Raw genomic sequence first — 230,686 nt, 5'->3', positions numbered from 1 at the left:
AACAGAGGCTTCGGAGGATGTAAGCGAGGCGAGGGCCAACATGGCCGGGAATACCATCATACTCGCTTCATCAACGACCAAGTCTTTAGCGCAAAGGCTGTGCCTTGCGCCCAGCGTTTTCTCCAGCTTCAACAGGTGAGTCGGTGTGCCAAAGAGCAAAGTAACGGAGTTGGCTTTGTTCGCGAAATATGCAGTGGCGTCGCCCACCCTAGGGATATCGTCCAAATCCAGGTTTTGGACGTTTGCGGGTAGGTTCTGAGGATCACGAGACGCAACACGCACCAGTTCGACTGGTGGAAGCTCAAAACCATACTGCCCTAGAATTTGCACCAGGGATGCAATCCAATTCGCCGTCCGCTCAACCAGAGTATCTACTGCTCTGTGTGTAAACCCAGTAACGATCACACGGTCTCCAGCACTCAATCTAGCGGCAATTCTAGAAACAATTGCCACCGCGGTAGTTGCGGTTTTCCCAGTGCCGGGAGGGCCTTGAAGTGCGCTAATTCGACTATCGAGGCTAGCGGACACCGCGAGTATCTGCTCTTCAAGAAGCTGGAAGTCAGTGTTGGGAATGCGCCAGCTTGTTAAAGCTTCGCGAAGTCTATCGCGGACATCTTGTTCCAGCGGCGCAGCGGGAGTCACATTGGGATCGCTCAGATCAAACCATGGGTCGACGTGATTATTTTGATTGGTCTGCAAACGTTCGTCGGTTTTTGGATGAGTGTAGCTGGTGACAGACTTTTCCAAGAGCACGTACGGATACTCGCCAAAGGCATTCGCTGGCGCGCTGAATTGCCTATAAAGCCCTTGCCTTGCCGGTCGCGTACTGAGCTGAATTGTTCCCGCTTCCCAGTCCAAATGCTCAATCCAGCAGCACGCTGCAGGATTGGCTCGCGCTTGATCTTGCGGATTTCCCGTCCAGGACATCATCCGGACGAGGTCCCCCTCGCCATCCGAGTAGCGTCTCTGAAGAACATCGTTGGAGGTATTGACTAAGTCTGCACGAATTCTGGCGCGCACGATGCTGCTGCCTCGATCTCCATCGCCTACGTCTATAACCTCCAAAGGGAGACAACGTCCGCTTTGAATCCTGTCTCTCGCTGTTGAAGTTTGAGCGACTAACCACTCCATATATGCCATCGTCCAATCGATGCGCAGTACATCTATCGCAGCTTGACGAGGGGAGTTTGAGCGAAGACGGAAGTTGCCGAGCTGGCGAATATCAAGCGGGGTCTTCTCAATTCTGTTATTGAAGAATCCCGCTCGCTCATCAACCCAGCGAAGCGCATGGGTCCGCGCCGTGAGGTACGTTGGCAGGATTCCGGGCACCTGAGCAACTCGTTCGTAGCGTTGGATAGCGCTCCTTGCTTGCGCGTCCCAGTGTTCGTCTTCGGAGTTTATTGCGCCCCACAAAGCTCGATAATATGCCACGCTGGTTTGGTCGAAGAACCTACTCCTTAATTCGTAGCGCTGGCGCTCGCCTACGCCATCTTCACACCACTCTCCATCCTCGGTCCAAAGAGTGGTCGCAAAATCGAAAATGTCTTGTTGAAATACATTCGATAGGTCTATTTGATCCCGACCCACGCGTCTTGTCCAATGATAGCGACCACCAAACCAGCGCAATGATGTAGCAACTGAAAGTCCGCGTCCTGTCCAGCCAAACGCGAAGCGTCGGTGAATGTCGGTTTGAAGAGGGGTTACAATAAGTTGCTCGCGCCCCATGCGACATCCGAAGAGTTGCGACATGTTTGCCAACAAACCTGGGCCACCTCGGCTTGTCGCTTCCATTAAGCGCCGCATTTCATTTTCCGACCAAACGTAGAAGTGGATGTATTCTTCGTCGGCCTGGGAAGTTTGTGCAATCGCTTCAATTAAACGCCGGTAGAAGTTTTCCAGCATTGTTCGTTCGGAAGCAGCATCGTCCTGAACAGAATGCGTCCAGTTAGAGTTTTTGAACTCGACCACATCAATGCCGGATAACGGTCTTCGATTGTCGCCGACGGATTCCTCGACCTCAGTAGCTGGACGGTAGCGACCGTCCTCCTGTCGCCAACCAACCTCCAAGCGCCCATTACTATTTGTGACGTGAGCAGCTACAGCTAGTAGTCGATCTTCGATGTAGTCGTAATCGACGTGTAAATAGACGCGGATTACTCTCTGGCCATTAATTTCATGATTGGGTCTGAGCGAAGTCGCGCGCTGAGGCAGTTGTTGGACTTCCCAACCCTCGACAGGTTCTTCCAAGTCCAATGTCTGTACCCTTGCAACGGCTCGCGCTTTAAGTACTTCAATGTCCTCTTCAATTCGCTCATCAGCACTTAGCGCAGCAGCCAATTCGGAATCGACATCGAGTCGAGCCAGTTCGTCGAGTTGGTGTATCCCGTGATCGGAAAGTGCAGCTATGAGGTCGGCTCGAAGTCCCAATAGCTGAATCTTTCGACGGCGAGCAGATTCAGGAAAACAATGCACATTGAAGACACAGGCGTCGCACTTCGGCTCAAGCTTGTATGGCAACGTGTCCAAATCAGCTCTGACGGACCTTTCAAAGACGCCTCCAGCCGCTAGTAGCCGGTTTAAATCATCGCTAGGTACTGACAGACTTAAAGGTTGAAGCTCTAACGGGTTCTGGAGTGCTCTCGATTCCTCATCTATTCGTGCAACTACCGCTTCTACCGAGCGGTCATCCAGCTGATGCCCGTCTATGTTGATGTTAGTGTGAGCAGCAACTTGTTGGGTCATGAGCAGATAACAAGCGGCTTGAATTCGCTGGTATGTTTGATCTTTGCGCGAAGCTTTCGCCTCCACGACTCGAATCACTGGCCGCCCATCGCGCCATAACAACAACACGAAATCCATTCGACCGCTGACTTCGAACGCACCTACTCGTCCGCTCACCAAAACTTCGGTTGCAAAAGCGAGTGTGTCTTGAGCTTTGTCAGAAAACGAAGCCAGCACGTCGCCAAGCGACGGCGTTTCGGTGTCAGCAAGAACCTGTTGTGCACCAGACTCGATCAGTGATTGGTGCCAATCGTTCTCTGCGATTTCCCCTTTTTCTCGCAGAACGACGTCAAGCGTGTTTTCTAAGCGACCGTAGAAGGGCAACTCTTCCCTTATTCGTGCCCTACTAACACTGAGATTCGCCCTCCGCTCGCAGGCATGAAATCTAATAAACTCGCCAATTTGACTCGGCTTCAATTCGGGAAGTGGAGGCAACATGCGTAGCTTTCGTTTCGATTTCTGATGAGCGGGCATTTATCCCTAGCAGAATTGCGAAAAGGTTGCGAAGGGCAACGTACTTCAATCTTTGGTGGTGGATATAATTGGCAAATGCTGACCGCCTGTCGTCCGACACCTGCTTTCCCTTATCCCCTCCCGCATCCGGGAGAGGGGAAGGTTTCTTCTTCTTCGTTTTCGATATGATTCGGATGTCACGCTGTCCGTGACATTGAGCGCTTCTGAGCGCATAAAGAGCTCATGAAAACGACCTATGATCTGATCCTGAAGAACGGCACCGTTGTCTCTCCCGGCGGCGAGGAAAACGTCGATGTGGCTGTGCGCGGCGGCAAGATTGTTGCCATTGGCAAGTTCGATCCTTCGCAAGCCGGTGAGACCTATGACGCGACCGGGCTGCACGTCCTGCCGGGTGTGATCGACAGCCAGGTGCACTTTCGGGAGCCGGGGCTGGAGTATAAGGCCGACCTTGAGACCGAGGCGCGCTCTGCCGCGCTCGGCGGGGTGACGGCGGTGTTCGAGATGCCGAATACCAACCCCTCCACGACCAGCCCTGATATGCTGACCGACAAGCTGAACCGCGCCAGGGGGCGCATGGATGTCGACCATGCTTTCTATGCCGGCGCGACGCATGAGAATACCGGCATTCTGGGTGAGATGGAGCGCATGCAGGGCTGCTGCGGCGTCAAGGTTTTCATGGGCTCATCGACCGGCGATCTGCTGGTGCATGATGATGAAGGCGTCGAGGCAGTGCTGCGCGCGATCAAGCGCAGGGCGGCCTTCCATTCCGAAGACGAGTACCGGCTTGCAGACAGGCAGAAACTTGCCGTTCAGGGCGACTGGAACAGCCATGTCGTGGTGCGCGATGTCGAGGCGGCGGTCAGCTCCACGCGCCGCCTGCTGCGCCTTGCCCGCAAGACCGGCAAGCGCATCCATGTGTTGCATATCTCCACCGCTGAGGAGATGGAGCTGCTCCGCGATGCCAAGGATGTGGCGTCTGTCGAAGTGCTTCCGAACCATCTGACGCTGGCCGCGCCCGATTGCTATGACCGCCTGAAAGGCTTTGCCCAGCAAAACCCGCCGATCCGTGAACAGCGCCATCAGGATGCACTGTGGCGCGCACTCAATGCAGGCATCGTCGATGTGGTTGCGACCGACCATGCCCCGCATGCGCGTGAAGAGAAGCTGCGGCCTTATCCGGCTTCACCGTCTGGCACGCCCGGTGTGCAGACCTTCGTGCCGATCATGCTGACCCATGTGAACAATGGAAAGCTGACGCTGCGCCGTTTCGTGGAGCTGACCTCGGCTGGTCCGCAGCGTGTCTTCGGTATCGCGAACAAGGGCCGGATTGCTGAAGGCTATGACGCCGACTTCACCGTCGTGGACCTGAAGCGCAAGGAAACGATCACGGAAGAGTGGACCAAGGCCAAATGCGGCTGGACACCCTATGATGGCTTCGAGGCGACTGGCTGGCCTGTCGCGACCATCATCCGCGGCCAGTTCGTCATGCGCGATGGCGAGATAACGCAAAAGGGCGGCGGCAAGCCGGTCAAGTTCAACGAGACGCTGGAGCCGGAGGCGGTTTAGCGCTAGCTTTTGAGCGCTGCTTTACGTCAAAGTAGACGATAGGTCGAACAGGATTAATTAGTTTGGCGAAATCAACTCAGCAACGTGTAGGAATGAGCGTCAAGTATGCCTTCCAAACAGCTGTTGTCGGATGGGTAGACTTATTGGGATATGGGTCGCAGATCGCCCAAGCAGATTTCATTCCAACCCATCCTCAAGCAGAAAAAGCGCACCGGCGCCTACGCGCATTTCATCAAATAGTTGCGAAGCATAGTCGAAGAAACTTTCCATCTCTCGTTACGAATGACGGGGCGATTCTGTATCGTGATCTTTCGTACCGCTGCAATTCAGTTACTTACGACTTCATCCGACGCGCATGGAACTTATTTCAGGAAGTCAATTCAAGCGATCTGAGAGATAAGAACTGTGGTGCGCGCATGGTCGTGGCTGCGGGATTCAGGGTTAGAGGAAGAAGGGCCGGAATTGATCAAACTGCTGGCCATGTCGACTCAATATTTAGACGGTTCGAACGCGGTGATATTGATGCAAAGCAAGCAATTCACGAGGCGAGCCGCGCGCAGGCTAAATTTGATATCGTTCCCCAGCTTCAATCAAACTATGCTTTCACTAAAGCGTATTTAGCCGAAACGGGCGGATCAAAAGTGGGCTTTGCTGGCAAGAAATTTTATTTGGATATGTCTTTGCTAGAACAGCCTGTCGCCTCAGACATAAATGTTGCGCGCACTGTTGATTGGCACCATGCGGGTTTGAATATGCGCGGATGCTTCGGCGAAGTAGAAAGCATAGTTGACCGTGGCCATGGCTATATGCCGAAGGATACATATCTTAATGGCTTAGAGGTTGCGAAATCCCTTTCTAAAGACCCGAATATATTGGAAAAGCTGCGCAATTCCAAAATGTCGAGATCCCGCAAGTAGCAACGAATAATAAGACATATTAGGCTTTGCGATCTTGAGCTGGGCATGCACCAACTTTCGCGAACTCTGTCATTGCTCCGCGAGCCGCATCTGAGGGGCGACCACGCGAGAAGCAGTGGCGTGCTACCTGATGCTGCTAGATCGTGCCGGAAGAGGTCTTTCGAGTGGGGCGGGCGAAAGTCCTGAAAAATTTCGCGGAGCGCCCAGCCATCTACTTCACCGAAGAAGGCCGCGCCCGCTAGGACGTGCAGGCCCGGCACAATCTGTCCCGGTCCATCGCACAGCTGGGCGGTTGAGCGTGTTCCTTCCGTTTATTTCCCGCCGGGGTGACCTGCCTCAATTCTCGCGCTAGCATCCACTTGATGACTTCGAGTCCGCCTTGCTGGACGAGTAGTCGATATGGGTGGGACCAGACATGAAAATCATTGGCACTGGCCTCGGCCGGACTGGGACGATGTCGCTGAAGCTGGCGCTTGAGCAGCTTGGCTTTGGGCCATGCTACCACATGGAAGCGGTGTTCAACGACCTGGAGAAACGGGTGCCGCAGTGGAATGACGCGCTGGCAGGACAGCCTGACTGGGAGAAAACATTCGAAGGGTTCGATAGCGGCGTAGACTGGCCGATCGCCGGGTTTTACAGGGAGTTGTACGCCGCCTATCCCGACGCGAAATTTATCCTCTCGACCCGCAGCCCGGATAGCTGGGCGGCAAGTTTCAGGGCGACGATCGCAAAACTTCTTGAAGAGCGCGGCATGGCGGCGGAGCCGATGAAGCCATGGCTGGAAATGGCCTATGGTGTGATCGCCCGAAGCGGTTTCCCCGACGGCCTGTCAGACGCGGAACGCATGGCCCGGTTCACGGCGCATAATGAGGCCGTCAAACAGACGATCCCGGCCGGCCAGTTACTTGTCTTCGAGGTGAAGCAGGGGTGGGACCCGCTCTGCCGCTTTCTTGGCATCGATGTGCCGCAAGGCCCATTCCCGAGGACAAATGACCGGGCCGAGTTCTGGGATCTCGTCTCCGGCGGACAATAAGGATGGGGCCGGCCTATGACGCTTGAACAGCTCTATTTCCTTGCTGGAATCGTCTCTTCGCTTGCTGTGATCGCCTCGCTTGTTTTCGTCGGATTCCAGCTGAGGCATTCGGCGAACCAGCAACGTATCGCGACAGCCGTCAGTTATTACGATTTCTTCCGGGACCATATGAAAACCCTAGAGGAAGCCAGTCTCGTGGACCTGTTTCTGCTGGGTCTGGAGAGGGGGCCGGAAACCTTCGAGCCAGCTGAGCGGACAAAGCTCAACGTCTTCTACACCATGCTGACGCGCGGCTATCAGGTCATGCATTATCAGGCGCGGAAAAAGGTTTTCGAGGAGGACTTCTGGCACCATACGCAGAACCATTTCCGCGACCACCTGGCATCGAAGTATTATCAGGGATTCTGGCTCGCCCGCAGGCATCATTTTCCGCCAGGCTTCCGTAAACTGGTTGATGAATTGATCGAGGCCGGGCCGACCGCGCCGTTGCTGGAGATGGCGTCATGACGCTCGAACAGGCAGCGCTTATCGCACAGATTGCCGGTGTCGTCGTTGTCGCCGCAACACTAATCTATCTCGCTATTCAGGTGCACCAGGGCGCGCGGCAGATGCGGTCGGAGGCGCGTCAGGCGCAGCTCACCTATGACCAGACGGGGGTCTACAAATTCGTCGACTTCCCTGAGCTCGGACGCATCTTTTCTCAAGCTGAAACGCCAAGCTTCGAGCAGAAGACGCGGCTCTTCTTCTGGATGATCGGGCAGATGCGGGCGCGGGAATATGAGTGGCTGCAATATCAGAACGGCGCGATCACGAAGGAATCCTGGGAGACCTACCGGAGCGTGATCTACTTCGTTCTCGGCACCGCCCGCGGCCGTGCGCTGTGGGATGTCTGCCGGACCTATTTCAATCCGGGCTTCGTCGATGTCGTCGATGCCATGGTGAAGGACGCACCGGAAGTCGATCTATGGGACCGGCTCGAGGCAGTAGAGTGACGGTCCGATGATTCTCCGCCGCCTTACTACCGCGCTCCGCAAGCAGGACTGGTTCACGGTCCTCATCGAGACGTTGATTGTGGTGCTTGGCGTCTTTCTCGGTATTCAGGTCGCGAACTGGAACGACGCGCGGATCGAACGGTCCATGGAACGACAGTATCTGGTTCGGCTGCATGACGACATGCAGCGAAGCGCTGTGGCCATCCGGAATTCGAACACGTTTCTGGCAGGTCAGGTCGAAAATGAAGGTGTGCTGCTCTCCAGCCTTAAGTCATGTGAAATTGCCGAAGCAGACCGGTCAGCCGTGGTGGCTGCGCTTGGTTCGCTGGGGAAGTACAATTTTGCTGTCGTTGATCGAGAGCTCGTCGACCAGTTGCGGGCGTCCGGCCAATTCGACGTGATCTCAAACCGCAAGGTCCGTGAGGCCATTAATTTGATGTCCCAGGAATCCGATGGCCAGCTTCGCGTCGAGCCGCAATGGCTCGAGCACGCCACACCCTGGACCAATTACGCCCGCCGCTTCTATTATTTCGACAGCCCGGAAGAGGTCGATTCCGGGCGCTGGGAAAGCTGGGAGAATCTGCAGTTCGACGTCGGCACGGCCTGCCAGGATTTCGAGTTCAAGGCGGCGGTCGGTAATACCCGGGAAGCGACGCGCAATCTCTATCACTGGAATGGGGCAGTTCTCGCCCGCGTGGTGCAGGCCGAAAGGGCACTCGCCGAAGAGTTGGTTACGCGCGGATGGGACGACAGGCGATGATCCTCCGCCGCCTTACCACCGCGCTCCGCAAGCAGGACTGGTTCACCGTCCTCATCGAGACGCTGATCGTCGTGCTGGGTGTGTTTCTCGGTATCCAGCTTGGCAACTGGAATGGCGCGCGGGCAGACCGGGAGCTGGGTGACCAATACGAAGTTCGTCTGGTCGCCGACCTTGAACAGGATCTGGCCGACAATCTGATCCTGCGCGCCTATTACGATCAGGTGCTCGCCAGTGTCGTGGAGGCCGATCGGCTGTTGGCCAGCCCCGATGCAAACTCGAAGGACCTCGTTGCCGCCGCTTACCGGGCGAGCGAGTTCAGCAACAACCCGACCGACCGGGCAACGTGGGATCAGATCGTCTCTTCCGGGCACCTCGGCCTGCTGCCAAGCCAGGAGGTGGCGGATGGGTTGTCCGAGTATTACAAGTTCCAGGATCTGAACGACGAGACCAATAGCCTGCTGCAGGGTACGCCTTACAGGTTTGCAGTCCGGGCACTCATTCCGCTGCCCCTACAGCTGGCGATCAGGGAAGGGTGTAGTGACACGGTAGGCGAAGCCGGCGCCATTACCGGCTTTGTGGCGGTGTGTCGTATAGATGTGGATGAGGCCCTGCTCGAGGCAGCGGCGCTGGAGCTGAAATCTTCGCCGTCAATTCGGGAAGCATTGCGCCACCAATATTCGATGGTTGCCACCGTGCGTAATAATATTGACGGAAATATCGCCAACCTCGAGGTCGTCATTGACGGGCTTCGCAATGATGGGGCCGCGCCATGATCCTACGCCGCCTCGCCACCTCCATCCGCAAGCAGGACTGGTTCACCGTTGTCATCGAGACGCTGATTGTCGTCCTTGGTGTGTTTCTCGGTATCCAGCTTGGCAACTGGAATGAGGACCAGGCGAGTCATGAGCGCGCGGCAGTGTTCAGTGAGCGGCTGACCGTCGACCTTCGCTATGAGGCCTGGGCCTATGAGTATCTGCTGGCGTACAACAAGGATGTCCGGCGCAGTGCACGAGCCGCGCTCGATTCGCTGACTGGCGCGGCGCCGCTGCCGGACGATCAGTTGCTGGTAAATGTCTACCGGGCGACGCAGTACAAGTATAATGACCGTGGCCGGGCGACCTATGATGAGCTGATCTCGACGGGGGATATCGGCTTGATCGAGGATGAGACGCTGCGCACGACAGCTATCAGCCTGTTCACCACAGACCTGCTCGATGTCATTGCTCAAGAGGGGCGGACCGCACCGGTGAGGACGATTTTTCGCCGCCGGGTGCCAGCGGGCGTACAGGCGGAAGTGCTGCGACAGTGCGGCGACCGCTTCGTCACCAGCGGCGACTATGACGCGATTGTCGGCTCGCTCGCCTATCCGTGTTCGCTGGATCTGCCGCAGGACGAGATCGCGCGCGCCGCCGGCCTGCTGCGCGCTGACCCGGATCTCATCGAGGCGCTGCAGATCCGCTTCGCAGATGTAGAAACGGCGATCACCGATCTCGAAACGGTGAACGCGCCGATGGTGGCCAAGCTCCGCAGTATTGCCGGTCGGGGAACATAAATTGGGGACGCCCGCAAACTTCCTGCCTGACATTTTCGGCGAGCGGGTTAGGGTTCGCCACAAACGTAAATCATACGCCGGAACCGGGAGAAATTTCATGGCCTTCAGACCTTCATTGCTGCTGTCAGCAGCGCTGATCACTGCTGTACCTGCTGCGTTCGCGCAGGAGCGTTCAGAGTTCGAGCAGCAGGCGCGGGAAATCTATCGCAATGTCGTCGAAGTGCGCTCGGCGCGCGGGCATGAGAATGTGCCAGAGATTGTCGATTATGTGGTGGGTGAGCTGAAAGCGGCAGGCTTCACGGACGAGGACATTGAAGTCACCGACTACGACAATGATGGCGAGGCGACGCAGGGGCTGGTCGTCTGGTACCGCTCGCCTGATCCGCAGGATAAGCCGATTGCGCTTCTGGCGCACATGGATGTCGTTGATGCGCTGGCTGAAGACTGGGTCCGCGCGCCGTACAAGCTGATCGAGGAAGAAGGCTATTTCTTTGGCCGCGGCACAGCCGACAACAAGTATGGCGTGACCAGCCTCCTCGCGACATTCATCCGCCTCAAGGAAGAAGGCTTCGAGCCGACGCGTGACCTCGTCATGGTGCTGTCCGGCGATGAAGAAACCGGCATGGTGTCCACGCGGGCGCAGGCCAACTGGGTGGCAGAAGAAGTCGACCCGGCTTTCGTCCTCAACGCTGATGCAGGCGGGCTGGGGCTAGATGACAATGGTGAGCCGCTCGACTATGGCATTCAGGGCGCAGAGAAGACCTATGCGACCTTTGAGCTGACCGTGACCAATCCGGGCGGTCATTCGTCTGCGCCGCGCGCTGACAATGCGATCTATGAGCTGGCCGATGCGCTGAAGAAGATCGAGGCGTACAAATTTCCGGTCCGGTACAATGACCTGACGCTCGCCTCAATTGAGGCTGCGGGCCGCAAGCGGCTTGATCGTCTCGGCAATGCCCAGCGTGCTTTCGCTGCCGACCCAACTGACGAAGACGCGATCGAAATCCTGCGCGCCAATCCGGCGACGGTCGGCCAGATTGGCACGACCTGTATCGCCACCATGCTGCGCGCCGGCCATGCAGAGAACGCCCTGCCGCAATCGGCAACGGCAACGGTGAACTGCCGCATCTTCCCGGGCGTCGGCATCGAGGCGACCGAAGCCACGCTCAAGGACGTGGTTGGCAATGAAGACGTGCAGTTCGAACTGATCTCCGACCTCGTCGAAAGCCCGGAGTCCGGGATGCGCGAGGATGTGCTGGCAGCGGTTGAGACAGCGCTGGAAGCGCGCGGCGTCACCGATGTCGACATCATCCCGCACATGTCGGCAGGCGGCACGGACGGGATGCATTACCGCAATCTTGGCTATGACACGTATGGCGTGGGCGGGGCGGCAGCCAAGCAGAATGACACGTTCGCGCATGGCCTGAACGAGCGTCTTCTCGTCTCCAGCTTCTATGATGGCCTCGACCATTTTTACGTCATTCTGAAGGATCTCGCCGGGCCGGAAAGCTGATCCAGGCAGGGCGGGAGCCTCGCTCTCGCCCACCCCATCTATCTGGAGTGGATTTTCAACCAGGCACGGCTAAGATTGCACCAGTGGGGAGGGAAGATGCTTACACATTTTAGTGAGAGTGCTGGTTTCGGCGCCCTGAAGGAGCAGCGATGTTTCTGCGGCGGCTAACCGGATACGTAAGCGAGCAGAACTGGCTGGCGGTGCTTATCGAGTTCGTGCTGGTCGTGCTGGGGGTCTATCTTGGTCTGGTCCTTGGCAATTGGAACGAGGACCGTCAGGACGAGGAGCTGTACGATCAGGCGTTTGGCCGCGTCATCACCGAAATCGAGAGCAATCTGCGCGGGGTCGAATACGACCAGAACTCGCTTCGCGAGCGCACGCCCATTGTCCAGAAAGCGATTGAGGAGCTTCGCGCCTGCCGGACGGGCCCCGAAGCGGAGGCGAACCTGCAGGCGGCTTTCGCTCCCATGGACTGGCAAATCGAGTTCGTTCTGGACACGAATGCCCTTCAGCAGCTGATCGCGAATGAAAACTTTTTGCCTTTCCAGGATGAGATGACGCGAACGCTGTTGATGGATCTTCTGAGCCATATGCAATACGCCCAGCGCTATTCGATTGAGATCAACGATGAACTAAACCTGGACCCGTTGGCGGCGTGGAGCGCAACGGCGCCAGGCGAGCTGAGCTATGCATCTCCGACTGATCTGTTGAGCGCGTACAAAGCGGGAAATCTTGACGGCACCTCGGTCTGGCGTGACACGCAACTGTCAGTGCCAATGGAAGAAGCCTGCACGGACAAGACGTTGCTGACCGAATTCTATCTCTGGGAAATGTCAGCCTATGCGCACACCCTCGCGGCACATGACCTGGTCGAGCATATGCGGATGGGCCTGGAAATGCTGGGGCACCCACAGCCTGAGCCGGAAGACGCCAACATTCCGTCGGCCGAAGAGAAGGCCAAGGCGCTCTCTTCGGAAACTCCGGCCCCCTAGTCGGTGCGGCCGCGATACTCGCCGGGCATGGAGAGGTCGCGGTTCACATCCATGACGTCCTGCCGGTCCGGGAAAATTGCGAGGCCTGATGGCTGCGCGGTTTCAGAAGACCGGAAAGGCTGAACGCGCGAGGCGCTGCTGGAGCTTGTCGGGGCGGGGCAAGTTCCATCATTGCGGTATTGCAGCGCGGCACCAATGAGCGGGTCGCTTTCGGTCCCGAGCGGTGCGACCAGCTGGTCGGCAACCTGGCACCCCGGTGCGCGGGCCCCAAACGGGAAATTAGCGTTCTGCGGCACGAAGCCGTCGGCGTAATCGCCGAAATTCTTCTCGTTCACGCCCTGAAACTGGATCGTGTAATAGGTCCGTCCGCAATTGTCCGTCGGATAGAAGCCAAACGGCTTGCCGCAGGTGATGTCGCCGATCAGAACGACCTCGACGTCAATCCCGCGCAGGCCATTGATGACCGCTTCACTGGCGCTGCAGGTGCGCTCTGTGGAGAGGATATAGACGCGGTTGAGATTCAGCGCCGGCAGGCTTTGCCCGGATGGCAGAGAGAAACCCTGCGCCGTCGAATAGAACGGGATCGGGTTATTTGGTTCGCCGGTTACGGGATTGATATTGCCAGCCCGGTCATTGAAGCGCAGCTGTTCAAACGTCCGGTTCTGCGTCTGGGCCTGGCCTGCAACCATGAAGGACAGTTCGCTGGCCACAGCCAGAAGTCCGCCGCCATTGTAGCGAAGGTCAAGGATGAGATCGCTGACATTCGCGTTGCTCATTTGCTGGAAGGCACCAACAATCTGTTCCTCAGATGAGAAGGGGCTGAACGTCGTGAAGTGAATATAGCCGACCTGGCCGGTTGATGTGTTCAGGATGGACGTTTCGTTCACTGGCTGGCGCACCACATTGCCGGCCGACACGGTGACGGTGCGCTCTGTCCCGTCCGGATCCCGAAGCCGGAATGTATGACTTTCGCCGACAGCGCTGGGGAACAGCCCGGCATTCAGCGTGTCGACGGCAGACTGGGTATTGGCATTAACGAAATCGACCCCGTCGATTTCAAGGATGCGCGACCCCCTCTGAAAGTTGATCTGGCCATTCGTGACCGCAGCGGCTGGCGATCCGGGCTCTGTGTAGATAACGCGAAAATCGCGCGGCGGCGTGCTGGAAATCGCTCTGAAATTGGCACCGTATCCCGCCTGAGGCACAGACGTCCGGGACTCAAGATATTCTTCGGTCGGTTCACTGAAGTGGAAATCATCCTTGGGTGTGCCGGAGGGGAGAGTTTCACTGGTTTTCAGCAGGTCGAAATAGGCGACGCGATCATTGTAGTTGTAGGGATCGAGATCCGGCACTTCTGCGCGCCAGAGATAGGTTTCGTCCGTCCAGGAGCGCAGCCAGAAGAGCTCTTCGCGCAATGAGCCAGCCTCGTCTGGAAAAGGATTGCCTTCGATGTCCACGCCAGACCGTGGATTGGCGCACTGGTTCTTGAACTGGCTTGCAGCTGGGTAGACGCCCGCCTCGTATGCAGGCGCGGCCCCCGAAGGTGGCGGGGGCGGCGGAGGCGGCGGCGGGGGTGAAGGGGCAGGAATGGCTGTGTTTCCACCGCCGCCGCCGCCTCCACCGCCACATGCCGACACCAGTCCAAGCGCGGCAGAGGCGAGCAGAACACGAAGAAGGGGGGAGGGGGCAATCGAGCGCATGGGCCGGTTCCTGTCGCAAAACATCATATTAACAGGTACGTATGCATACACGCTTCGGACGTGAGTTACAGAGCGTCGCTCATATCATGCTTCGGTTGAGTGCCGCGGTATTCGTCAGACCCGGTCGGTAAGGGCGTGGAGGCGATCGGAATCTTCGAAACGGAGCGTGCCATAGCCAGCGGAGATGACGCCGCGCTCCGTCAACATGCGAAGCGTCTGGTTCACTGTCACCTTTGAAAGACCGAGCAGCCTGGAAATATCTGCCTGCGTGCATTCGATGGACTTCCCGTCCATCTGCATACGGTCGATGATGCCGAGAAAATTGATGATCCGCTGGCGCGCACTGAGACGCCGCGCATCGTCATAAAGCTCGATCAGCAGGGCGAGCCGCGCTGACGTCACGATATGGAAGGCTCTCAGATACTCGGTGTCTTCCTTGAAGAGGGAAGTGAGCTTTTCGGCGTCGATTTCGTTGACGACGGTCTGACCATCGGCCACCGCAGCGAGCCTGCGCGGGATCAACGTGTTGGATTTGTAAGGCAGGGCACCAAACTCGCCATAATGATGGCCTGGTCCCAACCGCACGAGCGAATGAAAGCCCTCATCCTCCAGATACTTACCGAAGAGGAGGGCGCCGCTTTCAATCCAGCCCATCGTATCGGCGGGATCGCCCGGTTCATGAAGGTGTTGGCCATCGCGATAGGTGCGCTCGTATGCAAGTGACCTGAGCGTTTCGCGCTGGGGCTCTGCAAGGATCTCGAAAAATGCCGGCAGGCCGAAGTCAAACATATGTGGTTTTCTCTACAACTGCGATTGGGCTGACGGCGGAGTAGAATCAACCCGTTCGATTAACATATAGGTTTAGGTGAATGTTTAAAGACTGAAACATCTGATTTGGTTGTGCAAATACAGAATTTTACACGTCAGAGATTTATGGACCCCTTCCAAGAGGCCGCTTGGCCGGCAATGTATTGATCTCCCGGCGGGTGCGTGTGACACCCGATTGCAATGAGTGATCGCACCGGCCTGAACCGGCAACTTTTCTGGCTTTATGAAGGGACCGGCAGGACCTCATTCTGGTTTCGTTGGGCGCTTCTAACCTTTGATATAGCCACCATCGCCTATTTCCTGTGGGCGCCATTCGGCACACGCGAGCATGGTCACTATACGATCGACTATGTGATCGGCGGTATCATCCTGGCGGACCTTCTGGCCCGGTTCTACATCACCCGGCACAAGCACCGGTTTTTCCTGAAATGGATCAACTGGGCAGACATGGTGGTGGTGCTGACCATGTTCGCGCCGCTACTGGTCTCCAATTTTGCATTCCTGCGCATTCTGAGGGCGGTGAGGGCGATACGGGCCTTTACCTTCATCCGGCGCGTCAAGATTCTGACGCCGTTCTTCCAGCGCCACGAACGCATCATCGACAAGGTAACAAATCTCGTTGTGTTCGTTTTCGTCATGTCCGCGATCACCTATGCGACGCAGGTTGGCCGCAACGAGGATATCAACACCTATACAGACGCGGTGTATTTCACGGTCACGGTGCTCACCACGACAGGGTTCGGCGACATCCTGATGACCGATGAGTTTGGCCGGTGGCTGGCTGTGGTGACCATGGTCCTCGGCCTGTCGCTGTTTTTCCAGCTGCTGCGCGCAATCGTGGAGCCTGACGGGAAGGTCGACTGCGAGTGCGACACATGCGGGCTGATGCGACATGACCGGGACGCCGTTCACTGTAAACATTGCGGCGCATCAATGAAGATCAAGACAGAAGGCAATCCATGACGTCAGACATACCCTTCCGGGAGATTCCGTACCTGCCTCAGAAGCTGGATGTGGAGCGCCGCAGCGATGGCTCGATCATCTTGCGCAATGGTCAGCCCAAACGCCCGCACCCGCCGCATATGCTGGCTCCGCTCGTATACTGGGCGAGCGCGCGGCCCGATCAGGTGTTTCTGGCGCAGCGCGACCCAGACGATCCGGCAAAGCCCGGCTGGAAGACGGTGACCTATGCCGACGCCCTGTCGCAGGTTCGTGCGCTGGCGCAGGGGTTCCTGGATGCAGGCGCCGGGCCGGACAGTCCGGTGATGATCCTGTCGCGCAACGCCATCGAACATGCGCTGGTCATGTACGCGGCCATGTGGGCTGGCAGCCCGGTCGTGCCGGTGACACCCGCCTATGCGACGCTGAGCGAGGATTTCGCCAGGCTCAAACATGTCGACAAGCTGACCGCGCCGGCGATTGTCTATGTCGAGGACGGCAGCGAATTCCAGCGTGGCCTTCAGGGTATGGGCGTGGGCGACCGGCTGGTCATCTATCGCAAGAGCGCGCCCGATGTCGCCAATACGATCTCGCTTCGCGATTTCGCGACGAAGCCAACCAGCGCTGTGGATCTTGCCTATGACCGGCTGAGCGAAGAGACGGTTGCCAAATACATGCTGACTTCGGGCTCAACCGGAGAGCCGAAAGCGGTCATCAACACCCATGGCAATATCGCCTCCATGGTCAAGATGATCCGGTCAATCTGGGACGTGGAGCGGCTGGAGAAGATGGCCGATGGCCCGCAGGTCATGGTGAGCTTCCTCCCGTGGAGCCACACTTATGGCGCCAACTCCATCCTTCATTCCATGCTCGACTGGGGCGGCACGCTTTACATCGACTGGGGCGCGCCGACACCGGCGCGGTTGCCAGAAATGTTGCGCAATTTGCGTGAGGTTTCCCCGACCCAACATACGACCGTTCCCGCCGCATGGGCCGCGATTGCCACCGAGCTGGAGCAGGACCGGGAGCTCGCGAAAACCTTCTTCTCGCGCATCATGGTCATGGCCTATGGCGGTGCAGCGCTCGGCCAGGACATATATGAGCGGATCCAGAAAGTTGCTGTCGATGTGACGGGCGAGCGGATCAGCCTTTCGGCTGGCTATGGCGCAACCGAAACATCGCCGACCATTTCAAACGTGCACTGGCCAAGCGACACGATGGGGCTTCTTGGCCTGCCGCTGCCTGGCTGCGAGATGAAGATGGTGCCGGCGGGCGAGAAAATGGAGCTGCGCGTGCGCGGCGAGGGCATCACGCAGGGCTATCTGAAAAACCCCGATAAGACGGCAGAGGCTTTCGACGAGGAAGGCTTCTACAAGCTCGGCGATGCGGTCCGGTTCAAGGACCCGGGCAAACCCGAAGAAGGCCTCGCCTTTGACGGGCGGCTGGCTGAGGAATTCAAGCTCGCGAATGGCACATGGGTGTCTGCGGGCACGGTGCGGGTAAAGGTTGTCGAGGCGGTCGACGGGGCACTGTCGGATGTCGTGGTTTGCGGCCTCAACAAGGATGAGATTGCGCTGCTCGGCTTCCTCAATGAGGCCTGGTGCAGGCGCAAGACAGGCCGCAATGTCGGGCTCGATGAGCTGGCAGGCGACGATGAGGTGCGAGCCTCGGTCATGGACGGGCTGAAGACCTATAACCGGTCCAATCCGAACGCCGCCAAACGCGTCGCACGTATCCTGTTGCAGAAAGACCAGCCAAAGGCCGACGCCGGAGAGATTACCGAGAAGGGCTATATCAATCAGGGCCGGGTCCAGACGCTGAGAGACGCAGACGTCCAGCGGCTTTTCACGGCGCCCTATGATGACGAGATCATCGAGATCAGCTAGCGCATGAGACAAGATAGGCGGCCTTATGACAGGCGGCCCGAAGAAAAGACCTGGAGGATGACATGGCGGACAAGAAAATGACGGGCGCGGATGCGCTGGTTTCCACACTGGCGGACAACGGGCTGGATGCCTGTTTCGCCAATCCGGGCACTTCGGAAATGCACCTGGTTACGGCACTCGACCGGGAGACGCGGATCAAGTCCGTGCTTTGCCTCTTTGAAGGGGTCGCAACGGGCGCAGCCGATGGTTATGCGCGGATCGCCGGAAAGCCAGCGATGACGCTGCTGCACCTGGGGGCGGGATACCTCAATGGCGGGGCGAACATCCACAATGCCAAGCGCGCGCATACGCCGATGGTCAACGTGATCGGCGACCATTCCGTGCCGCACCGCAAATATGATGCGCCGCTGAACTCCGACATTATGGGCCTCGCAGGCCCCAATTCGGTGTGGATCAAGTCGGCAGATAGCGTGAAGACGACCGGCAAGCTGGCAGCAGAAGCCTATGCGGCGAGCTTTGGGCCTGTCTCCGGGCCGGTATCGCTTATCCTGCCAGCAGACTCTGCCTGGGAAGAGGGCGGTGAGCCAGGCGGGAAGGCGCAGATGCCGCTGATGCGTCAGACCTCGGCTGAGCTGATTGAGACGGCAAAGGCCGCCATCGCAAAGGCGAAGGCGCCGATCATCCTGATCAATGGCACGGCGCTGACCGAGAAAGGACTGGCTGCGGCTGCTCGCCTCAAGGCGGCGGGTCTCCGGGTCATCACCGATACATTCTACTGGAAGATGCGCCGCGGGGCGGGCGTCTTTGCGCCGGACCGCATGCAGTATTTCGCTGAAGGTGCGATGTCAGATCTTGAAGGTGCGGACCTGATGCTGGTTGCAGGGACAAGCCTGCCAGCGGCTTTCTTCGCCTATCCGGGCAAGCCGAGCCTGCTCGTGCCGGAAGGCTGCGACACGCTGGATCTTGGCGGGGCAGATACAGACAGCGCGTCGACGCTGCTGGCGCTTGCCGATGCGATGGGCGCGGCGGACATCGCCGACCCCATGCCGCTTCGCAAACCGGACGCGCCGACGGGAGAGCTGAACGCCGGATCGATCGGCGCGAGCGTTGCGCGTCATATGCCGGAAAATGCGATCGTGTCAGATGACGGGGTGTCCAACTCGCTGCCGGTCTTCCTGTCGACGATGACGGCAGAGCCGCATGACTGGATGATGCTGACGGGCGGCGCCATCGGACAGGGCCTGCCGCTGGCGCTCGGCGCGGCGGTGGCTGCGCCGGACCGTAAGGTCATTGCGCTGACCGGCGATGGCGCGGGCATGTATACCAATCAGGCACTGTGGAGCATGGTGCGCGAGGGCGTCGACGTGACGACCATCGTCTTTGTGAACCACACCTATCGTATCCTGAATATCGAGCTGCACCGCACCGGCGCTGGCAATCCAGGGCCGACGGCGAAGGACATGCTCGCCATCGGTGAGCCGGATATCGACTGGGTGAGCCTTGCCCAGTCCATGGGCGTCGCGGCGACGGCTGTGACAACGGCGGAAGACTTCGACAGAGCGTTTGAGGCGGCCATGAAGAATAATGGTCCGAACCTGATCGCGGCGCTCGTGCCGGGCTGACCGGGGCTTCCAGTGTCCAAAGTCGTCATTCTCAACGGGACCAGCAGCGCCGGAAAGACGACGCTCGCAAGAGCGATCCAGCGCCTTGCCGCAGGTCCGGTGCTGCGCGTCAGCATGGACGACTTCCTTGAAATGATGCCGCCGCGCTTTGCGAATGATGCCGAAGCTTTCAGCTTCCGCCTGGTCCCGGATGCCGAGCCGTCCGAGGTCGAGATCGGGACGGGTTCTTACGGCGCCGCACTCATGCGCGGTATGCGGGCCTCTGTTGCGGCGCTTGCCGATCAGGGCCTCGATCTCGTGGTTGACGATGTCATGCTTGGGGCAGGGGATCAGCACCATTACCGCGAAGTGCTGGCCACCCATACCGTCACTTTCGTCGCGGTGCGCTGCGCACTTGAAACGGCTGAGCAGCGTGAGCGGGAGAGGGGCGACCGCGATATTGGCATGGCCCGCTGGCAGTTCTCCCGTGTCCATGCGGGCCGGGACTATGATCTTGAAGTATCTAGTGACGAGGTGTCGCCGGATGATGGGGCGCGGGTCATTCTGGATGCGGTTGGAATGTAGCGCACTACTGCTTCATCCTTCGACTTCGCTCAGGATGAGGTGCTTGGTTTCCGGGATGAGGTGAGTTCTTCGCGGCTGAATACAAAACGGCCTCACCCTGAGCTTGTCGAAGGGCGAGGCCGATTGGTTTTTACTGTCTTGGCAGTCTAATCGACGAATTCCCAGCGGTCGCCGCCGACATTACAGGCGGTCCGTTCGCGGTTGCCCTGGTAGACGATGCGGCATTCGCCACTGTCATAGCCCTGGGTCTGGTAGCCGGTATTGTAACCGGTCGTCGTGGCGCCCGAGGTCGAGCTATAGGTCGTGCCTGAGCCGTAGGTTGTGCTTGTCCGATAGCTGCGTTCGCCGCCATAGAGTTCGTCCTGGCTGTAGGTCCGGTTATAGGTGTCGTTGCCATAGCTGTTCTGGCTGTAGGCGTTCGGATCATAGCGATTGTCGTAAACGACGCGCGATGGTGCCGTGGTCTGGCTGCCATAGCGGACATTTGGCTGGACTTGCTGCGCGCGGCGGGCACAGTCGTCACCGCTGCTGCCGATCGCCGCGCCGGCAATGCCGCCGACAGCGGCACCGATCAGGGCGCCAGCAACCTGGTCACCATTATTGTCATTGCCGCGGTGGCCGCGATAGCCCCGCTTGTAGCCGCGGCGGTCATACCGGCTGTGGCGGTTGTAGCGGTCATAGCCGTGGCGGCGATTGCGGTAGCGGTCGTCATCATCATCGTCAGCGATGGTGGCGCCGAGCAGGCCGCCTGCGATGGCACCGACAATGCCGGCTGTCTGCTGGCGCTGGCGGCGGTCTGCCTCGCACTTTACATAAGCGGCATTGCTGTTGGCCGAGGTGTTATAACCATTGTAGCTATTGTTGCCGTAATTTGAGTAGCCATAGCTCTGGGCGCCAGCCGGCAGCGCGATTGCGAGCGCTGCGGCGCTGCCCAGAATTGCTGTACGCATCTTGAACATGGTGTGTCTCCTTTGCAGGGACGTTCGGTGTCCCGCTTGTCTTCAATTGCCACACTAACATAGGCGCCTGAACGCAAGCTGAAGGTTAAATTACAATTAATTCAATGTCTTGGTCTGATGGCTGGACGAATGGCCCCTGCCGCTCCATTTTTATCTCCATGGCGATCATGCAAGAAACAGGAAAAACACTGGCGCGCGCGCGATATGGCGCGGCCCAGGCGATGCGCGCGGCCTGGTACGGGACGCAGTATACGATTGCAAAGCGGCGCTCTGCTGGCTTCAACCGGCCGGGCGAACCAGAGTTCAGGCCGATCAATCCGGTCGATACAAAAGAACTTCGCCGGGCCTATCTCGGCCTCTTTGCGCGCGACAGGATGAATGTAGAGGCGGGGCTATATCCTGCCCCGGAAGACGTTCGCCTGGTCGACCTGCCAAAGGCAGTCAGCCGCGCCCGCCATTTCATGCGCGATGTCAGCGATGTCGACCGGCGGCGTGTGTCGCGCGAAGGCGATGAGGTTCGCGAGCAGCTGGAAGGCAGCAACCGGTATCCGGACTATTACCAGCAGAACTTCCATTATCAGACCGATGGCTGGCTGTCGGATGAGAGTGCCAAACTCTACGACCATCAGGTCGAGGCGCTGTTTACCGGCGCGGCCGATGCCATGCGGCGTGCTGCGCTGGCAGAGATTGCGCGGGAGATGAAGGGCCGCGACCAGAGAGAGGTGGAGCTGCTCGACCTTGCCTGCGGGACGGGCCGCTTCCTGCGCGAGGTCATGCGTGCTTTTCCGCGCCTGAAGGCAAACGGGCTCGATCTATCACCCAATTATGCCGAACGGGCGCGCCAGCTCGTGGCACCCTGGCCGCATGTCGACATCATCGAGGGACAGGCCGAGGTCCTGCCGATGGAGGACGAGACGCTCGATATGATCGTCTCGATCTACCTCTTCCATGAGCTGCCAGAGAAGGTCCGCGCCCGTGCCATCGTAGAGGCCGCGCGCGTGCTGAAGCCGGGGGCTACGTTTATCGTTGCCGACAGCCTGCAATTTGGCGACAGCGAAGGCCTCGACGGAATTCTTGAATATTTCCCTGAAGGTTTCCACGAACCCTATTACAAGGCGTATCTCGGCTGGGACTTCACACCGGCGATGGAGCAAGCGGGTTTCAAACTGGAACGCACGGAGCTTGCCTTCCTCACCAAGGTGAATGTCTGGCGCAAAATGGATGGAGACACCTATGGCGGGTAACAGACTGGCATTGATAACCGGCGCATCTGCCGGACTAGGCGCAGAATTTGCCCGCCAATATGCGGCCAAGGGCTGGGACGTAGCGCTGACGGCGCGGCGGCTGGACCGGCTGAATGGCCTCGCGCGGGAGATCGAGGAGAAATATAAAGTCTCTGCGATGACCATCTCGCAGGACCTCGCCAAGCCGGGCGCGGTAGACACGATCATTCATGAGCTGAAAGAAGCCGGGCGCCATGTCGACGCCCTGGTGAACAATGCGGGCTATGGCCTGCCGGGGACCTTCTTCAACACAAGCTGGAATGACCAGGCCGCTTTTATTCAGGTGCTTTATACCGCGCCGATTGAGCTTGTTCACAAGCTGCTGCCGGGCATGGCGGAGCGCAATTTCGGCCGGATCATCAATGTTGCGTCGCTTGCCGGTTACACGCCCGGTTCAAGCGGCCATACGCTTTATGGCAGCGTAAAAGCCGGCCTCATCAAGTTCTCCGAAAGCGTCCACGCAGAGGCAGAAGCAGCAGGCCACGACATCCACTGCACCGCGCTTTGTCCAGGGTTCACCTGGACCGAATTCCACGATGTGAACGGCACGCGCGAGATGACGAATGAGTCGCCCGAATGGATGTGGATGGAAGCGGCGCCTGTTGTGAAGGCCGGCCTTGAAGGCGTGGCGCGCGGCCAGCCGGTCGTCGTGCCGGGCGCGGTCAATAAGGGTGTTGCGACACTGACCCGCATCCTGCCGGAGCCGGTTGGGCGGGCGCTGATGAAGCAGCAGGGCAAGCGCTTCCGGAAGACGGACTAGCTGGCCAGAGGTTGAAGCGGCCTAAGGTGAGAGCTCAGCCGCGATCCGGTCGGCGAGAAGCCGGCCCTCCGGCGTCAGCGTCACCAGTTCTCCGTTTCGGCGGATCAGCCCAGCCGTCTCGAACTCGCTCAGCGCGGTTCTGTTCACGGGGTGATCGGTCAGCACGGCAATGCGTTCCAAATCGAAACCCTCATGCGATCTGAGACCGAGCGCGATGAGTTCGCGGGCGTTCTGGAGTTTCGAGAGCATTACGCCGGGGCTTTGAGGCGGGGCGCTGTCCATCGCTGCCTGATAGTCGCCGGGCCGGAGGGCGGCATGTGTCGCAATGCGCTCGCCATCCACCGTCAGCCTGCCGTGCGCCCCGGGGCCGATGCCGATCCAGTCACCGCCGCGCCAGTAGGTGAGGTTGTGATGTGACATATAGGCCTCTAATGATGCGTGGTTCGAGACCTCATAAGCCGGCAGACCTTTCGCGTTGCAGACTTCCTGGGTCAGCTCATAAAGGTCGGCCTGATCGTCATCCGGCATTGGAACAATGTCGCCCCGCTTTGCGCGCTGGCCGAAGGCAGTCCGCTCTTCAATCGTCAGCTCATAGAGCGAAAGATGGGGCGCGCCGAGGTTTAGCGCATCCGTCAGTTCCGTTTTCCAACTAAGTGCAGACTGTCCGGGCCGGGCATAGATGAGGTCGATGGACATGTTGTCGAAAACCTGCAGCGTTTCGGCGACTGACTGGCGGGCTTTTGCGCTGTCATGGTCGCGGCCGAGAAAGCGCAGCGCCTCATCATCAAGGGACTGTATGCCGAGCGAGAGGCGGTTGACGCCGGCGGCCTTCCAGGCCTCCAGCGCCTCCAGCGAGATATCGACCGGGTTCGCCTCCAGCGTGATCTCTGCGCCCGTCTCGACGCCAAAAGCGCGGTCTGCCGTCTCGATCAGTTTTCCGATCGCGGGTGCACTCATCAGAGATGGCGTACCGCCGCCAAAATAGATCGAGCCGAGCGGCGGATGTTCTGGCAACACGGCTCGGTGGCGCTCAAGATCGGCGAGCAGCGCCGCATTGAGGGGGGCATTGTCCCTGTCCTTGGCCGCGTAGACATTGAAGTCGCAATAAGGACAGATGCGCGTACAGTAGGGCCAGTGGATGTAGAGGCCAAAACCGTAATCAGGGCCGAAGGACAAGGCTTTCGCCATTACAGGAGGGCGGCTTTCAGCTTGGCAAAGGCATCGGCGCGGTGGCTCATGGCGTGTTTCTTCGCCGGCTCCATCTCACCGAAAGTGTCGGTTTCGCCCGTCGCGACAAAGACCGGGTCATAGCCAAAACCCTTATCGCCTCGGGGCGGCCAGACGACCTCGCCCTCAACGGTGCCCTCGAAAACTTCCTCATGCCCGTCAGGCCAGACGACAGCGAGGGTGGAGACAAATCGCGCACTCCGGTCTGTGGCCTCGATCTCTTTCAGCAGCATCTCGACCTTTTCCATGGCCACGTAGAAGTCGCGCGATTCACCCGCCCAGATCGCCGTATGCACGCCCGGCATGCCGCCCAGCGCTTTTACTTCTATGCCGCTATCATCGGAGAGGGCAGGGAGCCCGGTGGCCTTGCAAGCGGCGCGCGCCTTGATGAGCGCATTGCCCGAAAACGTCTGCTCGGTCTCTTCCGGCTCTGGCAGCTCCAGCTCTATGGCTGAGACAACCTCCAGCCCGACCGGTTCAAATAGATCCTTCAGTTCGCGGACTTTTCCCTTGTTATGGGTCGCCGCGACAAGTCGGCCTTTCTCAAGTTTGCGAGTCATGACTGGATGTGGCTCCGATCTTGCTTTCTGTGTGAACGGTATTATCGTTTTACGGTAAATTGACGTCTGAGCGTGTATGTATTCGGTTGCACGGTATCTGAGGGTTCTGAAGAGATATGACAATCCGCCAGCATAACTCCATGGCTGCGTTCCTGTCGGGACTGATGCAGGTCGTGATCTGGATCGCGATCGTGAGCGGCATCATTGCCTTCGTCCTGATCGGTGTTGGCCTGATCGGCAGCCTCAATGGCGGCGTCATGCGCGTGCCGGGCATGGAAGCCTATGTTGAAGGCGTTGCCCCCGGACAGTTTATCGCAGGCCTTGCCGGGCTCATCGTCTTTGCGCCCGGTATCATCTTTGTCTGCATGCAGCTTCGCCGTATCCTCTCGACACTTGCGGCGGGCGATCCCTTTGTGCCTGAAAACGGGCCACGGCTGACGAAAATCGCGATCACGATCGGTCTGATCGAACTCGGACGCTATCTGACCGTTATCCTTCTCAACGCTTTCATTGACCTCGGCACCGACCAGCCGCTGCGTCTCAGCATCAATCTTGCCGCTTGGGCGGCAGTCATAGCGCTTTTCGTCCTTGCGCAGGTCTTCCGTGAAGGAAGCCGCCTGCGCGAGGAAGAGAAGATGACGATTTAGGAGGCCTCAACACCTTATGGCCATTCGTGTAACTCTCGACCGTGTGCTCCTGGAGCGCCGCATGTCCCTGACCGAACTGTCAGACCGTGTCGGCGTCACCCTCGCCAATCTGTCGATCCTCAAGACGGGCAAGGCCAAGGCGGTGCGGTTTTCCACGCTCGAAGCGCTCTGCCGCGAGCTGGGATGCCAGCCGGGCGACATCCTGGTTTTCGACGATGAGGAGGATGGCGCCGCCGCAGCGGATGAAGCGGCGGCTTGAGGACGGCGCGATGGCGCGGTTCGACCTGATCGCGACCTATATTATGGCGAACCGGAAAAATGGGACGATCTATACAGGATCGACATCCGATCTCTGGACGCGGATTGGACAGCACAAATCGGGCAAGGGATCGCTGTTTACGGCCAAGTATGGCTGCGACCGGCTGGTCTGGTGGGAGTTTCACGACAGCATGGCGGCCGCGGCACACCGTGAGCGGCGATTGAAGACCTGGCCGAGGCAGTGGAAGATCAACCTCATCGAAGAGGTCAATCCTGACTGGAAAGATCTCTCCATGACGCTTCCGTTTACCTGACTATCCGCAGCGCCTTGCCACGGCTTGTCCGTGGCATCCATCTCCTGAGCTGTGATGATTGTTGATGCGTTGGAGATGGACCCCACGGACAAGCCGTGGGGGACGCAACCTAAGTAGCGTTGAATGGTTGGGTTGGGCGTATGATGTTTGGGCAAGGAGATGGCTGATGGCATATTTGAAATTTGGAGTATTCACCCTCCTCACCCTGACACTCGTCGCATGTGGCGGCGGCAACCGGGAAGCTGGTGAGTTCAAAAATGACTGGCTGGGCAATGAGATCAAGATTGATCGGCTGGCCGACCCTAAAGTGCAGGGCATTACCTGCCATGTCGCCTATTTCGATCGCGGCGTCTGGGACCGGATCGGCAAAGGCAACTGGTTCGAGGACCCGTCCAATTCATCGATTTCCTGCGTGAAGACCGGACCGGTCGTTATTGGCCGCATCGACCTCGATCGCTCCGGAGAGGAAGTCTGGGACCGGGGCCGCTCGCTTGTCTTCAAGCAGCTCGCCGTGCGCCGCATCTACGACGCTGAAAGTGATTCGATGATGTATGTTTCATTCTCGCGCAAACCGGTCGACGGCTCAGCAAAGATGAGCCTCTCGACCGTGCCACTCTGGGATGCGGACGTTACGTGGCAGGGGCGCGAGAAGCCAGTGGTGGAGTAGTTGCAGCTATCGGGACATTCCCGTATCGCGCCAGCCAGGTGCCTATGGCAAAGCCCCGCGCATGACCTATCAAGTCCGTTCCGCTGAAGAGCGCCGCCTCGCCATCCAAGAAAACGCTTCCCGTCTTGGGATCGATGACGCCCTTATTTCAGAGCTGGTCGAGACCTTCTATGGCCGTGTGCGCACACATCCGCGCCTTGGGTCTATCTTTAATGGTGAAATAGACGATTGGCCCGAACACCTCGCAAAGCTGAAGGACTTCTGGGCCTCGGTCGCGCTGAATGCCGGGCGTTACTCCGGCAAACCCGTGCCAGCGCATACGAAGCTTGAGGGCGTGCGCCGCGAAGATTTCGCGGACTGGCTCGGCCTGTTCAGGCTGACGCTGGAGGATATCGCGCCGGGCGCCGAGACCGTGGATTATTTCATGGTCCGCGCCGAGCGTATCGCGCAGAGTTTGAAGCTGGCGATGTTCGGGCTGGAGACTCTGGAGCGGGGCTAGGGCCCCCACCCTATCCCTCCCCGCAAGCGGGGAGGGGACCGCGTATCGCCAAAGTCAGGCATGGGCGGAGTTTTTGAGCCGGTGCAGCGTGTGCCCCCTCCCCGCGCAGTGGGTAGGGTTGGGGTGGGGTCTTGAAGCTACCCGATGGCCTTCTTCTGCGCCTCGAAGAGTTCCGTGCAGCCTTTTTCCGCCAGCCGCATCATTTCCTCGACCTCAGGCCGGGTCATCGGGCGCTCTTCGCCGGTGCCCTGGATCTCGATGAAGCCGCCGTCTGAGCTCATGACGACATTCATGTCGCCTTCGCCGCCGGAGTCCTCGGGGTAATCGAGGTCGAGAACCGGGTGGTCCTTGTAGAGCCCGACCGAAATGGCCGCCGCCTGTTTCTGGATCGGGTCGGTCTTGATGACGCCTTCTTCGCGCATGTATTTCAGCGCGAGCGCCATGGCGACAAAGCCGCCGGTGATGGACGCTGTGCGCGTGCCGCCATCGGCCTGGATAACGTCGCAGTCGATGGTGAGCTGGTTTTCGCCGAGCGCTGTCAGATCGACAACCGAGCGCAAGCTACGGCCGATGAGGCGTTGGATTTCCTGTGTGCGGCCGGACTGCTTGCCGCGGGCGGCTTCGCGGCTGCCACGGGTGTGTGTGGCGCGCGGCAGCATGCCGTATTCGCCGGTGACCCAGCCCTTTCCCTGACCACGCAGCCATGGCGGCACGCTGTCTGACCATGAGGCTGTGCAAAGCACGTGGGTGTGGCCGAATTTCGCGAGGCACGAGCCCTCAGCGTAGCGGGTCACATTGGTTTCCAGCACGATATCGCGCAGCTGGTCTGCGGTGCGGCCCGACGGGCGTACGAGGTCGGTCATTACAAATCTCCATCTTTCACCGGTGGGTGAAGCGACTCGAGATTGGCTTGTCCACCCCCGCTCATGGCTTCTGCTGCCTTTGCCTGTACGGCGCGCGTGATCGGGTACTTCCAGATCAGGATTGCGGCGAGGGCGTAGGACACCACTGGCACCCCGACAAAGACGGCCATGAGGCCGCGCACGGTCTCTGGTGAGTTCTCGCCCGCCGGATTGAAGCCGACGAGGACGCCGAGAAGGATGTAGGGAATTCCGATGGCGAAGCTCGCCCCGGTCTTGTAGGCGCCCGACATGAGCGAGAAGAAAAGCCCCGCCCGGTTGGCCCCGCCGCGCGCTTCTTCGGCCTCGACAAGGTCGGCCATCATGGAGCGGACAAGGATGAAAGGCGAGCCATATCCGAAACCGGAAATGATGGCGGCGATCAGAAGCGGGACAATGCCGCCGCCGAAAACCGAAAGCGGGAAATAGGCAATATAGGTGATGGCCGACCACACGCAGACATAGCGCATGGCCACATATTTCTCGGTGCGCTTGGACAGCCAGACCCAGACGGGCATCGCCGCGAAACCGGCAATGAAATGCGCCATCAGGATGAGGGAGGCGACGCCATGATCCACGCCAAAGCCCCAGAAGGAGGCGAAGAGGAAGGTCCCGGCTGTGCCGGCAATGGCGATCCCTATGAAGATTTCCGTTGCCAGCAGCCGCCACAGGGTTTGCTGGCGAAGCGCTTCGAGAATGGCCGACGGATGGAAGCTGGCCTTCGGGGCGTTCGGGTCCGGCTGCGGATCCGGGACGAGCCAGACTGCAGCGCCGACCGTGACCGGCAGGGCGATGATCAGGAACCAGCCCATGATCGAGATCTGCTGGGCAAAGGTCACCCCGCCAAACCGCTCGAGAAGTGAGGGCAGGGCGAGCATGACGAGCATGGTGGAGATGGTGAACAGTTCGCGCCACATGAAGAGGCGCGAACGTTCGTCATAGGAGCGTGCGACCGACGGGGCCCAGGCCTGGTGCGGCGTCGTGATCATCGTCGTGCCGATATAGAAAATGAACAGAATGATCCCGAGAAAGAGCGGCGAGACCGGAGGCCCGATCGGGTTGTAGAGAAGCCAGACTGCTGGCAGCAGGATTGGCACTGCGACGATCAGCCAGTGCTTGATCTTGCCCATGCGGGACGGCTTGGTATCGACCAGCCAGCCCATGACCGGGTCTGAGAACAGGTCCCAGAATCGCAGGATCATGAAGATGATCCCCACCACGGCCGTGCCGAGGCCCATCTGTTCGGCATAGAAAGGGGCGATGAAGACCGCCATTGGCAGGCCGACGGCCCCGAACGGGATACCGACCGAGCCGTAGGCAATCACTTGTGGAGTCGACAGTTTCGCTGGCACACTAGACATGGGACAGACTGAAACCCATTTGCACGCCCCGTCCAAGAGAAAAAAATCCGATTAAACTGGCGATTGCAGAATCTGGATATTCGCGCTCATGACCGAAACGCCCAAACCCTCCGGCCTTTTTCAGAGCCTCGATGAGCGCTCTCGGTCGATTTTCAGGGAAGTGGTCGAAACCTATCTCCAGACCGGCGAACCTGTCGGCTCGCGGACGCTGGCAAAAAGCGGGATTGGCCTGTCACCGGCTTCCATCCGCAATGTCATGTCGGACCTCACAGAGCTTGGCTTGCTCGACAGCCCTCATATTTCAGCTGGCCGTATGCCGACGCATATCGGTTTGCGGCTTTTCGTCGACGGTTTCCTGGAGATCGGCGAACCCGTAGAGAATGACCGCGGCGCGATCGAGGACCGCCTGCGGGCGAGCGGACGTGACCTTCAGGGCGTCCTGAAAGAAGCCTCGTCGCTGCTGTCAGGCCTTGCTGGCGGGGCGGGGCTGGTTTCCTCGCCGACCCGCGAGCGCCCTGTACGCCATGTAGAATTTGTACCGCTCGCGACTGGTGAAGCGCTCTGTATTCTGGTTGATGAGCTGGGTGAGGTCGAGAACCGGCTGGTGTCGATCCCCGTTGGCCTGCCGTCGACAACGCTCATGGAGGCTGGAAACTATCTCGCCTCTCGGCTGAAGGGGCGCACGCTGCGCGAGGCATCGGCGGCCATTCGCGAAGAGATAAAAGAGCGGCGCGCCGAGCTGGACACAGCTGCTAGTGCGCTGGTTGAGCAGGGGCTTGCCGATTGGGCAGGCGAAGTACCGGGAGAAGAGCGCGCCCTGATCGTGCATGGCCGCTCAAACCTCTTGTCGGATGGGCGCGCGGCAGAGGACATGGAACAGGTCCGCCAGCTCTTCGATATACTGGACCGTCAGCAGAGCCTGCTGGAGGTTCTGGACTCCACCCGGGAGGCTGAGGGCGTGCGTCTGTTTATCGGTGCAGAAAACAGGCTTTTTCCGTTGTCGGGTTCAAGCCTGATTGTTGCCCCCTATATGAACGCCTCAAGACAGGTTATTGGCGCGCTCGGCGTGATCGGTCCAACCCGGCTGAATTATGCACGGGTGATCCCGATGGTTGACTATACTGCACGTATCGTCAGTCAGATCCTCGGCGAGCGCCAGAAGTGAAAAGCAAACGGAAGCGAATATGACTGAAGATCAGAAGCGTCCACCCGAAGCGGTTGAAACAGAAACACTTGATGCTGGCTCTGAAGAGTCCGAGGCGCTGGAAGAAGCGGCCAAAGCAGACAATGGCGAGCCCGATGCTGAAACACGCATTGCCGAGCTCGAGGGTGAGGTCGCCGGGCTGAAGGACCAGGTTCTGCGCGTACACGCTGACATGGACAATCTGCGCAAGCGCTCTGCAAAGGAAATCGCCGATGCGCGGACCTATGCGGTTGAGAAATTCGCAGGCGACCTGCTCAGCGTTTCAGACAATCTTGCGCGCGCGCTCGAAGCGTTGCCGAATGAAGAACGCGAGATCCTGACCGAGGCCGGGCAGAACCTGCTTGGCGGCATCGAGATGACGCAGAAGGAACTGCACGCAAAGCTCGCCAAGCATGGCGTGACGGCGGTCGATGCAGAGCCGGGCGCAACTTTCGATCCCAACAAGCACGAAGCCGTCAGCCAGATACCGTCCGAGCACCCGTCAGGCACCATCGCGCAGACCTTTCAGTCCGGCTGGAAGATCGGCGAGCGGACCCTGCGCGCGGCCATCGTTGCGGTCAGCGCCGGGCAGACGAACTAGACCCCGCCAGGGTCAGTCGATCTCAACGTCTTTCTGCGGCCCGATCTGCCATGCGGTCACTGCGCCGGGCAGCGGGTGCAGCGCAATCACTGTGTCTCCGAACACATGAAGGTGGCTCTGCAAGATGCCGTTCGATCCGGTGTCTAGTAGTGTTTCAGTTTCGGCAGATTGTGAAACGAAAATGAGTTTGCCCGGGGCGGCTGTCGCCAGATAGCCGCCGGGCGCCTCGGCAACACTATTGATGCCTTTGGCTGCATTAGCAGCTTTTGAGATAGCTCTCGCTTCGTCGATGAGATAAATCTGGCCGTTGTCAGCGTTCGGCACCAGCAGGGCGTCGGCTGTGCTCGTCAGGGTTCGTGCGCCTACAAAATGCTTGTCCTGAAACCACGTGAAAACCTCAGCGCCAGCGATCTGATAGAGCGTGGCATTGGCGCTATCGATTGCGTAAAGCGTTGCGTTCAGGGCCGCGATATCGGTGAGGGCTTCTGCTTCCGGCACTGAGATCGTGCGCAGCAGGACGCCGTTGCCCGGATCTACCATGTGGATCTCGCTGCCATCGGCCACATAGAGGACGCCGCGATCGATCACCATGCCGCCCGGCGCCGTCATTCCAGTGGCAAAGCGCTCGGAAACCATGTCTCCGTCAGCGGAAACTTTCGACAGCCAGCCATCAGCGCCTGCCTCATCGCTCCCGCCGCTGGAATTGGCGATGAGATAGTCGCCAGCTGCCGTTTGAACGATGCCTTGTGGATGTGTGAAACCGTCCAGTTCCCATTGCTGTGTGAGGGTGAACCGGGACGCCTCTATCAGGGTCTGGGGCAGGGCTTCGCGTGTGCCGTTGGGCGGTTTGCCATATACTTCATTGGAGGCTGCGTTAGCGGCGGTCTGTGCGAGGGTTTTCTGGCCCGCCTTGTCTGGCAGTTCGCCGGTGCGTTCTTCGCCTGCCGATGGTTCGCAGGCCGCGACCAGTCCAAGCCCCGTCAGACCTATCAGGATCTGGCGCATTGAGACTTCCGTTCCCATGAATTCAACCCCCCGCATCATCTCTATCATGAGAAGAAAGCACGCAAAGGCTTTGGAGTTCCCTTGTCAGCTAACCCCGATTGGAGTTCAGCTCTGCTAAGCGGGCTCGCAGACGATGGAAGTTTCGCTTTCAGGGGCGGTGGACTGTGCGCTGCGGTCAGCGCGGCGCCACATATTCTCATGGATCGTGTAGGCAATGGTCTGCACCGCGGGCTCTATGAGACCGATGCCGAGCGCGATGGCCACATTGCCCGTCAGCGCATAGGCGACACCCACGGCAACGATGAGATGCATCAGACTGTACGTCATCGTCTTGATCAGGGAGCGGGGCAGTCGTGGGGGTCTTCTCAGCATGACACAAGAGGTAGGCGGGCCGGGCCAGAATTCCAATCAATCGTTCACGTAATTGCTATTGATTTAGCCTATGAATGTGAGAAATGGGCTCACGCAAATGTGCGGCTGCCTCTTGAGCCAGCGAAAGGCCTTCCCATATCGCTGCGGTAGGACGTGCTTGCCATTTCGGCAGGTGCAAATCTCAACCCGTAGAGCCGCTGTTTCGAGGTGCTGCCTCGACAGGCCAGAAAAAGAGACGGCGGCGGCTGAAAGAAGAGAGAGTAGAAATGGGAAAGATTATCGGTATCGACCTTGGCACCACGAACAGCTGTGTTGCTGTCATGGATGGCAAGGAAGCCAAAGTCATTGAAAACGCTGAAGGCGCCCGCACAACCCCGTCCGTGGTTGCTTTCACCGAAGGCGGCGAACGCCTCATTGGTATGCCGGCGCGCCGTCAGGCCGTCACCAACCCTGATTTCACCTTTTATGCGATCAAGCGCCTGATCGGCCGTCAGTTCGACGACCCGACCGCGCAGAAGGACAAGGCGATTTCGCCTTTCGAGATCGTCAAGGGCAAGGGCGGCGACGCCTGGGTGAAAGGCCGCGACAAGGAATACGCGCCGCAGGAAATCTCCGCCTTTATCCTGACCAAGATGAAGGAAACCGCTGAGAACTATCTTGGCGAGGAAGTCACCCAGGCGGTCATTACCGTTCCGGCGTACTTCAACGACGCCCAGCGCCAGGCGACCAAGGATGCTGGCAAAATTGCCGGCCTTGAAGTGCTGCGCATCATCAACGAGCCGACGGCAGCAGCCCTCGCCTATGGCCTCGACAAGACCGAAGGCAAGACGATTGCCGTCTATGACCTTGGCGGTGGTACGTTCGACGTCTCGCTGCTTGAAATCGGCGATGGTGTCTTCGAAGTGCTGTCGACCAATGGCGACACCTTCCTTGGTGGTGAGGACTTCGATCTTCGCATCGTTGATCACCTCGTCAGCGAGTTCAAAAAGGATCAGGGCATTGACCTTTCGAAGGACAAGCTCGCGCTGCAGCGTCTGAAGGAAGAAGCCGAGAAGGCAAAAAAGGAACTGTCGTCTGCAACGCAGTACGAAGTGAACCTGCCTTTCATCACGGCCGACCAGTCAGGCCCAAAGCACCTCAACATCAAGATGACCCGTGCGAAATATGAGAGCCTCGTCGAGGACCTCGTCAAGCGCACGATCGAACCTTGCAAGAAGGCGCTCGCCGATGCCGGCAAGTCGACCTCCGAGATCGACGAAGTCGTGCTCGTTGGCGGCATGACCCGGATGCCAGCCGTTCAGGCTGCGGTGAAGGAATTCTTTGGCAAGGAGCCACACAAGGGTGTGAACCCTGATGAGGTTGTTGCCATCGGTGCAGCGATCCAGGGCGGCGTTCTGCAGGGCGACGTGAAGGATGTTGTCCTTCTCGACGTGACCCCGCTTTCGCTCGGTATCGAAACGCTTGGCGGCGTGTTCACCCGTCTTATCGACCGCAACACGACCATCCCGACCAAGAAGTCGCAAACCTTCTCGACGGCTGAAGACAATCAGCCTGCCGTGACGATCCGCGTCTTCCAGGGTGAGCGTGAGATGGCGGCCGACAACAAGATCCTCGGCCAGTTCAATCTGGAAGGGATCCCGTCAGCCCCGCGCGGTGTGCCGCAGATCGAGGTGACGTTCGACATCGACGCCAACGGCATTGTGAACGTCTCGGCCAAGGACAAGGCGACCAATAAAGAGCAGAAGATCACCATTCAGGCGAATGGCGGTCTGTCCGACGACGAGATCAACACGATGATGAAGGACGCAGAGTCCAACGCCGACGCCGACAAGAAGCGCCGCGAACTCGTCGAAGCCAAGAATGGCGCCGAAGCTCTGGTGCACCAGACCGAGAAGCAGCTCTCAGAGCATGGCGACAAGGTCGGCACCGAAGTGAAGGCCGAAATCGAAAAAGCCTGCGAGGAGCTGAAGACAGCTGCCGAAGGCGAAAATCTCGAAGACATCCAGGCCAAGCATCAGGCACTGATGACTGCAGCCATGAAGCTCGGTGAGGCGATCTATGCCAGCCAGCAGGAAGAAGCTGCAGAGACCGATGCCCAGGCTGACTCGGCGTCGAGCGATGACGATGTCGTCGATGCCGACTTTGAAGAGGTGGACGACGACCGCAAGTCGGCCTAAACCATCCCTTATCTGACACTGAAGCGCCCCGCACGACCTGCGGGGCGTTTTGCTATGACAAGACAGGGCGCGGCCGGTCTGGCGCGTTCGAGAATGGGAAGCGCAGATGGAAAAGCTACAGGAACTCGGCGTCGTTCAGTCTCTTCAGGAATTCTGGGCGCAGGTTGAATCCGTTCTGAATACGGGGTTCCTCGGCCAGCCGATAGGCCGGGGCGTTCTCGCGATTGTTATCCTGCTGGTCGCGTTCTTTGCGCGCGGACTGATCGCCAAGCTGATCGTGGCGACGATTGGCAGGCTCGCTGGCGAAACCGAAAACACATTCGACGACAAGCTTGTCGAAGCGCTCAAGGCGCCGATCTCCCTGCTGCCGGTTGCGGCAGGTATTTTCTTTGCGGCCCAGGCGATGGGCGCGGAAGGAGACGTCGACACCTTCTTCATCTCGGTGACCCAGTCAGTCATCATCTTTGCGATTTTCTGGGCGCTTTACAGAGCTATTAAACCGCTGCTGCTCCTGGCTGGGCGTGTCCAGCAGGTTCTCGGCGAGACATTTATCGGCTGGGTGACCCGCATTCTTCAGGGCGTTATCGTCTTTATTGGCGGTGCGGCGATCCTGAATGTCTGGGGTATCCCCGTCATTCCTTTCCTTGCCTCGCTGTCCCTGCTGTCAGTTGCCGTGGCCCTCGGCGCACAGGATCTCTTCAAAAACCTCATCGCCGGCATGACGATCATCGCTGAGCAGCGCCTGGCCAGGGGTGACTGGGTGTTTGTGGACGGGGTCGTCGAAGGCACGGTTGAGGATGTCGGTTTCCGCTCCACGACGGTGCGCCGTTTCGACAAGGCACCGGTCTATGTGCCAAACGCGAAGCTCGCCGACAATCCGCTGGTCAACTTCTCGCGCATGACGCATCGCCGGATCTACTGGAAGATCGGCCTCGAATACCGCACCGATAGCGAGACGCTGAACGCCATTCGCGGCGCCATTTCCGACTATATCGAGAAGACCGACGATTTCGCAGCCGCCTCGGATGTGTCGACCTTTGTCCATATCGATGAGTTTGGCGACTCGGCGGTCAATCTCATGGTCTACTGCTTCACCAAGACGACGACCTGGGGCGAGTGGCTGGCCATCAAGGAACAGCTCGCCTTCTTCATCAAGAAGACGGTCGAAGAGCATGAGGCAGGTTTCGCCTTCCCAAGCCGCTCTCTCTATTTCGAGAAGCTGCCCGATGGCTTTGCGCCGGAAACCTTTAATCCGGCGAGCGAGGATGAAGATGAGGACGAGGGCGACGATAGCGCCTCGGATATGCCGACCAAGAACCGCAGCAAGAGCGTTCAAGGCTCCCGAAAGGGGCGGGGCAGATCGACCAAGGGCCCGCAACCGTCAGGCCGGGCCTCGGAAGCCGAGGGCGGAGATAAGGGGACCGAAGCTGGCGATGGCGGAGAAGGCGAGTGAGCCTTCCCGCGCTTGAGGCAGACTGCGGCCAATGCGCGGCGCTCTGCTGTTTCCTGCTCCCTTTCGACAAGTCCGACGCTTTCGCTTTCGACAAGGCGGGCGGTGAACCTTGTCGGCATCTGAACACTGATTTTCGATGCGACATCCATGACAAGCTCGATGCGCGAGGATGTAGCGGCTGTGTGCGCTTTGATTGCCACGGCGCTGGCCAGCGCGTCGTGCAGGACCTCTTTGCGGGCCAAAATCTACGAGACGCGCCACAGCTGATGGACCGCATGGGCGAGGCCTTTCGCAGGATGCGCCGGGTCCATGAACTGCTCGTATTGCTGCGCGAGGCAGGGAGACTCCCGCTCGGCGAGGCGAAAGAGGCAGAGCGTCAGGCTATCCTTAAGCTGTTGAACCCGCCTGAAGACTGGTCGGAGGCCTCACTGGCGTCGTTCGATATTGCGGGCGCTGAAAAGAACGTCACCCATTTTCTGACGAGCCTGCGTGACGTGGTCGAACCCGGCAATGTCACGCCTGAGGCGAACAGGGCCATATCCGGTTAGGGTGTCGCACCTGCGGAACGCCGGGCGCGCCCGGGAATTCTCCTTCTGTCCACTTACAGGAGCGAGCCATGCCAGACGCCTATCAAAATCTCGACCAACTCTACATTGCCGGCGAATGGCGCAGTGGCTCCGGCAAAACCCTCATCAACAAGAACCCCTATTCGGGCGAGACCATTTTCGAGATGAAAGCGGCGACGCCAGACGACGTCGATGAAGCCTGCAAGGCGGCAAAGAAAGCGCAGGCCGAATGGGCTGCCCTGCCGCCATCGGCGCGGTCGGCCAAGATGTCAGCGCTCGCCGATACGCTGGAGGCGCGCCGCAAGGAGGTCATGGGCTGGATCACGCGCGAGATTGGCGGCACGCAGGTCAAGGCAGCGCTGGAGGTCCAGCTGGTACTGGGTGTCCTGCGCGCCGCGGTGGCACTGCCCTTCATGGTCGAAGGGCGCATCCTGCCCGAGGATATTCCGGGCAAGGAGTCGCGCGCATATCGCAAGCCCATCGGTGTCGTTGCCCTGATCAGCCCCTGGAACTTCCCGCTGCAGCTAACGGCGCGGACGCTTGCCCCAGCGCTGGCGGTCGGCAATGGCGTCGTTCTCAAACCTGCCAGCGATTCAATTGTCACCGGCGGCACGATCTTCGCGAAGTTGCTTGAAGAGGCAGGTTTTCCGGAAGGCCTTGTCAGTGTGCTGCCAGGCGGTGGCTCTGACGTCGGCACGGCGCTGATCGAGCACGAAATCCCGGGCCTTGTGTCGTTCACCGGGTCGACACCAGTCGGCCGTGGTATCGCTGAAACGGTCGCCAAATCAAAAATAATCAAGCCTCTGGAGCTGGAACTCGGCGGTAATGGACCCATCGTGGTGCTCGATGATGCCGACATTGAAAGCGCCGTGAATGCTGCGGTCTGGGGCAAGTTCATGAATGCCGGTCAAATCTGCATGGCGATCAACCGGGTCATCGTTGATGACAGCATCTTCGATGAGTTCGTCGACCGGTTCGTGGAGCGGACAAAAGCCCTGAAAGTTGGCGACCCGTCGAAGCCCGACACGTTCATTGGCCCCCTCGTCAATGAGGACCAGGCAGATGGTGTCATGGAGATGATCGAGAAGGCCAAAAGCGAAAGTGGCGATTGCCGTCTTGGCGGCGAGCGCGACGGGCTTGTGATCCCGCCGCATGTCTTCGTTGATGTCGATGAGGGATCCTGTCTCTGCACCAATGAGATCTTCGGCCCTGTCGCGCCGATTGTCCGAGCGAAGGATGAGGAAGATGCCCTGCGGCTTGCAAACAAGACCGAGTACGGGCTCTCAAGCTCGGTCTTCTCGCGCAACATTGAGCGGGGTGTCGCCTTCGCCAAGCAGGTTGAAGCCGGCATGACCCATGTGAACGACCAGCCGGTGAACGACTCACCCTTCAGCCCGTTTGGCGGCGAGAAAAACTCCGGGATCGGCCGCTTCAATGGGCGCTGGGCAATCGATGCCTTCACGACAGATCAGTGGATAAGCGTGCAGCGCACGCCGCGCGACTATCCGTTTTCGCTCGATGATCTTGGCTAAACGGGCAAACAAAAACCCCGGCCGCTGGGCCGGGGTTTTCTGACTGTTCGGTTGAAGGCGCGCGATCAGGCAGCGATCGCATCTTCTTTCTTTTTCGGGTCGCGCAGGACATAGCCGCGTCCCCAGACCGTTTCGATATAGTGTTCGCCAGACGGATTGTCGGCGGTTGCCGTGGCCTTTGCGAGCTTCTTGCGGAGCTTGCAGATAAAGACGTCGATGATCTTGAGTTCAGGTTCGTCCATGCCGCCATAAAGGTGGTTCAGGAACATTTCCTTGGTGAGCGTCACGCCCTTGCGGAGCGAGAGCAGCTCGAACATCTGGTATTCCTTGCCGGTGAGGTGCACGCGGTCGTCATCGACCTCAACCGTCTTGGAGTCGAGATTGACGACGATTTCGCCGGTGCGGATGACGCTCTCGGCGTGGCCCTTGGAGCGGCGGACGATCGCCGTGATCCGGGCAATCAGCTCATCCTTGTTGAATGGCTTGGTGAGGTAGTCGTCGGCGCCGTAGCCAAGCGTTTTCACTTTCGCTTCGATGTCTGGATTACCCGAGAGGATCAGGACCGGCGTATTGATGCGGGCCATCCGAAGCTGCTTGAGCACGTCGTAACCAGAGATATCCGGCAGGTCGAGGTCGAGTACGATGATGTCGTATTCATACACCTTGCCGAGGTCCACGCCCTCTTCGCCGAGGTCAGTGGTGTAGATGTTGAAGCCAGCCGCCTTGAGCATCAGTTCGATGCTGCGTGCGACGGAGCTGTCATCCTCAATTAGAAGCACTCGCATGTGTCACTCTCCCGAATCAGTCTAGCGACACCGTAGCCGCCCCGTTAACCAATGTGAATCTATTGGGGGATAATTACCAAGTGTTTAACAGTGGTAATAAACTCGTCCCCCTTGTTCATACCTCTTAATAATGAAGTCCACGTCCGGCCGAGCGGCCGATGAATGTCTGGGCAATCGCGATGGCATCCTGGATCGGCTGCGCCGTCGGATCCGTTGAGATCAGTGTGCGCTGGCAGCGAACCGCTTCGCGGACTTTTTCATCCCGGTGGACAATGCCGGCAAGCGGTGGGCGATAGCCCTGGAACTTGCGGCAGGCCATGGCAATGGCTTCATAAGTCTGCTGGCCGGTGGCGCGGTTAGGCGCCTGGTTGATCGCGACATGCTGATCGACATCCGGAGCGTAGCCGCGAAGCACTTTCATGAAGGCATAGCCATCGGTCATTGAGGACGGATCGTCCGTGATCACGATGAGCGCCTTGTCGGCAGCCCGGGCAAGGCGCATGCAATTGGCCTCGATGCCGGCGCCCAGATCGAGTACGATCTTGTCATACTGAAGCGACAGCGTGGAAAGGCCTGCAGCAAGCCGCGAGACCTCTTCGGCAGAGAGTTCTGCGAGCGCGCCTGAGCCGGACCGGCCCGGCAGCACGTCGAAACCGCCGTCTCCGGCACCGCCATCGACGCCTGTTACGGCGTCTTCCAGCTCAACCCAGCCCGCGATGACCGCTGCAAGGTCGGTGACCGGTTCGATCCCGAGTTGGACGTCTACGTTGGCAAGGCCAAGGTCTCCGTCGACGAGAAGTGTCCTCTGCCCCTGCTGGGCAAAGGCACTTGCGAGCGTGATCGACATGAACGTCTTGCCGACACCGCCTTTTCCGGATGCGACCGCAATGATCGAACCCGGTTCAACGCGCCTGTGATGGGACTTGCCTTGCGGCGACTTCGGTCTGTCCATCGATTTTGGAAGCATGAAGCTCATGTCATGCGGCTCCTCTTAGTGCGAAATCTACTGAAGCTTCTTCCAGTAGTATCTTTGATAATCGGGCCGGCGATGCAGGCACGAGCCCGCCGCCGATAAAGGGGGTAACGCCCAGATGGGCGAGGGATATGCCGGCACCGGACAGGGCCGCGACGATGCCCCCTCGGCGGCGCGTGACGTCCAGCTTCGACACGATCGCGCGCTTCACACCGGCATCGGCGAAGGCACGCGCGGCTTCGGCAAGGTCGTCAGGATGACCTTCTGCCGAAATGACAAGAACCGGTTCTGCATCGATCACGGCGATGAGGTCCTTGAGGCTGGCCATGTCTTCGCGGTCGAAGGGAACAATGGCCGGAAGGTCGATCACGCAGCGGTCCCCGTCCGCGCGTGCCGTCCTCAGCATGTTGAAAAGATCGTCCGGTGTCCGGGCAATACGGATCTGATCCTGTTCAAGTTCCAGATAAGCGGCGAGCTGTGCGCCGCCAGCGGTCGCATCGAGGTCAGCGGCTACTGGAAGAATACGTGTGTCCGCCACCGCAGCGCGCCGGGTCATCTTTGCCGCGGTCGCGGTGCGGCCATGGCCGGGGGGGCCAACAAGCAGGATGTCGCGCTCAGGACGTGGGGAAATAGGGCTGCAGGTGATCAGGGCGTCCAGACCACAGGCAAGAATATCGGCAGGGTCGCTGCTGCGCGCGCTCGCGGGAAGACCGGCATCGGCAACGCGTTCGGCAAAACGGGCAGGCGCGCCATGCCAGAGAAGTGCGTCGCGCACACGGTTACGCAGGGGATTTTCCTGCGGACGTCCCATCGCACCATTTGTACGGTTCAACCGGGTCACAAAACGTGGCTCGCTCGGAACCATACCGCCGCCGAGCTTGTCGGTCGCGGCACGGACTTCAACGCCGCCAGGGACTTCGCGTTCAGAGAGGATGATGGCGTCATCGCCCATCTCAGCAAAGATCATCGCCTTTGCTTCTTCCAGACTCTCAGCTGCGAACATTTTCATGCGCATGAGCAAATCACTCCATTCTGGAGCCCAGTTGTCGGCGACAAAGGTTAACGAATTCTCTCAAATTGTTAGGGAAGGACCGGTTATCCCCAGCCTTTCATGTAAAAGGCTTTTGGCTCATCGGCGGATGGTCCGATCGGCGCCCTTTCAGGCGGCGCGTTTTTCGTCAATGATTTCAGATAGTTTGACGCCAAGCTGGCCGTTGGCGACGACGAGACGACCGCGCGCCATGAGCCTGTCGGACACGTAGATGTCCACAGGTTCGTTGGTGGATTTCTCCAGAGCGACGATGTCGCCGCCTGACATCTTCATCAATTCTTCGATGGGAATGCGCGCTTCGCCGAGAATGACGTCCACCCGGACGGGTACGTCAAGCAAATCGGATTGAGGTGTGCGTCCGCTCGCCATGTTGCTCCTCCCCGTCTTGCGATTAGAGGGTTGGCTGAAATGGTTTCGCGCCGGTTACCGCGCGGCCAAGACCCTAAATTTAAAGTACGAATCACCTCTGGAAGAGATTGCCTTGTCCGTCAATGAGTTCTGCGGCGATCTTGCGGATGCGGGCTTTGGCATCTTCTCGCACCGTCTCGGAAACAGGGGCTTTCTCGAGCGCATTGGCCAGTTCGACAATTTGCAGCAGCGCCACCCGCAGCGCGTCCGATGAGCGCTCCATCGCCATGTTTCGGGATTTCGCTTCGCGGTCGCGCACCATTTTCAGCGTGCTCTGGCGCGTATCATCGAGAAGCGCCGCCAGCTCAGTGACGCTGACATTTATCCGGTCAGGTTTTGCAGGCGACAAATCAGGCGCGGCGAAGTCGCTGCGAAATTCGAAGGGAGATACGGACTGGAGAGGGGCGGCGCTCATTCGATCAGCTCATCGTCTATGTCATCGCTGGAAAGGATGTCGCCGCTTTGGGCAAGCTCCCTGGCGACGGCAGTAATTTCTGAACGGGCGGCTTCGACACGCGATCTGCGGATAGGTCCGAGCGCCTCGACCTCCGAGACCAGCAATTCGCCAGCACGGCGCGTCATGTTGCGCAAGAAGGCGCCGCGAACCGGTTTGGATGCGCCCTTCAGCGCCGTGGCGAGCACGGCGCGATCGGTCTGCGAAAGAATGGTCTGCATGGCCGCCGGGTCCAGCGAAGCGAGATCATCAAAGGTGAACATCAGCGCGCGGATACGGTCGCGGACGCCGGGGTCTGTTTCATCGAGCGAGGAAAGGATCGGCTCTTCCAGCTCCGAGCCGAGACCATCGAAGATGCGCGCCACGGTGGCGGTACCTGTTGCTGCTGGGCCTGAAAGGTCAGAGCCGATCAGACCGGCAAGCTTTTCCTCGATGGTGGCGAGGGTTTCCGGGGACGCCTGGCCAGCATGAAGCAGGCGGCGAAGGGCGGCAATGGCGATTTCGCGGGGCAGCGCCCGTACAGCCAGGGCCGCGCGGGAGGCATTCATGCGCGACAGGATCAGGGCAATGGTCTGGGGGTGTTCGGCAGCCATGATGGCGGCGACAGCGTCTGGCGATGCCTCAGAGAGTGTCTGCCAGACGTCGCGCGGCGCATCGGAGATGGTGGGGCCGGACGTTGATATCTCGCGTTGCAGCCGGGCGGCATCGTCTGCCGTCGGCTGCATGATGCCCGATGTCATGGCATTGCGCAGGCGCGCCGTCTCACCAGCTGAAAGTTCATTCCAGACGCCCGCCGCGCTTGGGCCGAGCAGCCGCATCAGACGGGCCGCGCGGGCAAGGCCGGGTTGCTCCCGCGTGTTTTCGGTCGTTTGAAGGGCAGGAAGGGTCATGTCTTATCCCCTGCAATCCAGCGCCGAACGATATGCGCCACCGCCTTTGGATCATGAGCGGCCATCCGGCGGGCCTCATCGAAGTCATCTTCATTGGCTGGCGCGCCGTGGTCAGGTGCGGTGCGCATGACCTGGCTCGCGGCAGGAAGCTCCAGCGGCGGCTCATCGCGTTGAGTGGGCCGTTCAGGCGCGGCGCCGCGCCGAGCTGGCTGCACGAAGACAAGCAGCAGAACCAGAAACCCGATCCCACCAAGGGCCCCAAGCTCATAGAGTTCGACGGTTTCAAAGCCGCCAGAAATTCCAGGAGCAAATGCAAAAGGCTGGATATGCAGACTGTCGGCGGCGCGGTCATAGCCTGCGGTCGCCTCAAGGATTGTGACGACGCGGTCGAAGACGGGGCGATCTACGGGCACGCCGCGGGCGTCGCTATTGATCAGGACGAGGAACTGGCGGTTGCCGTCGGCGCCTATATGGGCGGCGACGCGGACATTATTGGCACCGAAGACCGGCTCCAGCAGGCTGGTGAGCTGCCGCTGTTCAAAGGTCTGCGCGTCCGCAGGCGCAGCGCCGTCTTTCAGCAAGGTGTTTGCGCGCCATGCGAAAAGGCACGCGACGATGGCAAGCGCGATAAGCGCTACCAGCCGCGTGCCTCCTGGCATGATTGACCTATTCGCTGACATGACCTGCCCCTCGGACTTTCTCCGTGAAGCTAGGCCTGTCAGCGTAAACGGCGCTTTAACGCATTCAACGCCGGTCAGTGATGATGGAGTGCCAGGTTCTAGTGGGCCCGGTACTGCTGCAGACGTGTCGTGCGCAGACCCTTGGTGCCATGTTCGTCGTAAAGGCGTGACCAGCAGGCGAGCTCTTCTTCGGAGAGCGCATAGCGTTCACAGGCCTCGGTTCTGGAGAGAAGGCCGCCGCGAACCGCAGCAACGACCTGTGCCTTGCGGCGGGTGACCCATCGGCGAATGCCTGGCGGCGGCAGATCCTCCCTGGTCATGACCTGGCCGTCCGGCCCCTTGATGCTCAGAGTTCTAGCTGCGGTTTGCTGCGCCATGAGATCCACCATTTCTTAGCGGTTAAATTTCAGGACGCGTTTTGCGTCCGTCAGTGGTGTCTAGCGCGTGCGGATTAAATCAGTTTTCAGCAAAGCCCGTGAGTTTTCATGAAAATTCGACGCATTCTCCGAGGTCGCATTAATCAAGGCTTCGCAAACCTGTCCCGGGCTGGGTCAGGTGTGCTGAAACCGGACATCTTCCTTTATTTTTAGGCGCTCAAACGTTCATCTGCGGCAATTGTCGTCGCAATGAAGCCGCCGCCGAGGACACGACTTTTTGATGACAAATCGTACAGGACGCAGGCCTGACCCTTCGCAACGCCTTCTTCGGCGATGTCGAAGTACACGGCAGGGCGATCGCCGTCCCAGCCAAGGTGGGCCGGAAGCGGTTCACGGGTGGAGCGCACGCGGGCGAGCACGGGCAGGCCTTTGTCGCAGGCCGCCTCCAGGCTTCCATCGCCGAGCCAGTTCAGCTCCTCCATCGTCAGGCCGGCTGTCAGGAGGGCTTCGCGCGGGCCGACGATCACTCGGCGGGTGGCCGCATCGATCTTGACGACGAAGAGCGGGTCACCGGTTGCGATACCGAGCCCGCGCCGCTGACCGATCGTGTAATGGATCACGCCATTGTGCTCACCGAGGACCCGGCCGTCGAGATGCACGATCTCACCGCCGCGCCCGGCACCAGGCCGCAGTTTCTTGACGACGTCCGCATAGGAGCCTTGCGGCACAAAGCAGATGTCCTGGCTATCGGGCTTGGCGGCGACGGGCAGATTGTACTTCTCTGCAAGCTCCCGCACTTCGGTCTTTGGCAGATTGCCGAGCGGAAAACGTATATAGTCCAGCTGCTCGCGCGTCGTTGCGAACAGGAAGTATGACTGGTCACGCGAGGCATCATTGGCGCGGTGAAGTTCTGCGCCATCCGGGCCATCGGCACGCTGGATATAATGCCCCGTCGCCAGACAGTCGGCGCCAAGCTCCTTCGCCGTGGCGAGGAGGTCCTTGAACTTGACGGTCTGATTGCAGCGGATGCAGGGAATGGGCGTCGAGCCGGCCATGTAGGTGTCGGCAAAATCTTCCATCACCTGTTCCTTGAACCGGCTTTCATAGTCGAGGACATAGTGTGGGATACCAACCTGATCGGCGACGTTGCGCGCGTCGTGAATGTCCTGTCCCGCGCAGCAGGCGCCCTTTTTCTCAATCGCCGCGCCGTGGTCATAGAGCTGCAGCGTGATGCCGATGACATCATAACCTTCATCGGCCAGCATCGCGGCGACCACGGAACTGTCGACCCCGCCGGACATGGCGGCCACGACACGTGTTTCAGGTGGCGGTTTCGGAAACCCAAGCGAATTGAGCTCGCCCGTGGGGGCGCTCTTGAGAGCAGTCATATTCTCCTCCAGCGGGTTCAAGGCCCGCAGCAGAAAGTTTGTGGTGGCCGCGGCATATAAGGCAAAAGCGCGTCTTTGTCAGGTGTGGCTGGGCATGTTGAGTTTTTTGGTTCCGCGCTTCGCGATGGAGCCTGTTCGAGGCTTCGCAGTTTTTGATCCCCGCTTCGCGATGGATCGCGCTCAAGGCTGCAAACCTCCCTTCTCCTTGGGGAGAAGGGCCGGGGATGAGGGGGCGCCGCCAGTCGGCGCGTGATGTCCGGGACTCGCATCACTGCGAGGGTGGCGGATGCATCTGGTGTGGTTCCCCCTCGCCCCTGACCCCTCTCCCCAAGGAGAGGGGAATGGTTTTTGATGCCTATCTCGGTCATTCCCGGCGATCGTCCTTCGACTTCGCTCAGGATGAGCGCCTCTTGATCGCCCCCTGCACCAAAAGCGCCATGCAGGGCTCTCCCGCTGGCGGTACGTGTCGTCTGCCAGTCAGTGACAGGGCCGGGCGCGTCCTGAGCGGACGCCGATAAGTAATGCCAGCCTTTCGGCGTGGCTGTAGAGCGTGCGTTCAGGACGCGCCCTGCGAAGATCTGGCCGTTCGGGTGTCCCACTCCCGGCCCGTCTCGGTATGGTCACGGCGACTGGCCTGCCAGCCGCGCTCCTGAGCCCACATGACGCCGCACCGCCATTGGCAGGGGCGTTACGCCCTGCCGGCAGCATCGGTCATCTTCGCACTCCACCTGCGGCTGGCATCTCTGCCGACCGCAGGCCCTCCCGCTTTGCTGTAAGCCTGCCGGGGTCTTTCCGGCAGGCTCCAGCGCCGCGAGAACCATCCCCACCCGGTCGGTCCGGACCGCCCTGTCTGGGGATGAGATGGCAGTAGTATGGCTGAGCCTGAGAGGGTGGGGATGAAATGGAGTTATCCCACAGATGATGCTTCGCGCTCAACCCAACTGGGTCCCGGATCGCTGTGCGTCCGGGATGACGACGATTTGAGCAGAAGGGCGAGGGATGACGGGGCGGTGTTTTGGCAGGTGCAATGTCTGCGATGATGGCGAGCGCCTTGGAACGTCGCCCGCGGAATTGGCGTTTTAAGGTCATGCAACAAGTGGATGCCCTGTTTGCGACCGAAATCGGTGCGGTGCAGCTTTTCCTGCGCATTGGTGCAGCCTGCCTGTTTGGCGCGCTGATCGGCATCGAGCGGGAGATTCGCGACCGGCCAGCGGGGTTGCGCACATTCATGCTGGTATCACTGGCCGCATGCCTTTTCACCGTCATTGCCCTGGAGATAAGTCTGATGCTTGACCAGCCTGACGATGCCTCCAGCATCCGCCCCGACCCGCTGCGCATCATCGAGGCCGTGACGGCCGGTGTCGCCTTCATCGCAGCCGGTGCGATTATCCGTCATAGCGGCAGGCTGGAAGGCCTGACCACCGGGGCTGGGCTCTGGCTGGCCGGGGCGATTGGCCTCGCATGCGGGGCGGGCTTTATCGCGATTGCAGCGCTCGTCACGTGTCTGGCGCTGCTGATCCTGACGCTGTTCCACATGATTGAAGGCAAGCTGCCGATTATCGACACAAAGGATCCGGGCAAGGATGACGGATCAGGCGAGCCCTAGCTTTGCCACCAGCGCATCGTGTTTTCCGGAGGTGAAATGGAAGGCGTCCCAGCCGTGCTGGCGGGCTGCGGCGACGTTCTCTTCCATGTCGTCGACGAGGATCACGTCCTTGCCGGTAAAGCCGAGCGCGTCTTCGATGTGTGCGAAGTAGGCGAGATCCGGTTTTGCGAGACGCATGCGTCCGGCGGCAAAGACGCGGTGCATATGCTCGCCGAAACCTTGCTGCTCGATCCAGTCGGCGCGGTGAACTTCATTGTTCGTCGCGATAACATTCATGATCCCGGCCGCGCGGGCTTTCTGGACAATGGTCAGCGTCTTCTCATCAGGAATGTGGTCCTTGTCGAACCAGTAGTCGATGACCTCACCTGCCCGGTGCGGCACGCCGTGTTCAGCGGCCCAGTCGCCGACGAGTTCATGAAGGTCTGCCTCTCCGACCATGGCGCGCTGGAAGCGGCCTGAAAAGAGGTAGGATGCCAGCGAATTGATCGGCAGGCCCGTGTCTGCTTCGAAGGTCGTCATCCACTGAAAGACGCCATCTGTGACGTTCGCATTGAGGACACCGTCAAAGTCCCAGGCGATGAGTTTGTAATTGGCCATGAGGGGCTGGGTAGCCTGAACGCTCCGATGCCTCAACCATTCTTACGAGCCGCACGGAAGCAGTGCCCGTCACCCCCGCGCCATCCTGCCGCGTGGCAGAATGCACAGGCAAAGGAAGGAAGGCCAGTCGCTACCTTTGGGTAAACCAGACTTAGAGGAGTAACTGACATGTCCTTACGCATTGGCGACACGGCCCCCGATTTCACCATCCCGACCACGAAGGGCGATATCTCGTTCCATGATTGGGCCGGAGACAAATGGGTCTTCCTGTTCAGCCACCCGGCTGATTTTACCCCCGTCTGCACGACGGAAATGGGCCGCACGTCCCAGCTCGCCGATGAGTTCGCAGCCCGCAATGTTCTGCCGCTAGGCCTGTCGACCGACAGCGTCGAAGAGCACCTCAAATGGATCGATGACGTCAACGACACGCAGAATACCGACCTGTCCTTCCCTATCATCGCGGACATCGATCACGCCGTGGCGCAGGCCTATGACATGATCCATCCGGGTGAGAGCGAAACGGCCGCCGTCCGGTCTGTCTTCATCATCGACCCGAACAAGAAGATCCGTCTGACAATGACCTATCCGATGAGCGTGGGTCGCAACTTCGACGAGATCCTTCGGGTCGTGGACGCGTTGCAGACGGGTGACAAGTACAAGGCGGCAACACCGGCGGACTGGGTCATGGGCGACAAGGTCATCATCCCGCCATCCGTTACGAACCAGGCGGCCCGCACCCAGTTCCCGCAAGGCTGGGACGAGGTACGGCCCTACCTTCGCTTTACCAAGGTCTAAGCCAGTGTTAATTCGGCCGGGCCCCATAGGAGTCTATGCGAGCCCGGCTGACATTCTGCGAAACGGGAAAACATTCCATGGAATTAGACGCCCTTATCCTTTCACGCCTGCAGTTCGCGTTCGTGATCGCCTTCCACATCATCTTTCCAGCATTCACGATCGGTCTGGCTGCCTTTCTGGCAGTTTGTGAAGGTCTGTGGCTGTGGACGAAGCGTGACGTGTTCAAGCGTCTCTATCTCCACTGGATCAAGATTTTCGCGCTGGCCTTTGCGATGGGCGTCGTGTCCGGCGTTGTCATGTCCTATCAGTTCGGCACCAACTGGTCAGTCTTCGCTGACAAGACCGGCAGCGTTATCGGGCCATTGCTTGGCTATGAAGTGCTGACGGCCTTCTTCCTCGAGGCGACATTCCTCGGCGTCATGCTGTTTGGATGGAAGCGGGTCGGCAACAAGCTGCACTTTACGGCGACCTGCGCGGTGGCCATCGGCACGACAATTTCGGCCTTCTGGATCCTGTCGGCCAATAGCTGGATGCAGACGCCCACGGGCTTTGCCATCGATGCGGAAACCGGCAATTTCTACGCGACAAATTTCTGGGAGGTCATATTCAATCCAAGCTTCCCGTCGCGCTATGTCCACATGATGCTGGCCGCCTTTATCACCACGGCGGCGGTTATTCTGGCGGCTGGCGCGTGGCAGGTCGTACGTCATCATGAAGAGGAGCCGACCCGGTGGCAGATCCGTATGGCGGCGGGCACGCTGGCGGTGCTGATGCCATTTCAGATCTGGGCCGGTCACTGGTCAGGTGAAGTGGCTCATCATTATCAGCCTGCAAAGGTCGCTGCGATCGAGGGATGGTGGGAAACGGCCGATGTGCAGGGCACGGTGCTGTTCGCACTGCCGGATGAGGAAAACGAACGTAATATCGCCGAGATCACGATACCGGGCACAAGCCCCTACCTGTTTTCAAGCGGTGAGCCGCTGCAGGGTCTGAAATCCTTCGATGCTGAAGACCGTCCGCCGGTCGCAATCGTTTTCTGGGCGTTCCGTATCATGGTCGGCGCTGGCATGGTTCTGCTTCTGCTTGGCGTCTGGGGTGTCTTTCTCTGGTGGCGAAAGCGCATCGACAAGTCGGGCCTGTTTCATCTGGTGGCGATCCCGAGCGGCGCGCTTGGCTTCGTCGCGGTGATCACTGGCTGGATAACGGCCGAAGTGGGGCGCCAGCCTTATACGGTCTATGGTTTCCTGCGAACCGAGGACAGCCTTGCGCCGGTCTCGACCGGGCAGGTGGCGACCTCGCTGATTATCTTCATGGTGGTCTATGCGATCATCTTTACGGCGGGCACGGTCTACATGGCGCGCATCGCGACACGCGGCTTCAGGGACGACGCGCCAGACCCGCCAGAGCGCGAACATCGCGCGCCTGGGACGCCGCTTGGCGCCGTCGATGAGCCAGCTGAAACCAGCCCGCGCGGTCGAAATCCAGCGGAATAGAAAGAGGGCAGGGCCATGGAACTTGATCTTCCACTGATATGGGGCGTGCTGATCGCGGTCGCCGTCATGCTTTATGTCCTGCTGGATGGCATGGACCTTGGGGTTGGCATCCTGAGCGGCCTCGCCAAGAATGACGATGAGCGCAATTTGATGACCGCCAGTATCGAGCCTGTCTGGGACGGCAACGAGACCTGGCTTATTCTTGGTGGCGGCGGGCTGTTTGCTGCGTTTCCGCTGGCCTATGCCATCCTGATGCCGGCCTTCTATCTGCCTGTCCTGCTCATGCTGGCCGCGCTGATCTTCAGGGGCGTCGCGTTCGAGTTTCGCCACAAGGCGGTGCGCAAGCCGACGAAACTGTTCTGGAACGGGGCCTTCTTTGGCGGATCGCTGACGGCGGCGCTGGCGCAGGGGCTGATCCTCGGTGGGTTCATCCAGGGCGTCACGATAGAGGGCCGCAGCTTTGCAGGCGGGCAGTTCGACTGGCTGACGCCGTTCTCGCTGCTTGTCGCGGTGTCGGTTGTGGTTGGCTACGTGCTGCTCGGCGCGTGCTGGCTGGTTCTGAAGACAGAGGGTGACCTGCAGAAGAGCGCGCGCAAGCGGGGCCTGACCGCGCTGGTCGGCGTGGCGATCTGCTTTGCGGCGGTGAGTCTTGCGACCCTGTCGATCGATCCGCGGGTGACAGAACGCTGGGGCTTTTCCATGTCCTCGTTCGACTTTGCCAACATCCTGCCGCTTTCGCCGATCCCGCTCATCGGCCTGGTACTGACGGCACTTGTCTGGCGGGACCTCTCCGGCAAGGTCGAGGCGCCCGACTGGCGGCCCTATGTGCTGTCAGCCGGCATTTTCCTGTCCGGCTATCTTGGCCTCGCCGTCAGCCTCTTTCCGAACATCGTGCCGTTCGATGTCACCATCTGGCAGGCGGCGGCGCGTGACAATGCGCTGGTGCTGATGCTGGTGGGGGCGGCCGTGATGTTGCCGGTGATCCTGATCTATACCGGCTATGTCTACTCGCTCTTCTGGGGGAAAGTTGATCCTGAGGAGGCCTATCATGACTGACCTGATCGAGCCGCAGGGCCCGGACGAAACGGGCGGGCAGGATGGCCCTCTCTGGAAACGCCTTCTCTGGTTTGCAGGGATCGCTTTCGTGAGCGTCACAGTGGTCGCGGTAACGGCCTATGTCCTGCGGGGCTTTCTCTTCATGGGGTGATCGCGTGTTTGTACCGGGGGCGCCCGGCTTGACGCATGACGCGGCCGACGCCACGGTTTCAGACACCATCAACTGATCGATTCGTTGGAAAGGATCCGCCATGGCTGGCAAGTTCGAACTCTACACAGACAAGGCAGGCGAATTCCGCTTCCGTCTGAAAGCGGGAAATGGCGAGATCATCCTGGCAAGCGAAGGCTACAAGCAGCGCGCCAGTGCCGAGAACGGCATTGAATCGGTGAAGAAGAATGCGCCTGACGATGCCCGCTTCGAGCGCAAGGAAACCGATGCCGGTAACTACCGCTTCAATCTGAAATCCACCAATGGCCAGGTTATTGGCACGTCAGAGAGCTACAAGAGCGCGTCTGGTCGGGACAATGGCATCGAGTCGGTCAAGAAGAATGCGCCTGATGCGCGCGTGGAAGACATGACGGCCTGATCGGCTGAGACTGAAAAAGCTGGCGGGCGTTCGAGCGTCAGCTCACGCCCGCAGCCCAAGCTTCAGATGCTGGAGCAGAAGGATCGTCTTGGCGTCCACGATCTCACCCGTCGCGATGCGGCCATAGGCGTCTTCGAAATCAAGCTCGACAACTTCAATGTCCTCGCCTTCATCCTCGGCGCCGCCGCCGTTTGAGACCTTGTCGGACGGGGCGTAGGCGGCGGTGTAGCACCAGACACGCTCGCCCAAGCTTGCCGGGCTTGCGTACATGGCGGTCACGAGGTGCAGATTGTGGACCTTGTAGCCCATCTCCTCGATCGCTTCGCGCTCGATGGCCGCCTCTGCATCCTCATCGTCAATGATGCCGGCGCAGGCTTCCCACATCGGTTGTTGATGGCCTTTCAGGAAAGGCGGCAGGCGAAGCTGGCGAATGAGGAGCACGGTGCTCCGCTCCCTGTCATAGGGCAGGACCGCGGCTGCGTCGGGACGGTTATAGACCTCGCGCGTCAGGCGTTCCTTACGCCCGTCGCGGCGCTCATAATCGAGCGTGTGCTTGGTCAGCGAGACCCAGTCGTCAGCAAGAACCTCACTGGAGACCAGCGTGACGCGGTCCTTCAGCGGTTTTGCACTCATGCGAAACGCGGAGCGATCTTCAGTTCTTTGACCCAGCCGAGCTTTTCGTAAAGCAGCAGCATGGTGCCGTTATAGTCGACGATCCGGTTCCAGACGCCCTTGCGGGGGCGGTGGAGCGCGGAGACCGGCTCATCATGATGGTGATCATGAAAGGCCTCGCCGCCGGTCAACAGCGCCATGGCATGGTCTGCCCAGGCGGGGGTCTTCAAGTGGCCGAGGACGTTGATGCCATAGGTCGTCGCGTGAAACTGGACCGCGCGGCCGATGATGACGCTGGCATGGATAATGCCGGTCAGGACAAGCGAGCCGCCGGTCGCCCAGACGATGAGATAGATCGCCGCCGGGATAAGCAGGTGGATCACGAGTGAGATCGAATTGTAGAAGCCGTCCATCCAGACAATGACCGGGTGGTTCTTCAGCCAGATTGGCATCGGGCGCATGGTGTCTTTCGGGTCGCGGAACAAGATCCAGCCAACCCAGGCCCAGCGCTTGCTCTCGAACGGATTGTGCGGGTCGCCAGGGCCATCGGCAAAGCGGTGATGCTGGGAGTGATAGTTCACCCAGTCCTTCACATTGCCCTGCATTGCAATCATCAGATTGACCATGGTCAGGACCTGTGCCGGCCAGGCCAGTTCGCCGGCCCGGTGCTGCATGATGCGGTGAAGGGGGCCAATGCCGGCATTGCAGATGAAGATCGTAAACGCGATGACGCCCAGTGACAGAGGCAGATACCAGAGCTTCAGCTCAATCTGTGTCAGGGCAACGCCGAGCACCACCATGGTAGTGAGCAGCCCGATGCCGAGCGCTGGATAGATGAAGGCCGAGAAAAGACTGGGCATATCTATCGTTTTCCACGATTTTGGTATTGCGAGCGAGCGGGCGATTTTCGACATCCAATCCTCCGGACAGGTCGGTATTCATTCTACCAGCTAGGCTGATCTTCACTTCGGAAATCTTAAGAATGATTATCAGTTTGGGGAAGAGGACATATGCTCACGCTCACCGAATTTCCGAATGAAAATACCGTCACGATCGGCGGTGATAAAGATTGCGGCAGTCGCTGTGGCATCAATGGGAGGAAAACATGGAAGAAACAGGCTTCAAACTGCGCAGGATCGTGACGGGAGAAAACGCAGCCGGGCGCTCGCAGATCGTGATCGACGGGCCGCAGGCGGCTGAGTTCCGGACCGGAGAGCTTGGCGGTTTGTTCGAGATATGGACGGGCAAGGCGACCGGGCCGCTCGATGCGCGAGACGATAGCGATCATGGCGCGGGAAAACCGCAGCTCTCACCTCCGAAAGGCGGCGTGAAGATACGCTGGTTCGCGATTGAGCCAGCGCCAGATGCCGTGCCGCCGGAACAGCTGCGGGAGATTACGCGCGCGGCCTTTGTCGAAATGGGAGCTGGCGGCCATCAGCCCGACACAAGTCGCCACCCGGCCATGCACAAGACCCACACGCTGGACGCGATCATCCTTGTGAAGGGGCGCGTGCGCCTGCTGCTGGATGAGGGTGAGACGGTCATCGAGCCCGGTGATGTCGTCGTGCAGCGCGCGACCAATCACGCGTGGGTGGTGGAGGGGACTGAGCCGGCGCTTTTCGTTGCGGTGTTGATCGACCGGAGCTGAGGCCGTCAGCTTTTAGACCGAAATGACGCGGCCCGGGTTCATGATGCCTTGTGGGTCCAGCGCGAGCTTGATGGCGCGCATCGTGTCGGTGGCCGCTTTTGGACGGATGCTGGCAAGCTCATCGCGCTTGAGGCGGCCGACGCCATGCTCGGCGCTGATCGAGCCGCCGAATTTCATGGTCTGCTCATGCACGATACGGGTCACGTCGTGGGCGTGGTCGGCAAGCTGCGTGTTCGACGGGTCTTTTGGCGCGCAGGCCGAATAGTGGAGATTGCCGTCGCCGACATGACCAAAGGCGACAATCTCTGCCTCGGGCACGAGTTTATGGATCGCCGCTTCCGTGGTGGTCAGGAAGTCTGGAATGGCCGACACAGGCACCGAGACATCATGGTTGAGCGCTGTGCCATAGGCGCGCTTTGACAGCGGGATGGTTTCGCGGATATGCCAGAAGCTCGCAGCCTGCTGGCCGCTTTCGGCAATCAACACGTCGGCAACGAGTTCTTTTTCGATGCCATCGGCGAGCGCAGCCATCAGGGTTTCGCGGGCCTGATCTTCCCTGGCCATGGAGACTTCGACGAGAACCCGCCAGGGCAGGTCGGACGGGGCAGGGTCGCGGGTGTCCGGAACGTCGGTTTTGACCATCTCAATGGCATTGGCAGGAATGATCTCAAAACTGGTGACGGTATCGCCCGCATGGTCGCGAACGAGGGACAGAAGGTCGACGACGCTTGCCGCCGTTTCGCATGTCACCCAGGCGGTGGCTTTTGCGACCTTGGGGAAAAGCTTCAGCGTTGCTGCCGTGATGAGGCCGAGCGTGCCTTCTGCGCCTGCGAAAAGGTGTTTCAGGTCATAGCCCGTATTGTTCTTTCGAAGACCCGACAGTCCGTCCCAGACCTCCCCCGATGGCAGGACGACTTCGAGGCCAAGGAGAAGGTCGCGCATCATGCCATAGCGCAGAACCGCGACGCCGCCCGCATTGGTCGAGATCAGTCCGCCAATACTGGCCTGGCCTTCAGAGCCGAGCGAGAGCGGGAAAAAGCGGCCAGCCTCATCGGCGGCCTGTTGCGCACTGACGAGGGTTGCGCCAGCTTCGATGGTCATCGAGTTGTTTCGTATGTCGACGCCGCGGACTTTGCTCATGCGGCGCATCGAAACAGTGATCTCACCGTGCGGCGTGCCGCCATCGACGAGGCCTGTATTACCGCCTTGCGGCACCAGCGCGACGCGGTGCTCTGCGCAGAGTTTGATGAGCTTGGCGGCCTCTTCGGTAGAGCCCGGCATGGCAAGGAAGGGCGTCTCGCCCTTATTGGTGCCGCGCCATGGGGAGGCGGCTTCGTCCAGCTTGTCGGCGTCCTCGCTCCAGCCTGAAGACCCGAGCAGATCTTTGGCGGCGGTCAGGAAATCCGCATTCGGTCGGTTCATCATTTGCGCTCCATCATTGAGGCAATGGTTGTATCGCCTCCAGCCTCTTTCAAGGCCCGTCCGGCGCGCCGGCGGACCTCGTCTGGCTTGTGCTGGGCGATTTTCGTGATCCCTTCGAACCGGTCCGGCTGGAGGGTGAAGGTTTCGATGGCCCCGATCATGTGCGTGAGCTTCGCTCCATCCATCATGTCCACACTCCAGGCTGGTTTGGGCGCGAGGCCACGTTCGAAGCGGTCCGACAGGTCTTTCAGAAAACCTGCCGAGCCGTGCTGGTCGCAGACGGTCACCGGGCCTTCAGCTTCGACAGAGAGGTAGTTCCAGGTCGGCACCTGGTCCTCCATGCCGTACCAGTCGGGTGAAATGTAATCATGGGGTCCTGAGAAGACGATCAGCGCGCTCGCGTTTTGTCTGATGGCGTCTGCGGCTGGATTGGCGCGAGACAGGTGAAAGCGGAGCGTGCCGTCATCGCCAGCAAGGACGGGCGTGTGGGCGGCATGGGCACGGCCCTCCATCACACCGATGGCGAGCGCGAACGGCCACTGTGTGATCCGGTCGAGCAGCACGGCTCTGTCGTTTTCGAGGAAAGCGGGAGCAGGATGCATCCTGCCTCTTTAGTCCTGCCTGGCGGCGCGGGCTAGCCGATCATTTATCGCGGCGCCCAGGCCTCCGGGTGGAATGGGTGCAACGGCGATGCGGGTATGGGAGCGGTCGAGCGTCCGCATCATGGCGAATAGATTGGCGGCCGCTTCGACGAGATCGCCAGATGGCGAGAGGTTCAGCGTCGCCTCGACCGGACCAAAGCCGAGGAAAGCTTCGCCGGGCTCGGGTGCGCCTGCATCGAGGCGCAGCTTTGCTTTGGGGGCGTAGTGGCGAAGCAGCTGGCCGGGGGACGTCGGCTTGTCGCCGTCGCCGCCACTGGAGAGGCCGGGCCAGACCTTTTCTATGTCTTCGGGCAGGACACTGCCCTGCCGGAGGAGGACGGGCGAGGGGCCGCGCGCGTCTATGACGGTTGACTCGATGCCCTCTGTACACGGGCCACCATCAAGGATGAGATCTACCCTGTCGCCCATATCAGACGCGACATGTTCGGCGCGGGTCGGGCTTATGCGGCCTGACGGGTTGGCAGAGGGGGCGACAAGCGGGCCGCCGAAAGCTTCAAGCAGGGCGCGAGCCGCGGGGTGCGCAGGAACGCGGAGGGCGAGCGTGTCGAGACCGGCGCGGGCCAGCGCGCAGACTGTGGTGGCGTCCACCGCGTCGACAACGAAGGTAAGTGGGCCGGGCCAGAAAGCGGCCGCAAGCTTGCGTGCCTGATCGGAGAATTTGCCCTGCGAAAAGGCGGCGTCTGGTGACGCGCAGTGCGCAATCAATGGATTGAAGGCGGGCCTGCCCTTGGCGGCGTAGAGCCTTGCGACCGCATCTGCATTGGCGGCGTCTGCGGCGAGGCCATACACCGTCTCTGTCGGCATGGCGACGAGGCCGCCATCTTTCAGGATGGCGGCGGCCCTGGCGATGGACGCTGCATCAGGTGTGAGAACGGGCGCCTGCATGGCTGGTCGCCTAGCACCCATTCAGCCTGCAGGCGAGGCTGTCACGCGGACGTCGATGCGCACGGTTTCAGACACATAGTCTGCGCCTGCGTCCGAAGTCTGGCCGAGGTCGAGCGGCGTTCGGTCAACCGATGTGCCGCCGGTCATCACCGTGACGCCGTCTTCATCCTCAAGGGTAAAGGCAAACGGGACGGTGACGGCGCTCTCCTTGATGGAGAGCGTGGCGTCTGCGGTGTATCCGTCACCCGTTTCAGCGAAGTTGATGAGATCGACGGTCGCTTGCGGAAAGGCGGAGACGCCGAACCATTCGGCCGATTTGAGGCTGTCTGTGTAGAGCTTCTTCGGCGTTGTTGCCGAGGCTGTATTCACGGACACGCGAACGTCTGACGCATCGAGCTGGTCTTCGTCGAACGCGATATCGGCGGTCCAGTCGCTGAAAGCGCCTTCATAGGTCTGGCCTTCATGGGTGAAGGTGAAGGCGATGGAGGACTGGCCGTAATCGACGGTCCAGTCGGGCGCCACGCTGCGCTCGTTCACCTCACCTGCGGTGGCGGCAGACGGGCTGGGACTGCCCGAAAAGAGTTTTGGCGCGAAGGCGATAAGTACGAAAACGCCGATGGCCGCGCCGAAGGCGATCAGAAAACCGTGCGGGGGCGGGCTTGGCCGGTCTGTCTTGCCAAAGAGGCCGGGCAGCATGCGTTTGAGGACGCCTTCTTCGGGACCGAACTCATGCTTCAACGCCCCGCCAACATGCAGCGCCAGAAGGGCAAAGAGAACATAGGCGAGCTTGGAATGGATATTGGCGATGATGCCATGCGCGGTCTCATTGGAGAGAAAGCCGACGCCCGGAATGTCAGGCCAGCTCACCAGCCCGTATAGAACGGTCGGAATGTCGAAATCATAGGAGGTCGAGGCGGTCAGCCAGCCGGTCAGCGGCATGATGACCATGAGGGCGTAAAAGCCGAGATGGACCGCGTGGCTCGCCTTGCTTTCCCAGGGTTTCATGTCGTTTGGCAGGGGTGGCGGCGGGTTCAGCAGGCGCCAGGTGATCCGGGCCACGGTCAGGAGCAGGATCGTGATGCCGACCGATTTATGGAACTGGAACCAGGATTCCTTGCCATCCATGTTCCAGCCGAGCCAGATCATGAACAGAAGACCGAACGCGATCGCCCAGTGAAGGGCAATCGCGACGGCGGCGTAACGGGGTGAGCGTGTCATGCGTCCTATTCGGCGTCTGTTTCTGTCGTGCTTTCAGCCGCTTCAGTCTGCAGGAATTCGCCGGAAAATTCGACAACAACTTCATCAGAGATCATGCCCGGAAGCGACTCCTGGCCGAACTCTGACCGGCTGATTGTCGTGGTGGCATCGAAGCCGAGAATATCACGGGCGCCGAGCCACGGCACATTCGCGACGCCATTATAGGCGACGTCCAGCGTGACAGGGCGCGTTTCCCCGAGGAAGGTGAGGTCGCCGGTAACGGTGCCAGTCATATCGCCTGTGCGCGTGACTTCGGTCGAGGTGAATGTGATCTGCGGATAGGCGCCCGCATTCATGAAGTTCTCATCCTGCGCGAGCGCTTCGGGCCAGCTGGCGTGCGGGCTGTCAGGATGGCCTTCCTTGTAATCGCCGGGAAAGCTTACCCAGACCGAGGCCGGATCAATGGTGAAGTTGAGGCTGGAGGCGGCAGGGTCTTCTGCGTTGAAGTCCAGCGTGCCGTCGAAGCTGGTAAAACTCAGCGTGTATTCCGAGAGGCCGTTGTGCATGACGGTCGCGGTGAGGAAAGCATGCGTTGGTTCGATGGCATAGGTCGCCGTCGCAACGTCGGCAATCGCGCCTTCAGCGGTCTCTGTTTCAGCGTCTACGGTCTCAACTGCGTCCGTGTCAGAAGTGTCGGCCGGAGCGGTCTCGCCGCCCGAACAGGCCGCAAGAACCAAGAGGCTCGAAGCGGCGAGAAATGTCGTTGTGAGTTTCATCTTGTGTCAGCCCCTGGATTGTCTGGATTGCTATTCGGTCTGCGTGAATTCGCCGGAGAACTCGATCGTGACGTCATCTGAAATGATGCCCTGGAGTGCGTCCATGCCGAACTCGGACCGGTTGATTGTGGTGGTGGCGGTAAAGCCGATCAGGTCACGCTCTCCCATCCACGGCACGTTCGCCATGCCGTTATAGGTCACGTCGAGAGTGACCGGGCGGGTTTCGCCCCGGAAGCTGAGGTCGCCTGTGACCGTGCCGGTGTAGTCGCCGGGGTAGTTCGATTCCACGGCTCCAGGATTGATCGTCGCATTGATCGTGGAGGCTGCCGGATCTTCCGGGTTGAAGTCGAGCGTGGCATCAAAGTCGGTGAAGTACACGGTGTAGGTCGAGATACCATTATGTGTGACGCTGAACGTCAGGAAGGAATGGTTCGGGTCGAGCTCATAGGTTGCCGCATCGACGCCTTCGAGTGTCTGTTCGGCCAGAGCAGGGGCGGCTGACAGGGCTGCAAGTGCTGCTATTGTAACGATACCGCGCATGGACGGACCTCCTCAAAAATGGTCAAGAACGCTTCGGGATCTTAGATATACTACCCACCAGCCCTGACTAGCCCAACTTTAGACTTCGCAGAGAATAGTACTTATCCCGGAGATGCATCCCATGAGCTACCGCGCCCCCGTTGAGGACATGGCTTTTGCGCTAAGAAAGCTTGCCGGAATCGATCGCTTGGCGGGTAGTCATTTCGAAAGCTTCGATGACGATCTCATCGATCCCATCCTCGAGGAAGCCGGAAAGCTCGCTTCGGATGTCCTGGCACCGCTCAACCAGCCGGGCGATGAACAGGGCGCGCAGCTGACCGGAGACGGTGTGGTGGCCCCGCATGGGTTCGCAGAGGCCTATCGCCAGTTTGCCGAAGGCGGCTGGATGGGCCTTGCCGCGCCAGTGGAATGGGGCGGTCAGGGCCTGCCGCGCACGCTGTCGAATGCGGTGCTGGAAATGCTGCACGGGTCGAATATGAGCTTTGGCCTCTGCCCGATGCTGAGCGCAGGCGCGATCGAGGCGCTGCTGGCGCATGGCGCAGAGGCCGAGCAGAAAAAGTATTTGCCAAAACTCATCTCTGGCGAGTGGACAGGGACGATGAACCTTACTGAGCCTCAGGCAGGCTCTGATGTTGGCGCCCTGAAGACGAAAGCGGTGCCGCAGGATGACGGCGCCTACAAGATCAGCGGCCAGAAGATCTACATCACCTGGGGCGATCACGACATGACGGATAATATTATCCATCTTGTCCTCGCCCGCCTGCCGGATGCGCCGGAAGGCTCGCGCGGGATCTCGCTATTTGTCGTGCCGAAGGTGCTGGTGAATGAAGATGGGTCTCTTGGCGACCGCAATGGCGTCAAGTGTATCGGGCTTGAGAAGAAGATCGGCATTCACGCCAGCCCGACCTGCGTCATGGAATATGACGGGGCGACCGGCTGGCTTGTCGGTGAGGAGAATAGGGGCCTTGCCTGCATGTTCACGATGATGAATGCGGCGCGCCTGAATGTGGGGCTGGAAGGCGTTGGCGTGTCGGAAGCCGCCTATCAGACCGCCTATGCTTATGCTCAGGAGCGCAAGCAGGGCCGCGTCGAAGGTGTCGACGGACCCGCGCCCATTCTTCACCACGCAGATGTCCGCCGGACGCTGACGACGATGCGCGCGCACACCATGGCGGCGCGCGCGATCTGCTATGCGTGCGGGGTTGCTGCCGACCTTGCCGATGCGAGCGATGATGACGCCACACGTGAAGCGGCCCGCCTGCGCGAGGAACTGCTGACCCCGATCGCAAAAGCGTGGGCGACCGACACCGGCGTCGAGATGGCAAGCTTCGGGGTGCAGATCCATGGCGGCATGGGCTTCATGAATGAGACGCTGGCGGCCCAGCTTTACCGCGATGCGCGGATTGCGCCGATCTATGAGGGCACCAACGGCATTCAAGCCATCGATCTTGTCGGACGCAAGCTTGCCATGGCCGGTGGTCGTGCGATGACCGACATGATCGAAGAGGTCCGCGAAACGGCGCGGACGGCGCGGGAAACCAACGATCCGCAGCTTGGCCAGATCGCCGACAGGCTGGTCGCGGCGGCTGACGCCCTCGATGAGGCAACCGTCTGGATGAAGGGCGTGATGAAGGAAGAGCGTGAAAAGGGCCTGTCTGGCGCAACTGCTTATCTGGAACTCGCCGGGGATGTCATCGGCGGACATTATCTTGCCAAAGGCGCGCTATCGGCGCGCGCCGATAATTCGTCTTTGCGGGGGCGGATGACGGCGCTTGCGGGGTTCTTTGCCGAGACAGCGCTTGCCGAAGCGCCGGGCCGTGTGTCCGGGATCACCAAGGGTGGCGATAGCTTCCTGGCCGAGAGCGAGGCGCTATTCGGTCTCTCCTAACCGATAATTTGCGTGGCACGACGGCCCGCGATAGCAGGTCTGCCAATCAGAGAATCTGGCAGGAGAACACCAATGTCGCCCAATTATGTGGACCTTATCAATCGCGGCGGCCGCGGCGCGCCGGAGCGTGAAGCGATTGTGTTTCAGGACAAGTCGCTGAGCTTTGCCGAGGTGCACCGGGCGACGAACCAGCTGGCCAATACATTTGCCGCGAGGGGGCTGGCGCACGGTGACCGGCTGGGCCTGCTTGTCAATAATGGTCTCTACAGCGTGCCACTCGATTTCGCCTGCGCGAAGGCAGGCATCAACCGCGTGCCACTGAATGCGCGCCTGTCGGTACCCGAGCATGCGAGGATGCTGGAGGATACAGGTTGCACGCGGCTGGTTTACGGGCCGGATCTGGCGGGCGCGGCTGAGGCAATTGAGAAAGCGGTGCCCGGCCTCGTCTGCCTGCCCCTTGGCCATGAAGGGGAAGGACTGCTCGGCGAAGCGGCGGGCGCGAGCGATGAAGAGCCCAATGTGAAAGTGGCGGCGGATGATGTGGTCCTGACGCTTTTCACCTCTGGCACGACCGGCACGCTGAAAGCCGCCCAGCACACGCAGGCTTCCTATGCTGCGATCTGCAGGAATGTCCTTCTGAACCTCATCGACCCGGTGCCTGGCGACACGATGCTGCATGCCGCCTCGCTGATCCATGCAAGCGGGGTCTTTGTCCTGCCGTTCTGGCTGCGCGGTGCTCGCACGGTCATCATGAGCCAGTTCGAACCATCTGCTTATCTGAAGGCCATTCACGAGCATGACGTCACCGCCATCAACCTCGTCCCGACCATGCTGCAGATGCTTCTGGGGCATCCCGATTTTGGCGCGGTTGCCGGATCGCGGCTGAAGCAGGTGATATATGGGGCCTCGCCCATGCCGCGGCCTGTGATCGAGCAAGCCATGACGGCGTGGGGGCGCGAGCGTTTCTGGCAGTATTATGGACAGACCGAGTGTCCGCTGGCGGTGGCCGTCCTGCGGCCTGAGGATCATGAAGGCGAGGCGCTCGGCGCGTGCGGGCGGCCTGCGCTGGACGTCGAGATCAGGCTTGTCGATGAGGCAGGCGAAGATGTGGCACCCGGCGAACCGGGTGAGATCGCGGTGCGCGCGCCTTCCATGTTGGCGGGCTATCACAATGCGCCGGACCTCAATGCGCAGATGATGATGGGTGACGGGTGGATGCGCACCCGCGATCTTGGCCAGTTCGATGAGACTGGGTTGCTCTATCTGCGCGACCGGACCTCGGACATGATCATCACCGGGGGATACAATGTCTATCCGCGCGAGATCGAGGATATCCTGATGGCGCATCCGTCCGTGGCCGAATGTGCAGTCGTCGGCGTGCAGGATGAAAAGTGGGTAGAAGCGGTGACTGCTGTCGTCGCCCTCAAACCCGGCGAAACTGCCGATGGCGACACGCTGACGGCGTTCGTGGGCGAGCGGGTCGCCTCGTATAAGCGCCCCCGGCGCGTCGTTTTCGTCGACGCTATCCCCAAGACCGCGGTCGGCAAGTTGAACCGCAAGGCTGTGCGCGACCAGCTGAATGCGTCGGACTAGCTTTGCTGCTGGCCTTTGCCCGGCTTAACCGGTCCAGCGGGAAATAAGCGCGTTGGCATCAGGACGTGCGCGCTCCTGCGGATCGGCCGTGGCTGTCCCGAGGTAGAAATAGCCTGCGATACGCTCGCCTTTTTCGAGGCCGAGCACCCTGTTGATCCCGTCGGAGAAACTGATCCATTCGGTGAGCCAGCAGCCTGCGAACCCGGCGGCATTCGCGCTCAGCAGCAGATTGTGGCCCAGCGCACCGACGGAAAGCTCTTGCTCCCAGACGGGGGTCCGGTTGTCGTCCTTTGGGCTTGAGACAAGCACCACAACCGTAGGCGCGCGCATTGGCAGGGCCCTGGTCGCGTCGAGATCGCCGTCACTGGCAAATTCGTTTTCTTCCCTTTGTACGCGAGCGGCTTTCTCGGCGAAAGCGGTGCGGGCCTCGCCCTCCAGAACGATGAAGCGCCAAGGCGACAGCCTCCGGTGATCCGGAACGCGTGTCGCGGCCGTAAGAATATCATTCAGCGTTTGAGGATTGGGGCCCGGCTCACCGAGGAACGCCTTGTTCGCCGACCGGCGAAGGGCAAGGAAGCGGCGCGCCTCTTCGCTTTCCTGGGTGGCTTTCATGGCGGTGCCAACGGGTGGGGCGTCCGGGAAGAGTTTTGTCATGTGTTCAAGAATAGGAAGCCGGCGCTGGATTGAAACAGGTAAACACCGAAATTTCCGCCGCGCAGGTGTTGATAGTGAACAGCGTTCACAAAATGAACAGCTATTGCTAAGTGATGACAGTTCGAGTATGTTGACGCTGCGGGTCTTTGAGGGGCGAGGGGGCATGCAGGACAGCGAAATCACTCCGGCCGAGCGACGCCGTCTGCGTGTGCGCGGTGCGATCCTCGAGGCTGCCGAGCGTGTCTTTGCCGAGGAAGGGGAGGCAGGCCTCTCCATTCGTCGCATCGCCGATGAAATCGATTACTCCCCAGCCGCAATCTACAAGTATTTCGACTCCAAGGACGACCTCGTCGAGGTGCTGAAGGAGTCCTTTTTCGGCAGGCTTCTCGCCATCGTGCATGAGATGGCCGACAGGAATGAGCCTTTCGCCAATCGCGCCAGACGGTGCACGGCAGGCTATGTGCGCGTCGCGATCGAGAAGCCGCATCATTATGTCGCCGCCTTTTCCGGGGTTGCCAGTGAAAATGAAGCCAGCGCGCACCACGATCAGGCATTCGATCAGACAAATAAGGGCCAGGCTTTCGGCGTCCTCACAGACATGATGCGTGAGGGGATCGACACCGGTCATTTCAGGGCTGATCTCGATTCCGTCGACGCCGCAAAATCCGTCTGGGCCTCGATCCACGGCCTTGCCATGATGATCGCCCATCTTCCCGGCTTTCCGGCGACCGCGTCCATGCCAGCGGGAATGGACCAGAGCAGTTTCATCGATTTTCACGCAGACCTTGTCGTTCGCAGCCTCGAAGCGGGCGCAGGAGGAACAACATGACCGGATACGACCAAGATCGCACCGCACGACCAAGCTTCCTGAAAGGGCTCCTTTTTATCGCGGTCATTGCCATTGGCGTGGCACTGCTTTCGGTATTCGTGCTCAGCCAGCGTTCGAGTGAAGGGCCGCTGGTCATCAGCGAAAACCCCACACCGCTGAGTGTGGATGTCGTCGTTGCGAACATGCAGTCTTCGCTGGCCCTGGACGAGAAATTTACAGGCATCGTCCAGCCGCGCCGGTCAAGTGAGCTTGGATTCTCCGATGGCGGACGCATCGCTGCGCTGAACGTCGATGTCGGCGACCGGGTCACGGACGGCCAGATACTGGCCGTTCTGGATACCCGCGCGGTCCGCTCGCAGCTTGTCTCAGCTGAAGCGCAGGTCAATGAAGCCAAAGCCTCTCATGCACTGGCGATGAATACGGTCGAGCGCCAGCAGACCCTGCTCGAGCGGGGCCATGTTTCGCAGCAACGGGTCGATGAAGCGCTTGCGCAGGCGGCGACGGCAGATGCGCGGATCGAGGCGGCGCGGGCGCGGGCCGATACGCTGCGTGTGCAGATCGATCTTGCCAGTATCAGAGCGCCGTATCCCGGCATGATCACAGCCCGCAATTTCGATGAGGGCGCGATTGCGCCGCAAGGGGCGCCGATCTTCCAGCTCGTCGAGACGGGCGCGCTGGAGGCCCGTATCGGCCTGCCGGCGCCGCTCGCTGCCGCGCTCGAGCCCGGTGATATTTACACGCTGAGCACGGATATCGGTCCCGTTGATGCGCGGCTTCGATCGGTCACCGGTGTGATCGATGCTGGCCAGCGCAGTGTGACAACCGTTTTTGATATTATTGACGCTGCCAGCATTTCGGTGGGGGCTGTGGTCCGGCTGTCGGTTTCCCGTGACGTTCAGGAGAACGGGCTCTGGCTTCCGGTTTCGGCGCTGGCAGAGGGGCAGCGCGGTCTCTGGTCGCTTTATATTGCGAGCCCTGAAAATGATGGCTGGGTCGCCCGGCCGGGCCTGGTCGAGGTTGTGCAGACTGATGGCGACCGCGTTTTTGTGCGCGGGGCAATCGAAGACGGAGACCGAATTATCGTTGACGGGCTTCAACGTGTTGCCCCGGGCCAATTGATCTCGCCGCGGTTAGTGCCTCTGGCATCTGGCCTGGCGACTGAGGGATAGGGCTGGACTGATGCGCACGCTTTTCTATCGGCTCCCCCGGCTCAGCATTCTTGCCATTCTGATAATTCTGGCCGGTGCAATCGGCTCCCTGCTGACACTCGGACGCCAGGAAGACCCGACGCTGGTCGAGCGCTTTGGCTATGTGCTGACGACTTTGCCCGGCGCGGACGCCGAGCGGATCGAGGCCACGATTACCGATCCTATCGAGACGGCGATACGGGAATTGCCTGAAGTCGATGAAGTCCAGTCTGTCTCCCGCCAGAATGTGTCGCAGATTTCCCTCTCCATGGATGAGGGGCTGAGCGAAGCCGAAGTGGATGATGCCTGGACGCTGGTGCGGGCAAAGGTCGATGGCGCGCGTGCTAATCTGCCGTCCGGTACAAGTTTCCCGCAGATCGAGCGCCAGTATGTCGGCGCGTCGACCATGCTTGTCGGGCTTGTCTGGTCTGGAGAAGGAGAGCCGGAGCTGGCGGTCATGTCGCGGCTGTCGCGAAACCTGGCAGACCGCTTTCAGAACCTCTCCGGTACTGAGGAGACCGAAGTCTACGGCCTGCCGCGCGAGGAAGTGCGCGTGGTCGTCGATTCAGATGCACTGGCCGCGGCCGGTCTCAGCATGAATGACGCCGCCCGGCTGATCGGTTTGTCAGATGCCAAGGCCCCGGCCGGGCAGGTGCGCGGAGACCGGGCCGATGTGGGCATCGAGATTGGCGGCGCGTTTGACGGCATAGCGCGAATTCGCTCGGTTCCTCTGCTCCAGCGCGCCGATGGCAGTGCGTTACGCGTGGGGGATATCGCCGAGGTCCGCAAAGGCATCGAAGATCCGGCCAGGGTGATGAATTTCACCAATGGCCGCCGGTCCGTCGTCGTCAGTGCGTTCATCCAGCCCAATCAGCGCGTCGATCAATGGGCCGAACGCGCGCGGGCCGTGGTTGCCGAGTTCGATGCTGCCTCGCCAGCAGCGATTGATGTCCAGCTTCTCTTTGATCAAAGCGAATATACCGGGGCGCGCCTGAACGGGCTGGCGCAGAACCTTGCTTTCTCCTCCGTCATTGTCTTTCTCGCGCTCTTCCTCGTCATGGGCTGGCGCGCGGCATTTGTGGTTGGCGCGGCCCTGCCACTGACCATCGCGCTGGTCCTCATCCTGTTCAACGTCTTCGGTTATCCGTTGCACCAGATGTCGGTGACCGGACTTGTCATCTCGCTTGGCCTGCTGATCGACAATGCGATTGTGGTCTATGACGAGTACGATCAGGAGCGTGGGCGAGGCCACAGTGTTGTCGAGGCGATCGACATTGCGCTTAAAAAGCTGTTCGGGCCTCTCTTTGCCTCCACCCTGACGACGGCGCTGGCCTTTGCGCCGATTGCCCTCATGCCCGGCGCGGCGGGAGAGTTCATTGGCATGCTTGGTGTGTCGGTGATCTTCTCAGTGATCGCGTCCTTTGCACTTTCAATGACGATTATTCCGTTTCTTGCGGGCCGTTTCGACCGTGTCCGCAAGGTTGGTGAGCGCAAGAACTGGCTGCGCGATGGCATTTCGATAGATGCCGTGACGGACGGATATCGCTGGACGGTTGGCGCGGTGCTGAAATTCCCGCCGCTCGGCCTCGCCATCGGGCTGGTTCCCGCCCTGATCGGCTTTGCCCTTGGCGGTAGCCTGCCGGTTCAATTCTTTCCCCAGACCGAGCGCGACCAGTTTCAGGTGGAGATCAGCCTGCCAGCCACGGCGACCATCGGCGAGGCAGAGCGCGCCGCCCTGCGCGCGACGCAGCTGCTGAATGATTACGACAGTGTCGAGCTGGTCAACTTCACGCTCGGGGAATCGGCGCCGCGCGTCTACTATAATGCGTTCAACAACACGCAGGGCGTTCCGGGCTTTGCGTCCGGCTGGGTTCAGCTGACCGACAACCAGTCGACGCGCCGGATGGTGCGGCAGATACAGGATGAGCTGCGCCTTGAGTTTCCGGGGGCGCAATTCCTTGCATTGCCGTTCGAGCAAGGCCCGCCTGTGCCAGCGCCCATCGAGTTCAATATTCGCGGCGACAGCCTCGAAACGCTGAACCGTCTTGGCAATGAGACGCGCCGCATTCTGTCGGCGACGCCGGGCATCACCTATACGCAGGCCAGCCTGCAGCTGGGTGCACCTATCGTTACAATTCGCGCCGACGAGGCTGCCACCGCCATGTCTGGCGAAAGACTTGCCGGCCTTGCAAGTGATGTTCGCGCAGAGCTGGAGGGCGTGCCCGCCGGGTCGATCCTCGAGGGGATCGAGGAAATCCCTGTGCGTGTGATCGCAAATGCAGACCGCCGCTCGCAGCTGTCTGATCTTCGGGCGATGACAATTGGGGCTGGGCTAGATGGCGCCGGGACCCCGCTTGCCACGCTGGGCGACATCACGCTCGATCCCCAGACGGCGGTCATCACAAGACTGGATGGGCGGCGGGTGAACCAGATTTTTGGCTTCACCGAACCTTTCTCATTGCCGCCGCCAATCCAGGCACAATTTGCGGCCTCGCTGGAAGCGTCCGGCTTCGAGCCACCGCCGGGCTATGACATCCTGCTCGGCGGCGAGGCAGAGACCCGAACCGAGGCGATGACGAATTTGATGTCACTGGCGGTGCCGCTTATCATCATCATGGCGGGCGCCGTGAGCCTGGTCTTCAACTCATTCCGGCTGTCGATGCTCATCCTGCTGACGGGATTCCTCTCGGTGGGCCTCGCCTTTGGCGGCGTCTGGATGTTCAACCTGCCGCTTGGCTTTAATGCGATTGTCGGGTCGCTTGGCCTGCTTGGTATCTCGATCAACAGTTCGATCGTGGTCCTGTCGCTGCTGCAGGGGAATGCGGCGGCGCGCGCAGATGATGTGCTGGCACAGCGGGAAGTGGTGGTCGATGCCACCCGCCACATCGTGGCAACCACACTGACGACGATGGGCGGCTTCGTGCCAATCATTCTGGCCGGCGACGTCTTCTGGCTGCCGCTCGCGACGGCGATTGCGGGCGGTGTTGCCGGATCGGCCCTTCTGGCGCTCTACTTCACGCCTGCGGCCTACAGGCTGATGACGATGAAGCCGGGGCGGCGCCTCGTCGCCCGGTTGAGAGGACGGCGATACGAGCCTCTGCCGCATTCCTCATAATGAGGTCTCAGGTGCGCGAAAGCGTACGTATTTCCGGGCGGCTGTAACGGGCTGATTACCTTTCCTGCGGTAGGTGACACCAGACACTCAATCGTCTCCAACCCGGCGAGCCCAATAGACCCATGTCTTCTGATACTGCCCTGGACCTCTCTGAGATCGACCCGCCCGAATGGCGCGTTCTGGTCAATGACAATGTCTATGGGCCTTATACACTGGGCCAGATGCAGGGCTTTATCCGTGAGCGGCGGATTGGCGCTGGGACGCAGGTGGCCGAGGGTGATGGCGGAGCGTTTATTCCGGCGCAGGAACACCAGCCACTGGTGCAGAGCCTCAAAGCGAGCCTGCGCCCCTCCGTCGATGCAGAGGCGGCCGGCGAGCCGTCGAACTATCTCATCATCGCAAAGCTGACGGGGACGGGCGAAATGCAGCTCATCAGCGCCATCAACCGGCTCGGCAAGTTCGCCGAGATCATGCCGGGCGTCTGGGCGCTGCGGTCAACTGTGAAACAGGCCAAGTTGCGCGATCGCCTGAAGCAGACGGTCACCTCATCGGACCAGGTCATGATCGCAAACGCCTCGTCAGGCCGGCTGGCCTGGCTCAATCTTGGACCCGAAGCCGATGTTCATATCCGCCGCGTCTGGGACGCCAACGTCGACTAGGCTGGCTCTGCGATCTCTGCCGGGGTTGGCGCTGGAACACCCCGGATCATGTCCGAAGCTTTCTCTGCGACCATGATGGTCGGCGCATTGGTATTGCCGCCGATCAGCGTTGGCATGACCGACGCATCAATGACACGCAGACCTTCAACACCGCGTACGCGAAGCTCAGGGTCCAGCGGGGCCGCCTCGTCTGCCCCCATGCGTACCGTGCCAACCGGGTGGTAGATCGTTTCACCGGTCTCGCGGATGAAGGCGTCGATCTCGGCGTCTGTCTTGACGCTCTGACCCGGCATGATCTCGTCGCCGCGAATGGCATTGAAAGCATTCTGGCCAGCAATGTCGCGGCAGATCTTCACCCCTTCGCGCATGGCGCGGCGGTCTTCTTCGGTTGCCAGATAATTCGGATCGATGCGCGGATGATCGAACGGGTCTGCACTGGCGAGGGTGACGTTGCCGCGGCTCTCTGGACGCAGCTGGCAGGCATGGATGGTAAAACCGTCGGCTTTTACCTGCTGGCGTGCATGTTCCATCATGATTGCGTTGACGTAGTGAAGCTGGAGGTCCGGCCGGTCGAGGCCTTCGCGCGATTTCAGGAAGCCGCCTGCCTGCAGGAAATTGTCGCGGCCTGCGCCCTGTTTGCGCAGGAGGTAGTTGAGGCCGACAGCAATTTTCTTCAGCCCTGCCTGACGCGAATAGGCCGAGATTTTCTGGGTCATCTTGTGAATGACCGTGACATCGAGGTGGTCCTGCAGGTTTTCGCCGACCTGCGCGATATCTGCGACGACATCGATGCCGTGTTCGCGCAGCTCTGCGGCGGGGCCGACACCGGACAGTTTGAGGATCTGGGGTGACTGAACCGCGCCTGCGCAGATCAGGACTTCACGCTCTGCGCGCACGAATTCGGGTTCGGCGCCCTTTGCTGCAACGGTCTCAATGCCGATCGCGCGTTTGCCTTCAAACCGGACCTTCGAGACGAGGGCTGTCGACATGACGGTCAGATTCGGCCGGTCTTTCAGGACTGGATGAAGGAAGGCCCGCGCCGTGCTCCAGCGTTCGCCATCGTTGATGGTGCGCTGATAGGGGCCAACGCCTTCCTGGTCTGCGCCATTGAAATCAGGCGTGTAGGGATAGCCGGCTTCCTGGCCGGACTTGATGAAGCTGTCATAGGCGATGGAATCCAGCGGGCTGTCTTCCACAACGAGCGGGCCATCGCTGCCATGATGCATGTCGGCTTTGCCGCGATAGCCTTCCGACCGGCGGAAATAGGGCAGGACATCGGCATAACCCCATCCGCGGAGGCCCGACTGTCGCCATTGGTCATAATCGCGCGCGTGCCCGCGAATGTAGATCATGCCATTGATGGAAGATGAGCCGCCCCAGCCCTTGCCGCGCGGCCACCAGAGCTTGCGGTCATTCATATGTTTCTGCGGATCCGTATAGAAACCCCAATTGTACGGGCCTGCATCCTTGATAAGGCCGCCGACACCTGCAGGCATGCGGATCATCAGGCTCTTGTCCTTGCCGCCTGCCTCGATCAGGCAAACGCGGACATCGGGATCGGCGCTCAGCCGGTTGGCGAGCACACACCCAGCGCTGCCGGCTCCGACAATAATGTAATCAAATCTTCCAGAATCCGGCATGTTGTATCTCCCTCCAGGTGGGTTTCCTGTTTCGTGACGTGCGTGTCAACTTTATCGTTCGCATCAACCATTTGTGAAGACACCGGGCGTAGGATTTCGGAAGGTGCGCCATCGTCATGACGGCAGGATTCCAGGCCAGGAGGCCGAATTGGACGCTCTAAAGGAAAGACCCGCGCGCAAGCGCGCGGCAAGTGAATTGCGCAAGGACAAGCGCCGTAACAAACGTGTTTCGATTGCTTTGAGCGGCCGGTTTCTGGCCGAAGGCACACGCGATCACGGTGTTCTCACCCGAAACATTTCCTGTGGCGGCGCGTGCTTTGTCTCGCGCCAGAAACCTCCATTGGAGACCAGGATTGTCTGTTATCTCGACGATCTTGGCCGTATCGAGTCAGATGTTGTCCGCATGACGGAAGATGGCTTTGCCGTTCGGTTCAATGTGACCGCGCGCAAGAAGGACAAGATCGCAGACCGGCTGACATGGCTTGCCAACAAGAAACCGCTTGGTCTCGAGGATGACCGCGTCGCGCCGCGTTATGCCGCTGGCGGACCAGCCCTGGTAAGCCGCGCAGATGGACGCGTCCTGCAGTGCCGCACAATCGACATTTCGCTGACGGGCGCGGCATTTGAGTCCGAGGGGCCCGCGCCTTTTATTGGTGAGCTCGTCACGGTTGGCCATCTCAAGGGTGAAGTGGTTCGCACGCTTCGAAACGGCTTTGCGATCCGGTATATCCCCAAAGACCATGCGTCCTGATTGCAAGCTGAAACCTTGAAGCCGCTCGCCGCGTCATCCATGTGCTAGACCGAGAATAACTGGAAAGCTGCGATTATGGCTGACAATCCCGATATCGGCGCACCGCCGCCGCCATGGCGGCGTCTAAGGTTTGAGGCCAAGGCCGCTGCAGCCGATGAACCGGCGCTCGCAAGTTACATTGATGCAGCGATCCTCTCCCATGACACGATCTGTCAGGCGCTCGCCTTTCATCTGGCCGAGAAACTGGCCGGGCCGGAGATCGGGGCTCAGCAGGTGCGCCATGTCATCGCGCACTGCTATGATCAGGAGCACTGGCTGGTCGAAGCAGCCGAACGTGACATGCAGGCCGTTCTGGAACGTGACCCGGCCTGCCGCGGCATGCTGCAGCCCTTTCTGTTCTTCAAGGGATTCCTGGCGCTGCAAACCCAGCGCATTGCCAACCGGCTCTGGCGTGAGGGGCGTGAGACGCTTGCGTTTCACCTGCAGTCGCGCGCGAGTGAGCGCTTTGGTGTCGATATTCACCCAGCGGTAAAGATGGGCGCCGGCGTCATGCTGGACCACGCAACCAACATCACGATCGGCGAAACCGCAGAGGTCGGCGATGGCTGTTCCATCCTGCAGGGCGTCACCCTCGGCGGCACCGGCAAGGAGGTCGGCGATCGCCACCCGAAGATCGGGCGCGGTGTGCTTGTATCGGTCGGTGCCAAGGTGCTCGGCAACATTCATGTCGGCGATGAGGCAAAGATCGCCGCAGGCAGCGTGGTGCTGAAGGACGTGGCGGCCCGCACGACCGTGGCCGGTGTGCCGGCCCGTGTCGTGGGCGGCGAAGGCGAAGCGCCAGCGCGCAACATGGATCAGACATTGCCAGAATCCTCCTGAGCGGCTGGATATCGGCATGAGATTCGCATAGAACTTCCTGAACATGCACAGGGGGGGATGATTCCTCATGCTCAGACTGCTCGGCGGTTTTTCAATTGTATCGACGAAGATCGTTGCGACGTTCTTCATGGTAATCATCCTGATGCTGCTCGGGATCGTCTTTTTTCCGCGGCAGCTCAACCAGGTGAATGATGCAGCGAACTGGATCGCCAATCTCGATATAATCAGGAACCCTGACCTGCCGCAGACAGCCGTGGCGGTGTTCCGCAATTTCGTGAATGAGACGACGATCTTCGGTATCCTGATGACGCTGATCGCCCGTGCCGTCGTTGAGTTTATCGCCTGGATCTTTGCCATGATGTGGCGGCTCGCCAATCCTGTAAAAGACGATGACGAGTTCAAGCGCCGCAGCTTCGACCCGGCCGAAGACGTGCCACCTACCTATTCCAAGAACTGAGGAAATCCGCTCCCTCCCCGTTCCAGCGGAGCGACAATTGATATAGCTCTCTTCGCCAATACAGGAGACGATGATGAGCGAAGACCTGAAGAAGAACGAAACACAGCTTCTCGAAGCCTACCTCAAGAACAAGCTTAACCCTGAGATCCGTCTGGTGACGCGGTCGCAGACCGATGATTCGGTCGAGGTGTATCTTGGTTCGGAATTTATTGCCGTGATCTACAAGGATGTAGATGAAGGCGAGACCTCTTACCAGTTCCAGATGACTGTACTGTCAGAGGATCTGGGCGACTGAGCACCGCGCTTCTGTCTGCTGAGGGCCTCAGCAAGAAATTTGGTGAGACCCGGGTTGTCGATGAGGTGAGCTTTGAGCTCGCATCGGGCGAGACGCTCGCGCTGATCGGTCATTCAGGCTGTGGGAAAACCACGACGCTGAAGATGCTGAACCGGCTGATTGAGCCCGATGAGGGCGAAGTGCGCCTTGCCGGTATCAGCGCCTATGATATGCCCGCGCATGAATGGCGCCGCCGCATCGGTTTCGTCATTCAGAGCGCCGGGCTTTTTCCCCATCGCACAGTCGCTGAAAATGTCCTCGTTACCCCCCGCCTTCTGGGATGGGAGGAGACGCGCAAAGCCAGGAAGCTGGACCAGCTCCTGTCCATGGCGGGTCTGCCTGCGGCGACCTATGCAGACCGATATCCGGCCGAGCTATCGGGCGGGGAACGCCAGCGTGTCGGCCTGGCACGTGCGCTTGCGGGAGAGCCCGACATCATCCTCATGGATGAACCGTTCGCAGCGCTCGACCCGCTGACCCGCACGGGGCTTATCGACGACATTGCGCGGCTTCGTTCCGAGCTCGGCTTTGCTGCTGTTCTTGTCACGCATGATTTTGCCGAGGCCCTGCGGCTCGGGGACCGTGTTGCAGTCATGGATGGGGGCCGGATCATCCAGATGGGCCCGCCGTCCGAGCTTATTTCCAGCCCGGCGAACGACACGGTGAGAGAGCTTCTGGCCGCGCCGCGACAGCTGGCTGCCACGGTTGGGGACGCTTTCAAGGAACAGAGCCGATGAGCGGATTTCTGTCAGAAGAGCTTGCCGTCTTTCCGGCAAATTATGCAGGCCACCTTCAGCTTGCGCTTGGCGCGCTCCTGACAGGGCTCATTATTTCCATACCAGCGGGAATTCTGTCGGCACGGCAGACCTATGTGGCGGGTCCAGCCCTTGCGACGGCGAGTGTGATCCAGACCGTTCCGGGGATCGCGCTACTGGCGCTTATGGTCCCGCTCATGGGCGGCATGATCGGTTTCTGGCCAGCCTTTGCTGCGCTGTCGCTTTATTCCATCCTGCCGATGCTGAGGAATACGATCGTCGGCCTTGGCGGCGTCGACAATGATGTGCGCGAGGCTGCGCTGGCTGTCGGGATGACAGCGCGCCAGCGGCTTCGCGAAATCGATCTGCCGCTTGCGGCACCGGTGATTGTTGCAGGATTGCGCACCGCTTCGGCCTGGGTGGTTGGCACGGCAACCCTATCCACCCCCGTCGGGGCGCGCAGCCTCGGCAATTATATTTTCCAGGGGCTTCAGACCCGAAACTGGACGGCGGTGCTTTTCGGATGTCTCGTTTCGGCAGCGCTGGCGCTGGCGCTCGACCAGATCATCGCGCAGTTCGAGAAATCCGCGCGTGACCGAAAGCGCTCACATGCAATCGCAGGCGCAGTTGGCCTAGTGCTGATCATCCTGCCGGCGCTGACGGTATTTGTGTCAATTGGCCCGGGGACAGCGGGATCTTCGCGTGTCAGCAATACCGGCGAGACCAGCGCTGAGCTGCCGCTTGCGGGTCAGACGATCACGGTTGGCAGCAAGGGCTTCACCGAACAGTATATCCTGGCAGATGTTCTGCGCCGCACACTTGAGGCCGAAGGTGCAACGGTCCGCCCCCGTGATGGACTTGGCACAACGGTCGCGTTCGATGCGCTCGCCAACAATTCGATCGATGTTTATATCGACTATACCGGCACGGTCTGGGCCAGCCTGATGAAACAGGACGCGCCAGCGCAGCGCTCTGAAATGTATGCGCGGGTGACGTCCTGGTTGCTGGAGCAGGAAGGGGTTCTGGCGCTCGGCAAGCTTGGCTTCGAGAACGCTTACGCCTTTGCGACCAGTCCCGAAACGGCAGCGCAGTATGATCTTGAGACAATCGGGGACGTCGCGGGCAAGCCGCTCTCGGTCGCAAGCGATCCTGAATTTTTCGGACGTCCCGAATGGACACGCACCCGCGATGCCTACGGTCTCGACGCCCTGTCGATCCGCAGCATGGATTCGGCTTTCATGTATGACGCGGTCCGGCGCGGTGAGGTCGGCATGATCACCGCCTATACGACCGATGGGCGTATCGATGCGTTCGACCTTGTGCTGCTTGAAGACACGCGCGCGATCCTGCCGCCTTATGATGCCTTCATGCTTGTTTCACCGGGGGGGCGCGAAAACACCGCGCTCCTGAATATACTGGAAAGTCTTGAGGGTCAGATTTCGACCGAGCTGATGCGCAAAGCCAATTCGCGTGTCGATCTGGACCGCGATAGCGTCGCGGAGGCGGGTGCATGGCTCTACGGCGAGATAAATCGGGCAGGGGACGAGCGGCCCTCGCAATAATGACCAGTCCCAAAATGAAACGGGCGACCTTTCTGGCCGCCCGCTGATAATTATTCGACTGTCACCGAGGTCAGAGAACGCCGAGCATTTCCGCCACGAGCGGATGACGAACGATGTCCTGGCCTTCGAGATAGATGATTTCTGCATCTGACAGGCCAGCGAGTTTCTCCGCCGCCTGTGCCAGACCCGAAAGCGATGGCAGCAGGTCGGACTGGTTCGGGTCGCCTGTGACGGCCATGGTCGAGTGCCAGCCAAGCCGGGTGAGCAGCATCTTGAGCTGGGTATAGGTGCAGTTCTGTGCCTCATCGATGACGACGAAGGAATTGTTCAGCGTGCGCCCACGCATGAAACCGATAGGCGCAATCTCGATCAGGCCTTCGCCCATCATGTGTTTGAGTTGCTGAGGCGAGAGCCTGTCGGCAAGCGCGTCGTAAAGCGGGCGCAGATATGGCGCGAGCTTGTCTTCCATGGCACCGGGGAGGAATCCGATCTGCTCGCCTGCCTCGACGGCTGGCCGCGAAAGAATGATGCGGGCAACCTTGCCGGACTGGAGCGCTTCGACCGCCTTGCAGATGGCAAGATATGTCTTGCCGGTGCCTGCCGGGCCGAGCGCGCAGACCAGTGATTTGGTCTCAAGTGCCTTCATGAGGCGGGCCTGGTTTTCAGAGCGGGGTTTGACGGTTTTCTGATAACGCTGATCGCGCGGCGTATTCGGGTTGCGTACCTTGTCGGCATCATCAGGGTGCCAGCCGCCATTAATGGCGTATAGCCGTGCCTCCTGTCTGGATTTGCCGCCCATTTCACCGGGAAGGCCTACGGCTCCCATATCGGTTCTGGCTTTCTGACGCTTGGCTGCAGCACGCTTACCCATGAGGATCTCCTTTTCGGGCACAAAAAAACCGCCGGGCAAATTGCCGGGCGGTGACGAAGAACGCGGGAGAGACTGGCGCCAGACCCTGAAGGGGGCCCGGGCGGCGTAGGTGGAAGGAATGGTCTCTGGACCATCAGCACTTGCCTCGCGAATCTCAACACCATTAGAGATTACCAGTATTAAGCCGCGGTTAACCAGTCCGCTCAGGCCAATAAAGTTTTATGACAAAGGGAGCCCGCAATATGGCACTTTATGATCTCGATGGCGTCAAACCGGTCACACCGGAAAGCGGAAATTACTGGGTCGCCGAGAATGCGACGGTTCTTGGCCGGGTGATTCTGAAGGAGAATGCCAGCATCTGGTTCAATGCTGTCCTGCGCGGGGACAATGACCCGATCGAGATTGGCGAGAATTCCAACATTCAGGACGGCAGCGTGCTGCACACCGACCATGGTGTCCCGCTGACGATCGGAAAGAATGTAACGGTCGGCCACATGGTCATGCTGCATGGATGCAGTGTTGCTGATGGCACGCTGATCGGGATCGGCTCAACCATCCTCAATCGGGCCAAGATCGGCAAGAACTGCATTATCGGGGCACACTCCCTGATACCCGAAGGCAAGGAAATCCCCGATAACTCTCTCGTGATGGGATCACCGGGCAAGGTCGTGCGGCAACTGGATGAAAATGCCGCACAGATGATTGCGGCTTCGGCGCAGGTCTATGTCGACAATTGGAAACGCTTCAAATCAGGACTGACCCGGATCGACGGCTAGTCGTTGCTCGCCACCAGTTTGAGGCGAGGTTCGCTCTTGCGCGTATCAGGCGGGTAGATAGCGGTCAGGCGATGGCGCCAGACCGGTCGCCCGCGCAAGAAGGTTTCGCCGCCAAGCGATTGATAGAGGCCCAGGATCCGCGTGCCGGTTTCCTGGTGCGGCGGTTTTGCCAGCGGTGCCAGCGTCATCTCGATATCGACGCGTTCACCAGTCAGCGACTCGCCTCGTGCGCGAACAATACCTGGCAGTTTTTCCAGCGAAATCATCTTCAGAAGATGAGACAGCATTGCCCGGTCATGCCCGGTCCAGACACCAAGGAAGTCATGATCGGCCAGTTCGCGGCCAAGCGACGACTGGAGTTGAACACCCGCGGTGCGGAAGAGCCACTGGTCTTCGCCTTCCTGCTGGATCACAAAGAGACGCTCGATCAGGTCCGGATGATCCCGTGTCGTCGGGCCTGTCGGCACATCAGACGCAGCAATACTCATGCGCTGCCAGGCTGAAAGCAGCGTCTGGCTGTTAGGATGAAGTGTTCTATCGAGCATGTAAGCCTGCTTCTATTATCGTCAGTCAATCTGTTGAGCGTCTGTCGGCCGCCGAGCGGTCGCCCTCCCACTTCGCAAGCAATGGGCCAGTTCAAACACCGCCCTGGGACACCCGAATTTCCGTCATCGGAACATTTTTCGCGAATGAAGCGAGAAATGGCATGCTCTGTGCTTCTCCTCAGGGGAAGACCCACGGAGACACCTCATGCGCGTTTCAACACGACACAGTCTGTTTGCCGGCGCTGGCGCCGCAGTTATCGTCACCCTGTCAGGCCTTGCCTGGGCCGGCAGCAATGGCGGCGGCGGCTGTAACACCTGCAAGCCGACCCCGCCGCCGACCCCGACTTATAATGGCGGTGGTCATGGATCGGCCTGCTGCCAAGGCGGTAAGGGCCATGGCCTCAATGTCCCAGGCGTGAACGTCGCTGGTCCGAACATCACAATCGGCGGCACGAACGTGAATGTGAATGGCGGCAATTTGAACGTCTCCGCGCAAAGCTATCTGAATGTGACCGCAGGCGCTTCTGCGTCCAGCGAAGTCATTGCCTATGCAGGCGGCGGTGGTGGTTTCGGCGGCCCGGCCCCGGTCGGCGTCAGCTCGATTGGCACGTTGAACGTCAGCGGCGCTGAGGAAACCTATACCGACACCGTGACGGAGCAGGTGCCGACGACCGAAGAATATTGCGTCGATCAGGTCAGCTACCGCATGGCCTACCGCGCCGTACAGGCTGTCTGCATTGATGACATGGGCGCGCCTCACCCGGCCTCCCAGGTCGATGGCGGCCAGAATATTGCCTCTTCCTATAATGGTGAAGTCTTCCGCTGCCTTGCGGGCACACGTCTTCAGGTCACCCTCGGCAAGGTCGCAGACGGACATGCGAGCTTCGATCACGGCCAGACGATGGCCTGCTCCAAGGGCGAGGCCCTCGTGCACCGCCCGGGCGGCGATCTGACTTGCGCCCCGCAAACGCCTCAACGCGACTGTAACGAGCGCTCGCTCCTGCGCCGCTATGGCCCAGGCATCAAGGTGGTTGAAGCGCGCGTCGCCGAAGAAGTCTGCGTTCCAAAGACGCGCACCGTCATGAAAGAAGTGACGCGCGAAGTTCAACGTGTTCGTCAGGCGGCTGGCCGTGCCATGGTCTTTGATGGTGGCGTCGGCCAGGGCGTCTACTAGCGAAAATAGCTCAGTGTGGGGCCGCGTCTCTGACGCGGACTGGGAGAGACGCCGCGCAACATTTGCGCGGTGTTTTTCGTTCCGGTTTGTGCGCTGCACCCTGACGGATTGTTTAGTTAGCGACTTCCAGGGTTGCATTGCTGCATGGCGCTGCTAAAGGGGCAGAGAGTCCGTCTGAGGCTCATAAAAATAATAAAACAGACTTTTGGAGACGTTAGATGAGGTTCCTTCCCAGACCTTCCAGAAAGTCGCAGGCGATGAAGTTCTCGCTCTGCGCAGGTGTTGGCCTCGCCGCACTGATGACTACCCCTGTCCTGTCCGCATCGGCGCAGGAAACCGAGCAAGCAGACGATGGCCAGCGCCGTCTGAACGCTGTTGTTGTCGAAGCGACCCGTCGGTCCGGCACGACCGTCCAGGATGTGCCGGTTTCGGTGACTGCCTTCGACGCATCGCTTCTCGAAGACACAGGCGTCGCCCGCCTGAATGACATTGAGCAGATCGCACCATCGGTTCAGATTTCGCAGTCTGAGTCCGCAGCATCCGGCACGAGCATCTCGATCCGCGGCGTTGGTACCGGCTCGAACAATCCAGGCTTTGAGCCAGCTGTCGGCGTCCTGATCGATGGCGTTGTTCGCACGAAGACGGGTATTGCCCTCTCTGAAATGCCGGAACTTGCCAGCATCGAAGTGCTGCGCGGCCCTCAGGGCACGCTGTTCGGCCGCAACACCTCAGCCGGTGTTGTGTCTATCAACACGGCCAAGCCTCAATTTGAGCCTGAGGCCTATCTGAAAGCCGGCTTCGGCAACTACAATATGTATAGCGGCGAGGCGATGGTCACCGGTCCGATTTCGGACAATGTGGCTGTCCGTGTCGATCTTCTACGCCGTGAGCGCGATGGTTATATCGACGACGTGAACAGCGGCCGTGAGTTTAACAATCTGAACCGCTTCCTGATGCGTGGCCAGATGCTGTTTGAAGAAGGCGATGCCAGCCTTCGCGTGATCGCTGATTACGGCCAGACCAGCGAAGACTGCTGTGTCGCTGTGAACTTTAACCCAGGTCCACTGGGCGCAGCCGTCAATGCAGGCGCCGCGCGTCTCGGCCTGGTCGGTATTCCGACCGCCGATCCTGAAGATCTGAAAGTGGCCATTTCGCCAAACCGCGATGTCTCTGACGATGTCGAGGAATGGGGTATCTCGGCTGAGTACCGCAACCGCGTCTTCGGTGATGCGAACCTGACAACCATCACGTCCTATCGTGACTGGGACGCCCTGCGCGACCAGGACATCGACTTTTCCGGCATCGACCGCGCTTATCGCGACGGCACGATGATCGGCGACAAGACGTTCACCCAGGAAGTTCGCCTGCAGGACACCTATGGCCGGCTCGACTGGCTGGTTGGTGGGTTCTACATGAACCAGGAGACGAGCTATACCGACACGATCCGCGTCGGGACGCAAGCCAATCTCTATACCGACCTTGTGGCGTTCGGTGCAGCTGGCGGCCAGATCTTCGGCAGCCTCGACCCATCGGGCACGGTCGTTCCGTCCCTGCTTGGCAATATCAACCCGCTGACCGGCGCTCCTGCAGCACCGGGCACGCCAGGCACGGTGCCGTTCTTCGTGCCGGGCTTCCAGCCGGGCCAGGGTCAGGACACCGATGATTTCGAGCAGACGACGAACGCTTTCGCGCTCTTCACGCACAATGAAATCGAAATCACCGATCGCCTGACGGCGACCGTCGGTGTGCGTGGCAACTACGAAGAAAAAGAGGTCGAGTACGACCTCGATGGCAATGTCACGCCATGTAACTTCTTCGCAGCCCAGCCTGGCGTCGCAGTTGCTCTTGGCGATCTTGCGCTTCTTGTCTGTAACCCGGCCGTGAACAGTGAGTTCAGCGTTTCTGACTCCGACAAGTTCGACGAAACGACGGTCAGCGGCACAGCGAAACTCGCCTATGAGTTCTCGCCGGACTTCATGACCTATGCGTCCTACTCGCGCGGCTACAAGGCTGGCGGTTACAACCTTGACCGCTCCGGTTTCGACAGCGTGCTGTTTGGCGGCAATGGTCCACAGCCGACCGACCTGCAATTCGATTCCGAAACGGTCGACGCCTTTGAAATTGGTTGGAAATCAAGCTTCCAGGACCTGAATGCGACGCTGAACGGCGCCATATTCTATCAGGATGTGACCGACTTCCAGGAGAACCTCTTCACGGGCACGAACTTCCGGACCTTCAACTCTGATGTTGAAAGCTACGGCCTGGAACTCGACACATCGTTCGCACCGGCTGACGGCCTGACCTTCCAGGGCGGCTATGCCTATACGAAGGCTGAGCGGCAGGGCGACATCCTCGTGCCATCTGGCACCGGGGCACTGACGCTGCTGGCACCCGGCGGTGAGCAGCTGGTCAACGTGCCTGAGCATGTGGTGACGGCATCGGGGACCTATCTCTACCCCGTCTCCGATAACCTCGAAGCGCTGTTCCACGTGAATGCGCGTTACAACTCCGAGACCGCACTGTCTGTGACGTCAGCTGGCCTGACCGATAATGACGCGTATGCGCTCTTCGGCGCACGCGTTGGCATCCAGTCGCGCGATGGGCAGTGGGAGTTCTCGGTCTTCGGTGAGAACATCACCGACGAGTACTACAATATGCTCGCCTTTGGCGTCCCTGAGCAGACCGGCACCAATGCCGTCTATCCAGGCGTTCCGGCCATGTATGGCGCAGAGCTGAAGGTCAACTTCTAGGCTCTGACCCACATACCAGAATGAAAAGCCCCGCCAGTTCTGCTGGCGGGGCTTTTTTCTAGGGTTTTTTGCGCGCGATAAGGGCGAGGCTCGCCAGTATGAAACTTAGAACCTCGAAGCTTGCGAAGGCCCAGCCATTGAATGTCGGGCTGTCGCCAACGATGAGCGAGACGAGCCGGGCGAGCGTGTAGCCGCCCATATACACCACAAGCAGCCAGAGCGCTGGGCGCTCGTAGCGCGCTGGCATCAGGGCACCGGCAGCTGTCAGGCCGGCCGCCGCGAGGCTGACCCCACCAAATATGCCGCGCATCTCGAACAGCGCGTTCGGCCCGCTGACATTTACGTCGAGGCGGGAGGTCATGCCGATCGGGTCGATCAGCGACCAGAGCCCGAAACCGGTGAAGAGAATGGCGATGAGTGCGAGGAAAAGACGTGTAAGCATGAATGGCCATCTAGGCGGCGCGCGCAGATTGGCGAATCGAAGCTGTGCCGAGGCCAGCCAGCCTGATAAATCTGGGCTTATGTAAAACCCCTAGGGGGGGCAAGGCCTCCCTGATAGGCCAGGTTTTCCTCTGGCTGACTACCCAAATTATAGGCCCACGAATCAAAACCCCTGCCGTCTTGCGAGGGCAGGGGCCTTGGATCGGCAGATCCTCAGTCGTCAGGGCTGGATTTACTCCGTGCCAAGCGACTGAATAGTGGCGGCGTTGCCAATTGCGCTGGCTGAGCCATAAATGCCTCCGCCATAGTTCGTGTTCGCCTGGCCCTGGGCAATGACCGCGCCCGTATTCACCTGATTGACGCGGCCGCCAACGGCGCCTTCGCTACAGAAATTACAGACGGTGGCGGTTGCAGCGTTACCGACAGCTGTGGACGTCACGACGCCGGTGCCGCCCGTCCAGGAGGCGCCGTCGAGCTTGGCATAGCTGTAGACGGTCCCGCTGTTGGACTGGTCGGCATACATGACTGTGTCAGACCCGACATTGGAAATGAGCGCAGAGTTACCGACGCCGTAGGAGCTGGAATTGGCATAGCCGCTCCAGTGATCGAGCGTCACATAGGACTGTGCGTCGACATCGGCCTGGTTGTCCTGCTTTGTTGGCGCGCCGTCGATCCCGAGCGTGGCATAACCCCACTCATTATGGACCGTGGCGGAGTTGCCGAAGCTGTTGGTTGCGGCGGTCACGTTCGTACCGTCCTTCATATAGACGTCGGTCGAACCGGAAATGCGGGTGCCGTCTTCGGTCTTCTGAAGGGCGCGGTTGTAATTCGTGCTGGTATAGCCCGTCGATGACGATGCGTTGCCGCCAGCTGTGGTTGCGAAGGACGCAGATGTCCCGTTCTGCCACATGTCCGCGTCGGTCTCCGACGTGACGTCAGCGGCGCTGTACTGTGTCTGGTCAGCGATGCTGAAGCCGTCATTATTGTCGTTGGTCGAAACGTTGGCGACAGCGGTCGAGGCACTTGCGACCTGATTCGCCTGATAGAGCTCGATACGGCTATTAGCCTCGACCGAGCCTGCGGCCTCCTGCTGTGCATAGGAGCTGTTGGCGCCGTAATTGGTGCCAGCAGACGATGCATTGGCATAAGCGGTGGTCGTCGATACGCCCGTCCCGACCGAATAGCCGCGAACGCTGTTGGTGGCACGCGAGGTGGCATCAAAGCTCTGACGGACTTCGCTGTCGATGTCGCCGGCGTGGCGCGTCGCATTTGCGAGGTTGCCGACAGTGGTCGATGTCGAAACACCGTTTGGTGTGTGCTCTGGAAGCTGGACGTCCATGTCTGCCCAGACATCGCCGAACTGGACCTGATCGATCGTCCCGGTGGCAGGCGTGCTGCTGGACTGGGCGTCGGCTGCTGCCGAATCGTCACCCATATAAGGGATGTATTCCCAGTCCTGAGCGGCTGCCATGGCCGATGTAGAGACGGCGATGGCGAAAAGGGCCGATAGTCTTGTTGCTGTCTTGGGCATTCTGGCCTCCATGAAGCGGTCTAAAAGGTCCTGCGGCGGATCTAGTTGCGTCCGCGCAGGCCTGGGTCGCGGCGATTGTGCCAGGCCGAAACAGACTGACGGGATGGTCCGTTATACTCTTCAAGTGGCGCGCCAGCCGGGCGGAAGTCGCCGGTGACACTGTTGGTGGAGATGCCACCTGCTGTCAGAGCACAGACATCCGAGGTCGGCGCTGCATAGAGATTCGCCATCATTTCCAGGACGGCCCGTTCGAGAACCGAGCGAATCGCGAGCTGGATAGGCTCCTGCGCGCGGCCGCCGACACCGATGTCGAACACATTGCCATTGGCAAAATCGAACACGCCGAGGGACACTTCGCGGCCGATGATCTGCTTCTGGTAGGAAATCACGTCGACGACTTCGAGGCTCTCGGTCTCAACGAGACGAAGATCGAGGCCCACATTGATCACATAAAGCTTGGCGCCAATGGAGCCTTTCGGGTCCATCGCGTCGGTGTCGCCGACAAAGGCCTCACCGCCGACAGAGCGAATATTGTAGTTGAGCTCCGTGATGCCGCCGATCAGGTAATAGTCCGAACCCGGGATCGAGCCCGCATTGATGCGGCGGAAGTCTTCGGCCACATCGTCGCCGATCAGGCGGTTATTGGCATATTTCAGCTCAAGCTCGGAGACAGAGGTGTCAAAACGCTCAACCAGGCGGGCCCCGGCTTTCGCAAAGGCGGAGATCGCCATCAGCGATGCGCCCTGGGTGACGCGGCGGCCACCTTCAAAGTCTGCCTTGCCGGTATAGTCGAGAATTCGGCCAACAGCGATTCGCGGGGCGGCATAACCGCTCTGGCGCGAGTAATGACCCATACAGACGAGACCGTCAGAATAGGGCGTCGGGTTCGCGGTGACCGGCGCGTTGCCGATCGGGCTTGCATAGTTGCCACCCGGGCCAGCGATTGGTGACACGCAACCTGAAGCGAGCATGGCGCCAGCCATAACGGTTCCCGAAAGCCTTTTGGCGAAAGGTTTCTTTGCTTTGGCGAGAGTAATCATTTGAGGTCGAGCTCCCCATTGAGAACGACCGATTGGTCGCCATTGTTGATCTGCGTAGAGTCGATGATGACGGTGTTGTTGTTACCGTTCGTGACGACGTTGAGCTGATTTCCGATTGCAGTGCCGGATCCAAGCATGCCCGGTGCGCCTTCCGTCTGTCCCCAGCCTGTATAGAGGCCGGTTCCAAGTCCGGTGCCGCCATTGATCAAGCCATTGATAATGACGCGGTTATTACTCGCATCGCGTGAAGCTGCGGTAAACGGCTGGCTTTCTTGTCCGGGGGCAAAACCATAAGGGCGCTCAAACTGTGACGCGCTGGACGCTGCCTGGGCGTTTGCGGCTGGCGCAGGCGCAATGCCTGCGGCTGCTGCGAAGCCGGCCAGTCCGGTGATAAGGTACATAATGTTTTTCATCTGCCGATCCCTTTTGGGGTTGATGGAGAGATCGGTTGCAATGCGTGTGCCAATTCGCGGGAGCGCTGTGCCGGGTTTTCGCCTCCTTGGGGAACATTCCCCCGCCGATGCTGGGGATTATACGCTCGGGAATGCGGGATTTGTGCCGAATTGCGTCAACGGCCCGACCACCTTTTCGGGGTGATTCCTTCGCGTGAGTGCGCGCGTGTGTTATGCAGAATGTACCAAAACAAAAAGAAACACGGAGGATGGCATGCTGATAGAGCAGATACTCAAGATGAAGGGTGGCGAGGTCCTGACGATAGAGGCGTCAAAGACGCTGGGCGATGCAGCACGTTTTCTCGATGATGCGCGCATCGGCGCCGTTGTTGCCGTGAACGGAGACGATCTCGCAGGTGTCTTGTCTGAAAGGGATATTCTGAGACAGGTCGCGCGCCACGGGGCTGAGGCCCTCAATATGAGTGTCGAAGAATCCATGACGCGCGGTGTCATCACAGCCAATCCGGCAGAGAGCCTGGACCAGTGCCTTGCCCGGATGACCGACCGCAGGGTGCGCCATCTACCGGTCATGCGCGACGGCAAGCTTGCCGGCATTATCTCGATCGGTGACCTCGTTAAGTGGAAGATCGAGGAAACGCGCGCTGAGGCAGACGCCATGGTCGAGTATATAAAGGGCCAGTAATCGCCTCTCGGGTGATATTAGGGCTTGCCAAGAGAGGCGAACAGATTCTATATGGTCTGTTCCATCTGAAACGCCTCTGTTCTTGCTGGGCCGGTTAATAGTCGGTTCAACACGGCAGCGTTTTGCGCCAAAATGGCAGGTTGGCAGTGCGAGCTGCTTCTACTGTCAGGGGAGTGCAGAAGGGTTGTTGACGGAAGTGGGACCGGCAAATAGAAGCCGCTCTTCTTCTGGAAAGACCCACCGGAAAAACGGGGTTCGCGAGAGCTTCGAGGTTTCGGTTTGTGCTTCTTATTCTGCGGTTTCGGGGCTTCTGCCCAAAAGCTGCAGCGGAGTGCAGAAGGGTTGTTGACGGGGAGCTGAGTGGCCCATAGAAGCCGCTCTCCTTCTTGGAGACAACCTTCCGGAGCAAGCGGATCTAACGGTCCACGAGCTACGGGATGCGCTTTGAAATTCTGCGGTTTTCGGCCTTGTGTCGGCTTACTGCAGAGGGTGCAAAAAAGGGAGTTGACGGGGAGTTGAGTGGCCCATAGAAGCCGCTCTCCTTCTTGGAGACAACCTTCCGGAGCGAACGGATCTAACGGTCCACGAGCTACCGGGTGTGCTTTGAAAATCTGCGGTTTTTCGACCTTGTGTCGGTCTACTGCAGAGGGTGCAGAAAAGGGAGTTGACGGAGTTTGGTAGGCCCCATATATGCCGCCTCTCTCCTGAAGACGCCCACCTGGATCGGGCCGCTTTCGCGGCATTCGTAACAGGGTCTGCGCTTTGAAAATTGCAGGTTTCGCGGTTCACTGCGAAGTTCTGCAGAAAGCGCAAAAAAGGGTGTTGACGGGGAAAACGGTGGCCCATATAAGCCGCCACTTCCGAAGCGGGGCAGGTTGCTGCCGCAGAGGAAAAAGGGCCTCGGCCCGGTTGTTTGACATCGTAGGATTATGGAAGAGAAACGCAGGCGGCATGAGCGGCTAGCGGAGCCTCAGGGCTCCAATACGATCATGACGATGCGTTTCAAGGAAATACCTTTCACTACTGTCGGTTTCGGCCGGTGGTTTTGTGAAAAGGGTTTCCCGTCAAAACGCAAATTGCAATCAGCAATTGCCGTCTCAATTTCCTGAGACGGATTACGTCAGATCGGACAATCAACCTGAGAGTTTGATTCTGGCTCAGAACGAACGCTGGCGGCAGGCTTAACACATGCAAGTCGAACGACATAGTGGCAGACGGGTGAGTAACGCGTGGGAACGTGCCTTTCACTACGGAATAGCTTCTGGAAACGGAAGGTAATACCGTATACGCCCTTCGGGGGAAAGATTTATCGGTGAAAGATCGGCCCGCGTTAGATTAGTTTGTTGGTGGGGTAATGGCCTACCAAGACTACGATCTATAGCTGGTCTGAGAGGATGATCAGCCACACTGGGACTGAGACACGGCCCAGACTCCTACGGGAGGCAGCAGTGGGGAATCTTGCACAATGGGCGAAAGCCTGATGCAGCCATGCCGCGTGAATGATGAAGGCCTTAGGGTTGTAAAATTCTTTCGCCAGGGATGATAATGACAGTACCTGGTAAAGAAGCCCCGGCTAACTTCGTGCCAGCAGCCGCGGTAATACGAAGGGGGCTAGCGTTGTTCGGAATTACTGGGCGTAAAGCGCGCGTAGGCGGGCTGTTAAGCCAGATGTGAAAGCCCAGAGCTCAACTCTGGAATTGCATTTGGAACTGGCAGCCTAGAGACCAGGAGAGGTTAGCGGAATACCGAGTGTAGAGGTGAAATTCGTAGATATTCGGTGGAACACCAGTGGCGAAGGCGGCTAACTGGACTGGTACTGACGCTGAGGCGCGAAAGTGTGGGGAGCAAACAGGATTAGATACCCTGGTAGTCCACACCGTAAACGATGAATGCTAGTTGTCTGTGTGCATGCATACAGGTGACGCAGCTAACGCATTAAGCATTCCGCCTGGGGAGTACGGCCGCAAGGTTAAAACTCAAAGAAATTGACGGGGGCCCGCACAAGCGGTGGAGCATGTGGTTTAATTCGAAGCAACGCGCAGAACCTTACCCGCGTTTGACATGCCCTGTTTGGTTACCAGAGATGGTTTCCTTCATTTAGTTGGCAGGTGCACAGGTGCTGCATGGCTGTCGTCAGCTCGTGTCGTGAGATGTTGGGTTAAGTCCCGCAACGAGCGCAACCCTTATCCTTAGTTGCCAGCACGTTTGGGTGGGCACTCTAAGGAAACTGCCGGTGCTAAGCCGGAGGAAGGCGGGGATGACGTCAAGTCCTCATGGCCCTTACACGCGGGGCTACACACGTGCTACAATGGCAGTGACAATGGGATAATCCCAAAAAGCTGTCTCAGTTCAGATTGTCCTCTGCAACTCGAGGGCATGAAGTTGGAATCGCTAGTAATCGTGGATCAGCATGCCACGGTGAATACGTTCCCGGGCCTTGTACACACCGCCCGTCACATCATGGGAGTTGGATCTACCCGAAGACTGTGCGCTAACTTCGGAGGCAGCAGGCCACGGTAGGTTCAGCGACTGGGATGAAGTCGTAACAAGGTAGCCGTAGGGGAACCTGCGGCTGGATCACCTCCTTTCTAAGGATGCTTTCTGATTGTCTGGTTCGCCAGGCTTCGAAAGTTCTTATAGACAATCGCTGCAGAGCTTGCTCTGACAGCAAAACATATGCGGTCGTTTATGCCGTCTTCGTTTCTCTTCCTTCATTCGCCGTGCCGGCCAGCTGGACGGCATAGTTCAGCGAGCCCCCGGGTCCTGGTAAAAGGGCCGGTAGCTCAGGTGGTTAGAGCGCACGCCTGATAAGCGTGAGGTCGATGGTTCAACTCCATCTCGGCCCACCACGACCCAGAGGGAGTGCGCCGGGCCCTATGCCGAAGCTTAAAGACTGGTTTTGGGGCCTTAGCTCAGCTGGGAGAGCGCCTGATTTGCATTCAGGAGGTCAGCGGTTCGATCCCGCTAGGCTCCACCATTCTTGAGTGGTGTGCGCAGTAAAGCGAATGAAAGAAGATCTAAGTTTCCGGACCTCGTGTCCGGGATGTTTGTAAATCGTAAGGGAAAGACTGATCCGGCTAGCATTGCCGCTCGACCCAAATTGGGTCTGGTGATGCCAGCTTCAGCCGAACAACGCGGGTGTCACCGGAGTGTGACATAAAAAGCCTGCGCCAAAGGGTCAGTCTGCAAGAAACCAACATGTCTGATCTGAAATTGTGAGCGGATATGTGATGCACGTTCTCGTGCATTCACCTCCGCACACGAGTTTCGAATGAGATCAAGCGTCAAAAGGGCATCCGGGGGATGTCTTGGCGGTAAGAGGCGATGAAGGACGTGGCACTCTGCGATAAGCACGGGGGAGGCGAGAGCACCCTTTGATCCCGTGATTTCCGAATGGGGAAACCCACCTCCGAGATGGGAGACTACAGGCTGGCGTTCGCGTCAGCTTTTGGTCTTTCATTTCACTAGTGAGGTATTTCACACTGAATACATAGGTGTTGAAAAGCAAACCCGGGGAATTGAAACATCTAAGTACCCGGAGGAAAGGACATCAATTGAGACTCCGTTAGTAGTGGCGAGCGAACGCGGACCAGGCCTGGTCTGAAATAAGGAGAATGAGCTGGGAAGCTCAACCGTAGTGGGTGATAGTCCCGTATCCGTAAAATGAAGACCGTTTAGAGTAGGGCGGGACACGTGAAATCCTGTCTGAACATGGGGGGACCACCCTCCAAGCCTAAGTACTCCTTACCGACCGATAGTGAACTAGTACCGTGAGGGAAAGATGAAAAGCACCCCGACGAGGGGAGTGAAATAGTACCTGAAACCGGATGCCTACAAGCAGGTGGAGCTCTTCGGAGTGACACCGTACCTTTTGTATAATGGGTCAGCGACTTAGTGTTGCGTGCAAGCTTAAGCCGTTAGGTGTAGGCGTAGCGAAAGCGAGTCTGAATAGGGCGACTGAGTACGTAGCATTAGACCCGAAGGCAGATGATCTATGCATGAGCAGGCTGAAGGTGGGGTAACACCCACTGGAGGGCCGAACCGTTGTATGTTGAAAAATACTCGGATGACTTGTGCCTAGGGGTGAAAGGCCAATCAAATCTGCTGATAGCTGGTTCTCCGCGAAATCTATTTAGGTAGAGCGTCATGATTAAGACTCCTGGGGGTAGAGCACTGGATGGACTAGGGGGCCTCACCGGCTTACCAAATCTTACCAAACTCCGAATACCAGGAAGTTATGCATGGCAGACACACCACGGGTGCTAACGTCCGTGGTGAAGAGGGAAACAACCCTGACCACCGATTAAGGTCCCCAAATTATAGCTAAGTGTGAAAGGATGTGGGGTTGCTTAGACAATGAGGAGGTTGGCTTAGAAGCAGCCATCCTTTAAAGAAAGCGTAACAGCTCACTCATCAAGCGACCCTGCGCCGAAAATGTAACGGGGCTAAAGCTATATACCGAAATCGTGGGCTCCATTGGAGCGGTAGCGGAGCGTTCTGTAAGCCTGTGAAGGTGTCCTGTGAGGGATGCTGGAGGTATCAGAAGTGAGAATGCTGACATGAGTAGCGATAAAGCGGGTGAGAGACCCGCTCGCCGAAAGTCCAAGGGTTCCTGCGTAAAGCTAATCTGCGCAGGGTTAGCCGGCCCCTAAGGCGAGGCCGAAAGGCGTAGTCGATGGGAACACAGTTAATATTCTGTGGCCTGGGAGTGTGTGACGGATTTCGAAAGTTGTCTTTCCTTATTGGATTGGAAAGGCGGCCTGGAAGTCCCTGGAAATAGCCCTCCCGCAAGACCGTACCCTAAACCGACACAGGTGGACAGGCAGAGCATGCCAAGGCGCTTGAGAGAACGATGCTGAAGGAACTCGGCAAATTACCTCCGTAACTTCGGGAGAAGGAGGCCTCATACTGGGCAACCAGCTATGAGGGGCACAGACCAGGGGGTTGCGACTGTTTATCAAAAACACAGGGCTGTGCGAAGCCGTAAGGCGACGTATACAGTCTGACGCCTGCCCGGTGCCGGAAGGTTAAAAGGAGGAGTGCAAGCTCCGAATTGAAGCCCCGGTGAACGGCGGCCGTAACTATAACGGTCCTAAGGTAGCGAAATTCCTTGTCGGGTAAGTTCCGACCTGCACGAATGGCGTAACGACTTCCCCACTGTCTCCAGCATCGACTCAGCGAAATTGAATTCCCCGTGAAGATGCGGGGTACCCGCGGTCAGACGGAAAGACCCTGTGAACCTTTACTGCAGCTTTGCTGTGGCATCATAAAGTGTATGTGTAGGATAGGTGGGAGGCTTTGAAGCTTGGGCGCTAGTCTGAGTGGAGCCGTCCTTGAAATACCACCCTTACTCTTTGTGATGTCTAACCGCTCCCCTGGATGGGGACGGGACCCAGCATGGTGGGCAGTTTGACTGGGGCGGTCGCCTCCTAAAGAGTAACGGAGGCGCGCGATGGTAAGCTCAAGACGGTCGGACATCGTCTGTTGAGTGCAATGGCATAAGCTTGCCTGACTGCGAGAGTGACAACTCGAGCAGAGACGAAAGTCGGTCATAGTGATCCGGTGGTCCCGAGTGGAAGGGCCATCGCTCAACGAATAAAAGGTACTCCGGGGATAACAGGCTGATGATGCCCAAGAGTCCATATCGACGGCATCGTTTGGCACCTCGATGTCGGCTCATCACATCCTGGGGCTGGAGCAGGTCCCAAGGGTTCGGCTGTTCGCCGATTAAAGTGGTACGTGAGCTGGGTTCAGAACGTCGTGAGACAGTTTGGTCCCTATCTGCCGTGGGTGTTGGAAACTTGAGAGGATCTGTCCTTAGTACGAGAGGACCGGGATGGACATACCTCTGGTGGACCTGTCGTGGCGCCAGCCGCGCAGCAGGGTAGCTATGTATGGACGGGATAATCGCTGAATGCATCTAAGCGAGAAACCCACCTCAAAACCAGGTTTCCCTTGAGAGCCGTCGTAGACGACGACGTCGATAGGCTGGGTGTGGACGCGCCGCGAGGCGTGGAGCTAACCAGTACTAATTGCTCGATAGGCTTGATCTTGCGAAGCTTCGTGTGCGGTGGTGAATGCACCACCGCTTGAAGTTTTCAGATCAAAACACCTCTGATAAAAAGTGGTACATGCTCCATAGTGAGCACAAGTGACATGTTGGTTTTTGCGCCTTGCCCATTTCTGCCGACCCGGTGGTTATGGCGGGGGTTCCACACCCGATCCCATTCCGAACTCGGTCGTTAAGTCCCCTTGCGCTGATGGTACTGCGTCTTAAGGCGTGGGAGAGTAAGTCGCTGCCGGGTCCGCTGAAATGGGCGAAGCGTAAAACAAATAACTTGCAGACAGGTCTTTTCCTTACATTTACCGCCTCCGGGCGGAGCGTGGCCGGCCGCCTAAAGCCGGTTCACGACGCAGTCCGGCCCCAGTGGCCGGATTTGTGTTTTCAGGGCCGAGAGTTTCGGTTCTGACAAGAAGCTGACGCGGGATGGAGCAGTCCGGTAGCTCGTCAGGCTCATAACCTGAAGGTCGTAGGTTCAAATCCTACTCCCGCACCCAATAAGCCCCTGATTTCGGTCAGGGGCTTTTTTGATTCCGGCTCATAATTTTTTCCATTGTCCGCTTTCTCTTCGGAACACCCGTCTCTTCCTGTATGCTTTCGAAAAACGGAGGAAAGAGATGGCCGCAGATTCAAATCATGCGCAGATTTCCGGACAGGAAAACCTCGCCGAGAAGGCGCGCGGCCTCCAGACCGTGCTGGGCGAACGCGCGGACGAAGCTGAGGTAGGCCGAAAGCTGCCTCAGGACCTTGCCGATGAGCTTTCGCGGTCCGGCTTTTACGCCATGTGCAACCCACTGGTCGATGGGGGCGCGGCCGTGTCTCCTGTTGATTATGCCGCTGCAATAGAGGCACTTGCGCAAGGTGATGCGGCGCCGGCCTGGTGTAGTTTCATCGCGACCACGGCCGCTTTGGGCATGGCTTTCTCTGAAAGCGAGAGCGTCCGGCAGCTGCTGAATGCCCCCGGCGTCATTACGGCTGGGGTCTTCGCGCCGATGGGGCGTGCGGTTGAGGCAGAACAGGACGGCGTGAGAGGCTATCGCGTCAATGGTCGCTGGGCGTGGGGCTCTGGAAGTCAGAATGCTGACTGGGTGAGCGGCGGCTGCTTTCTTGCAAATAAGGATGGCGAGCTCGTCATGTCCGACAAGGGCGGACCCATCCAGCTGGCGCCAATCTTTGCCGCTGACCAGCTCCATTTTATCGATACCTGGCATGTCACGGGTCTCAAAGGGACCGGCTCGACAGATTTTGAAGTCCGCGATGCCTTCGTTCCGGCGGACCGTGTGACGAGGGGCTTTGGCCGGACGCGTCAGGATGAGGCGATCTTCCGGTTCCCAGCCTTTGGCCTGCTGGCGATCGGGATCGCTTCTGTTGCTCTCGGCGCCGCGCGCGGTGCGCTAGAGGATTTCTATGACCTTGCTGGCGCCAAGAAACCGTCTGGCAGCCGCAAGACGCTCGCCGAGAAAGCCCTTACCCACCGCGATGTAGCCCTGGCAGAGGCTGATATCCGCCAGGGTCGGGCGTTTTTCTATGAAGCGATTGAAGCGGCCTGGGCCGCGGCACTTGAAGGTCCCGTCAGTATCGACACCCGCCGCGATCTTCGCCTTGCGACGACCAGCGCGGTGCAATCGGCAAAGCGCGCCGTCGACAGGATCTATGAGCTTGCAGGCGGCACCGCCGTATACAGCCAGTCGCCCATTCAGCGCCGGTTCCGTGATGTCCATGTCGCCACCCAGCATATAATGGTTGGCGCATCGACCTGGGAGACGACGGGGCGGCTATTTCTCGGCCAGCCGGCCGATACCGCTATGCTCTGACGCGCTTAAAGTTCGCTGGGCAGGACCAGATCCCTATTTGTTTCGAAAAGCTCGGCCAGAAAGTCGCTGAGCGCCCGAATGCGCGCGAGCGGGGCAAGGTCCTCATGAAGGCTTAGCCAGAAGCTGCGCTGGACCCGAACCTTGTCTTTCAGAACCGGTTGAAGCGCCTTGTCCCGCGCTGCCATGAAGTTCGGCAGGACGGCAATCCCAAGCCCGGCGCGCGCCATCTGTAGCTGCGCAATGATGGAGGGGCTGCAATATTGCAGGGAGAGGTCCGGCGCGATCTCTGCGTGATAGCGCAATTGCGGCGAATAGATGAGATCGTCGACATAGCCGATAAGGGTGTGATCCGACAGATTCTGCGGCGTGCGCGGTGTCCCCCTACGTGCGAGATAGTCAGGGCTGGCGAACAGGTAAAGGGCATAGTCGGACAGCTTGCGCACTTTGAGGCGCCCCGAGGTCGGGCGGGCCAGCATGATCGCCATATCAGCTTCGCGCTTGGGCACGCTTGCAAATCCTGACATCGCGATGAGGTCGAGTGCGATCGCTGGATACTTGTCCCGAAAACCCGCCAGCGTCGGTGCGATCAGGCTGTTGGCGAGCCCTTCAGTGACGCCAAGGCGCACGCGCCCGCTTGCTTCCATCCCGCCCGTATCGGCCTGCGCATAAATCTCCAGGGCAGACTGCTCGATCGCTTCGGCCTTGGCGACAATCTCTTCGCCGGCAGAGGTCAGGACATGGCCCCGCCGCGTGCGCTCAAACAGCGACAGGCCAAGATCTGCCTCAAGCCGCCGCAGGCGCCGCCCGACCGTTGTCGCATCGAGGCCCGTCCGCGCAGCAGCGTCTGACAATTTCGAATGACGGCTTATCTCAAGGAGGAGTTTGAGGTCGTCCCAATTCATTCGAGGGCCTTGAGGCTGCAATATTGCAGGTTAAGCCTGCATCTGTGCGTGTTTAACTGCGTGCGCGCCAGAGATAAACAGGGACCAACAAAAGAATTATGGGAGAAAGCCAGATGCGCAGCGTTGACCATTTTATTGCAGGCAAGACCGTAAAGTCCGGCTCAGGCCGTTTCGGGGATATCTATAATCCGAATACAGGGGAGGTGCAGGCGCAGGTTGGCCTCGCCAATGACGCAGAGGTCGACGCCGCCGTCGAGGCCGCCAAGGCCGCGCTTCCGGAATGGGCGGCAACCAACCCACAGCGCCGCGCGCGTATTCTCTTCAAGTTCAAGGACCTGCTGGAGCAGAACATCGACGAGCTGGCTGAGCTCCTTTCGTCCGAGCACGGTAAGGTCGTTGCCGACTCCAAGGGCGACGTCCAGCGCGGTATCGATGTGGTCGAGTTTGCCTGCGGCATCCCGCACCTTCAGAAGGGTGAGTATACAGAGGGCGCTGGCCCCGGCATTGATGTCTATTCCATGCGCCAGCCCCTCGGTGTCTGCGCCGGTATTACCCCGTTCAACTTTCCGGCAATGATCCCCTGTTGGATGTTTGCCGTCGCGATCGCCTGCGGCAACACATTCGTGCTGAAGCCTTCGGAGAAGGATCCGTCCGTACCGGTTCGTCTTGCCGAACTCTTCCTTGAAGCCGGTGCGCCCGAAGGCGTGCTGAACGTCGTCCACGGCGACAAGATGTCGGTCGACGCCATCCTCAAACACCCCGACATCAAGGCCGTCAGCTTCGTCGGCTCATCCGATATTGCCCAGTATGTCTATTCAACCGGCACGGCGCACGGCAAGCGCGTCCAGGCCATGGGCGGGGCGAAGAACCACGGCATTATCATGCCTGACTGCAATATGGAGCAGGCGGTGAAGGACATTGTCGGCGCAGCCTATGGCTCGGCTGGCGAACGCTGCATGGCGCTGCCGGTGGCAGTCACCGTTGGCAAGAAGACAGGTGACGAGTTCGTTGAGCGCATGCTGGAAGCGGCGCAGAACCTGAAAGTTGGTATCTCAACCGATGCTGAGGCTCATTATGGCCCCGTCGTCTCCGCCGCGCACAAGGCGAAGGTCGAGGACTATATCCGCATGGGTGTCGAGGAAGGCGCTGAGCTGAAACTCGACGGCCGCGGTCACACGCTTCAGGGCCATGAGAATGGCTTCTTTGTCGGTCCAAGCCTGTTTGATCATGTGAAGCCCGACATGCGCACCTACAAGGAAGAGATTTTCGGCCCGGTGCTCCAGGTCATGCGCGCCGAGACACTCGAAGAAGCTGCGGCCCTGCCAAGCAATCACCAGTATGGCAATGGCGTCGCGATCTTCACCTCGAATGGCCGCGCCGCGCGTGAGTTTGCCGCGCAGGTCAATGTCGGCATGGTCGGCATCAATGTGCCGATCCCGGTGCCGGTCAGCTATCATACCTTCGGCGGCTGGAAGCGCTCGGCCTTTGGTGACACCAACCAGCACGGCCCAGAAGGCGTAAAGTTCTGGACCAAGATCAAGACCGTCACCCAGCGCTGGCCGGAAGGTGATGTTGGCGATCAGGCTTTCATCATCCCGACGATGCAGTAGGGCGCAGCTTGAAGTCGTTCGGTCTTTCGATGCTTCTGGTCTCGTCGTTGATCGTTGCCTGTTCGGATGGTGAGGTGTCGAGCTGGCAGGCGCAATGCCTTCGCGGCTTGGCACAATCAGTTGATGCCGAGCTCAACGAGTCGAAGGCAATGGTGCCGTCTGACTATCGGGGAGACTGGACAGTTCGTTCTGAATTTTCCGGAGGCGAGGCAATTGTTGAGATGGTGCCTGATCAATCAATTCGGGGCGGGGGAGGCATGTATCACTTCTCCTGCGCGGACCGAACTCTGGAACTTGTCGAAGGCTACAGGTAGCTAATTCGCGCACTATGTACGTAGGGCCCCATCGATTTGAACATTAAATAACTGGCAGGATGCAAGATGATCCTCACTGAAGAACAGACGATGATTTCCGACATGGCGAAGGGGTTCGCCATGAAGGAGCTGCGGCCCAACGCGGCGCGCTGGGACAAGGAAGGCAATCTTGATCGCGCCAAGCTGGAAGCGCTTGGAGAGCTTGGCTTTGGCGGCATCTACACGACCGAAGAGCATGGCGGCTCTGGCCTGACGCGGCTCGATGCGGCGCTGATCTTCGAACAGCTTTCGCGCGGCGACATCAGCCATGCGGCCTTCCTGTCGATCCACAACATGGCGACATGGATGATCGACAGTTTCGCCCATGACCAGCTGCGCGCGAAATATGTCCCGCGCCTCACAGCCACAGAGCTGATTGCCTCCTACTGCCTCACCGAACCGGGCGCAGGCTCCGATGCTGCCAGCCTCAAGACACAGGCAAAGCTGGAGGGCGATGAATACGTCCTCAACGGCGCCAAGGTGTTCATTTCCGGTGCTGGTTTTTCAGATGTCTACGTCGTCATGGCGCGCACCGATGATGGCGGCGCCAAGGGCGTCTCGACCTTCATCGTCGACAAGGATGCGCCGGGCCTCTCTTTCGGCAAGCACGAAGACAAGATGGGCTGGCGCGCCCAGCCGACCGCCATGGTCAATTTCGATGACTGCCGTATCCCGGCGACGAACCGCGTTGGCGACGAGGGGCATGGCTTCAAATTCGCCATGGCCGGCCTCGATGGCGGGCGCCTCAACATTGCGGCGTGCGCGCTCGGCGGCGCGCAGGACGCGCTGGACCGCGCCTTTGCCTATGTGCAGGAGCGCCAGCAATTTGGCCGCGCTATCATCGAGTTTCAGGCAACGCAGTTTAAACTCGCCGATATGGAAACAGAGCTCGCGGCCGCCCGCGCGCTTCTCTATGAGGCCGCCACCAAGCTCGACAAGAAGACGCCCGACGCGACCAAGTTCTGCGCCATGGCAAAGCGCTTCGTGACGGATACCTCCTCCAAGGTCGCCAATGACGCGCTTCAGCTGCACGGCGGTTACGGCTATCTCGGCGACTATGAAGTCGAGCGCATCGTGCGTGACCTTCGCGTCCACCAGATCCTTGAAGGCACAAATGAAATCATGCGCGTCATCGTCGCGCGTGAAATGATGAAAGGCTAGGTATGAGCGATCGAGTCATTATCGCCCGCAAAGAGGGCCGGGCAGGGCGGATCACGCTGAACCGCCCGAAGGCGCTCCATTCCCTCAATCAGGAAATGTGCGATCTGATGATCGAGGCGCTGCTGGCCTGGCGGGATGATGATGCGGTCGAGCTGGTCATTGTCGACCATCTCGAGGATACGCGCGGATTCTGCGCAGGCGGTGACATCCGCATGCTGCAGGATTCCGGCAAGGCCGACGGCAAGGAGGCGCAGGCTTTCTTCGCGGCTGAGTACCGCCTCAACACGCTGATCGCGGAATACCCGAAGCCCTACGTCGCCATCCAGGATGGCGTCACAATGGGCGGCGGTGTCGGTATCTCCGTGCACGGCGATGTGCGCGTCGCAACGCCTAACACGACCTTTGCCATGCCCGAAAGCGGCATTGGCCTTTTCCCTGATGTCGGCGGCGGCTGGTTCCTGCCGCGTCTGGGCGGTGAACTGGGCCAGTGGCTGGCGCTCACGGGCGCGCGCCTCAAGGGCAAGGATGTGCTCGCCGCGGGTGTCGCGACGCATTTCGTTGAGGATGCGACGGGTCTTGCAGCAATACTGGCAGAACAGGGCCTCTCCGCTCTCGATGGCTTGGAACAGTCCGCAGAAGGCAGCTTCGCTGAGCACCAGTCTGAGATCGATGACTGCTTTGGCACGGACACGGTCGAGGAGATCATCTCCTGCCTCGAAGCAGGCAGCGAATGGGCGCAGAAACAGGCCGAGACGCTGAAGACAAAATCACCGCTCACGCTGAAAGTCGCGCATCGCCAGCTGTGCGAGGGCGGCAAACTGAACGATTTCCGCGAGAATATGAAGATGGAGTACCGGATCGGGTCCCGCATGGTCTGTACCGAGAATTTCATCGAAGGCGTGCGCGCCGTCCTCGTGGACCGCGATAATGACCCCAAATGGGTCCCGGCCGATCTGGCCTCAGTGGATGAGAAGCTGGTCGACAGCTTCTTCGCGCCGCTAGGGGCAGACGAGCTTACATTTCTCTAGGGAGGAGACCTCACCATGACGAAGATTGCATTCATTGGCCTTGGCAATATGGGCTCAGGCATGTGCGCGAACCTCGCCAAGGCGGGACATGAGGTGCACGGCTTCGATCTTAACGCAGATGCGGTGAAAGCCGCTGTCGCGGCAGGGGCAAAAGCTGCCGCCACTGTCGGCGAGGCGGTGAGCGATGTCGACGTCGTGGTGTCCATGCTGCCAGCCGGCAAGCATGTCCATCAGGTCTATTTCAGTGAGGATGGTGTGACGGCACATGCAAAGCCGGGCACGCTCTTCCTCGACTGTTCAACCATCGCCGTCGAAGAGGCGCGCGATGCTGCCGGGAAAGCCGCTGAAGCTGGCTTTTCCTATATGGATGCGCCGGTCTCGGGCGGCGTCGCCGCTGCAGAGGCGGGCACGCTGACCTTCATGGTGGGTGGCCCCAAGGACGGGTTCGAGAAGGCAAAGCGGGTTCTCGATGTCATGGGCAAGAACGTTTTTCACGCGGGCGACCCCGGCAATGGTCAGGTTGCCAAGATCGCCAATAACATGCTGCTTGGCATTTCCATGATCGGTACCTGCGAGGCGTTCAATCTGGCCGAAAAGCTCGGCCTTGATGCGCAGACTTTCTTCGACATTTCTTCCACTGCGTCCGGTCAGTGCTGGTCGATGACGAGCTATTGCCCTGCGCCAGGACCTGTCCCGACCGCACCATCGAACCGCGGCTATCAGCCAGGCTTCGCAGTCGCGATGATGCTGAAGGATCTGCGGCTTGCCATGGGCGCAGGCGATGATGTCGGCGCCGATACGCCGCTCGGCAATCATGCCCAGCAGATTTACTCAAAGCTTGATGAAGACGGCTTCGGCGATATCGACTTTTCCGGCGTCATGCGCCGTCTCAAGGGCGAGCTCTAGTCCTTCTTGCCGCTACCCGGATCATCGAAATCCCGCGTCCACTGGATCGAGAGTTCCTGCCCCTGATCCTCACCCGTATTGGTGGCCGCTTCGATCTCGATATTCTCGATCGGCTCCCACTCGACCGCGACGCCGGGCGCACCGGCCGCGCCTGAGCGAACTTCCAGATAGACGTCCTCGGTCAGATACTTGCCGCTGGTCACTTCGACGCCGCCGCCGGTACCGCTGCCGACATCGAACGTATCGAGGCCGAGCGCCTGTTCGATCCCGCCGAGGAGGTCAAATCCGCCGCCGCCTGAAAGCTGCGCAAGGGCCGCTGCGAGACGGGCTGTTTCAAGCGCTGTCAGCTGCGTTGGGGAGCGGCCGAAGAGGACGCGGGACAAAACCTCATCCTCGGGCAGGACAGGTTCTGACGTCAACTCGATCTCCGGACGCGACACGGTGCCGATCACGTTCAGGATTGCCGTAATATCGTCGCGGGTCTCGTGAACGGCCTGAATGGAAAGGCGGGAATCGCCAAGCTCCTGTGTCAGACGGACGGTGCTTTCGCGGAATTCGAACCGCTTGCCGATCAGATCAAAACGGCCACGCACAATCTCTGCCTCCCCGGTGATGACCGGGCTCCCGATCGTGCCTTCAATGTCGGCGTCCAGCGCGAGCTCAGCGTTCACGCCTCGTCCGCTAATATCGATACGGCCCGGCGCGTTGAGGCTGATGTCGAGCCGTGTGACCGATCCTTCATCCTCTTCTTCGTCTTCCTCATCATCGGGCTGGCGGAATGAGACATCGAGCGTCGGTGGACCGCCCTGCGGCAGATTATCGAGATCGATCGCGCCTTCATCGACCGTGAGATCGCCAGTAACCTCGAACAGGTCAGGCTGTTGATTGAGCGAGAGCGTCCCACTGACGGTGGCCGAGCCTTCGCGCCGTTCGGTGACGACGAGCCTGTCGGCGCGGATCTCGACATCGCTGCGCCCGGAGCCATCAATAGCCATGGAGCCGCTGCCGCTAAGCGATCCGCCGGCCCGGCCACGCGCACTGAATGTGTCCAGCGTGACAAGTCCGCCGCCAAGCTGTGCATCTGCTGAGATCTGGTTCAGCACCATGCCAAGGTCGCCATGCTCGAAGACGCCGTCACTGAAGCGGACATTACCTGAAAAGGACTCGTCGAGCGATGGCAGCTCACCCGAGAGGTCGGCGTCCACGCGGCCCTGCAGCACCATTTGCGGCGGAATGAAAAGCGCCGCGATCGCCTCGATCTGGCCATTTGCATTGGCTGAGAATGGCATGCTCGCGCCGGCAACAGGCCGGATGAAAGGCGCGTCGGCGGTCGTTCTCACCGGCACGTCGATGCTTGCGCGCGCTTCCAGCGTTTCATTGTCGAGCGCGCGGATGGCGAGGTCGAGAAGCGTCGGCGTGAGCTCGCCGCTGACAAAGAGGTCGACCGGGGCGATATCGGAGCCGGGCCGCGAGATCCCGCGCATCTCGGCATTGATGGGCCCGCCAAGCCCGCCCTCTGCCGTTTCGTCAAAGACGAGACTGAGATCAAGCGCGCCGTCGAGCGCGGGTCGTCCAACCAGGATGAGAAGCGGCGCGAGACTGAGCCCATCGGCATTGACCCGGATCTGCGTGTCGCCGCGTGTCGTGAGTGTTGTGGTAAGCCCGCCGCCAAGCGCCGCGAGATCCGCAGAGACCTCCATTCCATCATCATGTGAGGTAAACTGAAGAGGTTCGCGGGTGGAGAGAGTGACCTCGCCGAGTGCGGCCTCAAACGAGGCGGTGAGGTCAGTCGCTCCGGCGGTCAGCCCTTGTATATTGCCATCCACACTGACCGTCGTGCGATAGGAAAGGCCGTCGAGTTCCGTGCTGCCATCCATCTCGATAATGAAATCGGCATCGTTCGGGGTGCCTGTCGCCCGGATCACCACCGCATCAGCCCGCGTCGGCCCGGCCGCGACCTCTTCCAGGGTCGCATCGATGGTGAGGGCCTCGCCCTGAATGTTCGCGCTTGCATCTATCCGGCGGGCGGGGAGACCGTCAGGCAGCTCCCCTCGCACATTCGCCTGTCCGGTGATCGCGCCCACATCGCCGCCGGACCCGCTGAGATCCGCATCTGCAGTGAGCGGTCCCCAGCTCGCCTCAAGACCACTGACCTGCCAGTCGGACCCATTGACGGTGAGGCCTGTTTCCACATCCAGAGGCCCGTTGGTCGTACCCGCATTCAGCGTTGTGCTCGCTGTGAGGGTGCCGCCTCCATAAGTGCCATCAGCGCCAAGGTCGACATCGGTGAATGTCAGGCTTTCGCCCGCCAGTTCCGGCGCATTGAGATTGACCACAAAGTTTATAGCGTCGAGCGTGCCGGAAACGTCCGCGCGCCCTGACAGGCTGTCGAGTGTGTAGCCTGCGACGGTCGCTTCGCCCGCCTGCAATTGCGCCGAGGCCGAGATCGCCTGCTCGCTGCTGAGGCGCCCGGAGCCGCCCAGCGACAGCGTGCCGCTCTCGAGTGAGAACTGATTGAGATCAACCGAATTGTCGGCCTGCAGCGCGCCACTGACGTTTAGTAGAGCCGTCTCTGCGGCCCAGTCGCTGACCGGCGCTGGAAGCGTGCCAAGCTCGCTGGCGGAGATGCGCGTATTAAACTGCGTCACGCCGCTTCCCGCGCGATTCGCTTCAAAATTACCAGACAGATTGACGGGTCTCGCCAGTCCGGCTTGCCCGCCATCAAGCTGGAAACTGCCTGAGACACCAGCGCCAAGCTTCGGGGAGAGTGAGATATTTCCCTGCGCCGAAACGCGGCCAGCGCGCCCTCGGAGGATCGTCTCTCGTAGATCGATCGTGTTACCGGCGATGTCATAGTCTGCGTTGAGAACAAGGACGGGGGACCGGCCCGCGATCTGGCCCGTCATGCCCGGCAGGTTGGCGCCCGCGGCCGTCAGCGTCGTGCGAACCGAAACCTGGCTATCGCCATAGATGGCTGTCATCGGCCCGCTGACGGCATCCGCTGCAAAGGATGGGACATCGACGCCAGCGGCGCGGATATCGCCGTCAAACCGCGCCGTGCTATCAGCATAGACCAGCACCCCGTCGAGCATCGCCTCATTGATGCTGACATTCTCGACGTCGGCGTAGCGTGTCGGATTATAGACGTTGAGCCTGAGATCAGCGCGGTAGCCGCCATCATCGGCCTGGCGTGCCATCGCGCTCAGCTCGAGGCCCTCGGCAAGTGCTGTGACATCGAGCACCGGACCGGATGGCTCTCGCAAGAGATCTCCCTCAATGCTAAGCGTCTCACCAAGCGTGTCGGCGATCTGGCGGGTGAGGGGGTGGAGGCCGGGATGGATCTTCGACTGGAAGCTGATCAGCTGGCCGCGCGCATTGGCATCCAGCGTCAGAAGCGACTGATCGTTGATTTCGACGCCAGCATCGGCCTGCCAGTCATTGAGCGCACCATCTGCGTCCAGCGAGACCGAAATGGATTGATCGGGTTCAAGCCGCGCAAGACTGGCAAAAAGCCCGCCAGCGGGGCCATCAAGGAGCAGGTTTCCCTGCACGCGGAAATCATCAGACCAGGTAAGGTCGGCTGAAAGCTCATCGCCATTCCCATCCAGTGGCGCCACCGCCATGAGCGTGCGTCCGCCATCCAGCCCAATACGGCCTTGCGCATCGATGCTGAGAGACAGCGCGCGCGGCAGCACGCCTTCGTCGCTGCGAAACTCACCCACCCTCAGTTTGCCAAGTTCTCCTGCGCGCAGCGGCATCGAACCGCCGGAGGAGGACTCTCGCTCTGGAGTTTGAAGGATCGGCCTGCGCATGACATGAATAAGGTCTGCTTCCAGCGCATCTATCGACAGCGCACGCTTGCGTAGCGCCAACGGCTTCCAGTCGGCGAGGACGTTCTCTGCAACGAGCCAGACTCCCTCCTGATCGGCGACGGTCAGCCGCTCAATCCGGAATGTGCCAAGGAGGTCACCGCTGAGGCCCTCAACCTCGATCTCCTGGCCCGAAGGGTCTGCCGCCTCAATTCGCGTCTCCACGAAATTGCGGCCAAGGCCTGACTGCGCAGCAAAGCGCAGCAGCAGAAGCAACGCGATAATCAGCGCGAGCAGGCCGCCAAGGACGATCAGCGTCCATTTCAGAATGCGCTTCCGCAGCCGCCGCTGGTGGCCGGAATTATTTGTGTCGGATTGGACTGTACTCATTAAAAGGCCTGTCCGATCGAGATGTAGATCTGGACCGGATCATCAAAATCGGTTGGGTTCAGAGGGGTGGCCACGTCGAGACGGATCGGGCCGGCGGGCGTGGTGTAGCGCACGCCTATCCCTGCACCAAACCGCGCATCGCTGAAGTCGGAGAACTGGTTGGTCGACACAGTCCCTGCATCAAGAAAGGCGACGACACCGATATTGGGTCGAACGGCGTAGCGCCCTTCTATCGAGGCTTCGAGAACCGACGTGCCGCCGAGAGGCGTGCCATCGTCGGCGCGCGGGCCGATGGCCTGATAGGCATAGCCGCGCACACTGCCGCCGCCGCCGGAATAAAAGCGTGTGTCGACGGGCAGGTTCTCGACATCGGCGCCGACCACGGCACCGGCCTTGAACCGGCCAGCCAGGACAAAGCGCCTGTCATCATCGAAGGGGACATAGGCACTGACCTGTCCGACAGACCGTACGAACGGGCTGACATCATCGCCAAACGCATAGCTCGGCTCGACCCGCCCATTGGCGCGCCAGCCTGAACGAGGGTCCAGAACGCTGTCGGTCTTATCAAGACGCGCGTCGGCATAGACGGAGATGATCTGCAGGTCTCGCTCACCATACTCGTCTTCTTCTTTCGTGATCTCGCCCTGCACGCCGTAGGAATAGGAGAAATCCGGGCCCTTCACGACCTCATAGCCGGCGCCGATGGATATCGCCTGACGATCATAGGCGTCTGTGGTCTCGTTATTTATGCCCGCAGAGAAAATCAGCCCGCGGCCATAGCCAAACTCATTCGGACGGCGCCACGTGACTTCGAGTGACTGTTCAAGCTCTGCAATGGTCAGATCGGCGTTCAGCACGTCACCGCGGCGTGTCAGATTGCGGCGCGTGAGTTCTGCACTCAGGCCAAAGCCTTCGCTCGTCGAATACTTGCCGCCCAGCCCGACCGTATTGCGCGGACGTTCCGTCAGCGTAATCTCGACATCACGAATTTGATCGCCGTTTTCCGTGGTCCCGGACGGCTCGGATGCAAGGGAGGCCCGGGCGACGCGAAACATGCGTGTCTCGGCAAGCCGGGTGTTGAGCAGAGACAGCTCGGCAGGCTCATAGACCTCGCCCGTCTCATACGGAACAAGCCTTCGCAGATAACTTGCCTTGGTTTTTATGTCATCTGTCGGAAAGCGCGTCTCTCCAAAGACGACGCGCGGCCCGGCTGTGGTCTCATAGGTGACGCTGAGCGTTTCGGCGTCGCGGTCACCGACGACCCGGCGCTCTTCAACTTCGGCATAGGGATAACCAGCCTCGCGCAGCGTGTTGGCGATCCACCGTTCGGCATCAATGACATTCGACGGGATGGCGGGACGGCCGCTTTTGACCGGCAGGTCATTGCGGATCTTTTCCTGGTCTTCTTCGGTCGGGGCCTCACCGCGAAATGAAACGCGCACATTCGCCAGCGCAAAACGCGGGCCGGTATCAATCCTCAAACGGGCGGTTGGGGCGTCGGTGCCGAGAACCGCAAGGTCGATCTGGGGGTCGTAATAGCCTTGACTGTTCAGCGCGCTCCTGACGGCATCGGCTGCGCGCCTGCCTTGCCGGCGCGCCTCAAGAGACGTCTTGGGCGTGTTTTCATCGGGCAGGGCGTCCTGAACGGTTTCGCGAAGCTCATCGCCTGGCCGGTCGCCCGCAAATTCCACGTCGACGGTGTCCGCCGCAGCAGCGACGGAAACGGCCAGAGCGGCGACGATGAGAGCTAAAATCCTAAACACTATTTATCCCCGGCCAGTTCGGCAAAGCGCAGCAAATTCTGCCAGCAGCTGACCCGCCGGAAAATCGACGAGGCTGCCCTTAAGCGGTATTTCGCGCGCGAGAGAATTCAACGTCCGCCGTCTTGTTAAGTTTCTGCATTCATGGCGCAATTTACAGTTCAGACAGGTCGGTCGAACGCCTGACCCCTCAGCGGTCTTCTGCTGGGCCGTTCCTGGATGCGTCTTCACCCGAAGTTTGTACACTAATTTAGAGAGGGGTTAGGAAATCGATGCTAGTTCGCATCCAGGGACAGTGGAGTTGGGTAATTTGATAGAAAATACAGAGCTGTCCTTTGTTGCGCGGCTGGAAAACCTCATTTCCGAACTTCGCGCTTTCGCCGTCAGCCTCTGCCGCGACAGGTCGATCGCCGATGACCTTGTTCAGGATACCTGCCTGAAGGCCTGGGCATCGCGGCACATGTTCGATGAGACCCAGTCCATGCGACCATGGCTGTTCCGTATCCTGCGCAACGAATTCTACATGCAGAAGCGCCGCGACTGGCGGTCCGTGAACCTTGAACCTGATGTGATCGCTGCAGCGCTGGTCGCTGAGGCACAGCAAGAAACGGCCAAGGATTTCGCCCGTATGGAGGGCATCATCAGCGAATTGCCGGACGGCCAGCGCGACGCGCTGATCCTTATCCTTGCCGCCGGCATGACATATGAGGAAGCGGGCGAAGTGTGCGGCTGTTCTGCCGGGACCATCAAGAGCCGGGTCAGCCGGGCGCGCGACACCGTCCGCCAGCGCTTTGTATCTTGCGAAAGCTCTTCCTATCTTCGCGCAAAGCCCGAACCGCTGGGGCTGCCGGTGCTTCTCAACCGCCTTGACGAACTGGCCGTCCAAGGCCGCCATGCGGCGTGACGAGCCGGGATAATCCCCCGCGCCGGATGCCGGAATGGAGCCTGTCAGACCGCCGAAACGATCCCCGTCAATTAGAGCCTGCCGACCAGCCAGAAGCCGATCGCGCCGCCCGTTTCCGGCGGCAAGCCGACGCTCAGGACTATCTTCATTCGCGCTGGCTGATGCGGGAACTCGCGATGCGGCGCCTGCCGGACGATGGTGTGATTGAGCTGGAAAGTTTCGATGACGCCCGTCCGGGGCTCAAGGGCCACCCTGAAATGGGTATCAGCTGGTCGCGGTCTGGCCCGCTGGCGTGCGCAGCGCTGTTTCCGAATGGTATGGTCGGGATCGATATCGAACAGATCGCAGACCGCGACACAGCCGCCATCCTCGGGATGGTCGCCCTGCCGCAGGAAGCTGAACTCATCAATGCAATTGATGAAAACGTGGCCCACCTCTGGGCTTTCTACCGGCTCTGGACCGCCAAGGAAGCGATCCTGAAATGCAGGGGAGAAGGCCTTCGAGGCGGGGCAAAGAGCGTTGAAATACCAGCAGAATATCTAATTGGCGACGCGGATAATCTGGTTGTTCACGAGCGCGTGGGAGACCTCTGCCTGATGCGGCTGGACGCGGGCCTTGAGGCCTGCTGCTCCATTGCCTTCAGCGTGCAAAAACAGATTTGAACATCCAGCCGGCCAAAGACTTCCCGCTGGTGTGACGCTCATCCTGCATATCGAACACCATGAGAGTGACGCTGCCGAAAGGGGCCGCGTCGATGCCTTCCTTGCGGATTTCAAATCCCATCGAGCCGTAGAATTCGCGCATGGTCGGTTCGGCGAGGATGGCGATATAGCGGTGCCTGTTGCGGGAAACATATTCCAGCACGGCCCGCATGACCGGGCCCAGCGTCTTCGACCCCCGCCGCTCCGGCGCCGTCACTAGTTTGGAAACGATGACGCAGGTCTCTCCCGAAGAAAGAAAGCTCGGCAGGTCGAAAACCCGAAACTTTTCAGAAGTTTCATCGGCGGAAACCGGGATGACCTGCGCGCTCGAGACAAGGTCAGCCCCGTCAAAAAGCGCGAAAGTTTCCCCAAGCCTGTCGGAGTCGTCGCGCAGCAGGCGGGCCTCATGGTCGGCGCCTGCCATGGCGAATTGTTTCTCGGCGCAATAGACGCGGTAGCGCAGATGCTGGACGAGTGGCAGCGTTGCGTCTGTGACGGGGATGATCTCGAAATTATCCATGGGGATCATCTCCAACCGACCAGGCCCTTGCGGTCTTGTCGAAGCGTAGATCGTAACGGCTGCGGGTATTCGGGCCGATCACAAATGGCGGATCGAGCGTCAGCTTCTGGGGATGGACCTGCCATTTGCGGGCGAAGAATTCCTTCACCGCGACGCCCTTGATGAGATCTGCGCCAGTCAAGCCTTCAAGACCCCAGGCGGCGGCAACCGTACCGGGGAGCCAGTCGCAGGCCATGACATCTGCGGGTGAAACAAGCGATCTTCCGCTTTGCTCCCAGCTTAGTGGGGCAACCACGTCATCGCTCCTGCCAGTCAGAAAAGCTTTTCGTGCCATAGGGTTAAGCGCGCCGAGTTTGCCTTTGGGATAGGCTTTCTCAACCAGATCGAGCCGGGCCCAGAGGCTTCCATCTTCGAGATAGGCTTCGATGAGGACAGGCAGGTCTTCTGAGCCTTCAAGCCGGGTTTGGGGCCTGCCTCTCACGGTGAGTTTTCCGCTTTCGGGGAGGTCTTGCAGAACGGTCAGGCGCTCTAAGCGGACGGGGTAGATGGCGGTGTTTTCCGCGCCTTTGAACCAGTCTTCAGGGGTTTCATGCGGCGGACCATGCACCAGCCCGTCCAGTATGACGGGGTCGAACGGGTCCCCCGGATTTATCGCAGCGGCGAGATCGAGAATAGCCTCGAACCCCTTTGCGTCCCAGCGCATCGAGAGGACGGGCTGCATGGCCGCGCCGTGGAAAAGATCACCTGACGCGTAAGGATCGCCGCGCTTCTTTCCATGCTTTTCTTGTTCAAGTTTTGGCTTCGGCCCGCGAACCGGTTTGCTGATCTTTCCTTGGGAAATTTCATACCATGGCGCATCGCCCGACAGGGCGTCGCGACCGCGAAGGCGGGCCTCCCCGTCTGGGGTGACCTTGATTTCAACGCTCAAGCCACCGCCTGTAAGGCTGCCCCAGCGTTTTGGGGAAAAAGCAGTTAATTCAATCGGATAACCTTCAAATCCAGCCTCTGCGGCCTGGCGCATGGCCATTCCGGCTTGGGCGAGAAGAGGGAGTGCAGGGAGGGTGTGGGTCGGTTTGTGAGAGTCCAGCCAGCCTGCATTTTTGGCCGAAAACACGGTGTCCCGACGGTGTCTGGACGGTGTCTGGGCGGTGCAAATTTTGACGCTCAGATCCCGCATCTCATAAATCTTCAATCCATCGACCCAGAGGACCCCGCGCCCGGTGATGATGGTCGCGTCGTCTCGCTCCTCGACGCCAAGAATTTCCACCATCGGGGTCGCCTGTTTCGCGGTCGGCATGACCTGTCCGCGATAGGTCCAGTTGACCTCATGGGTTTCAGCAATCGGTTCCCAGACCGGATGTTCGAACCGGTCGGCGTGACCATTAAGGTCTGCGGCCCGGGCAAGAAGCTGGACCAGCATGTCGAGACCGAGGGAGCCTGGCTGGACCGGGTCGGAGAAGAAGTGCGCCTTGAAGTACCAGGCATAGGGATCGACGGCTTGCCGGGCGCGGATGAGGCCAAGGCCCGCCGCGCCGCCTTCCGGTTCGAACCGGTCGATGACATCGAAGAGGGCCAAGCGATTGTGTGAAGCCTTGAGACGCGTATCTGCTTCGCTCGGCGGGTCTGCTGGCGCGTTCACAAAATCGCGGTCGGCATCGGTTGGTTTGAGGCCGGCCTGCGCAGCGAGCGAGGCTTTGGTGAAGAAGCCGAAGCTCGTTTCCAGCGAGATGATGGGCGTACCATCGGCAAGTGTGGCTTCAAGCGCGAAGAAGACGATCGTCATTGGGCCGATACGCGAACAGCGGGTGAGCGTCGTGGTGGTGCGGACCATGCCGTCTTCAGGTCTCACCTGGCGATGGAGCGTGCCTTTTCCATCGAGATTTCGGAAGCGCGTCTCACCGGACAGTGCGAAGCCTGAGTAGGAGGCAAGCCAGCCACACGGCTGGAGGATAACTTCGCTCAGAACCGAGAAGGGCATCGTACCCGTGCCGCCATCTTCGAAATACCAGGCGTCTTCTGGAATATCGTATTCGGCGACCGCTTCGAGACCAGCGCCCTGCTGGCCCGCTGGTTCAGAGACGGAAATAACTCGGCTGACCATGTGATAGGGCGGCTGGGGCAAGCGGGGGACAGCGCCCTTGGTGTCGAAGGGCGCATACATGCTGCCAAAGGCGTTGCTCGGCGCGCCGGACCCGCATTCGATAAGGGCGGCCTCATCGCCGCGCACATCGCAGCCTGGGTTTACATAATGCGGGGTGGCCCCGAGCTTGTCTGGCTTTGGCCATTGGCGGCGGAGGCGCACGCCAAAGCGCGGACAATAGAAGACCTTGCGGCCATCGGAGCGGGCCAAGAGGCTGGCGAAGACCATCGGTTCTTCGCTATCGACTATTTCGTCGACAAAGACTTCATAGGTAACCTCATGGTCGGCGTCCGGGGTGACCTGTCCCCGGCAATAGAAGGTTGCTGGCGCGCCAGGTGCCGGTTCGAAGACATGGCTATCGCGCTCAATGGTCAGGCCTAGCCCGGCGGCGGTTAACTCCAGCGCCTGCACCGCTGCTTCAGCCATGAGCGTGCCCGGCATGCAGGGGTCTTCATGGAAGTGGCCGTCATAGAACCATGCGTCTTTCGAGACGTGGTGGCGCGCCTTCAGATAGCCGCGTCTCCATGGCCCGCCTTCAGGGTCAAACTGCAGGACCTCATCAAAGAGGGCGAGCTTTCCGTCTGGTATGCGAGCGGGGCGGGTATGAGGCGCGGCGCGCTCAAACCCTTCGCCGAAACAGCGATAAGTGTCGCCTGCGCGGAAGGCGGCGACGTCGGCGGCGGTGAAGCTTCGCTTGGTTGATGAAGACGTCTTGTCGAGGCGCGGCTCTGCTGTCGGCGCGCCTTCAGCGGCGTCCCAAAGAACGCCCTTGGAATTGGCAAGTTCTTCATCGGTGAAGAAGCCCGCCTGACCGTTGCGGACCGAGAGAAGCAGGCGCTCATCAGCGTAGCAGTCATATTCAAAGAAGAACATGCGCACGCCAGAGAGCTCAGCATGGCCCTTGATGGAAATCTGGAAGCGCAGGGTTTCACTCACACGCGGCAATCCGCCTTCATGGAAGGTGAGCTCACAGCCGAGCAGGCGATAAACGCGATCCGAACAATTCAGCATGTCCGCGCCCATCCATGAGATGAGCGCGAGATCGGCTTGCCCCGCTTCGATCAGTGGACCCGGGCGTAGCATCCCGTCGCTGACTGCCCAGAGGTCCGCCGTCACATCTGTTTCTGTCCAGATGGTGCCCTTGCCCTGAACGAGGGCTTCGGCATCCATACCGGTTATCCGGTCACAGAGCAGCATGGGCGCGCGCGGCATGCGCACCTGCCGGCGGTATTTATCCTGTGCGGCGAAGGCCTTGCCGAAAATGTCCGAGATATTGCCGACGGCGGCTTGCTCGATCTGTGCACGCGTAAAGGACGGGCCTGTGGGCGCTTTCCGTTCCAGCGGCGAGATGGATTTGTGGGCTTGAGCAGGCGCAGGTGACATACGTCTGGCCGGAGCTGCATTTGGCGCTGGCGAGGGCGTCTGGCCTACTGCGGTTCGCTTGCGTTCCAGCACAGCCGTCCCGACAGTTTTCACCACGGGCGGCACCCAGCTTGCGCCAGGTGGCAGGGGAAGCGAGCGCGCGAGGGCGGGTTTCGCAGAGGGAAGTGGCCCGGGATTGAAGGATGGCCGCTTCGGTGGGGTAAGGCGGCGACGCGCCGTCTGCCTTGATTGCGATGGAAGCTGAGGCGTGCGTGGTGGCGCGGCATGGGCGTCGAAGGTGACGGCGCTCTTGTCCTTGATGCGGAGAGGCAGGGTGTTCGCGCTGGCCTCGTCCAGCTGTGATTTCAGCCAGTCCAGATTCAGTGCGTGACCGCCAGCAAAAAGCCGCGCCGCCAGCATCGCGATACTGTCGAGGGCGGGCTTGCCGAAACGGTCTGCCGGCAGCGCCGTGACCGACGGCCCAAGCGCTTCTTCGATTGCGCCGGTGAGCGTGTCGCGCGGGCCGATCTCGATGAAGGTCCGCACGCCGTCGGCATACGCTGCGTGGAGTGTCGCTGGGAAGTCGATCGGCGCGATCGCCTGTCCGGTGAGCATGTTGGCGGCGCTGTCGGCGGAGACCTCATAAGCGCCGTTGATGGCGTTGGCGTAAAAGCGCACGACCTTGGGCGCTTTGGTCTTGCGAAAGTGGAGCTGATGCCAGGTCTTCTCATAAGGCAGCATGGCTGGGGTGTGGACGGTGAGGTCGTGCGGGACGCGGATGGCCGCTGCGCCAAGCCGCTTGATGACGCGCTGGCAGGCGGTCGCCTCGCCTGAGATGACGACATCGCTGGCGCTATAGATGATGGTGATGTCGCATCGCGGTTCGGGCTTGATGGCATCGCGGACGGCGGCCTTGCTGGTGCGCAGGCGCCATGTTGCCCACTCGATCGGGGCTTTCTCTCCCCATGCCTTGCGAGCGGTGTCGAAGCTGCCGGCCAGATAGCGGTCATACATGCCGCTTTCGCCAATCGTACCCATCAGGCCATCGGCATCGACCCATGCGCCGAAGGCGATCAGCGAGTTGGTTTCGCCGGATGAAAGCCCCATGGCGACGGTTGGTTGGAGGCCAAGCATCTGCGTCAGGAGGAGGTGCTGGGCCTGCGACACAAGCGTTGTCGCGCGAAGCTGGCTGAAGGCGCTTTCGAGGCCCGTGGCGAGCGTATCGGCGACCGACTGAGCGGTCGGGAAACGCTGGGTAACGAGCTTGCCGAGAGATGGGAAAGCCGAAAAGAGATCGCGGCCCATGCCGGGATAGGCGGCCGCCGCCCCGGTAAAGACAAAGGCGAGGTCACCTTCTGGCGCGCCCTCGCCAAAAATGATGCCGTCGCTACTCTCAAGCGACCCCGCGCGAAGGCGTGAGGCTGCTTCAAGGCGGAGCGCCGTCATCTCTTCAGGTCGTGTGCCTAGCAAGGCGACGCGAAGATTGCCGTCGCTCGACTGGCGCTGCGCCTCGAGGCAGGTGATGAGCGCGTCCCGGCAATCGGCGCCATAAGTCTCCAGGCGCGGCGGCGGACGCAGCAGGTCGGGTGTTGGCTGAGGCCGGGTCTTCAGTGTGACCGCGGCACCTGCGACCGCCGGCCGGTGGGATGTATTGCCCAGACGTGGCACGAGACCGGTTTCGCCAAGCTCCAGCCCGCGGGTGGCAGCTTCGGCCTGGAGGCCAAGTTCGACGAGGCCGCCTGCGGCATGGGCATGGCCATAGATACGGGAAATCATGGCATTGGGGCGTGTACCTTCCTCTATGCGGAGGGCGCGGATTTCGGTCGCAGACGGCGCGTCGGCGCTGCGCTGGAGGATGAGCGCGGCGGCGGCGTCACCCGCATGTTCGCTGCCGGTGGCGGCGTGCACGATATCGGCGGAGAGATCAGCGGCGGCGACGATGGCGGCGTCAATTTCGCCAGCGTGGAGCGCGCGGATGGCAAGCTCTGCGGCGCGCAGGCCGGATGCTTCCTCTTCCATCACCGCAAAGCCAAGCGCGCGCCAGTCGCCGCGAACATTCAACCGGTTTGCAGAGACGTTCGGCATGGCGCCGAGCACGTCGCCTGCCTTTAACGGGACGGCGATGGCGTTGCGGGCTTCCTCCGCCTCCGGTGAGTTTGGTGCGAGACCGAGGCGCTGCGCAATCCGTGCACGGAGCATCCAGCGGGTCGCTTCGGGCGAGCAGGAAAAGCCTGTGTAGACGCCGACCCGCGCACCGTCGGCAAGCGAGGTGCGGGCGAGCGCCTCATCGACCGCGTCCCAGAGCGCAACCTGCTGGCCTTGCGCGGACGAAAGATCAGATGGTGGCGCGCGTAGCGCTTTCGGGTCGGCATGGGTCTCGCGCATCGGGCCGCGCGCAACCATGTGCGGGCGCATCAGGCGCTGGAGCACTCGGGCGACACCGCGGTCTGGTCCAAGCGAAAGTCCAGTTGCAGTGACGGCGATGTGCGGCGGCTTGCGATTTGGCGTGGCGGTTTTGCGGCGGGCGCGCTGGCCGTCATCGGCAGCGAGGATGAGGTGGGCATTATTGCCGCCAAAACCGAAGTTCGAGAGGGCGGCGACGCGGGGACGGTCGTCCGGCCACTTGCCCTGCCGGGCGGTTGTCAGACCGCTGCCGTCGAAGCCGGAAATGGCTTCGCCTTCAAGCCGTGTCGGCGGAATGACGCCCTCATTCACCGCGAAGGTCAGCTTGATGAGGCTCGCCATGCCGGCGGCGGTAATGAGGTGACCGAGATTGCCTTTGAGCGAGCCAATGGGGAGGTTTTCCAAACCATCAAAGTGCGCGGCGGTGGCGGCAAGCTCGACAGCGTCGCCGGTTCGCGTGCCGGTTGCGTGGGCTTCGAGGAGACCGATGTCGCGGGCGGGGTCGAGGCCGGACCCGGCCCAGGCCGCAGCCATGGCTTCGCGCTGGCCGTCGCCGTCCGGGGCGAGGAGGGACTTGCGGCGGCCATCATTGGAGAGGCCGATGCCGCGAATGACGCCGAAGACGCGGTCTGCAAGATCGCAGTCGCTGAGGCGTTTCAGGACAATGGCGGCGGCGCCTTCTGCAGGGACAAGCCCGTCTGCGCCATCCACGAAGGGGCGAGAACGGCCGGTCGGCGAGAGCGCGTTGAGCGCAGAAAACCCTTGATGCAGGATAAGATTGTCAGCGCCGTTGACGGCCGCTGCAATGACGACATCGAGGCTATGGTCCCGCAGGCGGTCGCAGGCGAGCTTGATGGCATAGAGCGAGGAGGCGCAGGCCGCATCCACGGCGAAGGCTGGGCCAGCGGCGCCAAGGGCGCGGGCGAGAAGCTGCGCGGGGCCGCCTGTATTGAAACGGTTCTGGGGGTGGATGTCGGAGGTGCCGTCCAGCCAGATGTCTGCGGCAAAATCAGAGAGAGCGCGGCTCGGATAGCCAAGATTGCCAGCGATGACGCCGATACGAGATTTGCGGGCCTTGGGCTGCCCAGCTTCGCGCCAGGCTTCGCGGCCTGCATGGAGCAGCCACTGGAAGACCGGGTCGAGGTCTACGGCGTCGGTGTCGCCGAGGTCATGGGCGGCGGCGTCGAAGACCTTGTCGAAGCCGGTGACGAAGGCGCCCTTGTAGCCGAGGGCCTGCTGCTCGGCTTCGGTGACGCCCCATTTGCCGGGCGGGGCGTCGGTGATGAGGGTCTTTTCCTCGAGCACGGCCTGCCAGAGCTCAGCCGGGGAGAGCGCGCCCGGAAGGACGCAGCCGCGGCCGATAATGGCGATAGGTTCGAACGTCGGCTTAGCCATGGGCGATCTCCGCGCCTGCAACGATTTCGACCGGGCAGGCGGGGCCTGCGAGCACGGCGTCGGCGAAGGCATTGGCGCCAGCAGGTTTTGAGATGAGGGCGACGCCAAGCTCGGCGAATTTTGCGCGGAGGCCATCATCCACCATGCCGCCATCCCATGGGCCCCAGTTTATCGAGGTGACGGCAGCATCTGGATTGGTCGATTTCAGCCACCAGGCCATGCGGTTCAGGATCTCGTTCGCCATGGCGTAGTCGGCCTGACCCGCATTGCCATAGCGGGCGGCGACGGATGAGAAGAAGGCGATGGTCTTCAGCTTGGAGGTGTCGAGCTGTGTCAGCAGGGCATCTAGGCCACCGATCTTGGGGCCGAAGACGCGGGCAATCTGCTCTGGCGTCTTCTCGCGGATGAGCTTGTCGGCGAGGACGCCTGCGCCGTGGACGAGGCCTGTGATCTCGCCGAGGTCGGCGCGGATATCGGCAAGGGCCTGGGTGAGCGCGGCGGGGGCTGAGACGTCTGCAGGGATGTAGCGCGCTTCGCCGCCTGCCTGACCGATTGCGGCGAGAGTTTCGCGGATTTCAGCGCCTGAGAGCAGCGCGCGGGCGCGGGTGTTGAGGGCGGCGGGGGTGATCTTTTCGCCTGCGGCCTTGGCTGCTTTGGCGAGGGCGCCGCGCAGGGTCTTCTCGTCGGTCGTTGTCGGCAAATCGTCTGGCCATGGCGTCACGGGGGAGCGCCCAAGAAGCGCAAAGCGCGCACCTGTGCGGCGGGCGAGCTCTATGACGCAATCTGCGGTCACGCCGCGTGCGCCGCCGGTGACGAGGACCACATCCTGTGGCCCAAGGCGGCCGGGCTGGTTGCGGGGCAGGGTGAAGTTTGTGTCCTGCGGCACATAGCGGCCTGCCGGGCTGAGGCCTGTCGTCGGCGCTGTGCCGCCGGTGAGGAGTTCTTCGACGAGGTGGCTGGCGGCGAGCGACGTGCCGAAGCCAGCCATGTCGATATCGATGAGCCGGACGGTGGCGACCGTAAACTCGCGCGCGGCGGTGCGGGCTAGGCCGGAAAGGCCGCCGCGCCAGGCGCGGTGATCCTGCGGCTGAAAAAGCCCGCCTGTGTCCTGCAACAGAATGACGGCGCCGCCCTGGGTTTCGAACTGTGGGGCAGTGCTTTTCAGCGCCGCGACGGCGTCGGCGTGCAGCGTCTCACGCGGACTGGAAAGGCCGTGGGCGAGGATTAAGGCGCTGGCGGTCCCGCTTGGTTCGGTGACCGCGCGGACCTTAAAGCCTGATGCGCCAAGCGCAGCGATGAAAGGCTCAGCGGCGGCGAGGTCTGGCGTGACCCATTCGATCAGCGATGCTTCGCGCAGGCCCGGCGTGACCCGTCCGATGGCAGGCTGGCTGACATAGGCCACGGCTTTCAAGGCCAGCGGCGAAGGCCTGGAAACGGGTCCAGCATCGCGCGAAGCGGGGCGAGCAGCGTCAGGTGACGCCGGCGCGCCCCTTACCCAAAAAAATCAGCGATCTTCCGGATCGAGCGCAGCTCCGCGATCTGTTCCGGTTCGACCTCTGGCAGGTTCGGCATCTGCTCGCGCAGGGCGGAGAGGATCTCGACCTGTTTGATGGAGTCGACGCCAAGCTCGCCCTCAAGGTCCATGTCGTCTTCGAGCATTTCCGGTGGGTAGCCCGTCTTGTCGGCGATAAGGTTGCGGACAAGCTCTTTCATGTCGACGCCAGCGGCTGCCGAAGGAGCTGCAGGTGCCGGAGCTGGGGCGGCGGCAATGTGGTGGCCGTTGCCGTTGGCATGACCGTTTCCATTTGCGTGCGCTGCCGGGGTAGGGGCTGGTTTCGGTGCGGGCGCGCTGCCAGCCGATGGGCTGAGGAATGCGGCGATCTTTGCAATGGTGCGCAGCTCAGCGATCTGTTCAGGCTCGATCTCTGGCAGGGATGGCATCTTCTCACGCAGGGCTGAGAGGATCTCGACCTGTTTGATGGAGTCGACGCCAAGCTCCCCCTCAAGGTCCATATCGGGCTCGAGCATGTCGGCTGGGTAGCCGGTCTTCTCGGCGACGAGGCTGGTGACGAGGGCGGTGAAGTCCTGGGGAGGTGCGGCCGCCGGCGCCGGAGCGGGAGTAGGTGTCGGTTGAGGCGCTGGTGTTGGGGCTGGCGCGGCTGCGGCCGGGGCTGGCGCTGGTGGCGGTGTCACTGGTGTCGGCGCAGGGACTGGCTGTTGAGTGGGTGCGGCCGCAACGGGCGCTGGAGCCGGTTGCGGTGCGGGCTGGACCTGCGGCTGAGGCGCTGGAGTAGCTAATGAGCCTGCCGATGCGAGCATGGCCTGCGTGGTCTGCATGTATTGGGCGTGCGCCGTCTGCAGCGCCTGCATGTAGGCGGTGTGGGCCTCTGTCATCTGGGCGTGGATCTGCGCGGTGGTGGAGGCGTGGGCGGTCTGGCGGGGCTCAGTCATGGGCGAAGGTCCTGGCTGGGAAATCTGGGAAGAAGAGGTTGAGGTTTGGGCGCGCGGCGGCGTCGGATCTGGCGGGGCGGCAGGTACAGGTTTGCTGACAGCCGCGGGGATAGACGCCTCCGCTTTCGGCTGAGGCAGCGCCGCAGCGCCGCCCTTTGGCGGGTAGGGCTTGTTATAGTTTGCGCCGGTGAGGTCGATGGCATGCTTGGAGCGTGGCTTGCGTGCCTCTGGGGCTGGCATGTTGGCGAAGAGGGCTTCGAAATCGATCTCATGACCGAGGACGGCGAGTTTGCCGAGCCCTGCGAGGAAAGCGGCGAGGCCGTTGCCCTTCTTGTCATCGAGCGCAACGGCATCGGCCTTGCCTGGCAGGATCTGTCCGACAAGGGCGGTGAGGACGGTTCCGGGGCCCGCCTCTACAAAGGTCGTGACGCCGGCATCATGCATCGCCTCAATGATTTCGCGGAAGCGGACGGGGCTTTCGATCTGTCCCGCCAGCAGGTCACGCTGCTTGTCATAAGCGAGCGGGTAGCGCTTGGCCGACGCGTTCGCGAAGACCGGAAAGTCGCCCTTGGCGAAATCGGTTTTGCCGAGCGCCTTGCGGAAAGGTGCGACAGCGCCAGCCACGATAGGCGAATGGAACGCCGATGCGACCGGCAGACGGCGGGCCTTGATCCCAGCAGCCTCAATCGCCTTTCGGGCGGCTTCGATGGCATCGACCGGACCGGAAAGCACCGTCTGAGTTGGCGCATTGTCATTAGCTATGACTACGTCCGGATGATTTTTCAGGATCGGCGCGAGCTGCTCGCTTGAAGCCTGCGTCGCCAGCATGGCGCCTTCATTGTCGGCGGCGGCCTGGCTCATCAGTCTCGCACGTTTGCAGGCTGTGCTTAGCGCATCCTTGTCTGACAGGACGCCTGACGCATTAAGCGCCATGATCTCACCGAAGCTGTGACCGGCGGCCATGTCGGCATTGAGGCCAGCCTTTTCCAGAACGGCGAGGACAGCCATCGTCGCGGCGGCGAGCGCAGGTTGTGCGTTTTCCATCGCGGTCAGCGTCTCGGCCTGCGCCTTTGCCTGCTCTTCGTTGAAAGCTGATGGCGGGAAGGCGAGCCTGTGGAGGCCAAGCTTGCCAGCCTTTTTGTGGCTTGCGGCATAATCCCAAGCGGCGCGCGCCTCAGGGAAGGCGAGGGCGAGGTCGCGGCCCATGCCGACATACTGGCTGCCTTGTCCCGGCATCAGGAAGGCGAGCTTGCCGGGTTTGGAGGCGGTCAGGCTGACGCTGCTGCCCTTCGGCAGCGGCGCGGTTTCGGCGTTGCCTGCGCGGATAAGGGCGGCGAGCTTTACGGCCTTTGCATTAAAGTCGTCATTGCTGCTGGCGGTGATGGCTGCGCGGCAGAGATCGCCAGCTTCAAAACCTGCATGGCTTTCGCTTGCGGCGATGGCGAGGTCTTCTTCCTGCACCAGTTTGCGGGCCGTCGCTTCGATCGCCGTGGCGAGCGCCTCTGGAGAGCTGGCAGAAACCATGACGAGTTCCGCTGGCAGGATGCGTTCCGGCAGAGCCGCCTGAGGACCGGTGTATTCTTCCAGCGTGACGTGGAAGTTCGAACCCCCAAAGCCGAACGAACTGACCGACGCCCGCCGTTTATGGGACTTGTCCCTGATCCATGGGCGAAGTCCGCGGTTCACATAGAAGGGGGAGCCTGCAAGTGCCGGGGCGGGCTGGTCGACTTTGATGGTTGGCGGCAGGGCTTTTCTGGACAGCGACATTGTCGCCTTGATCAGGCTGGCTGATCCGGCGGCGGCCTTGGTGTGGCCGATCTGGGACTTTACCGATCCGATGGCACACCAGGGCGTATCGACAATCTCACCTTCCTCGCAGAAGACCTGTTTCAGCCCTGCAATTTCAGCTGCGTCGCCAGCTTTGGTACCTGTGCCATGTGCTTCGACCAGTTCGACCGAGCGCGGATCATAACCGGCCTGTTCATAGGCGCGGTGAAGCGCGCGCGCCTGCCCATCAGGTAGCGGCGCATAGATGGCGGTGGCGCGCCCGTCAGAGCCTGCGCCAATGCCTTTGATGACGGCATGGATGCGATTGCCGTCCCGCTCTGCATCGGCAAGACGCCGGAGCGCGAGGATGCCGATACCCTCGCCGAGCATCGTCCCATCGGCCTTGTCGGAGAATGGCCGGCAGTCTTCTGTCGGGGAGAGGGCCGGTGTCTTCGAGAAACACATATACATGAGGATGTCGTTGAGGGCGTCGACACCGCCGGTCAGGACAAGGTCGCTGTCGCCCGCGCGCAGCTCATGTATCGCGCCGTGCAGAGCCGAGAGAGACGAGGCGCAGGCTGCGTCCGTCACATAGTTCGATCCGCCAAGATCCATCCGGTTGGCGATACGCCCGGCAACCACATTGCCGAGAAGGCCGGGGAAGGTGCTTTCCTTCCATTCGGAGAAGTTTTCCGAGATGCGGTCGGCGATCGCCTGGACGTCTGTCTCGGGAAGGCCGGCGTCCCGCAGGCCCTTTATCCAGGCAGGACGCTGCAGACGGCCAGACATATGGCCGACGAGTTCTGTCGCTGACGCGACGCCGAGAATGCAGGAGGTGCGCTTGCGGTCAATCGTGCCATTCGTGGCTTTCTCAGCCTCATCGAGCGCGGCCTGTGCCACCATGAGCGCGAGGAGCTGGGCGCTGTCTGTGGCGTCTATCTGGTTGGGCGGAATACCGAAGGAAAGCGGGTCGAAGCCCTGAGGCGAGAGGAAGCCGCCGCGCTGGCCATAGGTCTTGTCCCGTGCCTTCGGGTCTGCGTCGTAATAATCCTCGATCAGCCAGTGTGTCGGCGGGACCGGGCCCAGCGTATCGACGCCTTCGGCAATATCGCGCCAGAAGCCCGCCGCGTCGCCGCGGCCGGGAAACATCGCGCCATATCCGACGATGGCTATATCTGCTGGTCCCGACGTTCCGTCTGCCATGTTGTTCTCAGCCCCTCAGCCAGAGATTTACTCGAATAGCCCCGCCCGATAGTCGAAAGCTGATTGTGGAATGTTTTCCCCGCGCGCCCGGCGCGCCTGAAGCCCCGTCAGATGCGCGGCCCCGTCCATGAGGTTCAGCGCAATCTGTTTGACGCTCCGGTTTTCGAGCGCTTCGAGCGGGCTTCCCTTGACCCACTCATTGAAGGCGCCCATCGCCGGGCCGCACCAGATCTGAAAGTCGCGCAGGCGGCTTTCCTCGCCCTCACGGGCCCATTGGGCCCCGAAGAAAAGATACCTGCGAAAGACAAGGGCGAGCTGGTGGCGAAGGTCTGCTTCTGCCTTTTCAAGCTCTTTTGGATTGGTGCCAGCCATATAGGCTCGGGTCTTTTCCCAGGCGGACGCGTAGGGCTCACCGAGGGCGGTCTCTATGAAAGCCTGCTCCTGCGGAGTGCAATCTGTAAAGCCGGCGCGTGACTTGTAGATCTCGCGCATACGGCGCCCGCGCATGGCAAAGAGGGTGCCGCGTTTCAGAACCTGAACCTCGACCCCTTGCTCGAACATGTCGGCGGCCGGGGCCATGGCGATATCGGCGGGGCCTGCTTCTGCGAGGAGCTTGCGGCCAGCGAGCGAGAGGCCGGACTCGACCGCGGCCTGATTGACCGAGCCAGTGATGATGTAGGCGGCACCCATCTGGAACGCCGAAGCGGCCGCCCAGGGCGTGCCAATGCCGCCGCCAAGGCCGATGCGGATCTCGTCGGCATTGAGACTGTGGGTTTCGCAGACTTCCCGGCGGGCCTGAACAAGCGAGGAGAAAAGCGGCCCGGCAGCGCGGTTGTCGGTATGTCCGCCGCTATCGGCTTCGGCGGTTATGTCAAGGGCGACAGGAACGCTGGCGGCAATCTCTGCCTGCTCTGGCGTGATATCACCACGTGCCACCAGCTGTTTCAGGATGGCATCGGGGGCGGGTGCCATGAACTGGCGGGCGACCTCTGCGCGGGAGACCTTGGCGAAAACGTGCGTGGTGCGTGTGATGCTGCCATCGGCGGCGCGCGAGAGGCCAGCGGCGCTGTAGCGTACGATTTCCGGCGAGAGCTGCATGAATGCGGAGGCTGACACGCGGGCGACGCCGCGCGACAGGAAGAGATCAACGACCGCGCGCTCATAGCCGGGCTGCTGCGGTGTATGGATGAGATTGGCGCCCCAGGCGGGCGCGTCCTTGCCAAGCGCGGCTTCGATCTCATCGAGACCGGCGGCGATTGTTTCAGGTTTGAGACCCGCGCTGCCATAAAAGCCGACAAGACCTGCCTGAACGGCGGCGATGACCATGCGCGGGCTCGCGATACCGCGCGCCATCTCGCCGACGATATAGGCAAAGCGGCTGCCATGAATTTTCGTGAAAGCGTGGTCGCCGAGCCAGTCTGGATAGACAGTGGTAGCTGACGGGGCGGAGGACGGGTTCAAAGCTGGGGTGCGCGTCTCAACCTTCATGGCTGGGCCGGTGTGGGTATTGGTATCCCAGTGATGAATCCTCATCCGCCTGCAATTCCCCTTCAGGTTGCGATTAGAGCTCTGTTCGAGACTTTATGCAATGATCCAGCCATCCTATTTCGCATGTGCAGCATACATTGCCATGACGTCAGGCACAAATGTATTGAAACGCCGCAAACCGTTGTAAATGCAACAGAGTAGGCCGGTCCTTCGACCTATATGTAAGCAGGGATCGCGCGGCGCGTCTCAGCCCCAGGCGCCGAAGGCATGGCTGGTGGCGATGGACAGTCGCGAGATCAGCACGCCGCAGTGCCGGAGCGGCATGATCAGTTCTTCATGCAATCTGTCATAGCCAGCCGCCCCCGAGTGTCCCGTTTCGAAACCCGGTTCTTCAATCTGTGAGAAAACGTCAACGTCGCCCTGGGACGGCGGGTAGATCGTCTCGAGCAGATCGGCGGCTTCTTCGATGCGCATGGCGAGGACAAGCGCGATGATGTCGTCGCGGCTGGTGTCGTGCCGGGCTGACACACCGCGAAGACGCCCCGTGAGGCTGAGGGCATACATCATCAGCGCCTGCCGAATGGCATGGAGCGCATGGAAATTCAGCCGGTCCTCATGGCGCCTCTCAACGCTGGGGGCATCATCGAGAGAGGCAAGCAGGGTGTCGAACTCGACAAGGTCCACGCTGAGCCGGTTGGCGATGCGCTGCAGGCTGGTCGAGGTATGCTGGTCGCTGAGGACGTCTGCGACACGGCGGAGCGGGGCCGTCTCACCAATCTCGCCATGGCGCGAAACCGCCAGCCAGACATGCGGGTCGAAGACGCTGGCATAGCCGCGCAGCACAGGCAGGCTGGTCAGCATGCGCGCCTTTGTGGCCAGCATGATGAGGGCATGCAGGCGCGGCGAGGCATTGATGATGGCGCGCATGCGGTCTGTCTCGCGCGGCATGGCAGAGCCGATCCCGCAGGCAGAATTGAGCGGCACGCCCAGCTGCTGGAGCATCGCATTATGAGAGATGGCGCGGATGGCTGACGGGCCGGTTGGGCCGCCTGCGCGTTTCACTGGGCGCGAGCCCGCCTTGACCAAAAAGCCAGCGGTAAAGCCGCCGAGCAGGGCGCCATAGTCCTCGTCGACGAACAGCGCCTCATGCCATGCCCGAAGGGCTCGGTAGGCGTCCCAGACAAAGTCGGTCTGGGTGTAGAAGGCGTCGTCTTCTGTCGAGCCCGGCTCAGATAGGATGTGTTCGCAGAAAGCCGCGTAGGTTGCGCGCGACAGCTCTGGCGTCGCGAAGTGAAGAAAGCCATCGCCGCCCTGAAAGCTTACCTCGTGGATCGGCTGGATGTCTCGGGCGAGCAGCTCATTGCGGGTCCATGGCGTCAGAAGGTGGTCGTGGCGCTGCTCAAAAGTACCGGGATAGGCGCCGCGCCCGATCGACTCGCCATGTGTGTTGAAAACCAGCAGGCCTGTGCCGGGCAGGACGTCGCCGAGCGCGCGGCCGATCAGGCTGTGGATCCGTTCGATCGCCATATTGCCGGCGACCTGCCCGATGAAGCGGCCAGAATCCGAGAAGCCCAGCTGGATGGAGAGGTAGCCGCGCGCCTTGATGTAGGCGCAGAAGCTTTCTTCTTCGAGCAGGCGTTCGACAAAGCGCCCACCGGTTTCGAGGGCTTCCGGTGTTTCAAAGAGCGGTGAGATGTCGAGCGCATGATCCACGCCGTACTGGCGGGCAAGGTGAAGCGCGCCCATCACGGTTGCCGGGTTCTCGCTCTCGGCAATGAGGAATCGGATGGGGGAGCCTGCATCGATATGTTTGAGGATCTGCGCGCACATCATGAACTGGCGGCGGGCAGTCGACTGTTCGAGGAAGAGGTCGGCGAAATTGACCGGGCGCACTTCGGTGCTGCCTGCCATTTCAGAGAGCTTGCTGAGGGCAAGGCGGCCGAGCTCACTGTCTTCGGTTTCAAGGTCCAAATCGCGCTGGAGGACGGTGCGGACCTGCGCAGCGTTCACGCGAAGATGGATGCGCGCGGTGCCAAGCTGGAGCGCGTCCACCTCTGCGCGCAAGACCATCAGGGCGGCAGCCGTTTCGTCCGGGGTTTCCGGGTCTTCGATCAGCTTTGTGAGGGGATCAGTCAGCGTGGCTGCATCGGTGATCTTCGCGTCTGACGCGGCCGTCAGGAAGTTGGCCGCTTCGCTCAGCGCATCAGGGTCGGATAGGTCCTGCCCGAACTTTTCCGCAGCAGCTTCAGTATGGGCCTCCGCGGCGGCGAGTCGCTTTTCGAGGCTGGTGAGCGTTTCGAACTCTGCGAAGTTGGAGAGGCGGCCGCGATAATAGGCAAGCTGGGCGGCCTTCTCGCGAAGGCGCAGCGTGATGGATTGCGACCAGTGAATGTCGGTGCGTCCATCGAGGTCATAGCCAACCCAGCTTGCGAGCGTGGGGAGGACCGGGCGGAGGCTGCGCCAGTCGTCGAGGGACTTTCTGGCCGCGTCGACCATGATACCAGCATAGTGGCCCGCCGCGTCCTGCGCATTCGTAATCGCGTCCTGCGCTTCTTCATGTTCGTGGGTCAGAGTAATCTGGTCCGGCCAGTCCGGCTGCGGATCACTGGCGACCGTTTTTAGCGTGGCAAGTTCGATTTTCCCCGGCTTGCTTGCATAGGCGGCGAAGGCACGGCGCAGGTCCTGTGAAAGCGCAAAGGTGGGATGGGCGGTAAAGACGATGCCGCCAGCATGCCGTGTGACGGTGTGCCGGAAACGCTCCGGGTCCGACCTGGCGAGGGCCGCGAGCTTTGCGCTGACCCCAGCAAAGGCATCCTTCGGTTTGCCGATCTCGGTATGCTGCGACCGAAACTGGTCGGCGCGGTCCTTGAGAAGGTCGAAATGCAGGCCATCTACCGTTTCAGCGACGCTGGAGAGGTCGGTGCGGCCCGCCTCAAGGTCCTGGAAGAGTTGCAGCGCAAAAGAGAAAACCGAATTGGTCAGCGGATCGCGATCAATGCTTTCTGCGTGATCGCGCAGGAATTTGCGGATGCGAGCCGGGTCGAGCGGCGTCTTACGGGTCGGCATATCGGCGTTCTCCCTGAAAGCAAGATAGCGCTTCAACGCTTATCTTGTTCAGCAGGAGAGTCCGAACGATTTCGGTCAAGACTTCTGACGCCAAACAGTGCTGTCGATCAGCGGAATGCCTGACGACAGCGCACGCGCCGTTAGAGCGATGCCATGATGCCCCGGTTCGGAGCGACCTTATTGTCGAGAAAATCGCGCCAGATGGCTGCTACTTCGCCTGGGCCTTTGACGCGCTCGATCTCGATTTCCTTGGAGGCGGACCGGGCAAGGCGGGCGCTCGCTTCGCTGGCTTTTCCATAAAGTACGCCGGGGCCCCATTCCTTGTCGCGCTTGGCGATCTGTGCCGGGGCGAAGAAGAATTTCGGCTCTGCGCCGGGAAGCCCGGTGGCGCGGCCAGCGCTTTCCCAATGGGTCGCGCCGACCATGCAGCTTTCGACCATGTTCTCCTGAAGGTGATTGTGCAGGGTCACGGTGAGGTCGCGGTTGCCGGACATGTCGACATAGGCAGTCTTCACGCCCGGATCGATCTTCGCTTCCTCACCATAAAGAAGGATGTCGTCGCAGCAGCCGAGACTTTCAACGAAGGCGCGATTGCCCGGCGAAGTAAGGCCGATGACACGCTGGCCTGCGCTTTCATCTTCATGAATGAACTGGGCAAGCCCGAAGGCCGTCTTGGAAGAAACAGACCCGATGACCACCTGGCTGGCCCCGAAATAGCCGTTGTCGGTCAGATAATCGTAGAGCACGAAAGACGTGATGAAGAGCGGAAAATAGAGGCTGCGCTCATCTTCCAGTTTGCGCATGGCGTCCGGTTCTCCGGCGAGCCGGCGATACTGGTTATACACCGCGGCGAGGTCTGCGCGGTGCGGCGAGGCATCCATGAAGAAGTCATCCTTCACGCGCCCGACCGTCAGAACGGCCTCGCTCGCCATGGGGAAGAAGCCATAGAGGCGTTCGCCGACGGCGATGTCATCAGACTGAGACTCGATCACATCGCCGAAGCCCCAGACGGTGACCTTGCCCCACCCTTCCTCAGCCGGGAAAAAGCGCCAGTATCCAATCGCGTCGCCGGAGATCGCGTAGCTCACATTGTTCGAGGTGATCGCGAACTTGTCGATGGCGACGCGGACCTCTCCCGGTTTGAGCGGCGCGCGCGCCGATGTGACCGGTTTCGTCTTGCGGTAATCGCTGCGGTTTACCCAAAGCTCTCTGACGTCGCTCATGGCTGTGACCTCCCTTGTGGTTCTCTATGCGTAAGCATGACCCGCCGCGCGCCAGTTGCAAGGGACGTCGCATTTGCTGCCGCGAGGGCAATCCTTCGCAGAGCTGGAGGATTGCCTTATCAGGGGCGGCGATAAGGAATTTTGAGGAGACGACATGGCTATCAAGACACGCTTCACAGAAATGTTCGGCATTGAGCATCCGATTGTCCAAGGCGGTATGCAGTGGGTGGGCTATGCCGAGATGGCAGCCCCGGTTTCGAACGCTGGCGGTCTAGGCCTTCTGACGGCGCTGACCCAGCCGACGCCGGAAGACCTCGCCAAGGAAATCGCGCGCACCAAGGAAATGACAGACAAGCCGTTCGGCGTGAACCTCACCATCCTGCCAGCCATCAAGCCGCCGCCTTATGCTGAGTACCGTCAGGCCATCATTGAAGGCGGCATCAAGATCGTCGAGACGGCAGGCTATAAGCCGCAGGAGCACGTTGACGACTTCAAGAAGCACGGCATCAAGGTCATTCACAAATGTACCGCCGTGCGCCACGCCATGTCGGCAGAGCGTATGGGCGTTGATGCGATCTCGATCGACGGTTTCGAATGCGCCGGCCACCCGGGCGAAGACGATATTCCAGGCCTCATCCTGATCCCGGCGGCCGCCGACAAGATCAAGATCCCGATGCTGGCCTCCGGCGGCTTTGGTGATGGCCGCGGCCTTGCCGCTGCGCTGGCACTTGGCGCCGATGGCATCAATATGGGCACCCGGTTCTGCGTCACGAAAGAGGCGCCGATCCATGACAACTTCAAAAAGCAGATGGTCGAGAATACCGAGCGCGATACCAGGCTCATCTTCCGCACGCTTCACAACACGGCCCGCGTGATGAAGAACAAGGTGTCCGAGGAAGTCGTCGCCATCGAGGGCAAGGGCGGGGCCAAGTTCGAGGACGTCGTCCACCTTGTTGCCGGCACACGTGGCCGCAAGGCGATGGAAGAAGGCAATGCCGATGACGGCATCTGGTCGGCTGGCATGATCCAGGGCCTGATCAACGACATTCCGAGCGTCGAAGAGCTGATCGACCGGATCGTTGCCGACGCCGAAGAGATCATCAAGAAGCGGCTTGCCAACTGCGTCGTCAGCTAGTCGGGCAGTCGCCAGTCAAAGAAGCATCCTGTTCACTCGCTGAGCAGGATGCCTTTTTCTTTGAGGCTTGCGACGCGCGCCGCGTCTGCGCCAATCCAGTCTTTCAGCGCTTCCTCATTGTGCTCGCCGCGGCGCGGCGGCCGCATGCCCGATTTGATCCCGCTCTGGGAGCTTGAGAAGCGATAGGGCGACTGGACGGTGCGGCGGGCATTACCCTTGTCATCCTCAACATCAACCAGAATGCCATTCGGGCCGACGCTGGTCTGGGCGTAGGATTCTTCGCCGAACTTGCGCACCAGACCCCAGGCAAGGTTCATGCTGTTCAGCGCGTCTGTGAGGGCGTTGAAGGTCGGATAGGAGAGGATGTGATCCTTGATCGCTTTCTGGCGTAGCGCCACCTTGGTGTTGAGGTCAGCGCCCTCTGGTGTCGGGTCAACAAGGCCCGCCCGTTTCGAGAAGACGATCCACATCCATTTCATGTCCGAGGAGATGAGAATTTTCTTGTCCTCAGGCGCGTCCCAGACGAGGTTTTCCTTCGGCTTTGGCCAGACACTATCCAGCGCCCAGTGGGCGTAGTCGTCGGTCGCATGCACGACATTGATCATGGCGATATCGACATGCTGGCCTTCGCCGGTCTTTTCGGCGACGCGCAGGGCGGCAAGAAGGCCGACAAGGCCGTGCAGTGAGCTGTAGGAGTCGGCCAGTGAATATTGCAGGTCGGTTGCCGGTCCGCCGCTGATCTCGGCCTGCCGGGCGATGAGGCCGGTTTCGGCATGGACGACCGGCGCATAGGCCGCGCGCTTGCTCTCTGGACCTGTCTGACCAAAGCCGGAAATCGATAGCATGACCAGCTTTGGGTTGACCGCGTGGACGCTCTCCCAGTCGAGGCCGAAGCGTTTCATCACGCCGGGGCGGAAGTTCTCCACCAGCATGTCAGCTTCGCGGCAGAGGTCGAGCACCAGCTCACGCGCGCCGTCGGCCTTGAGGTCGATGCAGATGTTCCGCTTGCCGATATTCTGCTGAAGGTAGAAGCCTGCGACGCCGTTATCTGACTTGCCGAAATGGCGCGTGACATCGCCTTCCGGCGGTTCGATCTTGATGACGTCTGCGCCAAGGTCCGACAGCATGCGGGTCGCGAAAGGGCCTGCAAGAACGCGTGAAAGATCAAGGACTTTCAGCCCTTCGAGTGGAAATCCCTTTATGTCCATGATGCGCGTGGCTCCCTGCTGGTCTTTGTCTTGTTGGCGCATTTGTAGAACGCCATGGCAGCTCCGGACAGGCTGACCTTGCGTCCGGTCAGCGCGCGTTTTGCTGACCGAGTAGGATGGCCCCGAAAAGCCCTGCATCATCACCGAGACCGGGCGTCGTGATGAGGTCACCGGATGGGGCCGAGTCGAGATAGTCGCCCATTTGCTGGTCATAGGCGGCGCGGACGCGGGCAATGAGGTGCGGGGCCAGCATCAACCCGCCGCCAAGGACGATCCGCTGGGGCCGAAGCGTCAGGGTGAGGGTGCGGGCAGCCTGCGCCAGGTAATCGGCGGCGATGTCCCAGACGGGGTGCTCAGCTGAGAGATGTTCCGGGTCGCCCGCCCGGGCCCGAAGCGCGCGCACGGAGGCGAGGCCTTCGAGACAGTCTGGATGAAATGGGCAGACGCTTTCAAAATCATGATCGGCAGGGTGACGGCGAAGGGCGATGTGGCCGAATTCGGGGTGCGAGGGACGACCGAGGAAGCCGCCATTGGCAAAGAGGCCAGCGCCGATGCCGGTGCCGATCGTGACATAGGCGGCAGAGGTGCAGCCTCTTGCTGCGCCTCGTGTCATCTCGGCGAGGAGGGCGCCGTTGACGTCTGTGTCTATGGCGACCGGCAAGCCGAACGCATCACCGAACCGGGCGTGTAAATTCGTGCCGGACCAACCGCTTTTGGCGGAGCCAATGATGGTGCCGTAAGCCGGAGAGGACGGGTCGATGTCGATTGGGCCAAAGCTTGCGATGCCGAAGGTTGCCAGCCCGCCCGATCTGGCGTGCGGCGTGAACCAGTCGAGGCACGCCGTGATGGTTTCTTCTAGTGTCGTGACTGGGATACGGCGCGTCTCGACCAGCGTGCCGTCCTCATCGGCGAGCCCGCATTTGAAGGTGGTGCCACCTGCATCGATACCGCCATGGCTTTTGCCGTCTGTCATTTCTGTTTCTGACTGCTCCCTATCAGACCTGCCAGACTAGGCAGGCGCGGGCGCAATGGATAGGTCTCTGGCCGATAAGGAGACCAGAACCGATGACCTACCCAGATCAGAAACTTGCCGAGGAAATCGGCGCGCGTGTTGAAGCCTTCGTCCGCGATGTTGTTGCAGGCTATGAGCGCGACAGTCGGCTGGGCGATCACGGGCCGTCCGAGGAGCTGGTTGTCGAGATGCGCGACAAGGCCCGCGCAGCCGGGGTGATGACGCCGCACATTCTGAAAGATGGCGGGCACCTGTCACAGCGTGGCACCGCCTATGTACTCCAGAAGACCGGACTTTCGCCGCTTGGGCCCGTTGCCTGCAATACGGGCGCGCCGGATGAGGGCAACATGTTCCTGCTGGGCAAGGTCGCGACACCCGAACAGCATGAGCGCTTTCTTAAGCCGCTGGTGTCGGGTGAGGCGCGCTCTGCCTTTTTCATGACCGAGCCAGCCGCCGATGGCGGGGCAGGCTCTGACCCCTCCATGATGCAGACGACCTGCGTCCAGGATGGCAATCACTGGGTCATCAATGGCCGCAAGACCTTCATTACCGGCGCTGAGGGCGCAAAGGTCGGGATCATCATGGGCAAGTCTGAGGAGGGCGCGTGCATGTTCCTCGTCGACCTGCCGGACCCGGCCATCCGGATCGAGCGCGTGCTGGACACGATCGACAATTCCATGCCGGGTGGCCATTCCGAGGTTGTGATCGACAATCTCCGCGTGCCAGCCTCTGACATGCTGGGTAATCCCGGCGAGGGCTTTCGCTATGCGCAGATCCGGCTGGCGCCCGCGCGCCTCTCGCACTGTATGCGCTGGCACGGCGTTGCCACACGGGCGCAGGAAATCGCGACCGAATATGCGTGCAAGCGCCAGGCCTTTGGCAAGCTGCTGGTCGACCATGAAGGTGTTGGCTTCATGCTGGCAGAGAACCAGATCGACCTGCAGCAATCGTCGCTGATGATTGACTGGTGCGCCGATGCGCTGGATCGGGGCGAGCCCGGCAATGTCGAAAGCTCTATGGCGAAGGTGGCAGTGTCAGAGGCGCTGTTCCGGGTTGCTGATCGCTGCGTCCAGGTAATGGGCGGCATGGGCGTCAGCCGCGACACGATTGTCGAGCAGCTTTTCCGCGAGGTTCGCGCCTTCCGCATCTATGACGGACCGACCGAAGTGCACAAATGGTCGCTTGCAAAGAAGATCAAGAAAGCCGAACTCACCCGTCAGGCCGAACGCCAGGAGTAAATTTTGCCCGAACTGGACTACCGCTTTTCCGTTGCGCCGATGATGGACTGGACCGACCGGCACTGCCGGATGTTCCATCGTGCGCTGTCGAAAAAGGCGCTGCTGTGGACCGAGATGGTGACCGCCGATGCGGTGATCCATGGTGACCGCGAGCGGCTGATCGGGTTCAGCGAGGCCGAGCATCGGCTGGTGCTGCAGCTTGGGGGATCGGACGCGGCCAAACTCGCCGAGGCGAGCCGGATTGCGGAAGCGTTTGGATATGATGAGGTCAACATCAATTGCGGCTGTCCGTCGGACCGGGTGCAGTCGGGCCGGTTCGGCGCCTGCCTGATGCAGGAACCGGCAACGGTTGCCGCCTGCGTCGCGGCGATGCGCGAGGCTGTGACTATTCCGGTCACGGTGAAGTGCCGGGTGGCCGTCGATGAGGATCCGCCGCGCGAGACGCTGTTCGGCTTTGTCGATCAGGTTTCCGATGCCGGGTGCGAGGTGTTCACCGTGCATGCGCGCAAGGCCTGGCTGTCGGGTCTCAGCCCGAAGGAGAACCGGGACATCCCGCCGCTGGACTATGGTCTGGTCGCAGACCTGAAAGCTGAGCGTCCGGACCTCACCATTATTCTCAACGGCGGCATCAAGACGATGGCCGATGCTGCAGAGCATCTGAAGACCTTCGATGGCGTCATGCTGGGCCGGGCTGCCTATCAGACGCCTCACTGCCTGCTGCAAGCTGACCAATTGATTGAGACAGGCGAGGGCGTCGATACGCTGGATATGGAAGCGGCTCTCGAGGCGCTGGATCGCTATCGCCCTTATATGGCGGCGCGGCTGGAAGAGGGCACGAAGCTTTCCTCCATGACGCGGCATATGCTGGGGCTTTTCGCGGGCCAGCCGGGCGCGCGCGCCTGGCGGCGGACCCTGTCTGAAAAGGCCGTGAAAGAGGGCGCCGGTCTCGATGTCCTCGATGAGGCGCTGTCGCATGTGACGGCAGAGCGCGTGGCCGCCTGATGGAAAGCTTTATCGCCGAGTATGGCGTCCTGATCATTTCGCTGATTGTCGCCGGGATTGCAGCCGGATTGGCGGCGGGCCTCTTCGGCATTGGCGGCGGCGCCGTCATTGTACCGGTGCTCTATTTCCTGCTGACCGCGCTTGGCTATGAAGAGACCGCCATGCATGTCGCGGTGGCCACATCTCTCGCGACGATCATCCTGACCTCGATCCGGTCGGTCATGGCGCACGATAAACGCGGTGCCGTCGACTGGGGCGTGCTGAAAGGCTGGGCGCCGTGGATCGTGATCGGCGCCTGCCTTGGCCAGCTGGTGGCAGGGTTCGTGTCCAAGGACGCGCTGACCATGACGTTCGGCTTGCTGCTTTTGATCCTCGCGCTTCAGCTTTATTTCGGGCGTCCAAGCTGGACCCTTGCCGAGGATATGCCCACGGGCGTGCCGCGTGCGGGGCTTGGGAGCGGGCTGGGCGCGCTCTCTGCAATCATGGGGATTGGCGGGGGGACATTCGGGGTCAGCCTGATGACGATCTGCAACCGGCCGATCCATCAGGCGGTCGGCACGGCCGCGGGTTTTGGTGTTGCGATCGGCTTTCCGGGGGCCATCGTCGCGATCCTCAACGGGATCGGCCGTGATGGATTGCCGCCATTCTCGCTGGGCCATGTGAACCTGCCGGCCTTTGTCCTGATCTCGATCTGTACGGTGACCATGGCGCCCATCGGGGCGGCGCTGGCGCACAAGCTGGATGCGGCGCTGCTTCGCAAGCTGTTCGGGGTTCTGCTGGTGCTCGTCTCTGTGCGGATGATCTGGAAGACTATTGCTTGATGATCAGGCGGTCGCTGCGAAATTCGTAGGAATAAAGCTCGCGCAGGAAGCTCATGCCGAGCAGGGACTGGGTCAGCACATCCTGCATGACCACGCCGCGCACATCGCGGACCTCAACTTCGCCGATCCGGATGGACTCGATCATGACGTCAGCGCCATAGGTGATGCCGCCTGCGGTGCGGATCTGGATGTCATAGGTCAGGCTGCGCGGGCGAAGCCCCATCTTCTGGGCGTCATCCTGCGTCAGAGCGACGGTACTGGCGCCGGTATCGACCATGAAGTCTACGCTGGCTTTTCGGTTGACTAGGGTGCGCGCCCAATAGTGTCCATCAGACTTGATCAGCATGACGGCGGTCTTGCGCATGGTCGCGGCGTCTTCGGTATCGACCACGTTGACGGTCTCCGGTGCGCCTTCCCCGGACCTGTCCTCGGTCTCCTCGATCTTCGGCACGAGAATAAGGACAATCGCGGCGGCGATCGCGCCAGAGCAGAGCATGAGGCTGAGAAACTTGCTGGTCATTCAGGGCTTTCGCGGCGCTTAGCCGAGCTTTCCGAGGGCCTTGAGGCGTTCCATGCGCGCATCAAGTTCGGCGATAACGTCATCGCGCATATCGGGGGTAAAGGTCGACCAGCCGCCGATTTCGCGTAAGGTACGCCCACAGCCAAGACACAGGCCTGTCTGTCCATCGACAGCACAGACTTTCTTGCACGGGGACACAATCGGGGAGGCGTAAGACGTTGTCATCAGGGGCCTGTTCTTCAGTAACAGATAGCCTATGTCAAAAATTCACGAAAGTTTCGTTGACTTCATATGCCGGATCAGGCGGTTTCCCGACTGAATGACGGCGAAGGGAATCGTGTGAGCGACGCAATTGAATCTTCTACACCTTTCGATGACGTCCGCGAGCTGGCGCTGCGCGAGGCTGCGCCCGATGAGGCATGCCGCGAAAAAGTTCATCAGGCCCTGCTTGGAATGGGACGCGAGGGCGATTTCGGCAAGCTTGGCGAGGCAGCGGGATGGCTGGCTGGATGGCAAAAGCGCTATCCCCCACGTATCGAAAACGCCACGCTGGCGATCTTTGCAGGCTCGCATGGCGTGACATCCGGTGAGGGCTCGGTTTCGCTCTCGTCCGATGAAAACACCAAGACCCGTGTCGAAGACCTGCGGGCCGGGAGAGCCCCGTTGTCGGCAATCGCGACTGCCAATGAGGCGAACATTCGAGTCTTCGAACTGGCACTCGAGAAGCCGACCACCGATTTTACCGGCGGGGCTGCGATGAGTGAGCGCGAATGCGCCGCGACAATCGCCTATGGGTTTGAAGCCCTTGAAGGAAAGCCGGACCTCCTGGCGCTTGGCGTGCTTGGTGCGGGGATCGGCACCGCGGCGGCGGCTGTCGCCTGCGCGCTTTATGGCGGGACGCCAGAATACTGGGTGCGGCCCGGCCCATCGACGCCAAAAGATATCAGCGCCGCGCGCATCGACGCGGTGAATGCCGGCCTGACGCGTCATCGCGGGCATCTGGAAGACCCGCTCGAAGCACTGCGGTGTCTTGGCGGGCGTGAACTTGCCGCCTGCGTGGGGGCCATTCTGGCCGCTCGTATACAGTCTGTGCCTGTCGTGCTGGACGGCTTTGCGACGACGATTGCAGCCGGCATTGCGCACGCACTGAACCCGCATGCGGTTGACCACATTCTGGCCGCACATGTCACGCGGCGTCCGGCCCATCAGGCTGCGCTCGACCGTCTCGACCTCAACCCGCTCCTGCCGCTGGAATTCAATACGGGCGGTGGCATGGGATCCGTCGCGGCGATCGGCTTGCTGCGGACGGCCTGCGCACCTTTCCTGGCTGAGCCTGCTTCGGCCAAAAGCTAGGCACTGCTATTCAGGGTGCGACATGATTTACGTTGACGTTCGCGTCACCTTGCTTTCGTCGCAGGTGGCAGGCAGAAGACGTTCTTAAGACAAAAAACACACCGAGGAGCGCGCACATGAATCTGGAATTCACGCCCGAAGAAGTGGCCTTCCGCAAGGAAGTCCGCGAATTCATCGAGAAAAATTACCCTCAGAAATTGCGCGGCGTTGGCGCGCGTGAGGACCTCAGCCCTCAGGACATGCTGGCCTGGCACCAGATCCTTGGTGAAAAAGGCTGGTCGGTGCCTGCATGGCCCGAAAAGTATGGCGGCACCGGCTGGACCCCGACGCAGAAATACATCTGGTCCGAAGAGAATGCGCGCATGGACACGATCATGCCGCTTCCATTTGGCGTCTCCATGGTTGGCCCGGTGATCTACACATTCGGGTCCGAGGAAATGAAAGCCAAACACCTGCCTGGCATTCGCGAAGGCAAGGTTTGGTGGTGTCAGGGCTATTCCGAGCCGGGCGCTGGGTCCGACCTTGCCTCACTGAAGACCACGGCCGTCCGCGATGGCGACCATTACGTCATCAACGGCCAGAAAACCTGGACCACGCTGGCCCAGAACGCCGACTGGGGCTTCTTCCTCTGCCGCACGGACCCGAACGCCGCCAAGCCGCAGGAAGGGATTTCCTTCATCCTGGCGGACATGAACACACCAGGCATCGAAGTGAAGCCAATCAAGACGATCGATGGCGGTGTTGAGGTCAACGAGACCTGGCTGACTGATGTTCGCGTGCCGGTCGAGAACCTCGTCGGCAAGGAAAACGAAGGCTGGACCTATGCCAAGTTCCTGCTGGCGCATGAGCGGTCCGGCATTGCTGGCGTCGCCCGCTCCAAGCGCGGCGTTGAAAAGCTGCGCCAGATCGCGTCGACCGAGCTTCTTGAAGGTGCGCCGCTGATCAAGGACGATGATTTCCTGCGCAAGATCTCGCAACTTGAAATCGACCTCACTGCACTGGAGTTCACTGAACTGCGGACGCTGGCCGGCGAAGCGCAAGGCAAGGGCCCGGGCCCTGAAAGCTCGATCCTGAAGGTGAAGGGCACCGAAATCCAGCAGCGCCTCACCGAGCTCACGCTTGAAGCTGTCGGTCATTACGGGCATCCATATTTCCGCGGCTTCCCGGAAGATGGCTCCAATGAGTTTCCGATCGGCCCGGACTATGCCCATCAGGCAGCGCCGACCTATTTCAACATGCGCAAGACCTCGATCTATGGCGGGTCCAACGAGATCCAGCGCAACATCATCACAAAGATGATCCTGGGGCTCTAGGCGAACGGGCAGACAAGACAGATAGTGAAGCGGCGGCCTGGTCTGCCGCTTCATTTCACGTGACAGACCTAAAACAAGACAAGGGCCCGGACGACCGGGGAGGACAAACCATGGATTTCAATTTCTCAGACGAACAGACAATGATCCGCGACAGCCTCGCAAGGCTGCTGCGCGATCAGTATGATTTCGACACACGCCGCAAGGTGACCGGCAGCGAAGCCGGCTGGCGCCCGGAGATGTGGCAGCAGTTTGCAGAGCTTGGCCTGCTGGCGGCGCCTTTCTCTGAAGAAGATGGCGGCCTTGGCGGCGGATCGATCGACTCGATGGTCATCATGGAAGAGTTCGGCAAGGCGCTGGTCGTTGAGCCTTATGTGCCGACGATTGTCTGTGCAGGCGGCTTCCTGAAGCATGCCGGTACGCCAGAACAGAAGTCTGAGCACCTTGAAGCCATCATTGGCGGCGAGCGTGTCTTTGCCTTTGCCTATGCAGAGCCGCGCGGGCGCTATGACCTCAACGACATCGAGACGACCGCCAAGAAAGACGGCGACGTCTACACGCTGAACGGCCATAAGGCTGTCGTGATCGGCGCGCCATGGGCTGACCATCTGGTCGTCACCGCCCGCACCTCCGGCGACCGCCGCGACAAGGAGGGCATCTCTGTCTTCATCGTGAAGAAGGACGCCGAGGGCATCACCACGCGCGACTATCCGACTGTGGACGGCCGCCGTGCTTCTGAAGTCTATTTCGAGAACGTCTCCGTGCCTGCCGGCAACCTCATCGGCGAGGAAGGCAAGGCCCTGCCGCTGATCGAGCGTATTGTGGACGAGGCAACGGTTGCGGTCTGCGCCGAAGCAATGGGCGCCATGGGCGTCGCGCACAAGCAGACGGTAGAGTACTCCAAGCAGCGCAAGCAGTTTGGCGTTGCGATCGGCAAGTTCCAGGTGCTCCAGCACCGCATGGTCGACATGTTCATGGAACATGAGCAGTCGATTTCCATGACCTATATGGCGACGTTGAAGCTCGACGAAGACGCAGTGACCCGCAAGAAGGCGGTCTCTGCAGCCAAGGTCCGCATCGGCCAGGGCGGACGTTTTGTCGGCCAGGAAGCCATCCAGATCCATGGCGGCATGGGCATGACCGACGAGCTGGCCGTTGGCCACTATTTCAAGCGCCTCACCATGATCGACAGCGAGTTCGGCAATGTGGACTTCCACATGCGCCGCTATTCCCGCCTCACCGGCGAAGACCAGGCGATGGCCGCCGAATAGGCGCGCTTGATCCTGAAGACGATTTGACCCGGCCTGCGACCCTGCAGGCCGGGTTTTTCGTTTCAGCCCCTTAAGTTCACCGACTTTCGCCACCGGCGGGAGCGATTAGCCTTCTGAAGCCTCTCGACAGGCCCGGCGTGCTGCCATAGGTCCGGTCGGGATAAATCACATAAATCGCGGGAGACATCATGTCCGTCATCAAGCTCGAAAAATCCGGATCCATCGCCACGCTGACGCTGACGCGGCCTGAGATGATGAACGCCCTTGGCCAAGAGGGCGACGGCCCTGCGGTCGCTGCGGCCTGCGCAGAGATCGAAGCCGATCCCGATATCCGCGTCGCAATCCTGACGGGTGAAGGCCGGGCGTTCTCTGCTGGCGGCGACGTGAAAGCCATGCGCGACAAGACCGGCGCATTTGGCGGCAGCCCGAACCAGATCCGCAATGGCTATCGCCGCAATATCCATATGGTCGTGAAATCGCTTTATAATCTGGAAGTCCCGCTGATTTCTGCGGTGAACGGCGCAGCGATCGGACTTGGCTGTGATGTGGCCTGCATGGCCGATGTGCGGATCGCATCAGACAAGGCGAAGTTTGGTGTGACCTTCCTGAAACTTGGTCTCATTCCGGGCGATGGCGGCGCATGGCTTCTGCCACGGATTGTCGGCAACGCCCGCGCCGCGCAGCTTCTCTTCACCGGCGATGTGATTGATGCTGAGACCGCGCTCGATTGGGGGCTGATCTCTGAAGTCCACACGCCAGAAGCGCTGATGGACGCGGCGATGTCACTGGCAGAGCGGATGGCCGTTCAGCCGCCGCAGGCCCTGCGCCTGGCAAAGACCCTGCTGCGCCATGGGCAGTCTGCCTCTTATGATACGATCATGGAGCTTTCAGCCGCGTCGCAGGCCCTGATGCACGAAACCGAGGACCATATGGAAGGCGTTCACGCCATCCTGGAAAAACGCGCGCCGAAATTTGAAGGCAAATAGGACCTAAATGGCAAGCGGACGCCGATTGATCTCCACCGGGTCGCCCTTCGAGAAGGCGTTCGGCTATTCGCGCGCTGTCGTGCAGGGCGACTGGTGTTTCGTCGCTGGTGTGACAGGCTACGACTATGCCGCGATGACGATGCCGGAAGATGTGGCGGCACAGGCAGAGGCGTGCTTTGCCACGATTGGGCGTGTGCTTGATGAAGCGGGCTTCGCCATGTCGGACATTGTACGCGTCCAGTACACGCTGACCGACCGGGCGCTGGTCGACGAGGTCGCGCCCGTTCTCGGCAGGCATATGGGCGACATCCGGCCTGCAGCGACGATGGTGGTCGCCGGCCTGATTTCGCCTGAAATGAAGATCGAAATCGAAGTGACCGCGTTTCGCGCTAGGGCCTAGCCCTCCGCCACGTCATACCTTGTCTGCTTTCCGCTAGTCGATAAGCTATTAGTCGATAGAGGCGAAAAACGCCCCAAGGGAGGACTGCATGATTGGAATCGTAGCGAAGCTGCAAATCGCCGAAGGCAAGACCGATGAGTTTGAACAGGTCGGCAAGGATTTGATGGCCAAGGTCAAAGCAAATGAGCCTGGCTGTCTCACCTATCAGCTCTATCGCTCGCAGTCCGATCCGCAGACCTATATCTTCATGGAACAGTATTCAGACGATGAGGCGCTGAAGGCGCATGGTCAGACCGAATACTTCAAGGCGGCCGGTCCAAAAATGGCAGGCTGTCTCGGCGGAAAACCGGAAATCGAACGCTACGATATCGTTGAATAAAACCCTCTGACGCGTCGTCCCCGAGGAGGGCCCGATATGGTTGAGACCGGTAAGCCGAGCCTCGCGACACGCCTTGCCTACGGCATTGGCGGCGCGGCTGGCGGCATCAAGAATAATGGCTTCGAATACGTCCTCTTGCTGTTTTACAGCCAGATCATGGGACTATCGGCCGTCCTCGTCGCCGCGGCACTCTGGATTGCCCTGCTGATCGACGCGTTTTCTGACCCTGTTGTCGGCTACTGGTCCGACAATATGCGGACGAAATGGGGCCGGCGGCATCCACTCATGTATATCGCGATGCTGCCGGTTGCGATTGCCTATTTCTTTGTGTGGAACCCACCAACAGAGCTTTCGGGCCTTAACCTGTTCGCCTGGTTGCTCGGCTTCACGGTGATCGTGCGGCTGATGTACACTTTCTTCGAGGTGCCAAGTACGGCGCTCGCGGCAGAGCTGACACAGGATTATGACGAGCGCACGTCGCTCATGTCCTTCCGCTACTTCTTCGCATGGGTGGGCGGTCTCACCGTACAGATCATCCTGTTCTTCTTCCTGCTGCAACCGAGTGAAGGCGACCCGTCCGGCTTCTTCCATATCCCGGGCTGGAATACTTACGGCCTGATTGGCGCAAGCTGTATCCTTGCCTCCATCGCCATCACATCGCTTGGTACGCACAGACATATTCCGCACCTCAAGGCTCCGCCTGCCGCGCGCAAGCTGACGCCGATGAAGATCCTTGGCGAGATATGGGAAACCGTGTCGAACCCGTCCTTCCGGGCGCTCTTCATTGCGACGCTTTTCGGCCTTCTGGCGAGCGGCATCTCTGCGACCCTGAACCAGTACATCAACGGCTTCTTCTGGGAGTTCACGAACGACCAGATCGGTGGCCTGACGGTCGCGGTCTATATCTCGGCCATCCTCGCGCTGGTGATTGCGCCGCCGGTCGGGAAAATCTTCGGGAAGAAGCGGGCGGCGATCATTATCGGCTTTCTGGCGTTCACGATTGCGCCCATGCCGGTCATTCTGCGCCAGTTCGGCCTGCTGCCGCCAAACGGCACCGATCTTCTCTATATGATCGTGATCGGCGTCACGATCGTCGATCTCGCCCTGATTATCGCATACCAGATGCTGGCGGCTTCGATGGTGGCAGACATTGTCGAGCAGAATGAGCTTGCAACCGGACGGCGCTCGGAAGGAATCTATTTCGCAGGCATCAGCTTCATGCGTAAACTGGCACAGGGCATGGGGGTTCTGACGGCCTCTGGTGTCCTTGCCGTGGCATCCATCACGCCGGGTATGCGCTCATCTGAAGCCAGCGATGAGGCGGTTCGTATCCTTGGTTGGGGCTATGCGCTCAGCCTGCTGACGCTGTGGACGATCATGATGATCTGCATCAGCTTCTACAAGATCAGCCGCGAAGATCACGAGGCGAATCTGGAGGCCTTGAGGACGGGTGCAACGACGCCGCCACGCTTCGAAAAGAGCTAGCGATTCTGGCGCTGCCTGACAGATTTGTCATGCAGCGCCAGATTGCGTCCGCCGGATGGCCGCAATAGAGCCATTTTCATGATGCAGAACAAACTCATGACCCGGCATGTATCCAAACTGCTCTTCGTTGCGGTGTTTGCCGTGCTTGCGCTTCTCGCCGTCGTGGTGAGCCCGCTATTCGCGATTGGCCAGCAGGCCGAGCCAGCGCCAGCGTCCGCCAGTGAGCAGATGAGTGAGCAGGCGAGCGATAATTTCTTCATGCCAGAGCGGCGCGTGCCGCAGACGCAGGCGGAAGTTCAGCTTTCCTATGCCCCGCTCGTGCGGCAGGTCTCACCAGCTGTGGTGAACGTATTTACCAGCCGTGTGGTGCGCGAAAGTGCATCCCCTTTCGCCAATGACCCCATCTTCCGGCAGTTCTTCGGCGCGACGCCGCGGGCGCGGGAGCGGGTGCAGAACTCGCTCGGCTCTGGTGTGATCGTCTCTGATGACGGCGTGATCGTGACGAACAGCCATGTGGTGAAGGATGCCGACCAGTTCCTGGTCGTGCTGTCCGACCGGCGCGAATATAAAGCCGAACTGGTGCTGTCAGATGAGCGCACCGACCTGGCTGTGCTTCGCATCGATACAGAGGGCGATCCGCTGCCGACAGTTAAATATGCCGATACGCGCGACACGCAGGTCGGCGACATCGTGCTTGCCATTGGTAACCCGTTCGGCGTCGGTCAGACGGTGACCTCTGGGATCATTTCAGCCACGGCGCGGACGGATGTGGGCGTATCGGACTATTCCTTCTTTCTGCAGACCGATGCCGCGGTGAACCCCGGTAATTCCGGCGGCGCGCTGATCAATACGAAGGCTGAGCTGGTTGGCATAAACACAGCAATTTTCTCCCGTTCGGGTGGTTCCAACGGGATCGGCTTTGCCATTCCGGCAGAGATGGTGCGCCGGGTTGTCGATGCGGCCGTCAATGAGGGCATGATCGTTCGCCCATGGCTTGGGCTGAAAGCACAGTCCGTGAGCTATGATATCGCCCAGGCGCAAGGGCTCGACAGGCCGCTTGGCGTGATGGTGACCGAGGTCTTCAAGGATGGCCCGGCCGACGAAGCGGGCCTATCGCGCGGCGATCTCGTCACGATGATCGATGGCCGCGAAGTCTTTGATGAGCGGGGGCTTAAATTCCTCGCTGCGACACGCTCGCCCGGAGAGACCGCCGAGCTGACCGTTCTGCGCGGCGGAAGTTTCGAGACCCTGGATGTCGAGCTCGCGCCGCCGCCCGGTGCCACCGAGGCTGAGCTTGAGCTGCTTGAAGGCCGCCACCCGTTCTCTGGCGCGGAAGTTGCCGAGCTGTCGCCGCGTCTTGCTGAAGAGCTTGGGCGCGACCCGTTCGAAACCGGCGTGCTGGTGACGAGGATTCTGCGCGGTGCCTATGCCTGGCGCGTGGTCCGTCCCGGCGACCTGATTGTGTCGATCAATGAAAAGCAGATCGAGGGCATCAGCGATCTCGACGATGCGCTCGGCGCGGATACGTCCACCTGGGCCATTGAACTCGACCGCAATGGCCGCCGGATCAGCGGAACCCTGCGCCTTTAGGCTTCGAAAAATTCGTTAAACCGAGCCTCGCCCTCCGCTAGCGGCAGTGCTAGCGTTCGCCTCATAGTCGATGCGAAGGGTTTTCGAGACATGACATTCAGAACTGTTCTGGCGCTTGGCGCGTCCATGCTGGCTCTCGGTTGCGCGCAGACCCCCGACACAGACACTTCATCGGCGACGCCGATTGAGGACACCTCGCAGACCGCTGAGACCGATGCCGCGCCTGTCGATATCGAGACCTATCCAGCGGCGCTCTTCCATCAGACGACCAGCTATGGGCTCGGGTCCTCCAGCGGTTATGTGTTTTCTGCCGACGATGGCGATATTCTCGCCTCGACCGATGCGAGCGGTATCTACAATGCGGTCACGCTGAGCGACACTGGCGCGGTGACGCCTCTTACCCATTCGAATGAGGACGCGATATATGCGCAATCCTTTTTCCCGAATGATGACCGGGTGCTGCTGACCTCCGATGGGGGCGGCGACGAGATCTTCCACGTCTATGTGCGCGAGGAAGACGGCACGCTTCGAGACCTCACGCCCGGCGACGAAGTCCGCGCGAGCGTTGTCGGCTGGCGCGGGGATGGCGAGGTCTTCTATGTCCAGACCAATGAGCGCGATGCGCAGACCAACGACCTTTATGCCTATCAAACGGATGATTATTCGCGCGAGATGATATTCCAGAATGACGGCAAGGACATCGCCGCCATCTCGCCAAACGGCCGCTGGCTGGCGCTCATGAAAGAGCGCACCAATGCCGACTCCAACATTTTCCTGGTCGACCTCTTCGCTGACAGTCCGCAAGAGCAGCTCGTCACAGAGCATGAGGGCGATATCGCCTATGGCGTCTATGACTTCACCGCCGATAGCGAAACGCTGATCTATGCCACCAACGAGTATGGCGAGTTCAATCAGGCCTGGACCTATCATTTGGCGAGCGGTCAGCGCAGTTCATTGATCGAGGCCGACTGGGACGTCTCCTACGTGTTCGACAGTCCAACGGGGCGCTATCTCGTTTCGGCCATCAATAATGATGCGCTGACCGAGCTGAGCATTCTGGACAATCAGACGGGTGAGACGGTTGCGCTCAGCAACATACCCGATGGCGAGGTTGGTCAGGTCCGGTTCAATCGCGACGAAAGCCAGATTGCCTTTGGCGTGAACACCGATACCTCGCCCTTCAATCTCTATCTTGCCGATCTGGAGACAGGCGCGGCGACGCGGCTGACCTCAGCGCTGCCCACCGACATCGACGAGAGCGATCTCGTAACGGCCGAAATTGTTCGTTATGAGAGCTTTGACGGGGTGAAAATTCCGTCGGTCTTCTACATGCCGAAGCAGGCGTCGGCCGAGAACCCGGTCCCGGCGCTTGTCTGGGTGCATGGCGGGCCAGGCGGTCAGACCACGCGCGGCTACTCGGCGACGATCCAGCATCTGGTCAATCACGGCTACGCCGTCCTTGGCGCAAACAATCGAGGCTCATCCGGCTATGGCAAGACGTTCTTCCATATGGACGACCAGAACCATGGAGAGAGCGACCTGCAGGACATCGTCTATGGCCGCGAATATCTCGAAGGCGTCGAGGGTATCGACCCTGACAAGATTGGCATTATCGGCGGCTCATATGGCGGCTTCATGGTGGCCGCTGCGCTCGCCTTTGAGCCTGAAGTCTTCGATGTTGGGGTGAACATCTTTGGTGTCACCAACTGGCTGCGCACGCTTGAGAGCATCCCGCCATGGTGGGGCTCTTTCCGCGATGCGCTCTATGACGAAATGGGGGACCCGGCCGAGGACGAAGAACGCCTGCGCCGGATTTCCCCGCTCTTCCATGCCGACCAGATCACCAAGCCGCTTCTGGTTATTCAGGGCGCGAATGATCCGCGCGTGCTGCAGGTCGAAAGCGATGAGCTTGTCGAGGCGGCCCGTGCGAATGGGGCAACGGTTGAATACGTGCTTTTCCCGGACGAGGGCCATGGCTTCCAGAAGCGCGAGAACCGTATCACCGCGTCTGAAGCCTATGTCGATTTCCTCAACCAGTATCTGAAAGGCGAAACACCTGCCGAAGTCGCAGATATCTCGCCAGCCAGTTCAGGTGACTAGCCTTCAGACTTTCAATTCGCCTTCGTTCATGCCGTCCCATAGTGGGTACGGGTCGCATCGGGCGCCAGTCTGGACGAAGTTCTAGGCTGAGGCGGAGACCGCTTTGCGCGCACCGATTGTCGTGCGGTGGAGCAGACGGTCATGGCCTTGATAGCCGCCGGTGGCCATGTGGAGACATGAGCGGTTATCCCACATGACCAGCATGCCTGATTGCCATTTGTGGCGGTACTGAAACTCAGGCCGTGTCTGCCAGCGGTATAGCTCGGTGAGGAGGGCAAAGCTTTCCTCCTCGTCCATGCCCTCAATGCCGATAATGTAGCCGGCACAACCGAAGAGGCCTTCCTCCCCGGTTTCGGGGTGTTTGCGAATGATCGGGTGAAGCTGCGTCGCCATCGCCTCGTCGGACGAGCGGATATCCATACTGCGGCCTTCATCCCTGGCGCCGTAGAGGCCTGCCTTGCCATAGCCATTGCGGGCTGAATGGATCGCCATCTTGCCTTCCAGCTTGGCGCGCAGCTCGTCTGGCATCTCGGCCAGCGCCTTGTGCTGATTGGTGAACAGTGTATCGCCGCCAACCGGCGGGATGGTGATGCCATAAAGGCAGGTCCCCGCGGGCGGATGTGCCTGAAAGCTCCAGTCGGAATGCCAGGTTTCGGCGAAAACCGGCCCGGTCTCGGCTGCATCCCTTTTCACAGCGATGATGTGCTCACGCCCGGGGATGGGGGCGATGAATGGATCATCGCCGAACGGCCCGAAATACTGGGTGAAGCGCTCCAGGTCATCGTCGCTCAAGTTTTGCTCAGGAAAGGCGAGAACGTGATGGGTGAGCCAGGCGCCCCGGATCTCGGCGACGGTCCTCTCATCCAGCGGGCGGCTCAGGTCTGCGCCTGTAACAGTCGCCCCGCACGCCTCACCGCTTTTGGTGATGGTCAGTGTCATGGTTTCCTCCACCTGCCACCTTATCACGAGGGACGAGGCGGGCTAGGTGTTCATCATGAGTGATCTCTTCGCAGCCTCAGGCATGAAAGACGACGCGCCGCGGCCGCTGGCCGACCGTCTGCGCCCGCAGACCCTGTCGGAGGTTGTCGGCCAGTACCATCTGCTCGGCCCCGATGGAGCGCTCGGACGGATGCTGAAGACGAGCCGGCTTGGCTCGATCATCTTCTGGGGGCCGCCCGGTGTCGGCAAGACGACGATTGCGCGCCTGCTGGCCAAGGAAACCGATCTCGAGTTTGAGGCGATCAGCGCAGTCTTTTCGGGCGTCAAAGATCTTCGCGCGGCGTTCGACCGGGCGGAGAACCGCCGCAATACGGGCAAGGGCACGCTGCTGTTTGTGGATGAGATCCACCGCTTCAACCGTGCCCAGCAGGATGGCTTTCTGCCTTTCGTTGAGGCGGGCGTCGTCACGCTTGTTGGCGCGACGACGGAGAATCCGAGCTTCGAGATCAATGGTGCGCTTCTCTCTCGCTGCGCTGTCTTGACGCTGAAGCGGCTAGGACCGGACGCGCTCGAAGAGTTGCTGGCGCGGGCAGAAAAGCTTGAAGGCCGCAAACTGCCGCTGGAGGCCCGCGCCCGCGAAGCGCTGATCGACATGGCCGATGGCGATGGGCGCTACATGCTGAACCTTGCCGAGCAGGCCTTCACGCTGGCCGATGAGGGCAAGACGCTGAGCGCCGAAGCGCTGAGCCAGGCGCTCCAGAAACGCGCGCCAGCCTATGACAAGGACCGCGAGGAGCATTACAATCTCATCTCGGCCCTGCACAAATCGGTGCGCGGGTCTGACCCGGATGCGGCGCTCTACTGGTTCGCGCGGATGATCACCGGCGGCGAGGACCCGCTCTATCTGGCACGGCGTATTGTCCGTATGGCCAGCGAGGATATCGGCCTGGCTGATCCGACCGCGCTGATGGTCTGTGCTGAAGCGGCCCGCACCTATGAGCGCCTTGGCAGCCCTGAAGGCGAACTGGCGCTGGCGCATGCTGTCGTGCATCTCGCGACCGCGCCAAAGTCCAATGCGGTCTATTCGGCCTGGAAAGCGGCGCAGCGCTCTGCCAAGGAAACCGGCTCTTTGATGCCGCCAAAGCACATTCTGAACGCGCCGACCGCATTCATGAAGGGCGAAGGCTATGGCAAGGGCTATGCCTATGACCATGACGCCGAAGAGGGCTTCTCAGGTCAGAATTATTTTCCCGATGGCATGAAGCGCGAGAGCTTCTATCAGCCAAAGGGTGAGGGCCGCGAAGGCCCGATTGCCGAACGGCTGAAGCGCTGGGCAGAGCTTCGCAAAACGCGGAGCGAATGAAACTCGCTGATTGCAGGACGGGCCGGCTTCTGATGGTAATGGGCAAGATTGAACAAGAAGGGTATCGACGATGATGGGTTTCAGCTTTCGCAATGGTCTGATGGTGGCCGCCGCAGTTACGGTTCTGGCCGCATGTAATCCGGACGCAGAGCCAAGCGGCAGCGAGATCATCCCGGCAGCAGAGGCGCAGAGCCCGGCCGACACGCCAGCGACGAGTAGCGTGTCGCAGAACGTCGATGCCATCCATCAGGGCATGCTGGTCATGGACACCCACCTCGATACGCCAGCCTATTTCCATAATAATGAATACGATTTCTCGGTGCGCCAGACTTTTGAAGAAGACGGCACCCATGTCGATCTGCCGCGCATGAAAGAAGGCGGGCTCGATGGCGGGTTCTGGGTCATCTTCACCGCGCAGGGGCCGCTGGATGAGGCGTCCTATGACGCGGCCCGTAATGCGGCCATGCTGCGCCAGATGTCGATCCGCGAACTTGCCGCCAAATATGGCGACGAGGTCGAGCTGGCCTTCAGGGCAGATGACGCAAAGCGTATCGCTGATGACGGCAAGCGGGTGGTCTATCAGAGTATGGAAAATGCCTATCCTCTAGGCACGGATATTTCCCTGCTGGAGACGTTTTACATTGGCGGCCTCCGCATGGTGGCGCCTGTCCACTTCCGCGACAATCAGTTTGCTGACAGTGCGACCGATGTCTCCGAAGCCTCATTCGGCGGACTTTCCCCGCTTGGCGAGGATCTCATTCGCAAGGCCAATGAGCTCGGCATGGTGCTTGATGGCTCGCATGCGGCCGATGAGACGGTCTACGACATGATCGAGCTGTCGACGACGCCGATCATCCTGTCGCACACTGGCGTTGATGGCGTTTATGACCATTTCCGCAACATTCCGGATGAACTTCTGACGGCCGTCGCTGACGATGGCGGTGTTATCCAGATCAATGCCTATGGCGGCTATCTTGAAGCGCTGGAGCCATCGGCCGAGCGCCAGGAAGCCATGGCCGCGCTGGAAGAGAGATTTGGCGGCGGCTATTACGATGTCGACGATGAAACGCGCGAGGAATACAGGACCGCACGCGATGAGGTCGATGCGCAGTACCCGGCACCGCGTTCCAGCTTCGAGAAGTTCATGGAACACCTGCTCTACGCACTGGATCTTGTCGGTCCTGACCACGTCGGCATGGGCGCCGACTGGGATGGCGGCGGCGGCGTCGAGGGAATGAGCGACATCACCTTCCTGCCAAAGGTCACCGCAGCTCTACTTGAGGCTGGCTATAGCGAGGCCGAAATCGAGCAGTTCTGGAGCGGCAACATGCTGCGCCTTCTGCGTCAGGCCGAAGAGGCGCGGACGTCTTCACTCGGATCGCCGAACGTCCTGAACTAGGCGAAACAGGCACAAGAGGGAGGAGTGCTCTTGGCAGACTGGCTAACGCTTCTCCCGCCTTTGCTTGCGCTGGCGATCGCGGTCTGGAGCCGCAATGTCTACTGGGCGCTTGGCCTTGCTATCTGGACATCCGAAACGCTGAACGCCGATTTCAATCCGGCGCTCGGCTTGCTGGCGAGCGTTGAGCGGGCCGTTTCCATATTCGGCAATGAAGGCAATACGCGCATCCTGCTCTTCTGCCTGATCATCGGGGCGCTGATCGAATATATGCGCCGCTCGGGCGGCATTGCGGGCATGGTCAACTGGCTGGAACGCACAGGTGCGGCTGGCACAAGGCGCCGGGCTGGCGCGGTCACGGCGCTGACGGGTACGCTCATCTTCGTGGAGACCAATATCAGCCTGCTGACGACCGGCATCATGGGTCGGCCGCTATTTGACCGGCTCAAGATGAGCCGCGCGCGGCTGGCCTATATCATCGATTCCACGTCCGCGCCTGTCAGCATTCTTATCCTGCTCAACGGCTGGGGCGCTTTCGTGCTGGGCCTTATTTCCGAATATGACCTTGGCAATCCTCTGGCCGTTCTGGTCGCGACGATCCCGCTAAATTTCTATGCGCTGCTGACGGTCGCCGGGGTCTGGATCACCGTACTTGGGGACCGTACGTTTGGGCCAATGCGAACGCGCGAAACCCTCATGATGGCGGCAAATGACGATGGCCCCGAAGAGGAAACGGGCAGCGGCAGTGCGCTCAATATGGGCCTGCCTCTGCTGGTGCTGGTTGGCGGCGCGCTTGGCTTCATGCTGTGGACCGGCAATGGCAATATGCTCGAAGGGTCAGGATCACAGTCGATCCTCTGGGCGGTCTGCCTTGCGACGGCGCTTGCCTTCATCCTGCTCGCCCGCTCCGGCAAGGAGAAAAAAGGCAGCCTCATCGAGATCGGCTTCAAGGGGATGGGCGATCTTCTGCCCGCCGTGACGGTGATCTTTCTCGCGCTCGTCCTTGGCGCCAGTCTGAAGGCACTGGGCACAGGCGAAGTTCTGGGCAGCCTTGCAGCAGGTATTCCCTTTGCCTGGACACTTCCGGCAATCGTCTTCATCGTGGCGGGCATCACGTCGTTCACGACGGGGACGAGCTGGGGCACCTATGGCATTCTGGTGCCAGTCGCCATCCCGCTGGCGCTTGGCAGCGGCGTGCCGCCATCGCTGGCGCTTGCTGCGGTGCTCGGCGGCGGCGTTTTCGGCGACCACTGCTCGCCCATTTCCGATACATCTATCATCGCCAGCCTCGCGGCCGAATGTGACCATATCGATCATGTGCGCACGCAGCTGCCCTATGCGCTGGTGACAGGCCTGCTGGCGGTGATCGGTTATCTCGCGGCTGGCATCGCCGTGACACTCTGATAGCCTGACGGAAAGTGCCGAGGGGCATTCAAAAAATATAAGAAGAAGCAAGAGGGAGGCTTCGTCATGCGGATCCTGAAATGGGGGCTGGCACTCGTCGTTCTGGTGCTGATCGGTCTGGCCGTCTGGCTGTGGGACCCTGTCGGCTCAAATCCGCCGCCAGACGACCTCGCGGCGGCGTCGGCGGCCTACGATGTCGAGATCATCCGCGACAATTGGGGCGTGCCGCATATCTATGGCGCGCGGGACGCCGATGTGGTGTTCGGGGTCGCCTATGCGCATGCAGAAGATGATTATGAGACCATCCAGAACGTCGTCGCGGCAGGACGCGGTGTGCTCGCCCGCTATGACGGGGCAGGGGCTGCGCCGACAGATTATATCGTCGCGCTGCTCGGTGTCTGGGACACGATGGAGAGCCGCTATGAGAGCGACGTGCCAGCCAGCGTCAAAGCAATCGCCGAGGCCTATGCGGCTGGGCTGAACCTCTATGCCGCTGAGCATCCGGATGCGACCTGGGCCGGTCTTGCACCCTTTACGGCAGAGGATGTCGTGGCCGGTTTTGTCTTCAAGACACCGTTCTTCTATGGCCTCGACAGCACGCTGATGGGCCTCTTCGGCGATGAGCGCGAGGCCGCGATCGCGCTTGATCCAAGCGGCGGACGCGAAGCGTTTCACGCTGTGCCGAAAGGCCAGCCAGAGCGCGGCTCCAACGCCTTCGCCGTCTCGCCCGAACGCTCCGGGGATGGCGTGACCCGTCTCGTCATCAACTCGCACCAGCCCATGACCGGACCGGTGGCCTGGTGGGAAGCCCAGCTTGTTTCTGAGGAAGGCCTCAACATGACGGGCGGGCTCTTTCCCGGCACACCGCTTATCCTGCATGGCTTCAACGCCGACCTTGGCTGGGCCAATACGGTCAACAAGCCGGATCTTGCCGATGTCTACCGGCTGGAGGTCAATGAGACTGGCGACCAATACAGGCTTGATGGGGCGTGGCGTGACTTCGAGGAAGAGACCGTCAAGATCCGCGTGGGTCTGTTCGGACCGTTTGCCTTCAAGGCAAAGCGCGCGCTCAAGAGCACCGTCCACGGTCCGGTGATCGAGGCCGAGCACGGCACCTACGCCATCCGCTATGCCGGGCGCGGCGAGATCGGCCAGCTGGAGCAGTATTATCGCCTCAACAAGGCGCGGTCGCTGGATGATTTCATGGCGGCGATGGCGATGAATGCGTTGCCCAGCATCAACTACATTTATGCCGACCGGGCAGGGAATATCGCCTTTGTCCACAACGCCCAATATCCTGACAGGATGCCCGGCTGGGACTGGCGCAAGGATCTGCCCGGCGACCGGACAGACCTTGTCTGGGAAGATTATCTTCCCTTCGATGAGGTGCCGATGCTGATAAATCCGGAGAGCGGTCTTATCTTCAATGCGAACAACACGCCTTATTCAGCCACCGATGGCGCGGACAATCTGTCATCGGATGATTTTCCCGCCGCCATCGGCCTTCAGGAAAACCAGACCAACCGCTCTCTTCGTATCATCGAGCTGACCGGTGACGGCGAACCGATCGGCCGGGAGCGCCTGCTCGATATCAAGTTCGATCTTTCCTACGCTGAAGGTTCGCAGACCGAAGCGGTCATCGCTGCCGTGGTGGAGGAAGACTGGAGCGAGGATGAAACGCTCGCAGCGGCAGCCTTGCATCTGGCCGAGTGGGACCGGTCAACGGACCGGGCGAACCGGCATGCGGCGCTCGGTGTGCTGACCGTCGTGCAGGAAGTACGCTCATCCTTTGATGGCAGTTCGCCGCCGCCACCGGAAAAGGCCTTCCGTGACGCGGTTGAATGGCTGATGACGCATCACGGCCGCATCGACCCTGAATGGGGCAAGGTGAACCGGCTGGTGCGCGGTGACACGGATGTGCCGCTCGATGGTGGGCCGGATACGCTGCGCGCAATCTATCCAGCTGAGATCCGCGATGATGGTGAGCTGCATGCCGCGGCTGGCGACACTTGGATTGCGCTGGTGGAGTGGGATGAGGATGGCGAGCAGACGGCTGAGGTCATTCACCAGTTTGGCGCTGCCACGCTGGATGAAACCTCGCCGCATTATGACGACCAGGCTCCGCTCTTTGCCGATATGAAATGGCGGCGCGCCCTGATCGAACGCGCCGCCGTAGAAGAAAATGCCGAGCGGACCTACCGTCCGCGCTGGACCGACTAGCCGAAGATCTCTTCGAGGAAGTCCTTCAGGATTGCAAAGCTACGCCGCTCAGCGGCCGGGTTGTAGACGGTGCCGAAGTCGGGGTCATTCGCCTGTGGATTGGTGAAGGCGTGCATCGTGCCGCCAAAAGCGTGAAGCTGCCAGTCGGCGCCAGCGTCGGTCATTTCCCTGGCGAAGGCCATGACGTCCTCAGGCTTGGCCATCGGGTCGTCCCAGCCATGCAGGGCGATGACTTTCGACTTGGTCTTGTGGCCGTCCGTATTGCCCGGCGCGCCGAGAATCCCGTGGAAGGAAGCAACGCCCTCCACGTCCATACCGGCCCGCGCCATGTCCAGCACGCAGAGACCACCAAAGCAGAAGCCGATGGCCGCAGCCTTGTCGCAGCCGGACTCTTTCTTGGCGGTTTCCAGGCTGTATTTCAGGCGGTTCTGAAGCTCATCGCGGTTTGACGCCAGCGGCTCCATAAGGGCCTGGCTCTCTTCCTTGGTGGAGCCGCGCTTGCCCTTGCCATAGACGTCCAGCGCGAAACCGGCATAGCCCCATTCGGCCAGCATCTTTGCTTTTTCATGATCGAAATCATCCTGTCCGCCCCAGGCATGGGACACCAGGACGACGGCCTTTGGCTCGCCTTCCGGCATGGCCAGGAAGCCTTCATAGATCTGTCCACCCTGTTCATAGTCGAGGGATTTGGTCGATATCGCCATCAGCATCATTCCTTTTTTGAGTATCTCTTGCCCGTCACACTTAGCCCATCTGAAAGTGATGGCTAGGCCTTGTCCGGACGATCAGAACAGTCGCAAATAGGGGGCATGAGGAAACGCCAGATCATAATAGACTGCGACCCGGGGCTCGATGATGCCGTCGCCTTGCTGGTTGCCTTTGCGGCAACCGATCGCCTGAACCTGCTCGGGATTACAACGGTTGCGGGCAATGTCCGCGGTGAGCTTACCTTTCGGAATGCACGCATCATCCGGGATGTCGCTGGCGTCAGCGCTGACCTGCCCGTACGCGCCGGCGCGCCGCGCCCGCTTGTGCGCGACCCGGTCACCGCTGAAGACTTCCACGGCACGACGGGGCTGGGCGGTCTCGACCTGCCACTGCCTACGGGCCGTGCCTCGCGCCAGCATGGTGTGAACTTCCTGATACAGACGCTCCGCGCCACGAAGGGCTTTCCGGCGACACTCGTCGTGACGGGGCCGATGACAAATATCGCGCTGGCGCTCAGCATGGCGCCGGACATTGCGCGCGGCTTGTCAGAGATCGTTGTAATGGGCGGGGCCGACACCGAAGGCGGCAACATTACCCCGCATGCAGAGTTCAATGTGTTCGCCGATCCGCATGCCGCGCAGGCGGTTTTTCAGTCCGGCATTCCGATGCGTGTGCTGAGCCTTGATGTGACCCATCAGCTGCTCACCAGCGATGAGATGGTCGACCGGGTGCGTGCGCTTGGCTCGCGCCAAGCCATCATTGCCGCTGATTTGCTGGCGGCGTCCAACCGGCTTGAAGAGTCGGCAAAGGCCCGTCACGCCCCGCTGCACGATCCCTCGACTGTGCTGGCTTTGCTCCGTCCCGATCTTTTTGAAGGGCGCAAGGCGCGCGTCTCTGTCGTGACCGAGACCGGGGACCGGTTCGGCAAGACGATACCCGAGTTTCGCGAAGATGGTCATGTCGAATGGTACATAAAAGTCGATGCCGAGAGCGTCTTCTCTGAACTGATCGGTCAACTTGGGCGGTATCCAATATGAGCGCGCCATCCATCACGGTAGTAGGGTCGGTCAACCTCGACCTGGTCGCGTCTGCCGAGAAGCTGCCAGCGCCCGGAGAAACCGTGACGGGTGCAAGCTTTACCCAGCATCCCGGCGGAAAAGGTGCGAACCAGGCGCTTGCCGCCCGCCGCCTTGGCGCAGACGTGGCCATGATTGCGCGCACGGGTGAGGGGCCCAATCGCGACGCGGCGCTCGCGCTACTCAAAGAGGACGGCATAGACCTCTCCGGCATTGTCAGCGACCCGGACCAGCAGACCGGCGTCGCGCTCATCGCGGTCGATGCAGCAGGCGAAAACCAGATTGTCGTCGCCAGCGGCGCGAACGGAGACCTGTCACCGGGCGATGTGAAAGTGCCGGGCCGGCCGGATGCAATCCTCTGCCAGCTGGAGGTTCCGGCGGCCTGCGTCATGGCCGCCTCACGCACCCCGTGCGGGCTCTTTGCCGTCAATCTGGCGCCAGCCGGACCGGTGCCGGTCAGCCTTCTGGAAACTGCAGACTTGCTCATTGTGAATGAAGGCGAAGCGGAGTTTTACGGCGACGGCATCCATCGCGGCCCGGGCATGGTCGCGCTGACGCTCGGCGGGCAGGGCGCGGTGCTTTATCGCGCGGGCAAGGAAATCGCGCGCGCTCCGGCCTTCACCGTACCAGTGATCGACACGACCGGCGCAGGCGACACGTTCTGCGCAGCGCTGGTGCTGGCCTTGTGCGAGGGCCTGGAGGAAGGCGACGCGCTGCGTTTCGCCTCGGCCGCCTCAGCGCTGGCTGTGACAAAGCCGGGCGCGCAGCCAAGTCTGCCATGGCGCGATGAGGTCGACGCCTTTCTGAAAGCCCAGGACTGAGTATCGGGGTATGGGCACGCTTCCCTGGACACGCACTGCGGCCGGTCCCCTCCGCGAAGACGCGATCCGTAGCGCTGTCAGGGGCACGACCGCGCTTCCGAGCACAGCAGCGACGAGCCGCCTTGCCGAACCGAATGATGCCGCGAAGCTGAAAGAACTCTTCGCTTTTCCAGAGGTCAATCGCTGGATCTACAGCCTGCCGCGCCCGCTTACCGAGGCCTCGGTCCTTGCCTATATTGAGCAAGTGGAGGCCGCGCGTCTGCGCGGAGAAGGGCTTTTGTCGCTCAACTTCGATGAGGCGGGCCAGCTATCAGGCTTCTCGGAACTTCGCGTCTGGCCGCAATGGGCCGCAGGTGAGCTTGCCGGCGGAATGCGACCGGACCTGCAGAGCAAAGGACAGGGCGGGGCCGGAATGGCGGCGACGTTTACATGGATGTTCGAGGCGCTGGACCTCGACCTCATCTGCAACACGACTGCGCCTGATAATGTCCGCATACAGAAACTGTTCGAGCGGACGGGGTTTGTCTATCGCGGCGATATGGAAAGCCGCCGCCCTGACGGTAGCACGCGAGCATCGCAGGTCTGGGAAGTCATGCGCGAAGACTGGATGGCGCGGATGGCGGGCAGATAGTTGCTTGGCACCGCGCGGCTGCGTGGTTCGACTTCGCTCACCATGCGGCCTGTTAGGTGCTCGCCGGAGGTTCTCAGTCCTCAATCAGATTGCCGTCGGTGTCCCTTGTCTCTGGCCCGTTCACACGCGCCCGGCCATCGCCAAATGGTGCATCGCGTTCACGAAGGGCATCGCGCAGACCTGCTTCTCCAACACGTTTTACGAATGCATGGGCCGACGCCGCCTGATGGCCGCGCACATCATTCTCGGCCGCCAGCCGCTGCATCGTGCGGGCCCCCATCAGCTCCATGCCGAGGTTCACCGCCCGCTTGTTTGCCGCAAGGATATCGGCGTCGATATGTGCCATCCGGTCGGCCAGTCCCTCGACCTCTGTTTCAAGCTTGTCGGCGGGCACTGACTTCATGGCAAAGCCGAGTTGGGCCGCTTCAGTGCCGGTGATAGAGTCCCCGGTCAGCATCAGCCGTTTGGTCCATTGTGGACCGACATTGTAAAGCCACATCTGGTTCGGCAGCGCGCCGAGGTTTCGCCCTGCCGGGAAGGAGACCATCGCGTCATCGGCGATGATGACCATGTCGCAGAGAAGCGCGATGTCGGTCCCGCCCGCGACGCAAGGGCCGTGGACCTGCGCGATGACGGGCTTGTGCATGTCAAAGATCGCCATGCGATAGCGCTGGGCGCGTTCCAGCTGCCAGATATCGTCATCGACCGACCGGCCGCCGCGCTTGTTGCTGGTCTCGGCGTCGAGGCGAGACACAGGTACGCTGTCGGACCCGGCAAGATCGTATCCCGCTGAAAAGCCGCGACCTGCGCCTTTGATGATGACGCAATGCACGGCGCGGTCATTATCGGCCTGCCAGAGCGCTTCGGACATCTCTGCCTGCATCTTCAGCGTCAGCGCGTTCAGCTTGTCTGGCCGGTTGAGCGTGATGCGCGCGCGGCCGTTCTCGACCTCATAGATGATCTCATCGAACATGGCTCAAGCTCCTGCCGCCGGTGGGTCGACGCTGTAGACTTTGCGGGCCGTGCCACTGAAGAGGGCCGTCTTCTCGTATTCGGAATAGTCGGCGGTGATCTTCTTCAGCCCGTTCCAGAGCGTGCGGAATGAGATCGATAGCCGGTCAACCGGGAAGTTGCTTTCGAGCATGCAGCGCTCGGCGCCGAAACAGGCGATGGCGTGATGATAGTATTTGGCCTGCGCTGCGACGAACTCATCCGAAGACGGCGGCATTTCGCGGTCATGCCAGCCAAAGCCATTGTCCGGCATAGCGAGCCCGCCAAGCTTTGCGAAGACATTCTTCTGCGCGGCAACGGCAGCGATGTCGTCTTTCCATTTCTCGAAACCCTCTTCCCGCTTGCCCTCATAAGGGCCAACGCCAAGCGGCGTGCCGAAATGGTCGAGGATCATGGTCGTGTCCGGGACGGCGGCGGCAAGATCGCGGAAATCGAGGATCTGGTGGTGATAATTCCAGGTGTCATAGGTGAACCCCCGGCTGCCAAGATGCGCAACGCCGCGCTGGAAATCAGCGTCGCGGTAGAGGCCTGCGGGTGCGCGTGGCGGGATACGGAAACTGGCGCCAGCCGGGTCATAGGGGCCTGAATGGCGGATGCCCCTGAACAGGCCGTCCGCTGCCTCGATATGTGCGTCCAGCACTTCGTCGAGCGTTTCCAGCGGCAGGCGAAGGTCCGTGTGCGCGACCAGCGCAGCGATTGTCGCCTTGGCTGGGTCGGCAGCAGATTTGCGGGCGGCCTCTGCGATGAACTCGCTTTCGCCAACTGGTTTCAGATGCTCTGGCCCCTCGGTGCGATAGGATGATCCGCATTCCATGAAGATGGTCTGGGTCACCTTGTGGCCATCCACTGTGTCACGCCAGAGGTCTTCGAGGTCATACACGATGACCGGATGAGACCTTGGCCAGAGGTGATGGTGTGGGTCGACGATCTCGCGGTCCGGATCGACCACATCCTCACGGTGCTGGTTCAGCCATTCATCATTATCGAACATGCGCTTCTCCCTGAATGCGTCAGCCTCTTGGCGGGCTCTCGGCGCACTTCAAGGGCTATGACGCTCAATTGCAAGCTTCTCGGGAAACCCATCTGCCCGGCCAGAGCGTGATAATGAAGAGGGGCAGGCTCGCCAGCATGAACATGAGCATCGGCCCAGACGCGTCGGCCACCAGCCCGGCGGCCGCAGGCCCGGCTATGCTGCCCAGGGCCAGCGCCATCAGCGCTGCCACAAACCCTGTCGTAGCCTGCCCGGGAAAAAGGCGCAGGCTCCACATTGATATGAGCGCGCTGACGGCCATCAGCACGGCGCCCTGTATGCCGGCAGACGCCAGCACCGCCGGCCAGGATTGCGGCGCTAGGGCGATCAGAATGTGAGAGAGGCCCGCCGCCGCGAAGACACTCCTCAGCAGCCAGCCTATGCCGGCCCTTGCTTCTGCCGCGCCGGTCATGACGCCGAGCAGCCCGCAGACGCCATAGGCGAAGAAGATCATTGCCGCCGAAGCGTTTGCTGGCAGCCCCGCAAGACCACCGGAATTGACGACATGATCGGCGGAGAATGAAAAATAGACCGCATTGGTCGCGCCAAAGACGAAGGCCGCAATATAAAGCGGCGCGGCCCCATGCGTGGCAAAGTTCGGCAAGCGCGGCAGCTTGCCTCGCCGAACCTCGGTCTCAGACCGTGGCATCTCGATGAGGACGCCGAGCGCCGTCACGCCTGCGCCAATGGCAAACGCAAACCACGCCGCCCGCCAGGTGACGAGATTGAATGCAACGCCGAGCGAGAGACCTGCGGCAAGGACAATTCCAATACTGGTGCCCGATGCAATGACAGCCAGTATGCCGGGCCGAGACCGGGCGGCGACGAACCGCTCTGCTGCATCATTGAAAGGCGCCCAGCAGAGGCCCGCGCTGGCGCTTGCGAACAGGACACCGGTGAGCAGCTGGAGGGGGCCACTTGCGGTCGCGATAGCCACAAAACCAAGCGCTGCCGAGACAGCCCCCAGAAGCACTGGCAGTCTGGGTCCGGCGCGCCGCACCAGCATCGCCGTAAGCGGCAGGGCCAGAAAGAAAGAGATAAACCCGGTACTGGCAATGATGCCGGCAAGCGTCGTCGACAGGTCGAAGGCGTTGCGGAACTGAGGCAGGAAGAGGCCAAATCCGATACGCGCGGGGCCAAAGGCAACCGCAGTTGCGGCAAAGCCAGCCAGCGCGATCTGCTTTGTCCAGGTCATCCCCGTATCAAATAGACAGCGTGCCGTTGCGGCTCAATAACTTCGCTTAAAACCTGGTCGGGATGGCGTGTGAAAGCCAGGTGGCCTGCAGGCAGAACCGACGAAAGACATTCAGGACAGCGCGCTGAAACACGGTCGCGTGTGTCTCGCTGGCCGACAGGGCATCATAGGTGACGGCCGGCCCCGCAGAGCGCGCCGCTTCGCGGACCATATCGATGGCCACCTGCATTGTGCCGACCTCATCGGAGGTTAAAGTTCTCAGGGCACAGAACCGAGCATGCCAGCCGGATGACAGCGCTCACTCGGCCTTTACAAGTCCGATTTCGCGCAAGCGTTCCATCAGATAATCCTGCGCCGTGATAGGAGGCTGCGCCTTGCCGCCTTCTGCGAGGCTTTGCGGCAGCTGCTCGATCAGGAAATCCTGATTGAAGTGCAGGAAGAAGGGCGTCGAATAGCGCGGAAACTTCGCGCGCTCTGGCCCCGGATTGACGACGCGGTGCGTGGTCGATGGCAGGACGCCGCCTGTCAGGCGCTGCAGCATGTCGCCGCAATTGATGACGAGCGCGTCGCGCGGCGGGTTGACGCCCAGCCATTCACCGGAGCTGTGTTGGACTTCCAGCCCGGCCTCTTCGGCGCCAAGCAGAAGCGTGATGACATTGATGTCTTCATGCGCACCGGCGCGCACGGTCCCTTTTGGCGGCGGGTTTTCCTGCGGCGGATAATGAAGCAGGCGGAGGATCGAGTTGCCGCTTTCCACCTTGTCCTCGAACCAGTCTTCGGGAAGCTCAAGGTGAAGGGCGATGGCGCGCAGGAGGTCGCGGCCGAAAGCGTCCATCTCCTCATAGAAGGCATAGGTCGCTGCATCGAAGTCTGGCACCTCATCGACAGCGGGGGTGTCCTTCATCGTCTCGCGGTATTTCGAGACTTCCGGCAGCTTGCGGCCCGTATGCCAGAATTCCTTCAGGTCGGCGGCTTTCTGGCCTTTGGCGTTTTCGGTGGCAAACGGCGTATAGCCGCGCTGCCGTCCGCCAGCGGCGTCATGATACTTTTCCTTGGCCGCTGCCGGGAGGGCAAAGAATGACTTTGCCGCCTCATTCGCCTTGTCGATAACAGACTGGTCGACAGGGTGGCCGGTGATGACGGCAAAGCCGGTCTCGCGGAAGGAATTGCCAAGCTGGCGGGCGAAGGCCTGCTTATCCTCTTTCCAGAGGCCGTACGGGATTGGTTCGAACAGATTGCTCATATCGGACATCCTAGCCTTTTAAGCTGCCAAACGGAATGCGGGTTTTTGTCGTGACGGGCATTAGCGGAGGCGGCCTCTCTCGCAAAGCCGCCGCGGCAGTCGGATCACAGTGCGAGGCCAAAACGAGCAAAATCAGGCTTTGGTTAACGGCGCAGGCCCCGTGGTTAACACAGACGGGCTTGGCGGCCTTTCCTGTTAACCATGTGGCAAATTCCTGAGCGCAACCTCATCCCTGTCACAAGACGTGACGGATGGACAAACGCCCATCGGCCAAGCGGACACAAAGACAGCCGCAAACCGACGGGCATTGGGTTAAAGGAAGAAGACAATGCCGTATTCAGAAATGGCGATGGATGTCGCCCCAGAAACAGGTATCACCGAAGCTGCAACAGCCGACGAGCTGTGCAAGGTGGGCCTCGCCTACTGCACGGGTGTCGGTGTCGATGCCGACATGGTAGCCGCGCACAAATGGTTCAATCTGGCCGTGCTCAAAGGCTCCGAAGAAGCCAAGGAATATCGCCAGCAAATGGCTGACCTGCTTTCCAGCGACGAGATCAAGCAAGCGCTGAAATCTGCCCGCGACTGGCTGAGCCTGATGAACTGATCTTGCGAGGCGGGAGCCGGGCCTATCGCCCGCGAATATCGCCTGAAAGATCATAGTAGAGTGAAAAGTCGATCGGCAGGGAGGAGCGGAACCACTGCTCCATGAACAGGTTCTCCTCGGCGATCGCAGAGCGTGGCACATAGATGACGTCAAACCGGCGAAGCGGTGTGAAGTCGGCCAGCCTCGGATCATTGAGACCTGAATTGATGTCGATCACGGCGGTCATAAGTTCGCCGCCCGGCATGCGCCGCATGAGCGCGACCTGCCTTGGCTGAGCCCGGTCAGTAAAGCCGCCCGCCATGATGACCGCCTGAAGCGGATCGATCTGGCCCGGCAAGTCCATCATGCCTGGCGTCTGTACTTCGCCCCCCACGAAAATTTTCTGGCTGTCGAACGCGACCGGAATGACGTCGACCTGCGGATTTCGCAATTCGCCTGCATAGGCCCGGACAAGCTCGGACTGGACCTCATCTGGCGTTCGCGCTGACGCCTGCACCGCGCCAACATAGGGCAGGGTGATGGAGCCATCCGGCGCGATTCGCAGATCGCGGTTCAGCTCCGGCACGGTGTGAAAGACCACAGCGACCGTATCGCCCGGCGCCAGCAGATATGGCTGGTCCTGTCCATCCTCATGACGCCACTGAGCGACCGGGAAATACTCGGACGAGACGGGGGTCACGTTCTGGCAGGCGCCAAGAATGAGGGCGGAAGTCATGAGAAGGTTTCGCATGGGATGGGCTGACGATCTCTTTCCGGAATATTGAGACCTTGAAGCTGAGTGTTAATGTTTAAGGAATTATCAAGCCGCGTGCCTGAAGACAAAGTTGAACGCGTTCGTTTGACGATCAGGAAAGACCGCTAAATGCCGAATTCAGCCGACTGGGGATCAAGGCGCGGGACGCAAACGCAGTCCATGCCAGTACGATCGCGCCCTCGGATGGGTCCGGCCGAACTCATCCTCCAGCTGTGGCGCGCCAAGTGGCTGATGATTGCGGTCTTCATCCCCATCTTCCTGATCGGTCTCCTTGTCGCCTTCCAGATGCCCAAGAAGTATGAGGCCCAGTCGCGTCTCTTTGTGCGGATTGGCGACGAGAACGTCTACCGCCCACGGGTCGGCGTTGAGACCCAAGGCGTCGCCCCGGAAGAAGAATTGCTTATCCAGGCCGAACTTGAAGTCCTGCGCAGTCCCATTGTCGCCGAGCGTGTGCTTGCAGGCTTCGATCTGGCGCGCGTTTATCCGAAACTTGTAGAGGCACGCGACGAGAAGATTGCGAGCTCTCCGCCTTCGGCGCATGCCGGAATTGAAGAGGCAACCTTCCAGAAAGGCGTTGCTGTCCTGCGCAAGGCATTCGGTGCTGGCACAGCGCCAAAAACGCCGGTGATCAGCACTTCTCTGGAGCACAAGGATGCGACCCTCTCGGCCGCCCTGCTCAATTCCTGGATCAATACCTATCTCGACTACCGGAATGAGGTCTTCTCGACCAATGGCTCTGCCAGCCTGCAGGAGCAGCGCGTTAAGTTCGAGCAGCAGCTCCTCGCCGTGGAGGAAGACATCCGCGATTTCCTGCGCGCAAATGGCATCGGCGATTTCGAGAGCGAGCGCGCAACCGCCCAGCAACTCTTTGCAACCGTGTCTGGCGAACTGCTAACGACACAGTCGCGCGCCAGCGCTGTGGATGGCCAGCTTGATATCTACAATCAGCAACTGGCGCGGCTTGAACCTCAGCAGGACCTCTATGTCGAGGACAACTCGGCCCAATCCCTGATGGAGCTGCGGATCGAGCGTGAGGACCTCCTGTCGCGCTATACTGAAGACTCCCAGCGAGTGCAGGCGATCGACCGGCGTATTGCGCAGGTCCAGAACTATCTGTCTTCACGCGATGGCCTCGCAGGCACCACACGCCGCGGCCCCAACCCTGTCTACCAGACGGTTGAGCAGTCAGCCTCTACCCTGCAGGCCGAGAAACAATCTCTGGCCCTTCAGGAAGCAGAGCTCGATCGCCAGCTTGCCGGCATCGACGCCCGTTTACGACGGCTCAATGATCTGGCGCCGGAATGGCAGGAGCTGCAACGCCGCAAAGCCCTGTTGGAGCGCAATGTAGAGAATTTCTCGGTACGCGAAGTTGAAGAACGGGCGCTCTCGGAGATTTCAGGTCAGACGGCAGACAGTGTCCGCGTGCTTGAGCCAGCCAGGGTGCCCATCAAGGGCAAGAGCCTGCGCATGCCCGTCGCGGCACTCGCTCTCCTGTTTGCAGGGTTCACGGCGCTCATGGCCGGGCTTCTGCGGGCCTTCACCCGGCGCGGCTTTGCAACTGCGCGCTCGGTTGAACGCACGACCGGCCTGAAAGTGGTCGGCTCGCTGAAGGCTGCCTGAAGGTAAGCAAACGAAGCCGGCGTGTTAAGAAAATCGTTAACCAACCGCATGCTAGGCCCGAACCTGTAAAGGAAACGGGCTTGATGAAAGATTTGCGCGACAGAATGGAGCCAGTCGGCAGGGCGGCCTCACGGCTGACCCCTGAGAGTGGTGCCCGCTGCATCATGTTCATCGCGGCCCGCGAAGGTGAGGGGACGAGCAGCGTGGCTGCTTCCGTCGCTCTGCTTTTTGCGAAACGGTCGTCTCAGCCAACATGGCTGGTTGATCTCGGGCTTCGCCAGAACACAGTCTATAAGGGTTTCCAGAAGGGGTTCGCCAGGAAGGTCGGCAAACCTGGGCGCGCCTTTGACGGATCGCTCCGTACACTTCCATTCTATTCGGTGACGCCAGCCCTGACCGGCCCGGAAGAGGCGGCCAGGGCGCGCAAGCTGCTCGCCGTCCATCAGATTCAAAATAGCCGCCTTCTCGTCACACGCTTCAGGAATGAAGCCCTTCAGAAAGGCCAGCGTGTTCAGCTTCGCACGCGTCCGGAATGGTGGAAGCAGGTGCGGCGGGTTGCCAGCACCGTTGTTGTAGATGCGCCATCCCTCTCACGCTCGCCAGCAGGTCTTGCCATGGCCTCCCAGATGGATGGCATCTTTCTCGTCCTTGAAGCTGATTCCACCGGCGCCGATGAGGTCATGGGTCTGCGCGATGAGATCGAAGCGCATGGCGGCAAGGTTGCCGGCGTCGTGATGAACAGGATCGGGTCCGATGCACACTTCGCAGACCGGCTCGCCGGATAATCAGCGATCGCTTGGCGCGGGGGTCTTCCTCGCGGTTGAGCTTTGCCTCGCCTTCATCTGCCTTGTCCTCTTCACAGAGGGTCTGCTGCCACGTCTCTTCGCAGACGAATACGATACCGAAAGCAGCGCATTCCTCCGCATGCTCTGGCTCCCGGTTTACGGCCTGGTGATCGCTGGGTGCCTTTGGAAGATCCGGCCACTTTTCGCAGCGACGATCAGGTTGCCGTTTTTGATCGGACTGCTTGCCATCACTGCGTCCTCCTTTCTCTGGTCCCTCGATCCAGCGCTCACTGAGCGCAGGTCTATTGCCGTTGTCGCAACCAGCCTTGCGGGCCTGTTCCTCGCCGCGCGCTATGACTGGCGCACGCTCCTTCGCTTGCTGGGGGCGGTCTGGCTCTTCATGGCGCTCGTCTCGCTCGGGTCTATTCTTGTCTCGCCCGGCTTCGCCATCATGACCGAGGTGCATCCGGGCGCCTGGCGCGGGCTATGGTGGGAAAAGAACGCCATGGGCGGCCATATGGCCCGCGCGGCATTTATCTGTGCGTTCCTGTTTGTCCTCGACAAGCCATGGCGTCCGGTATGGGGCACAGCCGTTTTTCTCTGCTGCGTTCTGGTCGTTTTCTCGACCTCAAAGACTGCTTTGTTAGGCCTTCTTTTCGGCTTCGGCGTCCTCTTTGCCGGTTGGGTCAGCCGGCGCGGGGCAGCCACGACCATCTCATCACTCTGGATAGGGATCGTGCTTGTCGCCGGATTTGCCGCGATCATGGCGATCAACCCGGCCCTCATTTTCAACCTTCTCGGGCGCGATGCGACCCTGACCGGCCGGACCGATATCTGGAGCGTTCTGATCGACGCGATCGCGGACCGTCCATTGCTGGGGTATGGATACGGTGCGTTCTGGCAACTGGAGTCCATGCCTGCCTACCGTGTGCGTGCCGCAACAGAGTGGCTAGTGCCGACAGCGCACAATGGCTGGCTGGAGACCGCCCTCGGGGTCGGCCTGACCGGACTTGGGCTGCTCGTCCTGAATTTCGCGCTTCTCGTCCTGCGGGCCGCCTGGCTCTCGATCGATAGCTGGCTTGGTATTTTCGCGCTTGGCGTTGCCGGGCAGTTCCTGCTTTTCAGCCTGTCGGAGAGTATTGCGCTTCAGCAGAATGCGATTGTCTGGGTGACCTATGTGGCCGTCGCGGCAAAGACGGCGCTTAGCCTGCAAGGCGCGCGCGAGCCGGAGCCGCAATACACAGCGCCGGAGCGCCAGCAGCCGTCACCCGGAGGCGCGCAGACGGGTCTCTTCCGCAGGCCCGGGCTTGTTAGAGTTCAGCAACACCGGCTCTGAAAGCTGCGTCACGGTGGATGTCCCGTAAAATCGAAGTTTTTTCCAGAACAGCACCTTTCCAAGCCCGCGAATTGCCTTGTCGGCCTCAAATGCTCGGTTGCTGTGTCCGATGATGCGGAGTGCTGCCCAGATCGATGCGTGCAGGCCAAACTTGGCACCGCCCCACAGGACCCACATCAGCAGCTTGTCATAGCGCGAAGGCTCCGACTTTCGCGCGAGCGTGCACGGCCCCTGACCATACGCAAAGGCACGGCGCAGCGTATAGGTCAGCTTGATCCGCTGGGGCAGGGGGTGCTCTTGCACGCTTGCTTTGGGCGCCCAGGCGAATTTGCCCTTTGCGGCCCGGATACGTCCGAACAGAAGGTCATCTTCCCCGCCAACCTCATTCATCCGAACATCGAACCACATTCTGTTCTTTGGCACTTGTCGCGCGTCGATCAGGCAGTTGCCGCATCCAAACGGTTTGTCGATATAGCCGGCGGGAAGGTTAGGCTCTCTGGCAAAGAAACCCTCATAATAGGCGCGATGCTTGACTACGGTATCCGGCAGCACCGTCTCAACCGGGCCGAAGGTGACGGCGGCCCTGAATGTCTCGTAGGCTTTCAGGAGCTCTTCGATCCAGCTGGGCGGCGCTGACTGGTCATCGTCTATGAAGGCAATCAAAGGCGTCTTCAGCTCAGCGACAGCGGAATTGCGCGCATTTGCGACGCCGGCCTCTGGCACATGCAAATAGCTCAGCTCGAGCTTCTGCGGCGCGCGGTCTTTGAGGGTGTCGAATGTCAGGCGGGCAGAGGCGTCAGCCGAATTGTCGACGACCATGACCCGAAAGCCAGATGCCGCCGCGCTCTGCCAGAACAGGCTCTCGACGGCGCGATAAAGCCCGTCCGGTCTGTTATAGGTCGGTATGACAATGGTGAGGGGTTCGTGCGTCATGCACGCTCTTTTACCATGATTGCGTCCAGCGCAGCCGATGGCGTTTCCAGCACCGCGCCCGTATCGCGCGCAAGCCGGACCAGACGGCGGAAATGCGCAGGAGTCGTGCCCCACTTGCTGTGATTGTCACGAACATCATGGGTGAAAACGAAAATCCACGCAGGCTCACCCGCCGCGTTTTCAATGGCGGCGGCAGCGCGCTCAACACTGCTCTCGTTTGCGTCGAGCTCAAGCGCTGTCAGCTGCATCAGGTCTGCGCGCTCGCGGTTCACGCCGGCATGAATGCCGCGCACCGCGTCAAAGCGCGTCGCCAGTCTCGGCTTCAGGTCGCGGCGCGTCTCACCATAGGGCCAGGCAAACTGGCGAACGATGGCATCATGTCCCATTGCCACGAGGTTGCGGAGGTTCGCGTCGATATCGGACAGAACAATGGAGGCGGGCGCCTGACTGCAATCGAGATGGGTCTGTGTATGCGCGCCGATCTCGTGGCCGGCCGCCGTCAGCGCTTTCAGGTCGCGCTCATCGAACAGCTTGCCAAGGTGGTTCTCAGTGCCCGCCATGCCAGTGCAGGCATAATAGCAGCCCTTGGCACCGACCTCGTCGAGGATTTCGGCGCCTGTGTCGGCGGCAGACTTAGGAAAATCGTCAAATGTAAAACAGATGCGCGTACGCTTCGGCGCGGCATCAAGCGGGCGCGCGGTATGCCAGCGGGCCGCACGGCGGCGGAACTTCGCCAGTAGCGAGTCGGAAGGCTGATAGGCAGATAGCGCTGCTGCGGTCATGATATGTCCTTCGAATATGCGAGCGCCCGGTATGTCTTCAAGCATGCAAGCCGCAGACCAACCGGGAAAGGCCTGAAAGCAGCCCCGCCGCGCGCGAGACGCTGGAGAAAACTGCGGGCCGGAAACCGGCTGAAAAGCTTGGCCATTCTGTAGAGTGGCATCTGGCTGATGGCGTCCGGGTGGCGGCGGGCGAGCCGGGCAAAGTTTCGGCCAGAGCCGCCAAATTTGTCGAGCAGCGCGCCGGTCTCATCTAGACCGAGATGCGTCGCCGGATTGTCGATGTGGCGCAATGGATAGGACGCGACGACGCTGAGGCCCCAGTCGACATCTTCCCAGCCCCATCCTTCATACCCATCATCGAACGGGACGGTCTCCAGTACGGTGCGGTGCACAAGAATGTTCGACGTAAAGAGGTAGAGGCCCGGCGCCTTGTTGCGGGTCTCGGCATCGAGGCATTCAGAGCGGCGCGATTGGGCGGCATGAAGGCGGGTCTCAGGGCTTGGGCGCGTGTGGAGAAGGCTGAAGCCGCCAGAAATGACGGCGGGACCGCCCGAAGCCTCTATCGCGCTTATGTAGCGGTCGATGAACGCGCCATCGTCAGGTTGCATGTCGGCATCGAGGAAGAGGATCCAGTCCTGCGCGGCAAGGCCCGCCAGTCGGTTGCGTGCATGGGCGCGTCCGCAATTGACCGTGGCGGTGACAAGGCATGCTGCGCCGGGATGCCTCGAAAGCGCTTCTTTCAGGCCGACCGTGATGGCGTCGTCGCCGCTGCCATCATCATAGAAGATAAGCGACGTCGTCTCCGCGCCCGTCATGCCCGATAGCGCCTTGGCCAGATGGGCCGGATCATCGCGGTAGAAAGGCACGCAGACGGCGATCTGGCCTGCGGCTGGCTTGCCATTGGTCCAGACCGTCTCGCCAGTGTCCCGGTCGCCAGACGCCGAACCGCTGATGGGCTGTAGAGAAGAGGCAGCGATGTTGGACATGATATCTGTCCCTAACGCTGACGGTTGAAATCGCCGAGCAGGCAGGGGGCAGTGATCAGCATGATGAACAGATCGAACCAGAAAGACGCGCGGTTCACATATTCCATATCGAGCCGGATGCGGTCGCGCACTTCTTCGCGTGTATGGACTGGCCCGCGCGATCCGTTCACTTGCGCCCAGCCGGTAATGCCAGGTTTGACACGGTGACGGTGCGCATAGTCGCCGACGATGGCCTGGACCTCATCATTCTCGGCGGTCATGCCGAGCGCGTGCGGGCGCGGGCCAACGATCGACATTTCGCCGCGCAGCACATTGATCAGCTGTGGCAGCTCATCCAGTGAGCAGGCGCGGATGAATTTGCCGACGCGCGTCACGCGCTCATCATCGCTTTCAGTCTGGCGGGACATGCGTTCAGCGGCAACCGGATCATGGCGCATGGAGCGGAACTTCCAGACACGGATCACCTGATTGTTGAAGCCCTGCCGGCGCTGGCGAAAGAGGATCGGCCCCGGACTGTCGAGTTTTACAGCGAGCGCCGTGAGAAGGAGGACCGGGCTGAAAGCGACCAGCATGAGGCTGGCAAACAAAATGTCGGAGGCCCGCTTCATTGTCGCGCGGCGCGTGTCGTCAGGTGCGCCAGATACATAGGCGGCAGGTGAGCGTGCAATTTCCGCCAGGCTTTCGGTCTCCGGGTCGAAACCTTCAAGGTCGAGCAAAAGGACGACACGCTGCGGCAGGACGCGTAGACGGTCGATCAGCTCACGCACGCGGTGACGCGCATCCGATGTCACTGTTACCACGATCCGGTCGATTTCCGGCAGGCGTTCCCAGTTCATCAGATCATCAAGGCGTCCCAGAACAGGTACACCCTCCATCGTCTTCGGGGCACGCGAGAGCCGGTCGTCAAAGACCCCGACAACGTTTAGTTCGCGGGTTTCACCATTGCGGCTGAGCAGCCGCTGGGCGTTCGGCGTCGCCCCGACGAGCACGACATTCTCAGACAGAACGCCGTTGCGGGTGAAGACTTTGAACAGCACGATAAAGTGGGCGTGGACCGCGATAATCACGCAGAATGTGAGATAGGACGCGCCCATCACCCAACGCGTCTGCGTGCTGTCATAGAAAATCGCCGTCAGGGCGCAGAGCGCGGCAAGGCCGTAACCTGCACCAATGCATGAGCGGATCATGTGTTCGGTGACGGGCCGGGCATAGGACAGCGCATAGGACTCGCTGGCCTTGAGGCCCCATCGTACTGCCGCAGGGATGAGCGCAAACGGCAGGACAAGGCTAACGGAAGAGTGCAGGACGCTGTTTCCGGTCAGTGATAGCGTGAACCAGGCAACGAGAATGGCAGCGGCAATATCGATCGATTTCAGCGTTGCGCGCAGGAGGCCCCGGTTGATCGGATGGTTTCTGTGATGGATGCGCTGCGCCCCGGCCGACAGATCGGCGGGCGAGTTGATAGCCGTGGAAACAAGATGGGCTGCTTCGGGCGGCGTATTGCTATTGGCCGGTTTGGCCAAACTGGAAAATCCTTCGGCCATCGCCTCGGTCTCGTACAACTTGGCGTCACATGTGCCAGAACAGGATCAATATTGGCTTCGCAAGATGCATGAAATTTCACGCAAATCGGCGAAATGGTTCTGATTCCAGTAAAGTTTCGCGCGATAGAGAGAGCGTGGCGGTGCAAGATTCGAGCCTGCACTGAGCTGCAGAGCGTCAGATCTTGTCCTTGTACCACTCGCGCGTCAGGAAACCGTCGATGAGGTCGCAGACAAGGCCGATCTCGTTCAGGGTTTCGATGAAGCGATCCGGGTCCATCAGGGGCTTGAAAATTGATCCCGCCTCGAACTGATCTTTGGCTTCGAGGGCAATCGTCAAATGGCCGTCTTCGAAGACGCCGCGCAGTTTGGCGCCTTTAAAGTGGCGCTCCAGCGCGATCAGCCGCTCCATCCGGTCAGGCGTCAACAAGCTGCGCGCCTCGACCTGGTCGGTCGAGTAGACGGTGAAGGCGTCTTCCAGTTCCTTCGAGACGAGATCGACCTTCTGCATGCCATTCTTGCGGCCCCAGCTCCACCAGCCATCGCGTGCGATAAGCGTGCGGCCCAGGAAACGGTCAGGGTATTCGATGTTGAGCAAGAGGCCCTGGAATTTCGTGACCGTCCGCCGGTTCTTGCCTGAACCCTGCTGCTCGGTGAGCTTGCACTCGACCAGGGTAAAGGCGGCAGAGGCGCGCTGCCCTTCGATCAGATCCTCAAACTTCCGGCTGTCATAGGACGGCATCAGGCCAACGGATTTCAACCGGTCAAAGGCCGGGGTGGGCGGCTCGTTGTTGTTCGAAAAGACGCCGGAGCGATTGACCTTCAGCCAGCTTCCAAGGCTGCGCATCCCGCTGACGCCATCCATGTCCGGGTGAAGTGTGTGATACTTGAAGCCAAACGGCTCGCAAGCCGCGCCAACGACGAGCTGCTTGGTCTGCGACTTCATCGTGAAGACAGGCATCCAGACCGCGGCGCTCGCGACGAAGGCGGCCAGCACAGCTGCAAAAATGCCGAATGGAAAAATGGTCTCGAAGCCCACCGCAATGATCGCCGAGAAGGTGAGGGCCGCGATAAAAGCGACAGTTGCAATCGTGTACATGAATGCACGGTTCAGCGCCGATTTTCGCGCCGTCTCCATCGAGGAGAGTTCTGGCGCCAGTCTGTCGGTCCAGATGCGGCGCGCGGCGTCATGCTCCGGCCTCACAGGCTGCAGGCGAGCGAACTGATCCTCAAGCGTCATGGATTTGGCCATTTATGTCCCCTTAAAATGTCCAGCGCCCCAATCCCCGGCGCTCCAATTCTCGGTATCCAGGTCTCGATCAGTCCTCGCGACGCGACCAGAGATCCCTGTCTGGAGATGCTATCTGCGCAAGACGGGTTAGCAAGGTATGAAGGGCCTCTGCATCCTCCGGGCTAAGGGCGGCCAGAAGCTCTTTCTCATAGGCGCGGGCGCGGGGGATGACGGCATTGTAGACGTCCCGGCCTGCCTCAGAGAGGCCAAGCGCCGATTTGCGCCGGTCAATGCTATCGGAGGTTCGTGTGATGAGACCCCGGTCGATCAGGCTGCCTGTGGCGCGGCTGACGGCAGGCTTGTCCATCAGGGTGCGGGCGGCGACCTCGGTCGAGGTGAGCCCATCGCTCTCGCCCAGCACGGCAAGGATCCGCCATTGCCAGATCGAGAGATTGAACTCGCGCTCATACATGTCTGCGATCTTGCGGGAGATCGCGTTCGACAGGACCGAAAGCCGGTAGGGTAGGAAGGTGTCGAGGCGAAGCGTATCGCCGGGGGCATTGGTCATAAGACGTGTGGATCCCGCATTAGCGTGGGTTAACTTGATTTAGTTGCAAATGAAACTATTATCGATTCAAACGCAACTTTTGGAGGTTAAGCACATGGCAGACCTGTTTGAAAATCCGGCTGGCCTCGATGGCTTTGAATTCATCGAATTTTCTGCGCCCGAGAAGGGCCAGCTTGAGCCCGTCTTCGAAGTCATGGGCTTTACCAAGGTTGCCTGCCACCGCTCCAAGGATGTCGAGCTCTGGCGCCAGGGCGGCATCAACCTGATCACCAATTACGAAAAAGGCTCGCCGGCCTATTACTTCGCCAAGGAACACGGGCCGAGCGCCTGTGGCATGGGTTTCCGTGTCCGCGACGCAAAGGCGGCCTATGATCATCTGATCGCCAATGATGCAGAACCTTGCGACGTCCCCGCCGGCCCGATGGAACTGAAGCTGCCGGCCATTCGCGGTATCGGCCACTCGCTCATCTATCTCATCGACCGCTACGCCGACGAGGGAGACGACGGCCTCTCGATCTATGACATCGATTTCGAATACCTGCCGGGCGTCGAAAAATACCCCGAAGGCGCAGGCTTCAAGCTCATCGATCACCTGACCCACAATGTCTATAAAGGCCGGATGAAGTACTGGGCCGACTTCTATGAGAAGCTCTTCAACTTCCAGGAAATCCGCTATTTCGACATCAAGGGCGAATATACCGGTCTCACCTCGCAGGCGCTGACCGCCCCCGATGGCAAGATCCGTATTCCGCTCAATGAGGAAGCCGAAGGTGGCAAGGGTCAGATCGAGGAATTCCTTCGCGAGTACAATGGCGAAGGCATCCAGCACATCGCCCTCATCTGCGACGACCTCGTTGCCGCCTATGACAAGCTGAAAGCGCGCGGCGTACCGATGATGACGCCTCCGCCCGACACTTATTACGAGATGCTGAGCGAGCGCCTGCCAGGCCATGGCGAAGACGAGAACGCGCTGAAGACGCGCGGCCTCCTGCTCGACGGCACGACCGAAGGCGGCGAGCCACGGCTTCTGTTCCAGATCTTCGCAGAACCGCAGGTCGGCCCTGTCTTCTTCGAATTCATCCAGCGCAAGGGTGACTACAAGCAAGGCTTCGGCGAAGGTAACTTCAAGGCCCTGTTCGAAAGCATGGAACGCGACCAGATCAAGCGCGGCGCGCTGAAGGTCGATGAGAAGGAAGACGCATAATGGCTACTGCTGCTCCAAAACTCGGCGGCGTTCACCACGTCGCCTATCGCTGCAAGGATGCGAAAGAGACGGTTGAGTTCTACAACAAGCTGCTCGGCATGGACTTCCAGCTTGCCATTGCAGAGGACAAGGTACCCTCCACCGGTGCACCTGACCCGTACATGCACGTCTTCCTCGACGCCGGAAATGGTAATGTGCTCGCCTTTTTCGAGCTGCCGACCAAGCCGGATATGGACCGGGACCGCAATACGCCGGAATGGGTCCAGCATATTGCCTTCAAGGTCGCCACGATGGACGATCTGATGAACGCCAAGACGCGTGCCGAGGAAATGGGCCTCGACGTCGTCGGGCCGACCCATCACGGCATCTTCAAGTCGATCTACTTTTTCGACCCGAACGGCCACCGCCTCGAACTTGCCTGCGACATCGGCACGCCCGAGCAGATGAGTGAGCTGAAATCGGTCGCGTATGACATGCTGGATGAGTGGTCGCGGACCAAGAAAGCCCCGCGTCATGCGGCCTGGCTTCATGAGAAAATTGCTGAAGAAACAGCCTGAACATTACAAGGCCAGCTTTCAAAACGCCGCCCTCACGGGCGGCGTTTTTTGTTTTTAGGCCTTGAGCGGGCAACCGCATCGGCTGTCCTGCGTTTGCTTTTCACGGCACGCAAGGACAATCCGACATGACAGACACGACGTTGCGCATCAACGGCGAAGAGCGAAAGCTTTCGGCCGACACGCGCACCACGCTTCTCGACGCTCTCCGAAACCATCTCGGCCTGACAGGCTCCAAGAAAGGCTGCGATCATGGCCAGTGCGGGGCCTGTACGGTTATGGTCAACGGACGGCGCATAAACAGCTGCCTGACGCTCGCCTGCATGCATGACGGCGATGAGATCACCACCGTCGAAGGCCTTGGCGAGCCGGGCAACCTCTCCCCGCTTCAGGCCGCTTTCGTCAAGCATGACGGCTTCCAGTGCGGCTATTGCACCCCCGGACAGATCTGCTCGGCGACCGCTATGCTCGAAGAGATAAAGGATGGCTGGCCGAGCAACGTCACTGAAGAGCTAAACGGTCAGATGACCCTCACCGACGAGGAAATCTCCGAGCGCATGAGCGGCAATCTCTGCCGGTGCGCTGCTTATCCGAACATTGTCGATGCCATTCGCGAAGCCGCGGAGGAGCGCTCATGAGACCGTTCGATTATCACCGCTCCGAAGACCGCGGCGGCGCAGTCAAGACGGCCGCTCAGGAAGGCGCGCTCTTCATTGCCGGCGGCACCAACCTGCTCGATCTGATGAAGCTCGATCTGATGACGCCGAAGCATCTCGTCGACATCAACCGGATCGGCCTTGATGACATCACCGAAACCGACGACGGCGGCCTGAGCATCGGCGCACTCGTGACCAATAGTGACTGCGCCGCCGACTCCCGCATCCGCAAGGACCATGAAGTCCTCTCCCGCGCGATCCTCGCAGGGGCCAGCGGCCAGCTCCGCAACAAAGCCACGACCGGGGGCAATCTCTGCCAGCGCACGCGGTGCTATTATTTCTATGACCCCGACATGCCCTGCAACAAGCGCAAGCCCGGCTCAGGCTGCTCGGCCATTGGCGGGGCGAACCGCATCCACGCAATTCTCGGTGCCAGCGATGCCTGTATCGCGACTTATCCGGGCGACATGGCTGTCGCTATGTCTGCCCTCGACGCGCAGGTCGTGATTGAAGGGCAGGGCGGCGCCACCCGAACCGTGCCTGTCCGCGATTTCCACCGGCTCCCCGGTGACCAGCCGGACAAGGACAGTATCCTGGAGACCGGCGAGCTCATTACGCATGTCACCCTGCCAGCGCCGACAAATGCCCGCCACATCTATCGCAAGGTCCGCGACCGGGCGTCTTACGCCTTCGCGCTGGTATCGGTGGCAGCTGTCGTCTCGATGGACGGCGGCAAGATCGGCACCGCTGCGCTCGCCTTTGGCGGCCTCGCCCACAAGCCGTGGCACGATCCCAAGATCGACGATCTGCTCACCGGCGAAACCCCATCGGACGCTTTGTTCGACAAGGCCGCTGACATCCTTCTGGCTGACGCTGAAGGCCAGGGCCAGAATGATTTCAAGATACCGCTCGCCCGCCGCACGCTGAAAGCTGTGCTGCGCGAAGCCACAGGAGACCGCTCATGACACGCCACCTCAAGATGGATGAGCCATCAAAGCGCAGGCTTCTCGATGAGCTGCCAAGCCGGCTGACCGGCACGCCAATGGACCGCCCGGATGGTCCGCTGAAAGTGTCAGGCAGGGCCACCTACGCACATGAGTGGGAAATTGAAGGCAAGGTTTTCGGTGTCCTCGCTCGCGCGCCCATCTCAAAGGGCAAGCTGGCCCGCATCGACAAATCTGCCGTCGAAAACCTGCCCGGCATTCTCGGTGTCTTCAGTGAGGAACGTTTCCTGCGCAATCCGGCGCAAGGCACCGCCGATGAAGCGCCGATACAGGGCGCGAGCGAAATTTCCTATTTCGGTCAACCGATTGCGCTCGTGGTAGCAGAAACTTTCGAGCAGGCGCGCGACGGGGCTCACCGCCTCGAACTTGTCTGTGAAGCCTCTGGCGACGGCGTCTATGACCCGGAAGCCAGCAATCTTGCGCCCGAGAAACCAGAGGACGACCAGCTCGACCAGGGCGACCTCGACAAGGCCATGTCCGACGCCGTCTACAGTGTTGACGCGACCTATCGCACCCCCAATCACAATAGTGCTGCCATGGAGCCGCATTGCTCCATCGCCAGCTGGGAAGGCGATCAGCTCACCCTTCACGGCAGCTATCAGATGGTGAAGTACAATGTGAATGAACTCGCCGACTCCCTTGGTATTGAACCTGAAAAAGTCCGTATCCTGTCGCCTTTCGTCGGCGGCGGATTTGGCTCAAAGCTCGGGATCGCGCCCGAAGCCGTCGCTGCGGCGATCGCGGCAAAAGAGATCGGCCGCCCCGTCTGTGTGACGCTCACCCGTCAGCAGGTCTTCGAGAATGTCATGCGTCGGTCGGAGTCGCGACAGCGCCTGCGCCTCGCCGCAGATGAGACAGGCAAGCTGACGGGCCTTGGTCATGAATGCCTTGTCTCAAACCTGCCCGGTGAGTCCTTTCATGAGCCGGTCATTCAGGCGACGCACTTTATCTATGGCGGCGAAAACCGGCGTCTCAGCATTGAGGTTGCCCGCCTCAACCGTATGTGCGCGGGCTCCGTGCGCGCCCCCGGCGAGGCGATCGGGATGCAGGTGCTCGAGAATGCGATGGACGAACTCGCTCACACATCCGGCATCGACCCGGTTGAGCTTCGAAAGCGCAACATTCCCGACACCCATCCAGAAGAGGGCATGCCTTATAGTTCACGCCCCTTTGCCGAAGCCCTCGATGAAGGCGCCAAACGCTTTGGTTGGGACAAGCGCAATCCAGAGCCTGGCAAACAGCGCGAAGGCGAATGGTTGATCGGCATGGGCATGGCCGCCGCTGCGCGCGTCAACATGCTGATGGAATCGAAAGCCCGCGTGAAGCTGAAGGATGACGGGACTGCCATTGTCGAAACCGACATGACTGATATCGGCACCGGCACCTATGCAATTCTCACCCAGCTCTGCTGCGACATGCTCGGCCTCGCGCCAGAGCAGGTTGATACACGCCTCGGCGACAGCAACTTCCCGAAGGCGTCCGGTTCCGGTGGCTCTTTCGGTGCGTCTTCCTCCGGGTCGTCGGTCTACCTCGCCTGTCAGGACATTCGCGGCGAGCTTGCCCGCAGGCTTGGTTGCGAGGAAGATGAGCTTCAGCTCAACAACGGAAAAGCGTCTGGCGGCGGCAAGGAAGTCAGCCTGACAGACCTGCTCGCCGGCGAAACCATTGAAGGCGAAGGCCATATCGAGCCTGGCGAAACGATGGAGAAGGTGCAGCAAGCGACCTATGGCTCATACTTCGCCGAGGTCGCCGTCAACGCCGTGACAGGTGAAACCCGCGTACGCCGTATGCTCGGCGTGTTTGGAGCAGGGCGTATCCTCAACCATAAGACAGCGACGTCGCAATGCTATGGCGGCATGACCTGGGGCATCGGCATGGCCCTTCACGAGGCGATGGAATTCGACCCGCGCGATGGGCATGTCGTGAATAATGATCTTGCCGAGTATCACGTGCCGGTTAATCTCGACGTGCCGCAGCTGGAAGTGGTCCTGCTGGAAGAGCGTGACGATTGGGCCAGCCCCATACAGGCCAAGGGCCTTGGTGAGCTTGGTCTTTGCGGCGCGGGCGCGGCGGTTACCAACGCCATCTTCAATGCAACCGGCGTCCGGGTTCGCGAGTATCCGGCAACCCTGGACAAGATCCTGGACGGCCTGCCGGAACTGCAGCCAGCCTGAGCTCCGCGCCGATCCTTTTGACCAGCGCTCAAGCTGTGGCGAGAACGTGCTCCTCGCCCCAGTCTTTCAGCGCCATCAGGATCGGCCGCAGGCTCTCACCTTTTTCGGTGAGGCTGTATTCAACCTTGGGCGGCACCACCGGATAGACTTCGCGGTGGATGAGGCCTGCAGCTTCAAGCTCTCTTAGCTGCTTGGTCAGCATGCGTTGCGTTACGCCGCCGACATCGCGCTGCAGCTCATTGAAACGTTTCACGCCATCGAGCAGGTGGAACAGGGTCACACCTTTCCATTTGCCCCCAATCTGCTCAAGCGCGGCTTCCACCGGGCAGCCGCCGGAGCAATCATATTCCGTAAATCGCGTCATGCGGGTCCAACCTCATAGTATACTTTATGTGCGTATAGGCCCAAAAAGTGCGTTCTTGTTAAAGTCGAGGGTATCTCTAAATCGGTCGGCGTCAACCAGACGAAGCCACACGGAAGATACCAATGACTGGAAAACGGGACATCTCCTTCATTCGCGCAATCCCCTCAGGAATAGGCGCTGCGATCCTTGCCACTGCGGCCGCGCCAATGGCTCTTGCGGACCCCATCGACGGCGATGCAGCAGAGATCGTATATGCAGACGAAATTGACTGGGGCGCGCTAAACCCCGCCCGCGGCGATGACAGCCCCCGCGCTGGCAACCTATGGGGAGACCGGACCGGTGAGGGCGCTTCAGGCTTTCTGGTTCGCTTCAATGAAGGTTTCGCGTCCCCGCCGCACATACATAACGTCACCTATCGCGGCGTCGTGATCAGCGGCGAAATCCATAATGACGACCCCGGCGCCGCTGATATGTGGCTGCCGAAGGGCTCATTCTGGACGCAGCCTGCGGGCGAGGCCCACATCACCGCAGCCTCCGGCGCGACCAACATCGCCTATGTCGAAATCGATGAGGGGCCGTATCTGGTCCAGCCTGAAGAAGAAGCGTTCGATAATGGTGAGCGGCCCATCAATATCGAGACCAGCAATCTCGTCTGGCTGGGCGCTGACAGCCTCAGCTGGATACCGGTCCGGGAAGGCGCGGCGACAAGCGCGGAGATCGCATTTCTCTGGGGGCAGCCAGGCGCGGCTAGTGACAGCGGCTACATGCTCCGGCTCCAGGACGGATTTAGCGGCACGCTCACCCATGAAGGGCGCCAGCTTCGTGCGGTGCTGATCGATGGCGATCTGGATCTCGCCGGTGCCGACCGGATGCTCCAGACAGGCGGCTATTTCGGCATCACTGGGCAAGCGAGCCAGTCGCTCACCTGCGCAGCTGAAGACACCTGTCTCATCTACGTCCGCGCCAGTGACCGCTTCACGCTCTTTGCTGACGTCGCGCAGCAATAGCTCTCCGAAATCACCACCAATAATTCAAGAAACAGGATCCTCCCATGACCCAACTTGCAACTGACATCCGCCCGGACATCATCGATGTCGTGAAGACGCGCTATACGGCCAAGGCCTTCGATGCGTCGAAGACCATTCCCGCCGATATCGTGGAGAAACTGAAAGCACTTCTGCAATACAGCCCGTCGAGCACCAATGTTCAGCCCTGGCACTTCATTCTCGCCGCGACGCCAGACGGCAAAGCGCGCGTCGCGAAATCGACCGAGGAGAAGTTTCCGTTCAACACCCAGTCGCTCCTTGATGCATCCCACACCGTCGTTTTCGCCAGCCGGATCGCGGCGGACGAGGATTACATGCTCGACGTCCTCGACCAGGAAGACAGGGACGGCAGGTTTGATTTCGACAAGGATACGCTGAAGCCGCAGACGCACGGGGCCCGAAACCTGTTCGCGAACATTCACAAGCATGACCTGAAGGACTTCCAGCACTGGGCGGACAAGCAGGTTTACCTGAATATCGGCCAGTTCATGCTCGGCGCGGCCGCGCTCGGCGTAGACGCCCGCCCGATGGAAGGTATCGACACGAAAGTGCTCGATGAAGAATTCGGTCTTCGGGAGAAGGGCTATACCAGCCTTGTGGTCATCGCGCTCGGCTACCGCGATGAAGCAAATGACTTCAACGCAAAGACGCCGAAATCGAGACTTCCTCTGTCTGTTACGCTGACCGAGGTCTGATCCAGACAGGCAGCAGCCGGGGACGGGGCAATTCGAACGCCCGGTTCCCGGCAATTGCCGGAACTATTGAAGCAGGTCCTCGAACATCCAGGTGTAACGTCGGTGAGAGGCCGTATCGTTTTCGAGATTGAGGTTGCCGCGCTGGTTGAAGAACGAGGCTTCATCACGCTTGGGCAGGTGAACTGTCCGCCGCGTCGGCTGAGGCACCTTCTTCTCGCTATCGTGCGATTTCATCATGTTAGCTCACCCCTGCAATCACGCCGGTCATGGCAAAGACTGCCAGCGCGGTAGAGATAGCGAGTACGGCCAGCATTCCGGGGGTAACCGAGCCCTGGCGTGCCTTGTCGGTCTGAAGTTTCGTCTGTTTCATTCTGAACTCCTTTCACCAATGGCTACGGGCCCGCGGCCACTCTGGATCAGGGTTGAAAACAAGGGCTTTCAACCTAAAATGCAGATCAGCTGGACCCGGCGTCTGCCAGATAAAAGGCATTTTCCATGAAAACCATTCTTCTCACCGGCGCCACGGACGGTATCGGCCTCGAAACAGCGAAGCGGCTGCTGGAACAGGGACACAAACTGCTTCTACACGGCCGCAATCCTCAGAAGCTTGCCGCCCTTCGCGCCGAATTCACAAACGCCCATGGCGAGGACAGGGTTGAGACCTGCGTCGCTGATTTGAGCGATCTCAAGGCTGTAACCGCCATGGCCGACGCCATTCTCGCCGCGCATGATCGTGTCGATGTCCTCATCAACAATGCCGGTGTCTTCAAGACGTCTGACCCTGTAACGCCCGGCGGTCTCGATGTGCGCTTCGTCGTCAACACGCTCGCCCCGATGCTGCTGTCGCGGCGTCTGGCACCGATCATTGTGCCGGGCGGGCGGATCGTGAACCTGTCCTCGGCGGCGCAGGCACCTGTCGATTTCGACGCCCTGCGAGGGCACAAAAAGTTGGCAGACAATGCCGCCTATGCGCAGAGCAAGCTCGCCCTCACCATGTGGTCAAACCAGTATGCCGAAGAGGTTCGCGCGGACGGTCTCATGGTCGTCGCGGTCAATCCCGGGTCATTGCTCGCGACCAAGATGGTCAAGGAAGGATATGGCATCCCGGGGAGCGATATCGGCATCGGTGCTGACATACTGGTCCGGGCGGCCCTGTCCGATGAGTTCGCTGACGCGTCGGGCAAATATTTCGACAATGATAGCCGCCGCTTTGCCGATCCTCACCCTGACGCCATAAATGCAGACCAGCGTCGGCAACTGGTTGACGTGCTCGACATGCTGCTGGTGCGAGAGGGCTAAAAAACAGCGGTCGACCATTTAAGCTGCAAGCTGGCGCGCCTTACGGGTCGCTTGCGCGCGCTCGCGAATTCGCCCGCGCTCCATGGACTTGAAGTCAGGTCTATCGCATTCTCCACCAGCACGAGGGGGAAATGCGATGCGATCCAGACGCCACGATATGCTGGGGGCCGCTCTCGGCGCCTTGATGCTCTCCTCCTGTGTGTCCGGGGAAGGGGCAGACAGTGACGCGCCGCCACCCGCTTTCATCGATCCGCTCATCCTGTCGCAGAACCGCTGCGGCGGGCAGGCCACGCCCACCGGCGCGCAGGACCAGACGGCCGCTTTGCCGCTGGAGGCGAGCTTCGATTTCGAGGCGCCATTCGCCCTGCCGGATGAGGTCATCGACCATTTCCATTACCCGATCACAACGAAGAGCGCAGACGCCCAGACATGGTTCGACACCGGTCTCTCGCACATGGCCAACTTCAACCATGATGAAGCCATTGCGGCTTTCCGGGAGGCTCAGCGGCTCGATCCGGACTGTGCCATGTGTTTCTGGGGAGAGGGGCTCGCCTTCGGCAGCAATATCAACGCGCCCTTCGTTCCGGCACGTGGCGCGGCCGGGCTGATCGCAGCGCGGGAAGCCGCGGCGAAGGCCTCTTCCATTTCTGAAAAGGAAGCAGCGCTTATCTCGGCGCTGGCGACGCGCTATCGTCAGAACGGCGCCGGAGAGGTCAGCGAGGACGCCGAAACCTATGCCGACAGGATGGACATTGTTTCGCGCCGCTATGGCGATGACAAGCTGATCCTCGCCCTGGCGGCCGAAGCGAACATGGACACACAGCCATGGGACTATTGGCAGGCTGGCGCGCGCACGCCCAAGGGGCGGACGGCCCGCACGCTCGAACTGCTCGATGCGGCGCTGGCAATCGACCCTGACTTCGCGCCGCCGATCCACCTCTATATCCATGCCACGGAAGCCTCAGTGGACCCGTTCCGGGCTGAAGCATATGCCGACAGGCTGCACGCACAGGATCTTGGAATCGGCCATATCGTCCATATGCCCTCCCATATCTATCTGCGGCTGGGGCGCTGGAAAAAAGCCATTCAGGCCAATGTCGACGCCATCGCCGCAGATGAAGCCTATATCGCGGAAAGCGCAAATGGCGGCTTCTACGGCGCCGTCTATTATCCGCATAATGTGCATTTCGTGATCGCCAACGCCCAGCTTGGCGGAGACGCTGCGACGGCGCTTTCCATGGCGGACAAGCTATCAGGCATCGTGACGATAGACCCTGCGTCTTCATCCCCTTTCGGGGAGCGTGTCGCGGCGGCTGAGCTGTTCACGCTCGTGCAATTCGGGTCCGCTGCGGACGTGCTCCAATATGAAGCGCCGTCATCGGCCCATCTCTTCGCACAGATGGCCTGGCATCACGCCCGTGGCGTGGTCCTTGCGAGACAGGGCGCGCTGGACGATGCGCGCGCAGAACTCGCTGCTCTGAGCGCTCTGCCAGAGGTCGAGGGCTTCGATACCTATGCGGCGCGCGGCGCGCCCCTGCCGTGCCTGGTTGAAGTCGCGAGCCATGTTCTTGAGGGCCGCATCGCCGCAGCTGAAGGCGATTACGCGGCGGCCATCGACGCATTGGAGTCTGCGGCCACCGCGCAGGAAAAACTCCCCTATTTCGAACCAGCCTGGTGGTATTATCCAGTTCGGCAGTCGCTTGGCGCTTATCTGCTGATGGATGGACAGACTGACCGCGCCGAACGCGAATTCTTCAAGACCCTGATCGAGTCGCCAAACAACGCCTATGCACTGTTTGGCCTCGCTGAAAGCTACGCGGCCAAGAGTAATGACCGCTCTGAAGCCTATGCGAGACACCTGTTTAACGAGGCATGGCTCGGCGGGGCGGACGCGCCATCGCTCGCTGACCTTTGACTAGAAGCTGTTATTCCAGACCCGCGCTACTTTTCCGAAGGACGCAAGAGGCTCGAGGACGTAACGCACTTGAAGCATGCGTCACTCTCTACGGGCGAATGCCCCTCTGAGGGTCCAACTCCTGCCATCAGAATTTGTCTCAGCGCCATCAACTTTATCGTCATCCCGGCCTTGAGCCGGGACCCAGAGGAAGCGGAGTGCGACGCAGCAGCTGGGTCCCGGTCTTGCGCAAGGGCGCAAACCGGGATGACGGCGAGGCAGGGCTGTCGGACAAAACAAATCAATCCCCACCCTCTAGAGCCCGGCCCATACTATACGCCTCCCATCACCAGACAGGGCGGTCCGGACCGACCGGGTGGAGATGGTTCTCGCGATGCCGACGCCGGCCGGAAAGATCCCGGCAGGTTTCTGGCAAGGCGGGAGGGCTCATGCGCGGCAATTGCCGCTCATGAGTGGAGTGCGAAGGAGACGAGTGCTGCCGGTATGGGACTAACGGCCCTGCCACAAGGCGGTCCGCGCTATCCACTTGTCCAGTCAGGCGACGGCTCGCCTTTCTGAGTCCTCTGGGCGGCCCGCGTCAAACGAGCGGGCAATCTTTCGCAGGGCGCGTCCATGGCGCACGCTCTACAGCCACGCCGAAAGGCTGGCATTATCTATAGCGTCCTCCCTGGACGCGCCCGGCCCTGTCACCTCAGGGCGAGACCACAAGCGCATCGCCAGCGGGAAACCCCGCATGGCGATATTGGTGTTTGAGTTGAGATGGTCCGCTCACCCCGGCGCAGGCCGGGGTCTCGTTAAACAGGCTCTGCGCTCAATCTGGCTGAGATCCCGGCCTGCGCCGGGATGAGCGATTGTATTAAACGCTGCAGCCCTAAGCCCGCGCCATGTGCCGCGCCAACGCCGACCCGGGGCCAAACCTGAAAGAACGAATTACCCTTCCGAAATCTGACCTGCGCGCATAGGCTCGTCGCAAAATATGCCGGGAGGAAAAATCGCATGACTTACAGAATGGCCGTATCGGCCTTTGCCCTCGCATTCGTTTCAATGTCGTCGTTTGCTCATACCGAAGGCAGCAATGTTGACGTTCCAGCGCCGCCGCCTGCAGGTGAGGCAAGTGAGGCGACCGCCGCTGCCAACCGCGCCATTGCCGAACGACTGCCGCTTGAGGACCAGGGCGACTTCGAAGACGCTTCGCGGGGTTTTCTGGCCGCGATAGACGCCGACGCGATCCTCGATGAAGATGGCAATACGGTCTGGTCCATCCCGCAATTCGACTTCCTGCAGGGTGACGCGCCCGCCACGGTGAACCCGTCGCTCTGGCGCCAGTCGGCGCTTGCGGCCAGGCATGGTCTATTCGAGGTGAAAGAGGGAATCTGGCAGGTACGGGGCTATGACCTTTCCGTCATGACCATCATTCGCGGCGAGACAGGCTGGATCATCGTTGATCCTCTGACGGTGAGGGAGACGGCTGCGGCCGCGCTCAAGCTGGTCAACGATACACTGGGTGAGCGCCCTGTCACTGGCGTTCTCTACACGCATGCCCACGCTGACCATTTTGGCGGTGCCCGGGGCGTGATCGGCGAAGAAGAGATAGAGGCGCGCGGCGTGCCAGTCCTCGCGCCAATCGGCTTTACTGAAAGCGCCGTCGCCGAAAACCTTATCGCGGGCAATCTGATGCAGCGCCGCGCCGTTCTCATGTTCGGCAACACGATTCCACGCTCACCGCAAGCGGTCGTCGGCACGGGGCTTGGTCCGGGTCTTCCGCAGGGCAAAACGGGGCTAGTTCTGCCGACAGAAGAAATCGAAGGCTGGGGCACGGTCCGCGAGATTGACGGTGTGACATTCGAATTCATGGATGCGGGCGGCACCGAGGCGCCTGCCGAATTCATGTTCTACCTGCCGCAGTTCGACGCGCTCTGCACCGCCGAAGTGGCGACCGGCACGTTCCATAACGTCCTGACATCCCGCGGGGCAAAGGTGCGCGATGCGCTGAAATGGAGCCGGGTGATTGACCGCGCGCTCGCCGACTATGGCGACAGGTCAGACGTCGTTTTCGCATCCCATCACTGGCCAAGCTGGGGGCAGGAGAATGTCGAGACCTTCCTGAAAAACCAGCGCGACACCTATCGCTACGTACACGACCAGACGCTGCGCCGTGCCAACGCCGGCGCCACGATGACGGAGGCTGCGGAGACGATCCCCGAGCCGGTGTTCAGCCAGGAAGATTTTTCGACGCGCGGCTATTACGGCACGCTGAACCATAACTCAAAGGCGGTCTATCAATACTATTATGGCTGGTGGAGCGGCGTGCCCGCCAACTATCACGCCTTGCCGGATGCAGAGACCGCGCCCCGCTATGTCGAGGCGATGGGCGGGCTCGAGGCGGTTCTAGCACGCGGCGCAGACGCCTATGATCAGGGCGACTACCGCTGGGCCGCAGAGCTCTTCAACAAGGCCGTCTTTGCGGACCCCGATAGCCAGCCGGCAAAGGACTGGCTGGCGGCCACCTATGAACAGATGGGCTTTCAGGCTGAAAGCGGCTCCTGGCGCAGCTATTTCCTGACCGCCGCATCCGAACTTAGAAATGGAGTCCCAGAAAGTGGGGCGCCGAATCTCGGCAATGCCGACTTCCTTGCCGCGGTTCCCACACTCGACCTGTTCGATGCGCTGGCCAGCCGCTACAACCCTGAAAAGCTCTCGCGAGAGCCGTTTGCCGTCGTCTTTGCGTTCAGCGATACCGGCGAAAACATCCGCGTCGAAGTCGGCCGTGATGTCATTGTACCGCGCAACGTTACTGAAACGGGTGACGCGGCCGCAACGATGAACCTGACGCGCGCGGACTTTAACAGGCTGATCCTGCGCGAGGCAAATGTGCTTCAACTTGCAGGTTCAGGCGCGCTTTCCATCGAAGGGGAAGGGGCCGCTGCCGCCGCATTTCTCGGCGCGCTAGACCAACCGGAATTCTGGTTCCCGGTGGTGACACCATGATGTGATGTGCAGACGGCGCTGTTTGGCCTCTTGCCCGCATGGGGCCATCCGGTTAGTCAGGCAATCTGGCTTGGGAGAGGTGGCCGAGTGGCTGAAGGCGCGCCCCTGCTAAGGGCGTATACGTTTACGCGTATCGAGGGTTCGAATCCCTTCCTCTCCGCCAGCCAGTCTTCCGAAAATCCCGAGAATCGAGACGTCTGCGAATAGTCCCGACAATTCCGGGACTTATCGCCCGTATCAGCGACTAAAATCTGCAGTTTCCGTCTCCATTCTCGTGCAATCGTGCACTTTCAGCCAAAAGTCTCTGTCGGCCAATTTTTCAGTCAAGTTTAGCGGCATTTTCCCTGTTTTCGCCCGATTTACAGCGAAATCGCTTACTTTTGCAGGGAAACGTCGACTCCTAAGGCTGCTAAATCGCGTGTTTACAGTGCTCTAAAGCTAAATTCCCTGCGTGCAATAACAGGGAATATTTTGATCCATAACAGGGAAATTTATTTTCTTTAACAGGGAAAAATCGGCGAACGGACCAGGAAAGCGTCAAATAGTGACATGCTTGTGCGGGGCGTTCGATCTCTTTCGGTTGGTGTTCAAAAGCCGAGGGGAGCTGCCGATGACGAGATTGTCAGTTGAGAAACGTGCGGAGCTGCAAGCGTTCTTGTGGGCTCATCGCGAGGCGTGAAGCGCAGTGACTTGAATCAGCGGGAATATTGCAAAGTAAACGACCTACCGCTGAAGCGATTTGGGAACTGGTGCGCCCAGTTCAGACGCGAGCCGCGGCCGGAGCTGCTGGACCTGCTCTATCGTCGCGGGGGGCTAAGTCATAGCTTTAGTCATAAGCTAAGTCATATGACTAAGGGTATGACCGAGAGAAACATCTCAAGTCCTCAGCGCATACCGTTGAAGATTCTGCAGAGGATGCACCGGGTGATTACGCGGGAATCTAGGAGAGGAAAATCGGGTCCTGTTCGTCCCAATTTACCGGGATCGAAATCTTCGAAAGCTGGTACGCAGAGATATGCGGCGCCTGGCGTCCCTCACTGACCGCCTCAAGAATTCGTGGCGATAGAAAAGCCAGATCGAGATTGTGGGTGATGTACGATGGCGAGACATTTTGTTCGGCTGCGATGTCGCTAATCGCGCGTCCAGCTTTGATGTCGTCGAGCCAATCCATCGCCTGGACAATCCGTCGGATCAGCGTTCGGTCTACCTTTCGAGACACGCTTGCATTTTCCAGAACGAGTTTTCGTTCCACGCCGCGACGACGTTGGATAAATGGAGTTCGGACCGGGTGCACGTTCTCCTGCCCGGCGAGGTGGATTTCCAGCTTCGCCGAGCCAACCACCAGCCGGTTGATCTGTTTCAGCGTTTCGCGCTGGGATGGGGCGCCATGGGCCGATAGCTGTCGAACTCCAGGCCGATGGATAAGCGCATTGAACGCAGCCTGCTCAAGCTCGCGCGCAGGCAAACGGACCTGATTATCTGCGGAGACGTAATAGCGGTATCGTCGCTGCCCTTTCCGAGCATGATGGGCGTAGAAGGATCGTCCATTCTCATCGAACACTCTGCCAGCGAGCAGGGATGGATTGGCGGCATTCTTTCGTGTTTTTCGGGCGACACGGTTGTTTGCGAGCTTCTCCTGAACCCGGACCCAGAGCGCTTCCGAAATGATCGCGTCATGCAGCCCATCATAGACCTGGTCGCGATGCTTGATTTTTCCGCGATAGAGAGGGTTGGAGAGCAGCTGATAAAGATGGCCCCTTGTGAATGGTTTGCCGCCAGTGACCCGGCCCGAGGCAGACACGTGCTGCTTGGTCCTTAGGTCTTCGGTATCAGCGTAGTCCTTCAGTTTCCGGACCGAGCCGACGTCGATGTATGTTTTGAATAGAGTTTGGACCGTCTCAGCTTCACCTTCGTTGATGATTAGGCCGCCATCAGCTTTATCGTAGCCTAGCGGCAGAACACCACCCATCCACATACCCTTCTTCTTGGAGGCGGCGATCTTGTCGCGGATCCGCTCGGCTGTAACCTCACGCTCAAATTGGGCAAAGGAGAGCAGGACATTTAGTGTTAGTCGGCCCATGCTGGAGGCGGTGTTGAACTGCTGGGTCACGGATACGAAGGATGCGCCCGTCATTTCGAATTGTTCAACCAGCCGTGCGAAGTCAGCAAGCGAGCGTGTGAGCCGGTCGATCTTGTAGACCACGACCATGTCAATGCGGCCGGCCTTGAGTTCAGCGAGCAATGCCTGGAGGGCAGGGCGATCCATGGTCCCACCGGATATCCCGCCATCATCGTAGCGCTGCGGCAGGAGCTTCCAGCCCTCATGGCGCTGCGACCGAATGTAGGCCTCGCAGGCCTCTCGCTGCGCATCGAGCGAGTTGAAGGCTTGGTCGAGGCCTTCGTCGGAGGACTTCCGCGTGTAGATGGCGCAGCGGACTTTCTTCATGTCTGCACACCGAAGAAGCGAGGCCCGGACCATTTGGTCCCGGTGATCTCCTTGGCGATGGCGCTGAGCGATCGCCAGGTCTTGCCATTCCAGAGATAGCCGGCCTCAGTGACATCGACGGTGTGCTCAACGCCGTTCCATTCTCGAACCAGACGTTGGCCGTTGCCGGCCGGCAAGGCGCTATCGGGCGCGGCCCTAGCTAGCCGTCGCAGTCTTCGAACCAGCGTCGCCCGCGGCCGACCCGAGGCCTGCCATTGGTGTTCGCAGATCAGGATCTTCGCCATCATGGGCGAGCGAAGCTTGGGCGGCGGCGCTGAACCGATCATCTCGGTCCAGCACTCAATCAGCTCTTCTCGGGAAAGACGCTCGAAGTCGCCGTGCCTCACGTCTTGTCTCCACGCAGCTTGAAGCGGGCAGCGGACTTCTCGGTCTTTGCGACCCTGTCGATAACATAACCGCGCTTGCGCAGCCGGGTCATGGCGGCGCGGACCGTGTGTGGCTGCCAAGTCAGTAGGGCCGAAAGTTGCTTCAGCGTCTGGCCCTTGCCGGTCAGGCCGTCGACTAGGCGGGCTTCCTTGGTGCCGTCTTTAGGAGCGTCGATTGTGTGTTGGTCAGTCATGGCTTGTCTCCTTTCGATTGTAGGGGCGATCATCCGCTCCCACTGAGACAAGCCCGGGCCGATACCGGGCCGCGCTTTAAATTGTCGAAGACAGCAATGCTCCGAATGCGGGCAAAGTCCAGCGGCTGTCGAAAAAGCTGCGTAGACTGGTGACGTGAGGTCGCGGAATGTGTCCGAAATGGACGAGCTAGATCCTGTTCGCAAATTTGTTTAGGCGATGGTAGAGCTGGAACAGGCGCTGATTGATGGTCTGCCAGCTCGGGCACCGAGCGCTAAAGGGCAGGAAATTAAGGTTGGGTGGGCGGCATTGCGAGCGCGGATTGAATCTGCCACCAGAAAAGTTGAACACGCTGAAGTCCGCCTATCCGAAATCAGCTGAATCCCGCTATCGAGCATTCTCGTAAAGGAGCAGTTTGTACGCTTCGGGCCAAACCCTTCCAGACTTATGTTGTAGATTGAATGGCGGCCACGCTTCAATTCAGCCAGTCAGTTTATAACGATTGCCGAGTCAGCCTGCGCAAGAAATGCGGGTAAATTTACTTGGAACAACACTCGCACTCGGTATCCCACCATTCACCAGCTATTTGCGCACACCGACAAAGCACCCATCATATTATGCATGTGATTGTTGCCGTAACCCTCCTAGTCAAAATGGCTCGGAGGGTTCTCCAAAATACGCACCTTGGCCCAGATATCGGGCTCAAAATCCGGATAAGGTACCCCCGTGACGACATCGGGGTGACGCGGATCATCGGGATGTCCGCCATGTTGCGAAACCAGATCATCGACGCCGGCAAGCAGCTTCCGCCAGAAAGGCTCCTCGGGTTCCGCCAAAACCCAGGAAAAGAGGCTTTGCCGCAACTCGCCGACAGACTTTTGGTGAAGCTTATAGCTGCCAGGGCCGAGCGGCTCGTATCTTGTGCACTGTCCTTCCAACATATGCTCCGCTAAAACACGCCATATCATAGCTTCGGACCCACTGCGGCTCTCTTCCAACGCTATCTCGAACAGTTTGGCGGTTTGTGCCCCCCGGCAAAGACTGCCCAAACGATACGCTGCATTTCCCCGCGCATTATCATTTGACGCAGCTTTTGCGACGGCCGCCTTTAGCTTGTCCGGCTCGCGTTCGAGCATATCGGCAATGGCATTGGGCCCATGAAACCCGAAATGAAGCAAGTCTTGATATCGCCCTTCAAGAACATCATCCAAAAGCAGACTGAGCGCTCGGTCCGACCCGACGCGAAAGAGCGCGCGGATGCGATCATAGTCACCATGGCCGAGACGGCATTCAGCATGCAGGGCTTCGATGGCGTCAACCATCGCATCAGCGTCTTCCAGCATGAGCAGCGAGATGAAATCGCCTGCCTGCCATTGGTGAACCTCGCGGGGGTGCTTGGCTTTTCTGGCGATGAGCTCAAGCGGCGTGTCTGATCGCGCCAGGAGGTCGAGCCATGGGCGAAGGATGTAAAAATCGTTCTCGGAACGCCAGGTCTGCGCAAAATACTCAGCCTCTGCCGCTGCAAGACCTGGCAGGATCCAGTCCGCTTTGAGCGGCTGGCCGGTCTCGGCCAGCGCCTCAAGTATCGCCAGGGACTTGACCGGCTCGGGATCGCGTCGAATGAGATCGATCACCTCCGCCAGGCGCGGGCCACAATCCATCCAGGCCGCAGAGGCAGCCAGACTGCGCGCCCGCGCCCAGCCATCCTTAGCATCAAGATCAATCTCAGCAACACGATCGAGGATACGGGCTGCAATGTGATGACACGATGCTGAAGGTCCCCGCTCCAGACAGACCGCCCGGCGCTCCCGTTTCAGCTCATGACTGCGATCGTTTGGAAAGAGCCCCTTGCCCTGAACATCGGCCGCGACAAAAGGAGCGAATTTGCGAAGCGCTATCGCCGCGCCGAGCTCAAATCGTTCATCGCCAATATAGCCCAGCAACAGCGCCTTCGCCTCCGGCCAACCATGGCGCATAAATGGCTCCCGGCGACGATAGTCCCCTGGATAGCCGCCCCGTAGCCTCAGCCGACTCGGGTTGTCAGCATGCTCCTGCTCATACTGCAGGAGTTCAGCTTCATGCACTTCATGCATGCGTTTCAATGCTGAAACACGGCCGGGAACAGCCAGTGCCCGTAAGGCCAATTGCAGATCGTCGCTGCTTTTGTCCGGCACCGCCAATAGCAATCGACACCACCGATCGATTGCACTGTGCAAGCCCAGCGATGCGAGGCCCGTCGGGCTCAGACCTCTCTCATCATGATGGTCCGCGCCCTTCCAGCCAGTCACGAGCTTCATCAGCAAGACCACTTCGGACCGGTTTTTCGCGGGCGAGTTAATAAGAATCTGAATAAGGCGCGTGTTATCGGAATTCTTGAGCACATCCATCAGGCGCGCAAGCCGGCTGCGCTCGTCGCGCATGGCATAACGATCTGCACCCTCAAGTGTGCGGCAAATCTGCAAGGCCTCGGTGAGGACACAGCGTAACTGTCCCGGTTTGAGATGCGTCGCCATCCCAAGCCCGTCGTGACGCTCCCGCCTATCGTCGAGCAAGAACGACAGAATGTCGTCAGCCTGGGCTGGATTCACTTTGGTGACATACTCATGCAGCCTGTAGAGCACCTTGCCAGTTTTCATGTGCTCCAGGAGCACGTCTGAAAGCGCGCTAGGGGCATCTTCGGAAAACCTGTGCAAATGCCAGTGGCGATTATCCTTGCTCTGATCATCTAGAGCGAGCCCGGCCTCAATCAGGTCCGCGGGAAAAAGCTCGCCATCAAGCTCACAAAGGATCATTCGGGCGTGTACGCCGCCGGTTGTGTTCGGCCCCTTCTTAATAATCCGCTTGAGCGTTGCCCGATAGCGCTCAGGGTCGTGTTCCGCCGCAATCTCCCTGTATCTCTCGTCAAGCGCCCATTTGTCAGCCGAGGCTTCAGTCATGGCCGCGAACAGCGCGGTCGATTTGTCTTTCCGGCCGAGGTAGTGGATTTCATCGAGGACGAAGCCAAGATGATCAGTCTCGGTGTCCCCGGCGCTAAGCTCAATCGCCATATCCAGTCCGCGATCACCGCCGGAATAGGCCAGATCATGGACCAGTATCCGGCGCTGGGATCTGGAAAGCCCTTCGGCCTTGGCGCTCCAGTCTGGTCCAAGCACATCCGGGTGAAATCCACCCCGTCGGGTTAACTGGCGCTCGCGGCGCCTCTCCTTTTCCGAAGCGAGGTCTTCGAATATCGTCTCTGCGAACTCGGAGCGCCCGGTGCCCACCATGAAGGATAAAACCTCCACACCTGGATCTTTCCTGCGCCAAGCACGAACAAAGCGCTGCACATCGTCGCGTATCCCGTCCCAAGCGGCGTCACTCAGCCGAGACATCATCTTCGCCGCAAATTCGGGATCCATTCCCCAAAGTTCCATCAGAAACCGGCGCAGGCCCGGATCAATTGGGCCAGATTGGCCGAGCGCCTCCACCGCGATTTCAACCGCCCCTTCCCAGCTTCTCGCATTGCCGAATTCAGCTGCGGCGGGCGACGGCAAAGCCGTGTCGTTGGCACAAGCGACAATAGCATCCCGTACGTGAAACGAAGCGAACCAATCCTGGAGCAGTTGGTGATCGAAGACAAACCGCCTCGCTCTGCCCTCACCTGCAACCTGGATGAGAGATTGCTGTGAAAGGCGCTGAAGAGCGCGCTCGCACTCGGCGGCGTTGTGGACATGGCCAGCGGCCTTCAGGCGTGCAGCAATGACGGCGCTCGCCGCTTTGATGTGCAGTTCAACTGTACCGGACCCGGCCATGCGAACCGCCAATTCCATGAGCAGACCACGCACGAACTCTGCCGACCCGCCCGGCGGCGGATCAAGATAGGCCGGACGGCCAAATTCGCCCTCGACGAAACGAGAGACAAGCTGGACACTGTTTTCCGGCAGGTCGCCATCGCTTGCCTGCCATTCCAGACGAGCGAACAGATTCAGGAAAAACGGTATGCCGAGGAGCTCGCGCAGCGGGCGGTGATCGCGCGTACGAGTATGCGCTTGAAGGCCTGCAACACCACCAACGCTTTCAATAAAGCGCGCCTGGTCATCGAAGGTGATCCGGTCGAGAGCAAAGCTCGCGCTGATCGTCGTTGGCAAGGTTGACCAGTATGGCCGCGTTGCAAAAAGAAGCGGTGCATCCGGATATTCGCCGTGGAAGGCTTCGATCGCAGACCGGGCTTGGCGCCGCTCGTCAACCGACAACTCATTCCAACCATCCAGCAGAAACGTCAATCTCCCGGCCCGAGCCTGTGCGGCCAGATCCGCCTGCGAGATGTTTTCGGCGATCAGCGCATCGCGCTGCAAGAGGGCCGAAATTACCGAACCGTGCGTCGCCGCCTCCGCCATCGGTACATAGACCGCAGCCGCTTCATCGAACCTGCTGAACACGGCCTCGCCAATTGTGAGCAGCGCAATGGTCTTTCCAGCGCCGCCCTGATCGATCAGGGCGCCGCGCCAACCTGGTGTCAAACGCTCCGCCAGCGCGGTCAGCGGGCCAGGCGCACTGTCCTCGTCATTCAGTTCGCTCACGCGTCGCGGCAAAACAAGACGTGTCGTGTGAACCCTGCTCAGCCGTCTTGTGATATCGGACCGCGCGGCAAATCTCACCCGCGCGGCAATCGCTGCGGCAGACATGTCCGGCGCCAGTCGCTCAAGCAAATGGCCAAGCCGCTGTTCATTTACATATTCGCTAAGTTTCTGACGATACGCGGCCAAAGGCGGCTTCGCCCAAAGCTCACTGTCAATCAGATCCGCGAGCTTTCGCAGGGCATCTCGGGCTTGACCGTTTCCGGCCCTTAAGACTTGCGCGAGTTCTGCCGATAGTCCGCCCCGCATGAGATCAGACGCCGGTGCGCGTTTAAGCCGCTCTAGGATCAGCGTGAAAACGAGCGCGTGCTGGCCGCGCAACATGTCCGTCAGGTCGGCCTGCTCGCGTTCGCCGAACACCTCATCTAGACGTGCAGCACTTCGCTCCAGGGCCGCTGAAATGGCAAAACGCACATTGATGTCTTCAGCAAGGCCCTCGAGTGGTGCGCTCAGTGCGTCGGCCGCTTTGCCAATGGCCCAGCCGCCCCCGCCAGAGATCAGGAGTTCAGCCAGTGCCAAGCCCGCTCCCTTCATCGGATGGGTCCTTACCGGCCTTGCCATTGGCCACTTCAACTGCATCAAGAAGGCGAAACAGATGATTGAGCACCAGGAACTCGCTCACAGCTTCAACCGGCGACCGATTGAGCTCGCTATGGGCATGGGGATTTCTGTGTAGCTGAAGCACGCCACGGAACAGGAACTCAAGCCCGGCTTGCTCACCGGGATCCTCCCGGCCGCTCAACTTCAACAAGGCGTGTTTTGGAGAAAAAGCGGCATCGACAAGCCGAGTACCCGAAAGTCTTGTGCATGTCAGTTTCCGCAGTCGGTCTTCAAGCCTGATGTATCCCAAATGCAAGGCGTGTCCCGGCCGCGTGTCGAACTCCAGAACAAGGTCAATCAGCCCAGGCGCCAATGCGGCTAATGGCAGGCGGGCAGGATAGTGTGACCACAAACGACCCGCGCGGGCGTCGTCCCAATCGCCCCTGAACATATAATCCTGATATTGACCAATACGCACGGCCCGCCGCGCGGCTAGGTCTTGCAGATCCGATTCGGTGAGGACAGAGTCATCCAGCCGCTGAAACTCCGCCGGTGTCAGATCCACCTCGTCAATCTGCACCTCATGTGCGCTTAGCATGGCAATCGCTTTGGACAGCCCAGAAGGCCCCTCCCCGCTATAGCCGGACGCAAATCCCGGTCTAATGACAAGACCATCTCCGACGGCGTTAATCAGCAACAGTCCGTGCTGCTCTCGAAAGGACAAGATCCGCGCGCGTTCTATCCTGGTTTCTCGCTGGAGCGCTTCAAGAACCGCTTCCTCGCAAGGCCGCGTGACCCCGCTCAATCCATGATAGGCAAGGCCAGCTGCCTGTTGTGTTGCCGCCTTGGCCATGCATTGAGTCCCCTTTTATCGATCGGAAGTACAAGACGAATTGCCAGAGTGGCCACCGTCAGTGTTTTTGCTTCGTTCTCGCGGCTTCGGCAAGGATTGGGCGCATAAACATCGACCTTGCATCACCAATACACGGCGATGATTTCGACTTCGAGGAGCCGCGGACCGTGAAATCGTTGCGGACTCCGCTGTTGGAAAGAAGGACAGAACGGCTTGCTCGCGCGCGATCGTGCGCGATCGTGCGCAGCCGCAAATCCTCTTCGGCGGGTAGCTCAAGCGAAATCAGTTCGGACAACCGAGCAAAGTCGGTGAGTGAGCGTGAGCTGGTCGATCTTGCATACTACGACCATGTCAATGCTGCCGGCCTTGAGTTCAGCGAGCAGGGCCCTTAGGCTAGGGCGATCCATGGTCCCACCGGATATCCCGCCATCATCATAGTGCTGCGGCAGGAGCTTCCGTCCTCCGTGGCGCTGCGAGCGTATATAGGCCTCGCAGGCCTCACGCTGCGCGTCCAGCGAGTTGAAAGCCTGGTCAAGGTCTTCGTCAGAGGTTTTTCGGGTGTAAATGACGCAGCGGACTTTTTTCGTGTCTGCACACCGAAGAAGCGAGGCCCCGACCATTTGGTCCCTGTGATCTCCTTGGCGATGGCGCTGAGCGATCGCCAAGTCTTGCCATTCCAGAGATAGCCTGCCTCCGTAATACCGACGGTGTGCTGTACCCCGTTCCATTCTCGCACGCTACGTTGGCCGTTGCTGCCAGGCGCGGCGGTATCGGGTGAGGCTGATGCAAGCCGTCTGAGCTTTCTTGCATTTGCCGCGCGTGGTTTGCCAGAGGTGTGCCACTGGTCTTCGCAGGTCAGGATCTTCGCCATCATGGGCGAACGGAGCTTGCGAGGGGGCGCTGAACGGATCGTCTCGATCCAGCACTCGATTAGCGCCTCTCGCAAATGACGCTTGAAGTCGATCCGGCTCACGCCTTGTCTCCGCGCAACTTGAACCGTGCGGCGGATTTCTCGGTCTTAGCGATCCGGTAGATGACGTAGCCGCGTTTGCGGAGTCGGGTCATCGCGGCGCGGACCGTGTGTGGTTGCCAAGTGAGCAGCGAGATAGCTGCTTCAACGTCTGGCCTTTGCCGGTCAGCGCCTCGACTAGGCGAGCTTCCTTCGTGCCGTCTTTCGGAGCGTCAATTGTGTGTTGGTCAGTCATGGCTTGTCTACTGTAGATTTGCAGGCGCCATTATCCGCTCCCACAGAGACAAGCCCGGGATGATACCGGGCAGCGCGACCTTGTTACCAGAGACAGCGACGCTCGGATCGGGCGGCAAGTCCAGTGGGGCGAAGAAGCTGCGTGGACTGCGAGCGTGAAGTGGTGCGAGGTCCGCGCATGGACGAATTAGATCCCATCCGTGAACTAGTCGTGGAAGCAATAGCGGAGTTGGAACGGGCGCTGGATGATGGTTTGCCAGCGCAGGCGCCAATGTCAGGAAGACAGGAAATTACAACTGGACTGGCCGCCCTAAATGGTCGCATTGAAAAAGCGGTCCTAAGGCTCGAAGCGGCTGAGCGCCTGCTCTCTGATGAGCACTAAATTTCGATCGCAGTCGAGATGGAGAGCACCAACTTTGGGCCTTTGCTGGGGGGGCGCCCGTCGAAAGGTGCTATCTAACTTGCGTAGTCGCGTTTGACTTGAAATTGTTCACGCAAGTGTTGCGCCGAGCCATTGGAAGAGACCATTACACCCATTTCTTGGTGCGGGCGTGCATTCGAAGCATCGGCGGATTGGTCTGCTCCCTGAAAAGTGGTCCATTATTTGAGTTAGTTCCGGCTTCAGATATGGAGCTTAGAGATGGGCAAGAGATCAACGCCTGAAGAGATTATTGCGAAGCTGCGGGAGGTGGAGGTGCGCCTCGCGCGCGGTGAGACGACGGGTCAGGCGGTGCGTTCGATCGGTGTGACGGAGCAGACCTACTACCGGTGGCGCAAGGAGTATGGCGGGCTACAGGTCGGCCAGGCCAAACGGATGAAGGAGATGGAGAAGGAGAATGCGCGGCTTCGCCGGGCGATCTCTGATCTGACCCTCGACAACCAGATCCTGCAGGAAGTCGTGCGGGGAAAGTTCTAAGCCCTTCACGCAAGCGCAAAGCGGTCGATCATGTGGTAGAGACACTCGGCGCAACAGAGCGCCGGGCTTGCCGCGTGATGGGCCAGCATCGTTCCACCCAGCGCAAGCCGCGCGTGCCGCGCCAGGACGAGGATGTGCTGACAGCGGCCATCATCGCCCTGGCAGAACGGTTTGGCCGGTATGGCTATCGCCGGATCACAGCTTTGCTGAGACGGGATGGCTGGCATGTGAACGAGAAGCGCGTCTATCGCATCTGGCGGCGTGAAGGGCTGAAAGTGCCAATGAAACAACCGAAACGCGGCCGTCTCTGGCTGAATGACGGCTCGTGCGTGAGGCTTCGCCCTGCGCACAAGGGGCATGTCTGGTCCTATGACTTCGTTCAGGACCGCACGCATGACGACAAGGTGTTCCGCATGCTGTGCGTCATTGATGAGTTCACTCGCGAATGCCTCGCCATCCGCGTCGAGCGCAAGCTGAACTCCCGCGATGTCCTCGACACGCTGGGCGAACTGTTCGTGCATCATGGCCCGCCGGAGCATATCCGTTCCGACAATGGCCCCGAGTTCATCGCCACTGCCCTGCGCGAGTGGCTTGGCCGGATCGGCGTGAGGACGCTCTATATCGAGCCGGGTTCTCCATGGGAGAATGGATACTGCGAGAGCTTCAACTCCAAGCTCAGAGACGAGTTGCTGGCGAGGGAAATCTTCTATGATCTCAGGGAGGCGAAAGTCCTGATCGAGACCTGGCGCCGGCATTACAACACCGCGCGTCCGCACTCTTCTCTGGGCTACCGGCCGCCCGCGCCACAAGCCATCTTGCCCGCGGCGTTCATATCGCCTTACTGTGTGGAAGTAGCGGCATGAACGCCGCTACGTGGAAACCGCCGGGCTAACAAAGCCGGTGGACCAACTCGGTGGGGCAGAGCAAACCGGAAATGGGTCGCGGACTTCACCTATATCTGGACCGCTGAAGGCTGGCTTTACCTGGCCGTGGTCCTCGACCTGTTCTCCCGGCGCATCGTCGGCTGGTCGATGAAGGAAGCGATGACCACGCAGATGGTCACCGACGCCCTGATGATGGCCATCTGGAGAAGAGGGCGTCCCCGGACGCTGATGCATCACTCCGATCAGGGCAGCCAGTATACCAGTGAGGCCTTCCAACGCCTGATGAGGGACAATGGCATCACATGCTCAATGAGCCGGTCCGGCAACTGCTGGGATAATGCGGCGATGGAGAGCTTCTTCTCATCGCTCAAGACCGAGCGGATCAGGGGCCAAGTTTACCGAACCCGTGATCAGGCGCGTTCCGATGTGTTCGATTATATCGAGCGGTTCTACAATCCCACCCGCCGGCACTCGACGCTGGGATATCTCAGCCCTATGCAGTATGAGGAGCAAGCGATGGAAGCTTAAGTTGCCGTCCATCAAACCGGCAGCAGGCCAGTTATCAAAGGTTTCCAGGGAGATTTTCGAAGGGAAGTCAGATGCGAAGTATTGCTTGTATTGCCCCTGACTGTTCCTAACCTTCGTTATCCTCAGCAGGCACCTTTACGGGTTTCGACGATGTGCCGCATGACCACTTGCTTTCGTCCAGTCCGGCTTTAAGCACCGCGTAATGGTCACCGCACGCCCCCGGCTTCGGCATAGCAGAGTCGCCTTGCCCTCTAAGCTGGCGCCTCTTCGTATTGCGATCCTTGGATATCGCTCGGATTCGAAAGTGGGAGGGCAGGGCGTATACATTGATTATCTGTCTCAAGCGCTGAGCGAGGCGGGGGCGCATGTCGACGTGATTTCGGGGCCGCCTTACCCCGAACTCTCTGGCGATGTACGTCTTTTGAAAATCCCCTCGCTTGACCTCTATGCGCAGCCCCACAATGGGCACTATTCTTTGCGTCCCCGGCACCTGCTGAGCAAGACGGATACCTACGAGTATTTCGGTCATCTCTCTGGCAAGTTTGTCGAACCTTATGTTTTCGGCGAACGCGTATATCGGTTCCTCAGGCAGAGAGCACATCATTACGACGTCGTTCTGGACAATCAGACCCTTGCCAGCGGAATGCTCAGGATTCAGTCAGGTTTGGGATTGCCGCTGGTGACGATGATACACCATCCCGTCACGCAGGATCGAAGGCTCGCTCTCGAAGCCGCGGAAACCTGGCGTCAACGCTGGTTGATCAAGCGCTGGTACGCCTTTCATCATATGCAAATCCGTGTCGCACGCAGGCTGAAGGTGATGACTTGCCCCTCCGAAGCGGCGAAAAGAGACATCGTAGAGGCGTTCGGTGTCGACCCGGATCGTCTCCATCCAATCCCACTTGGTGTCGATCAGAGCGCGTTTCGTCCCAAACCCCAGATTCCACGCGCGAAAAACCGGATCATTTCGACAGCCAGTGCGGACACACCGCTCAAGGGATTGCCGGTCCTTCTGAAGGCCTATCGTCAGCTGCTTGATAATCATCCTGATCTGGAGCTTGTTGTCATTGGAAAGCTTAGGGATGGGCTGGCCCGGCGGATGCTTGGTGAGCTGGGGCTGGAGCACTGCGTGCAATTCAAGAGCGGACTGACCAGGCGAGAGCTCGCTGAAGAGTTTTGCAGGGCCACAATTGCCGTCACGCCGTCACTTTACGAAGGTTTCGGTCTTCCGGCAGCAGAAGCCATGAGTTGTGGCACCCCGGTCATCGTTACGGATGGCGGGGCTTTACCGGAAGTTGCAGGAGATGCTGGCATCGTGGTGCCGCGCGGCGATGCGGACGCGCTCGCGGCCTCGATTGCGCGCTTGCTGGATCATGCTGACAACCGTCTGTCCGTCGGCGAAGCGTGTCTCATGCGTGCGAGGACCGAGTTCGACTGGCGTCAGATCGCGCCGCGCTACCTCTCGCTTATGGAAGAGGCGAGAGCGAACCCATGCTGACAGCGCGCTTACAGCACCTTGGGCTCTCTGCCGGGGACCGCGTACTGGATCTCGGCTGTGGTGAAGGTCGCCACGTTCATGGACTTTATATGATCGGCGGCCTCGAAATCGATGGTATTGATCTCGACGCGGAGGCCCTCGAAAAGGCAGAGGTGGGGCTCAGCTCACTTCCGCCGCCTCGAGGCAGCGATGATGGAGTGGCCCGTTTTGCGCAGGGAGATGCAACGGCTCTGATGTTTGAAGACAACACCTTTGACGCCGTCATCTGTTCAGAAGTTCTAGAGCATCTGCCAGACTATCATGCGGCGATTGCCGAAATTCGCCGCGTGCTCAAACCAGGCGGCGGCCTTTGCATATCCGTCCCACGTGCCTGGCCGGAGAGGATATGCTGGCACCTCGCACCGCCACCGGACGGATATCCTTTTCAACCCGGTGGCCATATCCGGATTTTCGACAAGGTCGACCTCAAAATCTCCATTGAGCGGAAGGGTTTTCGAATGGTGCGCCGCCATTATGCGCATGGGCTGCATGCGCCGCTCTGGTGGTTGAAATGTGCGTTCTGGGCGAGGCGAGATGATCATCCCTGGGTAAAAACCTATCACCGGTTTCTGGTCTGGGACATCATGAAGCGCCCCCCTCTGACGCGGGTTCTGGATGCCCTGCTTACGCCGGTTATGGGTAAGAGCCTCGTCATGTACTTCGAGAAGGAAGGCAAACTCTGATGGATGGCTCTTTCAAGAAAGCGCTGTCCCTTGGAGCAATCGACCTTGAGGCGCCGCTTCAGCGTATCCTTGATCTCCAGACACCGCAGGGGGCAATCCCCTGGTTCGAGGATGGTCCCTGGGACCCTTGGAATCATGTCGAAAGCGCGATGGCCCTGACGGTAATGGGCAGAACCAAGGCGGCAGGCGCGGCTTTGGACTATCTGCGCGCCACACAGCGCGCTGACGGCGCCTGGCTCGGGGGCTATGGCAATGCGCTTCCGATGGTCGACCGCGATTTTATTAGTCGTGAGCCTGCGCCGCAGTTGGTCGATACGAATTTCTGCGCTTACCCGGCTGTGGGTGTCGCGCATTACGCATTGGCGACCGGCGACTGGCGGGGCGTTCGTAGGTGGTGGCCGATGATCAAAGCTTCCATTGATTTCGTGGTGTCCCTTCAGCGCGAAGACGGGGCGGTCCCATGGGCGCTCGATGCGATCAATTCGAGCGATGATGACGCTCTGGTGGCGGGGAATGCCTCGATCGCCAAAAGTCTCGAATGTGCGTTATTTCTGGCTGATAAATTCAATGAACCCGCAGCGTTATGGCGCGAGGCACATGCAAAAATTATTATGGCTCTCAGAGATAAGCCAAGCGCTTTCGACAGACGGGCCACAGGGCAGCGCTTCGCCATGGATTGGTACTATCCGGTGCTCTCTGGAGCCCTGAGCAAAGCCTCAGCGCGTCAGCGTCTCGATCACAACTGGAGCCGCTTCGTCATTGCAGGGCACGGCTGCCGCTGCGTGAGCGATGAGCCATGGGTTACAGTCGCTGAGACTTGCGAACTGGTGATCGCTCTTGCTTCCGTTGGCGACCAGACTTTGGCTGAGAGGCTTTTTCGTCAGGCAATGACCATCCGCGACCCGGCAGGCGTGCTCTGGATGGGCTGGCAAACCGCCGAGAGTGTCATCTGGCCGAAGGAGAGGCCAACCTGGACGCAGGCGGCCGCAATACTAGCCGCGGACGCGCTGAAAGGGTTCAGCGGCGCCAACCGGATTTTTCTGGCCCCGCTACTTTAGGCGCCGCAGCAGCCTCAGGCTTTTGATCGCGCCTTCTTCAGCGAAGGCATGAGACCTCAGTGCTTTCTGGTAGATATCAAAAGGAGGTCGCCCGCCATCTTTCGGGTCAGGAAATACATCATGGATCGCTAACAGCCCGCCGACCATGAGATGGGGAACCCATCCTTCATAGTCATTGAGTGCGTGTTCCGTCGTGTGTCCGCCGTCGATAAAGAGCAGACTTAGAGGCGTTCCCCACCGCGCGGCGACGTCCTTTGATTGACCGACAATTGCAATCACAGTCGCTTCTAGGCCAGCCTTGCGTATTGTATCCCGGAAAAACGGGAGTGTATCGACAGCACCTGCGGTCTCATCCCATAGCTCCGCATCGAAGTACTCCCAGCCAGGCTGGTTCTCTTCAGATCCGCGATGGTGATCGATGGAGAACAGAAGTTCGTTAGCGCGTGCACAAGCCGATCCAATGTAGATGGTCGATTTTCCGCAATATCCACCCACTTCGAGGCAAGGCCCGTAATCTGCGCGTTCAAGGGCCGCGTTATGCAGCGCAAGCCCTTCCTCATCATCAAGGAAGCCTTTTACGCTCGAGGGGTTCAACGGTAGTTTCATCTTGCCGAGGTAACCGGTCAGCTATCCATAGTCGATTTCTTAAAGGGAGGACCGAGAAGGTTGAAGTTCGAATAGCATTGTCAGCGAAACTGGTCGGATAGGGCAGTTTGGTTAGTCGCGTCTCATGCCTCTGAACCCATTTCGTTGTTTCAAAATGTCGCTTGAGATCGTCCAGCTCTCAGTGATGGTGTATGTGCGATTCCCATTCTCGCTGCGCAACGTCGAAGATCTATTGCGGAAAACCACGGTCACGCTGTACACATCGCCATAACCCCTTGTCGGCATTGGGCGCAGTCAATTAGCGAGCATGCAGTCGCACAGGCAGTTTCGTGATCCCTCGCACAAGGTTTGAAAAGAGGCGCTCGGGTTGGTCAACCACTTCGACCTTTACGAAACGTTTGTGGATCTCTTCCCAGATGATCCGCAGCTGCAGTTCTGCAAGCCTATTGCCCATGCAGCGGTGTATGCCAAAGCCGAAGGACAGGTGATGACGTGGATTACTGCGGTCTATAATGAACTGGTCAGCCTTGTCGATGACCGTATCATCGCGGTTGCCTGACAAATACCACATAACGACCTTATCCCCTTCTTTTATCTGCTTGCCGCCGATATCCCAGTCCTGAAGGGCGGTACGGCGCATATGGGTAAGTGGCGTCTGCCATCGGATGATCTCCGGCACCATGCTTGTGATTAGCGATGTATCATCATTCAGCTTGCGATATTCGTCGGGGTTTTGATTGAGGGCGAGTACACCGCCGCTAATCGAGTTGCGTGTGGTGTCGTTGCCGCCCACAATAAGTAACAGGAGATTTCCGAGAAATTCCATGAAGGGCATTTCCCGTGTCGCCGGAGAGTGTGCCATCATGGAAATGAGATCGTTTTTCGGTTCTTGCTTGATGCGCTGTTCCCACAGCTCTTTGAAGTACATTGCGCATTCGATGAGCTCTTCGCGCCTTGCCTGATAGGATTCGACAATGCCGGTTTCGGGGGCGGCCGTTGCGATGTCTGACCAGCGCGTGAGCTTGCGCCGCTCTTCCCATGGAAAGTCAAACAGGGTCGCAAGTGTCATTGTGGTCAACTCAATCGAGACCTTGTCGACCCAGTCGAAATCCTCCCCTATCGGCAGGTCATCGAGAATCTCGCATGCGCGTTCGCGGATTGTTGGCTCAAGCAGCCGCAAATTGGATGGCGCAACTGAGGAGGTAACAGCCTTTCGTTGCTGGTCGTGCTTGGGCGGATCCATGGCGATGAACATTTCAAGCTCCAGGGCACCTTCCACCGAATGCATGTCCTGAATGGCGATGCCGCCAAGTTTCGCCTCTGACGAGAAGACTTTATGGTTGGTGTCCACGGCCATGATGTCGTTGAACTTGGTGACAGACCAGTAGGGTCCGACATTGCTTTCCCGGCAGTAATGGACCGGATCCTCCTTGCGCAACCGGTCGAAGAACAGACCAATTGTGTCCTTCTGAAATAGGTTCGGCCGCGAAACATCAATTTGCTCAATCGGAATGGCCGCGATTTTCTCGACTGTATCCAGCTCCACTGTCTCGACGCTCATAAATCACCTCAAAAAGACTCGTTATTCTCGAAGAGATAAATTTTCGAAAGAGCGCAGTCAATAAAGCTTATAATGTTTTCTTGACACCTCCTAGTGACCGTGGAAAGTTTATGTGTAGCGGAAGCGGTGAATAAGATTAAATCTTATAAGAGTTTTGCCACAGGAGAGAGTTTCAGAAATGCAGCCGATGGTCGATAACGCGAAGAAAGCCAAGCGTGCGCTCTCGCTCGCGCAAGACATCGTTCGCGATATCGAGGCAGGGGCTCATGTTCCGGGAGACAGGTTGCCGCGTGAAGAAGAGATGCTTGCCCGATACGAAGTTGCCAGGGCGACCTTGCGTGAAGCGCTTCGCTTTCTCGAGCTTCAGGGTGTTATCTATCTTCAGCTTGGCCGATCTGGCGGGCCTGTGGTGGCGCGTCCCCAGACTGGCGATTTTGCCAGCAGTCTTTCACTCATCCTGCATTTCATGGAAGCCGATTTAAGGGGGCTGCTCGAGCTGCGCGAAGCCATCGCGCCGGACGTTGCAGCCTATGCTGCCCAACGAGCGACCACGGGTGACCTCAGTGCTTTGGTCGATTGCCTCAAAGAGCTGGAGCGCAATGAGGCTGGAAGTCAGTTCGAGGAATTAAACCGCCGCTTTCACGATCTTCTCGGGTGGGCCAGCGGCAATCCGCTCTTCGGTCTTCTGACCTCCTCCATGCATTTGCTTACTCGCGAATTCTCGAGCTCGCTCGGCTATTCGGCGCAGGAGCGGGCGGTCCAGTTGCGCTTCCTGCGCCGCGTTCTGGAGGCCGTCCGCACAGGGGATGCTCAAGCGGCGCGACAGGCTATGACCCGGCTCGTGTCGGGATCTGCATCTTATTTGGCTGAAAGAAGTCCGGAGCTTGTTTCCCAAAGGATCCGGTGGGGACAGATTTAAAAAAAATTGCGTCCATCAAAGGTCGCGGAATAAAGGATACAAGACTATGGCGCTCAAAAGCCGCATTTGTGAAATTCTCGGTATAGAACACCCCATCTTTCTGGCTGGAATGGGTGGGGCGAGCGTTCCTGCTCTCGCTGCCGCGGTATCGAATGCCGGCGGGCTGGGCGTTCTCGGGGCGGCGGCATGCTCGCCAGACCAGTTGCGCAGCTGGATTCGCGAGACCCGCGAGATGACAGACAAGCCGTTTGGTGTTGATACTCTTCTTCCTGCATCTGTCAGGCGAGACCCGGCCCCGCAGAGTGAAGATTCGACCAGAAATCCCGCGGCGCTTCTTGGCGAATACCAAGAGTTCACCTGCGACTTCATACGGCGCGAACATCTGCCGGAAACGGACCTCGCATCTGAAATGCGCGCTGCTGGCGCGCCGGAAGCAGGTAAGGGAATGCCCCAGCTGTTCTCGAAGGAATTCTTTGAAGCGCAAATGGAGGTGGTGATCGAGGAGAAAGTGCCCGTCTATGCTGCTGGGCTTGGTAATCCCGGCCCCTGGATGGACCGGCTGCACGCTAATGGCACCAAGGTTATGGCCGTCATTGGTAAGGTAAAGCATGCTCAGCAGGTCGTCGAAACCGGCGTCGACATGATCGTTGCGCAGGGGCACGACGGAGGTGGCCACAACTCACCAGTCGGCACCATTTCGCTGATTCCCCAAGTGGTTGATGCGGTGGGCAGCCGCGTTCCTGTGATTGGTGCGGGGGGCATTTCCGACGGCCGAGGTATTGCTGCAGCGCTGATGCTGGGAGCCGAGGGCGCGTGGATTGGGACAGCGTTTCTTGCAACCGAAGAAGCGGGCATCGAACGATTCCAGAAAGAAGCGATCATAGAAAGCGGTGATGCCGACACCGTGGTAAGTCGCTCTCTCACCGGCAAACCTGCGCGAATGATCCGCAACAAATGGGCTGATGCCTGGATAGAAGCAGGCAAGGAACCATTGCCCATGCCCTATCAGTCGATGATCTCGGGGCCTGTCATGGCGTCCGGTATCAAGGCCCAGCGCAAGGATGTAATTCCGGGTTTTGCAGGCCAGGGAATTGGTCTCATTCATTCGATCCGGCCCGCAGCCGAAGTGATGCGCGAACTCGTCGAAGGGGCGGAAACCGCACTCGCCCGCACCAAATCTTACGAATGACACGGGATAAAGGCAGACATGTGATGAGAAACGCCGACCAGCCGCTGAAGGGACATGAACTGCGCTCGCCAATTCGCCCGGGTGAAGCAATTGCGGCCATGCGCCGACTTATCCGGGACAAGGAAGACACAGCGCAGGTCTTCCATATTGTCAGGGCATTGTCGGGCAATTCCTATTATCGCAGTTTCCGGCGCTTCGCTGCCTCGCCTGAGGGGAAGCGTATCCTTCTGGACCATGCGGACCTACTCGGCACCTTATGTGACCGTGATCGCTTGAGCGGATGCGAACCGGGAACGCTGGGGCGTGCTTATCTTGATTTCGTTTATGGAGAGGGGTTGACCGCTGAGGGGTTAGTGGATGCAAGTGAAGTGGTCGGAGCCGACGATTTCAGCGATCCGGAAGTCTCACTATATCGGAAGCGGCTGCGAGATTCGCACGATCTGTTTCACGTTGTGACCGGGTATGGACGAGATGCGCTGGGTGAATTGTGTGTGCTATCGCTCGGCAACGCTCAGTTCTACAATCACGGAATCGCCTTCATCGTGGCAACCGGAATTGCAAAAACTCTTGCTGAGGTCTCGGGATTGCCGGTGGCCCGTACTGCGTTCGAAGCGTGGAAGCGGGGCAGGACTGCCGCCGATTTCACAACCTTCTATTGGGAAAAACATCTCGATACACCATTAGAGGAGGTGCGACGGCTTTTGAATCTGAAGCCACCGATTCGCTATCTTCGGGTGCAGGATCTGTCCCGCTCACTTGAGCGAGATTTCCAAGCCAGCCGTCAGAGCGAGCATCACGCATGAGTGTCTCCTCCACCTTCAATTTCAGCGACAAATCCGCGATCACCGGTGTCGCCGAGACAGAATTCGTCAAGGGGACCGAACGGACAGCGGTCGACATGATGCTTGATGCCTCGCGCCGGGCGATTGCCGATGCCGGACTGAAACCGTCTGACATAGACGGTATGGTGCCTCCCCCGATCTATACGACATCAGAGGAAATGGCCGCCAATCTTGGTATCGATGTCCTGCGTTTTGCGTCGACAGTACATATGGGCGGGGCGAGCCCAATCACGGCTTTGCAGAACGCAGCGATGGCGATTTCCAACGGCCTGTGCGACCATGTTCTGATAACCCTTGGATGGAACGGATATTCTGCTCTGAGGCCGAAGCCGGGCGCGCCACCGACCCGACCGATGAATATGAACACGCTGACCAACACCATAAAGGGCTATTACATGCCCTATGGAGTGTTCCTGCCAGTGCAGATGTATGCTTGGCTCGCCATGCGCCATTCCAAGCTCTACGGGGTCGGACCGGATGCGACGGCCGCCGTCGCACTTGCCTGTCGCCAACACGCGCAGTTGAATCCGAAAGCCTTCAGCTTCGGCCGAAAGCTTGACGCGGAGACATATCATTCGGCGCGTTGGATATCCGAGCCTTTCCGGCTCTATGATTGCTGTCTGGAAACCGATGGCGCCTGCGCGGTCGTTGTCTCGCGGATGGAGCAGGCCAAGGATATGCCGCATGTTCCAGTGAGCATTGCTGGCGCCGCCGAAGGGCACCCGTATCCCGCCGACGACATTCCCTCGCGTCCGGATCCTTTCAAGATTGGCCTCAAATATGCCGCCCCACGTGCATTCGAGATGGGAGGCGTTACACGTGACGAGATGGACTTTCTCCAGATCTATGACTGTTTCACTTATGTTGTGTTGCTGCAACTTGAGGCCCTCGGATACTGTGAGCCTGGCGGTCAGACCGAATTCGTGGACAATGGCCAGATTGAGTTAGGTGGACGCTTTCCGATCAACACCCATGGCGGCTTGCTCAGCGAAGCACACGTTTGGGGCCTCAACCATGTCGTGGAAGCTGTGCGACAGCTGCGGCATGATTGCGGCGAGCGACAGGTAATGGGTGCGCAGACCGGCCTCGTAACTGGCTGGGGCGACCTCGGTGACGGAAGTATCGCTATCCTCAGGAGGTATGCGTGAACGACGATAACGAACGGCTGCCGAACACCCGTGCCGCAGCGCAGAAGGTGCCGCCCAAGCCGCTGCCGCGCCCGCAGGACCCAATCGAACAGGAGTTCTGGAATCGGTGTCAGGATGGCTATCTCTACTTCCAGCGCTGCGGCAGTTGCAGCACTTTCCGGCACCTGCCGCGTTATATGTGCGCCAAGTGTGGCTCACCAGAATTTTCGTGGGAGCGCAGCACCGGCAAGGGCACGCTTTTTTCCTGGACCGTCACGCACCAGGCTCTGCACCCGGCCTTTGCCGAAGATCTTCCGTTCATTGCTGCAGTCGTAGAACTGGAAGAAGGCGTGCGCATGGCCACGCGCCTGATTGATTGCGACCGCGATACGCTGGAGCTGGATCTGCCGGTGGAGCTCGACTTTGAACCGATCAGCCCCGAGTTTCGCCTGCCCGTTTTCCGCCCTGATATGAACCGGCGCGAGAAAAGATAGGTACGACATGGATCTCGACTACGGACCCGAATATGATGCTTTCCGTCAGGAGATGCGGCTATTCTTGAAGATGCACGGCCATCGCGCGCCGACTGGGCAGGCCCGCGCCGCTCGTCCCTCTGCCGAAGCGGTCGAATGGCAGAAGCTGTTGATCGAACATGGCTATACCGCGCGCACGATCCCCAGAGACTATGGCGGCTACGGGTCTGAGCCAGACATCCTCAAATCGCGCATCATCGCCGAGGAATTCTCGCGCGCGGGCATTCCCGGCGGACTCGCCAATCAGGGAATATCCATGTTGGTCCCCACCCTGTTGGAACTCGGCACCGAGGAACAGAAGCGCCAGTGGGTAGAGCCGACGCTGAAAGGCGAGGTCGTCTGGTGTCAGGGCTATTCGGAGCCCGGCGCGGGATCGGACCTTGCCAGTCTGAAGACCAGCGCACGAATCGAAAGCGGTGAGTTTGTCATCAACGGCCAGAAAATCTGGACCAGTACTGCGAAGCAGGCGGACATGATCTTCTGCCTGGTCAGGACCGAACACGACGCGCCCAAGCATGGCGGCATTTCCTATCTGATTTTTTCGATGGATACACCGGGGATCGAGGTGCGGCCATTAAAGACGATGACTGGTCATGCGGAATTCAATGAGACCTTCTTTTCTGAGGTACGGGTGCCTGTAGGACAAATTGTCGGCGAGCGGGGCCAGGGCTGGTTCGTTGCCAATGCAACGCTGGGCCACGAGCGGGGCATGCTGGGCGATCCTGACGCCCTGGAAAATCGCTTCCAGGCTCTTGTGAGGCTGATGAAGGAAGAACGCATCGGCATGGGCCGCGCGATCGACAATTCCGTGCTGCGCGATCGGCTGGGCGCGCTTCAGGCCGAAGTGGCTGCGATGAAATGCAACGGAATGCGTATACTTTCGAACAGCCTCAAAGGCGAGCCAGGCGGCATGGCGAAGCTTATCGTGAAGCTGCAAAGCTGCGAGCTGGCACACCAGATTTCGGCGCTCGCCATCGACGCAATGGGCGAGATGGGCATCCTTTATAGCGGTAGCGCGCGCGAGCGGATGAGGGGGACATGGCAATGGAATTACATGTTTCAGCTGGGGCTCATCATCGGTGGCGGCACCGCGCAGATCCAGAAGAATATCATCGCTGAGCGTGGCCTCGACATGCCGCGCGAACCGAAGCTGCCGAAGATCTCGGGTGCGGCGAAGGGAACGGCAGACATGTTACGTCAGAAACAGGGGTCAGCCTGATGGATTTTGGACTTTCTCAAGAGCAGCAGATGCTGCGCGATGCAGTTGCGCGGTGTCTAGCCGATACCTGTCCGCTGGAGCATGTCCGCGAATGCTCCGAGCGGGACAATCCAGTTAGCGACAAGGTGCTGGACGCTCTGCAAGGCCTGGGTATTCCCGGGATGATGATCCCGGAAGAGCATGGCGGCCTAGGCATGACCCTTCTCGACGCTGCATTAGTTGCAGAGCAGCTCGCCTATGCGGTCGCACCAGTTTCTTTCCTTGCCAGTCATGTTTTGGCACCCCTCGCACTCAGCGAGGCAGGCAGCGAGGATCAAAAGGTCAGATGGCTGCCGAAGATCGCGAGTGGCGAGGCGCATATAAGTGTGGCAATTTCCGAAACAGTCGAGGCGCGCGATGGTGCTGGCGTAACCTGCAGGGGTGGCAAACTCGACGGCACGGCGCTGTTTGCGCTGGATTTTGCGGGGGCTGATGCCTTCCTGGTGACTGATACCACGGGGCGGTTGCACCTTGTTCCGGCCAACGCATCGGGTCTCGAGAAAATCCCCCTGACGACGATCGACCGGACCCGCAGTGTCGGGGAACTGCGCTTCGCACAGGTCACCGCCGAGCCACTGGCCGACGATAGCGGTTTCACTGCCGGGCGCCTGCGCGATGCGGGACGCATCCTCCTGGCCGCCGACAGCCTGGGCGCAGGCCAGGCCATGATCGAAAAGGCGGTCGATTATTCTGGACAGCGGGAGCAATTCGGTCGTCTTATCGGTAGCTTTCAGGCCGTGAAGCACATGTGCGCAGAGATGGCCGCACATCATGAACCATGCCGCTCGCTTATCTGGTACGCCGCGTATGCTTATGAGGCGATGCCGGAGGATGTATCGCTCGCCGCCTGCCAGGCAAAATCACATACCGGAGACGTCCATCGCTTTGTCGCCCGCACGTCTACCGAGGTGCATGGTGGTATGGGATTCACCGACCTGGTTGGTCTGCATTACTGGTTCAAACGCATAGGATTCGACCGGCAGGTTCTGGGGGGTCCCGAATCGGCGCGGGCCGAGGCGGCAGTACTGCAAGGTTGGATCAAGGCCGCATAAGATACTCATTAACGGTGGTTCCCTCGGGACTTGCTGCCTTGTCCGAAAGGAAGATCGACATGATAGACTGGAATCTCGGTGACATCCTCGACGCGATCGAGCCAGCCATGCCTCGCAACGCTCCGGCGCTAATACACGGCGACCGGATTATTACCTGGCCCGAAATGTCATCGCGCTCGAACAATATCGCACGCGCACTGCGTCAACGCGCAAAAAATGGTGCCAAGGTGGCCTTCTACATGCGCAACCGACCTGAATATGGCGAGTTGATGGCGGCATGCTTCAAGGGTCGATTGACGCATGTGAACATCAATTATCGCTATCGGCCCGAAGAAGTATTTTACATCTTCGACGATTCCGATAGCGAGGTGATCGTCTACAGCTCTGAATTTCGCGACTGTATTCTTGAGCTCAAGGACAGGCTGAAGAAGGTTCATACCTTCGTCGAAATTGGCGATCCTTCCGAAATAGCGCCTTTTGCACGTTCTTATGAAACATTGGCGGGTGAGGGAGACGGATCGGCGCTCGGTATCGAACGCTCACCTGACGATCTGCTCTTCATCTATACCGGCGGCACAACTGGAATGCCGAAAGGCGTGATGTGGCGGCACGACGACATGCGTAAAGCCCAGCTTGACGCGCAGAAGCTACTTGGCACCGTACCGCAGACACTGGAAGAAAATGTTGCCCTGATCAAAAATGAGGGACCTGGCAGGCGTACTCTTTCCTCCTGCCCGCTGATGCATGGGACTGGTTTTATTACCGCGATCGGTGCGCTGATGTCCGGCGGTGCAATTGTTACTCTCTCGGACCCGTCCTTTGATGCCGAAGAACTGTGGCAGACCGTCGATAAGCACAAGGTCGAGAGTATAGCAATTGTGGGGGACGCGTTTGCCAAGCCGATGCTTCGCACCCTCGATGAACATCCCGGGCGCTGGGATACCAAGAGTCTCGTGTCCATCATCTCGTCCGGCGTGATGTGGAGCAAGGAGGTTAAAGCCGGTCTTTGCAGGCACATAACCCAGGTCGTCCTGATGGACAGTTTTGGGGCTTCTGAAGGCCTCGGCTACGGGCTGTCCATCACGACCGCACAGGGCGGCACGAACACTGCGAAATTCGGGATTGGCGAGTTTTGCGATGTCTTTGATGAGAACGATCAGAAAGTTGAACCGGGAAGCGGCGTACCCGGTTTTATCGCGCGCAAGGGAGCCATCCCCAAGGGATATTACAAAGATCCCGAAAAATCAGCCAAGACATTTCGCACAATTGATGGCGTGCGCTATTCAATACCGGGCGATTGGTGCCAGGTAGAGGCCGACGGAAGCCTGATCCTGCTAGGCCGCGGTAGCGTATGCATCAACACTGCTGGCGAGAAGGTATACCCAGAAGAAGTCGAGGAAGTGCTCAAGACCCATCCTGCCATTGGTGATGCGCTGGTAGTAGGTGTTCCGAATGATAAATGGGGTCAAGCCGTCACCGCCGTCGTCCACCTCAACCACGATGTTCCGTTCGAAGAGCAAGCCATCAAGGACCATGTACGCGGGCAGCTGGCAGGATACAAAACGCCGAAGGCCGTTCATCCGACGAAAACACCCCTGCGTGCATCCAACGGCAAGGCCGATTATGCAACCGCGAAAGCAATCGCGGAACGTCTGACGGTTGCAACGTGATTAATCAGGCTTCTCGCCATTACGACGCTATAATTGTCGGCGCGGGTTTCAGTGGAATCTATCTGCTCCACAAGTTGCGTGACGCTGGATTCAACGTGCTTCTTGTGGATGCTGCGTCGCAGCCAGGGGGCATCTGGTACTGGAATTGTTATCCCGGTGCACGTGTTGATTCGCAGGTCCCGCTCTACGAATTTTCGATAGATGAAGTGTGGAAGTCATGGACCTGGAGCGAGCGATTTCCAGGCTGGGAAGAGCTCAGAGCGTACTTCCGGCATGTTTGCGATACGCTAGACCTTTGGCCAATGATGCGCATGGGGACGAGAGTCAAAAGCGCGCATTTTGAGAAGGAAGCGAAGCGGTGGCGTTTGCATCTCGACGATGATGTAATCATTTCGACACAGTTTCTGCTGCCAGCCCTTGGTTTCGCCTCAAAGCCGTATCTTCCTGATTTCCCGGGCCTCGAAGATTTCAAAGGCCAGTGGTTTCACACAGCACGCTGGCCGCAAGAGGGAATCGACCTCGCCGACCGTAGGGTTGCCTTGATCGGCACCGGTGCAAGTGGCGTACAGGTCGCGCAAGAAGCGGCCAAGTCAGCGAAGAAACTGACTCTGTATCAAAGAACCCCAATTCTGGCTCTGCCGATGAGGCAAGAAAAGCTGTCCAAGATAAATCAGGAAAGGGAAAAACAGGGCTATTCCGCGATCTTCGAAAAACGCCGGCAGACGAGCGGTGGGTTTGAATGCCAATCGCTAGAGGTTTCAGCCCTTGAAGTAGACAAAAAAGAGCGCGATGCGCACTTCGAATATTTATGGCAGCGTGGCGGCCTGAGGTTCTGGTATCACAATTTTGCCGACCTGCTTTCCAACCGTGAAGCAAACCGCCACGCCTACAATTTCTGGCGCGACAAGGTTCGTGCGAGAATCGCAGATCCCGACCTTGCCGAGCGGCTCGCGCCCGCCGATCCGCCCCATCCGTTCGGCACGAAGAGACCTTCGCTTGAGCAGGGATACTATGAAATTTTCGCGCAGGATAACGTTGCGTTGATCGATCTGAGATCAACGCCGATCCTCCGGGTCAAGCCGCATGCGATCGAGACTGTGGACGGCGAGATGGAATGCGACCTCATAGTCTTCGCTACCGGCTTCGATGCCGGGCGTGGAGGGCTGAGCGACATGAATATCACCGGAGCGAACGGATTATCCCTTTCGCAAGCATGGAAAGACGGGTTGCGCGCGTATTTGGGCATGGCCGTGTCGGGATTTCCCAACATGCTGTTTTCTTATGGCCCCCTTAGCCCGTCGGGTTTTTCAAATGGCCCTTCAAGCGCAGAGGTCCAGGGCGATTGGATCTGCGACTTCCTGGTCTGGATGCGGAACAACGAACAGGACCTTTTCGAAGCCGATCCGGCCGCTGAAGCAGGATGGACAGAAATAGTTGCTCAGGCCGGCGAGATGACATTGTTTCCCGAAGCGGACTCTTGGTACATGAGTGCGAACATTCCAGACAACAAGCGTCAACTTATTAACTTTCCGAGCCTGTCGATTTACGCCGCGCTTTGCGACGATGTCGCAGAGAAAGGCTATCACGGTCTCGCTGTTGAAAATATCTCAACCAAGGAGACGACAACTGAATGAACGTACTGACCAACATCGAAGATCTTTCCGGGGACATCGATCCCGTCTGGGCAGGCGACGGATCTCATCTGCCGAAATGGTTTGTGTCGGCCCTGAAGGTGCCACGCGAAGAGGGCTATGTTGAGATCAACGGTGCCAGAGCGCATTACTTCCGTTGGGGCGACAGGCGCAAACCGAAACTGCTTATGACGCATGGTTTCCTCGCACACGCCCGCTGCTTTGCCTTCATAGCTCCGTTTCTTGCGGAGGACCACGATGTGGTGGCGTTCGATCTTGCAGGAATGGGCGACAGCGAGATGCGCGGGGAGGTCGATCCGACGGCCAGAGGACGTGAGTTCAGTGAAATCGCGGAGGCGCTCGATATGTTCGTGGATGGGCACAAACCCACCCTGATCGCGCACAGTTTTGGTTCCGGCGCGGCACTGACGGCCGTCACCCAGTCGCCCGATGCATTCTCCGGCGCTGTAATTTGCGATCTGATGATCATGCGGCCTGAGCTGATGGAGCAATACTGGAATCGTCGACGCGCAAGCCCTGGATCGGGTAATCCAGACAAGCCCAACAAACGCTATCCCAGTTATGAAGCCGCGCGCAAAAGATACATCCTTTCCCCGCCCCAGCCGGTTGGCGAGCCCTTCCTCGCGGACTACATGGCGTATCATTCCCTGCGGCGCGACGGGGAAGACTGGACATGGAAGTTTTCACCCGAGGTATTCCGGCAGAGCAATAAGCCAGATGAGTGGCTGAAAATGGGCGAGAGACTGGTGAAAGCGCCGGGCCGCAAAGCCATTGTACACGGTGCTAAAAGCCAACTATTTACCCAGGACTCGGGCGAATACATCCGCGAGTTAGGTGGGGACGATATTCCGATAATTGCCGTACCCGAAGCTCGCCACCATTTGATGCTCGACCAGCCATTAGCTTTTCTAACGGCACTCAGGAGTATTCTTTCCGTTTGGGGGAAATAAACGTACTACGTTTATGGGTTTTCAGTCATGCGTCCCAGGCGAACAATGAAACTTAATAGTTTGAAGAGCCGATCCTATTCCTTTGGGCTATCGACCTGTGCCCCATTTTCTCTTGCATTTTGACCGGATCAACTGAAAAGCCAATGCTTTGAGGTTTATCTGTTGATGATGAAAAGTGGACGAATGAGGCATTGCTGATTCACAGAACAACGAATAATCGGTAACCTGAACGAGCATGTTGCAGGGCATTGTTAGAGGAACCGGCGCTTTACCGGTGTTTGATTTCTAGGTTGAATGACCAACTCGTCTTTTCGCTACTGCGAGATATCACCAGAAATCATCTAGCTTGCGGTGATGATGTGCTTGCGCTTGCCACTCTTCGCTAAAGGTTGATTTAGCCTGCGAGTGATACTTCAAAGGTCCATCACGGTTTACTTGATCGTAAGAATGCATATAATCGGCTATCTTATAATATATAAGTAAGAGTACGGCATGAAAAACTATGATGCTTCTGATCGAAGAATCTCAGGAAACGGTCTGACATTAGCTTGCTCGGTGTATGGTCAAGAAGTAGCGCCGGTCGTAATCTTCGCTCACGGGGGTGGCCAGACTCGACATGCTTGGAAAGATGCAGCCAAGTCGCTCGGTGAGCAAGGCTATCATTCTGTCGCTCTAGACCTCCGCGGACATGGCGATAGCGATTGGGCTTTGGATGGCGACTATTCCTTAAGGCTTTCGGTAGCGACCTGATTGCAGTGGCCGCAGAATTCGAATGTGAGCGCTGTGCGCCGCACATTGTCGGTGCGTCGCTCGGTGGGCTCGGCGCGGTCATTGCGGCTGGAACCTTGAAACCCGGAGTTTTTTCCTCGGTGACTCTAGTCGATATCACCCCTAATTTGGAAGAAAGCGGTGTCACAAAGATTGTCGGCTTTATGGGCGAGCACAGCAAAGATGGTTTTTCATCGCTCAATGAGGCTGCAGATGTCATCGCTAAATACTTGCCACATCGACGCCGGCCTAAAGACCTTGAAGGCTTGCGGAAAAACCTTCGGCTAGGCCAGGACGGCCGCTGGCGTTGGCACTGGGATCCAGCTTTCATTCAAGACGTTGTGAGGCGATCTGCGGTTGAGCGGGTCGGCGACCTCGAGCAATCGGTTCGAAACATAAAAGCCCCAATTCATTTGGTGCGAGGCCGCATGAGTGAACTCGTCTCTGATGCCTCGGTCGAAGCTTTTAAAGCCTTGGCACCCGACGCCCACTTTACGGACGTCGCTGATGCGCGGCACATGGTAGCTGGCGACAAGAATGATGTGTTCACCGCGGCTGTCAGTGATTTTCTACGGAAGCATTCAGAAGGGATTGACGCATGAACGCGACCTTGCCTGATCGCGCCTTTGTTCAGGAGGCATTAGAAGCAGCACCGTTTCACCGCTGGCTCGGACTCAGTGTGACCGAAACGGGCGCAGATGAAATTAAACTGTTAATGCCCTGGCGAGACGAACTTGTGTCGAACCCGAAGGTGCAGTCCGCACATGGCGGCGTGCTCGCCGCGCTGATCGACCTGACGGGATTTTATGCGTTGCTTGCGACTGGAAACATGCCTGTGGCAACGGCAGACCTGCGTGTTGATTATCATAAAATTGCAACGCCCGGCGCGCTTACAATTGTCGGGAAAGTGATTCGACTTGGCACCACTTTGTCCGTGGCGGAGGCCAGTGTTTTTAACAGCACAGGTGCTTTGCTGTCGAGCGGCAGGGGTGCTTATCGCATGCTTAGGGCGCCATCGTGAGTAAGGATGCGCCATCCGCGCCCTTATTTTTCTTTTAGCGTCCGGCGCCAATCCCCTTGAGAAAATAGACGCCTCTATCGACCGATGAGATGTCCGAAATCTGCGCTGGTGCTTATGGGTTCAAACCACTCAAGACCACCGCATTAAAGTGGCCCTCTAGAGGACGCTTTCCGAGAGCCCCTTTTGGCGTTGCCGACAACCGCATACATAATGTATGGAGGCATACAATATTGTAGAGGCTCTCGAATGTCTAAACTGACCGAGTTTGAGAAAGCTGCCGTGCCAGGCGTAATGCGGCGTAGGGACATTCAAGTAATATTTGTTGACGCTGTATATGAAGACGGACTGATTATGTCGGCTCTTTCGGCATATGGAATTCCTTATCTTGAAGTCCATGACGAGGCTGGCGAATTCGCCATCGCGCCGACCCTTGATAGCATTCTGAATGATAAGCAGACTGTTTGGGAGACGAGCCGTAGGCAAATTCTGATAAAGGGCAACGTCTCAAGCTTGGGAGTGTCTCATCTTTGTCTTCGTACTCTGAGTTTAGGGTTTGAAGCATTTTTCTGCCCGACTGAATTCGATGAGAGCCAATTAAATTCATTGATTTTACAAAGACTATTGCGGGCAGGTGTTATGCCGGTTCCACTCGAACATCTTTTATCGGAACTTATCGCCGAGCTATGACTGTGTTCAGTTCTGAGTTGTCAAATGTCGAATGCGGCGTCTAAGGGGCGCGCACAAGCTGCCATGCCACACTCGTGTTCGGCTAAGTTCGCCGTCATTTGTTATTCCGCGATTCTGCTCTTGCGCACTGTCTCGCTCCATATCGACAGACTTCTAAATCAAATGCGGCACCAATCGGAGTCGGGGTCACCGGCACAACTACTGGTCGCGCGCCCAATTTTTTTTTTGACCTGCGACCATTGGGCCCAACGAAAATACAAAAGTTCTTTTCTAAAGAAGTACGAAGGCATATAGTATGGCGCAAACAAAAGGGAGAGAGATAATTGCCATATCTTAATCGACTGTCGAAGGTCACCGCGTCTGTATCCGGGGCAGTATTGCTGCTGGCCGCAGGTGCGCATGCCCAAGCGGAAGTGAACGAGCAGAACGTTGCGGTCTCAGCAAACAGCGAACCGACCATTCGTCGCCTTGGTGCTGTAACTGTCACAGCGCAAAAGCGCGAGCAAAGCCTACAAGATGTGCCGATCGTCGTGACGGCTTTGTCCGGCGAACTACTGAATGATGCCGGTGTTCAGGACATTAAGGATTTGACGGTAGTGACTCCTGGTCTTCTCGTGACGTCTTCGTCGAAGCAGGCCAATACCACCGCTCGGATCCGTGGCATTGGTACGGTTGGTGACAATCCAGGTCTAGAGAGCTCTGTGGGCGTTGTTGTCGACGGTGTTCCACGTGCCAGGAATGGTGTTTCCTTTGGGGATCTTGGAGAAATCGAGCGCATCGAAGTCCTTAAAGGACCGCAAGGAACCTTGTTTGGTAAATCGACCTCTGCGGGCGTTATCAACGTTGTTACAAAGAAGCCCTCCAATGAGTTTGGATCCATCTGGGAAGTTGGAATCGGCAATGAAGGCTTTCTCCGCACGTCCGGAGAAGTTACGGGTCCTTTGTCTGATGCAGTGAGCGGTCGTCTTTACGGGGTCTACGAGGAGCGCGACGGGCTTCTTGATGTGAAAACGGGCAATGGTCCGCGCACCGCAGATGAAACAAGTCAATATGACTTCTACTCCTTCAGGGGGCAGCTTCTTTTCGAACCTTCCAGTGACCTCGAAATCCTTCTTTCGGCCGACTATACCGACCGGGAAGAGGACTGTTGCATGGGGGACTATATAGCGGTGGACCCAGCGCGTGGTCCGCTAATCACCCTGCTGGCAGGCGGCGACGGTGCATCCGCCTTCCCTGTCGATCCGTATGATCGAGTTGCCTTTGCAAATCGTGACGCCACGCAGACGACCGAAGATTGGGGCGTGTCGGCCGACATTTCGTGGCAAAGCGATGTCGGTGAACTAACCTCGATCACATCATATCGCGACTGGGACAATGGTTCCGGACAAGACATGGACTTCAGCGCCGCTGACATCTGGTTCCGCGATTCTGACGAAACCACTGATGCTTTTGCTACGTTCAGCCAGGAAATCCGTCTCGCAGGCGCGACGGACAAACTGGACTGGCTAGTTGGGGCCTACTACGCTAACGAAACGCTTGACCGCACCGATTTCATCAATTTCGGCAATGATTATTTCTTCTACTTTCAGCAATTGCTGCTCGGTGCGAGCGGTGGGGCGTTTAACCTCGCTGCGCTACCCGGCTCCATCTACACAGGTGAGACCAAAGCGACAGAGGATATTTTTAAGCAGGAAGCTGATACGTATGCCATTTTTACCAACAATACGTTTAGCTTCACTGACCAGTTCGATCTTACCGTTGGTCTTCGTTATACGATCGATGAGAAGACGTTGAACTCTGATTTCGATGGAAATGAAGGCAGTTGCTCCACCGCCCTGGCTGTTTTTGGAGCGGCAAATGGTTTAACCCCAACTCTTTGTCTGCCTTGGGTAAACGACAACTTCGTCGGTGTTAGTTCCACTCAAGATCGTTCAGACGAGGATCTTTCCGGTACAGTAAAGGGCTCATACCGCTTCAGTGAAAATCTGATGTCCTACGCATCTTACTCCCGTGGTTACAAGGCCGGGGGCTTCAATTTGGATCGCAGTCAGTTCGGACCCGCAGATCCCGCGCCCTTCCAGCCTAACCTTGACACCGGCTTTGATCCTGAAACCGTGGATGCCTACGAGGTCGGCTTCAAGAGCAATAACGCTGCAAATAGTTTGTTCTTCAACGGTGCCATTTTCTATCAGGAATATAATGATTTTCAGTTAAACACCTTCACCGGAACGAGCTTTATCGTGACATCCGTTCCCGCCGTGATTTCAAAGGGTGCAGAGTTCGATTTCCGATATCTGCCTGAAAAGCTTGAAGGGCTGACACTTCAGGGGGGGCTCGTTTATGCTGAAACGCAGTACGACGATTTTGAAGCAGTGGACTTTTTTGCGCCGCCGCGTTTGCCAGGAAGCACGATTTCATTTGCGCCCCGCTGGTCAGGTACGTTGGCAGTTACATATGAGACCTCTTTTGTCCGCGACTGGGATACGAGATTCAATGTCTCGAGCCGGTACACTTCACGGTATAATACAGGCTCGAACCTCGATCCGCTCAAGGAAGTTGACGACTTGGTCGTGGTCAACGCGAGAATGGGGTTTTATAGCGACAACTCACCGTTTGAGCTGGAGATTTGGGCGCAGAACCTGTTCGATGAAGACTATTATGAGCTAGCCTTTGATACGCCCCTCCAGGGTACCGCGGCTACCCAAACGTCACCGGGTACCGCTGTTGGTGCTTTCCTGGCACCGCCCCTTACCTTCGGTGCAACCGCCCGTCTGCGGTTCTAATCTCAGTATCTTAGACATTAATGCTCTGCTCTTCAAGTAACTGAGGGAGCCGAGGGGCTCAGGTTACTGATATTGGAAATATTCGCGATAGTCATGGCGGTATCCGCCGTGACTATCTGTGAATTTGGGTTTCTGATGCCAAGATAATTTAGGGGTGAGCCTTGTTCAGTCGCCATGCCGTCCGATCAATCCGTCAGTCGGTGTCGTTCGCAATGCCCTTATTTGAAGCGTGAGCGCTCATTTCGTTTGCGCGATTGAGATTCAAAATGACTTTTTCCATATAGCTTTTGACATTCAGCAAATCTTCCTCGGTAAATCCTGCAAACACTTCTGTGGCCACATGGGAGCCCGCCTCATCGATTTCCGCCCATTTGACGGATGCTAAACTTGTCGGTACGACTCGCCAGACGCGTCGATCCTTTTCATCAACAATTCTCGCGACATAGCCGCGCCGCTCTAGTTGATCGATTAAGCTTCCGACTGAGGCTCGTCCTAATTCTAGAACCTCAGCCAGTTCGGTTTGAGTGGGCTGTTTTAGCCTAAATACATAAAGCATCGCCCTCCACTGGGCGCGCGTAAGCTTGAGAGAAGCCATGTCGATGTCGAACCGGCGTCGAAGCTCGCGCGAAACGCGACCGATAAGAAAGGTCAGTTCCACACGCTCATTAGCAGCAAAACGTATATCCATTATCGTCGATGATTTTTTTATATTCATTCCAACCACTTCATTTTCTTGTTTTCAGAGAATGGCTGAGTGGTTGTTCCGGTTCAATCGCTAAATCGCATGCGCACCAAAAAGGGCTGGCTAAATGACTTTAGCCAGCAGGTGTATTGGGAAACGCAAAGTGCAGAAGAGGCCTGTCTGTCCATTTGCCGTTTCAATTAACGTCTAGCGGACAAGGCTAACTATCGCTCTTTACAAATCAAGGATCAAGCAACGCACTCAATCATTGATCTAGATACAGTATGGCGGCTTACAATCGGTGTCAATACAAAAAGTGTGCGCTTTGGCTTAGAGAAGACGGGGCTATTAGCCCATTCCCTACCTAATAATAACGTTATGCTTGCATAAAATAGGAAAGTGTTCTTGTCTGATAAAGTCCGCATAAGACGGACGAAACGAGGGAGGACATTTTGAATTTATCCAGAAAAGTGTTGACAGTTTGCCTGCTTGGTAGCGTCTCAATTTCAAGCTTGGGGGCTGGACTTTCTGCCCAAGCCCAAGACAGCGACAGCGTCAGAACGCTGCAATCGGTGGTTGTGACCACACAGAAGGCTCAGGAATCCGTTCAGGACGTTCCAATTGCAGTTTCAGCGTTCGATGACGAGGCGATCGAGAGACTTCAGCTCACTGGAGGCCCCGATTTAACTAAAGCGGTCCCCAACGTATCCTTCACCAAGGGTCAATTCACCGGTTTCAACTTAAAAATTCGAGGCATTGGCGTAGATGTGGTAGCCACGTCTGGCGACGCTGGTGTCGGTATTCACCAGAACGACGTGCCGCTTCAGTCCAATCGGCTCTTTGAGTCAGAGTTCTTTGACACAGAACGTGTGGAAGTTCTGCGTGGGCCGCAGGGTACATTGTATGGCCGCAACGCAACCGGTGGGGTTTTCAACCTCATAACTGCAAAACCAGTCTTTGGCGAATACCAGGCGGACGCCGCCCTTACCTACGGCAATTACAACACCATCAAAGCCAAAGGCATGGCAAACATCCCATTTGGCGACCGGGTTGCGCTACGTGTTGCCGGATCGCTCACACAGCGTGATGGATATGTTGAAAATTTGGTCACGGGGAATGATGTGGATGACCGGGATCTTTGGTCAGTGCGCGCGACACTAGGATTCGAACCGACCGAATCATTTAGGGGTTGGCTCCTTTACGAGCATTTTGAAGAGGAAGATGCTCGCCTGCGGTCCGGTAAGCAACTGTGCAAGAAAGACCCGCTAGACACTAATTTTGCGGGCATACCAATCGCATTTGAGGATCAGATATATACCTCCCAGGGCTGCCTCAGCGCTCCTTTCTCGGAGTCTCGCGATACAGTGAATTCGGTAGCAACACTTGCAGGTGGCTTGGCTGTAAGGGCTGGACTGCTAAATGGTGATGCGTTCACCGCACCTGCTATCCAGGACCTTAGGACCATCGCGGCTGGGTTCGATCCATTCTACCAGGCCGAACAGGATCTCTGGACACTCAATCTCAGCTGGGACGTCACCGACACACTTGAGTTTACATCGCTAACGAGTCGGAACGAAACATCTGTGATTTCCGTCGAAGATGTTTCCAAAGTCGAGCCCACAATTACATTCAATGACTTTTCCAGCATCCCACCAGGCATCAACCCCTCTATCGATCTTTACAATGCACTTTTCCCTGGCGGCGTAGTCAATGATCCACAAATTGGTCCAAGCAATCTATATACTGTGGCTGACCCGTCCGGCGCGACAAGCGAAGCGTTTACGCAAGAACTGCGCTTGCAATCTGATTTCGACGGCCCCTTCAACTTTAATGTTGGGGCAATTTATATGGATTACGAAGCAGGAAACAGCGATGTAATCGACGGTTACTACTTCGTAAGCAACGCGCTGACCGGACTTTTGCAACTGCACAACGCATCCTTGGCCCAAGGTGGTCCTCCTGCGATCCCTGGCGTACCCTTTCCAGCAAGTTTGGATACGTCGAACGTGGATGGTGATACGAACATTCTGAACTCGCTTAACGGGCTAGGCCGGAATTATTTCAGAACAGTCTCTCCGTATGAGTTGCAGTCTACGGCTCTGTTTGGCGAAACGTATTACGACCTCACCGATGATCTAACGTTCACACTGGGATTGCGTTATACCAAAGACGAGAAATCACAAAAGAACATTCCGACTTATCTGTTTACACCAGATGCGGTGCGGCCGGATCCGACGGCACCCGTTCCGAGCCCGGCAACAGAAGCGGAACTCGATGGAACCGTCGATGGAATCTTCGAAGTAGAATTTGAGGAAGTGACTGGTCGCGCCGGCGTTGATTGGTCGCCAAATTTCTCATTTACAGATGATACTCTGCTTTATGGGTTTTATTCCAGGGGGTATAAGGGCGGTGGGATTAATCCGCCACAGCCCGCGGAAAACGCCAATGCGTTTCCGAACACCTTCGAACCTGAATTTATCAATGCTTACGAGGTGGGAACCAAGAATCTGTTCGCCGAAGGCACGCAGCAACTCAATCTAACCGGCTTTTACTATGACTATACCGACTATCAGATTACTCAGGTAATCAACCGGGCGTCCGTCAACTTTAACGTGGATGCTGAACTGTATGGCTTGGAGGTTGAATATCTCTGGAGCCCTGCAGACAACTGGCTTCTGACCGCCAACTTAGGCTTGCTGGAGACAGAGCTTGTAGATGTATTCGCGATTGACGTTCTGGACCGCACAGCGAGCAACCCAGACTTCGTTGTTATCAAAAACGCAGCCAACTACTCAAACTGTGTTGTATCAGCCCAAGGTTATGCGACCGTGCTAGGCGCGATCGCGGCCGGTCAACTCGCACCCGGCAGTACTGCAGGTCTTTGTCTTGGGAACTTTGCAGGCCAGGAAGCCGCGTTTGGTCTAGGTAATGTATCCTACATGGACGGGGATGGGGCGACCCGTGCGGTCGGTGCTCTCACGCCCTTTGACGGCGTCAACAAAGATTTGCGTGGTAACAATCTTCCTGGCGCACCTGATACCACATTAAACTTGGCCGCAGAATATACTTGGTCCGCACTAGGAAACAGCGACTGGAAATTGACGGTGCGAGGAGATTACTACTATCAGGCAGACAGCTTTTCACGCATCTGGAACGTTGGACGCGATCAGATCGATAGCTGGGAAAACTTCAACCTTTCTCTTGTGTTAGCGAATACAGAATCTGGTCTGCAAATTGAGGCATTTGCGAAGAACCTGTTTGATGAGGAGGTCATTACAGGGGCCTATCTGCAAGATGACAGTCCCGGACTCTACAGCAATGCATTCTTGACTGAGCCAGCCCTTTACGGGGTGACGATTTCAAAGTCGTGGTAGTGTAGATTACATTCAGGCATACCAAGTGGGGCCAAGCCGGTGTTATTTCGGCTTGGCCCGGCATTGTCAGTGACCTGAGCCCCTCGGCTGGTGTTGTCAGGAGAACAGGCCAATTGAACAGGCAAGCCGACCCGACTAGCGTTGCCTGCATGTCCCAAAACCCGTTTCTTTACTTCAAGACATCTCGCGAAATTATCCAGCTCGCGGTCATGATGTACGTTCGTTTTCCGCTGTCCCTTCGCAACGTCGAAGACCTCCTTCACGAGCGTGGAATTGACGTCTGCCATGAGAGGGTATTGTCAGGGGAACTGGCCGATTGAGCCCGTCGGCCGTCTTGGCTAGCATCGCCGGATGCCCCGCAATCCATTCCGAGGCATTGTCAGCGCAACCGAGCGATTGAGCGGGTAGGGCAGGTCGGTTAGCGTTTCGGGATGTCCCGAGATCCGTTCCGATATTTCAAAACATCGCCCGAGATCATCCAGCTTGCGGTGATGATGTATGTGCGTTTCCCGCTCTCGCTTCGGAATGTCGAAGATCTTCTGCATGAGCGCGGAGTCGATGTTTGCTACGAAAGCGTACGGCTCTGGGTTGATCGTTTCGGGCCCATGTTCGCGGGCAAGATCCGGGTGCGTCGAGCCAGCTACATGAGACAGATCACCCAGTGGCAATGGCATCTCGATGAGGTCTTCGTGAAGATCAATGGCGAGACCCACTATCTCTGGCGAGCTGTCGACCATGAGGGCGAAGTCCTCGAGAGCTACGTTACGAAAACACGCGATAAATCAGCGGCTTTGCTGTTCCTGAAGAAAGCAATGAAGCGATTCGGCGCGCCAAGGACCGTCGTGACCGATAGGCTGAGATCTTATGGTGCGGCAATGAAAGACATCGGGAACATCGATCGCCAGGAGGTCGGTCGTCACCTCAATAATCGAGCGGAAAATTCGCACTTACCATTCCGCCGACGAGAGCGAGCGATGCTGAGGTTCAGGCGAATGTCCAACCTGCAGAAATTCGCCTCAACCTACGCTTCGTTTCACAATCATTTCAACCTTGATCGCCACATCAACCACCGCCAGACCTTCAAAACGAAACGAGATGCCGCTCTCCTTGAATGGCGTCAGCTTCTGGCTGGATAGGGCAGAGTGCGGCTAGAGTTGCTGGAGACGGGATTGCATTAGACTGACAGCACCTCTCGCTGCCTAAACCGGCATTTTCGTCGACTAGCAGAGACGAGTTTACATTTGTCTGACACACAATCCAGATCGCTCCATGTCACTGATCGATGCGCTGCGCCTGAGTTGGAGAAACACCCGCTCCCCGCTTGCCAAGCACGGTCCGGGAAAACAGTCGCCAAATCCACTTTGCAACATTAGCGATATCTCTTGGTATCACGTACGCTGCCGGAACAACGAGTAACGTCAATATCGTTGAAGTCGACAAGCCGCCAATCAGCAATGCTCCCAAGGCGTTTCTCCATTCGGCACCATCCGATGTCGCCAAGGCGACAGGAACCATCCCGAAGATCGCTGAAAGAGCTGTCATTAATACTGGGCGAAGGCGTTCAGGACAGGCTCGTCTGATTGCATCGCCGCTAGGCACGCCCTCTTCCATGAGCTGATTGGCGCGGTCGACAAGAAGAATGCCATTTTTCATCACGATACCCATCAGCCCAATTAGGCCGATCTGGGCAAACAGAGACGATTCCAATCCAAAGTAGTAAAGACCTGCGAACGCGCCGGAAAAACTAAGCGGTGCTGTCAGCATAATGATTAAAGGCTGTACGAAAGAATTGAATTGGCTTGCCAGAACCATGTAGAGAACAATACAGGCAAATAACAGCGCAAATCCGATTGCATCTGCAGTCTCAGCCATGTTCTTAGCCATGCCCCCCATTTCGAATGTTATGCCCGGCGGTGGAGGCACATCGTCAATCATCTGGAGCAGTGCTCCAGAAGCTTCACCCAAGGATGATCCTGTTGCCGTGATCGCCAATACGGACACTTTCCGAGAGCGATCTTTTCTGTCGATCTGCGCAGGTCCGGACGCAAACTGTATCTTTGCAACTGATGCAACATCTACAAGACGACCGTCGACTCCGCGCACTTGAACACGCGATAGATCGCTAATGGTTTCGCGCTGAAGGTCGTCCAATCTCAAGCGCACATCATAACGCTTCCCGCCATCTTCAAAGCTCGCGACGTTGAGACCACCCAGAGCAATGCGGGATGTAGACGCAAGCGTGCGCGCTGAAACACCTTGATCTCCGGCGCGCTGTCGGTTGAATAGGATCTGTGCTTCGGGTCGTCCTGATTGATAACTGGTTCGTGGGTCGGAAAACGCACCGTGCGCCCGCATTCGCTGTACCAGTTCGTCTGCGTAATCTGATATTTCTTCAAGATTTTGGCCTTTTAGAATTAGATCGATGTCCGTTCCACCGGAACCTGTTCCACTCACCCAAGGCACTTCAAGCACCGATGTTTTGACTGCGTCCGGCGCGACCGTGGCAATAACAGCGCGAGCTTCGTCCATAATCAAAAATTGAGATTTCGCGCGGTCAGACTTTGGTGTGAGAGAGGCATAAAGGGACAACACATTCGTATCGCTTTGTGCGCCCGCGCCAATCGTGATGAAGATACTTTCAATATGCTCAACGTCTAGCAGTGCTCTCGCAACATTGCTTGCCACTTCACTAGAAGCAGTAATTCCAATTCCTAATGGAAGCTCTATTGTACCTTGAAACTCGCTTCTATCTGCTTTTGAGGTGAAGCCAGACGGCACGCGCGCGGCATACCATCCGCCGACAATTACCGACCCGGCGGCCAAAAGCAGCACAGGATATCGAAAGGTCACCGCCCATGACACGATGTGCCCATAAACACCGTCAACACGGTCCCATAGCAATTCTATCGGGCGGAGCCAGAATGTAGTTTTTCGATGCTTAAGCATTCGCGACGCCAGCATGGGTGTCAAAGTCAAAGCTACAATTAGAGAAACGGTTACAGAGAAGACGATGGCCAAGCCGTACTGGAAGAAAAATCGTCCAACGATACCACCCATAAAAGCGATGGGAACGAAAACTGCGAGCGTGGCCGCCGTACCGGCCAAGACCGCTAATCCTACCTTTTTCGTACCGTCATAAGCCGCCTGCATAGGTGGCTTGCCGTTCTCAATCTCCGTGGTGACGGATTCAACAACGACTATGGCATCATCAACCAGAAGTCCAATCGCAACGGTCAGCGCTAGTAAGGTCAGCACGTTGATCGTGAAGCCCATCAGATAGAAGCCGAAAAAGGTTGCCACCAAAGAGGTCGGGATCGCAATAGCAACGATAAGGGTCGCGCGAACATTCAAAAGGAAGATAAATGTTACGCCGACCACCAGCCCCATGGCGATCTGCAAGTCATGTCCGACGTCCTTGATCGAACTTTCTACAAATTTCGAAATATCGCGTGTGACGACAATCTCCACACCGTCCGGGGCGAGTGTCCGCAAACGCTCAGCTACAGACTTTACAGCACGCGAAACCTCAACTGTGTTTCGTCCGGCTTGCTTGCGGACATCAAGCGAAACACCGCGCCGACCGTTGAGGAAGGCCGCAGAGCGTTCGTCTTCCAAACCATCTTCCACTCTTGCGACATCGCCAACATGAATTACAACGCCGTTTTCTCGATACGCCACGGGTAGATCTGCGAAATCTGCTGGCGTCGTTGCTTCAGCCAACGTTTTGACGCCGAACTCGCGAGTGCCACCAGCAACTTCTAGCCTCCCACCTGGAAGCTCAGCATGCTCACTCTGGACAGCCATGCGAACATCATCCGCAGTCACTCCGAATGATCGCATCCGGTTGTTGTCAAGCCAAACGCGGATAGCTCGGTCTCGTCCACCAACAATCGACACCGATCCCACACCCTTGATGCGTTGAATCTCGTCTTTGGCGATATCATCGGCGAAAGCAGTTATCTCCCGGATCGGGATATCACCAGCAATCATAACCGATATTATGGGTGCGGCATCGGGATCAACTTTATCGACAACCGGTGGGTCAACGTCGCTTGGCAGGTCAGCCAATGCGAGTTGAACCTTATCGCGTACGTCTTGTACCTTTACGTTGATATCGGTTGTCAACGCAAACTCGACTAAGATACTCGAAACGCCTTCGTTACTGAACGATTGCAGGCTTTCGATCCCATCAATCGTGTTGACGTTTTCTTCGATAATATCCGTCACTTCAGATTCTATCGTTTCAGGCGAAGCACCCTCAAGTGTTGTCGTGACAGAAACGTACGGGAATTCGACATTTGGAAACAGATCGACACCCAGTCGACCAATGGAAATCCACCCGAGCCCAACGAGCGCGGCAATGATCATGACAGCGAAAACCGGGTGTCGAATAGAGGTCTTGACGATCCCCATCATGAAACGTCGGTCTCCACTACCGTGCCGTCACGCATCGCATCTAGAGGGTCGACAACAATTAAGTCGGATTCACTCACGCCCGATAGAATTTCAATTCGAACTGGATCAATATCTCGAAACGTAATCGATGCTCGTCGGGCTCGATCACCATCAACTTTAAAGACATAGGGAGAAGTGCTCGAACCCTGAAGCACTGCCCTAGGCAAAACAAGCGCTGGACGCGGGTCAACGTTCACTTCCGCCCGCACTGATTGCCCCGCTCGCACTGCGCATCCCTCATTCAAAAATGCCATTCTGAATTCGACGGTTCTTGCTTGCGGATCAACTCGATCATTTAAAATAATGATATCTGATGGGATAGGTGCACTCCGGCCATCGACATAGAGGTTGCCCTGCAAGCCAAGACGCAACCGACCAACTTCAGATTCCGGCGCAAATAGGATCCCTGCTGCGATCTCGCACTCTTGTATTTGAAGGACCGCCGAATTGCCCATTCCAGAGAAACTATTTGCCATGAAAACGCCTTCGTCGACGTAGCGGGCTGTCACCGCACCATCGAAGGGCGCGCGAACAATCGTATCATCTAGCGCCTGCCGCGCGGTAGCTACTTGAGTGCGGCGAAGCGTGACCTGCGATGCCGCAACCTGAAATGCCGTTTGAACATCTTCGTAAGCAGCTCGTGAGACTGAGCCATCATTGACGAGAACAGAATATCTTTTAAACGCACGTTCGGCATTTGCCGACCCCGCAATTGCAATATCAAGTTGGGCTTCAGCTTCAGAAAGTCGTTGTTGATAGTCGATACGTCGCGTCTGAAACAATGCCTGGCCTTTTTTCACACGGTCACCAACTCCGACATGAATTTTTTCGACTACGCCTTGCGATAGCACGCCAATGTTGCTCGTTTGCTTTGCCGCAATTGTTCCTGACGCGACTAGAGGCTGAGCAAGGTCAATGCGTTCAGCGCTAGTTGTGCTCACTTTAATCGGGGCAATAGTTTTTGGCCTCTCATCTACCGCAACAGCCGTTTGCTCCGGAGGTCGCTCATTTGAGCAAGACGCAAAAAGAAAAACTAGGATAAGCGCGCGGAAAGACAAATGCCGGTTCATGCTGACGGCCTAAGCATCCGATAAGCCCCTCTGCCACTCGAAAGCAAATCGCCGTCACTGCTGTAAACACTGGCCTCCGCCACGGATAGGGTAGCTCCGAGGCGAACCACCTTTCCGACAATTGTAAGCGGGCCAGGCGTTGCAAGTTGATGATAGTCAACACGTAAATCTGCCGTTGCCAGAGGCATATTTCCAGTCGCAATCAAAGCGTAAAACCCCGTCAGGTCGATCAGCGCGGCGAGCACACCGCCATGCGCGGACTCTACCTTCGGGTTTGATACGAGTTCGTCGCGCCAAGGCATAGACAGTTTGATTTCATCCGCGCCTGTTTCGGTCACGGTGAGTCCGAGCCAGCGATGAAACGGAGCCGCTTCTAATGCCTGCTGAACGAAAGCGAGATCAGGCAGAGTTGCACTCATGCTTCAACAACTTCCGAATGCTGCCGCAGAAAGTTACTGACAGCCGTGGTGAATACATCGTTGTTGTCGCCAGCCACCATGTGTCGCGCACCAGCAACATCTGTGAAGTGGGCTTGAGGCAATAAAGCCTGGAATTTTTGCACTGAGGCCTCCGAGACAAGCTCACTCATGCGTCCACGCACCAAATGAACAGGAACAGTGATGTTGCGTACCGATTGCTCAAGGTCCCCAGCTCTCTCAACGGCTGATCGCTTCATAACCCCTTGAATGAAGGCCGGGTCCCAATGCCAACGCCAGCGTTTGTCCTGACCTTGCCGAAGGTTTTTGCGCAAGCCGTCAAGATCTGTCGGTCGGGGCCTGTGAGGTAAATATTGCGCGATAACATCTGCGGCCTCCTCCAGCGTCGCAAATCCATCCACGCTATGCTCGGCCATAAAGCCGATTATCTTTGCGACGCCGCTAGCTTCCATGTTTGGCGTAATGTCCACCAAAGTGATTGAAGCAAAAGCTTTTGGTTGCAGCATGCCAGCACCGACCATGGCACCGAGCCCGCCGAGCGAGGCGCCGACAATGTGAGGTGCACGCCCTTCGTCGCTTAGCTGCTCCGCGACAGCGACCAGATCACGCCCGAAGGCCTCCAGAGAATAGTCGCCATCCTCAGCCCATTCGCTATCGCCGTGCCCTCGAAGATCTAGGGCAATAGAATAAAATCCTTGCTGACCAAGCGATCTGGCTGCGCCTTTCCACGCATGGCGAGTCTGACCACCTCCGTGAGCAAATATTACAGTTGGCGCAGAGTTCTGACCGTAAGCGGAACAGGTCAGTGTCAGACCACTTGCTTGGATTTCTCGCTCGCAACCGTCATTCATAGCCATAATAAATCCCCTAAAATATTATTGTTATGCTCCTAAATGTAAGGTAACTCACAAATAAAGTAAATCGGAATGATATTTTGAAAATTCCAACTGCCGAAAATAGCTTTGTCGGACGTATGGGGGATGATGAGCGAGTGAATCTCAGCTTTTTGCTGGCAGAAGTTACTCGCTTGTTGCGAGCGGCCTTTGATCAGGAAATGAAGCGGCTGGACTTAACGCGGTCACAGTGGCACGCCTTGATTTACGTACTCAGGCTGAAGGCAGCTTCTCAAACCCAACTTGCCGAGGCATTAGAAGTTGCCCGTCCATCTGTTGGCACACTGATCGATCAGTTGGAGAAATCGGGCTACGTAACGCGTGAGGCTGACACGCAGGATCGTCGTATTTGGCGAGTGGTGCCGACAGAGTTTGCGTTGGCGAGATCAGAAGAGATCGCGCGCCTCGCCGAAAGTGTTGCTAACAATGCCTTTGGCGGTCTGTCTCAAGAGCAAATTGAGGCAGCGTCATCAGTGATCCAGGTCATTAGACAAAACCTGGCTAGCTGACGTTCAATCTGACCCAGCCCGTGATTCGGACGGCTGGCCTGCTGCTACCGCTCCTGAATTACGGGCATTGTCAGGAGAACCGGGCGATTGAGTGGGTAGGGCGACGCGGCTAGGATTGCTTCATGCCCCGAAATCCATTTCGCTATTTCAAAACGTCGCCCGAGATCATCCAACTTGCGGTCATGATGTACGTCCGATTTCCGCTTTCTCTGCGCAATGTAGAAGACCTCCTTCATGAGCGTGGAATTGACGTCTGCCATGAGAGCGTGCGGCTCTGGGTCGATAGGTTCGGTCCGATGTTTGCCGGCAAGATCCGCATTCGCCGCGCCAGCTACTTGCGCCAAATCACGCAATGGCAGTGGCACCTGGACGAGGTGTTCGTGAAGAACAACGGAGAGACGCATTACCTCTGGCGAGCCATCGACCATGAGGGCGAAGTTCTAGAAAGCTACGTCACCAAAACTAGAGATAAATCAGCGGCTTTGAGGTTTTTCAAGAAAACGATGAAGCGATACGGTGCGCCGCGGACAGTCGTGACAGACCGGCTGAGACCCTATGGTGCAGCGGTGAAGGAAATCGGAAATATCGATCGCCAGGAGGTTGGTCGCCATTT

194 protein-coding genes, 4 tRNA genes, 3 rRNA genes and 5 pseudogenes (2 of these 206 running past the window's edge) are annotated in these 230,686 nt (G+C 59.4%); 125 read left to right on the top strand and 81 right to left on the bottom strand.

Features of this window, described 5'->3' with window-relative positions:
* Positions 1 to 3,219, bottom strand: the 5' portion of a protein-coding gene (locus tag F550_RS0108005; RefSeq protein ID WP_018148019.1) for an AAA domain-containing protein. Its footprint begins 840 nt before the window's first position; 3,219 of the gene's 4,059 nt are visible here — the first part of the coding sequence; the start codon lies at positions 3,217 to 3,219; its stop codon lies beyond the left edge, outside the window.
* Between the two features lie 258 nt (positions 3,220 to 3,477).
* Here F550_RS0108005 and F550_RS0108000 point away from each other — a divergent pair, with 258 nt between their 5' ends.
* The 10 genes from F550_RS0108000 to F550_RS0107950 all read left to right on the top strand — a co-directional run bounded on the left by F550_RS0108000 (position 3,478) and on the right by F550_RS0107950 (position 12,580).
* Positions 3,478 to 4,821 carry a dihydroorotase gene (locus tag F550_RS0108000; protein ID WP_018148018.1) on the top strand — a complete coding sequence of 448 codons (1,344 nt, stop codon included), beginning with the start codon at positions 3,478 to 3,480 and terminating at the stop codon, positions 4,819 to 4,821.
* Between the two features lie 62 nt (positions 4,822 to 4,883).
* A complete protein-coding gene (locus F550_RS19145; RefSeq protein ID WP_156807870.1) occupies positions 4,884 to 5,738 on the top strand; it encodes a hypothetical protein in 855 nt (284 codons plus the stop codon).
* 415 nt (positions 5,739 to 6,153) lie between these two features.
* The gene (locus F550_RS0107985) at positions 6,154 to 6,771 is read left to right on the top strand and encodes a sulfotransferase family protein (RefSeq protein WP_040500486.1); all 618 of its coding nucleotides are present in this window, start codon (positions 6,154 to 6,156) and stop codon (positions 6,769 to 6,771) included.
* A 15-nt stretch (positions 6,772 to 6,786) separates the two neighbouring features.
* Positions 6,787 to 7,278, top strand: a complete 492-nt coding sequence (locus tag F550_RS0107980) for a hypothetical protein (protein ID WP_018148014.1) — start codon at positions 6,787 to 6,789, stop codon at positions 7,276 to 7,278.
* Positions 7,275 to 7,763, top strand: a complete 489-nt coding sequence (locus F550_RS0107975; RefSeq protein ID WP_018148013.1) for a hypothetical protein — start codon at positions 7,275 to 7,277, stop codon at positions 7,761 to 7,763. Before F550_RS0107980 ends, F550_RS0107975 begins: the two co-directional genes overlap by 4 nt.
* A 7-nt stretch (positions 7,764 to 7,770) precedes the next feature.
* Positions 7,771 to 8,523 carry a hypothetical protein gene (locus F550_RS0107970; protein ID WP_018148012.1) on the top strand — a complete coding sequence of 251 codons (753 nt, stop codon included), beginning with the start codon at positions 7,771 to 7,773 and terminating at the stop codon, positions 8,521 to 8,523.
* Positions 8,520 to 9,296 carry a hypothetical protein gene (locus F550_RS0107965; protein WP_018148011.1) on the top strand — a complete coding sequence of 259 codons (777 nt, stop codon included), beginning with the start codon at positions 8,520 to 8,522 and terminating at the stop codon, positions 9,294 to 9,296. The genes F550_RS0107970 and F550_RS0107965 overlap by 4 nt, the downstream gene beginning before the upstream one ends.
* Positions 9,293 to 10,075 (top strand): DUF6090 family protein, encoded by a 783-nt coding sequence (locus F550_RS0107960; RefSeq protein ID WP_018148010.1) that lies wholly within the window; start codon positions 9,293 to 9,295, stop codon positions 10,073 to 10,075. The genes F550_RS0107965 and F550_RS0107960 overlap by 4 nt, the downstream gene beginning before the upstream one ends.
* Before the next feature lie 97 nt (positions 10,076 to 10,172).
* Complete coding sequence (locus tag F550_RS0107955) at positions 10,173 to 11,588, top strand: M20/M25/M40 family metallo-hydrolase (protein WP_040500485.1); 1,416 nt, start codon at positions 10,173 to 10,175, stop codon at positions 11,586 to 11,588.
* 149 nt (positions 11,589 to 11,737) lie between these two features.
* A complete protein-coding gene (locus tag F550_RS0107950; protein ID WP_018148008.1) occupies positions 11,738 to 12,580 on the top strand; it encodes a hypothetical protein in 843 nt (280 codons plus the stop codon).
* Here F550_RS0107950 and F550_RS0107945 read toward each other — a convergent pair.
* Both F550_RS0107945 and F550_RS0107940 read right to left on the bottom strand, forming a co-directional pair.
* Complete coding sequence (locus F550_RS0107945; RefSeq protein ID WP_018148007.1) at positions 12,577 to 14,280, bottom strand: S41 family peptidase; 1,704 nt, start codon at positions 14,278 to 14,280, stop codon at positions 12,577 to 12,579. The genes F550_RS0107950 and F550_RS0107945 overlap by 4 nt on opposite strands.
* Positions 14,281 to 14,394: 114 nt before the next feature.
* Entirely contained in the window at positions 14,395 to 15,069 is a 675-nt protein-coding gene (locus tag F550_RS0107940) for a Crp/Fnr family transcriptional regulator (protein ID WP_018148006.1), read from the bottom strand.
* A gap of 219 nt (positions 15,070 to 15,288) precedes the next feature.
* On the opposite strand from F550_RS0107940, the gene F550_RS0107935 reads away from it, so the two are divergent.
* From F550_RS0107935 to F550_RS0107920, 4 genes are all read left to right on the top strand, one after another.
* Positions 15,289 to 16,071 (top strand): ion transporter, encoded by a 783-nt coding sequence (locus F550_RS0107935; RefSeq protein WP_018148005.1) that lies wholly within the window; start codon positions 15,289 to 15,291, stop codon positions 16,069 to 16,071.
* Positions 16,068 to 17,933 carry a feruloyl-CoA synthase gene (locus F550_RS0107930; RefSeq protein ID WP_018148004.1) on the top strand — a complete coding sequence of 622 codons (1,866 nt, stop codon included), beginning with the start codon at positions 16,068 to 16,070 and terminating at the stop codon, positions 17,931 to 17,933. Before F550_RS0107935 ends, F550_RS0107930 begins: the two co-directional genes overlap by 4 nt.
* A gap of 77 nt (positions 17,934 to 18,010) precedes the next feature.
* Positions 18,011 to 19,555, top strand: a complete 1,545-nt coding sequence (locus tag F550_RS0107925) for an acetolactate synthase large subunit (protein WP_026180649.1) — start codon at positions 18,011 to 18,013, stop codon at positions 19,553 to 19,555.
* Between the two features lie 12 nt (positions 19,556 to 19,567).
* The gene (locus tag F550_RS0107920; RefSeq protein WP_018148002.1) at positions 19,568 to 20,119 is read left to right on the top strand and encodes a chloramphenicol phosphotransferase CPT family protein; all 552 of its coding nucleotides are present in this window, start codon (positions 19,568 to 19,570) and stop codon (positions 20,117 to 20,119) included.
* 146 nt (positions 20,120 to 20,265) lie between these two features.
* Here F550_RS0107920 and F550_RS18510 read toward each other — a convergent pair whose 3' ends face one another.
* Complete coding sequence (locus F550_RS18510; RefSeq protein WP_018148001.1) at positions 20,266 to 21,078, bottom strand: hypothetical protein; 813 nt, start codon at positions 21,076 to 21,078, stop codon at positions 20,266 to 20,268.
* A 167-nt stretch (positions 21,079 to 21,245) separates the two neighbouring features.
* Between F550_RS18510 and F550_RS0107910 the strand changes: the two genes are divergently transcribed.
* Both F550_RS0107910 and F550_RS0107905 read left to right on the top strand, forming a co-directional pair.
* Complete coding sequence (locus F550_RS0107910) at positions 21,246 to 22,322, top strand: class I SAM-dependent methyltransferase (RefSeq protein WP_233349007.1); 1,077 nt, start codon at positions 21,246 to 21,248, stop codon at positions 22,320 to 22,322.
* The gene (locus tag F550_RS0107905) at positions 22,312 to 23,121 is read left to right on the top strand and encodes an SDR family NAD(P)-dependent oxidoreductase (RefSeq protein ID WP_018147999.1); all 810 of its coding nucleotides are present in this window, start codon (positions 22,312 to 22,314) and stop codon (positions 23,119 to 23,121) included. Before F550_RS0107910 ends, F550_RS0107905 begins: the two co-directional genes overlap by 11 nt.
* Before the next feature lie 21 nt (positions 23,122 to 23,142).
* On the opposite strand, the gene hemW is transcribed toward F550_RS0107905, so the two are convergent.
* The gene (hemW, locus tag F550_RS0107900; protein ID WP_018147998.1) at positions 23,143 to 24,309 is read right to left on the bottom strand and encodes a radical SAM family heme chaperone HemW; all 1,167 of its coding nucleotides are present in this window, start codon (positions 24,307 to 24,309) and stop codon (positions 23,143 to 23,145) included.
* Complete coding sequence (gene rdgB / locus F550_RS0107895; protein WP_018147997.1) at positions 24,309 to 24,908, bottom strand: RdgB/HAM1 family non-canonical purine NTP pyrophosphatase; 600 nt, start codon at positions 24,906 to 24,908, stop codon at positions 24,309 to 24,311. Before rdgB ends, hemW begins: the two co-directional genes overlap by 1 nt.
* 116 nt (positions 24,909 to 25,024) lie before the next feature.
* Between rdgB and F550_RS0107890 the strand changes: the two genes are divergently transcribed.
* The 5 genes from F550_RS0107890 to F550_RS0107870 all read left to right on the top strand — a co-directional run bounded on the left by F550_RS0107890 (position 25,025) and on the right by F550_RS0107870 (position 27,293).
* Positions 25,025 to 25,555 (top strand): DUF2975 domain-containing protein, encoded by a 531-nt coding sequence (locus tag F550_RS0107890; protein WP_018147996.1) that lies wholly within the window; start codon positions 25,025 to 25,027, stop codon positions 25,553 to 25,555.
* 16 nt (positions 25,556 to 25,571) lie between these two features.
* On the top strand, positions 25,572 to 25,814 hold the full coding sequence (locus F550_RS0107885) for a helix-turn-helix domain-containing protein (protein WP_018147995.1): 243 nt from the start codon (positions 25,572 to 25,574) through the stop codon (positions 25,812 to 25,814).
* On the top strand, positions 25,780 to 26,127 hold the full coding sequence (locus F550_RS0107880) for a GIY-YIG nuclease family protein (RefSeq protein ID WP_018147994.1): 348 nt from the start codon (positions 25,780 to 25,782) through the stop codon (positions 26,125 to 26,127). The genes F550_RS0107885 and F550_RS0107880 overlap by 35 nt, the downstream gene beginning before the upstream one ends.
* Positions 26,128 to 26,293: 166 nt before the next feature.
* Positions 26,294 to 26,794 (top strand): CreA family protein, encoded by a 501-nt coding sequence (locus F550_RS0107875; RefSeq protein WP_018147993.1) that lies wholly within the window; start codon positions 26,294 to 26,296, stop codon positions 26,792 to 26,794.
* Positions 26,795 to 26,855: 61 nt separating this feature from the next.
* Positions 26,856 to 27,293, top strand: coding sequence for a group III truncated hemoglobin (locus F550_RS0107870; RefSeq protein WP_018147992.1), 438 nt, complete (start codon positions 26,856 to 26,858; stop codon positions 27,291 to 27,293).
* Positions 27,294 to 27,430: 137 nt separating this feature from the next.
* Here F550_RS0107870 and rph read toward each other — a convergent pair whose 3' ends face one another.
* A complete protein-coding gene (gene rph / locus F550_RS0107865) occupies positions 27,431 to 28,156 on the bottom strand; it encodes a ribonuclease PH (RefSeq protein WP_018147991.1) in 726 nt (241 codons plus the stop codon).
* The gene (locus tag F550_RS0107860) at positions 28,156 to 29,553 is read right to left on the bottom strand and encodes an MFS transporter (RefSeq protein ID WP_083910941.1); all 1,398 of its coding nucleotides are present in this window, start codon (positions 29,551 to 29,553) and stop codon (positions 28,156 to 28,158) included. Before F550_RS0107860 ends, rph begins: the two co-directional genes overlap by 1 nt.
* A gap of 88 nt (positions 29,554 to 29,641) precedes the next feature.
* Here F550_RS0107860 and hrcA point away from each other — a divergent pair, with 88 nt between their 5' ends.
* Positions 29,642 to 30,718 carry a heat-inducible transcriptional repressor HrcA gene (hrcA, locus tag F550_RS0107855; protein ID WP_018147989.1) on the top strand — a complete coding sequence of 359 codons (1,077 nt, stop codon included), beginning with the start codon at positions 29,642 to 29,644 and terminating at the stop codon, positions 30,716 to 30,718.
* Positions 30,719 to 30,737: 19 nt separating this feature from the next.
* Positions 30,738 to 31,337, top strand: a complete 600-nt coding sequence (locus tag F550_RS0107850; RefSeq protein WP_018147988.1) for a nucleotide exchange factor GrpE — start codon at positions 30,738 to 30,740, stop codon at positions 31,335 to 31,337.
* 12 nt (positions 31,338 to 31,349) lie between these two features.
* Here F550_RS0107850 and F550_RS0107845 read toward each other — a convergent pair whose 3' ends face one another.
* Both F550_RS0107845 and F550_RS0107840 read right to left on the bottom strand, forming a co-directional pair.
* The gene (locus F550_RS0107845; RefSeq protein WP_156807869.1) at positions 31,350 to 32,360 is read right to left on the bottom strand and encodes a hypothetical protein; all 1,011 of its coding nucleotides are present in this window, start codon (positions 32,358 to 32,360) and stop codon (positions 31,350 to 31,352) included.
* 96 nt (positions 32,361 to 32,456) lie between these two features.
* Positions 32,457 to 32,669 (bottom strand): DUF2061 domain-containing protein, encoded by a 213-nt coding sequence (locus F550_RS0107840; RefSeq protein WP_040500481.1) that lies wholly within the window; start codon positions 32,667 to 32,669, stop codon positions 32,457 to 32,459.
* Positions 32,670 to 32,980: 311 nt separating this feature from the next.
* Between F550_RS0107840 and dnaK the strand changes: the two genes are divergently transcribed.
* The 4 genes from dnaK to F550_RS0107820 all read left to right on the top strand — a co-directional run bounded on the left by dnaK (position 32,981) and on the right by F550_RS0107820 (position 38,442).
* A complete protein-coding gene (gene dnaK, locus F550_RS0107835) occupies positions 32,981 to 34,891 on the top strand; it encodes a molecular chaperone DnaK (RefSeq protein WP_018147985.1) in 1,911 nt (636 codons plus the stop codon).
* 106 nt (positions 34,892 to 34,997) lie between these two features.
* Positions 34,998 to 36,344, top strand: a complete 1,347-nt coding sequence (locus tag F550_RS17255; RefSeq protein ID WP_018147984.1) for a mechanosensitive ion channel family protein — start codon at positions 34,998 to 35,000, stop codon at positions 36,342 to 36,344.
* Positions 36,341 to 36,892: a hypothetical protein gene (locus F550_RS18505; RefSeq protein WP_018147983.1), complete on the top strand. Its 552-nt coding sequence runs from the start codon at positions 36,341 to 36,343 to the stop codon at positions 36,890 to 36,892. The genes F550_RS17255 and F550_RS18505 overlap by 4 nt, the downstream gene beginning before the upstream one ends.
* 68 nt (positions 36,893 to 36,960) lie before the next feature.
* Complete coding sequence (locus tag F550_RS0107820; RefSeq protein ID WP_018147982.1) at positions 36,961 to 38,442, top strand: aldehyde dehydrogenase family protein; 1,482 nt, start codon at positions 36,961 to 36,963, stop codon at positions 38,440 to 38,442.
* Between the two features lie 65 nt (positions 38,443 to 38,507).
* Here the strand turns inward: F550_RS0107820 and ctrA are convergent, their stop codons facing one another.
* From ctrA to mnmA, 9 genes are all read right to left on the bottom strand, one after another.
* Positions 38,508 to 39,227 (bottom strand): response regulator transcription factor CtrA, encoded by a 720-nt coding sequence (gene ctrA, locus F550_RS0107815; RefSeq protein WP_018147981.1) that lies wholly within the window; start codon positions 39,225 to 39,227, stop codon positions 38,508 to 38,510.
* A 124-nt stretch (positions 39,228 to 39,351) separates the two neighbouring features.
* The gene (locus tag F550_RS0107810; protein WP_018147980.1) at positions 39,352 to 40,203 is read right to left on the bottom strand and encodes a nucleotide-binding protein; all 852 of its coding nucleotides are present in this window, start codon (positions 40,201 to 40,203) and stop codon (positions 39,352 to 39,354) included.
* A 1-nt stretch (position 40,204) separates the two neighbouring features.
* Positions 40,205 to 41,215, bottom strand: a complete 1,011-nt coding sequence (locus F550_RS0107805; protein WP_040500479.1) for a flagellar biosynthesis protein FlhF — start codon at positions 41,213 to 41,215, stop codon at positions 40,205 to 40,207.
* A gap of 144 nt (positions 41,216 to 41,359) precedes the next feature.
* Positions 41,360 to 41,620, bottom strand: coding sequence for a FliM/FliN family flagellar motor switch protein (locus F550_RS0107800; RefSeq protein WP_051076823.1), 261 nt, complete (start codon positions 41,618 to 41,620; stop codon positions 41,360 to 41,362).
* 91 nt (positions 41,621 to 41,711) lie between these two features.
* Entirely contained in the window at positions 41,712 to 42,074 is a 363-nt protein-coding gene (locus tag F550_RS0107795; RefSeq protein ID WP_018147977.1) for a hypothetical protein, read from the bottom strand.
* Positions 42,071 to 43,003, bottom strand: coding sequence for a FliG C-terminal domain-containing protein (locus F550_RS0107790; protein WP_018147976.1), 933 nt, complete (start codon positions 43,001 to 43,003; stop codon positions 42,071 to 42,073). Before F550_RS0107790 ends, F550_RS0107795 begins: the two co-directional genes overlap by 4 nt.
* Positions 43,000 to 43,683 (bottom strand): hypothetical protein, encoded by a 684-nt coding sequence (locus tag F550_RS0107785; RefSeq protein ID WP_018147975.1) that lies wholly within the window; start codon positions 43,681 to 43,683, stop codon positions 43,000 to 43,002. The genes F550_RS0107790 and F550_RS0107785 overlap by 4 nt, the downstream gene beginning before the upstream one ends.
* Before the next feature lie 98 nt (positions 43,684 to 43,781).
* Entirely contained in the window at positions 43,782 to 44,060 is a 279-nt protein-coding gene (gene sciP / locus F550_RS0107780) for a CtrA inhibitor SciP (protein WP_026180644.1), read from the bottom strand.
* A 209-nt stretch (positions 44,061 to 44,269) separates the two neighbouring features.
* On the bottom strand, positions 44,270 to 45,448 hold the full coding sequence (mnmA, locus tag F550_RS0107775; RefSeq protein WP_018147973.1) for a tRNA 2-thiouridine(34) synthase MnmA: 1,179 nt from the start codon (positions 45,446 to 45,448) through the stop codon (positions 44,270 to 44,272).
* Between the two features lie 1,087 nt (positions 45,449 to 46,535).
* Between mnmA and F550_RS17245 the strand changes: the two genes are divergently transcribed.
* Positions 46,536 to 47,054, top strand: coding sequence for an MgtC/SapB family protein (locus tag F550_RS17245; RefSeq protein WP_051076857.1), 519 nt, complete (start codon positions 46,536 to 46,538; stop codon positions 47,052 to 47,054).
* On the opposite strand, the gene F550_RS0107765 is transcribed toward F550_RS17245, so the two are convergent.
* Positions 47,040 to 47,651, bottom strand: a complete 612-nt coding sequence (locus tag F550_RS0107765) for an HAD-IA family hydrolase (protein WP_018147971.1) — start codon at positions 47,649 to 47,651, stop codon at positions 47,040 to 47,042. The genes F550_RS17245 and F550_RS0107765 overlap by 15 nt on opposite strands.
* 168 nt (positions 47,652 to 47,819) lie before the next feature.
* Between F550_RS0107765 and F550_RS0107760 the strand changes: the two genes are divergently transcribed.
* The 5 genes from F550_RS0107760 (at position 47,820) to F550_RS0107740 (ending at position 51,582) form a co-directional block, all read left to right on the top strand.
* Positions 47,820 to 48,446: a peroxiredoxin gene (locus F550_RS0107760; RefSeq protein ID WP_018147970.1), complete on the top strand. Its 627-nt coding sequence runs from the start codon at positions 47,820 to 47,822 to the stop codon at positions 48,444 to 48,446.
* 77 nt (positions 48,447 to 48,523) lie between these two features.
* Positions 48,524 to 49,939, top strand: coding sequence for a cytochrome ubiquinol oxidase subunit I (locus tag F550_RS0107755; protein WP_018147969.1), 1,416 nt, complete (start codon positions 48,524 to 48,526; stop codon positions 49,937 to 49,939).
* A gap of 15 nt (positions 49,940 to 49,954) precedes the next feature.
* Positions 49,955 to 50,995, top strand: coding sequence for a cytochrome d ubiquinol oxidase subunit II (gene cydB / locus F550_RS0107750; RefSeq protein WP_018147968.1), 1,041 nt, complete (start codon positions 49,955 to 49,957; stop codon positions 50,993 to 50,995).
* A complete protein-coding gene (locus F550_RS19140) occupies positions 50,988 to 51,146 on the top strand; it encodes a hypothetical protein (RefSeq protein ID WP_018147967.1) in 159 nt (52 codons plus the stop codon). Before cydB ends, F550_RS19140 begins: the two co-directional genes overlap by 8 nt.
* A gap of 100 nt (positions 51,147 to 51,246) precedes the next feature.
* The gene (locus tag F550_RS0107740) at positions 51,247 to 51,582 is read left to right on the top strand and encodes a YegP family protein (protein WP_018147966.1); all 336 of its coding nucleotides are present in this window, start codon (positions 51,247 to 51,249) and stop codon (positions 51,580 to 51,582) included.
* 42 nt (positions 51,583 to 51,624) lie between these two features.
* Here F550_RS0107740 and F550_RS0107735 read toward each other — a convergent pair whose 3' ends face one another.
* Both F550_RS0107735 and F550_RS0107730 read right to left on the bottom strand, forming a co-directional pair.
* Complete coding sequence (locus tag F550_RS0107735; RefSeq protein WP_018147965.1) at positions 51,625 to 52,215, bottom strand: NUDIX domain-containing protein; 591 nt, start codon at positions 52,213 to 52,215, stop codon at positions 51,625 to 51,627.
* Positions 52,212 to 53,054: a hypothetical protein gene (locus F550_RS0107730; protein WP_018147964.1), complete on the bottom strand. Its 843-nt coding sequence runs from the start codon at positions 53,052 to 53,054 to the stop codon at positions 52,212 to 52,214. Before F550_RS0107730 ends, F550_RS0107735 begins: the two co-directional genes overlap by 4 nt.
* A 245-nt stretch (positions 53,055 to 53,299) precedes the next feature.
* Here F550_RS0107730 and F550_RS0107725 point away from each other — a divergent pair, with 245 nt between their 5' ends.
* Entirely contained in the window at positions 53,300 to 53,842 is a 543-nt protein-coding gene (locus tag F550_RS0107725; RefSeq protein ID WP_018147963.1) for a cupin domain-containing protein, read from the top strand.
* A 12-nt stretch (positions 53,843 to 53,854) separates the two neighbouring features.
* Here F550_RS0107725 and F550_RS0107720 read toward each other — a convergent pair whose 3' ends face one another.
* Genes F550_RS0107720 through F550_RS0107695 form a run of 6 tightly spaced genes read right to left on the bottom strand, consistent with a single transcriptional unit; the run spans position 53,855 to position 59,324 of the window.
* The gene (locus F550_RS0107720) at positions 53,855 to 55,267 is read right to left on the bottom strand and encodes an FAD-binding oxidoreductase (RefSeq protein WP_018147962.1); all 1,413 of its coding nucleotides are present in this window, start codon (positions 55,265 to 55,267) and stop codon (positions 53,855 to 53,857) included.
* Positions 55,264 to 55,866 carry an FMN-binding negative transcriptional regulator gene (locus tag F550_RS0107715; protein ID WP_018147961.1) on the bottom strand — a complete coding sequence of 201 codons (603 nt, stop codon included), beginning with the start codon at positions 55,864 to 55,866 and terminating at the stop codon, positions 55,264 to 55,266. Before F550_RS0107715 ends, F550_RS0107720 begins: the two co-directional genes overlap by 4 nt.
* 9 nt (positions 55,867 to 55,875) lie before the next feature.
* Positions 55,876 to 56,811 carry an L-threonylcarbamoyladenylate synthase gene (locus tag F550_RS0107710; protein WP_018147960.1) on the bottom strand — a complete coding sequence of 312 codons (936 nt, stop codon included), beginning with the start codon at positions 56,809 to 56,811 and terminating at the stop codon, positions 55,876 to 55,878.
* A gap of 21 nt (positions 56,812 to 56,832) precedes the next feature.
* Entirely contained in the window at positions 56,833 to 58,029 is a 1,197-nt protein-coding gene (locus F550_RS0107705; protein WP_018147959.1) for a cytochrome b/b6 domain-containing protein, read from the bottom strand.
* A 5-nt stretch (positions 58,030 to 58,034) separates the two neighbouring features.
* Positions 58,035 to 58,784, bottom strand: coding sequence for a YceI family protein (locus tag F550_RS0107700; protein ID WP_026180641.1), 750 nt, complete (start codon positions 58,782 to 58,784; stop codon positions 58,035 to 58,037).
* Positions 58,785 to 58,814: 30 nt separating this feature from the next.
* A complete protein-coding gene (locus F550_RS0107695) occupies positions 58,815 to 59,324 on the bottom strand; it encodes a YceI family protein (RefSeq protein ID WP_018147957.1) in 510 nt (169 codons plus the stop codon).
* Between the two features lie 121 nt (positions 59,325 to 59,445).
* On the opposite strand from F550_RS0107695, the gene F550_RS0107690 reads away from it, so the two are divergent.
* Positions 59,446 to 61,212, top strand: coding sequence for an acyl-CoA dehydrogenase (locus F550_RS0107690; RefSeq protein ID WP_018147956.1), 1,767 nt, complete (start codon positions 59,446 to 59,448; stop codon positions 61,210 to 61,212).
* Between the two features lie 72 nt (positions 61,213 to 61,284).
* A complete protein-coding gene (locus F550_RS0107685) occupies positions 61,285 to 62,805 on the top strand; it encodes a class I adenylate-forming enzyme family protein (RefSeq protein WP_018147955.1) in 1,521 nt (506 codons plus the stop codon).
* A gap of 24 nt (positions 62,806 to 62,829) precedes the next feature.
* On the opposite strand, the gene F550_RS0107680 is transcribed toward F550_RS0107685, so the two are convergent.
* Positions 62,830 to 63,459, bottom strand: a complete 630-nt coding sequence (locus tag F550_RS0107680) for a nitroreductase family protein (RefSeq protein WP_018147954.1) — start codon at positions 63,457 to 63,459, stop codon at positions 62,830 to 62,832.
* 163 nt (positions 63,460 to 63,622) lie between these two features.
* Between F550_RS0107680 and F550_RS0107675 the strand changes: the two genes are divergently transcribed.
* From F550_RS0107675 to F550_RS0107660, 4 genes are all read left to right on the top strand, one after another.
* Entirely contained in the window at positions 63,623 to 64,288 is a 666-nt protein-coding gene (locus tag F550_RS0107675) for a TetR/AcrR family transcriptional regulator (protein ID WP_018147953.1), read from the top strand.
* On the top strand, positions 64,285 to 65,457 hold the full coding sequence (locus tag F550_RS0107670; protein WP_018147952.1) for an efflux RND transporter periplasmic adaptor subunit: 1,173 nt from the start codon (positions 64,285 to 64,287) through the stop codon (positions 65,455 to 65,457). Before F550_RS0107675 ends, F550_RS0107670 begins: the two co-directional genes overlap by 4 nt.
* A 10-nt stretch (positions 65,458 to 65,467) precedes the next feature.
* On the top strand, positions 65,468 to 68,590 hold the full coding sequence (locus tag F550_RS0107665) for an efflux RND transporter permease subunit (RefSeq protein ID WP_018147951.1): 3,123 nt from the start codon (positions 65,468 to 65,470) through the stop codon (positions 68,588 to 68,590).
* A 122-nt stretch (positions 68,591 to 68,712) separates the two neighbouring features.
* The gene (locus tag F550_RS0107660; protein WP_018147950.1) at positions 68,713 to 69,249 is read left to right on the top strand and encodes a DUF4339 domain-containing protein; all 537 of its coding nucleotides are present in this window, start codon (positions 68,713 to 68,715) and stop codon (positions 69,247 to 69,249) included.
* Here F550_RS0107660 and F550_RS0107655 read toward each other — a convergent pair.
* On the bottom strand, positions 69,246 to 70,889 hold the full coding sequence (locus tag F550_RS0107655) for a choline dehydrogenase (RefSeq protein WP_018147949.1): 1,644 nt from the start codon (positions 70,887 to 70,889) through the stop codon (positions 69,246 to 69,248). The genes F550_RS0107660 and F550_RS0107655 overlap by 4 nt on opposite strands.
* Before the next feature lie 148 nt (positions 70,890 to 71,037).
* Between F550_RS0107655 and F550_RS0107650 the strand changes: the two genes are divergently transcribed.
* The 6 genes from F550_RS0107650 to F550_RS0107625 all read left to right on the top strand — a co-directional run bounded on the left by F550_RS0107650 (position 71,038) and on the right by F550_RS0107625 (position 75,627).
* The gene (locus F550_RS0107650; RefSeq protein ID WP_156807867.1) at positions 71,038 to 71,640 is read left to right on the top strand and encodes a PilZ domain-containing protein; all 603 of its coding nucleotides are present in this window, start codon (positions 71,038 to 71,040) and stop codon (positions 71,638 to 71,640) included.
* Positions 71,641 to 71,715: 75 nt separating this feature from the next.
* Positions 71,716 to 72,519 carry a serine O-acetyltransferase EpsC gene (gene epsC, locus F550_RS0107645; RefSeq protein ID WP_018147947.1) on the top strand — a complete coding sequence of 268 codons (804 nt, stop codon included), beginning with the start codon at positions 71,716 to 71,718 and terminating at the stop codon, positions 72,517 to 72,519.
* A 67-nt stretch (positions 72,520 to 72,586) separates the two neighbouring features.
* Complete coding sequence (locus tag F550_RS0107640) at positions 72,587 to 72,976, top strand: hypothetical protein (RefSeq protein WP_018147946.1); 390 nt, start codon at positions 72,587 to 72,589, stop codon at positions 72,974 to 72,976.
* Positions 72,977 to 73,049: 73 nt separating this feature from the next.
* Positions 73,050 to 73,271 (top strand): DUF3126 family protein, encoded by a 222-nt coding sequence (locus F550_RS0107635; RefSeq protein WP_018147945.1) that lies wholly within the window; start codon positions 73,050 to 73,052, stop codon positions 73,269 to 73,271.
* 65 nt (positions 73,272 to 73,336) lie between these two features.
* Positions 73,337 to 74,047: an ATP-binding cassette domain-containing protein gene (locus F550_RS17240; RefSeq protein WP_018147944.1), complete on the top strand. Its 711-nt coding sequence runs from the start codon at positions 73,337 to 73,339 to the stop codon at positions 74,045 to 74,047.
* The gene (locus F550_RS0107625) at positions 74,044 to 75,627 is read left to right on the top strand and encodes an ABC transporter permease/substrate-binding protein (protein ID WP_018147943.1); all 1,584 of its coding nucleotides are present in this window, start codon (positions 74,044 to 74,046) and stop codon (positions 75,625 to 75,627) included. The genes F550_RS17240 and F550_RS0107625 overlap by 4 nt, the downstream gene beginning before the upstream one ends.
* A 70-nt stretch (positions 75,628 to 75,697) precedes the next feature.
* Here the strand turns inward: F550_RS0107625 and F550_RS0107620 are convergent, their stop codons facing one another.
* Positions 75,698 to 76,498, bottom strand: a complete 801-nt coding sequence (locus F550_RS0107620; RefSeq protein ID WP_018147942.1) for a PhoH family protein — start codon at positions 76,496 to 76,498, stop codon at positions 75,698 to 75,700.
* A gap of 242 nt (positions 76,499 to 76,740) precedes the next feature.
* On the opposite strand from F550_RS0107620, the gene F550_RS0107615 reads away from it, so the two are divergent.
* A complete protein-coding gene (locus tag F550_RS0107615; RefSeq protein WP_026180640.1) occupies positions 76,741 to 77,274 on the top strand; it encodes a gamma carbonic anhydrase family protein in 534 nt (177 codons plus the stop codon).
* Here F550_RS0107615 and F550_RS0107610 read toward each other — a convergent pair.
* A complete protein-coding gene (locus F550_RS0107610; protein ID WP_018147940.1) occupies positions 77,271 to 77,819 on the bottom strand; it encodes a PAS domain-containing protein in 549 nt (182 codons plus the stop codon). The two genes, F550_RS0107615 and F550_RS0107610, sit on opposite strands and share 4 nt — an antisense overlap.
* Before the next feature lie 205 nt (positions 77,820 to 78,024).
* On the opposite strand from F550_RS0107610, the gene F550_RS0107605 reads away from it, so the two are divergent.
* Both F550_RS0107605 and F550_RS17235 read left to right on the top strand, forming a co-directional pair.
* A complete protein-coding gene (locus F550_RS0107605) occupies positions 78,025 to 78,993 on the top strand; it encodes a hypothetical protein (protein WP_018147939.1) in 969 nt (322 codons plus the stop codon).
* 218 nt (positions 78,994 to 79,211) lie between these two features.
* Positions 79,212 to 81,743, top strand: a complete 2,532-nt coding sequence (locus F550_RS17235; protein WP_083910940.1) for a TonB-dependent receptor — start codon at positions 79,212 to 79,214, stop codon at positions 81,741 to 81,743.
* A gap of 58 nt (positions 81,744 to 81,801) precedes the next feature.
* Here the strand turns inward: F550_RS17235 and F550_RS0107595 are convergent, their stop codons facing one another.
* From F550_RS0107595 to hfaA, 4 genes are all read right to left on the bottom strand, one after another.
* Positions 81,802 to 82,185 (bottom strand): DUF4345 family protein, encoded by a 384-nt coding sequence (locus F550_RS0107595; RefSeq protein WP_018147937.1) that lies wholly within the window; start codon positions 82,183 to 82,185, stop codon positions 81,802 to 81,804.
* A 231-nt stretch (positions 82,186 to 82,416) separates the two neighbouring features.
* Positions 82,417 to 83,715, bottom strand: a complete 1,299-nt coding sequence (hfaD, locus tag F550_RS0107590) for a holdfast anchor protein HfaD (protein WP_018147936.1) — start codon at positions 83,713 to 83,715, stop codon at positions 82,417 to 82,419.
* A 41-nt stretch (positions 83,716 to 83,756) separates the two neighbouring features.
* The gene (gene hfaB, locus F550_RS0107585; protein ID WP_026180639.1) at positions 83,757 to 84,755 is read right to left on the bottom strand and encodes a holdfast anchoring protein HfaB; all 999 of its coding nucleotides are present in this window, start codon (positions 84,753 to 84,755) and stop codon (positions 83,757 to 83,759) included.
* A complete protein-coding gene (gene hfaA / locus F550_RS0107580) occupies positions 84,752 to 85,168 on the bottom strand; it encodes a holdfast anchoring protein HfaA (RefSeq protein WP_040500476.1) in 417 nt (138 codons plus the stop codon). Before hfaA ends, hfaB begins: the two co-directional genes overlap by 4 nt.
* 253 nt (positions 85,169 to 85,421) lie before the next feature.
* Here hfaA and F550_RS0107575 point away from each other — a divergent pair, with 253 nt between their 5' ends.
* The 8 genes from F550_RS0107575 (at position 85,422) to F550_RS0107540 (ending at position 93,725) form a co-directional block, all read left to right on the top strand.
* Complete coding sequence (locus F550_RS0107575; protein WP_018147933.1) at positions 85,422 to 85,850, top strand: CBS domain-containing protein; 429 nt, start codon at positions 85,422 to 85,424, stop codon at positions 85,848 to 85,850.
* A 1,134-nt stretch (positions 85,851 to 86,984) separates the two neighbouring features.
* Positions 86,985 to 88,438: ribosomal RNA gene (locus F550_RS17230) — 16S ribosomal RNA — on the top strand.
* A gap of 184 nt (positions 88,439 to 88,622) precedes the next feature.
* Positions 88,623 to 88,699: transfer RNA gene (locus F550_RS0107565), tRNA-Ile, on the top strand.
* A gap of 52 nt (positions 88,700 to 88,751) precedes the next feature.
* Positions 88,752 to 88,827, top strand: a tRNA-Ala gene (locus tag F550_RS0107560).
* 298 nt (positions 88,828 to 89,125) lie between these two features.
* Positions 89,126 to 91,903 (top strand): 23S ribosomal RNA (locus tag F550_RS0107555).
* 137 nt (positions 91,904 to 92,040) lie between these two features.
* A 5S ribosomal RNA gene (gene rrf, locus F550_RS0107550) occupies positions 92,041 to 92,155 on the top strand.
* Together the 16S, 23S and 5S rRNA genes with 3 tRNA genes alongside form the textbook arrangement of a ribosomal RNA operon.
* 176 nt (positions 92,156 to 92,331) lie before the next feature.
* Positions 92,332 to 92,408 (top strand) — tRNA-Met (locus tag F550_RS0107545).
* Between the two features lie 120 nt (positions 92,409 to 92,528).
* Positions 92,529 to 93,725 carry an acyl-CoA dehydrogenase family protein gene (locus F550_RS0107540; RefSeq protein ID WP_018147932.1) on the top strand — a complete coding sequence of 399 codons (1,197 nt, stop codon included), beginning with the start codon at positions 92,529 to 92,531 and terminating at the stop codon, positions 93,723 to 93,725.
* A gap of 5 nt (positions 93,726 to 93,730) precedes the next feature.
* Here the strand turns inward: F550_RS0107540 and F550_RS0107535 are convergent, their stop codons facing one another.
* Complete coding sequence (locus F550_RS0107535) at positions 93,731 to 94,627, bottom strand: LysR family transcriptional regulator (RefSeq protein ID WP_018147931.1); 897 nt, start codon at positions 94,625 to 94,627, stop codon at positions 93,731 to 93,733.
* 113 nt (positions 94,628 to 94,740) lie between these two features.
* Here F550_RS0107535 and F550_RS0107530 point away from each other — a divergent pair, with 113 nt between their 5' ends.
* The 4 genes from F550_RS0107530 to mmsB all read left to right on the top strand — a co-directional run bounded on the left by F550_RS0107530 (position 94,741) and on the right by mmsB (position 99,685).
* A complete protein-coding gene (locus F550_RS0107530; RefSeq protein WP_026180637.1) occupies positions 94,741 to 96,237 on the top strand; it encodes a CoA-acylating methylmalonate-semialdehyde dehydrogenase in 1,497 nt (498 codons plus the stop codon).
* Between the two features lie 380 nt (positions 96,238 to 96,617).
* On the top strand, positions 96,618 to 97,751 hold the full coding sequence (locus tag F550_RS0107520) for an acyl-CoA dehydrogenase family protein (RefSeq protein WP_018147928.1): 1,134 nt from the start codon (positions 96,618 to 96,620) through the stop codon (positions 97,749 to 97,751).
* Positions 97,752 to 97,753: 2 nt separating this feature from the next.
* The gene (locus tag F550_RS0107515; RefSeq protein ID WP_018147927.1) at positions 97,754 to 98,779 is read left to right on the top strand and encodes an enoyl-CoA hydratase/isomerase family protein; all 1,026 of its coding nucleotides are present in this window, start codon (positions 97,754 to 97,756) and stop codon (positions 98,777 to 98,779) included.
* A 15-nt stretch (positions 98,780 to 98,794) separates the two neighbouring features.
* Positions 98,795 to 99,685: a 3-hydroxyisobutyrate dehydrogenase gene (gene mmsB / locus F550_RS0107510; RefSeq protein ID WP_018147926.1), complete on the top strand. Its 891-nt coding sequence runs from the start codon at positions 98,795 to 98,797 to the stop codon at positions 99,683 to 99,685.
* On the opposite strand, the gene F550_RS0107505 is transcribed toward mmsB, so the two are convergent.
* The gene (locus F550_RS0107505) at positions 99,682 to 103,884 is read right to left on the bottom strand and encodes a translocation/assembly module TamB domain-containing protein (RefSeq protein WP_018147925.1); all 4,203 of its coding nucleotides are present in this window, start codon (positions 103,882 to 103,884) and stop codon (positions 99,682 to 99,684) included. The two genes, mmsB and F550_RS0107505, sit on opposite strands and share 4 nt — an antisense overlap.
* Positions 103,884 to 105,647 (bottom strand): autotransporter assembly complex protein TamA, encoded by a 1,764-nt coding sequence (locus tag F550_RS0107500; RefSeq protein ID WP_018147924.1) that lies wholly within the window; start codon positions 105,645 to 105,647, stop codon positions 103,884 to 103,886. The genes F550_RS0107505 and F550_RS0107500 overlap by 1 nt, the downstream gene beginning before the upstream one ends.
* Positions 105,648 to 105,954: 307 nt before the next feature.
* On the opposite strand from F550_RS0107500, the gene F550_RS0107495 reads away from it, so the two are divergent.
* Positions 105,955 to 106,548, top strand: coding sequence for a sigma-70 family RNA polymerase sigma factor (locus F550_RS0107495; RefSeq protein WP_026180636.1), 594 nt, complete (start codon positions 105,955 to 105,957; stop codon positions 106,546 to 106,548).
* Positions 106,545 to 107,210 (top strand): 4'-phosphopantetheinyl transferase family protein, encoded by a 666-nt coding sequence (locus tag F550_RS17225; RefSeq protein WP_156807864.1) that lies wholly within the window; start codon positions 106,545 to 106,547, stop codon positions 107,208 to 107,210. The genes F550_RS0107495 and F550_RS17225 overlap by 4 nt, the downstream gene beginning before the upstream one ends.
* On the opposite strand, the gene F550_RS0107485 is transcribed toward F550_RS17225, so the two are convergent.
* From F550_RS0107485 to F550_RS0107460, 7 genes are all read right to left on the bottom strand, one after another.
* Complete coding sequence (locus F550_RS0107485) at positions 107,188 to 107,769, bottom strand: N-acyl amino acid synthase FeeM domain-containing protein (RefSeq protein WP_018147921.1); 582 nt, start codon at positions 107,767 to 107,769, stop codon at positions 107,188 to 107,190. The genes F550_RS17225 and F550_RS0107485 overlap by 23 nt on opposite strands.
* Positions 107,762 to 115,069, bottom strand: a complete 7,308-nt coding sequence (locus tag F550_RS0107480) for a type I polyketide synthase (RefSeq protein ID WP_018147920.1) — start codon at positions 115,067 to 115,069, stop codon at positions 107,762 to 107,764. Before F550_RS0107480 ends, F550_RS0107485 begins: the two co-directional genes overlap by 8 nt.
* Positions 115,062 to 116,471, bottom strand: a complete 1,410-nt coding sequence (locus F550_RS17220; RefSeq protein WP_040500473.1) for an SDR family NAD(P)-dependent oxidoreductase — start codon at positions 116,469 to 116,471, stop codon at positions 115,062 to 115,064. The genes F550_RS0107480 and F550_RS17220 overlap by 8 nt, the downstream gene beginning before the upstream one ends.
* Positions 116,472 to 116,560: 89 nt before the next feature.
* Positions 116,561 to 120,490, bottom strand: coding sequence for a type I polyketide synthase (locus F550_RS17215; protein ID WP_051076822.1), 3,930 nt, complete (start codon positions 120,488 to 120,490; stop codon positions 116,561 to 116,563).
* 27 nt (positions 120,491 to 120,517) lie between these two features.
* Positions 120,518 to 122,023 carry a PfaD family polyunsaturated fatty acid/polyketide biosynthesis protein gene (locus F550_RS0107470; protein ID WP_018147919.1) on the bottom strand — a complete coding sequence of 502 codons (1,506 nt, stop codon included), beginning with the start codon at positions 122,021 to 122,023 and terminating at the stop codon, positions 120,518 to 120,520.
* A gap of 201 nt (positions 122,024 to 122,224) precedes the next feature.
* Complete coding sequence (locus tag F550_RS0107465) at positions 122,225 to 125,044, bottom strand: phosphoenolpyruvate carboxylase (protein WP_040500902.1); 2,820 nt, start codon at positions 125,042 to 125,044, stop codon at positions 122,225 to 122,227.
* A gap of 140 nt (positions 125,045 to 125,184) precedes the next feature.
* Entirely contained in the window at positions 125,185 to 126,267 is a 1,083-nt protein-coding gene (locus F550_RS0107460) for a DUF2855 family protein (protein ID WP_018147917.1), read from the bottom strand.
* Between the two features lie 154 nt (positions 126,268 to 126,421).
* Between F550_RS0107460 and F550_RS0107455 the strand changes: the two genes are divergently transcribed.
* A complete protein-coding gene (locus tag F550_RS0107455) occupies positions 126,422 to 127,402 on the top strand; it encodes an NAD(P)H-dependent flavin oxidoreductase (RefSeq protein WP_018147916.1) in 981 nt (326 codons plus the stop codon).
* Positions 127,403 to 127,434: 32 nt separating this feature from the next.
* On the opposite strand, the gene F550_RS0107450 is transcribed toward F550_RS0107455, so the two are convergent.
* Together F550_RS0107450 and F550_RS0107445 are read right to left on the bottom strand one after the other, a co-directional pair.
* Positions 127,435 to 128,652: a CaiB/BaiF CoA transferase family protein gene (locus F550_RS0107450; protein ID WP_018147915.1), complete on the bottom strand. Its 1,218-nt coding sequence runs from the start codon at positions 128,650 to 128,652 to the stop codon at positions 127,435 to 127,437.
* 46 nt (positions 128,653 to 128,698) lie between these two features.
* Complete coding sequence (locus F550_RS0107445) at positions 128,699 to 129,583, bottom strand: ROK family protein (RefSeq protein ID WP_018147914.1); 885 nt, start codon at positions 129,581 to 129,583, stop codon at positions 128,699 to 128,701.
* 92 nt (positions 129,584 to 129,675) lie between these two features.
* On the opposite strand from F550_RS0107445, the gene F550_RS0107440 reads away from it, so the two are divergent.
* Genes F550_RS0107440 through F550_RS0107430 form a run of 3 tightly spaced genes read left to right on the top strand, consistent with a single transcriptional unit; the run spans position 129,676 to position 132,683 of the window.
* The gene (locus F550_RS0107440) at positions 129,676 to 130,860 is read left to right on the top strand and encodes an acyl-CoA dehydrogenase family protein (protein ID WP_018147913.1); all 1,185 of its coding nucleotides are present in this window, start codon (positions 129,676 to 129,678) and stop codon (positions 130,858 to 130,860) included.
* 3 nt (positions 130,861 to 130,863) lie between these two features.
* Complete coding sequence (gene dusA / locus F550_RS0107435; protein WP_018147912.1) at positions 130,864 to 131,862, top strand: tRNA dihydrouridine(20/20a) synthase DusA; 999 nt, start codon at positions 130,864 to 130,866, stop codon at positions 131,860 to 131,862.
* Positions 131,862 to 132,683: a sulfite exporter TauE/SafE family protein gene (locus F550_RS0107430; RefSeq protein ID WP_018147911.1), complete on the top strand. Its 822-nt coding sequence runs from the start codon at positions 131,862 to 131,864 to the stop codon at positions 132,681 to 132,683. Before dusA ends, F550_RS0107430 begins: the two co-directional genes overlap by 1 nt.
* On the opposite strand, the gene F550_RS18500 is transcribed toward F550_RS0107430, so the two are convergent.
* Together F550_RS18500 and F550_RS0107420 are read right to left on the bottom strand one after the other, a co-directional pair.
* On the bottom strand, positions 132,673 to 133,203 hold the full coding sequence (locus tag F550_RS18500) for a retropepsin-like aspartic protease family protein (RefSeq protein ID WP_018147910.1): 531 nt from the start codon (positions 133,201 to 133,203) through the stop codon (positions 132,673 to 132,675). The two genes, F550_RS0107430 and F550_RS18500, sit on opposite strands and share 11 nt — an antisense overlap.
* An 18-nt stretch (positions 133,204 to 133,221) precedes the next feature.
* Entirely contained in the window at positions 133,222 to 133,428 is a 207-nt protein-coding gene (locus F550_RS0107420; RefSeq protein ID WP_018147909.1) for a DUF1289 domain-containing protein, read from the bottom strand.
* 114 nt (positions 133,429 to 133,542) lie between these two features.
* On the opposite strand from F550_RS0107420, the gene F550_RS17205 reads away from it, so the two are divergent.
* The 9 genes from F550_RS17205 to F550_RS0107375 all read left to right on the top strand — a co-directional run bounded on the left by F550_RS17205 (position 133,543) and on the right by F550_RS0107375 (position 144,077).
* On the top strand, positions 133,543 to 134,556 hold the full coding sequence (locus F550_RS17205) for a nicotinate-nucleotide--dimethylbenzimidazole phosphoribosyltransferase (protein ID WP_040500899.1): 1,014 nt from the start codon (positions 133,543 to 133,545) through the stop codon (positions 134,554 to 134,556).
* A 116-nt stretch (positions 134,557 to 134,672) separates the two neighbouring features.
* The gene (locus F550_RS0107410) at positions 134,673 to 135,869 is read left to right on the top strand and encodes an acyl-CoA dehydrogenase family protein (RefSeq protein WP_018147907.1); all 1,197 of its coding nucleotides are present in this window, start codon (positions 134,673 to 134,675) and stop codon (positions 135,867 to 135,869) included.
* Positions 135,870 to 135,979: 110 nt separating this feature from the next.
* Positions 135,980 to 137,137 (top strand): acyl-CoA dehydrogenase family protein, encoded by a 1,158-nt coding sequence (locus F550_RS0107405; RefSeq protein ID WP_018147906.1) that lies wholly within the window; start codon positions 135,980 to 135,982, stop codon positions 137,135 to 137,137.
* 188 nt (positions 137,138 to 137,325) lie between these two features.
* Positions 137,326 to 138,123 (top strand): crotonase/enoyl-CoA hydratase family protein, encoded by a 798-nt coding sequence (locus tag F550_RS0107400; protein WP_018147905.1) that lies wholly within the window; start codon positions 137,326 to 137,328, stop codon positions 138,121 to 138,123.
* Positions 138,124 to 138,130: 7 nt separating this feature from the next.
* Positions 138,131 to 138,523 carry a RidA family protein gene (locus F550_RS0107395; protein WP_018147904.1) on the top strand — a complete coding sequence of 131 codons (393 nt, stop codon included), beginning with the start codon at positions 138,131 to 138,133 and terminating at the stop codon, positions 138,521 to 138,523.
* Positions 138,524 to 138,611: 88 nt separating this feature from the next.
* The gene (locus tag F550_RS0107390; protein WP_018147903.1) at positions 138,612 to 138,902 is read left to right on the top strand and encodes a putative quinol monooxygenase; all 291 of its coding nucleotides are present in this window, start codon (positions 138,612 to 138,614) and stop codon (positions 138,900 to 138,902) included.
* Between the two features lie 36 nt (positions 138,903 to 138,938).
* Complete coding sequence (locus F550_RS0107385; RefSeq protein WP_018147902.1) at positions 138,939 to 140,387, top strand: MFS transporter; 1,449 nt, start codon at positions 138,939 to 138,941, stop codon at positions 140,385 to 140,387.
* A gap of 96 nt (positions 140,388 to 140,483) precedes the next feature.
* The gene (locus tag F550_RS0107380) at positions 140,484 to 141,977 is read left to right on the top strand and encodes a Do family serine endopeptidase (RefSeq protein ID WP_051076854.1); all 1,494 of its coding nucleotides are present in this window, start codon (positions 140,484 to 140,486) and stop codon (positions 141,975 to 141,977) included.
* A 90-nt stretch (positions 141,978 to 142,067) separates the two neighbouring features.
* Positions 142,068 to 144,077: a S9 family peptidase gene (locus F550_RS0107375; protein ID WP_018147900.1), complete on the top strand. Its 2,010-nt coding sequence runs from the start codon at positions 142,068 to 142,070 to the stop codon at positions 144,075 to 144,077.
* 81 nt (positions 144,078 to 144,158) lie between these two features.
* Here the strand turns inward: F550_RS0107375 and F550_RS0107370 are convergent, their stop codons facing one another.
* Complete coding sequence (locus F550_RS0107370; RefSeq protein WP_018147899.1) at positions 144,159 to 145,016, bottom strand: TauD/TfdA dioxygenase family protein; 858 nt, start codon at positions 145,014 to 145,016, stop codon at positions 144,159 to 144,161.
* 55 nt (positions 145,017 to 145,071) lie between these two features.
* Between F550_RS0107370 and F550_RS0107365 the strand changes: the two genes are divergently transcribed.
* The 4 genes from F550_RS0107365 (at position 145,072) to F550_RS0107350 (ending at position 151,399) form a co-directional block, all read left to right on the top strand.
* The gene (locus F550_RS0107365; RefSeq protein ID WP_018147898.1) at positions 145,072 to 146,379 is read left to right on the top strand and encodes a replication-associated recombination protein A; all 1,308 of its coding nucleotides are present in this window, start codon (positions 145,072 to 145,074) and stop codon (positions 146,377 to 146,379) included.
* Between the two features lie 70 nt (positions 146,380 to 146,449).
* A complete protein-coding gene (locus F550_RS0107360; protein ID WP_018147897.1) occupies positions 146,450 to 147,778 on the top strand; it encodes a dipeptidase in 1,329 nt (442 codons plus the stop codon).
* Between the two features lie 30 nt (positions 147,779 to 147,808).
* Positions 147,809 to 149,179 (top strand): Na+/H+ antiporter NhaC family protein, encoded by a 1,371-nt coding sequence (locus tag F550_RS0107355; RefSeq protein ID WP_018147896.1) that lies wholly within the window; start codon positions 147,809 to 147,811, stop codon positions 149,177 to 149,179.
* A 66-nt stretch (positions 149,180 to 149,245) separates the two neighbouring features.
* Positions 149,246 to 151,399, top strand: coding sequence for a penicillin acylase family protein (locus tag F550_RS0107350; protein ID WP_018147895.1), 2,154 nt, complete (start codon positions 149,246 to 149,248; stop codon positions 151,397 to 151,399).
* Here F550_RS0107350 and F550_RS0107345 read toward each other — a convergent pair.
* Entirely contained in the window at positions 151,396 to 152,103 is a 708-nt protein-coding gene (locus F550_RS0107345; protein WP_026180635.1) for a dienelactone hydrolase family protein, read from the bottom strand. The two genes, F550_RS0107350 and F550_RS0107345, sit on opposite strands and share 4 nt — an antisense overlap.
* A 105-nt stretch (positions 152,104 to 152,208) precedes the next feature.
* Between F550_RS0107345 and F550_RS17200 the strand changes: the two genes are divergently transcribed.
* From F550_RS17200 to F550_RS0107330, 3 genes are read left to right on the top strand one after another with little or no spacing between them, the layout of a single operon-like run.
* Positions 152,209 to 153,144 carry a nucleoside hydrolase gene (locus F550_RS17200; RefSeq protein WP_018147893.1) on the top strand — a complete coding sequence of 312 codons (936 nt, stop codon included), beginning with the start codon at positions 152,209 to 152,211 and terminating at the stop codon, positions 153,142 to 153,144.
* Positions 153,141 to 154,004, top strand: coding sequence for a ribokinase (locus F550_RS0107335; protein ID WP_018147892.1), 864 nt, complete (start codon positions 153,141 to 153,143; stop codon positions 154,002 to 154,004). Before F550_RS17200 ends, F550_RS0107335 begins: the two co-directional genes overlap by 4 nt.
* Before the next feature lie 10 nt (positions 154,005 to 154,014).
* Positions 154,015 to 154,635, top strand: a complete 621-nt coding sequence (locus F550_RS0107330) for a GNAT family N-acetyltransferase (protein ID WP_018147891.1) — start codon at positions 154,015 to 154,017, stop codon at positions 154,633 to 154,635.
* A 73-nt stretch (positions 154,636 to 154,708) separates the two neighbouring features.
* Here F550_RS0107330 and F550_RS0107325 read toward each other — a convergent pair whose 3' ends face one another.
* The 5 genes from F550_RS0107325 to F550_RS0107305 all read right to left on the bottom strand — a co-directional run bounded on the left by F550_RS0107325 (position 154,709) and on the right by F550_RS0107305 (position 159,123).
* Complete coding sequence (locus tag F550_RS0107325; RefSeq protein WP_018147890.1) at positions 154,709 to 155,608, bottom strand: crotonase/enoyl-CoA hydratase family protein; 900 nt, start codon at positions 155,606 to 155,608, stop codon at positions 154,709 to 154,711.
* A gap of 3 nt (positions 155,609 to 155,611) precedes the next feature.
* On the bottom strand, positions 155,612 to 156,637 hold the full coding sequence (locus F550_RS0107320) for an amidohydrolase family protein (RefSeq protein ID WP_018147889.1): 1,026 nt from the start codon (positions 156,635 to 156,637) through the stop codon (positions 155,612 to 155,614).
* A gap of 64 nt (positions 156,638 to 156,701) precedes the next feature.
* The gene (locus F550_RS17195) at positions 156,702 to 157,871 is read right to left on the bottom strand and encodes an MFS transporter (protein ID WP_018147888.1); all 1,170 of its coding nucleotides are present in this window, start codon (positions 157,869 to 157,871) and stop codon (positions 156,702 to 156,704) included.
* A 46-nt stretch (positions 157,872 to 157,917) separates the two neighbouring features.
* On the bottom strand, positions 157,918 to 158,100 hold the full coding sequence (locus tag F550_RS0107310) for a hypothetical protein (protein WP_018147887.1): 183 nt from the start codon (positions 158,098 to 158,100) through the stop codon (positions 157,918 to 157,920).
* 69 nt (positions 158,101 to 158,169) lie between these two features.
* Positions 158,170 to 159,123, bottom strand: a complete 954-nt coding sequence (locus F550_RS0107305; protein ID WP_018147886.1) for an isopenicillin N synthase family dioxygenase — start codon at positions 159,121 to 159,123, stop codon at positions 158,170 to 158,172.
* A 319-nt stretch (positions 159,124 to 159,442) separates the two neighbouring features.
* Between F550_RS0107305 and F550_RS0107300 the strand changes: the two genes are divergently transcribed.
* Entirely contained in the window at positions 159,443 to 159,718 is a 276-nt protein-coding gene (locus F550_RS0107300) for an SEL1-like repeat protein (protein ID WP_018147885.1), read from the top strand.
* A 22-nt stretch (positions 159,719 to 159,740) separates the two neighbouring features.
* Here F550_RS0107300 and F550_RS0107295 read toward each other — a convergent pair whose 3' ends face one another.
* Positions 159,741 to 160,433: a polysaccharide biosynthesis/export family protein gene (locus tag F550_RS0107295; protein WP_026180633.1), complete on the bottom strand. Its 693-nt coding sequence runs from the start codon at positions 160,431 to 160,433 to the stop codon at positions 159,741 to 159,743.
* Between the two features lie 198 nt (positions 160,434 to 160,631).
* Between F550_RS0107295 and F550_RS18495 the strand changes: the two genes are divergently transcribed.
* The 3 genes from F550_RS18495 to F550_RS0107280 all read left to right on the top strand — a co-directional run bounded on the left by F550_RS18495 (position 160,632) and on the right by F550_RS0107280 (position 164,213).
* Entirely contained in the window at positions 160,632 to 162,092 is a 1,461-nt protein-coding gene (locus tag F550_RS18495) for a GumC family protein (RefSeq protein WP_169332259.1), read from the top strand.
* 83 nt (positions 162,093 to 162,175) lie between these two features.
* The gene (locus F550_RS0107285) at positions 162,176 to 162,877 is read left to right on the top strand and encodes a P-loop NTPase family protein (RefSeq protein WP_018147882.1); all 702 of its coding nucleotides are present in this window, start codon (positions 162,176 to 162,178) and stop codon (positions 162,875 to 162,877) included.
* Positions 162,846 to 164,213: an O-antigen ligase family protein gene (locus F550_RS0107280; protein WP_018147881.1), complete on the top strand. Its 1,368-nt coding sequence runs from the start codon at positions 162,846 to 162,848 to the stop codon at positions 164,211 to 164,213. The genes F550_RS0107285 and F550_RS0107280 overlap by 32 nt, the downstream gene beginning before the upstream one ends.
* On the opposite strand, the gene F550_RS17175 is transcribed toward F550_RS0107280, so the two are convergent.
* From F550_RS17175 to F550_RS0107250, 6 genes are all read right to left on the bottom strand, one after another.
* Positions 164,142 to 165,146 carry a glycosyltransferase family 2 protein gene (locus F550_RS17175; RefSeq protein ID WP_018147880.1) on the bottom strand — a complete coding sequence of 335 codons (1,005 nt, stop codon included), beginning with the start codon at positions 165,144 to 165,146 and terminating at the stop codon, positions 164,142 to 164,144. The two genes, F550_RS0107280 and F550_RS17175, sit on opposite strands and share 72 nt — an antisense overlap.
* A complete protein-coding gene (locus F550_RS0107270; RefSeq protein ID WP_018147879.1) occupies positions 165,143 to 165,928 on the bottom strand; it encodes a polysaccharide deacetylase family protein in 786 nt (261 codons plus the stop codon). The genes F550_RS17175 and F550_RS0107270 overlap by 4 nt, the downstream gene beginning before the upstream one ends.
* Complete coding sequence (locus F550_RS17170; protein ID WP_018147878.1) at positions 165,925 to 166,914, bottom strand: glycosyltransferase family 2 protein; 990 nt, start codon at positions 166,912 to 166,914, stop codon at positions 165,925 to 165,927. Before F550_RS17170 ends, F550_RS0107270 begins: the two co-directional genes overlap by 4 nt.
* An 11-nt stretch (positions 166,915 to 166,925) precedes the next feature.
* The gene (locus F550_RS0107260; protein WP_233349006.1) at positions 166,926 to 168,437 is read right to left on the bottom strand and encodes an exopolysaccharide biosynthesis polyprenyl glycosylphosphotransferase; all 1,512 of its coding nucleotides are present in this window, start codon (positions 168,435 to 168,437) and stop codon (positions 166,926 to 166,928) included.
* Between the two features lie 196 nt (positions 168,438 to 168,633).
* Complete coding sequence (locus tag F550_RS0107255; protein WP_018147876.1) at positions 168,634 to 169,707, bottom strand: DUF3137 domain-containing protein; 1,074 nt, start codon at positions 169,705 to 169,707, stop codon at positions 168,634 to 168,636.
* Positions 169,708 to 169,774: 67 nt separating this feature from the next.
* The gene (locus F550_RS0107250; RefSeq protein ID WP_018147875.1) at positions 169,775 to 170,254 is read right to left on the bottom strand and encodes a MarR family winged helix-turn-helix transcriptional regulator; all 480 of its coding nucleotides are present in this window, start codon (positions 170,252 to 170,254) and stop codon (positions 169,775 to 169,777) included.
* A 94-nt stretch (positions 170,255 to 170,348) separates the two neighbouring features.
* On the opposite strand from F550_RS0107250, the gene hppD reads away from it, so the two are divergent.
* From hppD to F550_RS0107225, 5 genes are all read left to right on the top strand, one after another.
* Positions 170,349 to 171,458, top strand: a complete 1,110-nt coding sequence (gene hppD / locus F550_RS0107245) for a 4-hydroxyphenylpyruvate dioxygenase (protein ID WP_018147874.1) — start codon at positions 170,349 to 170,351, stop codon at positions 171,456 to 171,458.
* The gene (locus tag F550_RS0107240) at positions 171,458 to 172,015 is read left to right on the top strand and encodes a VOC family protein (protein WP_018147873.1); all 558 of its coding nucleotides are present in this window, start codon (positions 171,458 to 171,460) and stop codon (positions 172,013 to 172,015) included. Before hppD ends, F550_RS0107240 begins: the two co-directional genes overlap by 1 nt.
* A gap of 125 nt (positions 172,016 to 172,140) precedes the next feature.
* Positions 172,141 to 172,650: a 2Fe-2S iron-sulfur cluster-binding protein gene (locus tag F550_RS17165; RefSeq protein WP_018147872.1), complete on the top strand. Its 510-nt coding sequence runs from the start codon at positions 172,141 to 172,143 to the stop codon at positions 172,648 to 172,650.
* A complete protein-coding gene (locus F550_RS0107230; RefSeq protein ID WP_018147871.1) occupies positions 172,647 to 173,633 on the top strand; it encodes an FAD binding domain-containing protein in 987 nt (328 codons plus the stop codon). The genes F550_RS17165 and F550_RS0107230 overlap by 4 nt, the downstream gene beginning before the upstream one ends.
* Complete coding sequence (locus F550_RS0107225; protein ID WP_018147870.1) at positions 173,630 to 175,846, top strand: xanthine dehydrogenase family protein molybdopterin-binding subunit; 2,217 nt, start codon at positions 173,630 to 173,632, stop codon at positions 175,844 to 175,846. Before F550_RS0107230 ends, F550_RS0107225 begins: the two co-directional genes overlap by 4 nt.
* Before the next feature lie 28 nt (positions 175,847 to 175,874).
* Here F550_RS0107225 and F550_RS0107220 read toward each other — a convergent pair whose 3' ends face one another.
* A complete protein-coding gene (locus F550_RS0107220; protein ID WP_018147869.1) occupies positions 175,875 to 176,210 on the bottom strand; it encodes a winged helix-turn-helix transcriptional regulator in 336 nt (111 codons plus the stop codon).
* A 122-nt stretch (positions 176,211 to 176,332) separates the two neighbouring features.
* Between F550_RS0107220 and F550_RS0107215 the strand changes: the two genes are divergently transcribed.
* Both F550_RS0107215 and F550_RS0107210 read left to right on the top strand, forming a co-directional pair.
* Positions 176,333 to 177,217 (top strand): DUF4437 domain-containing protein, encoded by an 885-nt coding sequence (locus F550_RS0107215; protein ID WP_018147868.1) that lies wholly within the window; start codon positions 176,333 to 176,335, stop codon positions 177,215 to 177,217.
* A gap of 44 nt (positions 177,218 to 177,261) precedes the next feature.
* Positions 177,262 to 177,951, top strand: coding sequence for an oxygen-insensitive NAD(P)H-dependent nitroreductase NfsB (locus F550_RS0107210; RefSeq protein WP_018147867.1), 690 nt, complete (start codon positions 177,262 to 177,264; stop codon positions 177,949 to 177,951).
* A gap of 63 nt (positions 177,952 to 178,014) precedes the next feature.
* Here F550_RS0107210 and F550_RS19135 read toward each other — a convergent pair whose 3' ends face one another.
* Positions 178,015 to 178,188, bottom strand: coding sequence for a hypothetical protein (locus F550_RS19135; RefSeq protein ID WP_018147866.1), 174 nt, complete (start codon positions 178,186 to 178,188; stop codon positions 178,015 to 178,017).
* A gap of 1 nt (position 178,189) precedes the next feature.
* On the bottom strand, positions 178,190 to 178,321 hold the full coding sequence (locus tag F550_RS19495) for a hypothetical protein (protein ID WP_018147865.1): 132 nt from the start codon (positions 178,319 to 178,321) through the stop codon (positions 178,190 to 178,192).
* A 125-nt stretch (positions 178,322 to 178,446) separates the two neighbouring features.
* On the opposite strand from F550_RS19495, the gene F550_RS0107195 reads away from it, so the two are divergent.
* From F550_RS0107195 to F550_RS0107180, 4 genes are all read left to right on the top strand, one after another.
* Complete coding sequence (locus F550_RS0107195; RefSeq protein WP_018147864.1) at positions 178,447 to 179,250, top strand: SDR family NAD(P)-dependent oxidoreductase; 804 nt, start codon at positions 178,447 to 178,449, stop codon at positions 179,248 to 179,250.
* Between the two features lie 136 nt (positions 179,251 to 179,386).
* Positions 179,387 to 181,165 carry a tetratricopeptide repeat protein gene (locus F550_RS0107190; RefSeq protein ID WP_026180631.1) on the top strand — a complete coding sequence of 593 codons (1,779 nt, stop codon included), beginning with the start codon at positions 179,387 to 179,389 and terminating at the stop codon, positions 181,163 to 181,165.
* A gap of 996 nt (positions 181,166 to 182,161) precedes the next feature.
* Complete coding sequence (locus tag F550_RS0107185) at positions 182,162 to 184,153, top strand: alkyl/aryl-sulfatase (RefSeq protein WP_156807859.1); 1,992 nt, start codon at positions 182,162 to 182,164, stop codon at positions 184,151 to 184,153.
* Positions 184,154 to 184,226: 73 nt separating this feature from the next.
* A tRNA-Ser gene (locus F550_RS0107180) sits at positions 184,227 to 184,316 on the top strand.
* A gap of 777 nt (positions 184,317 to 185,093) precedes the next feature.
* On the opposite strand, the gene F550_RS0107175 is transcribed toward F550_RS0107180, so the two are convergent.
* From F550_RS0107175 to F550_RS18890, 7 genes and pseudogenes are all read right to left on the bottom strand, one after another.
* Positions 185,094 to 186,599 (bottom strand): recombinase family protein, encoded by a 1,506-nt coding sequence (locus F550_RS0107175; protein ID WP_018147861.1) that lies wholly within the window; start codon positions 186,597 to 186,599, stop codon positions 185,094 to 185,096.
* Positions 186,596 to 186,985, bottom strand: a complete 390-nt coding sequence (locus F550_RS0107170; protein ID WP_018147860.1) for a DUF2924 domain-containing protein — start codon at positions 186,983 to 186,985, stop codon at positions 186,596 to 186,598. The genes F550_RS0107175 and F550_RS0107170 overlap by 4 nt, the downstream gene beginning before the upstream one ends.
* Positions 186,982 to 187,218, bottom strand: a complete 237-nt coding sequence (locus tag F550_RS0107165; protein ID WP_018147859.1) for a DUF3489 domain-containing protein — start codon at positions 187,216 to 187,218, stop codon at positions 186,982 to 186,984. The genes F550_RS0107170 and F550_RS0107165 overlap by 4 nt, the downstream gene beginning before the upstream one ends.
* Before the next feature lie 642 nt (positions 187,219 to 187,860).
* Entirely contained in the window at positions 187,861 to 192,351 is a 4,491-nt protein-coding gene (locus F550_RS0107160) for an NACHT domain-containing protein (RefSeq protein ID WP_018147858.1), read from the bottom strand.
* Positions 192,338 to 193,225, bottom strand: a complete 888-nt coding sequence (locus F550_RS0107155) for a TIGR02391 family protein (protein ID WP_018147857.1) — start codon at positions 193,223 to 193,225, stop codon at positions 192,338 to 192,340. The genes F550_RS0107160 and F550_RS0107155 overlap by 14 nt, the downstream gene beginning before the upstream one ends.
* 286 nt (positions 193,226 to 193,511) lie before the next feature.
* Positions 193,512 to 193,845, bottom strand: a pseudogene (locus tag F550_RS19330) (recombinase family protein); the annotation flags it as partial.
* Between the two features lie 32 nt (positions 193,846 to 193,877).
* A pseudogene (locus tag F550_RS18890) lies at positions 193,878 to 194,198 on the bottom strand (DUF2924 domain-containing protein); the annotation flags it as partial.
* Positions 194,199 to 194,607: 409 nt separating this feature from the next.
* Between F550_RS18890 and F550_RS0107145 the strand changes: the two are divergent.
* From F550_RS0107145 to F550_RS17150, 6 genes and pseudogenes are all read left to right on the top strand, one after another.
* A complete protein-coding gene (locus F550_RS0107145) occupies positions 194,608 to 194,811 on the top strand; it encodes a globin family protein (RefSeq protein ID WP_018147856.1) in 204 nt (67 codons plus the stop codon).
* A 258-nt stretch (positions 194,812 to 195,069) separates the two neighbouring features.
* Positions 195,070 to 196,208 (top strand): IS3 family transposase gene (locus F550_RS0107135; RefSeq protein WP_407637647.1). Its coding sequence is split into 2 segments (ribosomal slippage): positions 195,070 to 195,328 and positions 195,328 to 196,208, totalling 1,140 coding nucleotides; the frame shifts between segments, so codons are not numbered across the junction.
* Positions 196,209 to 196,271: 63 nt separating this feature from the next.
* A pseudogene (locus tag F550_RS17160) lies at positions 196,272 to 196,757 on the top strand (IS3 family transposase); the annotation flags it as partial.
* 244 nt (positions 196,758 to 197,001) lie between these two features.
* Complete coding sequence (locus F550_RS17155; RefSeq protein WP_169332258.1) at positions 197,002 to 198,255, top strand: glycosyltransferase family 4 protein; 1,254 nt, start codon at positions 197,002 to 197,004, stop codon at positions 198,253 to 198,255.
* Positions 198,249 to 198,977 (top strand): class I SAM-dependent methyltransferase, encoded by a 729-nt coding sequence (locus F550_RS0107120; RefSeq protein WP_018147850.1) that lies wholly within the window; start codon positions 198,249 to 198,251, stop codon positions 198,975 to 198,977. The genes F550_RS17155 and F550_RS0107120 overlap by 7 nt, the downstream gene beginning before the upstream one ends.
* A gap of 194 nt (positions 198,978 to 199,171) precedes the next feature.
* On the top strand, positions 199,172 to 200,035 hold the full coding sequence (locus F550_RS17150) for a prenyltransferase (protein ID WP_156807858.1): 864 nt from the start codon (positions 199,172 to 199,174) through the stop codon (positions 200,033 to 200,035).
* On the opposite strand, the gene F550_RS0107110 is transcribed toward F550_RS17150, so the two are convergent.
* The gene (locus F550_RS0107110; RefSeq protein WP_026180629.1) at positions 200,027 to 200,641 is read right to left on the bottom strand and encodes a class I SAM-dependent methyltransferase; all 615 of its coding nucleotides are present in this window, start codon (positions 200,639 to 200,641) and stop codon (positions 200,027 to 200,029) included. The two genes, F550_RS17150 and F550_RS0107110, sit on opposite strands and share 9 nt — an antisense overlap.
* A 124-nt stretch (positions 200,642 to 200,765) precedes the next feature.
* Here F550_RS0107110 and F550_RS19570 point away from each other — a divergent pair.
* Positions 200,766 to 200,891, top strand: a pseudogene (locus F550_RS19570) (IS6 family transposase); the annotation flags it as partial.
* Between the two features lie 48 nt (positions 200,892 to 200,939).
* On the opposite strand, the gene F550_RS0107100 reads toward F550_RS19570, so the two are convergent.
* Complete coding sequence (locus F550_RS0107100) at positions 200,940 to 202,202, bottom strand: cytochrome P450 (RefSeq protein WP_018147846.1); 1,263 nt, start codon at positions 202,200 to 202,202, stop codon at positions 200,940 to 200,942.
* Positions 202,203 to 202,380: 178 nt separating this feature from the next.
* Between F550_RS0107100 and F550_RS0107095 the strand changes: the two genes are divergently transcribed.
* The 15 genes from F550_RS0107095 to F550_RS0107030 all read left to right on the top strand — a co-directional run bounded on the left by F550_RS0107095 (position 202,381) and on the right by F550_RS0107030 (position 218,653).
* Complete coding sequence (locus tag F550_RS0107095) at positions 202,381 to 203,121, top strand: FadR/GntR family transcriptional regulator (RefSeq protein WP_018147845.1); 741 nt, start codon at positions 202,381 to 202,383, stop codon at positions 203,119 to 203,121.
* Between the two features lie 46 nt (positions 203,122 to 203,167).
* A complete protein-coding gene (locus F550_RS0107090; protein WP_018147844.1) occupies positions 203,168 to 204,310 on the top strand; it encodes an NAD(P)H-dependent flavin oxidoreductase in 1,143 nt (380 codons plus the stop codon).
* Positions 204,311 to 204,333: 23 nt separating this feature from the next.
* Complete coding sequence (locus F550_RS0107085) at positions 204,334 to 205,113, top strand: Coq4 family protein (protein WP_233349004.1); 780 nt, start codon at positions 204,334 to 204,336, stop codon at positions 205,111 to 205,113.
* The gene (locus F550_RS0107080; RefSeq protein ID WP_018147842.1) at positions 205,110 to 206,300 is read left to right on the top strand and encodes a thiolase C-terminal domain-containing protein; all 1,191 of its coding nucleotides are present in this window, start codon (positions 205,110 to 205,112) and stop codon (positions 206,298 to 206,300) included. The genes F550_RS0107085 and F550_RS0107080 overlap by 4 nt, the downstream gene beginning before the upstream one ends.
* Positions 206,297 to 206,773 (top strand): Zn-ribbon domain-containing OB-fold protein, encoded by a 477-nt coding sequence (locus tag F550_RS0107075; RefSeq protein ID WP_018147841.1) that lies wholly within the window; start codon positions 206,297 to 206,299, stop codon positions 206,771 to 206,773. The genes F550_RS0107080 and F550_RS0107075 overlap by 4 nt, the downstream gene beginning before the upstream one ends.
* Before the next feature lie 7 nt (positions 206,774 to 206,780).
* Positions 206,781 to 208,031 carry an acyl-CoA dehydrogenase family protein gene (locus tag F550_RS0107070; protein ID WP_018147840.1) on the top strand — a complete coding sequence of 417 codons (1,251 nt, stop codon included), beginning with the start codon at positions 206,781 to 206,783 and terminating at the stop codon, positions 208,029 to 208,031.
* Positions 208,031 to 209,122 carry an acyl-CoA dehydrogenase family protein gene (locus F550_RS0107065; RefSeq protein ID WP_018147839.1) on the top strand — a complete coding sequence of 364 codons (1,092 nt, stop codon included), beginning with the start codon at positions 208,031 to 208,033 and terminating at the stop codon, positions 209,120 to 209,122. Before F550_RS0107070 ends, F550_RS0107065 begins: the two co-directional genes overlap by 1 nt.
* A gap of 59 nt (positions 209,123 to 209,181) precedes the next feature.
* The gene (locus F550_RS0107060) at positions 209,182 to 210,792 is read left to right on the top strand and encodes an acyl-CoA synthetase (protein ID WP_018147838.1); all 1,611 of its coding nucleotides are present in this window, start codon (positions 209,182 to 209,184) and stop codon (positions 210,790 to 210,792) included.
* Positions 210,789 to 212,426: a flavin-containing monooxygenase gene (locus tag F550_RS0107055; RefSeq protein ID WP_040500468.1), complete on the top strand. Its 1,638-nt coding sequence runs from the start codon at positions 210,789 to 210,791 to the stop codon at positions 212,424 to 212,426. Before F550_RS0107060 ends, F550_RS0107055 begins: the two co-directional genes overlap by 4 nt.
* Complete coding sequence (locus F550_RS0107050) at positions 212,423 to 213,394, top strand: alpha/beta fold hydrolase (RefSeq protein WP_018147836.1); 972 nt, start codon at positions 212,423 to 212,425, stop codon at positions 213,392 to 213,394. The genes F550_RS0107055 and F550_RS0107050 overlap by 4 nt, the downstream gene beginning before the upstream one ends.
* Before the next feature lie 492 nt (positions 213,395 to 213,886).
* Positions 213,887 to 214,144: an alpha/beta fold hydrolase gene (locus F550_RS19565; RefSeq protein ID WP_366041824.1), complete on the top strand. Its 258-nt coding sequence runs from the start codon at positions 213,887 to 213,889 to the stop codon at positions 214,142 to 214,144.
* The gene (locus tag F550_RS17145; protein WP_051076820.1) at positions 214,096 to 214,764 is read left to right on the top strand and encodes an alpha/beta fold hydrolase; all 669 of its coding nucleotides are present in this window, start codon (positions 214,096 to 214,098) and stop codon (positions 214,762 to 214,764) included. Before F550_RS19565 ends, F550_RS17145 begins: the two co-directional genes overlap by 49 nt.
* On the top strand, positions 214,761 to 215,183 hold the full coding sequence (locus tag F550_RS0107040) for a PaaI family thioesterase (RefSeq protein ID WP_018147835.1): 423 nt from the start codon (positions 214,761 to 214,763) through the stop codon (positions 215,181 to 215,183). The genes F550_RS17145 and F550_RS0107040 overlap by 4 nt, the downstream gene beginning before the upstream one ends.
* 246 nt (positions 215,184 to 215,429) lie before the next feature.
* Complete coding sequence (locus F550_RS0107035) at positions 215,430 to 215,870, top strand: thioredoxin domain-containing protein (RefSeq protein ID WP_018147834.1); 441 nt, start codon at positions 215,430 to 215,432, stop codon at positions 215,868 to 215,870.
* Positions 215,871 to 216,193: 323 nt separating this feature from the next.
* Positions 216,194 to 218,653 carry a TonB-dependent receptor gene (locus F550_RS0107030; protein ID WP_026180628.1) on the top strand — a complete coding sequence of 820 codons (2,460 nt, stop codon included), beginning with the start codon at positions 216,194 to 216,196 and terminating at the stop codon, positions 218,651 to 218,653.
* A gap of 193 nt (positions 218,654 to 218,846) precedes the next feature.
* On the opposite strand, the gene F550_RS18490 is transcribed toward F550_RS0107030, so the two are convergent.
* On the bottom strand, positions 218,847 to 219,368 hold the full coding sequence (locus F550_RS18490; RefSeq protein ID WP_018147832.1) for a MarR family winged helix-turn-helix transcriptional regulator: 522 nt from the start codon (positions 219,366 to 219,368) through the stop codon (positions 218,847 to 218,849).
* Positions 219,369 to 219,787: 419 nt separating this feature from the next.
* On the opposite strand from F550_RS18490, the gene F550_RS0107020 reads away from it, so the two are divergent.
* The 3 genes and pseudogenes from F550_RS0107020 to F550_RS0107010 all read left to right on the top strand — a co-directional run bounded on the left by F550_RS0107020 (position 219,788) and on the right by F550_RS0107010 (position 223,845).
* Entirely contained in the window at positions 219,788 to 222,709 is a 2,922-nt protein-coding gene (locus F550_RS0107020) for a TonB-dependent receptor (RefSeq protein ID WP_026180627.1), read from the top strand.
* 149 nt (positions 222,710 to 222,858) lie between these two features.
* Positions 222,859 to 223,005, top strand: a pseudogene (locus F550_RS19130) (IS6 family transposase); the annotation flags it as partial.
* A 135-nt stretch (positions 223,006 to 223,140) separates the two neighbouring features.
* A complete protein-coding gene (locus F550_RS0107010) occupies positions 223,141 to 223,845 on the top strand; it encodes an IS6 family transposase (RefSeq protein WP_018147829.1) in 705 nt (234 codons plus the stop codon).
* A gap of 136 nt (positions 223,846 to 223,981) precedes the next feature.
* Here the strand turns inward: F550_RS0107010 and F550_RS0107005 are convergent, their stop codons facing one another.
* Genes F550_RS0107005 through F550_RS0106990 form a run of 4 tightly spaced genes read right to left on the bottom strand, consistent with a single transcriptional unit; the run spans position 223,982 to position 229,528 of the window.
* A complete protein-coding gene (locus F550_RS0107005) occupies positions 223,982 to 227,125 on the bottom strand; it encodes an efflux RND transporter permease subunit (RefSeq protein ID WP_018147828.1) in 3,144 nt (1,047 codons plus the stop codon).
* Positions 227,122 to 228,234, bottom strand: coding sequence for an efflux RND transporter periplasmic adaptor subunit (locus F550_RS18880; protein ID WP_083910934.1), 1,113 nt, complete (start codon positions 228,232 to 228,234; stop codon positions 227,122 to 227,124). Before F550_RS18880 ends, F550_RS0107005 begins: the two co-directional genes overlap by 4 nt.
* Entirely contained in the window at positions 228,231 to 228,653 is a 423-nt protein-coding gene (locus F550_RS0106995; protein ID WP_018147826.1) for a PaaI family thioesterase, read from the bottom strand. Before F550_RS0106995 ends, F550_RS18880 begins: the two co-directional genes overlap by 4 nt.
* Positions 228,650 to 229,528, bottom strand: a complete 879-nt coding sequence (locus tag F550_RS0106990) for an alpha/beta fold hydrolase (RefSeq protein WP_018147825.1) — start codon at positions 229,526 to 229,528, stop codon at positions 228,650 to 228,652. Before F550_RS0106990 ends, F550_RS0106995 begins: the two co-directional genes overlap by 4 nt.
* 77 nt (positions 229,529 to 229,605) lie before the next feature.
* Between F550_RS0106990 and F550_RS0106985 the strand changes: the two genes are divergently transcribed.
* Positions 229,606 to 230,073 (top strand): MarR family winged helix-turn-helix transcriptional regulator, encoded by a 468-nt coding sequence (locus tag F550_RS0106985; RefSeq protein WP_147372394.1) that lies wholly within the window; start codon positions 229,606 to 229,608, stop codon positions 230,071 to 230,073.
* A gap of 122 nt (positions 230,074 to 230,195) precedes the next feature.
* On the top strand, positions 230,196 to 230,686 hold the 5' portion of the coding sequence (locus F550_RS0106980; RefSeq protein ID WP_026180626.1) for an IS6 family transposase. 214 nt of this gene lie beyond the right edge of the window; the window shows 491 of its 705 coding nt (coding positions 1-491); it begins with the start codon at positions 230,196 to 230,198; its stop codon lies beyond the right edge, outside the window.

Source organism: Henriciella marina DSM 19595, assembly GCF_000376805.1.
Lineage (GTDB): Bacteria > Pseudomonadota > Alphaproteobacteria > Caulobacterales > Hyphomonadaceae > Henriciella > Henriciella marina.
The sequence above is the reverse complement of the archived record's forward strand: the minus strand, read 5'-3'. Positions and strand labels throughout refer to the sequence as shown.

Bases quoted from the DNA above. Each gene is read 5' to 3' on its own strand.
- F550_RS0107035 (WP_018147834.1), top strand. From the start codon at position 215,430: ATGTCTAAACTGACCGAGTTTGAGAAAGCTGCCGTGCCAGGCGTAATG.
- F550_RS0107430 (WP_018147911.1), top strand. From the start codon at position 131,862: ATGGAAAGCTTTATCGCCGAGTATGGCGTCCTGATCATTTCGCTGATT.
- epsC (WP_018147947.1), top strand. From the start codon at position 71,716: ATGGCTGACAATCCCGATATCGGCGCACCGCCGCCGCCATGGCGGCGT.
- F550_RS18880 (WP_083910934.1), bottom strand. From the start codon at position 228,234: ATGAACCGGCATTTGTCTTTCCGCGCGCTTATCCTAGTTTTTCTTTTT.
- F550_RS0107605 (WP_018147939.1), top strand. From the start codon at position 78,025: ATGCGCGTTTCAACACGACACAGTCTGTTTGCCGGCGCTGGCGCCGCA.
- F550_RS0107705 (WP_018147959.1), bottom strand. From the start codon at position 58,029: ATGACACGCTCACCCCGTTACGCCGCCGTCGCGATTGCCCTTCACTGG.
- F550_RS0107325 (WP_018147890.1), bottom strand. From the start codon at position 155,608: ATGTTCGATGAGATCATCTATGAGGTCGAGAACGGCCGCGCGCGCATC.
- F550_RS0107765 (WP_018147971.1), bottom strand. From the start codon at position 47,651: ATGGCCAATTACAAACTCATCGCCTGGGACTTTGACGGTGTCCTCAAT.
- F550_RS0107715 (WP_018147961.1), bottom strand. From the start codon at position 55,866: ATGCATCCTGCTCCCGCTTTCCTCGAAAACGACAGAGCCGTGCTGCTC.
- F550_RS0107965 (WP_018148011.1), top strand. From the start codon at position 8,520: ATGATCCTCCGCCGCCTTACCACCGCGCTCCGCAAGCAGGACTGGTTC.
- F550_RS0107305 (WP_018147886.1), bottom strand. From the start codon at position 159,123: ATGTCCGATATGAGCAATCTGTTCGAACCAATCCCGTACGGCCTCTGG.
- F550_RS0107195 (WP_018147864.1), top strand. From the start codon at position 178,447: ATGAAAACCATTCTTCTCACCGGCGCCACGGACGGTATCGGCCTCGAA.
- F550_RS0107440 (WP_018147913.1), top strand. From the start codon at position 129,676: ATGACCTACCCAGATCAGAAACTTGCCGAGGAAATCGGCGCGCGTGTT.
- F550_RS0107370 (WP_018147899.1), bottom strand. From the start codon at position 145,016: ATGACACTGACCATCACCAAAAGCGGTGAGGCGTGCGGGGCGACTGTT.
- F550_RS0107190 (WP_026180631.1), top strand. From the start codon at position 179,387: ATGCGATCCAGACGCCACGATATGCTGGGGGCCGCTCTCGGCGCCTTG.
- F550_RS0107185 (WP_156807859.1), top strand. From the start codon at position 182,162: ATGACTTACAGAATGGCCGTATCGGCCTTTGCCCTCGCATTCGTTTCA.
- F550_RS0107785 (WP_018147975.1), bottom strand. From the start codon at position 43,683: ATGTCAGCGAATAGGTCAATCATGCCAGGAGGCACGCGGCTGGTAGCG.
- F550_RS0107400 (WP_018147905.1), top strand. From the start codon at position 137,326: ATGTCCGTCATCAAGCTCGAAAAATCCGGATCCATCGCCACGCTGACG.
- F550_RS0107740 (WP_018147966.1), top strand. From the start codon at position 51,247: ATGGCTGGCAAGTTCGAACTCTACACAGACAAGGCAGGCGAATTCCGC.
- F550_RS0107810 (WP_018147980.1), bottom strand. From the start codon at position 40,203: ATGAGCTTCATGCTTCCAAAATCGATGGACAGACCGAAGTCGCCGCAA.
- F550_RS0107520 (WP_018147928.1), top strand. From the start codon at position 96,618: ATGATCCTCACTGAAGAACAGACGATGATTTCCGACATGGCGAAGGGG.
- F550_RS0107670 (WP_018147952.1), top strand. From the start codon at position 64,285: ATGACCGGATACGACCAAGATCGCACCGCACGACCAAGCTTCCTGAAA.
- F550_RS0107005 (WP_018147828.1), bottom strand. From the start codon at position 227,125: ATGATGGGGATCGTCAAGACCTCTATTCGACACCCGGTTTTCGCTGTC.
- F550_RS0107300 (WP_018147885.1), top strand. From the start codon at position 159,443: ATGCCGTATTCAGAAATGGCGATGGATGTCGCCCCAGAAACAGGTATC.
- F550_RS0107145 (WP_018147856.1), top strand. From the start codon at position 194,608: ATGGACGAATTAGATCCCATCCGTGAACTAGTCGTGGAAGCAATAGCG.
- hfaD (WP_018147936.1), bottom strand. From the start codon at position 83,715: ATGCCCAAGACAGCAACAAGACTATCGGCCCTTTTCGCCATCGCCGTC.
- F550_RS0107345 (WP_026180635.1), bottom strand. From the start codon at position 152,103: ATGGCGATATCGACCAAATCCCTCGACTATGAACAGGGTGGACAGATC.
- F550_RS0107385 (WP_018147902.1), top strand. From the start codon at position 138,939: ATGGTTGAGACCGGTAAGCCGAGCCTCGCGACACGCCTTGCCTACGGC.
- F550_RS19140 (WP_018147967.1), top strand. From the start codon at position 50,988: ATGACTGACCTGATCGAGCCGCAGGGCCCGGACGAAACGGGCGGGCAG.
- F550_RS0107575 (WP_018147933.1), top strand. From the start codon at position 85,422: ATGCTGATAGAGCAGATACTCAAGATGAAGGGTGGCGAGGTCCTGACG.
- F550_RS0107465 (WP_040500902.1), bottom strand. From the start codon at position 125,044: ATGCCGACCCGTAAGACGCCGCTCGACCCGGCTCGCATCCGCAAATTC.
- F550_RS18500 (WP_018147910.1), bottom strand. From the start codon at position 133,203: ATGACCAGCAAGTTTCTCAGCCTCATGCTCTGCTCTGGCGCGATCGCC.
- F550_RS0107380 (WP_051076854.1), top strand. From the start codon at position 140,484: ATGACCCGGCATGTATCCAAACTGCTCTTCGTTGCGGTGTTTGCCGTG.
- F550_RS0107800 (WP_051076823.1), bottom strand. From the start codon at position 41,620: ATGGCGAGCGGACGCACACCTCAATCCGATTTGCTTGACGTACCCGTC.
- F550_RS0107285 (WP_018147882.1), top strand. From the start codon at position 162,176: ATGAAAGATTTGCGCGACAGAATGGAGCCAGTCGGCAGGGCGGCCTCA.
- F550_RS0107890 (WP_018147996.1), top strand. From the start codon at position 25,025: ATGACAATCCGCCAGCATAACTCCATGGCTGCGTTCCTGTCGGGACTG.
- F550_RS0107095 (WP_018147845.1), top strand. From the start codon at position 202,381: ATGCAGCCGATGGTCGATAACGCGAAGAAAGCCAAGCGTGCGCTCTCG.
- ctrA (WP_018147981.1), bottom strand. From the start codon at position 39,227: ATGCGAGTGCTTCTAATTGAGGATGACAGCTCCGTCGCACGCAGCATC.
- F550_RS0107270 (WP_018147879.1), bottom strand. From the start codon at position 165,928: ATGACCGCAGCAGCGCTATCTGCCTATCAGCCTTCCGACTCGCTACTG.
- F550_RS0107090 (WP_018147844.1), top strand. From the start codon at position 203,168: ATGGCGCTCAAAAGCCGCATTTGTGAAATTCTCGGTATAGAACACCCC.
- F550_RS0107225 (WP_018147870.1), top strand. From the start codon at position 173,630: ATGACACGCCACCTCAAGATGGATGAGCCATCAAAGCGCAGGCTTCTC.
- F550_RS0107155 (WP_018147857.1), bottom strand. From the start codon at position 193,225: ATGGCCAAGGCGGCAACACAACAGGCAGCTGGCCTTGCCTATCATGGA.
- F550_RS0107280 (WP_018147881.1), top strand. From the start codon at position 162,846: ATGCACACTTCGCAGACCGGCTCGCCGGATAATCAGCGATCGCTTGGC.
- F550_RS0107975 (WP_018148013.1), top strand. From the start codon at position 7,275: ATGACGCTCGAACAGGCAGCGCTTATCGCACAGATTGCCGGTGTCGTC.
- F550_RS0107665 (WP_018147951.1), top strand. From the start codon at position 65,468: ATGCGCACGCTTTTCTATCGGCTCCCCCGGCTCAGCATTCTTGCCATT.
- F550_RS17165 (WP_018147872.1), top strand. From the start codon at position 172,141: ATGACAGACACGACGTTGCGCATCAACGGCGAAGAGCGAAAGCTTTCG.
- F550_RS0107930 (WP_018148004.1), top strand. From the start codon at position 16,068: ATGACGTCAGACATACCCTTCCGGGAGATTCCGTACCTGCCTCAGAAG.
- F550_RS0107685 (WP_018147955.1), top strand. From the start codon at position 61,285: ATGTCGCCCAATTATGTGGACCTTATCAATCGCGGCGGCCGCGGCGCG.
- F550_RS0107010 (WP_018147829.1), top strand. From the start codon at position 223,141: ATGTCCCGAGATCCGTTCCGATATTTCAAAACATCGCCCGAGATCATC.
- F550_RS0107065 (WP_018147839.1), top strand. From the start codon at position 208,031: ATGGATTTTGGACTTTCTCAAGAGCAGCAGATGCTGCGCGATGCAGTT.
- F550_RS0107100 (WP_018147846.1), bottom strand. From the start codon at position 202,202: ATGAGCGTCGAGACAGTGGAGCTGGATACAGTCGAGAAAATCGCGGCC.
- hrcA (WP_018147989.1), top strand. From the start codon at position 29,642: ATGACCGAAACGCCCAAACCCTCCGGCCTTTTTCAGAGCCTCGATGAG.
- hfaA (WP_040500476.1), bottom strand. From the start codon at position 85,168: ATGAAAAACATTATGTACCTTATCACCGGACTGGCCGGCTTCGCAGCA.
- F550_RS19565 (WP_366041824.1), top strand. From the start codon at position 213,887: ATGAAAAACTATGATGCTTCTGATCGAAGAATCTCAGGAAACGGTCTG.
- F550_RS0107850 (WP_018147988.1), top strand. From the start codon at position 30,738: ATGACTGAAGATCAGAAGCGTCCACCCGAAGCGGTTGAAACAGAAACA.
- F550_RS0107485 (WP_018147921.1), bottom strand. From the start codon at position 107,769: ATGGATAATTTCGAGATCATCCCCGTCACAGACGCAACGCTGCCACTC.
- F550_RS19495 (WP_018147865.1), bottom strand. From the start codon at position 178,321: ATGAAACAGACGAAACTTCAGACCGACAAGGCACGCCAGGGCTCGGTT.
- F550_RS0107655 (WP_018147949.1), bottom strand. From the start codon at position 70,889: ATGCCGGATTCTGGAAGATTTGATTACATTATTGTCGGAGCCGGCAGC.
- F550_RS0107255 (WP_018147876.1), bottom strand. From the start codon at position 169,707: ATGGCCAAATCCATGACGCTTGAGGATCAGTTCGCTCGCCTGCAGCCT.
- F550_RS0107320 (WP_018147889.1), bottom strand. From the start codon at position 156,637: ATGTTCGATAATGATGAATGGCTGAACCAGCACCGTGAGGATGTGGTC.
- F550_RS0107310 (WP_018147887.1), bottom strand. From the start codon at position 158,100: ATGCAGGTGGCCATCGATATGGTCCGCGAAGCGGCGCGCTCTGCGGGG.
- F550_RS0107935 (WP_018148005.1), top strand. From the start codon at position 15,289: ATGAGTGATCGCACCGGCCTGAACCGGCAACTTTTCTGGCTTTATGAA.
- F550_RS0107675 (WP_018147953.1), top strand. From the start codon at position 63,623: ATGCAGGACAGCGAAATCACTCCGGCCGAGCGACGCCGTCTGCGTGTG.
- F550_RS0107085 (WP_233349004.1), top strand. From the start codon at position 204,334: ATGAGAAACGCCGACCAGCCGCTGAAGGGACATGAACTGCGCTCGCCA.
- F550_RS0107120 (WP_018147850.1), top strand. From the start codon at position 198,249: ATGCTGACAGCGCGCTTACAGCACCTTGGGCTCTCTGCCGGGGACCGC.
- F550_RS0107720 (WP_018147962.1), bottom strand. From the start codon at position 55,267: ATGATGAACCGACCGAATGCGGATTTCCTGACCGCCGCCAAAGATCTG.
- F550_RS0107755 (WP_018147969.1), top strand. From the start codon at position 48,524: ATGGAATTAGACGCCCTTATCCTTTCACGCCTGCAGTTCGCGTTCGTG.
- F550_RS0107450 (WP_018147915.1), bottom strand. From the start codon at position 128,652: ATGCGCCAACAAGACAAAGACCAGCAGGGAGCCACGCGCATCATGGAC.
- F550_RS0107070 (WP_018147840.1), top strand. From the start codon at position 206,781: ATGGATCTCGACTACGGACCCGAATATGATGCTTTCCGTCAGGAGATG.
- F550_RS0107595 (WP_018147937.1), bottom strand. From the start codon at position 82,185: ATGCTTACACGTCTTTTCCTCGCACTCATCGCCATTCTCTTCACCGGT.
- F550_RS17215 (WP_051076822.1), bottom strand. From the start codon at position 120,490: ATGGCAGACGGAACGTCGGGACCAGCAGATATAGCCATCGTCGGATAT.
- mmsB (WP_018147926.1), top strand. From the start codon at position 98,795: ATGACGAAGATTGCATTCATTGGCCTTGGCAATATGGGCTCAGGCATG.
- F550_RS0107875 (WP_018147993.1), top strand. From the start codon at position 26,294: ATGGCATATTTGAAATTTGGAGTATTCACCCTCCTCACCCTGACACTC.
- F550_RS0107845 (WP_156807869.1), bottom strand. From the start codon at position 32,360: ATGGGAACGGAAGTCTCAATGCGCCAGATCCTGATAGGTCTGACGGGG.
- F550_RS0107980 (WP_018148014.1), top strand. From the start codon at position 6,787: ATGACGCTTGAACAGCTCTATTTCCTTGCTGGAATCGTCTCTTCGCTT.
- F550_RS0107885 (WP_018147995.1), top strand. From the start codon at position 25,572: ATGGCCATTCGTGTAACTCTCGACCGTGTGCTCCTGGAGCGCCGCATG.
- F550_RS0107925 (WP_026180649.1), top strand. From the start codon at position 18,011: ATGACGGGCGCGGATGCGCTGGTTTCCACACTGGCGGACAACGGGCTG.
- rdgB (WP_018147997.1), bottom strand. From the start codon at position 24,908: ATGACTCGCAAACTTGAGAAAGGCCGACTTGTCGCGGCGACCCATAAC.
- F550_RS0107610 (WP_018147940.1), bottom strand. From the start codon at position 77,819: ATGCTCGATAGAACACTTCATCCTAACAGCCAGACGCTGCTTTCAGCC.
- F550_RS0107880 (WP_018147994.1), top strand. From the start codon at position 25,780: ATGGCGCCGCCGCAGCGGATGAAGCGGCGGCTTGAGGACGGCGCGATG.
- F550_RS0107365 (WP_018147898.1), top strand. From the start codon at position 145,072: ATGAGTGATCTCTTCGCAGCCTCAGGCATGAAAGACGACGCGCCGCGG.
- hppD (WP_018147874.1), top strand. From the start codon at position 170,349: ATGGCAGACCTGTTTGAAAATCCGGCTGGCCTCGATGGCTTTGAATTC.
- sciP (WP_026180644.1), bottom strand. From the start codon at position 44,060: ATGGCGCAGCAAACCGCAGCTAGAACTCTGAGCATCAAGGGGCCGGAC.
- F550_RS0107220 (WP_018147869.1), bottom strand. From the start codon at position 176,210: ATGACGCGATTTACGGAATATGATTGCTCCGGCGGCTGCCCGGTGGAA.
- F550_RS0107230 (WP_018147871.1), top strand. From the start codon at position 172,647: ATGAGACCGTTCGATTATCACCGCTCCGAAGACCGCGGCGGCGCAGTC.
- F550_RS0107945 (WP_018148007.1), bottom strand. From the start codon at position 14,280: ATGCGCTCGATTGCCCCCTCCCCCCTTCTTCGTGTTCTGCTCGCCTCT.
- F550_RS0106990 (WP_018147825.1), bottom strand. From the start codon at position 229,528: ATGGCTATGAATGACGGTTGCGAGCGAGAAATCCAAGCAAGTGGTCTG.
- F550_RS0107335 (WP_018147892.1), top strand. From the start codon at position 153,141: ATGAGCGCGCCATCCATCACGGTAGTAGGGTCGGTCAACCTCGACCTG.
- F550_RS0107330 (WP_018147891.1), top strand. From the start codon at position 154,015: ATGGGCACGCTTCCCTGGACACGCACTGCGGCCGGTCCCCTCCGCGAA.
- F550_RS0107080 (WP_018147842.1), top strand. From the start codon at position 205,110: ATGAGTGTCTCCTCCACCTTCAATTTCAGCGACAAATCCGCGATCACC.
- F550_RS0107710 (WP_018147960.1), bottom strand. From the start codon at position 56,811: ATGCAGGCGCCCGTTCTCACACCTGATGCAGCGTCCATCGCCAGGGCC.
- F550_RS17235 (WP_083910940.1), top strand. From the start codon at position 79,212: ATGAGGTTCCTTCCCAGACCTTCCAGAAAGTCGCAGGCGATGAAGTTC.
- F550_RS0107480 (WP_018147920.1), bottom strand. From the start codon at position 115,069: ATGGCTAAGCCGACGTTCGAACCTATCGCCATTATCGGCCGCGGCTGC.
- F550_RS0107295 (WP_026180633.1), bottom strand. From the start codon at position 160,433: ATGACTTCCGCCCTCATTCTTGGCGCCTGCCAGAACGTGACCCCCGTC.
- F550_RS0107395 (WP_018147904.1), top strand. From the start codon at position 138,131: ATGGCAAGCGGACGCCGATTGATCTCCACCGGGTCGCCCTTCGAGAAG.
- F550_RS0107660 (WP_018147950.1), top strand. From the start codon at position 68,713: ATGTCTTCTGATACTGCCCTGGACCTCTCTGAGATCGACCCGCCCGAA.
- F550_RS0107860 (WP_083910941.1), bottom strand. From the start codon at position 29,553: ATGTCTAGTGTGCCAGCGAAACTGTCGACTCCACAAGTGATTGCCTAC.
- F550_RS18510 (WP_018148001.1), bottom strand. From the start codon at position 21,078: ATGTTCAAGATGCGTACAGCAATTCTGGGCAGCGCCGCAGCGCTCGCA.
- F550_RS18490 (WP_018147832.1), bottom strand. From the start codon at position 219,368: ATGAATATAAAAAAATCATCGACGATAATGGATATACGTTTTGCTGCT.
- F550_RS0107625 (WP_018147943.1), top strand. From the start codon at position 74,044: ATGAGCGGATTTCTGTCAGAAGAGCTTGCCGTCTTTCCGGCAAATTAT.
- F550_RS0107905 (WP_018147999.1), top strand. From the start codon at position 22,312: ATGGCGGGTAACAGACTGGCATTGATAACCGGCGCATCTGCCGGACTA.
- F550_RS0108000 (WP_018148018.1), top strand. From the start codon at position 3,478: ATGAAAACGACCTATGATCTGATCCTGAAGAACGGCACCGTTGTCTCT.
- F550_RS0107790 (WP_018147976.1), bottom strand. From the start codon at position 43,003: ATGACCCTTCCTGCCCTTCAAACGACCGAAAACACGCGGGAGCAACCC.
- F550_RS0107175 (WP_018147861.1), bottom strand. From the start codon at position 186,599: ATGAAGAAAGTCCGCTGCGCCATCTACACGCGGAAGTCCTCCGACGAA.
- F550_RS0107640 (WP_018147946.1), top strand. From the start codon at position 72,587: ATGCTCAGACTGCTCGGCGGTTTTTCAATTGTATCGACGAAGATCGTT.
- F550_RS0107360 (WP_018147897.1), top strand. From the start codon at position 146,450: ATGATGGGTTTCAGCTTTCGCAATGGTCTGATGGTGGCCGCCGCAGTT.
- F550_RS0107820 (WP_018147982.1), top strand. From the start codon at position 36,961: ATGCCAGACGCCTATCAAAATCTCGACCAACTCTACATTGCCGGCGAA.
- F550_RS0107535 (WP_018147931.1), bottom strand. From the start codon at position 94,627: ATGAATTGGGACGACCTCAAACTCCTCCTTGAGATAAGCCGTCATTCG.
- F550_RS0107840 (WP_040500481.1), bottom strand. From the start codon at position 32,669: ATGACGTACAGTCTGATGCATCTCATCGTTGCCGTGGGTGTCGCCTAT.
- F550_RS0107615 (WP_026180640.1), top strand. From the start codon at position 76,741: ATGGCACTTTATGATCTCGATGGCGTCAAACCGGTCACACCGGAAAGC.
- F550_RS0107680 (WP_018147954.1), bottom strand. From the start codon at position 63,459: ATGACAAAACTCTTCCCGGACGCCCCACCCGTTGGCACCGCCATGAAA.
- F550_RS0107795 (WP_018147977.1), bottom strand. From the start codon at position 42,074: ATGAGCGCCGCCCCTCTCCAGTCCGTATCTCCCTTCGAATTTCGCAGC.
- F550_RS0107460 (WP_018147917.1), bottom strand. From the start codon at position 126,267: ATGAGCGACGTCAGAGAGCTTTGGGTAAACCGCAGCGATTACCGCAAG.
- F550_RS0107700 (WP_026180641.1), bottom strand. From the start codon at position 58,784: ATGAAACTCACAACGACATTTCTCGCCGCTTCGAGCCTCTTGGTTCTT.
- F550_RS0107165 (WP_018147859.1), bottom strand. From the start codon at position 187,218: ATGACTGACCAACACACAATCGACGCTCCTAAAGACGGCACCAAGGAA.
- F550_RS0107870 (WP_018147992.1), top strand. From the start codon at position 26,856: ATGACCTATCAAGTCCGTTCCGCTGAAGAGCGCCGCCTCGCCATCCAA.
- F550_RS0107970 (WP_018148012.1), top strand. From the start codon at position 7,771: ATGATTCTCCGCCGCCTTACTACCGCGCTCCGCAAGCAGGACTGGTTC.
- F550_RS17170 (WP_018147878.1), bottom strand. From the start codon at position 166,914: ATGTCCAACATCGCTGCCTCTTCTCTACAGCCCATCAGCGGTTCGGCG.
- F550_RS0107985 (WP_040500486.1), top strand. From the start codon at position 6,154: ATGAAAATCATTGGCACTGGCCTCGGCCGGACTGGGACGATGTCGCTG.
- F550_RS0107405 (WP_018147906.1), top strand. From the start codon at position 135,980: ATGGATTTCAATTTCTCAGACGAACAGACAATGATCCGCGACAGCCTC.
- F550_RS0107445 (WP_018147914.1), bottom strand. From the start codon at position 129,583: ATGACAGACGGCAAAAGCCATGGCGGTATCGATGCAGGTGGCACCACC.
- F550_RS0107530 (WP_026180637.1), top strand. From the start codon at position 94,741: ATGCGCAGCGTTGACCATTTTATTGCAGGCAAGACCGTAAAGTCCGGC.
- F550_RS0107515 (WP_018147927.1), top strand. From the start codon at position 97,754: ATGAGCGATCGAGTCATTATCGCCCGCAAAGAGGGCCGGGCAGGGCGG.
- F550_RS0107940 (WP_018148006.1), bottom strand. From the start codon at position 15,069: ATGTTTGACTTCGGCCTGCCGGCATTTTTCGAGATCCTTGCAGAGCCC.
- F550_RS0107410 (WP_018147907.1), top strand. From the start codon at position 134,673: ATGAATCTGGAATTCACGCCCGAAGAAGTGGCCTTCCGCAAGGAAGTC.
- F550_RS0107420 (WP_018147909.1), bottom strand. From the start codon at position 133,428: ATGACAACGTCTTACGCCTCCCCGATTGTGTCCCCGTGCAAGAAAGTC.
- F550_RS0107210 (WP_018147867.1), top strand. From the start codon at position 177,262: ATGACCCAACTTGCAACTGACATCCGCCCGGACATCATCGATGTCGTG.
- F550_RS0107760 (WP_018147970.1), top strand. From the start codon at position 47,820: ATGTCCTTACGCATTGGCGACACGGCCCCCGATTTCACCATCCCGACC.
- rph (WP_018147991.1), bottom strand. From the start codon at position 28,156: ATGACCGACCTCGTACGCCCGTCGGGCCGCACCGCAGACCAGCTGCGC.
- F550_RS0107215 (WP_018147868.1), top strand. From the start codon at position 176,333: ATGACTGGAAAACGGGACATCTCCTTCATTCGCGCAATCCCCTCAGGA.
- cydB (WP_018147968.1), top strand. From the start codon at position 49,955: ATGGAACTTGATCTTCCACTGATATGGGGCGTGCTGATCGCGGTCGCC.
- F550_RS0107635 (WP_018147945.1), top strand. From the start codon at position 73,050: ATGAGCGAAGACCTGAAGAAGAACGAAACACAGCTTCTCGAAGCCTAC.
- F550_RS17195 (WP_018147888.1), bottom strand. From the start codon at position 157,871: ATGACCTGGACAAAGCAGATCGCGCTGGCTGGCTTTGCCGCAACTGCG.
- F550_RS0107910 (WP_233349007.1), top strand. From the start codon at position 21,246: ATGCAAGAAACAGGAAAAACACTGGCGCGCGCGCGATATGGCGCGGCC.
- hemW (WP_018147998.1), bottom strand. From the start codon at position 24,309: ATGGCGAAAGCCTTGTCCTTCGGCCCTGATTACGGTTTTGGCCTCTAC.
- F550_RS0107620 (WP_018147942.1), bottom strand. From the start codon at position 76,498: ATGGGTAAGCGTGCTGCAGCCAAGCGTCAGAAAGCCAGAACCGATATG.
- F550_RS0106995 (WP_018147826.1), bottom strand. From the start codon at position 228,653: ATGAGTGCAACTCTGCCTGATCTCGCTTTCGTTCAGCAGGCATTAGAA.
- F550_RS17175 (WP_018147880.1), bottom strand. From the start codon at position 165,146: ATGACGCACGAACCCCTCACCATTGTCATACCGACCTATAACAGACCG.
- F550_RS0107455 (WP_018147916.1), top strand. From the start codon at position 126,422: ATGGCTATCAAGACACGCTTCACAGAAATGTTCGGCATTGAGCATCCG.
- F550_RS17200 (WP_018147893.1), top strand. From the start codon at position 152,209: ATGAGGAAACGCCAGATCATAATAGACTGCGACCCGGGGCTCGATGAT.
- dnaK (WP_018147985.1), top strand. From the start codon at position 32,981: ATGGGAAAGATTATCGGTATCGACCTTGGCACCACGAACAGCTGTGTT.
- mnmA (WP_018147973.1), bottom strand. From the start codon at position 45,448: ATGACTGCTCTCAAGAGCGCCCCCACGGGCGAGCTCAATTCGCTTGGG.
- F550_RS19135 (WP_018147866.1), bottom strand. From the start codon at position 178,188: ATGATGAAATCGCACGATAGCGAGAAGAAGGTGCCTCAGCCGACGCGG.
- F550_RS0107805 (WP_040500479.1), bottom strand. From the start codon at position 41,215: ATGCGCATGAAAATGTTCGCAGCTGAGAGTCTGGAAGAAGCAAAGGCG.
- F550_RS0107505 (WP_018147925.1), bottom strand. From the start codon at position 103,884: ATGAGTACAGTCCAATCCGACACAAATAATTCCGGCCACCAGCGGCGG.
- F550_RS0107960 (WP_018148010.1), top strand. From the start codon at position 9,293: ATGATCCTACGCCGCCTCGCCACCTCCATCCGCAAGCAGGACTGGTTC.
- F550_RS0107040 (WP_018147835.1), top strand. From the start codon at position 214,761: ATGAACGCGACCTTGCCTGATCGCGCCTTTGTTCAGGAGGCATTAGAA.
- F550_RS0107110 (WP_026180629.1), bottom strand. From the start codon at position 200,641: ATGAAACTACCGTTGAACCCCTCGAGCGTAAAAGGCTTCCTTGATGAT.
- F550_RS0107050 (WP_018147836.1), top strand. From the start codon at position 212,423: ATGAACGTACTGACCAACATCGAAGATCTTTCCGGGGACATCGATCCC.
- F550_RS0107250 (WP_018147875.1), bottom strand. From the start codon at position 170,254: ATGACCAATGCCCCCGGCGATACGCTTCGCCTCGACACCTTCCTACCC.
- F550_RS18495 (WP_169332259.1), top strand. From the start codon at position 160,632: ATGCCAGTACGATCGCGCCCTCGGATGGGTCCGGCCGAACTCATCCTC.
- F550_RS0107690 (WP_018147956.1), top strand. From the start codon at position 59,446: ATGAGCTACCGCGCCCCCGTTGAGGACATGGCTTTTGCGCTAAGAAAG.
- F550_RS0107060 (WP_018147838.1), top strand. From the start codon at position 209,182: ATGATAGACTGGAATCTCGGTGACATCCTCGACGCGATCGAGCCAGCC.
- F550_RS0107390 (WP_018147903.1), top strand. From the start codon at position 138,612: ATGATTGGAATCGTAGCGAAGCTGCAAATCGCCGAAGGCAAGACCGAT.
- F550_RS0107735 (WP_018147965.1), bottom strand. From the start codon at position 52,215: ATGAGTGCAAAACCGCTGAAGGACCGCGTCACGCTGGTCTCCAGTGAG.
- F550_RS0107375 (WP_018147900.1), top strand. From the start codon at position 142,068: ATGACATTCAGAACTGTTCTGGCGCTTGGCGCGTCCATGCTGGCTCTC.
- F550_RS0107470 (WP_018147919.1), bottom strand. From the start codon at position 122,023: ATGAGGATTCATCACTGGGATACCAATACCCACACCGGCCCAGCCATG.
- F550_RS0107350 (WP_018147895.1), top strand. From the start codon at position 149,246: ATGCGGATCCTGAAATGGGGGCTGGCACTCGTCGTTCTGGTGCTGATC.
- hfaB (WP_026180639.1), bottom strand. From the start codon at position 84,755: ATGATTACTCTCGCCAAAGCAAAGAAACCTTTCGCCAAAAGGCTTTCG.
- F550_RS0107950 (WP_018148008.1), top strand. From the start codon at position 11,738: ATGTTTCTGCGGCGGCTAACCGGATACGTAAGCGAGCAGAACTGGCTG.
- F550_RS0107240 (WP_018147873.1), top strand. From the start codon at position 171,458: ATGGCTACTGCTGCTCCAAAACTCGGCGGCGTTCACCACGTCGCCTAT.
- F550_RS0107725 (WP_018147963.1), top strand. From the start codon at position 53,300: ATGGAAGAAACAGGCTTCAAACTGCGCAGGATCGTGACGGGAGAAAAC.
- F550_RS0107540 (WP_018147932.1), top strand. From the start codon at position 92,529: ATGGCCGCAGATTCAAATCATGCGCAGATTTCCGGACAGGAAAACCTC.
- F550_RS0107955 (WP_040500485.1), top strand. From the start codon at position 10,173: ATGGCCTTCAGACCTTCATTGCTGCTGTCAGCAGCGCTGATCACTGCT.
- F550_RS17255 (WP_018147984.1), top strand. From the start codon at position 34,998: ATGGAAAAGCTACAGGAACTCGGCGTCGTTCAGTCTCTTCAGGAATTC.
- F550_RS17245 (WP_051076857.1), top strand. From the start codon at position 46,536: ATGCAACAAGTGGATGCCCTGTTTGCGACCGAAATCGGTGCGGTGCAG.
- F550_RS0107695 (WP_018147957.1), bottom strand. From the start codon at position 59,324: ATGCGCGGTATCGTTACAATAGCAGCACTTGCAGCCCTGTCAGCCGCC.
- F550_RS0107730 (WP_018147964.1), bottom strand. From the start codon at position 53,054: ATGCCCAGTCTTTTCTCGGCCTTCATCTATCCAGCGCTCGGCATCGGG.